196 protein-coding genes, 1 tRNA gene and 2 pseudogenes (2 of these 199 cut by a window edge) are annotated in these 230,686 nt (G+C 71.6%); 70 read left to right on the forward strand and 129 right to left on the reverse strand.

The window, feature by feature from the left end; genetic code table 11:
• The 13 genes from FO059_RS08600 to FO059_RS08660 form a co-directional block, all read right to left on the reverse strand.
• Positions 1–81 carry the beginning of a DUF4333 domain-containing protein gene (locus tag FO059_RS08600; RefSeq protein WP_143907991.1) on the reverse strand. It extends 816 nt beyond the left edge of the window, so the window shows 81 of its 897 coding nt (coding positions 1–81); the start codon lies at positions 79–81; its stop codon lies off the left edge, out of view.
• A gap of 287 nt (positions 82–368) precedes the next feature.
• Entirely contained in the window at positions 369–3,179 is a 2,811-nt protein-coding gene (locus FO059_RS08605) for a DEAD/DEAH box helicase (protein WP_143907992.1), read from the reverse strand.
• Between the two features lie 5 nt (positions 3,180–3,184).
• On the reverse strand, positions 3,185–4,144 hold the full coding sequence (gene tatC / locus FO059_RS08610; protein WP_143907994.1) for a twin-arginine translocase subunit TatC: 960 nt from the start codon (positions 4,142–4,144) through the stop codon (positions 3,185–3,187).
• Between the two features lie 70 nt (positions 4,145–4,214).
• A complete protein-coding gene (gene tatA / locus FO059_RS08615) occupies positions 4,215–4,529 on the reverse strand; it encodes a Sec-independent protein translocase subunit TatA (RefSeq protein ID WP_143907996.1) in 315 nt (104 codons plus the stop codon).
• A gap of 92 nt (positions 4,530–4,621) precedes the next feature.
• Entirely contained in the window at positions 4,622–5,647 is a 1,026-nt protein-coding gene (locus FO059_RS08620; RefSeq protein WP_143907998.1) for a helix-turn-helix transcriptional regulator, read from the reverse strand.
• Positions 5,644–6,672, reverse strand: a complete 1,029-nt coding sequence (locus FO059_RS08625) for a helix-turn-helix transcriptional regulator (protein WP_143908000.1) — start codon at positions 6,670–6,672, stop codon at positions 5,644–5,646. The genes FO059_RS08620 and FO059_RS08625 overlap by 4 nt, the downstream gene beginning before the upstream one ends.
• 98 nt (positions 6,673–6,770) lie before the next feature.
• A complete protein-coding gene (pafA, locus tag FO059_RS08630) occupies positions 6,771–8,129 on the reverse strand; it encodes a Pup--protein ligase (RefSeq protein WP_143908002.1) in 1,359 nt (452 codons plus the stop codon).
• 55 nt (positions 8,130–8,184) lie between these two features.
• Positions 8,185–9,033 (reverse strand): proteasome subunit alpha, encoded by an 849-nt coding sequence (prcA, locus tag FO059_RS08635; RefSeq protein ID WP_143908006.1) that lies wholly within the window; start codon positions 9,031–9,033, stop codon positions 8,185–8,187.
• A gap of 67 nt (positions 9,034–9,100) precedes the next feature.
• The gene (gene prcB / locus FO059_RS08640) at positions 9,101–9,961 is read right to left on the reverse strand and encodes a proteasome subunit beta (RefSeq protein WP_143908008.1); all 861 of its coding nucleotides are present in this window, start codon (positions 9,959–9,961) and stop codon (positions 9,101–9,103) included.
• Between the two features lie 26 nt (positions 9,962–9,987).
• Positions 9,988–10,179, reverse strand: coding sequence for a ubiquitin-like protein Pup (locus tag FO059_RS08645; RefSeq protein WP_143908010.1), 192 nt, complete (start codon positions 10,177–10,179; stop codon positions 9,988–9,990).
• A gap of 168 nt (positions 10,180–10,347) precedes the next feature.
• A complete protein-coding gene (dop, locus tag FO059_RS08650) occupies positions 10,348–11,847 on the reverse strand; it encodes a depupylase/deamidase Dop (protein WP_143908012.1) in 1,500 nt (499 codons plus the stop codon).
• Positions 11,848–11,937: 90 nt separating this feature from the next.
• Entirely contained in the window at positions 11,938–13,632 is a 1,695-nt protein-coding gene (gene arc, locus FO059_RS08655; protein ID WP_143908014.1) for a proteasome ATPase, read from the reverse strand.
• A 281-nt stretch (positions 13,633–13,913) separates the two neighbouring features.
• Positions 13,914–14,804: a tRNA (adenine-N1)-methyltransferase gene (locus FO059_RS08660; RefSeq protein ID WP_143908016.1), complete on the reverse strand. Its 891-nt coding sequence runs from the start codon at positions 14,802–14,804 to the stop codon at positions 13,914–13,916.
• 45 nt (positions 14,805–14,849) lie between these two features.
• On the opposite strand from FO059_RS08660, the gene FO059_RS08665 reads away from it, so the two are divergent.
• Entirely contained in the window at positions 14,850–15,746 is an 897-nt protein-coding gene (locus FO059_RS08665; RefSeq protein WP_168226598.1) for a RecB family exonuclease, read from the forward strand.
• 81 nt (positions 15,747–15,827) lie between these two features.
• The gene (locus FO059_RS08670; protein WP_143908020.1) at positions 15,828–16,655 is read left to right on the forward strand and encodes a thioesterase family protein; all 828 of its coding nucleotides are present in this window, start codon (positions 15,828–15,830) and stop codon (positions 16,653–16,655) included.
• A gap of 52 nt (positions 16,656–16,707) precedes the next feature.
• On the opposite strand, the gene hisG is transcribed toward FO059_RS08670, so the two are convergent.
• From hisG to metH, 3 genes are all read right to left on the reverse strand, one after another.
• Positions 16,708–17,559, reverse strand: coding sequence for an ATP phosphoribosyltransferase (gene hisG, locus FO059_RS08675; protein WP_143908022.1), 852 nt, complete (start codon positions 17,557–17,559; stop codon positions 16,708–16,710).
• 62 nt (positions 17,560–17,621) lie between these two features.
• Entirely contained in the window at positions 17,622–17,885 is a 264-nt protein-coding gene (locus tag FO059_RS08680) for a phosphoribosyl-ATP diphosphatase (RefSeq protein ID WP_143908024.1), read from the reverse strand.
• 121 nt (positions 17,886–18,006) lie between these two features.
• The gene (gene metH / locus FO059_RS08685) at positions 18,007–21,576 is read right to left on the reverse strand and encodes a methionine synthase (RefSeq protein WP_143908026.1); all 3,570 of its coding nucleotides are present in this window, start codon (positions 21,574–21,576) and stop codon (positions 18,007–18,009) included.
• A 212-nt stretch (positions 21,577–21,788) separates the two neighbouring features.
• Between metH and FO059_RS08690 the strand changes: the two genes are divergently transcribed.
• Positions 21,789–22,640 (forward strand): PAC2 family protein, encoded by an 852-nt coding sequence (locus FO059_RS08690; protein WP_233266798.1) that lies wholly within the window; start codon positions 21,789–21,791, stop codon positions 22,638–22,640.
• A gap of 30 nt (positions 22,641–22,670) precedes the next feature.
• On the opposite strand, the gene mshC is transcribed toward FO059_RS08690, so the two are convergent.
• From mshC to FO059_RS08710, 4 genes are all read right to left on the reverse strand, one after another.
• Complete coding sequence (mshC, locus tag FO059_RS08695; protein WP_143908030.1) at positions 22,671–23,915, reverse strand: cysteine--1-D-myo-inosityl 2-amino-2-deoxy-alpha-D-glucopyranoside ligase; 1,245 nt, start codon at positions 23,913–23,915, stop codon at positions 22,671–22,673.
• Positions 23,916–24,012: 97 nt separating this feature from the next.
• Complete coding sequence (locus FO059_RS08700) at positions 24,013–24,891, reverse strand: SCO1664 family protein (protein ID WP_143908032.1); 879 nt, start codon at positions 24,889–24,891, stop codon at positions 24,013–24,015.
• Positions 24,888–25,481, reverse strand: coding sequence for a DUF3090 domain-containing protein (locus FO059_RS08705; protein ID WP_143908034.1), 594 nt, complete (start codon positions 25,479–25,481; stop codon positions 24,888–24,890). The genes FO059_RS08700 and FO059_RS08705 overlap by 4 nt, the downstream gene beginning before the upstream one ends.
• Positions 25,482–25,531: 50 nt before the next feature.
• Entirely contained in the window at positions 25,532–26,272 is a 741-nt protein-coding gene (locus FO059_RS08710; protein ID WP_143908036.1) for a histidine phosphatase family protein, read from the reverse strand.
• Positions 26,273–26,460: 188 nt separating this feature from the next.
• Between FO059_RS08710 and FO059_RS08715 the strand changes: the two genes are divergently transcribed.
• Complete coding sequence (locus FO059_RS08715; RefSeq protein WP_143908038.1) at positions 26,461–27,396, forward strand: aldo/keto reductase; 936 nt, start codon at positions 26,461–26,463, stop codon at positions 27,394–27,396.
• Between the two features lie 58 nt (positions 27,397–27,454).
• Here FO059_RS08715 and FO059_RS08720 read toward each other — a convergent pair whose 3' ends face one another.
• Positions 27,455–28,147: a neocarzinostatin apoprotein domain-containing protein gene (locus FO059_RS08720; protein ID WP_143908040.1), complete on the reverse strand. Its 693-nt coding sequence runs from the start codon at positions 28,145–28,147 to the stop codon at positions 27,455–27,457.
• Between the two features lie 80 nt (positions 28,148–28,227).
• Here FO059_RS08720 and FO059_RS08725 point away from each other — a divergent pair, with 80 nt between their 5' ends.
• From FO059_RS08725 to FO059_RS08740, 4 genes are all read left to right on the forward strand, one after another.
• Positions 28,228–28,902: a biliverdin-producing heme oxygenase gene (locus FO059_RS08725; RefSeq protein ID WP_143908042.1), complete on the forward strand. Its 675-nt coding sequence runs from the start codon at positions 28,228–28,230 to the stop codon at positions 28,900–28,902.
• Between the two features lie 86 nt (positions 28,903–28,988).
• A complete protein-coding gene (locus FO059_RS08730; RefSeq protein ID WP_143910590.1) occupies positions 28,989–29,969 on the forward strand; it encodes a heme/hemin ABC transporter substrate-binding protein in 981 nt (326 codons plus the stop codon).
• Positions 29,966–31,063 carry a FecCD family ABC transporter permease gene (locus FO059_RS08735; RefSeq protein ID WP_143908044.1) on the forward strand — a complete coding sequence of 366 codons (1,098 nt, stop codon included), beginning with the start codon at positions 29,966–29,968 and terminating at the stop codon, positions 31,061–31,063. The genes FO059_RS08730 and FO059_RS08735 overlap by 4 nt, the downstream gene beginning before the upstream one ends.
• Positions 31,060–31,992 (forward strand): heme ABC transporter ATP-binding protein, encoded by a 933-nt coding sequence (locus tag FO059_RS08740; protein WP_143908046.1) that lies wholly within the window; start codon positions 31,060–31,062, stop codon positions 31,990–31,992. The genes FO059_RS08735 and FO059_RS08740 overlap by 4 nt, the downstream gene beginning before the upstream one ends.
• Here FO059_RS08740 and FO059_RS08745 read toward each other — a convergent pair.
• The 3 genes from FO059_RS08745 to FO059_RS08755 are packed head-to-tail and all read right to left on the reverse strand — an operon-like array spanning position 31,944 to position 36,128.
• Positions 31,944–33,887 (reverse strand): ABC transporter ATP-binding protein, encoded by a 1,944-nt coding sequence (locus FO059_RS08745; RefSeq protein WP_199257027.1) that lies wholly within the window; start codon positions 33,885–33,887, stop codon positions 31,944–31,946. The genes FO059_RS08740 and FO059_RS08745 overlap by 49 nt on opposite strands.
• 14 nt (positions 33,888–33,901) lie before the next feature.
• Positions 33,902–35,746: an ABC transporter ATP-binding protein gene (locus FO059_RS08750; protein ID WP_143908050.1), complete on the reverse strand. Its 1,845-nt coding sequence runs from the start codon at positions 35,744–35,746 to the stop codon at positions 33,902–33,904.
• Positions 35,736–36,128 carry a hypothetical protein gene (locus FO059_RS08755; protein ID WP_143908052.1) on the reverse strand — a complete coding sequence of 131 codons (393 nt, stop codon included), beginning with the start codon at positions 36,126–36,128 and terminating at the stop codon, positions 35,736–35,738. Before FO059_RS08755 ends, FO059_RS08750 begins: the two co-directional genes overlap by 11 nt.
• A 318-nt stretch (positions 36,129–36,446) precedes the next feature.
• On the opposite strand from FO059_RS08755, the gene FO059_RS08760 reads away from it, so the two are divergent.
• Genes FO059_RS08760 through FO059_RS08770 form a run of 3 tightly spaced genes read left to right on the forward strand, consistent with a single transcriptional unit; the run spans position 36,447 to position 39,156 of the window.
• Positions 36,447–37,562 carry a YncE family protein gene (locus tag FO059_RS08760; protein WP_143908054.1) on the forward strand — a complete coding sequence of 372 codons (1,116 nt, stop codon included), beginning with the start codon at positions 36,447–36,449 and terminating at the stop codon, positions 37,560–37,562.
• A gap of 8 nt (positions 37,563–37,570) precedes the next feature.
• The gene (locus FO059_RS08765) at positions 37,571–38,707 is read left to right on the forward strand and encodes a quinone-dependent dihydroorotate dehydrogenase (RefSeq protein ID WP_143910591.1); all 1,137 of its coding nucleotides are present in this window, start codon (positions 37,571–37,573) and stop codon (positions 38,705–38,707) included.
• Positions 38,704–39,156 (forward strand): hypothetical protein, encoded by a 453-nt coding sequence (locus FO059_RS08770; RefSeq protein WP_233266779.1) that lies wholly within the window; start codon positions 38,704–38,706, stop codon positions 39,154–39,156. The genes FO059_RS08765 and FO059_RS08770 overlap by 4 nt, the downstream gene beginning before the upstream one ends.
• Before the next feature lie 63 nt (positions 39,157–39,219).
• Here FO059_RS08770 and FO059_RS08775 read toward each other — a convergent pair whose 3' ends face one another.
• The gene (locus FO059_RS08775; protein ID WP_143908056.1) at positions 39,220–39,750 is read right to left on the reverse strand and encodes a YbhB/YbcL family Raf kinase inhibitor-like protein; all 531 of its coding nucleotides are present in this window, start codon (positions 39,748–39,750) and stop codon (positions 39,220–39,222) included.
• 104 nt (positions 39,751–39,854) lie between these two features.
• Positions 39,855–41,237: a M20/M25/M40 family metallo-hydrolase gene (locus FO059_RS08780; RefSeq protein ID WP_143908058.1), complete on the reverse strand. Its 1,383-nt coding sequence runs from the start codon at positions 41,235–41,237 to the stop codon at positions 39,855–39,857.
• A 352-nt stretch (positions 41,238–41,589) separates the two neighbouring features.
• On the opposite strand from FO059_RS08780, the gene FO059_RS08785 reads away from it, so the two are divergent.
• Positions 41,590–41,675, forward strand: a tRNA-Leu gene (locus FO059_RS08785).
• 279 nt (positions 41,676–41,954) lie between these two features.
• On the opposite strand, the gene meaB is transcribed toward FO059_RS08785, so the two are convergent.
• Genes meaB through mutA form a run of 3 tightly spaced genes read right to left on the reverse strand, consistent with a single transcriptional unit; the run spans position 41,955 to position 47,130 of the window.
• Entirely contained in the window at positions 41,955–42,956 is a 1,002-nt protein-coding gene (gene meaB, locus FO059_RS08790; protein ID WP_143908060.1) for a methylmalonyl Co-A mutase-associated GTPase MeaB, read from the reverse strand.
• 8 nt (positions 42,957–42,964) lie between these two features.
• Positions 42,965–45,235: a methylmalonyl-CoA mutase gene (gene scpA, locus FO059_RS08795; RefSeq protein ID WP_143908062.1), complete on the reverse strand. Its 2,271-nt coding sequence runs from the start codon at positions 45,233–45,235 to the stop codon at positions 42,965–42,967.
• 2 nt (positions 45,236–45,237) lie between these two features.
• Entirely contained in the window at positions 45,238–47,130 is a 1,893-nt protein-coding gene (gene mutA / locus FO059_RS08800) for a methylmalonyl-CoA mutase small subunit (protein ID WP_143908064.1), read from the reverse strand.
• Positions 47,131–47,300: 170 nt separating this feature from the next.
• On the opposite strand from mutA, the gene FO059_RS08805 reads away from it, so the two are divergent.
• From FO059_RS08805 to FO059_RS08815, 3 genes are all read left to right on the forward strand, one after another.
• The gene (locus FO059_RS08805) at positions 47,301–48,080 is read left to right on the forward strand and encodes a TVP38/TMEM64 family protein (protein WP_233266778.1); all 780 of its coding nucleotides are present in this window, start codon (positions 47,301–47,303) and stop codon (positions 48,078–48,080) included.
• A gap of 112 nt (positions 48,081–48,192) precedes the next feature.
• Positions 48,193–48,774, forward strand: coding sequence for a hypothetical protein (locus FO059_RS08810; protein WP_143908066.1), 582 nt, complete (start codon positions 48,193–48,195; stop codon positions 48,772–48,774).
• Entirely contained in the window at positions 48,771–49,340 is a 570-nt protein-coding gene (locus FO059_RS08815; protein ID WP_143908068.1) for a hypothetical protein, read from the forward strand. Before FO059_RS08810 ends, FO059_RS08815 begins: the two co-directional genes overlap by 4 nt.
• Here FO059_RS08815 and FO059_RS08820 read toward each other — a convergent pair.
• The 3 genes from FO059_RS08820 to FO059_RS08830 form a co-directional block, all read right to left on the reverse strand.
• Positions 49,299–50,519, reverse strand: coding sequence for an SPFH domain-containing protein (locus FO059_RS08820; RefSeq protein ID WP_143908070.1), 1,221 nt, complete (start codon positions 50,517–50,519; stop codon positions 49,299–49,301). The genes FO059_RS08815 and FO059_RS08820 overlap by 42 nt on opposite strands.
• Positions 50,519–50,950 (reverse strand): NfeD family protein, encoded by a 432-nt coding sequence (locus tag FO059_RS08825; RefSeq protein WP_143908072.1) that lies wholly within the window; start codon positions 50,948–50,950, stop codon positions 50,519–50,521. The genes FO059_RS08820 and FO059_RS08825 overlap by 1 nt, the downstream gene beginning before the upstream one ends.
• A 93-nt stretch (positions 50,951–51,043) precedes the next feature.
• The gene (locus FO059_RS08830; RefSeq protein WP_143910594.1) at positions 51,044–51,859 is read right to left on the reverse strand and encodes a DUF3097 domain-containing protein; all 816 of its coding nucleotides are present in this window, start codon (positions 51,857–51,859) and stop codon (positions 51,044–51,046) included.
• A gap of 163 nt (positions 51,860–52,022) precedes the next feature.
• Here FO059_RS08830 and FO059_RS08835 point away from each other — a divergent pair, with 163 nt between their 5' ends.
• The gene (locus FO059_RS08835; RefSeq protein WP_143908074.1) at positions 52,023–52,898 is read left to right on the forward strand and encodes a hypothetical protein; all 876 of its coding nucleotides are present in this window, start codon (positions 52,023–52,025) and stop codon (positions 52,896–52,898) included.
• 60 nt (positions 52,899–52,958) lie between these two features.
• Here the strand turns inward: FO059_RS08835 and FO059_RS08840 are convergent, their stop codons facing one another.
• The 8 genes from FO059_RS08840 to FO059_RS08875 form a co-directional block, all read right to left on the reverse strand.
• A complete protein-coding gene (locus FO059_RS08840) occupies positions 52,959–54,059 on the reverse strand; it encodes a ferrochelatase (protein ID WP_143908076.1) in 1,101 nt (366 codons plus the stop codon).
• 5 nt (positions 54,060–54,064) lie between these two features.
• Complete coding sequence (gene inhA / locus FO059_RS08845; protein ID WP_143908079.1) at positions 54,065–54,862, reverse strand: NADH-dependent enoyl-ACP reductase InhA; 798 nt, start codon at positions 54,860–54,862, stop codon at positions 54,065–54,067.
• 48 nt (positions 54,863–54,910) lie between these two features.
• Positions 54,911–55,648: a 3-oxoacyl-ACP reductase FabG1 gene (gene fabG1, locus FO059_RS08850; RefSeq protein ID WP_143908081.1), complete on the reverse strand. Its 738-nt coding sequence runs from the start codon at positions 55,646–55,648 to the stop codon at positions 54,911–54,913.
• 90 nt (positions 55,649–55,738) lie between these two features.
• On the reverse strand, positions 55,739–56,719 hold the full coding sequence (locus FO059_RS08855; protein WP_143908083.1) for a VWA domain-containing protein: 981 nt from the start codon (positions 56,717–56,719) through the stop codon (positions 55,739–55,741).
• Complete coding sequence (locus FO059_RS08860) at positions 56,716–57,705, reverse strand: DUF58 domain-containing protein (protein ID WP_143908085.1); 990 nt, start codon at positions 57,703–57,705, stop codon at positions 56,716–56,718. Before FO059_RS08860 ends, FO059_RS08855 begins: the two co-directional genes overlap by 4 nt.
• Complete coding sequence (locus tag FO059_RS08865; RefSeq protein ID WP_143910595.1) at positions 57,702–58,817, reverse strand: AAA family ATPase; 1,116 nt, start codon at positions 58,815–58,817, stop codon at positions 57,702–57,704. Before FO059_RS08865 ends, FO059_RS08860 begins: the two co-directional genes overlap by 4 nt.
• 112 nt (positions 58,818–58,929) lie before the next feature.
• A complete protein-coding gene (locus FO059_RS08870; RefSeq protein ID WP_143910596.1) occupies positions 58,930–60,279 on the reverse strand; it encodes a C40 family peptidase in 1,350 nt (449 codons plus the stop codon).
• Between the two features lie 476 nt (positions 60,280–60,755).
• Complete coding sequence (locus tag FO059_RS08875; protein ID WP_143908087.1) at positions 60,756–61,283, reverse strand: Rv1476 family membrane protein; 528 nt, start codon at positions 61,281–61,283, stop codon at positions 60,756–60,758.
• A gap of 481 nt (positions 61,284–61,764) precedes the next feature.
• On the opposite strand from FO059_RS08875, the gene acnA reads away from it, so the two are divergent.
• Both acnA and FO059_RS08885 read left to right on the forward strand, forming a co-directional pair.
• The gene (gene acnA / locus FO059_RS08880) at positions 61,765–64,479 is read left to right on the forward strand and encodes an aconitate hydratase AcnA (RefSeq protein ID WP_168226599.1); all 2,715 of its coding nucleotides are present in this window, start codon (positions 61,765–61,767) and stop codon (positions 64,477–64,479) included.
• Between the two features lie 128 nt (positions 64,480–64,607).
• Complete coding sequence (locus FO059_RS08885; protein ID WP_143908091.1) at positions 64,608–65,174, forward strand: TetR/AcrR family transcriptional regulator; 567 nt, start codon at positions 64,608–64,610, stop codon at positions 65,172–65,174.
• Between the two features lie 42 nt (positions 65,175–65,216).
• Here the strand turns inward: FO059_RS08885 and FO059_RS08890 are convergent, their stop codons facing one another.
• The gene (locus FO059_RS08890; protein WP_143908093.1) at positions 65,217–66,848 is read right to left on the reverse strand and encodes an ABC-F family ATP-binding cassette domain-containing protein; all 1,632 of its coding nucleotides are present in this window, start codon (positions 66,846–66,848) and stop codon (positions 65,217–65,219) included.
• Positions 66,849–67,058: 210 nt separating this feature from the next.
• On the opposite strand from FO059_RS08890, the gene FO059_RS08895 reads away from it, so the two are divergent.
• Both FO059_RS08895 and FO059_RS08900 read left to right on the forward strand, forming a co-directional pair.
• Positions 67,059–67,892 carry an SDR family oxidoreductase gene (locus FO059_RS08895; protein ID WP_143908095.1) on the forward strand — a complete coding sequence of 278 codons (834 nt, stop codon included), beginning with the start codon at positions 67,059–67,061 and terminating at the stop codon, positions 67,890–67,892.
• A 5-nt stretch (positions 67,893–67,897) separates the two neighbouring features.
• Positions 67,898–69,025: a lycopene cyclase family protein gene (locus tag FO059_RS08900; protein ID WP_372497842.1), complete on the forward strand. Its 1,128-nt coding sequence runs from the start codon at positions 67,898–67,900 to the stop codon at positions 69,023–69,025.
• A gap of 1 nt (position 69,026) precedes the next feature.
• On the opposite strand, the gene FO059_RS08905 is transcribed toward FO059_RS08900, so the two are convergent.
• From FO059_RS08905 to FO059_RS08940, 9 genes and pseudogenes are all read right to left on the reverse strand, one after another.
• Positions 69,027–70,052, reverse strand: coding sequence for an alkaline phosphatase family protein (locus FO059_RS08905; RefSeq protein WP_235671147.1), 1,026 nt, complete (start codon positions 70,050–70,052; stop codon positions 69,027–69,029).
• A gap of 138 nt (positions 70,053–70,190) precedes the next feature.
• Positions 70,191–70,376, reverse strand: a pseudogene (locus FO059_RS18350) (DUF1990 family protein); the annotation flags it as partial.
• Positions 70,354–70,695 carry a metal-sulfur cluster assembly factor gene (locus FO059_RS08910; RefSeq protein ID WP_143908102.1) on the reverse strand — a complete coding sequence of 114 codons (342 nt, stop codon included), beginning with the start codon at positions 70,693–70,695 and terminating at the stop codon, positions 70,354–70,356. The gene FO059_RS08910 and the pseudogene FO059_RS18350, both read right to left, overlap by 23 nt.
• Before the next feature lie 82 nt (positions 70,696–70,777).
• Entirely contained in the window at positions 70,778–71,269 is a 492-nt protein-coding gene (sufU, locus tag FO059_RS08915; protein WP_143908104.1) for a Fe-S cluster assembly sulfur transfer protein SufU, read from the reverse strand.
• A gap of 79 nt (positions 71,270–71,348) precedes the next feature.
• The gene (locus tag FO059_RS08920; RefSeq protein WP_143908106.1) at positions 71,349–72,608 is read right to left on the reverse strand and encodes a cysteine desulfurase; all 1,260 of its coding nucleotides are present in this window, start codon (positions 72,606–72,608) and stop codon (positions 71,349–71,351) included.
• Between the two features lie 4 nt (positions 72,609–72,612).
• On the reverse strand, positions 72,613–73,398 hold the full coding sequence (sufC, locus tag FO059_RS08925; RefSeq protein WP_143908108.1) for a Fe-S cluster assembly ATPase SufC: 786 nt from the start codon (positions 73,396–73,398) through the stop codon (positions 72,613–72,615).
• A gap of 57 nt (positions 73,399–73,455) precedes the next feature.
• Positions 73,456–74,625, reverse strand: a complete 1,170-nt coding sequence (sufD, locus tag FO059_RS08930; RefSeq protein ID WP_143910597.1) for a Fe-S cluster assembly protein SufD — start codon at positions 74,623–74,625, stop codon at positions 73,456–73,458.
• Between the two features lie 65 nt (positions 74,626–74,690).
• Positions 74,691–76,163, reverse strand: a complete 1,473-nt coding sequence (sufB, locus tag FO059_RS08935; protein WP_143908110.1) for a Fe-S cluster assembly protein SufB — start codon at positions 76,161–76,163, stop codon at positions 74,691–74,693.
• Positions 76,164–76,263: 100 nt separating this feature from the next.
• On the reverse strand, positions 76,264–77,076 hold the full coding sequence (locus FO059_RS08940) for a helix-turn-helix transcriptional regulator (protein ID WP_143908112.1): 813 nt from the start codon (positions 77,074–77,076) through the stop codon (positions 76,264–76,266).
• Between the two features lie 226 nt (positions 77,077–77,302).
• Between FO059_RS08940 and mptB the strand changes: the two genes are divergently transcribed.
• From mptB to FO059_RS08955, 3 genes are all read left to right on the forward strand, one after another.
• A complete protein-coding gene (mptB, locus tag FO059_RS08945; RefSeq protein WP_168226600.1) occupies positions 77,303–79,006 on the forward strand; it encodes a polyprenol phosphomannose-dependent alpha 1,6 mannosyltransferase MptB in 1,704 nt (567 codons plus the stop codon).
• Positions 79,007–79,086: 80 nt separating this feature from the next.
• On the forward strand, positions 79,087–79,995 hold the full coding sequence (locus FO059_RS08950) for an ABC transporter ATP-binding protein (RefSeq protein ID WP_168226601.1): 909 nt from the start codon (positions 79,087–79,089) through the stop codon (positions 79,993–79,995).
• Complete coding sequence (locus tag FO059_RS08955) at positions 79,992–80,804, forward strand: ABC transporter permease (protein WP_143908114.1); 813 nt, start codon at positions 79,992–79,994, stop codon at positions 80,802–80,804. Before FO059_RS08950 ends, FO059_RS08955 begins: the two co-directional genes overlap by 4 nt.
• 23 nt (positions 80,805–80,827) lie before the next feature.
• Here FO059_RS08955 and FO059_RS08960 read toward each other — a convergent pair whose 3' ends face one another.
• Positions 80,828–81,115 carry a hypothetical protein gene (locus FO059_RS08960; protein ID WP_143908116.1) on the reverse strand — a complete coding sequence of 96 codons (288 nt, stop codon included), beginning with the start codon at positions 81,113–81,115 and terminating at the stop codon, positions 80,828–80,830.
• 67 nt (positions 81,116–81,182) lie between these two features.
• Between FO059_RS08960 and FO059_RS08965 the strand changes: the two genes are divergently transcribed.
• Positions 81,183–82,151, forward strand: coding sequence for a quinone oxidoreductase family protein (locus FO059_RS08965; protein ID WP_143908118.1), 969 nt, complete (start codon positions 81,183–81,185; stop codon positions 82,149–82,151).
• 36 nt (positions 82,152–82,187) lie between these two features.
• Here the strand turns inward: FO059_RS08965 and FO059_RS08970 are convergent, their stop codons facing one another.
• A complete protein-coding gene (locus FO059_RS08970) occupies positions 82,188–83,132 on the reverse strand; it encodes a heme o synthase (RefSeq protein WP_143910600.1) in 945 nt (314 codons plus the stop codon).
• Positions 83,133–83,713: 581 nt separating this feature from the next.
• On the opposite strand from FO059_RS08970, the gene tkt reads away from it, so the two are divergent.
• From tkt to pgl, 5 genes are all read left to right on the forward strand, one after another.
• The gene (gene tkt / locus FO059_RS08975) at positions 83,714–85,837 is read left to right on the forward strand and encodes a transketolase (RefSeq protein WP_143908119.1); all 2,124 of its coding nucleotides are present in this window, start codon (positions 83,714–83,716) and stop codon (positions 85,835–85,837) included.
• Positions 85,838–85,849: 12 nt separating this feature from the next.
• A complete protein-coding gene (gene tal / locus FO059_RS08980) occupies positions 85,850–86,968 on the forward strand; it encodes a transaldolase (RefSeq protein WP_143908121.1) in 1,119 nt (372 codons plus the stop codon).
• Positions 86,969–86,971: 3 nt separating this feature from the next.
• Positions 86,972–88,633: a glucose-6-phosphate dehydrogenase gene (gene zwf / locus FO059_RS08985; RefSeq protein ID WP_143908123.1), complete on the forward strand. Its 1,662-nt coding sequence runs from the start codon at positions 86,972–86,974 to the stop codon at positions 88,631–88,633.
• A complete protein-coding gene (locus FO059_RS08990) occupies positions 88,630–89,535 on the forward strand; it encodes a glucose-6-phosphate dehydrogenase assembly protein OpcA (protein WP_143908125.1) in 906 nt (301 codons plus the stop codon). The genes zwf and FO059_RS08990 overlap by 4 nt, the downstream gene beginning before the upstream one ends.
• 61 nt (positions 89,536–89,596) lie before the next feature.
• Positions 89,597–90,307, forward strand: coding sequence for a 6-phosphogluconolactonase (gene pgl / locus FO059_RS08995; RefSeq protein ID WP_143908127.1), 711 nt, complete (start codon positions 89,597–89,599; stop codon positions 90,305–90,307).
• 58 nt (positions 90,308–90,365) lie between these two features.
• Here the strand turns inward: pgl and FO059_RS09000 are convergent, their stop codons facing one another.
• Entirely contained in the window at positions 90,366–90,983 is a 618-nt protein-coding gene (locus FO059_RS09000; protein ID WP_143908129.1) for a recombinase family protein, read from the reverse strand.
• Between the two features lie 200 nt (positions 90,984–91,183).
• Here FO059_RS09000 and FO059_RS09005 point away from each other — a divergent pair, with 200 nt between their 5' ends.
• The 3 genes from FO059_RS09005 to FO059_RS09015 are packed head-to-tail and all read left to right on the forward strand — an operon-like array spanning position 91,184 to position 92,606.
• Positions 91,184–91,513, forward strand: a complete 330-nt coding sequence (locus FO059_RS09005) for an ArsR/SmtB family transcription factor (RefSeq protein ID WP_143908132.1) — start codon at positions 91,184–91,186, stop codon at positions 91,511–91,513.
• Positions 91,513–92,235, forward strand: a complete 723-nt coding sequence (locus tag FO059_RS09010; RefSeq protein ID WP_143908134.1) for a cation transporter — start codon at positions 91,513–91,515, stop codon at positions 92,233–92,235. The genes FO059_RS09005 and FO059_RS09010 overlap by 1 nt, the downstream gene beginning before the upstream one ends.
• A 26-nt stretch (positions 92,236–92,261) precedes the next feature.
• Positions 92,262–92,606: a DUF3703 domain-containing protein gene (locus FO059_RS09015; RefSeq protein WP_143908136.1), complete on the forward strand. Its 345-nt coding sequence runs from the start codon at positions 92,262–92,264 to the stop codon at positions 92,604–92,606.
• Here the strand turns inward: FO059_RS09015 and FO059_RS09020 are convergent.
• The 17 genes and pseudogenes from FO059_RS09020 to fmt all read right to left on the reverse strand — a co-directional run bounded on the left by FO059_RS09020 (position 92,607) and on the right by fmt (position 112,198).
• Positions 92,607–95,620, reverse strand: a pseudogene (locus tag FO059_RS09020) (Tn3 family transposase).
• A gap of 249 nt (positions 95,621–95,869) precedes the next feature.
• Positions 95,870–96,103 (reverse strand): preprotein translocase subunit SecG, encoded by a 234-nt coding sequence (gene secG, locus FO059_RS09025; protein ID WP_143908138.1) that lies wholly within the window; start codon positions 96,101–96,103, stop codon positions 95,870–95,872.
• Positions 96,104–96,343: 240 nt separating this feature from the next.
• Positions 96,344–97,129 carry a triose-phosphate isomerase gene (gene tpiA, locus FO059_RS09030; RefSeq protein ID WP_143908140.1) on the reverse strand — a complete coding sequence of 262 codons (786 nt, stop codon included), beginning with the start codon at positions 97,127–97,129 and terminating at the stop codon, positions 96,344–96,346.
• A gap of 7 nt (positions 97,130–97,136) precedes the next feature.
• On the reverse strand, positions 97,137–98,372 hold the full coding sequence (locus FO059_RS09035; RefSeq protein WP_143908142.1) for a phosphoglycerate kinase: 1,236 nt from the start codon (positions 98,370–98,372) through the stop codon (positions 97,137–97,139).
• A 20-nt stretch (positions 98,373–98,392) separates the two neighbouring features.
• On the reverse strand, positions 98,393–99,409 hold the full coding sequence (gap, locus tag FO059_RS09040) for a type I glyceraldehyde-3-phosphate dehydrogenase (RefSeq protein WP_143908144.1): 1,017 nt from the start codon (positions 99,407–99,409) through the stop codon (positions 98,393–98,395).
• Positions 99,410–99,610: 201 nt separating this feature from the next.
• The gene (gene whiA / locus FO059_RS09045; protein WP_143910601.1) at positions 99,611–100,588 is read right to left on the reverse strand and encodes a DNA-binding protein WhiA; all 978 of its coding nucleotides are present in this window, start codon (positions 100,586–100,588) and stop codon (positions 99,611–99,613) included.
• Positions 100,589–100,600: 12 nt separating this feature from the next.
• Positions 100,601–101,644, reverse strand: a complete 1,044-nt coding sequence (locus FO059_RS09050) for a gluconeogenesis factor YvcK family protein (protein ID WP_143908146.1) — start codon at positions 101,642–101,644, stop codon at positions 100,601–100,603.
• The gene (gene rapZ / locus FO059_RS09055; protein ID WP_143910602.1) at positions 101,641–102,576 is read right to left on the reverse strand and encodes an RNase adapter RapZ; all 936 of its coding nucleotides are present in this window, start codon (positions 102,574–102,576) and stop codon (positions 101,641–101,643) included. Before rapZ ends, FO059_RS09050 begins: the two co-directional genes overlap by 4 nt.
• Positions 102,577–102,611: 35 nt before the next feature.
• Positions 102,612–104,732, reverse strand: a complete 2,121-nt coding sequence (gene uvrC / locus FO059_RS09060) for an excinuclease ABC subunit UvrC (RefSeq protein ID WP_199257021.1) — start codon at positions 104,730–104,732, stop codon at positions 102,612–102,614.
• 40 nt (positions 104,733–104,772) lie between these two features.
• Positions 104,773–105,345, reverse strand: a complete 573-nt coding sequence (locus FO059_RS09065; RefSeq protein WP_282451608.1) for a PH domain-containing protein — start codon at positions 105,343–105,345, stop codon at positions 104,773–104,775.
• Positions 105,342–105,824, reverse strand: a complete 483-nt coding sequence (gene ribH, locus FO059_RS09070; protein WP_143908148.1) for a 6,7-dimethyl-8-ribityllumazine synthase — start codon at positions 105,822–105,824, stop codon at positions 105,342–105,344. The genes FO059_RS09065 and ribH overlap by 4 nt, the downstream gene beginning before the upstream one ends.
• On the reverse strand, positions 105,821–107,098 hold the full coding sequence (locus tag FO059_RS09075; protein WP_143908150.1) for a bifunctional 3,4-dihydroxy-2-butanone-4-phosphate synthase/GTP cyclohydrolase II: 1,278 nt from the start codon (positions 107,096–107,098) through the stop codon (positions 105,821–105,823). The genes ribH and FO059_RS09075 overlap by 4 nt, the downstream gene beginning before the upstream one ends.
• A 90-nt stretch (positions 107,099–107,188) precedes the next feature.
• A complete protein-coding gene (locus FO059_RS09080; RefSeq protein WP_143908152.1) occupies positions 107,189–107,851 on the reverse strand; it encodes a riboflavin synthase in 663 nt (220 codons plus the stop codon).
• 77 nt (positions 107,852–107,928) lie between these two features.
• Entirely contained in the window at positions 107,929–108,927 is a 999-nt protein-coding gene (ribD, locus tag FO059_RS09085) for a bifunctional diaminohydroxyphosphoribosylaminopyrimidine deaminase/5-amino-6-(5-phosphoribosylamino)uracil reductase RibD (protein WP_143910604.1), read from the reverse strand.
• Between the two features lie 59 nt (positions 108,928–108,986).
• On the reverse strand, positions 108,987–109,736 hold the full coding sequence (gene rpe, locus FO059_RS09090; protein WP_282451609.1) for a ribulose-phosphate 3-epimerase: 750 nt from the start codon (positions 109,734–109,736) through the stop codon (positions 108,987–108,989).
• Between the two features lie 27 nt (positions 109,737–109,763).
• Positions 109,764–111,275 (reverse strand): RsmB/NOP family class I SAM-dependent RNA methyltransferase, encoded by a 1,512-nt coding sequence (locus FO059_RS09095; RefSeq protein WP_143908153.1) that lies wholly within the window; start codon positions 111,273–111,275, stop codon positions 109,764–109,766.
• A complete protein-coding gene (gene fmt / locus FO059_RS09100; protein ID WP_143908155.1) occupies positions 111,272–112,198 on the reverse strand; it encodes a methionyl-tRNA formyltransferase in 927 nt (308 codons plus the stop codon). Before fmt ends, FO059_RS09095 begins: the two co-directional genes overlap by 4 nt.
• Positions 112,199–112,350: 152 nt before the next feature.
• On the opposite strand from fmt, the gene FO059_RS09105 reads away from it, so the two are divergent.
• Entirely contained in the window at positions 112,351–112,710 is a 360-nt protein-coding gene (locus FO059_RS09105) for an EthD domain-containing protein (protein WP_143908157.1), read from the forward strand.
• A gap of 19 nt (positions 112,711–112,729) precedes the next feature.
• On the opposite strand, the gene FO059_RS09110 is transcribed toward FO059_RS09105, so the two are convergent.
• The 17 genes from FO059_RS09110 to FO059_RS09190 all read right to left on the reverse strand — a co-directional run bounded on the left by FO059_RS09110 (position 112,730) and on the right by FO059_RS09190 (position 132,577).
• Positions 112,730–114,910, reverse strand: coding sequence for a primosomal protein N' (locus FO059_RS09110; protein ID WP_158726531.1), 2,181 nt, complete (start codon positions 114,908–114,910; stop codon positions 112,730–112,732).
• A 218-nt stretch (positions 114,911–115,128) separates the two neighbouring features.
• A complete protein-coding gene (gene metK / locus FO059_RS09115; protein WP_199257020.1) occupies positions 115,129–116,352 on the reverse strand; it encodes a methionine adenosyltransferase in 1,224 nt (407 codons plus the stop codon).
• 201 nt (positions 116,353–116,553) lie between these two features.
• Positions 116,554–117,819, reverse strand: a complete 1,266-nt coding sequence (coaBC, locus tag FO059_RS09120) for a bifunctional phosphopantothenoylcysteine decarboxylase/phosphopantothenate--cysteine ligase CoaBC (protein WP_143908161.1) — start codon at positions 117,817–117,819, stop codon at positions 116,554–116,556.
• Positions 117,816–118,118 carry a DNA-directed RNA polymerase subunit omega gene (gene rpoZ, locus FO059_RS09125; protein WP_235671084.1) on the reverse strand — a complete coding sequence of 101 codons (303 nt, stop codon included), beginning with the start codon at positions 118,116–118,118 and terminating at the stop codon, positions 117,816–117,818. Before rpoZ ends, coaBC begins: the two co-directional genes overlap by 4 nt.
• Positions 118,119–118,243: 125 nt before the next feature.
• Positions 118,244–118,849, reverse strand: a complete 606-nt coding sequence (gmk, locus tag FO059_RS09130; RefSeq protein ID WP_233266772.1) for a guanylate kinase — start codon at positions 118,847–118,849, stop codon at positions 118,244–118,246.
• A 5-nt stretch (positions 118,850–118,854) separates the two neighbouring features.
• Positions 118,855–119,172: an integration host factor, actinobacterial type gene (mihF, locus tag FO059_RS09135; RefSeq protein ID WP_143908163.1), complete on the reverse strand. Its 318-nt coding sequence runs from the start codon at positions 119,170–119,172 to the stop codon at positions 118,855–118,857.
• 456 nt (positions 119,173–119,628) lie between these two features.
• Positions 119,629–120,927, reverse strand: a complete 1,299-nt coding sequence (locus FO059_RS09140; RefSeq protein ID WP_143908165.1) for a glycosyltransferase 87 family protein — start codon at positions 120,925–120,927, stop codon at positions 119,629–119,631.
• A complete protein-coding gene (gene pyrF / locus FO059_RS09145; protein ID WP_143908167.1) occupies positions 120,924–121,766 on the reverse strand; it encodes an orotidine-5'-phosphate decarboxylase in 843 nt (280 codons plus the stop codon). Before pyrF ends, FO059_RS09140 begins: the two co-directional genes overlap by 4 nt.
• Entirely contained in the window at positions 121,763–125,089 is a 3,327-nt protein-coding gene (gene carB, locus FO059_RS09150) for a carbamoyl-phosphate synthase large subunit (protein WP_143908169.1), read from the reverse strand. Before carB ends, pyrF begins: the two co-directional genes overlap by 4 nt.
• Positions 125,090–125,177: 88 nt before the next feature.
• Entirely contained in the window at positions 125,178–126,332 is a 1,155-nt protein-coding gene (gene carA, locus FO059_RS09155) for a glutamine-hydrolyzing carbamoyl-phosphate synthase small subunit (RefSeq protein WP_233266771.1), read from the reverse strand.
• Positions 126,329–126,913 (reverse strand): PH-like domain-containing protein, encoded by a 585-nt coding sequence (locus FO059_RS09160; protein WP_233266770.1) that lies wholly within the window; start codon positions 126,911–126,913, stop codon positions 126,329–126,331. The genes carA and FO059_RS09160 overlap by 4 nt, the downstream gene beginning before the upstream one ends.
• Positions 126,914–128,245 (reverse strand): dihydroorotase, encoded by a 1,332-nt coding sequence (locus tag FO059_RS09165; RefSeq protein ID WP_143908173.1) that lies wholly within the window; start codon positions 128,243–128,245, stop codon positions 126,914–126,916.
• A gap of 83 nt (positions 128,246–128,328) precedes the next feature.
• On the reverse strand, positions 128,329–129,276 hold the full coding sequence (locus FO059_RS09170) for an aspartate carbamoyltransferase catalytic subunit (RefSeq protein ID WP_143908175.1): 948 nt from the start codon (positions 129,274–129,276) through the stop codon (positions 128,329–128,331).
• Positions 129,273–129,911, reverse strand: coding sequence for a bifunctional pyr operon transcriptional regulator/uracil phosphoribosyltransferase PyrR (gene pyrR, locus FO059_RS09175; protein WP_143908177.1), 639 nt, complete (start codon positions 129,909–129,911; stop codon positions 129,273–129,275). Before pyrR ends, FO059_RS09170 begins: the two co-directional genes overlap by 4 nt.
• A gap of 157 nt (positions 129,912–130,068) precedes the next feature.
• Entirely contained in the window at positions 130,069–130,629 is a 561-nt protein-coding gene (gene nusB, locus FO059_RS09180; protein ID WP_143908179.1) for a transcription antitermination factor NusB, read from the reverse strand.
• Position 130,630: 1 nt separating this feature from the next.
• Positions 130,631–131,194, reverse strand: a complete 564-nt coding sequence (gene efp / locus FO059_RS09185) for an elongation factor P (RefSeq protein WP_143908181.1) — start codon at positions 131,192–131,194, stop codon at positions 130,631–130,633.
• 171 nt (positions 131,195–131,365) lie between these two features.
• Entirely contained in the window at positions 131,366–132,577 is a 1,212-nt protein-coding gene (locus FO059_RS09190) for a M24 family metallopeptidase (protein ID WP_233266769.1), read from the reverse strand.
• A 72-nt stretch (positions 132,578–132,649) separates the two neighbouring features.
• Between FO059_RS09190 and FO059_RS09195 the strand changes: the two genes are divergently transcribed.
• Positions 132,650–133,150 (forward strand): B-4DMT family transporter, encoded by a 501-nt coding sequence (locus FO059_RS09195; RefSeq protein ID WP_143908182.1) that lies wholly within the window; start codon positions 132,650–132,652, stop codon positions 133,148–133,150.
• A gap of 59 nt (positions 133,151–133,209) precedes the next feature.
• Here the strand turns inward: FO059_RS09195 and aroQ are convergent, their stop codons facing one another.
• The 12 genes from aroQ to aspS form a co-directional block, all read right to left on the reverse strand.
• A complete protein-coding gene (aroQ, locus tag FO059_RS09200; RefSeq protein ID WP_143908184.1) occupies positions 133,210–133,638 on the reverse strand; it encodes a type II 3-dehydroquinate dehydratase in 429 nt (142 codons plus the stop codon).
• A complete protein-coding gene (aroB, locus tag FO059_RS09205; protein ID WP_143908186.1) occupies positions 133,635–134,759 on the reverse strand; it encodes a 3-dehydroquinate synthase in 1,125 nt (374 codons plus the stop codon). Before aroB ends, aroQ begins: the two co-directional genes overlap by 4 nt.
• A gap of 17 nt (positions 134,760–134,776) precedes the next feature.
• Positions 134,777–135,379, reverse strand: coding sequence for a shikimate kinase (locus FO059_RS09210; RefSeq protein WP_143908188.1), 603 nt, complete (start codon positions 135,377–135,379; stop codon positions 134,777–134,779).
• A complete protein-coding gene (gene aroC / locus FO059_RS09215) occupies positions 135,379–136,566 on the reverse strand; it encodes a chorismate synthase (RefSeq protein ID WP_143908191.1) in 1,188 nt (395 codons plus the stop codon). The genes FO059_RS09210 and aroC overlap by 1 nt, the downstream gene beginning before the upstream one ends.
• A gap of 35 nt (positions 136,567–136,601) precedes the next feature.
• Positions 136,602–137,165 carry a prepilin peptidase gene (locus FO059_RS09220; protein ID WP_143908193.1) on the reverse strand — a complete coding sequence of 188 codons (564 nt, stop codon included), beginning with the start codon at positions 137,163–137,165 and terminating at the stop codon, positions 136,602–136,604.
• A gap of 130 nt (positions 137,166–137,295) precedes the next feature.
• Positions 137,296–138,129 carry a shikimate dehydrogenase gene (locus FO059_RS09225; protein WP_143908195.1) on the reverse strand — a complete coding sequence of 278 codons (834 nt, stop codon included), beginning with the start codon at positions 138,127–138,129 and terminating at the stop codon, positions 137,296–137,298.
• The gene (mltG, locus tag FO059_RS09230; RefSeq protein ID WP_143908197.1) at positions 138,119–139,567 is read right to left on the reverse strand and encodes an endolytic transglycosylase MltG; all 1,449 of its coding nucleotides are present in this window, start codon (positions 139,565–139,567) and stop codon (positions 138,119–138,121) included. Before mltG ends, FO059_RS09225 begins: the two co-directional genes overlap by 11 nt.
• The gene (ruvX, locus tag FO059_RS09235) at positions 139,564–140,109 is read right to left on the reverse strand and encodes a Holliday junction resolvase RuvX (protein ID WP_143908198.1); all 546 of its coding nucleotides are present in this window, start codon (positions 140,107–140,109) and stop codon (positions 139,564–139,566) included. Before ruvX ends, mltG begins: the two co-directional genes overlap by 4 nt.
• Positions 140,102–142,762, reverse strand: coding sequence for an alanine--tRNA ligase (gene alaS, locus FO059_RS09240; protein WP_143908200.1), 2,661 nt, complete (start codon positions 142,760–142,762; stop codon positions 140,102–140,104). The genes ruvX and alaS overlap by 8 nt, the downstream gene beginning before the upstream one ends.
• A 155-nt stretch (positions 142,763–142,917) precedes the next feature.
• Positions 142,918–144,267: a replication-associated recombination protein A gene (locus FO059_RS09245; RefSeq protein ID WP_143910610.1), complete on the reverse strand. Its 1,350-nt coding sequence runs from the start codon at positions 144,265–144,267 to the stop codon at positions 142,918–142,920.
• Between the two features lie 77 nt (positions 144,268–144,344).
• Entirely contained in the window at positions 144,345–145,478 is a 1,134-nt protein-coding gene (locus tag FO059_RS09250; RefSeq protein ID WP_168226603.1) for a protein kinase family protein, read from the reverse strand.
• A 212-nt stretch (positions 145,479–145,690) separates the two neighbouring features.
• Positions 145,691–147,505: an aspartate--tRNA ligase gene (aspS, locus tag FO059_RS09255; RefSeq protein WP_143910611.1), complete on the reverse strand. Its 1,815-nt coding sequence runs from the start codon at positions 147,503–147,505 to the stop codon at positions 145,691–145,693.
• Between the two features lie 240 nt (positions 147,506–147,745).
• Between aspS and FO059_RS09260 the strand changes: the two genes are divergently transcribed.
• Positions 147,746–148,660, forward strand: a complete 915-nt coding sequence (locus FO059_RS09260) for an MOSC domain-containing protein (protein ID WP_158726497.1) — start codon at positions 147,746–147,748, stop codon at positions 148,658–148,660.
• Between the two features lie 243 nt (positions 148,661–148,903).
• A complete protein-coding gene (locus tag FO059_RS09265) occupies positions 148,904–150,655 on the forward strand; it encodes a pyruvate dehydrogenase (RefSeq protein ID WP_143908207.1) in 1,752 nt (583 codons plus the stop codon).
• 3 nt (positions 150,656–150,658) lie between these two features.
• Here FO059_RS09265 and FO059_RS09270 read toward each other — a convergent pair whose 3' ends face one another.
• Positions 150,659–152,434 (reverse strand): dihydroxyacetone kinase family protein, encoded by a 1,776-nt coding sequence (locus FO059_RS09270; protein WP_143908209.1) that lies wholly within the window; start codon positions 152,432–152,434, stop codon positions 150,659–150,661.
• A gap of 125 nt (positions 152,435–152,559) precedes the next feature.
• Between FO059_RS09270 and FO059_RS09275 the strand changes: the two genes are divergently transcribed.
• The 4 genes from FO059_RS09275 to FO059_RS18355 all read left to right on the forward strand — a co-directional run bounded on the left by FO059_RS09275 (position 152,560) and on the right by FO059_RS18355 (position 156,632).
• A complete protein-coding gene (locus FO059_RS09275) occupies positions 152,560–152,952 on the forward strand; it encodes a VOC family protein (RefSeq protein WP_143908211.1) in 393 nt (130 codons plus the stop codon).
• A gap of 156 nt (positions 152,953–153,108) precedes the next feature.
• A complete protein-coding gene (locus FO059_RS09280) occupies positions 153,109–154,815 on the forward strand; it encodes an AMP-binding protein (RefSeq protein ID WP_143908213.1) in 1,707 nt (568 codons plus the stop codon).
• A 261-nt stretch (positions 154,816–155,076) separates the two neighbouring features.
• Positions 155,077–156,300, forward strand: a complete 1,224-nt coding sequence (locus FO059_RS09285; RefSeq protein ID WP_143908215.1) for a Na/Pi symporter — start codon at positions 155,077–155,079, stop codon at positions 156,298–156,300.
• A 185-nt stretch (positions 156,301–156,485) separates the two neighbouring features.
• The gene (locus tag FO059_RS18355; protein ID WP_158726496.1) at positions 156,486–156,632 is read left to right on the forward strand and encodes a hypothetical protein; all 147 of its coding nucleotides are present in this window, start codon (positions 156,486–156,488) and stop codon (positions 156,630–156,632) included.
• Between the two features lie 16 nt (positions 156,633–156,648).
• Here FO059_RS18355 and FO059_RS09290 read toward each other — a convergent pair whose 3' ends face one another.
• Positions 156,649–157,698 (reverse strand): lipoate--protein ligase family protein, encoded by a 1,050-nt coding sequence (locus tag FO059_RS09290; protein ID WP_143908217.1) that lies wholly within the window; start codon positions 157,696–157,698, stop codon positions 156,649–156,651.
• Positions 157,699–157,707: 9 nt separating this feature from the next.
• The gene (locus FO059_RS09295; protein WP_158726495.1) at positions 157,708–158,673 is read right to left on the reverse strand and encodes a helix-turn-helix transcriptional regulator; all 966 of its coding nucleotides are present in this window, start codon (positions 158,671–158,673) and stop codon (positions 157,708–157,710) included.
• 385 nt (positions 158,674–159,058) lie between these two features.
• Here FO059_RS09295 and FO059_RS09300 point away from each other — a divergent pair, with 385 nt between their 5' ends.
• From FO059_RS09300 to FO059_RS09310, 3 genes are read left to right on the forward strand one after another with little or no spacing between them, the layout of a single operon-like run.
• Positions 159,059–160,660: a TIGR02677 family protein gene (locus FO059_RS09300; protein ID WP_143908221.1), complete on the forward strand. Its 1,602-nt coding sequence runs from the start codon at positions 159,059–159,061 to the stop codon at positions 160,658–160,660.
• Position 160,661: 1 nt separating this feature from the next.
• Positions 160,662–161,993, forward strand: coding sequence for a TIGR02678 family protein (locus FO059_RS09305; protein ID WP_143908223.1), 1,332 nt, complete (start codon positions 160,662–160,664; stop codon positions 161,991–161,993).
• Positions 161,990–166,153, forward strand: coding sequence for a TIGR02680 family protein (locus FO059_RS09310; protein WP_158726494.1), 4,164 nt, complete (start codon positions 161,990–161,992; stop codon positions 166,151–166,153). The genes FO059_RS09305 and FO059_RS09310 overlap by 4 nt, the downstream gene beginning before the upstream one ends.
• Before the next feature lie 21 nt (positions 166,154–166,174).
• Here the strand turns inward: FO059_RS09310 and FO059_RS09315 are convergent, their stop codons facing one another.
• A complete protein-coding gene (locus FO059_RS09315; protein WP_143908227.1) occupies positions 166,175–168,664 on the reverse strand; it encodes a TIM-barrel domain-containing protein in 2,490 nt (829 codons plus the stop codon).
• A 210-nt stretch (positions 168,665–168,874) separates the two neighbouring features.
• Between FO059_RS09315 and FO059_RS18360 the strand changes: the two genes are divergently transcribed.
• The 3 genes from FO059_RS18360 to FO059_RS09325 all read left to right on the forward strand — a co-directional run bounded on the left by FO059_RS18360 (position 168,875) and on the right by FO059_RS09325 (position 170,957).
• Positions 168,875–169,435, forward strand: coding sequence for a hypothetical protein (locus FO059_RS18360; protein ID WP_168226604.1), 561 nt, complete (start codon positions 168,875–168,877; stop codon positions 169,433–169,435).
• Complete coding sequence (locus FO059_RS18365) at positions 169,432–170,103, forward strand: RES domain-containing protein (RefSeq protein ID WP_158726492.1); 672 nt, start codon at positions 169,432–169,434, stop codon at positions 170,101–170,103. The genes FO059_RS18360 and FO059_RS18365 overlap by 4 nt, the downstream gene beginning before the upstream one ends.
• A gap of 248 nt (positions 170,104–170,351) precedes the next feature.
• Positions 170,352–170,957 carry an FABP family protein gene (locus tag FO059_RS09325; RefSeq protein ID WP_143908229.1) on the forward strand — a complete coding sequence of 202 codons (606 nt, stop codon included), beginning with the start codon at positions 170,352–170,354 and terminating at the stop codon, positions 170,955–170,957.
• 105 nt (positions 170,958–171,062) lie between these two features.
• Here FO059_RS09325 and FO059_RS09330 read toward each other — a convergent pair whose 3' ends face one another.
• Complete coding sequence (locus tag FO059_RS09330; RefSeq protein WP_143908231.1) at positions 171,063–172,532, reverse strand: phytoene desaturase family protein; 1,470 nt, start codon at positions 172,530–172,532, stop codon at positions 171,063–171,065.
• A gap of 110 nt (positions 172,533–172,642) precedes the next feature.
• On the opposite strand from FO059_RS09330, the gene FO059_RS09335 reads away from it, so the two are divergent.
• From FO059_RS09335 to FO059_RS09345, 3 genes are all read left to right on the forward strand, one after another.
• Complete coding sequence (locus FO059_RS09335; RefSeq protein WP_233266767.1) at positions 172,643–173,635, forward strand: ADP-ribosylglycohydrolase family protein; 993 nt, start codon at positions 172,643–172,645, stop codon at positions 173,633–173,635.
• 206 nt (positions 173,636–173,841) lie between these two features.
• Complete coding sequence (gene rph, locus FO059_RS09340) at positions 173,842–176,442, forward strand: rifamycin-inactivating phosphotransferase (RefSeq protein ID WP_143908235.1); 2,601 nt, start codon at positions 173,842–173,844, stop codon at positions 176,440–176,442.
• 166 nt (positions 176,443–176,608) lie between these two features.
• Positions 176,609–177,481: a DUF4352 domain-containing protein gene (locus FO059_RS09345; RefSeq protein WP_143908237.1), complete on the forward strand. Its 873-nt coding sequence runs from the start codon at positions 176,609–176,611 to the stop codon at positions 177,479–177,481.
• 95 nt (positions 177,482–177,576) lie between these two features.
• Here the strand turns inward: FO059_RS09345 and FO059_RS09350 are convergent, their stop codons facing one another.
• Both FO059_RS09350 and FO059_RS09355 read right to left on the reverse strand, forming a co-directional pair.
• Positions 177,577–177,897, reverse strand: coding sequence for a putative quinol monooxygenase (locus tag FO059_RS09350; RefSeq protein WP_143908239.1), 321 nt, complete (start codon positions 177,895–177,897; stop codon positions 177,577–177,579).
• A gap of 173 nt (positions 177,898–178,070) precedes the next feature.
• Positions 178,071–178,589, reverse strand: coding sequence for a hypothetical protein (locus FO059_RS09355; RefSeq protein ID WP_143908241.1), 519 nt, complete (start codon positions 178,587–178,589; stop codon positions 178,071–178,073).
• A 259-nt stretch (positions 178,590–178,848) separates the two neighbouring features.
• On the opposite strand from FO059_RS09355, the gene FO059_RS09360 reads away from it, so the two are divergent.
• Positions 178,849–181,200, forward strand: coding sequence for an alpha-glucosidase (locus tag FO059_RS09360; protein WP_158726491.1), 2,352 nt, complete (start codon positions 178,849–178,851; stop codon positions 181,198–181,200).
• A 133-nt stretch (positions 181,201–181,333) separates the two neighbouring features.
• On the opposite strand, the gene FO059_RS09365 is transcribed toward FO059_RS09360, so the two are convergent.
• From FO059_RS09365 to FO059_RS09380, 4 genes are all read right to left on the reverse strand, one after another.
• Positions 181,334–182,512, reverse strand: coding sequence for a MalY/PatB family protein (locus FO059_RS09365; protein ID WP_143908245.1), 1,179 nt, complete (start codon positions 182,510–182,512; stop codon positions 181,334–181,336).
• Between the two features lie 60 nt (positions 182,513–182,572).
• A complete protein-coding gene (locus FO059_RS18545) occupies positions 182,573–182,875 on the reverse strand; it encodes a hypothetical protein (protein WP_199257018.1) in 303 nt (100 codons plus the stop codon).
• 282 nt (positions 182,876–183,157) lie between these two features.
• Positions 183,158–184,324 carry an MFS transporter gene (locus tag FO059_RS09375; RefSeq protein ID WP_210416596.1) on the reverse strand — a complete coding sequence of 389 codons (1,167 nt, stop codon included), beginning with the start codon at positions 184,322–184,324 and terminating at the stop codon, positions 183,158–183,160.
• Between the two features lie 248 nt (positions 184,325–184,572).
• Positions 184,573–185,163 carry a TetR/AcrR family transcriptional regulator C-terminal ligand-binding domain-containing protein gene (locus FO059_RS09380; RefSeq protein ID WP_168226605.1) on the reverse strand — a complete coding sequence of 197 codons (591 nt, stop codon included), beginning with the start codon at positions 185,161–185,163 and terminating at the stop codon, positions 184,573–184,575.
• A gap of 77 nt (positions 185,164–185,240) precedes the next feature.
• Between FO059_RS09380 and FO059_RS09385 the strand changes: the two genes are divergently transcribed.
• Together FO059_RS09385 and FO059_RS09390 are read left to right on the forward strand one after the other, a co-directional pair.
• Positions 185,241–186,095 carry a phytanoyl-CoA dioxygenase family protein gene (locus FO059_RS09385; protein WP_143908249.1) on the forward strand — a complete coding sequence of 285 codons (855 nt, stop codon included), beginning with the start codon at positions 185,241–185,243 and terminating at the stop codon, positions 186,093–186,095.
• 261 nt (positions 186,096–186,356) lie between these two features.
• Entirely contained in the window at positions 186,357–186,881 is a 525-nt protein-coding gene (locus FO059_RS09390; protein WP_143908251.1) for an SRPBCC domain-containing protein, read from the forward strand.
• Between the two features lie 54 nt (positions 186,882–186,935).
• On the opposite strand, the gene FO059_RS09395 is transcribed toward FO059_RS09390, so the two are convergent.
• The 3 genes from FO059_RS09395 to FO059_RS09405 form a co-directional block, all read right to left on the reverse strand.
• Positions 186,936–187,610, reverse strand: a complete 675-nt coding sequence (locus tag FO059_RS09395) for a class I SAM-dependent methyltransferase (protein WP_143908253.1) — start codon at positions 187,608–187,610, stop codon at positions 186,936–186,938.
• A 68-nt stretch (positions 187,611–187,678) separates the two neighbouring features.
• Positions 187,679–188,800: an FAD-dependent monooxygenase gene (locus FO059_RS09400; protein WP_143908255.1), complete on the reverse strand. Its 1,122-nt coding sequence runs from the start codon at positions 188,798–188,800 to the stop codon at positions 187,679–187,681.
• 238 nt (positions 188,801–189,038) lie between these two features.
• Entirely contained in the window at positions 189,039–190,568 is a 1,530-nt protein-coding gene (locus FO059_RS09405) for a glycosyl hydrolase family 79 C-terminal domain-containing protein (protein WP_143908257.1), read from the reverse strand.
• Between the two features lie 174 nt (positions 190,569–190,742).
• Here FO059_RS09405 and FO059_RS09410 point away from each other — a divergent pair, with 174 nt between their 5' ends.
• A complete protein-coding gene (locus FO059_RS09410; RefSeq protein ID WP_143908259.1) occupies positions 190,743–191,546 on the forward strand; it encodes an alpha/beta fold hydrolase in 804 nt (267 codons plus the stop codon).
• 207 nt (positions 191,547–191,753) lie between these two features.
• Here the strand turns inward: FO059_RS09410 and FO059_RS09415 are convergent, their stop codons facing one another.
• Genes FO059_RS09415 through FO059_RS09425 form a run of 3 tightly spaced genes read right to left on the reverse strand, consistent with a single transcriptional unit; the run spans position 191,754 to position 194,549 of the window.
• The gene (locus FO059_RS09415) at positions 191,754–192,644 is read right to left on the reverse strand and encodes a mycofactocin-coupled SDR family oxidoreductase (protein ID WP_143908261.1); all 891 of its coding nucleotides are present in this window, start codon (positions 192,642–192,644) and stop codon (positions 191,754–191,756) included.
• Positions 192,641–193,498 (reverse strand): amidohydrolase family protein, encoded by an 858-nt coding sequence (locus FO059_RS09420; RefSeq protein ID WP_143908263.1) that lies wholly within the window; start codon positions 193,496–193,498, stop codon positions 192,641–192,643. The genes FO059_RS09415 and FO059_RS09420 overlap by 4 nt, the downstream gene beginning before the upstream one ends.
• Positions 193,499–193,538: 40 nt before the next feature.
• Positions 193,539–194,549, reverse strand: coding sequence for an LLM class flavin-dependent oxidoreductase (locus FO059_RS09425; protein ID WP_143908265.1), 1,011 nt, complete (start codon positions 194,547–194,549; stop codon positions 193,539–193,541).
• A 101-nt stretch (positions 194,550–194,650) separates the two neighbouring features.
• Between FO059_RS09425 and FO059_RS18885 the strand changes: the two genes are divergently transcribed.
• On the forward strand, positions 194,651–195,517 hold the full coding sequence (locus tag FO059_RS18885) for a LysR family transcriptional regulator (RefSeq protein ID WP_268968805.1): 867 nt from the start codon (positions 194,651–194,653) through the stop codon (positions 195,515–195,517).
• Between the two features lie 601 nt (positions 195,518–196,118).
• Positions 196,119–196,598: a hypothetical protein gene (locus FO059_RS09435; protein WP_235671085.1), complete on the forward strand. Its 480-nt coding sequence runs from the start codon at positions 196,119–196,121 to the stop codon at positions 196,596–196,598.
• 2 nt (positions 196,599–196,600) lie between these two features.
• Here the strand turns inward: FO059_RS09435 and FO059_RS09440 are convergent, their stop codons facing one another.
• Positions 196,601–197,011: a helix-turn-helix transcriptional regulator gene (locus FO059_RS09440; RefSeq protein WP_143908269.1), complete on the reverse strand. Its 411-nt coding sequence runs from the start codon at positions 197,009–197,011 to the stop codon at positions 196,601–196,603.
• Between the two features lie 260 nt (positions 197,012–197,271).
• Between FO059_RS09440 and FO059_RS09445 the strand changes: the two genes are divergently transcribed.
• Together FO059_RS09445 and FO059_RS09450 are read left to right on the forward strand one after the other, a co-directional pair.
• Positions 197,272–198,156: an alpha/beta fold hydrolase gene (locus FO059_RS09445; RefSeq protein WP_143908271.1), complete on the forward strand. Its 885-nt coding sequence runs from the start codon at positions 197,272–197,274 to the stop codon at positions 198,154–198,156.
• Positions 198,157–198,319: 163 nt separating this feature from the next.
• A complete protein-coding gene (locus tag FO059_RS09450) occupies positions 198,320–199,171 on the forward strand; it encodes an SDR family oxidoreductase (RefSeq protein ID WP_143908273.1) in 852 nt (283 codons plus the stop codon).
• Positions 199,172–199,190: 19 nt separating this feature from the next.
• Here FO059_RS09450 and FO059_RS09455 read toward each other — a convergent pair whose 3' ends face one another.
• Positions 199,191–201,518, reverse strand: coding sequence for a preprotein translocase subunit SecA (locus FO059_RS09455; RefSeq protein ID WP_143908275.1), 2,328 nt, complete (start codon positions 201,516–201,518; stop codon positions 199,191–199,193).
• A 224-nt stretch (positions 201,519–201,742) separates the two neighbouring features.
• Between FO059_RS09455 and brnA the strand changes: the two genes are divergently transcribed.
• The 4 genes from brnA (at position 201,743) to FO059_RS09480 (ending at position 205,767) form a co-directional block, all read left to right on the forward strand.
• A complete protein-coding gene (gene brnA, locus FO059_RS09465) occupies positions 201,743–201,979 on the forward strand; it encodes a type II toxin-antitoxin system BrnA family antitoxin (protein ID WP_143908277.1) in 237 nt (78 codons plus the stop codon).
• Positions 201,980–202,047: 68 nt separating this feature from the next.
• On the forward strand, positions 202,048–203,400 hold the full coding sequence (locus tag FO059_RS09470; RefSeq protein WP_235671086.1) for an MFS transporter: 1,353 nt from the start codon (positions 202,048–202,050) through the stop codon (positions 203,398–203,400).
• 108 nt (positions 203,401–203,508) lie between these two features.
• A complete protein-coding gene (locus FO059_RS09475) occupies positions 203,509–204,042 on the forward strand; it encodes a DUF6463 family protein (RefSeq protein WP_268968806.1) in 534 nt (177 codons plus the stop codon).
• A 180-nt stretch (positions 204,043–204,222) separates the two neighbouring features.
• The gene (locus FO059_RS09480) at positions 204,223–205,767 is read left to right on the forward strand and encodes a hypothetical protein (RefSeq protein ID WP_143908281.1); all 1,545 of its coding nucleotides are present in this window, start codon (positions 204,223–204,225) and stop codon (positions 205,765–205,767) included.
• A 68-nt stretch (positions 205,768–205,835) separates the two neighbouring features.
• Here FO059_RS09480 and FO059_RS09485 read toward each other — a convergent pair whose 3' ends face one another.
• From FO059_RS09485 to FO059_RS09495, 3 genes are all read right to left on the reverse strand, one after another.
• Complete coding sequence (locus tag FO059_RS09485) at positions 205,836–206,951, reverse strand: tyrosine-protein phosphatase (protein WP_143908283.1); 1,116 nt, start codon at positions 206,949–206,951, stop codon at positions 205,836–205,838.
• 220 nt (positions 206,952–207,171) lie between these two features.
• Positions 207,172–207,990, reverse strand: coding sequence for an ABC transporter permease (locus FO059_RS09490; RefSeq protein WP_143908285.1), 819 nt, complete (start codon positions 207,988–207,990; stop codon positions 207,172–207,174).
• On the reverse strand, positions 207,987–208,925 hold the full coding sequence (locus FO059_RS09495) for an ABC transporter ATP-binding protein (protein ID WP_143908287.1): 939 nt from the start codon (positions 208,923–208,925) through the stop codon (positions 207,987–207,989). The genes FO059_RS09490 and FO059_RS09495 overlap by 4 nt, the downstream gene beginning before the upstream one ends.
• 115 nt (positions 208,926–209,040) lie before the next feature.
• Between FO059_RS09495 and FO059_RS09500 the strand changes: the two genes are divergently transcribed.
• Entirely contained in the window at positions 209,041–209,661 is a 621-nt protein-coding gene (locus FO059_RS09500; protein WP_143908289.1) for a TetR/AcrR family transcriptional regulator, read from the forward strand.
• A 42-nt stretch (positions 209,662–209,703) separates the two neighbouring features.
• Here FO059_RS09500 and FO059_RS09505 read toward each other — a convergent pair whose 3' ends face one another.
• On the reverse strand, positions 209,704–210,966 hold the full coding sequence (locus FO059_RS09505; RefSeq protein ID WP_143908291.1) for a hypothetical protein: 1,263 nt from the start codon (positions 210,964–210,966) through the stop codon (positions 209,704–209,706).
• A 629-nt stretch (positions 210,967–211,595) separates the two neighbouring features.
• Here FO059_RS09505 and FO059_RS09510 point away from each other — a divergent pair.
• Together FO059_RS09510 and FO059_RS09515 are read left to right on the forward strand one after the other, a co-directional pair.
• A complete protein-coding gene (locus FO059_RS09510) occupies positions 211,596–212,849 on the forward strand; it encodes an IS256 family transposase (RefSeq protein ID WP_143907428.1) in 1,254 nt (417 codons plus the stop codon).
• Positions 212,850–213,070: 221 nt separating this feature from the next.
• Positions 213,071–214,570 (forward strand): acetyl-CoA acetyltransferase, encoded by a 1,500-nt coding sequence (locus tag FO059_RS09515; protein ID WP_143908292.1) that lies wholly within the window; start codon positions 213,071–213,073, stop codon positions 214,568–214,570.
• 199 nt (positions 214,571–214,769) lie between these two features.
• Here the strand turns inward: FO059_RS09515 and FO059_RS09520 are convergent, their stop codons facing one another.
• Both FO059_RS09520 and FO059_RS09525 read right to left on the reverse strand, forming a co-directional pair.
• On the reverse strand, positions 214,770–216,386 hold the full coding sequence (locus tag FO059_RS09520; RefSeq protein ID WP_143908294.1) for an ABC transporter substrate-binding protein: 1,617 nt from the start codon (positions 216,384–216,386) through the stop codon (positions 214,770–214,772).
• A gap of 105 nt (positions 216,387–216,491) precedes the next feature.
• A complete protein-coding gene (locus tag FO059_RS09525) occupies positions 216,492–217,823 on the reverse strand; it encodes a M20 metallopeptidase family protein (protein WP_328592909.1) in 1,332 nt (443 codons plus the stop codon).
• Between the two features lie 78 nt (positions 217,824–217,901).
• Between FO059_RS09525 and FO059_RS09530 the strand changes: the two genes are divergently transcribed.
• Complete coding sequence (locus FO059_RS09530) at positions 217,902–218,891, forward strand: Lrp/AsnC family transcriptional regulator (RefSeq protein WP_168226606.1); 990 nt, start codon at positions 217,902–217,904, stop codon at positions 218,889–218,891.
• A 181-nt stretch (positions 218,892–219,072) separates the two neighbouring features.
• On the opposite strand, the gene FO059_RS09535 is transcribed toward FO059_RS09530, so the two are convergent.
• Entirely contained in the window at positions 219,073–220,515 is a 1,443-nt protein-coding gene (locus FO059_RS09535) for an amidase (RefSeq protein WP_143908299.1), read from the reverse strand.
• A 182-nt stretch (positions 220,516–220,697) separates the two neighbouring features.
• On the opposite strand from FO059_RS09535, the gene FO059_RS09540 reads away from it, so the two are divergent.
• Both FO059_RS09540 and FO059_RS09545 read left to right on the forward strand, forming a co-directional pair.
• Positions 220,698–220,889: a hypothetical protein gene (locus FO059_RS09540; protein WP_143908301.1), complete on the forward strand. Its 192-nt coding sequence runs from the start codon at positions 220,698–220,700 to the stop codon at positions 220,887–220,889.
• On the forward strand, positions 220,882–221,655 hold the full coding sequence (locus FO059_RS09545) for a hypothetical protein (protein WP_143908304.1): 774 nt from the start codon (positions 220,882–220,884) through the stop codon (positions 221,653–221,655). Before FO059_RS09540 ends, FO059_RS09545 begins: the two co-directional genes overlap by 8 nt.
• A 37-nt stretch (positions 221,656–221,692) precedes the next feature.
• On the opposite strand, the gene FO059_RS09550 is transcribed toward FO059_RS09545, so the two are convergent.
• Complete coding sequence (locus FO059_RS09550) at positions 221,693–222,859, reverse strand: GDSL-type esterase/lipase family protein (RefSeq protein WP_143908306.1); 1,167 nt, start codon at positions 222,857–222,859, stop codon at positions 221,693–221,695.
• A gap of 197 nt (positions 222,860–223,056) precedes the next feature.
• Between FO059_RS09550 and mftF the strand changes: the two genes are divergently transcribed.
• On the forward strand, positions 223,057–224,568 hold the full coding sequence (gene mftF / locus FO059_RS09555; protein WP_143908309.1) for a mycofactocin biosynthesis glycosyltransferase MftF: 1,512 nt from the start codon (positions 223,057–223,059) through the stop codon (positions 224,566–224,568).
• Between the two features lie 22 nt (positions 224,569–224,590).
• On the opposite strand, the gene FO059_RS09560 is transcribed toward mftF, so the two are convergent.
• Genes FO059_RS09560 through FO059_RS18955 form a run of 3 tightly spaced genes read right to left on the reverse strand, consistent with a single transcriptional unit; the run spans position 224,591 to position 227,734 of the window.
• Positions 224,591–225,205, reverse strand: coding sequence for a TMEM175 family protein (locus tag FO059_RS09560; RefSeq protein ID WP_168226607.1), 615 nt, complete (start codon positions 225,203–225,205; stop codon positions 224,591–224,593).
• A gap of 19 nt (positions 225,206–225,224) precedes the next feature.
• On the reverse strand, positions 225,225–226,367 hold the full coding sequence (locus FO059_RS09565; RefSeq protein WP_143908312.1) for an NAD(P)/FAD-dependent oxidoreductase: 1,143 nt from the start codon (positions 226,365–226,367) through the stop codon (positions 225,225–225,227).
• 47 nt (positions 226,368–226,414) lie between these two features.
• The gene (locus tag FO059_RS18955; RefSeq protein ID WP_282451430.1) at positions 226,415–227,734 is read right to left on the reverse strand and encodes a M23 family metallopeptidase; all 1,320 of its coding nucleotides are present in this window, start codon (positions 227,732–227,734) and stop codon (positions 226,415–226,417) included.
• Positions 227,735–227,894: 160 nt separating this feature from the next.
• Between FO059_RS18955 and FO059_RS09575 the strand changes: the two genes are divergently transcribed.
• Both FO059_RS09575 and FO059_RS09580 read left to right on the forward strand, forming a co-directional pair.
• Positions 227,895–228,923 carry a Vgb family protein gene (locus tag FO059_RS09575; RefSeq protein WP_143908314.1) on the forward strand — a complete coding sequence of 343 codons (1,029 nt, stop codon included), beginning with the start codon at positions 227,895–227,897 and terminating at the stop codon, positions 228,921–228,923.
• A gap of 36 nt (positions 228,924–228,959) precedes the next feature.
• Positions 228,960–230,686: the 5' portion of a histidine kinase gene (locus FO059_RS09580; RefSeq protein WP_143908316.1), read on the forward strand. It continues 139 nt past the right edge of the window; 1,727 of the gene's 1,866 nt are visible here — the first part of the coding sequence; it begins with the start codon at positions 228,960–228,962; the stop codon falls past the right edge of the window.

Consider the following 230,686-nt stretch of genomic DNA (forward strand, 5'->3'; position numbering starts at 1 on the left):
CTCGTCGGGGTGCGGCGTGCCGGGGCCCGGGCGCTCCTGGTCCTCGGGGCCTCGGTGCGGCTGGTCCTGCGGGTCCGTCATCGACTGTCCTCGTGGTCTGCTGCGTGACTTGCGATCTGTTCTCGTGGAGTTCCGCCGTGCGGCGATGCACTGCGCCCGTCGCGTCCGGATCCGTCGCATCCAATCTAAACGGTATGCCACGGTTCATCGGCTCACCCGGGGCAGGATTCGGCCACCGTGTTGGAGCCGAACACCGCTCGATCACAGCACAGTTCTTGACCCGAGCACCGTCTATACGGTCCGAGCGCCGAAGCCCTCGCCGGACAGGAGTACGGGTGCTCGATGCGGCCGGAGAACCGGGTCCCTGGTCAGGGGGCCTCCACCACCACGACCCCCCGCCGGATCGACCCCACCGCGGAGCGGGCCGTGGAAACCAACTCGGCGTCGCCGGAGACGATTCCGACCTGGTCGAGCAGGTCCACCACCTGCCGGCACCAACGGACGAAGTCCCCGGCGGCAAGCGGGGACCCGTCGGCGTCGCCGGCGGTGAAGAGGACCTCGTCGAGCGGTGCGCCCTCGACCCAGCGGTGCACGGACAGCGCGAAACCGGTGTCGGGCCGCCGCGTCTCCGGCAGCCGGTGGCGTGATTCCACCTCGCGGATCTCGGCCCAGAGCGACGCGGTGTCGTCCAGCGCACGGCGCATGCGCTCGGGGCCCGCCAGGACCACGCCGCCTTCGCCGCGCCGCGATTCGTAGACGAGCGCCGAGACGACCGCCGCCAACTCGGCGGGGCCGAGTCCCGTCCACAAGCCCCGCCGCAGAGACTCGGTGACCAGCAGCGCGCTCTCCGCGTAGACGCCGGCCAGCAGCATTCCGGCGTCGGTGACCGTCGTATCGTGCGTCTTCGACCCGGCTAGGTAGCCGAGCTCGGAGAGGAGCCGGACCATCCTGTCGAACTCGCGTGCCAGCGAGTGCGCGGCAGCGTTGTGCCGGGCCACGAGCTTGTCGGTGGATCGCTGGAGCGCGAAGTACCGCTCGGCCCACCTGCTGTGCGTATCGATCTCCGGGCAGTCGTGGCAGGGATGCCGGCGCAGCCGGCGGCGCAGGTCCGCGAGCTCCCGGTCGTCCGTGGCCGCCGACTTGCGCCCGTGCGGCCGCTTGCGCGGAGGGGTGAAACCGGATTGACGCAAGGCGCCGGCCAGGTCCCGGCGCACCTGCGGCGACTGGTGGGCGACGTGCTTGGGCAGCCGCATCGTGCCGAGCGTCTGCACGTTCCCGCGGAAGTCGGTCGCGGCCACGCGCCCGGCCCACCTGTCCTCATTGAGCACCAGTGGCCGGGGGTCGGTGGCCGAGCGGTCGGGTTCGAGCACCACCGCGATACCGGACCGGCGCCCGGAGGTGATCGCGACGACCTCGCCGCGCCGCAGCGAGGACAGCTGCTCCACCACGTCGCGGCGACGCGCCTCCCGGGTCTGCGTCTCGAGCTCCTTCTCGCGGCGCCCGATCCGCTCGCGCAACTCGGCGTACTCGCGGAAGTCCCCCAGGTGGCAGTCGAGATGCTGCGCGTAGCCCTCGAGCGCCTCCCGGTTCCGGTCGATCGAACGGGCCAGGCCCACCACCGAGCGGTCCGCCTGGAACTGTGCGAACGAACGCTCGACGAGCAGCCGCCCCTCCCTGCTGCCCAGGCGGCGCACGAGGTTCACGGTCATGTTGTATCCCGGCTGGAACGAGCTCTTCAGCGGGTATGTGCGGGCCCCGGCCAGGCCGGCGACGGCGCCCAGGTCCATCCCGGGCCGCCAGACGATCACGGCATGCCCCTCGATGTCGATGCCGCGCCGCCCCGCACGCCCGGTGAGCTGCGTGTACTCCCCCGGTGTGAGATCCGCGTGCGTCTCACCGTTGTACTTGACCAGCCGCTCGAGCAGCACCGTGCGCGCCGGCATGTTGATGCCCAGCGCCAGCGTTTCGGTGGCGAACACCACCCGGATCAGGCCCCGGGTGAACAGCTCCTCGACGGCGTGCCGGAACACGGGCAGCATGCCCGCATGGTGGGCCGCGAATCCGCGGGTGAGCGCTTCCGCCCAGCCGGGGAAGCCCAGGATGTCCAGGTCCTCCCGGGGAAGGTCCGCGGTGTGCCGGTCGATGACGGAGCGGATCTCACGGGCCTCGTCGTCGGTGGTGAGCCGTAGCGGGGAGCGCCGGCACTGGTCCACGGCGCCGTCGCAGCCGGCGCGGCTGAAGATGAACCCGATCGCCGGGAGCAGCCCCTCGCGGTCGAGGCCCGCGATCACGTGCGGGCGCGGCGGCAGCCGGAATCCGCCACCACCGCCGCCGGAGCGCATGTCGCGGCCCGAGCGTCCCCGGCCGTGCTGCGCGCCGCGGCCGCGCCGGTTCCCATGCGATCCGCGGCCGGCACCACCGCGGGGTCCTCCCCTGTCGCCGCCGCCCGGCCGGCCGCCGACGACATGCTGCACGGTGCGTTTGAGGACGCCGCTGACCAGGACCCCGCGGCCGGAGCGGTCGGGGTCGTCCTCGAACAACGGCAGGATGTCCCCGTCGACCATGACGTGCTGCCACAGCGGCACGGGCCGGTGTTCGTCGACGACGACCGTCGTGTCGCCGCGCACCTCCTGCATCCACGCGCCGAACTCCTCGGCGTTGCTCACGGTGGCGGACAGGCTCACCACCCGGACCTCGGCGGGCAGCCCCAGGATCACCTCTTCCCACACGGCGCCCCGGAAGCGGTCGGCCAGGAAGTGCACCTCGTCCATGACGACGTGCGACAGTCCGTCGAGGGCGGGCGACTGCGCGTAGAGCATGTTGCGCAGCACCTCGGTGGTCATCACGACGATCGGTGCGCGTGCGTTGATGGACTGGTCGCCGGTGAGCAGCCCGACGGCGCCGTCTCCGTGGCGTGCGCGCAGGTCCGCGAACTTCTGGTTGCTGAGCGCCTTGATCGGCGTGGTGTAGAAGCACTTGCCGCCGGTGGCGAGCGCCAGGTGCACCGCGAACTCCCCGACAACGGTCTTTCCGGCGCCGGTCGGCGCGCAGACGAGCACGCCGCTGCCGGCCTCGAGCGCGCGGCAGGAACGACGCTGGAAGCCGTCGAGGGCGAAGTCGAGTCCGACGGCGAAATCGTCCAAGTGCGTGGACGGATCACCAGTGGGCGAGTCGGTCATGGGCGTCAGAGGGTGTCGTCGTAGTCGGTGCCGCGGTCATGGACCATCGTGGTCGATCCCTGGTCAGCGCTCACACGGTCCTCATCGACGCCGGCCGGGCTGCCGATCGGGCCTGCTTCGTCGTCGGGGATCTCCGCGGAGGCGTTTCGCGCCCTGCGCTTGTCGTGCAGACGGCAGAACTGGATCGCCAGCTCGATGAGCACGGTCAGCGCGGCCGCGAGCGCGAGCATGGAGAACGGGTCCTGGCCTGGGGTGAACACCGCGGCGAACACGAACATGCCGAAGATCAGCCCGCGACGCCAGCGCTTGAGCTTCTCGTACGGCAGCACCCCGACGAGGTTCAGCGCGATAACGAGGAGCGGAATCTCGAAGCTGACGCCGAAGATGATGAGCAGGTGGATGATGAAGCCGAAGTACTCGGAGCCGCTCAGCGCAGTGACCTGGACGTTGTCGCCGACGGTGAGCAGGAAGTGCAGGGCCTTGGCCACCACCAGGTACGCCAGGACGGCGCCCCCGAGGAAGAGCATGGTGGCGGCGGTGACGAAGGACAGCGCGAAGCGCCGCTCGTTCCGGTGCAGCCCCGGCGTGATGAAACCCCACACCTGGTAGAGCCACACGGGTGACGCGAGCACCACGCCCGCCGTCAGGGCCACCTTGAGTCGCAGCATGAACTGTTCGAACACCCCGGTGGCGAGGAGCCGGCAGGCGTCGCTGTCGCCGGCGGACAGATCCGCCCTGGCGCTGCTGGGCAGGGCGCAGTAGGGGCCCCGGAGCAGCTCTCCGAGGCTTTCGATGCCGAAGATGGAGTACGAATACCAAAGGAACCCGAACAGGGTCGTCACAACGATGACGGCGACGGCGATCAGCAGGCGCCGACGCAACTCGTAGAGGTGCTCGACGAGCGACATCGTGCCGTCGGGATTAGTGCGGCTTCGGCGTTGCCGCGGATCGAGTGGTATGCGCACAGTCAGTCTTTAGCTGAACACAGCGACGACTCCGGCCATGCGGGCGGCGTGGCCGGAGTGGATCGCCTCGTCAGGCGCCGGTGCCTGGGGCGGGCGGCGTCTGCTGCGGAGCCGCTGCCGACTGCGGTGTGTCCGTCGCGGCCGGGGCGGTGCCCGCCTGCGGCGTCGTACCCGCCGGCTGAGCGGGCAGCGCCTGCGGAGTGGATGTCTGCGGGGCGGACTCCGAGGAATCCGAGTCGTTGCCGGTCATCTCCTTCATCTCGCTCTTGAAGATGCGAAGTGAACGGCCGAGACCCCGCGCCGCGCCCGGCAGGCGCGTGGAACCGAAGAGCAGGACGAGAACGATCAGCACGATCGCCCAGTGCCACGGGCTCATTGCGCCCATACCAACCTCCAATGATCGAACGGTGTCTATGTTACCCGAACGGCCGACGTTTTCGGGGCCCGGATGCCGTGCACGGGCGCCGCGCCCCCGCCTCAACCCTGCCCGTCGCCTATCGCGCCGACAGGGAATGCCTCGGTTCTCGCATAGGCGTCGAGCGCATCGACGGCGCGCGCGTGCACCAGCTGCGACATCGCCGGCCGGTCGAGGATCCGGATGCGGCCGCCGAAGCTGAGGAGGAAGCGCCGCAACCAGTCCTCCGACGCGTACCGCAGCGACACCTCCTTCCCCCCGTCGGTATGGTCCGCGAGGTCGTTCATCGGGAAGTAGTCGAGCGCCCACAGGCAGTCCGGCGCAACGGCCAGGTGCACTTGGGGCAGCCCCGCAGCCGAATCGTAGAAGTCGGCGAGCGCATCCACCTGCTCCGCGGAATGCGGATCCGACGCCTCCTCGAGCACCTCGGCGCTGTCGATCCGGTCGAGGCGGAACATCCGCTCCCCCTCCGCCAGGCGGCACCAGGCCTGCAGATAGCTGTTGCCCGCGACCAGCTGGATCCGGACGGGGTCGACGACCCGTTCCGTGCGGGCGTCCCGGGTGGCCGAGTAATACTGCATGCGCAGCGCGCGGCCGCGGTTCACGGCGTCGCGCACCGCATCGGCCGCAGCGGGGTCGGATGTGTCCGCCGCCGGTTCCGACGGGCGCTCCGTCACGGCGCCGTCCTGCGCCGGCGCGGAACCGGCGGCGGTCTCCCGGGCGGCCTGCTCGATCTTGAACATGGCGTTGCGGGCCGCCGCGGGCATGATGCTGGACTGCTGTTCCACCAGGAATCCGAGCGCGAGGAGAAGCGCGGACGCCTCGGTGGTCGTCAGTCGCAGCGGGCGGTCGATGCCCTGCGAATCCGTGACCTCGACCGTGTCGCCGGTGAAGGCGACATCGATCAGGTCGCCGCCGCCCAACCCGGGCCGACCGCACATCCACAGGATGCCCAGGTCCTTCTCCAGCTGCTTGACGGTGATCCCCATGTCCTTGGCGATCTCGGACTTCAGGCGCCCCTGGTTGGCGCTGATGAGGGGGACCAGCGCCAGCAGCCGGGAAACGCGGTTGGTGTGGATTCCGCTCATCGGCGTCCCTCCTCGTCGGACTCCGCGCCGACGGCGGCGCCGAGCGAATGCGCCGCGGCGGCCCCGCGCAGCGTGTCGATGACGGCCTCCCGGATGTCCGCGGGCTCAAGTGCGACGGCGTGGGCGCCGTGCGCCGCGATCGCGCGGACCGTGGCGGCCCGGGATCCGATGGGCATCCGCATCACCTTGCCCGGAACGCCGTCGAGGGTGTGGGGGCCGACCTCCATGGCGCGCCTGCGCAGATCGTGGGCGTGATCGTCGCGCAACCACAGCGTCACCGCCCCCTCCGATACCGGTTCCGCCGCTGCCTCGCGGACGATGGCTGCCGGATCGACGCCGTCGGGAATCCGCACCTCGCCCGCCTTGCCGATAGGGGTGATTCCGCCGACGATCCGCGAGAGCCGGAATGTCCGTCGACCCTGCCTGTCGCGGTCGAAACCCACGAGGTACCAGTTGCCTTTGGCGCTCGCGACACCCCAGGGTTCGACGGTGCGCAGGCTGGTGACTCCGTCGGCCGCGGCGCGGTGCTCGAAGGTGACGGCCTGCCCCTTGCCCACCGCGGCGACCAGCCCGGCCAACGCGGGCTCCGCGTCATAGGCGGCACCCGTGCCGCCCAGCACGGTGGCCATCTCCGAATCGTCGACGGAGATCCCCGCCGCCCGGAGCTTCACGATTGCACTGGAGTAGGTGGCGGTCATTTCCGGCGATTGCCACAGCTGTCCGGCCACCGCCACCGCGGCGGCCTCCTCCGTGGTGAGCGAGATCGGCGGCAGTTCGTATTCGGCGCGGGCGATGCGGTAGCCCTGCTCCTCGGCCGCGCCGGAGGGCCCGCCGAACGTCAACGGGATCCCCAGGTCACGCAACTCCGCCTTGTCGCGCTCGAATGTGCGAGCGAAAGCCTCCTCCGATGTGCTTTCGTTGTAGCCGGCGAAATCGTGTCGTATGCGCTCGATGGGGACGAACTGCGTGGTCGACAGGAGGCCGATCACGAGATTCGTCAGTCTTTCGACCTTGGAAGTGCTCACACCAGCACCCTAACGCTGCCGCGTTCACGGGCGTACGACAGTTCGGGAATGGCGCGTCGCGGCCGCCCGTACATGGACGGCGGCCGCTGACGATGCCGTTACATCGCGGCGATCAGGCGGTCGACGCGCTCGTCGACGGCAAGGAACGGGTCTTTGCACAGAACCGTGCGCTGCGCCTGGTCGTTGATCTTGAGGTGCACCCAGTCGACGGTGAAGTCCCGATCCGCTGCCTGGGCGGCCGCGATGAACCGGCCGCGCAGCCTCGCCCTGGTCGTCTGCGGCGGGGTCTCCACCGCCGCATCGACGTCCTCCGGCTCCGTGATCCTGGCCGCGAGCCCCTTGTTCTCGAGCAGGTTGAAGACTCCGCGGCCGCGTTTGATGTCGTGGTAGGCGAGGTCCAGCTGAGCGATCTTGGGGTCCGCGAGGGTAATCCCGTACCGATTCTGGTAGCGCTCGAACAATTTGCGTTTGATGACCCAGTCGACTTCGGTGTCCACCTTTCCGAAATCGTCCGATTCGACCGCGTCGAGCATGCGGCCCCACAGCTCCACCACCGCGTCGATCTCCGGGTCGGGAGCGCGGTCCGCGAGATAGGCGACGGCGCGTTCGTGGTAATGCCGCTGCACGTCGAGGGCGCTGGCATGTCTGCCCCCCGCCAGGCGGACGGGGTGTGTACCGGTGAGGTCGTGGCTGATCTCGCGAATGGCGCGGATGGGGTTGTCCAGGGAGAAGTCGCGGAAGGCGACGCCCGCCTCGATCATCTCCAGGACCAGGTTGACGGTGCCGACCTTCAGGCGCGTCGTGGTCTCCGACATGTTGGAATCGCCGACGATCACGTGCAGGCGGCGGTACCGGTCGGCATCGGCATGCGGCTCGTCGCGGGTATTGATGATGGGCCGGGACCGGGTGGTGGCAGAGGAGACGCCCTCCCAGATGTGCTCCGCGCGCTGGCTCAGGCACAGCGAGGCCGACTTGGGGGTCTGCAGGACCTTGCCCGCGCCGCAGATGAGCTGGCGCGTCACGAGGAAGGGCAGCAGCACGTCCGAGATCCTGGAGAACTCGCCCGCGCGGGCGATCAGGTAGTTCTCGTGGCAGCCGTACGAGTTGCCGGCGGAATCGGTGTTGTTCTTGAACAGGTAGATGTCGCCGCCGATGCCCTCGTCCTGCAGACGCGACTCGGCGTCGTCCAGGAGCTGCTCGAGGATGATCTCCCCCGAACGGTCGTGGGCGACGAGCTGATCGAGGCTGTCGCATTCCGCCGTCGCGTACTCCGGATGCGAGCCGACGTCCAGATACAACCGGGCGCCGTTGCGGAGGAACACGTTGGAGCTGCGCCCCCACGACACGACGCGCCGGAAGAGGTACCGGGCCACCTCGTCGGGGCTGAGCCGACGGTGCCCGTGGAAGGTACAGGTGACCCCGTACTCGGTCTCGATTCCCATGATCCTTCGCTGCACACCTCGACACTACCGCGCGGCCGTGCCGTGAAGGCGAGATCGTGTGTGTGCGCGGCTATCCGGTCGAGTCGGTGCCGCCGGGGTCATGACCGGCAGAGCCGTCGGGCCCCGGATCCGGCGTCTGTCCCGCCTCGCCGCCGCCTCCTGCCGGGGCGTCGCCGCTTCCGGCGGATGCCTCGCCGGCTCCGGAGGCGCGTGACGGCAGCAGCCGCGCGATCTCGTCCGCCCCCACTCTGCGGAATGCGCGGCGCGGGCGGTCATGCTCGAGCACCCCCACCTCGATGACGCCCGCCGTGAGGCTGCGCGCCTGGGCCGCCCCGGCCTCCCCCGTCCCCCGCTCCAACGCCCCGACCGCGGTGTCCAATGCGGTCGCGAGGTCCATCCCCTCGGCGAAGGTGGATGAGAGTTCTCGGGTGACGGGTTCGGCGGCGCCGCCCATGACGACGAAGGTGGAGTGGTCGACGATCGAGCCGTCGTAGGTGATCCGGTAGAGCTGCGGTGCCACGCCCGATCCGGGGGGCGCGACCTCGGCGACGCAGATCTCCACCTCGTACGGCTTGGGTTGGTCGGTGAAGATCGAGCCCAGCGTCTGGGCGTAGGCGTTCGCCAGCGAGCGGCCTGTCACGTCGCGGCGGTCGTACGAGTACCCGCGCATGTCCGCGTGCATGATCCCGGCACGGCGCAGGTTCTCGAACTCGTTGTACTTGCCCACCGCGGCGAAGGCGAGCCTGTCGTACAGTTCGCTCACCTTGTGCAGCGCCTTCGACGGATTCTCGGCCACCAGGACCACCCCGTCCGCGTAGGTCATCGCCACCACGCTGCGTCCGCGCGCGATCCCCTTGCGCGCCAGATCGGAGCGGTCCCGCATGATCTGCTCGGCCGACGCGTAATAGGGCATGGTCATGGGGGCGGCTCCGTCCTGGGGTTCATCATGGCTGTGCTGGTCCCGCAGTGCGGGCGTGCGGCCTTGCTCAGGCCCGTCCGGACCGCCGGGTGCGTTCCTCGATCACCTCGGCGGCGGCGGCCTCGATCCGGTCCGCCGCCACTGCATGGGCGCCGTCGGCGGTCACCGAGATCGCAGTGGGGTACACGCCCCGGGTCGCGTCGGGCCCGCCGGTGGCCGAGTCGTCGTCCGCGGCGTCGTAAAGGGCTTCGACGGCTTTGCGCAATGCGGTTCCGGGCGTGTCGTCGGGCGAGTACATCCGCTTGAGCGCCGATTTGGCGAACAACGATCCCGACCCGACGGCGTGGTAGCCGGCGTGCTCTTCGTAGCGTCCGCCGGCGATGTCGTAGGAGACGATGCGGCCGGCGCGGGCGGGATCCTCCACCGCGGTGTCGTACCCGACGAAGAGCGGAACCACGGCGAGGCCTTGCATCGCGGCGCCGAGATTGCCGCGCACCATGGTGGCAAGCCTGTTGGCCTTGCCGTCGAAGGTCAGCGGCATTCCCTCGATCTTGTCGTAGTGCTCGAGCTCCACCGCGAAAAGCCGTACCAGTTCGACGGCGATGCCCGCCGTGCCCGCGATCCCCACCGCGGAGGAGGGGTCGGTGACGAAGACCTTGTCGATGTCGCGGCTGGCGATCAGGTTGCCCATCGTGGCGCGCCGGTCTCCGGCGAGGACCACGCCCTCGGCGTGCGACAGGGCGACGATCGTGGTGCCGTGCGGGACCTGCGGTGCCCCGCCGCCGTGCTGTGCCGTGGCGCGGGCGTCGTGACCGGGCAGCAGCTCAGGGCGGAACCTGCGCAGGTGCTCGGTGAACGACGACAGGTCCGACGACGAATGGTCGGAGGCGACAGCCCGGCCGGTGCCGGCGATCCCTAATCCCGGCATCCCCGGCCCTTCCCACACGCCCGGGATCACTGGCCGCCCTTCTGCACGTATGCGCGGACGAAGTCCTCGGCGTTCTCCTCGAGGACGTCGTCGATCTCGTCGAGGAGGTCGTCCGTGTCGTCCACGGACGCGTTGCTCTGCTGCTGGCCCGCGCCGCCGGTGACGGCCTCGTCGTCGTCCTCGCCGCCGCCGCCCCGCTTGGTCTGCTCCTGTGCCATCGCGCCCCTCCTGGAGTTTCGCGCCGTATCGGCCGCCATGCCGGGCCTGCTGCCCGGCGGCCGGCGCCCGCCTCACCTGTCACCCTACCGACGACGGGCGCCATAGGTGCGCAACAACTCTCACATCGGCCGGGCATCCGCCGCGTTTCCGTCCGCACGCCGCGAGCCCTACGACGTCAGCGCGTCCACCAGTTCGCGTGCGGTCGTCGCCGTCTCCAGCAGCCGGCCCACGTGCGCGCGGGTGCCGCGCAGCGGTTCCATGGTGGGGATGCGCACCAGCGACGCGCCGCCGACATCGAAGATGAGCGAGTCCCAGCTGGCCGCCGTGATGTCCGCGCCGAACCGGCGCAGGCACTCGCCGCGGAAGTAGGCGCGCGTGTCCGTGGGCGGGTTGCCGACCGCGTGCAGCACCTGCTCCTCGGTGACCAGGCGCCGCATCGAACCCCGCGCCACGAGCCGGTTGTACAGCCCCTTGTCCAGCCGGACGTCGGAGTACTGCAGGTCCACCAGATGCAGCCTCGGCGCTGACCAGCCCAGCCCCTCCCGCTGCCGGAAGCCCTCGAGAAGGCGCAGCTTGGCGGGCCAATCGAGGCGATCGGCGCACAGCATGGGGTCCTCGTCGAGCAGGTCCAGCACCTGCGACCACTGTTCGAGCACGTCGGCGGCGCGGGCGTCGTCCGGTGAGTGGCGGGCGCAGAAGTCCGCCGCCCGCCGGTGGTACTCGCGCTGGATCTCGATGCCGGTGAGCCGGCGGCCGTCGGCCAGCTCCACGCGCGTGCGCAGCGTGGGGTCGTGGCTGATCGCGTGGATGGCCTGCACCGGGGCCGCCAGCTCCAGATCCGACAGCCCCACGCCGGCCTCGATGAGGTCCAGGACCAGCGCCGCGCTGCCGACCTTGAGATAGGTGGAGGTTTCGGCGAGATTCGCGTCGCCCACGATCACGTGCAGGCGGCGGTACTTCTCGGAGTCCGCGTGGGGCTCGTCGCGGGTGTTGATGATGCCACGCTTGAGCGTGGTCTCCAGGCCGATCTCCACCTCGATGTAGTCGGCGCGCTGGGAGAGCTGGAATCCCGGTTCCTCGCCCGACTGGCCCAGCCCCACCCGGCCGGAGCCGGAGATCACCTGGCGCGAGACGAAGAACGGGATCAGGCCGGACGCGATGTCGGAGAAGGCGGTCTCGCGCCGCATGAGGTAGTTCTCGTGCGTGCCGTAGGACGCGCCCTTGCCGTCGACGTTGTTCTTGTACAGCTGCAGGCGCGGCGTTCCGGGCACGCTCGCCGCATACCGGGCCGCCGCCTCCATGACCCGCTCGCCCGCCTTGTCCCAGATGACGGCGTCCAGCGGATCGAGCACCTCGGGCGCGGAGTACTCGGGGTGGGCGTGGTCCACGTACAGGCGTGCCCCGTTGGTGAGGATGAGGTTGGCCGCACCCACCTCGTCGGAGTCGATGACGGGCGCCGGGCCGCGGGTGCGCCCCATGTCGAACCCGCGGGCGTCGCGCAACGGTGACTCCACCTCGTAGTCCCATCGGGTCCCCCGCGCCCGCGGCATGCCCGTCGCGGCGCCGTAGGCCAGCACCGCCTGTGTGGAGGTGACGATGGGGTTGGCGGTGTGGTCGCCTGGAGCGGAGATGCCGTACTCGACCTCGGTCCCGATGATGCGCTGCATGGCGTAGAGCCTAGTGCGGACGGGTGACGGCGACCGCCCGGCCGTGATCCGGGGCGGCCGCCGCACGGGCCGTGCCGGCGAGGGGCTCGCTCACAGGTACTGCCCCGTGCTGGTCTCCGTGTCGATGGCCCGGCTGGCGCTGGACGATTTGCCCGTCACCAGCGTGCGGATGTAGACGATCCGCTCGCCCTTCTTCCCGGAGATGCGCGCCCAGTCGTCCGGGTTCGTGGTGTTCGGCAGGTCCTCGTTCTCACTGAACTCGTCCACGATCGAGTCCAGCAGATGCTGGACCCGCAGGCCCGGCGCCCCGGTGTCGAGCACCTCCTTGATGGCGTACTTCTTGGCGCGGTCGACGATGTTCTGGATCATCGCCCCGGAGTTGAAGTCCTTGAAGTACAGGACCTCCTTGTCCCCGTTCGCGTAGGTGACCTCGAGGAAACGGTTGTCCTCGCTCTCCGCGTACATGCGGTCGACGACCCGGGTGATCATCGTGTGCACGCAGGCGGTCCTGTCGCCGCCGAACTCGGCCAGGTCGTCGCCGTGGATGGGCAGGCCCTCGGTGAGGTATTTGGAGAAGATGTCCTGCGCCGCCTCGGCGTCGGGCCGTTCGATCTTGATCTTCACGTCCAGACGGCCCGGACGCAGGATGGCGGGGTCGATCATGTCCTCGCGGTTGGACGCGCCGATGACGATGACGTTCTCCAGCCCCTCGACGCCGTCGATCTCGCTGAGCAGCTGCGGCACCACCGTCGTCTCCACGTCGGAGGACACACCGGATCCACGGGTGCGGAAGATCGAATCCATCTCGTCGAAGAACACGATCACAGGCGTCCCCTCGGAGGCCTTCTCCCGTGCGCGCTGGAAGATCAGCCGGATGTGCCGCTCGGTCTCGCCGACGAACTTGTTGAGGAGCTCGGGGCCCTTGATGTTGAGGAAGTACGACTTGACCTCGCGCGAATCCTTGCCGCGGACCTCCGCGATCTTGCGGGCCAGCGAGTGGGCCACCGCCTTGGCGATGAGCGTCTTGCCGCAACCGGGCGGGCCGTAGAGCAGCACGCCCTTGGGCGGACGCAGCGCGTACTCGCGGAACAGGTCGCCGTGCAGGAACGGCAACTCCACGGCGTCGCGGATCTGCTCGATCTGCCGGCCCAGGCCGCCGATGGCGGTGTAGTCGACGTCCGGGACCTCCTCCAGCAGCAGGTCCTCGACCTCCGCCTTGGGCACGCGGGAGAACGCGTAACCGGCCTTGGTGTCGACGATCAGGGAGTCGCCGGCGCGCAGCGGGCGGCGCTCGCCGTAATCGCCCAGGGGGTTCTCCAGCAGCGGGTCCGCCAACCAGACGATGCGCTCTTCGTCGGCATGGCCCACGACCAGAGCGCGGTGGCCGTCGTCGAGCACCTCGCGCAGGGCGCAGATCTCGCCGATCTGCTCGAAGTCGCAGGCCTCCACCACGGTGAGCGCCTCGTTGAGCCGGAGGCTCTGGCCGGGGCGCAGCGAGGACACGTCCAGGTTGGGTGAGAGCGTGAGCCGCATCCGCCGTCCCGACGTGAACACGTCGGCCGTCTCGTCGTCGACAGACGCGATGAGCACACCGAATCCGCTGGGCGGCTGCCCGAGCCGGTCCACCTCCTCGCGCAGTGCGACGAGCTGGGTGCGGGCCTCTTTGAGCAGCTCGGCGAGCTTGGTGTTGCGCGTCGTGAGTGCGGCGATCCGGCGTTCGAAATCGCCGTCGTCGCCTCGTCCGCCCGGCTCCCCCGTGCCCGTGCCGTCTCCTGGTGCTGTCATGACGTCCTCCCTCTCCGGACGGCGGCGACTCCGTACGGGCGCCGCCACCGTCGACGATCGGACCGCCCCGCAGCACCGCGTACCCGGCCACCGTGCCCGCGTTCGCAGTCGGCACTGCGGCGGAAGCGTGTTCCGGCACCGACGGAGGCGGCGCTGCGGCACCGAACCCGTTGTGCCTCCAACGCTACCGGGACTGCCGCCGCTGCGGCGGTTACCGGCGGAAAGCGGGTCCCGGTTCGCGGACGCCCGGCGGGAGGACGGCGTACTCGGACCTCGTGCGCTCAGCCTTTGCTGGGGCGGCGTTCGGTCCGCGGGGCGACCGTGCCGTCGGCCAGCCGGCGGGTGCTGATGAGGAACGCCGTGTGCCCCTGCATCCGGTGCTCGGGGCGCACGGCCAGGCCCACCGCGTGCCAGTCGCGGACGATCGCCTCCCAGGCGCGTGGCTCGGTCCAGCAGGCATGCTCGCGCAGCGCCTCGACCACGCGGGAGAGCTGTGTGACGGTGGCGACGTACACGATGAGGACTCCGCCGGGCACGAGGGTGCGGGCCACGGCCGGCAGCACGTCCCACGGCGCGAGCATGTCGAGGATGACCCGGTCCACCGGGCCCCCGATCGCGTCCGGGGACACCTCGGCCAGGTCGCCCACCGTGAGGTCCCAGTTCTCGGGGCGGCCGCCGAAGAAGGTCTCGACGTTGCGCACGGCGTGCACCGCGTGGTCCTCCCGGACCTCGTAGGAGACGACGCGGCCGTCCGGGCCCACTGCCCGCAGCAGCGAGCAGGTCAGCGCACCGGAGCCCGCGCCCGCCTCGAGGACCCGGGCACCGGGGAACACGTCTCCCTCGTGGACGATCTGCGCAGCGTCCTTGGGGTAGATCACCTGCGCGCCGCGCGGCATCGACAGCACGTAGTCGGTGAGCAGCGGCCGAAGCGCCAGGTACGGGGTGCCGTTGGACGACTCGACCACCGTGCCCTCGGCGGCGCCGATGAGCGCGTCGTTCTCGATGGCGCCGCGGTGGGTGTGGAACTGGCCGCCCGGGGTGAGCACCACGGTGTACTTGCGGCCCTTTCCGTCGGTGAGCTGGACCCGCTCGCCTACGCGGAACGGCCCGGTCGGCGCTCCGCCCGCCGGGGGCCCCGTCCCGGACGCTGAAGCCTCGGCGTCGATCGCCATCAGTCGGCTACCTTCCTGTCGGTATCGGGGATTACCCTGCCAGCCATGGACACGCCCGCGGCAGGAGACCCCGTGCAGAAGACTGCCCCGTCACAGAGTTCGGGCACTCCCCCGCAGCCGGATCCCCCGGTGGCACGGCCAGGCGGCCGTCGGCACATCGCGCTGTCGCCCTCGCGCGCCTCGGACTTCAAGCAATGCCCCTTGCTGTACCGCTTCCGGGCGGTGGACCGTATTCCGGAGACACCGTCCACCGCCCAGGCGCGCGGCACCTTGGTGCACGCCGCGCTGGAACGGCTCTACACGTTGCCGGCGGCCGAGCGGGTGCAGGAGCGCGCGGCCGGGCTGCTCGAGCCGGCCTGGGAGGACATGGTCGCCGGACAGCCGGAGCTCGCGGAGCTGGTCGGGCCGGAGGATCGCGCACGGTTCCTGGACGAAGCGCGCGCGTTGATCGCCGGCTACTACACGATGGAGGATCCGACGCGGTTCGAACCCGATGCGTGCGAGCAGCGGGTGGAGACCCGGTTGGGTGACGGCACGCCGCTGCGCGGGTTCATCGACCGCATAGATGTGGCGCCCACCGGTCAGGTCCGGGTGGTCGACTACAAGACGGGGCGTCTGCCATGGGGCCCGGGCAAGGCCACCGCCCTGTTCCAGATGAAGTTCTACGCGCTGGCACTGCTGCGAGATCGCGGGATCCTGCCGACCCAGCTGCGGCTGATGTACCTGAAGAGCGGGGAGGATCTGGTCTACGAGCCGACGGAGGCCGAGCTCGACCGGTTCGAGCGCACCGTGTCCGCGCTCTGGCAGGCCATCCGCACGGCGGGCAGCACCGGCGATTTCCGCCCCACACCGTCGAAGCTGTGCGACTGGTGCGACCACAAGGCCCTGTGCCCGGCCTTCGACGGCACGCCGCCGCCGTACCCCGGATGGCCAGGCGAGTGAGTGCGGCCCTGCCCGCGGCGCCGACGCGGAGGATTCGGCCCCGCCGTGATCCCGCACCCTGCACCGGCCACACTGGTGGGCATGACCGATTCCGATGACGGCGCCGCCTTCTACCAGCCGCTGGGCCTTGCGGACGACGGGGCCGAACGCTTCGCCTCCACGGACTACACGCGCAGCGTGTGGAGCACCGAGATGCAGCACGGGTCCCCGCCCGCCGCGCTGCTGGTGCGGGCGATGGAGCGCAACCATCCGCGCGAGGGCGCCCGACTCGCCCGCGTCACCGTGGAACTGCTGGGCCCGGTGCCGGTGGCCGAGTGCCGGGTGCGCAGTCGAGTCCTGCGTCCGGGCCGCTCCATCGAACTTCTCGCGGCGGAGCTGTGCGCGCCGATGCCCGACGGTTCCGAACGCACGGTGGCGAGCGCCACCGCGTGGCGCCTGGCGACAGAGGACACCGCGGCCGTCCGGCGGGCGACGGACCCGTCGTACCCGGAGGGGCTGCCGGCGGTCGGCTCGGGGTTCGATTTCTTCGGCGACCACAAGGTGACCACCTTCATCGACGCGGTCGAGTGGGAGTGGAACTCGCTCGCCGAGAAACAGGTGCCGGGACGTGTGCGGGTCCGCGAGAGGGTGGCGCTGGTGGCCGGTGAACAGCCGTCGCCAGTCGAGCGGATGTTCTGCGTCATCGACGCGGCGAACGGGGTCGGTGCCACCTTGGACCCGCGGGAGTGGACGTACCTCAACACCGAAATGACCGTGCATATCCATCGGATTCCGGGTGACGGCCTGGGAATCGCCGCGGAGTCCAGCATCGGACCCGACGGCATCGGCATGTGCACCGCTGTAATCCACGACGACGAGGGGCCGGTGGCACGCACCGCCCAGTCGCTCCTGGTACGTCGCCGCACCTGACCGGGCGCAGGCTGCGCGGCGGGCGGCGTACGGCGCGCCCGCCGCGTCGTGCTCACATGCGGCAGGACCGGATATCGGTGGCGAGCACGGCGCGCGCCCCGATCTCCTTCAGCTGGTCCATGACCCCGTTCATCCCCTTGCGCGGCACCATCGCCCGCACGGCGAGCCAACCGGCCTCGGCCAGGTCGGAAACGGTGGGCGACTCGACGCCGGGAGTGACCCGGGAGGCCTCCTCCAGCAGTTCCCGCGGGCAGTTGTAGTCCAGCAGCACGTACTGCTGCCCGTACACCACGCCCTGCAGCCTGGCGGTGAGCTGCGCGCGTGCGGCCGCGCCGGACTCGGCCGAGTCCGCCCGCCCGATCAGCACCGCCTCCGAACTGCACAGCACATCGCCGAACGGCGCCAGGTTGTGCTGGCGCAGCGTGCGCCCGGAGCCGACGACATCCGCGATGAGGTCCGCCACACCGAGCTGGATCGAGATCTCCACGGCCCCGTCGAGGGGGATCACCGTGGCGGCCATGCCGCGCGCGGCCAGGTCGGCGCGCACGATATTCGGGTACGAGGTCGCGATACGTGCGCCGTCGAGATCGTCGACCGCCCATTCGCGCCCCTTGGGCGCGGCATAACGGAAGGTGGAGCGGCCGAAGCCCAGGGCGAGTCGCTCGGCCACCGGGGCGCCGGACTCGAGAGACAGGTCGCGGCCGGTGATGCCCAGGTCCAGCTCGCCCGAGCCCACATAGGTGGCGATGTCCTTGGGGCGCAGGAAGAAGAACTCGACCTCGTGCGCATCATCGAGCACGGTGAGGTCCTTGCTGTCGCTGCGGCGGCGGTAGCCGGCCTCGGCGAGCATGGCGGCGGCCGATTCGGACAGCGCCCCCTTGTTGGGTACGGCGACCCTGAGCATGTGCGGTTCCTTTGCGGTCGGATGGATGAGCGACGGTGCGGACCGCGGGCGTGGCCCGCGGCTCACAGATGCCGGTAGACGTCCTCCGGCGAGAGCCCGCGCGCGATCATCATCACCTGCACCCAGTACAGCAACTGCGAGATCTCGCCGGCGAGTTCGTCATCCGTCTCGTGCTCGCCGGCGATCCACACCTCGCCGGCCTCCTCGATCACCTTCTTGCCGATGTGATGGACGCCGGCGTCGAGGGCGGCCACAGTGCCGCTGCCCTCGGGGCGTTCCGCGGCGCGTTGGGAAAGCTCGGCGAACAGGGAGTCGAAGGTCTTCACGGAAAGTCATCTTCCCACACGTCCGGGTGACGCCGGCGGGGCGTCACCCGGACGGGACCGCGGCCACGCGGTGTCCGTGTGCGCACGAGGCGCGGCGCACACGGACGGGAGCCGCGCATTCTCAGGTGTTGAAGTACTTGGCCTCCGGGTGATGCAGGACGAACGCGTCGGTGGACTGCTCCGGATGCAACTGCATCTCCTCCGAGAGCTCCACCCCGATCCGCTCGGGCTCCAGCAGCGCGACCAGCTTGCGCCGGTCCTCGAGCTCGGGGCAGGCGCCGTAACCGAACGCGTAGCGGGCGCCGCGGTACCCGAGCTTGAAGAACTCCTCGATGGCCGCCGGATCGTCGTCCGCCAACGACCAGGTGCCGTCCACCGTGAGCTCGGAGCGGATGCGGCGGTGCCAGTACTCGGCCAGCGCCTCGGTGAGCTGGACGCCCAGCCCGTGCACCTCCATGTAGTCGCGGTAGTGGTTCTCCGCGAACAGTCGGTTGGCGAAGTCGGCGATGGGCTGGCCCATCGTCACCAGCTGGAAGGGCAGCACGTCCACCTGCCCGGTCTCCCGGGCCTGCTCGCGGGAGCGGATGAAGTCCGCGACGCACAGGAAACGTCCCCGCTCCTGACGCGGGTAGGTGAACGAGTAGCGCACGGGGGCGTCGGGTTCGGGGGACTCGAGCACGTGCACCGTGTCCTTCTCCGACACCGCCGGGAAATACCCGTAGACCACCGCGGAGTGCGCCAGGATCCCCTCCGCGGTCAGCCGGTCCAGCCAGTAGCGCAGGCGCGGACGCCCCTCGGTTTCGACGAGGTCCTCATACGTGGGCCCCTCCCCCTTGCGGGCACCGCGCAGGCCCCATTGCCCCAGGAAGGTGGCGCGCTCGTCGAGCATGCCCGCGAAGTCCTTGACGGCCAGGCCCTTGACCACCCGCGTGCCCCAGAACGGCGGGGTCGGGATGGGGTTGTCGGCGGCGACGTCGGAGCGCTCGGGGACCTCCACGGGCGTCTCCGCCGCCTTGCGCTGGGCGGCGATGCGCTTGGAACGGCGCCGGCGCTCCGTGCGCTCCTGCTTCTTGCGCGCCGCCTCGATGGCTTCGGGGCTGTCCGGGTCGGGGCCCTCGCCGCGCTTGACCGCCATGATCTCGTCCATCAGGCGCAGGCCCTCGAAGGCGTCGCGCGCGTAGCTGACGTCGCCCTCGTAGATCTCGGCGAGGTCGTCCTCGACGTAGGTGCGGGTGAGCGCGGCACCGCCGAGCAGGACCGGGAAATCGCCGGCCACACCCTTGCCGTTGAGCTCGACCAGGTTGTCCTTCATCACCACGGTGGACTTCACCAGCAGGCCCGACATTCCGATGGCGTCGGCCTTCTTCTCCACCGCGGCGTCGTAGATCGTGGTGATGGGCTGCTTGATGCCCAGGTTCACCACTTCGTAGCCGTTGTTGCTGAGGATGATGTCGACGAGGTTTTTGCCGATGTCGTGCACGTCGCCCTTGACGGTGGCGAGCACGATGCGGCCCTTGCCGGAGTCGTCGGCGACCTCCATGTGCGGTTCCAGGTGGGCCACCGACGTTTTCATGGTCTCGGCCGACTGGAGGACGAAGGGCAGCTGCATCTGGCCGGAGCCGAACAGCACGCCCACCGTCTTCATCCCGGAAAGCAGCGTGCCGTTGACGATCTCGAGGGGCGGAACGGTGCGCATCGCCTCGTCGAGGTCGGCCTCGATGCCGTTCTTCTCGCCGTCGACTATCCGCTGCTCGAGGCGTTCGAAAAGCGGAAGCGCCGCGAGTTCCTGGGCGCGCGTCTCGCGGGCGGACGCGGCCGAGACGCCCTCGAACAGCTCCATGAGCTTCTGGAGCGGGTCGTAGTCGTCGGTGCGGCGGTTGTAGACCAGGTCCAGCGCGGTCTCCCGCTGCTCGTCGGGGATCCGCGCCATGGGCAGGATCTTGGAGGCGTGCACGATGGCGGTGTCGAGGCCCGCCTGGACGCATTCGTGCAGGAACACCGAGTTCAGCACTTGGCGGGCCGCCGGGTTGAGCCCGAAGGAGATGTTCGAAAGCCCCAGCGTGGTGTGCACCTGGGGGTAGCGCCGCTTGATCTCGCGGATGGCCTCGATGGTCTCGATGCCGTCGCGCTGGACCTCCACCTGTCCGGTGGAGATCGGGAAGGTCAGGCAGTCGATGACGATGTCGGACACCTCGAGCCCCCACGTGCCGGTGAGGTCCGCGATCAGGCGCTCGGCGATGGCGACCTTGTGCTCGGCCGTGCGCGCCTGGCCCTGCTCGTCGATCGTCAGGGCCACGACGGCGGCGCCGTGCTCTTTGACGTGCCGCATGATCAGCTGGTAGCGCGAATCAGGGCCGTCGCCGTCCTCGAAGTTCACGGAGTTGACGATGCAGCGCCCGCCCAGGTGCTCGAGTCCCGCGCGCAGCACCCCGGGTTCGGTGGAGTCGAGCATGATCGGCAGCGTGGACGCGGTGGCCAGTCGGGACGCCAGCGCGGCCATGTCGCCGGCGCCGTCGCGGCCCACGTAGTCGATGCACAGGTCCAGCAGGTGCGCACCGTCGCGGATCTGGCCCTTGGCGATGTCGATGCACTTGTCGTAGTCGCCGCCGAGCATCGCCTCGCGGAAGGCCTTGGATCCGTTGGCGTTGGTGCGCTCGCCGATGACGAGGAAGGACGCGTCCTGGTCGAACGGCACCGCGGAGTACATCGACGAGACGCCGGGCTCGTGCACCGGAGTGCGCTGCGCGGGCTGCACACCGCGCAGCGCCTCGACCACGCGCCGCAGGTGCTCGGGCGTCGTGCCGCAGCAGCCGCCCACCATGGACAGGCCGAACTGCGCGACGAAACCGGCGAGGGCCTCCGCGAGCTCGTCGGGTGTCAGCGGGTACTCGGCGCCGTTCTTGCCGAGCACGGGCAGTCCTGCGTTGGGCATGACGGACACCGGGATGCGTGCGTGCTGGGACAGGAACCGGAGATGCTCGCTCATCTCGGCGGGCCCGGTGGCGCAGTTGAGGCCGATCATGTCGATGCCGAGCGGTTCGAGCGCATTGAGCGCCGCGCCGATCTCGGATCCGACGAGCATCGTGCCCGTCGTCTCCACGGTCACGTGCGTGATGATCGGGATCCGGCGACCGGCCTGGTCCATCGCGCGCTGGGTGCCGACGATGGCGGCCTTCGCCTGCAACAGATCCTGGCAGGTTTCGACCAGGACGGCGTCGGCGCCGCCGTCGAGCATCCCGAGAGCGGCCTGCGTGTAGGCGTCGCGGAGGTCGGCGAACGGCGCGTGCCCCAGCGTGGGCAGTTTGGTCCCCGGCCCCATGGAGCCGAAGACGAGCCGTCCCAGGCCGTCCGCCCCGGGGCCGGCCTCGTCGGCGGCGGCGCGGGCCAGCGCCACCCCGCGCTGGGATAGGTCGCGGATGCGGTCGGCGATGCCGTAGTCGGCCAGGTTGGGCAGGTTGCAGCCGAAGGTGTTCGACTCGATCGCATCCACCCCGACCTCCAGGAAGCGGTGGTGGATGTCGCTGAGCACGTCGGGCCGCGTCTCGTTGAGGATCTCGTTGCAGCCCTCGAGGCCACGGAAGTCGTCCAGCGGAAGGTCGGCGGCCTGCAGCATCGTCCCCATCGCCCCGTCGCCGATCACGACACGGCGGTCGAGGGCGCGGGCGAGGGCGGAGTCAGTCTGTGCAGGCATGAGGACAGCGTAGTGGTCCGGTGGTTCACGACGGACCGTAGGCTGGGGGTGTGAGCAGTAGGGACCCCTTCCGCGGAACCGATGAGCGCGGAACCGATGAGCGCGGAACCGATGAGCGCGGAACCGATGAGCGCGGAACCGATGAGCGCGGCGCCCGGCCGCGGCAGGGCGCCCGGCGCCGCCGCGACGGGGACCAGGTCGACGACGGGCCGATCGTGGTCGCCGCCTTCGAGGGCTGGAACGATGCGGCGGACGCCGCGACCGGGCTTGTCGAGCACCTCGCCTTGATCGGCGGCGCTACCCCGCTGGCCGAGCTGGACTCGGAGGGCTACTACGACTATCAGGTCAACCGGCCCACGATCTCGCAGGTGTCGGGCGTGACCCGTCGGATCGAATGGCCGTCCACGCGGATCACGCGGTGCCGGCTCTCCCCCGGCGGCCGCGAGCTGATCCTGGTGCACGGTATCGAGCCGAACCTGCGGTGGCGCGCGTTCTGCGCCGAGCTCCTGGATCTCTTCGTGCAGGCGGGAGCCGCCGAGGTCGTCACCGTGGGCGCGTTGCTGGCGGACACCCCGCACACCCGCCCGGTGCCGATCACCGGCAGCACCCACAGTGCGGCCGCGGCGAAGCTGTACGGGCTGTCCGGCAGCGACTACGAGGGGCCCACCGGGATCACCGGGGTGCTGCAGGACGCGTGCGTGCGTGCCGGGATCCCCGCCACCACGCTGTGGGCGGCTGTCCCGCACTACCTTTCGCAGCCGCCCAACCCCAAGGTGATGGTGGCTCTGTTGCGGCGTCTGGAGCAGGTTCTCGGTTTCGAGATCCCGGCGGGCGACCTGCCACGGCAGGCCGAGGAGTGGCAGGACACCGCGCGCGAGCTCACCGAGGAGGACGAGGACATCGCCGAGTACGTGCAGGCGCTCGAGGAACGCGGGGACGAGCAGTCCGACATCTCCGAGATGCTGCGCGCCGTCGACGGCGACGAGATCGCCGCGGAGTTCGAGCGCTACCTGCGCCGGCACGGGCCCGGGCCCGGATCCGACCCGGGCGGCCAGGGTTCCTAGCGGCCCGGGCGCCTCGGCGCCCGCTCGAAGCTAGTCCGCGAGCCGCACGCCGAGCAGGGCGTCGACCGCGTCGGCGATGCGCGCCGGCGCCTGCGCGTCGCTCCCGATGCCCGCCGCCACGTCCGTGGCCCACGCGTCCACCGCAGTCAGCGCCTTGGGGGTGTCGAGGTCGTCGGCCAGATGCTGACGCAGGCGGGCGACCGTCTCGTCGGCGACCGGGCCGGTTGAAGCGGACACCGCGGTGCGCCACCGGGCCAGCCGCTCGCGCGCGGTGACGAGCAGCGCGTCGGTCCAGAAGCGGTCGGTGCGGTAGTGCGCGTCGAGCAACGCCAGCCGTATGGCCATCGGATCCTCCCCCGCCTCCCGCAGCCGGGAGACGAGCACGAGGTTGCCGAGGCTCTTCGACATCTTCTCGCCGTCCAGGCCCATCATGCCGGTGTGCACGTAGTGCCGGGCGAAGCGGCTGTCGCCCGTCGCGGCCTCGGCGTGCGCCGCGGAGAACTCGTGGTGCGGGAAGATGAGGTCGCTGCCGCCGCCCTGGATGTCGAAGCCGCTGCCGATCCTGTTGAGCGCGATGGCGGAGCATTCGATGTGCCAGCCGGGGCGCCCGTCGCCGAAGGGGGACGGCCAGGAGGGTTCGCCCTCGCGGCGGGCGCGCCACAGAAGCGCGTCGAGGCTGTGCCGTTTGCCGGGACGATCGGGGTCGCCGCCGCGCTCGGCGAAGAACCGATCCATCGTGGGGCGGTCGTAGCCGGACTCGTACCCGAACTGCTCGGTGGCGTCGATGCTGAAGTAGACGTCGGGGAATTCCGGGTCGTCCACCACGTAGGCGGCGCCGGAGGCCAGCAGCTTCTCCACCATGGTGATGACCTCGTCGATGGACTCGACGGCGCCGATGTAGTCGCGCGGCGGCAGGATGCGCAGCGCGGCCATGTCGGTGCGGAACAGCTCGGTCTCACGGTCGCCGAGCGCGCGCCAGTCGATGCCGTCGCGCGCGGCACGCTCGAACAGCGGGTCGTCCACATCGGTGACGTTCTGCACGTAGTGCACTTCGTGCCCGTTGTCGCGCAGGACCCGGCCTGCAACGTCGAAGGTCAGATAGGTCGCGGCGTGGCCCATGTGCGTGGCGTCGTAGGGCGTGATGCCGCAGACGTACATGCCCGCCACCCGGCCTGGGGCGACCGGACGGACCGATCGATCGGCGGTGTCGTAAAGGCGGAGCGGCGGGCCGGAGCCGGGGACTGCGGGCACGGCGACATCGGTCCAGGACTGCATATGCGCCAGCCTATGCGGTCCCGCGCCGGGCGGCCGAAGGGGATGCCGGGTCGGTGCGCAAGGCCGACCCGTCCGGACCGTATGCGTGCGCCGCGGTTCAGAACGGCGGCCAGGGGATGGCGTGGGCGGCTGTGGGCCCCGGGTGCATCCCCGACTCCGTCAACCCGTCGATCCGCCGGGCCAGCGCCTCGACTTCCCGCAGGGTGAGCAGCTCGTCGAGGGCGTCGGCCAGCGGCGTGCTGCGGCGCCGGAGGCCGTCGCCGAGAGCGGCCACGTCCCCGAGCAGCTCCGGGGGGATCGGTCGGTGCGCCCAGCCCCAGAGCACGGTGCGGAGCTTGGAGTCGCCGTGCAGGCAGATGCCGTGGTCGACCCCGCGCAGCCCGCCGCCGGGTGCGCACAGGATGTGGCCCGCCTTGCGGTCCGGGTTGTTGAGCACCGCGTCGAGGACCGCGATCCGCTGCAACCGCTCGTCGTCCGCGTGCGCGAGCACCACTTGGCGGCCGGTCATGTCCTCGGCGGCGAACACGGGCAGGTAGCCGGCGGGCACGGAGTCCGCCGGGAAAAGGTCCACCAGATCGGTGGCGGAATCCAGGACGACGGATCGGCCGTCGGCATCCCGCCCGGACGGCGCCTCGATCCATTCCTGCACCATCCCCCAACCGTGCGGGCCGCTGCGCAGCTCCGTCCGCGGGATGATTTCCCACCCCAGCGCGGTGCTGATCAGGTACGACGCGTACTCACGCTCGGCGAGCGTGCCGTCGGGGAAGTCCCAGAGCGGTCGCTCGCCGAGGACCGGCTTGTAGACGCAGCGGACCTCGCTGCCCGGCGCGTCGAGGCGGCACAGGAACGTGGCGTTGCTGGCGGTGGTGAGCCTGCCGATGATCTCGATTGGCGCTGTCGCCAGCGGTGCGTGCTCACCGCCCGCAGGACGGGAGTCGCCGGAGTGGGCGGCATCCCGGGGTGCGGGCACCGTCATGGTTCATCGTCCGGCTTCTGCAGGTCGCTGAGCTCGATGCCGCGGTGGTACCCGTTGGTGCGGGCGCAGATGTGGCCGGCGGGGTCGAGTGGCCTGCCGCACAGGGGGCATGGCGGCCGGCCGGCGTCCACGATGAGTTCGGTGCGCGCGGAGAACTGGCGTGCCTCCGCCGGAGCCAGGAAGACCCGGACCGTGTCGGGACCCTCGTCGGTGTCGTCGAGCACCACCGACTCGTCCAGCGGAGTCTCGGTGACGGCGAGAAGCTCCACCACGACCGCGCCGGCGTCGGCCTCCCAGCCCAGGCCCATCGTGCCCACGCGGAACTCCACGTCCACCGGCATCTGCAGCGGCTCCAGGTCGTCGACGTCGACGTCCGTGGGCGGCAGTTCCGCGCCGAACCGCCGGTGGACCTCGCCGAGCAGCGCACCGATGCGCTCCGCCAGAATCTGCACCTGCTGTTTCTCCAGGAGGACGCTGACAAGCCGGTTGTCCTGGCTCACTTGGAGATAGAACGCACGGTCGCCGGGCTCGCCCACCGTCCCGGCGACGAAACGGTCCGGGCTGCGGAAGATGTGAATGGCACGTGACATGGCACCTCCAATCTATGGCCTTCGGCTGCGGCGGGTCATGGCAGCCCCGCTTATATCTCACCGCCGGGGACGCCGGCGGTGAACGGGGAGGCGGCGGCGCCGTCCGGGGACGGGCCGTCGTCGTCCGCGCATTCCGGCCTCCCCTCCCGCGCGTCCCGGTGGTTCCGCGCGAGCCCGTCGAGCGCGGACCCGGTGTCGTTCAGATGCTGCACTATCGGGCGGGCCTCGGTGTACCGGATAACGCTGATCGCCCCCGGCACCGTGGCGATGCGCTGGAACCCGTCAAGGTGCATCCCCAGGGCGTCCGCCAGGATCGACTTGATCACGTCGCCATGCGTGCACGCCACCCACAGCGCGTTCTCGCCGTGCTCGGCGCGCAGCCGTGCGTCGTGCGAGCGGATCGCCCCCACGCTGCGCGCCTGCACGGCGGCGAGGCATTCGCCGCCGGGGAACGTGGCCGCGGAGGGTTGCTGCTGTATGACGCGCCACAGCGGCTCAGCGACCAGTTCCGAGAGCGCTCGCCCCGTCCACTCGCCGTAGTCGACCTCGGCCAGCGACTCGTCGGTGTGCGGCTGCATGTCGTGGGCTTCGGCGAGCGGGCCGACGGTCTCGATGCAGCGCTGCTGGGGCGAGGAGATGATCGCCACGATGGGCAGGCCGCCGAGGCGCCGCGCGGCCCTTTGGGCCTGTGCGCGGCCGGTCTCATCGAGGCCGACGCCCGGGGTGCGGCCCGCCAGGGTGGCCGCGGTGTTTGCGCTGGAGCGCCCGTGGCGCAGCAGAATCACCGTCATAGCCGCCACCCTATGCGCTCGGCGCGGCGCGGGCGGCCGCCCCGAGCGCGCGGGTTAGGGTGCTGTGGTCCGCGCTGCCCTGACTGGGCGGCGCGGCGCGCCGCGCGGGTCGGCGGCGCGGACGATGACGACGAAGTCGATGGGAGTGCAGTGCACCGACGCTGGTCCGCGGCGAGGAGGCCCGCGGCGTGAAGGAGACGAATCTGGGCCGCAGCGGCCTGCGGGTCTCGGGGCTGGGGCTTGGGACGCTCGCCTGGGGCAGGGAGACTGCCGGCGATGAGGCCGCCGGGCAGCTGCGCGCGTTCGCCGAAGCGGGCGGCAATCTGGTCGACACCTCCCCCGCGTACGGCGACGGGGCCGCCGAGGCCGTGCTCGCGGAGCTGCTCGAGGACGTGGTGCCCCGCCGTGAGCTGGTCCTCAGCAGCGCGGCGGGCATCGTGCCGTCGGCGCCCGCGGGCGCGCGCATCGACTGTTCACGCCGCACGCTGCTGCACCAGCTCGACAACACCCTGCGGTCGTTGGGCACCGATCACCTGGACCTGTGGCAGATCGCGGCGTGGGACCGTCGCACGCCGGTGGAGGAGATCGTCGACACCTGCGACTACGCGGTCCGGACCGGCCGGGTGCGCTATACGGGGGTCCGCGGGCACTTCGGCTGGCAGCTCGCGACAGTGGCGGGAGCGGCCCGCGGCGCGCACATGGTGGCCGCGCAGGCCGAGTACTCGCTCCTCGCCCGCGGCGTCGAGGAGGAGCTGGTCCCGGCGGCGCACCACCACGGCATGGGGCTCCTCGCGGCGGTTTCGCTGGCCGGCGGCGTGCTCACGGGCAAGTACCGGGACGGCGTGCCCAGCGACTCGCGCGGCGCCGACCCGGCGCGGGCGGAGATAGTCCAGGCATACCTGCACGAGGACGCGGTGAGCGTGATCGACGCCGTGGTCACCGCGGCGGACGGGCTCGGCACTTCGCCGCTGGCGGTGGCGCTCGCGTGGATCCGCGACCGTCCGGGCGTGGGCAGCGCCATCGTCGGTGCCCGGGACATCGCGCAGCTGACGGGAGTGCTGGTGGCCGCGGATCTGACGCTGCCGCCGGCGATCACCGCGGCGCTCGACGACGTGAGCGGCTAGAGCCGGATCGGGCTGGCAGAGCGGTTGCAGCGGGCCCGTGCCCGATCCGGCGCGCCGGTCAGGACCCCTGCTGTCCGCGCCGACGCACCCCGGCGGTGATTCCGCCGACGACGATCAGTGCGACGACGACCCCTCCGACAGTCCACCAGACGACGGCCGACGAGCCGTCGGAGTCCTCTGCCGCCGCCTGGTCGGAATCGGCGGCCGGCTCGCCTGCCGCCGCGTCGGCCTGCCCGGCGACCGCCTCCGTTCCTGCGGCGGCGAACGTGACCGGCACGCCGGTGACCGTGCCGAAACCGTTGCGGTGGTCGTAGAACAAGGTGATCGAGCACTCCGACTCGGTGCAGTCCACCGGCGTGCCACCCATCGAGGTGCCGGCGGCGACGGAGCTGAGCTCCGCGGTGAAGGTTCCGTCGGGGGCGATGGGGGTCGTTGCGCCCCGGCCGTTGGAGACCCAGAGCTGCGATCCGGGCACCGCCCGGTCGCCCGCGCAGTCAGGCCCGGCGGGCCCGGTCGTCCCGGTGACGCAGGTGGCCACGTAATAGCCGGCCTCGGGGTCGAGCCGGCTTCCCTCCACGGTGATCGTCTCGCCCGCGGCCAGCCCGTCGGTCTTGCTGACTGTCAGTTTCGGGCCGGCCGCCGCGGGGTCGGCGGCCGCGGCCGTACCCACGGCGAGAAGCGAGCCGGCGGCGACTGCGCCTACCGCGGCCGAGGCGGCGGCGCGACGCAGGACGGTGTGGGGGCGGTGCATGAGAAACCTCGCTTCATCCGATGTTGAAGGCTAGGCTAACCTAGTTCGAGTTGGACGACTGTGACAGGGGACCGATCGACATGACCATTGAGGACACCACGCAGACCCAGGGGCTCGCGGCACTGGTCAAAAGCCGTACGGACGACGCGCACCGTGCGGCCGAATCGTCATCGTTCATGGCCGACCTGCTCGACGGCGCGCTGCCGGAGGCGGCGTACATCGAACTCGAGGCCCAGAGCTGGTTCATCTACCGTGCGCTCGAAGCGGGCGGGCGTTCGCTGGCCGACGACGCCCTGGTGGCCCCCTTCCTCGACGACGCGCTCCTGCGCCTTCATGGGCTGGAGCAGGATCTGGAGCATCACCTCGGCGCCCGGTGGCGCGAGTCGATCTCGATGCTGCCGTCCACCGAGCGGTACGCCGGGCGCATCGCCGAGGTCGTCGACACCTGGCCCGCGGGGTTCATCGCGCATCACTACCTGCGATACCTCGGTGATCTCTCCGGAGGCCAGATCATCCGCACCAAGATGTCGCGCGCCTACGGCTACGACACGGACGGCGTGCGCTTCTACGTCTTCGACTCGATCGCCAAGCCCAAGCCCTACAAGGACCGGTACCGCGCGAAGATGGACGCATTGCCGATCGGCGGTGCGGAGACCGAGCGGTTCATCGCCGAGGTGGCCGACGCCTTCCGCCTGAACCGGGACCTGTTCGCCGATCTGGGCGAGCGTTACGTGCGGAGCGGAGCCGCAGTGTGAGACCGCGGTCCGACTCAGGCCGCGCGCCCGCGGCCGGGGCACTCAGGCGGCGACTGAGCGTCACCAGCGCCGCGCTGCTCGTGGCGATGGTCGCCGTGCTGGCGGCGGGCTGCAGTGCACCGGGGCCGACGGGTGCCGGCGGCGCCGGGGACGGCGCGGTCACCGCCACGATCGGCGACCTCGACCCCGAGCCGATCGGCCCTCCCCCAACGCCTCGGCTCCCGGTCACGGTGGGCTCGCAGGACGGCGCGGAGGTCACGGTCACGAGCGCCGACCGCATCGTCGCGGTCGACCAGTACGGGACCCTCGGCGAGACGGTGTTCGCGCTGGGGCTGGGCGGCAACCTGGTCGGCCGGGACACCGCCACCGACTTTCCGGCCGCGGCCGGCATCCCCAACGTCACCCCCGGCGGCCACTCGCTCAACGCGGAGGCGATTCTGGCGCTGCGCCCGTCGGTGGTCCTCACGGACTCGAGCATCGGACCGCATGCGGTGCAGGAGCAGATCCGCGCTGCCGGGGTGCCGGTGGTCTACTTCGACGGCGAACGCACCCTGGACACGACCACGGACATGATCCGAGAGGTCGGCCGCACGCTCGGCGTGCCCGCGGCAGGGGACGCGCTCGCCGAGCGCACACAGCAGCAGATCGATCAGGCGCTCGCCTCGGTGCCGCAGCAGCAGGACCCGCCGACCATCGCATTCCTGTATCAGCGCGGAGCGGCGATCTCGATGCTCGGCGGACCGGGCAGCGGTGCGGACGACATCATCAAGGCGGTGGGCGGGATGGACGCCGGCACCGCGTCGGGACTGACCGCCGCGTTCACGCCGGTCACCGCCGAGGCGCTCATCGTCGCCGCGCCCGACGTGATCCTCATGATGTCCGGCGGACTGGAATCCGTGGGCGGCGTGGACGGGCTCGTGCAGATGGCCGGGGTCAAGCAGACGCCGGCGGGCGAGAACCGCCGCGTGATCGACATGGACGATTCGGTGCTCCTGAGTTACGGGCCGTCCACCGGAAGAGTCATCGGCGCCCTCAGCGAGGCGCTTTACGGCGAGCAGGCCCGGTGACCGCGACGACCGACAGGCCCGCTCCCCCGGGACCGGGGGCTCCGGCGGCCCGCAATCCCCGCCGTAGGCGCACCGTCATCGTGCTCGCGATCACCGCAGTCACCCTGGTGGTTCTTGCCGTGGTCGCGGCCTGCCTGGGACAGGTTCCCGTGAATCCCGGCGAGGTGGTGGGGTCGGTCCTGCACCGCGTCGGCATCGACTGGTTCGCCATGCCCTCGCATCCCAACGGTGACGCCGCCCTGTGGGAGGTGCGCTTCCCCCGCGTGGTCCTGGCCATTCTGGTGGGCGCCAGCCTCGGGTGCGCGGGCGCCGTCCTGCAGGGCGTGTTCGCGAACCCTCTCGCGGAGCCGGGCGTCATCGGCGTCTCCGCCGGTGCGGCCGTGGGGGCGAGCTCGGTGATCCTCATCGGCGGCGCGTTCTCGTCGAGCTGGGCGATCGCCGCGGCCGCGTTCGCCGGGGGCCTGGGCACCACGCTTCTGGTGTATGGGCTTGCCCGCGCCGACGGCCGCACCGAGGTGGTCACCGTGATCCTCACCGGCGTCGCGGTCAACGCGGTCGCCGGCGGCCTGATCGCCTACTTCACCTTCGTCGCCTCCCCCGCGGCCCGCGAGCAGATCGTGTTCTGGCAGCTCGGCACACTCGGCGGTGCCGACTGGGACGCCGTCGCCGTGGTGGCGCCGCTGGCCGTCGTGGGCGTCGGCGGCTCCGTGCTGCTGGCGCGCAAACTCGACCTGCTCGCGCTCGGCGAGGGGCCCGCGCGGCACCTGGGCGTGGACGTGGAGCGGGTGCGCCGGTGGGCGATCGTCATCGTGGGCGTGCTCGTGGCGGCCGGCGTGGCGTTCACCGGGATCATCGCGTTCGTGGGCCTCGTGGTGCCGCACGCGTTCCGCATGCTCATCGGCCCGTCGCACCGCATGCTCATCCCGGCGAGCACGATCGGCGGCGCCGTCGTTCTGCTCGCGGCCGATATCGGCGCCCGTACGCTGGTGGGCAATGCCGATCTGCCGCTCGGCATGCTCACGTCGCTGGTGGGCGGCCCGTTCTTCTTCTGGCTTCTCCACCGGACACGCAAGTCGCAGGGAGGATGGTCATGAGGCTCGCGGACGTGCTCCATCCGCGCCGGGCGCGGCGCGGTGCCCCCGCGCAGGCGACCACGGCCGCGCCGGACGGCGGGCGTGCATTATTGCAGGCCCGCGGCCTGAGCGTGGCCCGCGGTGAGCGGACCATCCTGGCGGACGTGGACGTGGACGTCACGGCCGGCCGGGTGCTGGCCCTGGTGGGGCCCAACGGCGCCGGAAAATCCACCCTGCTCGCCGCGCTGGCCGGAGATCTTCCGCTGTCCGCAGGCGGTGCGGTCATCGACGGACGGCCTGTGCGGGACTGGTCGGCAAGCGAACTGTCACGGCGGCGCGCGGTGCTCCCGCAACAGCATCGGGTGGGCTTCGGCTTCACCGTGGACGAGATCGTCCGGATGGGGCGTGCCCCTTGGGCGCGTACCGACAGGGCGATGGATGACGACGCCGTCGTGGCCGAGGCTCTGGATATCTGCGACGTCGCCGGCTTTCGGGACCGTTCGTTCGTCACGCTCTCCGGCGGCGAACAGGCACGGGTCGCGCTGGCCCGCGTGCTCGCCCAGGAGTGCCCCGTGGTGATGCTCGACGAGCCCACGGCCGCGCTGGACCTGCGTCACCAGGAGACGGTGATGCGGATCGCGGCCGAGCGCGCGCGGGCGGGCTCTGCTGTGGTGGTGGTGCTGCACGACCTGGGCCTGGCCGCCGCCTACGCCGACCGTGTCATGGTGCTCGCCGGCGGCCGGACCGCCGCCGACGGGCCGCCGGAGGAGGTGCTCACCGATGCCCTGCTGAGCGCGGTCTACCGGCACCCCGTGGACGTGCTGCCGCACCCGCACGGCGGACGCCCGCTCATCGTCCCGCGCCGTCGCGCGCCGCTGGGCAGCGGGACGGCGCCGGACGGTCAACCCGCGGTCGACCCGGCGAACTGGGCGGAGTACAGCCGCGCGTAGGGGCCGTCCGCAGCCGCCAGTTCTTCGTGCGTTCCGGACTCGACGATCGCGCCGTGCTCCATCACCAGGATCAGGTCCGCGTCGCGGATCGTCGAGAGGCGGTGGGCGATGATGAAGCTGGTGCGATCGCTGCGCAGCGCGCTCATCGCCTCCTGCAGCAGCACCTCGGTGCGGGTGTCCACGGAGCTGGTGGCCTCGTCGAGGATGAGGATCGACGGCGACGCCAGGAAGGCCCGCGCGATGGTGATCAGTTGCTTCTGCCCCGCGCTGACGTTGCCGGCGTCCTCGGTGATGACGGTGTCGTAGCCGTCGGGAAGGTGCGCCACGAAGCTGTCGACGAAGGTGGCGCGCGCCGCCTCGAGCATCTGGTCCTCGGTGGCACCGAGGTCCCCGTAGAGGATGTTCTCGCGGATGGTGCCTTCGAACAGCCACGTGTCCTGGAGCACCATTCCGATGCGCGACCGCAACGCGTCGCGCGGGACGTCGGTGATGTCGACGCCGTCGATGCTGATGGCACCGGAGCGCAGCTCGTAGAACCGCATGATGAGGTTGACCAGCGTGGTCTTGCCGGCTCCGGTGGGGCCGACGATCGCGACCGTGCGTCCCGGCTCCACGTCCAGCGACAGGTCTTCGATGAGCGGGGTCTCCTCGTCATACCGGAACGCGACGTCGTCGAATCGCACGTGACCCTGCACCGGAGCCCCGCCGAGGAACCGGGCGGCGGCCGAGTGGCGTCCGCCCTCCTCGGCGACGGCCTCCGGGGACATCTCCTCCGCGTCGAGGATCCCGTACACGCGCTCGGCGGAGGCCAGTCCCGATTGCATCCTGTTGGCCATCGACGCGATCTGGTTGATCGGCTGGCTGAACTGGCGTGAATACTGGATGAACGCCTGGACGCTGCCCAGGCTGATGGTGCCGTTGGCGATGCGCAAGCCGCCGACGACGGCCAGCACCACGTACATGAGGTTGGACACCAGCGACATCATCGGCGAGATCATGCCGGACAGCAGCTGCGCGCCGAAGCTGCTCTTGACGAGAGCGCCGTTGACCTCGGTGAACTGGCCTTCCATCTCCTTCTGGTGGCCGTATACGCGCACCAGGGCGTGGCCGCTGTACGTCTCCTCGACGTGGGCGTTGAGCCGCCCGGTCTCCGCCCATTGCTGGCGGAACAGCGGCTGGGCCTTCTTCGCCACGATCGTGACGAGCAGCAGCGACACCGGAATGGTCGCCAGCGCGATCAGCGTGAGGATCGGCGAGAGGAAGAACATCAGGGCGAGCACGCTCACCACGGTGAGAGCCGAGGTGATCAGCTGATTGATCGTCTGCCCCAGCACGGTCTGCATGTTGTCGACGTCGTTGGTCACGCGGCTGAGCACCTCGCCGCGCGGGGTGGAGTCGAAATAGCGCAGCGGCATCCGGTGCAGCTTCTCCGAGACCTTCCGGCGCAGCCGGTACACGGTCTTCTGCACGACGGTGTTGAGCAGGTACGCCTGCGCCCAGGACAGTGTCGCCGCCACGACGTACAACGCCAGGATCACCAGGATGATGCGGGTGAGCGCGTCGAAGTCGATGCCGGCCCCCGGCGTGAGGTCCATCCCCGCGACCATGTCGGCCTTGGTCATGTCGCCCTGGCTGCGCAGGACCTCCACGGCCTGTTCCTTGGTGGTGCCCGGGGCGAGGGTGCGGCTGATGGCGCCGGAGAACAGGACGTCGGTGGCGCGACCCATGATCAGCGGCGCCACCGCGCTCATGCCGATCCCGATGACGGAGATCAGCAGCACGGTGAAGAACCGCAGCTTCTCGGGTCCCAGCTCGCCGATGAGCCGGCGGAAGGTCTGCCGGAAGTGCTTCGGCTTCTGCGCCGCGCCGGCGGCGGCCCCGGGCGCCCCGGGCATGGCTGCTGGTGCGCTCACGGCTCCACCTCCGTCGGCTGCTGCGATTGGACGATCTCCCAGTACGTGGGGCATTCCACGACGAGGTCCTGGTGGCTGCCCACTCCCACCGTGCGGCCGTCCTCGAGCACCACGATCTGGTCGGACTGCGCGATCCGGGCGACACGCTGACTGACGGTGATCACGGTCGCCTCGCCCCGCGCCTCGGAGAGCGCCTGGTACAGCGCGGCCTCGGTGCTCAGGTCGAGCGCCGAGAAGGAGTCGTCGAACAGGTAGATCAGCGGGCGGCGGACGACCGCGCGCGCGATGGTCAGACGCTGGCGCTGGCCGCCGGAGAAGTTGGTTCCGCCCTGCGAGACCGGCGCGTCCAGGCCCTCCGGCAGCGCGCGGACGAACTGCTCGGCCTGGCTGATGCGCAGCGCCTCCCACATCTCGTCCTCGGTGGCGTCGGGCTTGCCGAAGCGCAGGTTGGAGGCCACGGTGCCGGAGAACAGGTACGCGCGCTGCGGAACCAGCCCGATGGACCTGCACATGGTGTCCTGGTCCTGGAGCCGCACATCGATGCCGTCCACGAGCACGGAGCCGGCGGTGGCGTCGAACAGTCGCGGGATGAGCGACAGCAGCGTGGACTTGCCGCTGCCGGTGCTGCCCACGATGGCCGTCGTGGTTCCGGGCCGGCAGCTGAAGGTCAGGTCGGAGAGCACCGGTTCGTCCGCGCCGGGGTAACCGAAGGCGGCCTCCGAGAACTCGACGACACCCACCGGAGACGACGGCGACTTCGGGTCGCGCGGATTGCGGACCGACGACTCGGTGCGCAGCACCTCGCTGATGCGCTCGGCGCTGACTGCGGCGCGCGGAACGAGCACCGCCATGACGACCGCCATCATCACCGACGAGAGGATCTGCATGACGTACGCGATGAAGGCCGTCATCTGGCCCACCTGCATCTCGCCGTCGTCGATCAGGTGCGCGGCGAACCAGAGCACCGCGACGCTGGTGAGATTCGAGATGATCATGATCGCGGGCATCATCATGGCGAAAAGCCTGCCCGCGGACAGCGCCACCGAGGTGAGGTCGCTGTTGGCGGTGTCGAACTTGTCGCGCTCGAGCTGCTCCCGGACGAACGCGCGGACCACGCGCATACCGGTGAGCTGCTCGCGCATCACCCGGTTGACCCCGTCGATGCGTGCCTGCATCCGCCGGTAGAGCGGCACCATCAGGGCCATGATGACGGTGACCACACCCAGGAGCAGCGGCACGGAGATCACCAGCAGCCAGGACAGCCGGGCGTTCTCCCGCAGCGCCATCACGACGCCGCCGATCGACATGATGGGGGCGGTGGTCAGGATGGTGGCGCTGATCATGACCAGCATCTGGATCTGCTGGACGTCGTTGGTGTTGCGGGTGATCAGCGACGGCGTGCCGAACTGCGCGAACTCGCGGTCCGAGAAGGTCGTCACCTGGTGGTAGAGACCGGATCGCAGATCGCGGCCGACGCTGGTCGCGGCCTTCGCCGCGCAGTACACCACGCCGACCGCGCCGATGGCCTGGGCGACGGTCACGAGCAGCATGAGCCCGCCGGAACGGAGGATGAAATCGGTGTCGCCGCGGGCGATGCCGTCGTCGATGATCCGCGCGTTCAAGGTGGGCAGGAACAGCGCCATCGCGGCGCTGAAGATCTCGAGGACGACCACGCCGATCAGCAGCGGGATGTACGGGCGCAGGTGCGTGCGCAGCAGCCGGAGCAGGCTCGCCCGTTCACGGCGGCCCTTGCCTCGGGCGGCCTCGCCGTCTGCGGGCCCGGCAGCGCCCGTGGGCGGCCGGCCGGCGGCGGGCTCGGCGGCCGGGTTGTCAGATGCCATCGATGACAGACCCCAGCTTCCCGAGCAGCGTGCGGACGACGGTGGGATGCTGCCCCGCCGTGTACTCGGTGCGTTCCGCCTCCGCGAGCGCGTCGCGGACCAGCGCGGTGACGCTGCGGGCGTCATCGAGGTCGACGTCGGTCACCGGGAGCTCGGCCACCGCCGCGACGTCCTCCGGCCCCGGCACCGGGGCCTTGCGCCCGGCGCGGTACAGCTCCAGCCGCAGGACGGTGCGGCGCACCTGGAAGGCGAAGTCCCGGCCGCCGTACGAGCCGAACCCGTGCGCGGACGGGCCCGAGGAGATGTCCTCGATGACGAATGACGAATCCGCTGCAGCGTCGTCGTCCGGCGGATGGCCCGCCGCTGGATCGCCCGTGCTCATTCGTCTCCCAGCGTGCTCGTGTGCGGGGCGGAGTCGTCTGCGCCAGGCGCGCCCGTATCCTCGTGTGCGGGATCCGCGCGTCCTGCCCGGTGCAGCGCCTACTCCGTTTCGGTCACAGGCAGACTCTATGTGATCACCTGTCGGGCCGGTGCACCGTCACCCGGAAGGGACGCTGCGCCGCTCCGCCCGCCGCGCGCGGCGGGCGGAGCGGCGCGCAGGGCGGAGCGGCGCGTGCCCCGCGGTCCATCGGGAACGCCCGGGCTGAAACAGGCGGGCGTTCCTGCGAAAACGTATTGATCCAGCACACGGATGCAGGCGGTGACGACGAAGGTGACCGGATACAGGTCCACTGACTCAGCGGGCGCGGTGCGCGGCAGGCTCCTCCCTCGGTGGAGCCGCGGCGCGGCCGGGACGGGACGCAGGGCCGCGGCGGCGGCGCTGGCCGCGGCGGCGCTGCTCGCGCTGTCCGCCTGCGGTTCGTCGGAGGGGCGGCCGGACGTGCCCACCAGAGTGCCGGCGACGCCGGTCGCCGGACCCGGCTCCCCTGCGGCACCCGCCGGGGAGGTCGTCGTCCGCACGGCGGACGTGCAGGCGCTTGCGGCGGCCGGCGACGGACTGCTCGCGGTGCAATCCGCTGAGCCGTCGTCGATCTCGGTGTACGCGGCGGACGCGCCGGCCGACCCTCTTCGCGTCGTCCCGGTTCCAGCGGGGGCGGCCCCGATGGTGCAGGTCGCCGGCGTGGGCGCGCAGTCCTCCCCGCCCGTCGTCGTCGTGCCGGTGCCCGGCGGGATGCTCCGGGTGAACCTGGACTCCGGCGCGACCGACACCGGGGACATCGGCGGGGATGCGATTTCGGCCACGGCTCTGCCGGGCGGCGGGTACGCCGTCGGCACTGCAGACGGCACCGTCTACATCCTGGGCGCCGATCTCGCGGTCGAGCGGACCGTCACCGGATTCGTATCGGCCGACTCGCTCGCAGCGTCGGGCGACGCGCTGCTGGTGTTCGACGCGCACCAGACGTCGATCACTGAGGTGGATCCGGCGACCGGCGAACACGGCGCCGCGCTGCGGGTGGGCAAGGGCGCCACGCGCATCATCGCCGACGGTTACGGACGTGTGATCGCGCTCGACACCGACGGCGGCCAGATGCTGGTCTACGGGCTCGATCCGCTCATCAACCGCCAGCTTGCCCCCATCGGCGCATCGCCGGCCGCGCTCGCCGCGGATCCGGCGCGCGGGCTTGTGTGGGTGACCTTCACGGGCACCGACGAGGTGGCGGCGTTCGACCTGTCCACCGGTGAGCCCGTGGAGAAGCACCGCTACCCCACCGTCGCGTTCCCCACGTCCGTGGCGGTGGGCGCCGACGGTGCCGTGTACGTCGGTTCCGGTCGCGACGGCGGCGTAGGACGCATCAGCGCGGAGCTGATCCGATGAACGGACGGCTGTACGCGCTGGTATTGCGGGCACTGTTCCGGATCGACCCGGAGCGCATCCACCACCTGAGCTTCCGCGCCATCCGGCTCGCGACGGCACTGCCGGGTGTCGGAGCCTTGATCGCGCGGGTCCTTTCCGCCCGGGACCCGGCGCTGCGCACGCGGGTGTTCGGAGTCGACTTCCCGGCCCCGCTGGGCCTCGCCGCGGGCTTCGACAAGAACGCCGAGGGGATCGCAGCCTGGGGGCCGATGGGATTCGGCTTCGCCGAGGTGGGCACGGTGACCGGCCGCGCGCAGCCCGGCAATCCCGCCCCCCGGCTCTTCCGCCTGCCCGCTGATCGGGCGCTGGTCAACCGGATGGGCTTCAACAACGAGGGCGCCGACGCCGCCGCGGTGCGGCTGCGGGCGCGCCGTGGAGGGGTGCCCGTCGGCATCAACATCGGCAAGACCAAGGCCGTCCCGGTGGACGAGGCCGCCGACGATTACCGCTACAGCGCCGCGCTGCTGGCGCCGTTGGCGGACTTCCTCATCGTCAACGTCAGCTCGCCCAACACGCCCGGGCTGCGGGACCTGCAGGCGGTGGACACGCTGCGTCCTCTGCTGCAGACGGTGCTGGCGGTCGCCCGGACGCCGGTGCTGGTCAAGATCGCGCCGGACCTGGCGGACAGCGACATCGACGCGGTGGCCGACCTGGCGGTCGAACTGGGCCTGGCGGGGATCGTGGCGACCAATACGACGATCTCACGGGACGGGCTGGCGACGCCGGCGGCCGAGGTGGAACGCATCGGCGCCGGAGGGGTCTCCGGCGCGCCGGTGGCGGACCGTGCGCTGGAGGTGCTCCGGCGCCTGCACGCGCGGGTGGGCGATGACCTGGTGATCGTGTCGGTCGGCGGTATCTTCACCGCCGAGCAGGCCTGGCAGCGGATCACTGCGGGCGCGTCGCTGCTGCAGGGGTACACGGGCTTCATCTACGGCGGGCCGTTCTGGATGCGGCGGATCCACCGCGGCCTCGCGCAGCGGGTGCGTGCCGCGGGATTCACGTCGATCGCCGACGCGGTGGGCACCGATACGGTGGGGAACGTCGGCGGCGCCGCGCCCGCCGGGACCGGTACGGCGGAGGACACGGGAACGGAGGCGGGACGATGACCTACGGCAAGGACCCGAGCGATCACGGCACCGAACCGACCGCCGGCGGCGATGCGACGACCGAGCAGCGGATCGCTGCGGCCCGGGCCTACATCGATGCGTTGGTGTCGCATGACGCGTCGGCCGTGCCTCTCGCGCCCGACGCGGTGCGCTACGAGATGGGATTGAAGACGGGGCGCAGCGGCGCGCACATCGCCCGGAGTCTCGAGCGCGGTCCCCAGTTCCGGGTGATCGAGGGCGTCCGCGACGTCACCGCGTGGCGCGAAGGCGAGACGGTGCGGACGCGCTACGCCATCGACACGACCGTGCTGGGCGTGAACCTGGTGGTCGCGCAGGTCACGGAGGAGTTCGAGGTGCGCGGTGACGCCGCGATCCACCGCATCGACGCGCGCATCCGCCCCCGCCCGGGGCCGGTGTTCAGGCGCCGCGGGCGGGGGCGGAAGGGCTGACCCGGGGGCTGCGCCGCTTCCCCGGTCTGCGGCGCTTCCCCGGTCTGCGACCTCCGGGGGACCTCAGTCCTGTTCGCAGGTGCCGACGATGTAGGCGCGGCCGATGGCATGCGAGAAAAGTTTGAATCCCAGCACCGTCGGGGTGGTGTCGGCGTCGAGCCCCAGGCTCGGCACGTCCACGGCGTGCACGGCGACGTAGTAGTGGTGCGGGCCGTGACCGGCCGGTGGGGCGGCACCGATGTACCGGGCGGCCCCCGCGTCGCTGCGCAGCTGGATCGCGCCGCCGGGGAGTCCGCTGCCGTCGTCGTCCCCGGCGCCCGCCGCCAGCGACGTGGTGCCGACGGGGATGTCTGCGACAGCCCAGTGCCAGAACCCGGCGGCGGTGGGGGCGTCCGGGTCGAAGACCGTCACGGTGAAGCTCTCGGTCTCGGCGGGGAATCCCGACCACGACAGCTGCGGCGAGACGTCCTCGCCGCCGGCTCCCATGATCCCGCTGACCTGGGCCCGGGCGAGCGGGCCGCCGTCGGCGATGTCTTCGGAGGTCAGTGTGAAACCGGGCAGCGCCGGCAGGTCGTCATAGGGGTTGCGGCTCATTGCGCGTCCTTCCGTGCGGATCGGGTTCTGTCAGTGCGGCCCGGCCGGATGCCGGCGGGTCGCGGTGGTCCGGGCGCGTCCGCGGCCCGGCAGGGTATGCGGGACTAGCTGTGGCGCAGGAAGTGATCGAGCACCCGGGTGCCGAATCGAAGTGCCTCCACGGGTACCCGCTCGTCGACCCCGTGGAACAGCGCGGCGAAGTCGAGTTCGGGCGGCAGGCGCAGCGGCGCGAAACCGAAGCAGCGGATGCCCAGCTTGGCCAGGGCCTTCGCATCGGTGCCGCCGGAGAGCATGTACGGCACCGTTCGGCCCTGCGGATCGTGTGCCAGGATCGCGGCGTTCATGGCGTCGACGAGATGCCCGTCGAAGGTGGTCTCATACGAATCGAGGTCGGTGATCCATTCGCGCTCGATGGCGGGCCCCAGGATTTCGTCGAGCTCGGCCTCGAACGCAGCGCGGCGCCCGGGCAGGATCCGGCAGTCCACCACGGCCTGCGCGGTCTGCGGGATCACGTTGGCCTTGTACCCGGCCGCGAGCATCGTGGGGTTGGCGGTGTCGCGCAGCGTGGCGCCGACGATTCTTGCGATGCTGCCCAGCTTGTCCAGCCGCCCGGCGATGTCGTCGGCACCGGGATCGAACTCGTAGCCGGTCTCGGAGGAGACAGCAGCGAGGAACTCGGCGACCGAGTCCGTGACCACCAGCGGGAACTCGTGCGCGCCGAGCCGGGCGACTGCAGCGGCCAGCGCGGTCACCGCGTTGTCCGCGTGCAGGAACGAGCCGTGACCGGGCTGGGCGCGCGCGGTCAGGCGCATCCAGCACAGACCCTTCTCCGCGGTCTCCACGAGGTACAGCCGCTTGTCTCCTCCGGCCGTGGAGGGGACGGTCAGGGAGAACCCGCCGACTTCGCCGACAGCCTCCGTCACGCCCTCGAAGAGGTCGGGCCGGTGCTCCACCAGCCACTGCGCGCCGAACTTGCTGCCGGCCTCCTCGTCGGCCAGGAAGGCGAAGACGATGTCCCGGGGTGGGACGACGCCGGAACGCTTGTACTGGCGGGCCAGCGCGAGCATCATGCCGACCATGTCCTTCATGTCCACCGCGCCGCGGCCCCAGACGTAGTCGTCCTGCACGGCGCCGGAGAACGGGTGCACCTGCCAGTCGGCGGCCTCGGCGGGCACCACGTCCAGGTGCCCGTGCATCAGCAGGGCGCCGCGGGTGCCGTCTGCCCCTTCGAGGCGCGCGAAGACGTTGCCGCGGCCGGGGGCGCCAGATTCGACGTAGGTGGTGGCGTAGCCGGCATCCTCGAGCTGCGCGGCGACCCACTCGGCCGCCTCGCGCTCCCCCATCGTCGTCTCGGGCTCGCCGGTGTTGGTGGTGTCGAACCGGATGAGCCGGCTGACGAGGTCGACCACCTCCGCCTCCGCGGCCGAGGCGGAGGCCTCCGTGCCTAATCCGGCGGGGCGATCCTGTGCAGGCTTGTCCGGGTCCACGCCCCCTTTCCTACCACCCCGGAGCGGCCCGCAGAGCGCGCACACCGGGGTTCGCAGCGCCCCGCTGTCGCTGAGCACCGGATTTGGGAAACCCCGCAGCGATCGGTTAGTCTGATCCGGCAGCAAGCGCAATCCCCTGCCCTGAACGCAGGCAGCCGAGAAACCGGGCTGCCGTGAACATGGGCATCCGTGAACTCGGACATCGGGGATCGGGCACAGCCGTTGTCAATGGAATTCTGTTGTTGACGGAGGGTGCCCGTTTCGTCTGCTGTGATCGTCTTCTGTTCGTGCAGGTGCGGTCGGCCCGTTCAGGGCTGTCTGATAAGTTGTACGGGCGCAGATGAGAGTGCAAGCGCGAGTGGCGGAATGGCAGACGCGCTAGCTTGAGGTGCTAGTGTCCTATTAATGGACGTGGGGGTTCAAGTCCCCCCTCGCGCACTCTGAGTTGAGACAGACGCACGCGGCCCCGGATCAATGATCCGGGGCCGCGTGCGTTCTGCCCTCCGACAGGTATCCGTGCCGTGAGTGCTCACAGGGTCTGCGGACCGGTCTGCGCCGCGCATGCCGCGCGCAAGTTCACTCGGGCTTCCACGCCGACGCGCTCGCGGGGTGCAGAACCGCTCGCGAGCCCGACCCAGAACGGCCCGCGCCGAAGAACAGAACCGCCCGCGGACGGCCGGAAGCGTCGTCCGCGGGCGGAGCCGTGTCAGCGCCGGGCTATCTGTGGTCGAACGCCTCCAGGATCGCCTGCGATGCCAGCGCCGCGGTGAGCGTGCCCTGGCGCACGCGCTCTTCGATTCCGCCGCGCGCCGCCTTCACGTCGGCGTCGTGCAGCAGCCGGTCCAGGAGCTGCTCGTGCACCATCGACCACGTCCAGTCCACCTGCTGACGCGCCCGCTTGGCATCGAACTCCCCCGCCTCCTTGAGCACCTGCGCGTGGCGGAGCACCGTGTCCCAGAACTCCTCGACGCCCGAGCCCTCGCGGCCGCTCATCGTGATGACCGGCGGCTGCCACAGCGCATCGTGGGGGTGCACCAGCGACAGCGCCCCGGCGAGCTCGCGCGCGGTGCGCTTGGCTTCGATGACGAACTTGCCGTCTGCCTTGTTGACCGCCACCATGTCCGCCAGCTCCAGCACGCCCTTCTTGATCCCCTGCAGCTGGTCGCCTGTGCGCGAGAGCGTGAGGAAGCAGAAGATGTCGGTCATGTTCGCCACCGTCACTTCGGACTGGCCGACGCCGACCGTCTCCACCAGGACGACGTCGTATCCGGCGGCCTCGAGCAGGACGATGGTCTCACGGGTGGCCTTGGCGACCCCGCCGAGCGTGCCGGCCGTGGGCGACGGGCGGATGAACGCGTCGGGGCTGGTGGACAGTCGCCCCATCCGCGTCTTGTCGCCGAGGATCGAACCTCCGGTGCGCGTGGAGGACGGGTCGACGGCGAGCACCGCCACCCTGTGCCCCTGCTCGATCAGGTTGCTCCCCAGCGCGTCGATGAAGGTGGACTTGCCCACTCCCGGCACGCCGGTGATGCCGACGCGGTGCGAACCGCCGGACTCGGGCAGGAGCAGCATCAGAAGCTCCTGCGCCAGGGCGCGGTGATCCACCCGCGTCGACTCGACCAGGGTGATCGCCCGGGACAGGTCGGCGCGCCTGCCCGCCCGGATGCCTTCCGCCAGGGCGCCGACGTCGATCGCCGGGCGCGATGGTGCTGTGGACATCGGGCGGATCACTCGCCCCCGGCCGCGGAGTCCGTGAGGTCGTGCCCGAGCCGCTTGCCGAGCTTGGTCAACAGCTCCGAGGCGGCGTCGGCGATCACCGTGCCGGGCGGGAAGATCGCCTCGGCTCCGGCCGCGTAGAGCTCGTCGAAGTCGCCGGGCGGGATGACGCCGCCGACGATGACCATGATGTCCGGTCGTCCCACCTTCTCCAGTGCGGCCCGCAGCGCCGGAACCAGGGTCAGGTGGCCCGCGGCGAGCGACGACGCGCCGATGGCGTGCACATCGTTGTCCGCCGCCTGCTGCGCGACCTCCTCCGGGGTCTGGAACAGCGGGCCCACGTCGACGTCGAAGCCCAGGTCGGCGAACGCGGTGGCGATCACCTTCTGGCCGCGGTCGTGCCCGTCCTGGCCCATCTTGGCGACCAGGATGCGCGGGCGCCTTCCCTCCGCGTCGGCGAACCGCTCGACCACCGCCACAGCGTCGGAGATGTTGCCCACGGACCCCGCCTCGTCTCGGTATACGCCGGAGATCGTCTTGATCTCGGCCTGGTGCCGACCGTAGACCTTTTCGAGCGCGTCGGAGATCTCACCGCCTGTGGCCTTGGCCCGTGCCGCCTTGATGGCGAGCGCGAGCAGGTTGTTGCCCAGCCCGTCCTCGCCCGCGCGCTCGTTGTCAGCCGCGGCGCGCGTGAGGTCGGCGAGCGCAGCGTCCACCTCGTCCTGGTCGCGCTCGGCGCGCAGCCGGGCGAGCTTGTCCAGCTGCTCGCGGCGCACCTGCGAGTTCTCGACCTTGAGCACGTCGATCTGCTCGTCGGCGTCCACGCGGTACTTGTTGACGCCGATCAGCGGCTGGCGGCCCGAGTCGATGCGCGCCTGCGTGCGGGCGGCCGCCTCCTCGATGCGCAGCTTGGGGATGCCCTCGCTGATGGCCTGCGCCATGCCGCCGGCTTCCTCGACCTCGCGGATGTGGGCGCGGGCCCGCTCTGCCAGCTGGTGGGTGAGCCATTCGACGTAGTCGGAGCCCGCCCACGGATCGATGGGCCGCACGGTGTTCGACTCCTGCTGGATGAGCAGCTGGGTGTTGCGGGCGATGCGGGCCGAGAAGTCGGTGGGCAGCGCCAGCGCCTCGTCCAGCGCGTTGGTGTGCAGCGACTGGGTGTGCCCCTGGGTGGCGGCCATCGCCTCGACGCAGGTGCGTGCCACGTTGTTGTAGACGTCCTGGGCGGTCAGCGACCAGCCGGAGGTCTGCGAGTGGGTGCGCAGCGAGAGCGATTTGGGGTTCTTGGGCCCGAACTGCTCGACCAGCTCGCTCCACAGCAGCCGCGCGGCGCGCAGCTTGGCGACCTCCATGAAGAAGTTCATGCCGATGCCCCAGAAGAACGACAGGCGCGGCGCGAACGCGTCGATGTCGAGCCCGGCGTCCAGGCCGGCGCGGATGTACTCGACGCCGTCGGCGAGGGTGTAGGCCAGCTCCAGGTCGGCGGTGGCCCCGGCCTCCTGGATGTGGTAGCCGGAGATGGAGATCGAGTTGTACTTGGGCATCTTCGTCGACGTGTACGCGAAGATGTCGGAGATGATCCGCATCGAGGGTTTGGGCGGATAGATGTAGGTGTTGCGGACCATGAACTCTTTGAGGATGTCGTTCTGGATGGTCCCGGCCAGCTTCTCCGGCGGCACGCCCTGCTCCTCGGCCGTCGCCACGTAGAGGGCGAGGATCGGCAGCACGGCGCCGTTCATCGTCATCGACACGGACACCTTCGACAGGTCGATGCCCTCGAACAGCTCGCGCATGTCCAGAATGGAGTCGATGGCCACGCCCGCCATGCCCACGTCGCCCTGCACGCGCGGGTGATCGGAATCGTAGCCGCGGTGGGTGGCCAGGTCGAAGGCCACCGAGAGGCCCTTCTGCCCGGCCTTGAGGTTGCGCCGGTAGAACGCATTCGACTCCGCGGCGGTCGAGAAGCCCGCGTACTGACGGATGGTCCACGGCTGGTTGACGTACATCGTGGGGTAGGGGCCGCGCAGGTACGGCGCGGCGCCGGGGTGCGAGTTCAGCGGGTAGCCGGCGGCGACGGCCTCGTCGCGGTCGGCGCGGGTGTACACCGGCTTGACGTCGATGCCCTCGGGCGTGGACCAGGTGACCTGCTCGGCGGTGTAGCCGTGGGCCTCCGCGCCGGCCCGGATCATGCCGTCGGCGTCGTGGGCGGTGGCCGCGGCCGCGTCGGCGGGCGCCTCGAGCGGGACGTCGGCGAACGAGGGAACCTGCTGTGTGTCGGTCATGTTCACTTCACTCCCAGCGCGTCGAGGAGGCCGGTGAGGGTCTCGACGGCGTCGATCTTCATGGTCAGGAAGCCGTCCGGGCGCTCCCCCGCGTCCGCCGGCCACGCCTTCTCCGGCCCGGCGAGCAGCACCTTGCCGGCGCCGGCGGCGCGCAGTGCCGCCACGGTGGCCGGCGCTTCGTCGGCGAAACGGGCGTCGGTGCCGCAGACCACGGCCACGGCGGGCGAACGCTCGCCGGCCGCCTCGAGCGCGTCGGTGAGCGTGTCCGCGGTGACGGTGCCGGTGCTCTCGGCGGCGATGCCCCCGGAGGCGAGCAGGTTCGACGCGAAGCTCGTGCGCACGTTGTGCTCGGACAGCGGCCCGAGGGCCACGAGAACGGCGCGCGGCCGTGCCCCCTGTGCGGCGAGATGCGCGTCCGAGCGGTCCCGCAGCGCCTCGAACCGCGCGGAGTACCGGCGGACCTCGGCGAGGCGGGGCGCGCCTGCGGCGGGCACCGCCTCGTCGAGGTTCGGGAACTCGTTGACCCCGGTCACCGCGGTGACGCGGCGGGCGATGTCGGCCTCGCGGCGGGCCGCCACCGTGTCGATGCGCTCGCCGAGCACCCCCGACGCGGTGGATGCGCGGAAGCCGCCGTCGGCCTCGATCCGCTGGAAGTCCTCCCACGCGATGCGGGCCAGGTCGTCGGTCAGCGATTCGACGTACCATGACCCGCCTGCCGGGTCGAGCACCTGGCCCAGGTGCGACTCCTCGAGCAGCAGCAGCTGCGTGTTGCGGGCGATGCGGGCGGCGAACGTCTCGGAGGTGCCGAGTGCGCCGGCGGGCAGCGCGGCGTCGAAGGGCAGCACCGTGACCCGGTCCGCCCCGCCGACGCCCGCGCCGAAGGCGGCGAGGGTGGTGCGCAGCATGTTCACCCACGGGTCGCGGCGGCTGAGCATCGCGGCCGAGGTGACCGCGTGCTGCGGCGCCGCTCCGGCCTCCGGAGAACCGAGCACCTGGGCCACGCGCGCCCAGAGGCGGCGCGCGGCGCGGAACTTGGCGATGGACGCGAACTGGTCATCCGTGGCGGACAGCCGGAATTCGATCTGGCCGAGCGCGGCGGCGGTCGTGAGCCCCCGCGCTGTCAGCTCGCGGACGTACTCGACGCCGGCGGCGACCGCGGCGGCGAGCTCCTGCGCGTCGGACGCGCCGCGGTCGTGGAAGGCGGTTCCGTCGACGGTGATCGCGCGGATCGCGCCGGGACGTCCGGCCGCGTCGGTCGCGAGCACGGCCAGCGCGTCGGCGTCGATGCCCTCGGTGCCGGTGGCGAACAGATCCGTCAACGGTGCCGCGCCGAGGCTCGCGCGGACGCTGCCGGGGCGTTCTGGGGGCGTTTCGTCGAGGTGGGCGAACAGGGCGGACGCCGCCTCGGCGGTGCCCGCTCCCGCGTCGATGGCCACGGGGGCCAGGTCCAGGTGCACGCCGCGCAGCACGGCGGCGAGGTCGCCGGCGGCCACGGCCCCGGGGCCCACGGCCAGGGTGACCGCGCTGACGCCGTTGGTCAGCGCGTCGAGGATCCGATCGTTGAGCGCGGCCGGGTCTGCGGACCCGCCGTCGTCGCCGAAGCGCGTATCGACCAGCCAGCCGACGGTGACGTCGCGGGTGGCGTCGCCTCCGCGCACGTACGGGAAGCTGCCGGGCAGGGGCTGCTCGGCCCGTTCGTCCGCCACCGTGTAGAGCGGGGCGATCTCCGCGCCGTCGTATGTCGTGGCTTTGAGGAGCTCTTCCGGGCCCGCGGGAAGGTCCGCAGGATCGATTCTGCGCCCCTTCGCGAGCACCGCAGCGGCCGCTGTGCGCCACGCGGAGTAGCCGGGGTCGTCGGGTGCGCTCACCGTCGCGCCGGTCGTCGAATCCGTCATTTCGCCGATGTTAGTCGGAGTACCTACTGTCGCCCTCCCCCGGTCTCGCTTCGGGCGCGGGCCGCGTACGCACGACTTTTGTTACCGACGGGTATGAACGGTGGGCGGCGACTGCGGGCGGCGCGCCGCGGCGGCCCGCCGTCGGGTTCCACCGCGTATTCTGGTCGATCGTGGACTTCCGAGGGTTTCAGCGGCATCGCGCCTCGCCGGTGGCGCGGGTCCGGGCGGGGCTGTCTCCGCGGACGCCCGCGGGCCGTCGCCGTATCGCCGCCCTGGCGTTCTTCGCGGCGGTCGCCGTCGCGGCGGCGGCACTCGGTCCCGGGTTGTCCCCGGAGTACCTGGCCGAGTGGGCCGCGGGTGCGGGTTGGTGGCTCCCCGTCGCGTTCGTCGCGTTGCACGCTGTGGTGTGCACCGCCCCGGTGCCGCGCACGGCGTTCACCGTCGCCGCCGGCGTGCTGTTCGCCCCGCTGTGGGGCGTGGTCCTGGCGCTGACGGGCAGCCTGCTGGCCGCGTTGATGACGCTGTGGGCCGGGCGGGCCCTCGGCCGCGACGCCGTCCGCGCCCGGTTGACCCACCCCGGCGTGCGGAAGGTCGACGAACGGCTGCGCAGACGCGGCTGGCTCGCCGTCGTATCGCTGCGCCTGATCCCGGTGGTGCCGTTCTCGGTGCTCAATTACTGCTGCTCCGTCTCAGGCGTGCGCGTGCTGCCGTTCCTTGCGGCGACCCTGGTGGGCAGTCTCCCGGGGACCGTGGCGGTGGTGTATTTCGGCAATGCGGTCAGCTCCGGCGGCGATGGGTCCTCGTTTGCGCTGACCGCGGTCGCCGTCGCAGTGGGAATCGTGGGGCTGGTCGTCGACGCGCGTTGGGACTCGTGGCGGGGCAGTCCCGGTGTGCGACCGACCGCGGATTCGTCAAGTGCAGAGGCCTGCCCCGACCCAATCAAGTCATAAACCTTTACTTGATTAGATCAAGTGTTTAGGGTTGACGGTGCAGAGGCGGCCGAGGCGCCGCCCCCGGTCCGCACCCGCGGACCGGGCCGAAGCATCCGGGAGGCCCCAGGCGATGTTCGTGCTCACCGTGGATCAGCGGCGCAGCAGACGTGACAAGGATCGCGTCGAGGCGCTGCTGCCGGAGGTCAACAAGGCGCCCCTGCTGCGCCCCTTCGAACGCACTGCCGGAGACGAGGTCCAGGCGGTCACGGACAACCCCCGCCTGGTGGTGACGATGACCCTGGACCTGCTCCGCCGCAAACACTGGAGCGTCGGGATCGGCATCGGCGCCGTGGACCTGCCTCTTCCGGAAAGCACGCGCGCCGGCAGGGGCAGGGCGTTCGAGGCCGCGCGGTCCGCGGTCGAGGCCGCGAAATCGGCGCAGGTCCCGGTCGCCGTCGTCGGGCCCGATGCGGCCAGAACGGAGTCGGCGCAGACGGCACTGGTGCTCACGGGGCTGGTGATCGTGCGACGCTCCGCGCAGGGACACGCGGCCGTGGGCCTGATGGACCGCGGGCTCACCCAGTCGGAGGCCGCGGAGGTCCTCGGGATCACCAAGCAGGCGGTGTCACAGCGCCTGGCCACCGCCGCGTGGCAGCCGGAAGCGGCGGGCCGGACTCTGGCCGAACGCCTGCTTCGAGAGGCGGACCGGTGATCGCGGCGGCGCTGTCCCTGCTGGGCGCGATCGTCATCGTGTCCGGCATCGCGCGCATCCCCGCACTGCGGAGACGGGCGACGGCGACGTCTGCCGCGGCCGTGGTGATCGTGGGCCTGCTGGTGGCCGCGGCGCTGTGCGCGCGGGCCGCCGGAACAGTGACCGGAGCCGCACAAGTGGCGGCCTACGTGCTCACCGTGCTCGCGGCGGCGCTCTCCGCCGATGGCATCGTGCGGGCGGTGTTCGACGTGGGGATCGTGCGAAAACGTGCGCGCGCCGAAGACTCCAGCGCCGATGACCCGAACGCCGATGACCCGAACGCCGATGGTCGCCCCGGTCCGCTGCGCGGGGGGTTGACCATCGGCGTCCTGGAACGCACTGCGGTGACCGCGGCGGTGCTCGCCGGCTGGCCCGGCGGCATCGCCGTGGTTCTGGCAGTCAAGGGCCTGGCCCGCTACCCGGAGCTGCGTGAGCCCGACGCGTCCGAGCAGTTCATCATCGGCACCTTCACCAGCGTTCTCATCTCACTGGCCGTCGCCGGGGTCGGCGTGATGCTCGTCCGGTAGCCCCGGCTCCCCGGTCGCCGGCGGACCGGGGACGGCGGGGCGCGATCGCGGGGCTATCCGTGCGGCCGCGCCCTCTACGGGGTCGACGGGCGTCCGGGCCACCGCCTCCGCCGCGGCCACGGCCTCCGCGACGGCGGGATCACTGGCGGTTTCGAACCAGTGCGCGACGTCCTCCCAGTCCTCCTCGACGCCGGGCTGATCGCTCTCCGGCTCGGTCGGCTCGAACCGGAACGTCCCCTGCGTGTCGGGTGCGCCGAGCTGCTGGGCGAACCCCTTGAGCGCAGCGCCGTAGTCGCTGGGCACCACCCACACCTTGTTGGCGTCCCCGCGGGCCATCTCCGGCAGCGTCTCCATGTACTGGAACGCCAGCAATTCCGGGGTGGGGCGGCCGCGCTTGATCGCCGCGAAGCGCTTCTCGATGGCCTTGGCCTGGCCCTGGGCCTTGAGGTAGGCGGCGGCGCGCTCGCCCTCCGCGTAGAGGATCTGCGACTGCCTCTCGGCCTCCGCCTCGAGGATCGCCGCCTGCTTGGCGCCCTCGGCTGCCAGGATCTGGCTCTGCTTGCTGCCTTCGGCCGTCTTGATGGACGATTCGCGTTGGCCCTCCGCGGTAAGGATCATCGCCCGCTTCTCGCGGTCCGCCTTCATCTGCTTCTCCATCGACTCCTGGATCGACGGCGGCGGATCGATGCTCTTGAGCTCCACGCGCGCCACGCGTAGGCCCCAGCGCCCGGTGGCCTCGTCGAGCACGCCGCGCAGCTGGCCGTTGATGGAGTCACGCGACGTGAACGTCTCCTCCAGCGTCATCCCGCCGACGACGTTGCGCAGCGTCGTCGTGGCCAGCTGTTCCACGCCCTCGATGTAGTCGTTGATCTCGTACACCGCAGCCTGCGGGTTGGTCACCTGGAAGTACACCACCGTGTCGATGGACAGGGTCAGGTTGTCCTCCGTGATCACCGGCTGCGGTGGAAACGAGACCACGCGTTCACGCAGGTCCACGCGGGCGCGGGTCCGGTCGACGAACGGTATGAGGAAGGTCAGCTGGCCGGAGACGGTGCGCGAATACCGGCCCAGCCGCTCGATCACCGCGGCCTGCGCCTGCGGGACCAGGGTCACGGACTGGACGATGAGCACCACGACCAGTACTACGACGATGATGAGAACGATCAATGCGGCGGCCATCAGAACTCCTTGAAGACGATGGCGGTGGCGCCGTCGATGCGGAAGACGGTCACTTTCTCTCCCTCGGGGTAGATGATCTGGGGGTCGAGCGTCCGGGCCGTCCAGTCCTCGCCGCCGAGCCGGACGAGGCCGTCGTCCGTACCGACCGCACGTAGCACGGTGGCGTGCCTGCCCGGCAGGGCCGCGGTGTTGGTGGGGTGCTCGGGCGGGTGGCCGAACCGCCGCAGCAGGAACGGCCGCAGGCCCAGCACCAGGATCAGCGACACGGCGGCGAAGATCAACGCATCACCCCACACCGGCAGGTCGACGAGCGCGGTGATGCCGGCCGTTCCGAGGGCGCCGCCCGCGATCATCAGCAGGAAGAGGTCCCCGGTGAGCGCCTCGGCGCCGGCCAGCAGCACCGCGGCGGCAAACCAGATCAACGCAGTCACAACACCATCTAACCAAAATTCGGCCGGACGGCGGGCGCGGCGCGGCGGGAACCCGGGCGCCGGGGCGCCTCCGTCCGACCGGACGGAGGAAGCTCAGTCCGGTTCCGTGACGAAGTCGATCAGCCGCTCCACGGCCCCGATCAGCGGGGTTTCCAGGTCGCGATAAGTCGACACCGCTGCGTTCACCTTGCGCCAGCCGTCCGACGGTGTGCCCCAGCCGAGTTCGCGGCAGACCCCGGTCTTCCAGTCGGTTCCGCGGGGGATCTTCGGCCACGCGCGGATCCCGACCGCCGACGGCTTCACGGCCTCCCAGACGTCGATGTACGGGTGCCCGGTCACCAGCACATGCGGACCGAGGTTCTGCGTCATCCGCGACTCTTTGGACCCGGACACCAGATGGTCGGCGAGCACGCCCACCCGCCGGCCGCGCGCGGGGACGAAATCGGCGAGCCGCTCCCCCAGGTTGTCGAGGCCCTCGATGAACTCGACCACCACGCCCTCGACGCGGAGGTCATGCCCCCAGACCCGTTCCACCAGTGCCGCATCGTGCACGCCCTCCACCCAGATCCGGGCGGCGCGGGCGGTGCGCGCACGCAGACCCTCCACCCGGACGGATCCGGACGCGGAGACGGTCCCCTGCGGGTGTTGCGGACGCGCCTTCGGCATCACCAGCGTCACAGACCGGCCGTCGATGAGGAACGCCGACGGCCGCATCGCGAACAGCCGGGTGTTGCCGCGCGCATCCTCGAGGCGGACGAAACGGCCGTCGTAGGTCTTCTCGAAACCGACCACGGCGCCGCAATACCCGGACGCCGCGTCCTCGGCCACGAGTCCGCGTTCCGCCGGCACCTCCGGTGCCGTGCGGGCCTTCTTCCTGGCGTGCCCGGCGAAGATGTCGCCGCCATACATGTCGTTCACGGCACCTGAGCGTAGAGCGGCGGGCGCCCGGTCGTGTCGCGACACGCGCATCGGCCGTTATCCTGGTGTGATCATGAGCGATTCACCACGTCGAAGAGGGGCCCCGGGCCCGTCGGGACCACCGGCCACTCCCCCGCCGGAGGGCCATCCGGCAGTGACCCTGGCGCTGTGGTCGGCGTCCTGGCTGCGGGGCGCCGCGGCGCCGGATCACGTGATCGAGGCGCTGGCGCAATGGGCTCCGATGCACCTGGCGGTGGCGTCGGACGAATCCGCCGCCGCGACGACGGGGTTCGCCTGGCCGCAGGACTCCGTGGGTGCGGGGCCGGTCGCGCTGCTCGGCATGCTGCGCCGGCTCGGCGACGGTCTCCGGCTGGAAGTCGTACTGCCCGTTCCCGGCGACGTCGGTGGGGTGGCCTATGGCACCGCTTTCGCTGCGGCCGCCACCCGGGCCGGCGAGGCGCTGGTGATCCACCGCGGCGTGGGCACCACGGGCACGTGCGCGGACTGCGTCGGCCTGGTCCCGTTGCGCGAGTCCGCCGACGTGCTGCAGTGGGTGGCCTACGACGCGGGATGCCGCGGCGTGCCCGCGGCCGCACCGGCGGTCGGCGCCACCCGGCAGGCGCTGCGCGAGGCGGTCCGGCGCTCGGCGGAGCTGCTCGGCGCTCAAGACCGCGTTGGCGCGGCGGGCGCCCAGGCGCAGCGCACCGTCGCGAGCCACATCGAACGCGCAGGCCGGCACGTGCTGCCCCCGGGCACGCCGCAGCGCGCCGCCGAGGCATTCCATTCGGCCGCGACCGTCGCGGCGATCCTGCACACGGCCGCGGCGACCGCCACCGGGACGCCGCACTCCGCGACGGCCACGGGGTCGCGGGAATCTTCTCTGCGTGAGCTGACGGGAGCGGTGCGCCAGGCACGTCTCGCGGCCACGGCGGACGCGGTGGCCGAGCTTCAGGGGCGCGGGGCCCCGTCGCCGGGGGCCGCGGACGTGGCGGGCCGGACCCGCACGCCCCGGCCTGAACGTCGGTATTGATGGCACCGCGCCACCGGCCGACGGCCCGACGCAGCCTGACCTACCGTGACGCAGCCTGACCTACCGCGACGGGCCGGACTGTCCGACGGTGCGCCGCGGAGGAGAGGGTGCGGCGCAGCAGCCGACGGCGCACGGGGCCCCGTTCCGGGTGCAGCCGTACTGGGGGACGTTGCCGGACCGCCGGGGCGTGGCGCCGTCGAGGTGCTCGCGGACGAGCTCGACGATCATCTCCGCCAGCCGCGGGTCGGTACCGGGCGTGGCCGCCCGGCCGAAGGCGATGCCGAGCCCGGCGGCGTGCTCGCGGGCCTCCGTGTCGAGGTCCCAGATCACCTCGAGGTGATCGGATATGAACCCCACCGGGCACACCAGCACTCCGTCGTGCCTCCGCGCGGCGACCTCGTCGAGGTGGTCGCAGATGTCGGGGCCCAGCCACGGGATGTGCGGCGGTCCGGACCGCGACTGCCACACCACGTCGTGCTCGTCGATGCCGGCGGCCTGTGCCACGAGCCGCGCCGACTCTTCGACCTGACGGCTGTAGAGGCGGCCTCCGTCGGCAGGCGGCCCCGCCGCCTGATCCGCCCCGTCCGGCACCGAGTGGGCGGTGAACACCAGGCGGGGCCGCTCGGCGCCCAGCCGGGACAGCCCGTCGCGCACCGCATCCGCGAACGCGTCGATGAAGAGCGGATGGTCGTGGAACTGCCGGAGGCGCACCAGCTCCGGCGCCCGCTCCCCCGCCGCGGCGCGTGCGCGGGCGATGTCCTCCTGGTACTGGCGGCACCCGGAATAACCGGCCCACGCCGAGGTGGCGAAGACCAGGGCGCCGTCGATCCCCTCGGAGGCCATGGCCGTCACCGCGTCTTCGATCAGCGGATGCCAGTTGCGGTTGCCGAACCGGACCGGCAGGTCGATGCCCTCCGCACGCAGCCGTGCCCGTACCGCGTCGATCAGCGCCCGGTTGAGCGCGTTGATCGGTGAGACGCCGCCGAAGTGCAGGTAGTGCTCCGCCACGGCGTCGAGCCGGTCCGGCGGCACGTTGCGCCCCCGGGTGACGTTCTCGAGGAACGGCCGCACGTCGTCGGGACCCTCGGGGCCGCCGAAGGACGCGAAGAGCAGGGCGCGGGCGCCGGGCTCGCGCACCGGGTCCGCCACTGCGCTGCCCATGCCGGTCACCCGATGGTGGCGTGGAAACCGCCGTCGACGTAGATGACCGAGGCGGTGGTCCCCGGCAACCAGTCGGAGAGAACTGTGGCCACCGTCGTGGCGACCTTCGTCGGGTCTTCGACGTCCCAGCCGAGGGGTGCGGCGCGGTCCCACATCTCGTTGAGCCGGGCGAGCTCGGCGCCCGGCCCGGTCGCATCGCCGGCGATCGCCTTGGCTGCGAGGGTCTTGATGGGGCCCGCCGCCACCAGATTGGAGCGGATGCCGCGGCCGCCGACCTCCTTGGCCACGTACCTGTTCACGGCCTCGAGAGTGGCCTTGGAGACGCCCATCCAGTTGTAGAACGGCATCGACCGGGTGGGATCGAAGTCCATGCCCACCAGCGACGCGCCGTCGTTGAGCACCGGCAGCAACGCCTTTGCCAGTGCCGAGTACGAGTAGGCCGAGACCTCAAGCGCCTGGGACACGTCCTCCCACGGGGCCTCGAAGAATCCGGAGCCCAGGCAGCTGCGCGGTGCGAAGGCGATGGAATGGACGACGCCGTCGATGCCTTCCGGCGCGAGCGCGCGCACCCGGTCCGCGAGGGTCGCGAGATGGTCGGGGTTCTGGACGTCGAGCTCCACCGCCGGCGGGACGTCCTCCGGCAGGCGCTGCGCGATCCGGTCGATCAGGCGCAGCCTGTTGAAACCGGTGATGATGACGCGGGCGCCCTGTTCCTGGGCGGTCTTCGCCACGTGGAATGCGATCGACGCGTCGGTGATGATCCCGGTGACCAGAATGGTCTTGCCGGCGAGCAGTCCTGCCATGCGGTGTGCGCCTCCTGGGCTGCGGGTGTGGGGGTGGTCGGATCCCGGTCAGTGTCCCATGCCGAGTCCGCCGTCGACCGGGATGACCGCGCCGGAGACGTACGAGGCGTCGTCGGAGGCGAGCCAGCTCACGGCGGCGGCGACCTCGTCCGTGCGGCCGGCCCGGCCCAGCGGCACGGCGTCGACGATGGCCTTCTTGTGCGTGTCGCCCAGGACGGCGGTCATGTCGCTGTCGATGAAGCCGGGGGCCACGACGTTCGCGGTGATCGAACGCGAGCCGAGCTCGCGGGTGAGGGACCTGGCCAGACCCACGACGCCGGCCTTGGACGACGCGTAGTTGATCTGGCCGGGGCCACCGGACTGCCCGACCACCGAGCCGAGGAAGATGAACCGGCCGAAGCGCTTGCGGAGCATGGGGCGTGAGGCGCGCTTTGCCACGCGGAACGCGCCGGTGAGGTTGGTGTCGACGACGCGCTGGAACTGCTCCTCCGACATGCGCATCAGCAGCGTGTCGTCGGTGATGCCCGCATTGGCCACGAGCACCTCGACGGGGCCCTGATGTTCCTCGACCTCGCTGAAGGCGCGGTCTACGGAGTCGGAATCGTCGACGTTGCAGACGACGCCGAACAGGTCCTCCGGCACGCCTGATCCGCGATGGGTCACCGCCACGCGGTGCCCGTCGGCGGCGAGCCTGCGGGCGATCGCCAGGCCGATGCCGCGGTTGCCGCCGGTGACCAGGACGGAACGGCCCTGCGCTTCAGAAGGACTCTCATCGGTCTTCGCCATGGTGCCTCACCCTACCCATCGGTATCGGCGCGGCGAAACCGCAGGCGGCCGGGCGCACGATCGCCGCGGGTCCTCCGTGGCGGCCGGCCGTCACGGGAGCCTGCGGCCGACGACGAGCGAGCCGGCCGCAGCGGCCAGTACCAGCGCCGAGCCCAGGAGCAGCCACGGCCGTGAAGCGTCGCCGCGCTCGATCTCGTAGCCCAGCTGGGTCTGCAGGGTGTCGTAGACGCTCTCCAGTTCGCCGAGGCTCGAAGCCCGGAAGAAGGTGCCGTCGGACAGGTCGGCGATCTGTTTGAGCGAGCTGTCGTCCACGGGGACGTTGATCCGCTGCCCCTCGATGTCGACGTACCCGTAGGAGGTGCCGAAGGAGATCGTCGAGACCGGCACGCCGACCTTCTTCGCCTGCCGCGCCGCGGTGAACGCGCCGCGCGGATCGTCGAGGCCCTGCGGCACTGTCTGGGTGCCGTCGGATTCCAGCACGATCCGCGCCGGCGGGACGTTGTCGCCACCGCCCAGTCCGGCGCCGAAGTTCTCGATCGCCTGCAGCGAGGTGAAGATCGCCTCGCCCGTGGCGGTGCGCTCGGCCAGCTGCAGATTGTCGATGGCGTTCACCACCGACTGCCGGTTGGTGGTGGGCGAGACGAGAACCGAGGCCGTTCCTGCGAAGGACACCAGGCCCAGGTTGATGCCGTCGGGGAGCTCGTCGACGAACGTCTTGGCGGCCTCCTGCGCCGCCTTGAGCCTGCTGGGCTGCACGTCCGTGGCCTGCATCGACAGTGACACGTCGATGGCCAGCATCACGGTGGCACGGTTGCGCGGGACCTTGTGGTCGGCGGTGGGGCCGGCGGCGGCGATGGTCAGGCCGGTGAGCCCGAGCACCAGCAGAAGCGCGGGCAGGTGGAGGTACCACCTGCGGCGCTGCGGGGTGACCGAGTCGAGCATGTCGAAACTGGCGAACCGCAGGGCCTTGCGCCGGCGGCGCAGTTGCACCGCCACGTACGCGGCGGCCACCGCGGCGACGGCGATGAGCCAGAGCAGCCACCACGGATGGACGAAGCCGGACAGGCTCACAGCGCCGCCCCCGCCCCGGGCGCGGCGGTGGCCATCGCCCCGGCGTCGAGGCGGCGCCGCGTCGCGACGAATCGGGCGGTGTCCGCCATCCAGTCGCGGTCGGTGCGCAGTGCCAGCATGGGCGCGCCGTTGGCGCGGAACACCCGGGAGACCGCGTCGCGGTGTGCCGCGGACGCCGCCGCGAAATCGGACCGGACCTTCGCCGTGGTGGTGAACTCCCGGGTGCGGCCGGACTCCGGGTCGCGCAGGACCACGGTGCCCACGTCGGGCAGGGCGATGTCGCGTGGGTCGAGCACCTCGACGCCGAGCACATCGTTCGACGCCGCGATCCCCCGCAACGGCCGCTCCCAATCGAGATCGCCGAGGAAGTCGCTCACCACCACGACCAGGCCGCGCCGTGCGCGCCGACGGCGCAGGGACTCGACGGCTCCGGCCAGATCGCCGCGCACCCCGTCCACGGGGCGCTTCGTGGTGGCGATCGTGCGCAGGAGGGTGCGTGCGTGGACCCGGCCGCTGCGGGCCGGGATGCGCACGCGCTCGGATCCGGTGTCGATGACGGCCCCGATCCGGTTGCCCCCGCGCAGGGTCAGGTAGGTGATCGCGGCGCACGCGGCCACGGCGAGGTCGCGCTTCTCGCACTGCGCGGTGCCGAAGTCGAGGCTGGCGGACAGGTCCACCACCAGGGAGGTCTCGAGCTCTCGGTCGGCGATGGGCATACGCATGTGCGGCACCGTGGTGCGCGCGGTGACCGACCAGTCCATGAGGCGGACGTCGTCGCCGGGCTGGTACTCGCGCGCGTCGCCCGGCTCAGTGCCGGGGCCCGGAATCAGGCCGTGGTAGTCCCCGTGCAGCAGGCCGTCGAGGCGCCGGCGCACCGTGAGCTCCAGCGTGTGCAGGGCCGCGCTGAGCGCCGGGTCTTCGAGTTCACCGCGCGCGAACGACGGTGGGCCGCCGCGGGCGGCCGCGCGGTGCTCCGGCCCCGTCAACGCCGGGGACCGGCGTCGGCGGCGGGCGGCCCGGCGTGCGCGCCCGGCGCAGGTTGCGCGGCCGTGACTTGGGGAAGCGGGACCGCGCTGATGACCTTGCGCACGATCTCCTCGGCCGAGACCTCGTCCGCCAGCGCGTCATAGGTGAGCACGAGCCGGTGCCGGAGCACGTCGGGGACCACCTCCACCACGTCCTGCGGCACCACGTAGTCGCGACCTCGGACGAGAGCCAGGGCGCGGGCCGCGGCGATGATGCCGAGCGTGGCGCGCGGCGAGGCCCCGTAGGCGATCCACTGCCCGATCTCGTCGAGGCCGTGGTCCTGCGGGCGGCGGGTGGCGGTGATCAGGCGCACCACATAGTCCACCAGCGCGTGATGGACGAACACGGTGCCGACGGCCTCCTGCAGGCGCACCAGGTCCTCCGGGGTGAGGACGCGCTCGGGGACGGGGGCCGTGCCGCCCATCCGGTAGACGATCTCCCGCTCCTCCTCCGGCGTCGGGTAGCCCACGAGCACCTTGAACAGGAAGCGGTCGCGCTGCGCCTCCGGCAGCGGGTAGACGCCCTCGCTCTCGATGGGGTTCTGCGTGGCCATCACGAGGAACGGCCGCGGCATGGGGTAGGTGGTCCCGCCGATGGACACGTGCCCCTCCGCCATCACCTCCAGCAGTGCGGACTGCACCTTGGCCGGTGCGCGGTTGATCTCGTCGGCCAGGACGAAGTTGGCCACGACCGGGCCGAGCTCGGTGTCGAACTCCTCGCGTCCCTGACGGTAGATGCGGGTGCCGAGCAGGTCGGTGGGCACCAGGTCGGGGGTGAACTGGATGCGCGAGTAATCGCCGCCCATGACCTTCGCGAACGTCTCGACCGCCAGCGTCTTCGCAATGCCGGGGACGCCTTCGAGCAGCACGTGTCCACGTGCGAGGACGGCGACGAGCATGCGCTCCACCAGGTGGTCCTGGCCGACGATGACGCGCTTGATCTCGTAGACCGCCCGCTCGAGCATCGCGGTGTCCGCCGGCAGGCCTGCGGCCCGCGGCGCCGGACCGGCGTCCGTTCGGCCTGCCGCGGCGTCCCCCGCCTGCGCGTGATCCGCAGTCCCCTGCCCGGTCATGTCATGGCTCGCCACCGGTGTGCCGCCCTCCTGATTCGGTGTGCGCGCGGGGAATCCGCGCGCCTGAACGCCGGCCGTGCGCGGCGACGCGAGGCGGCGCGGCTGCGGTCCGTCACCCGATCATGCGTACCGCGTACGGCTGTATCCCGGACCACCGTACCGGTGCCACCCGGACCTCGCTGCCGGAGAACGGCGCCTCCAGCATCTGGCCGTCGCCGAGGTACAACGCGACGTGCTGGCTTCCTCCGGGGCCCCAGAAGAGCATGTCGCCGCGGCGGGCCTGGTCCACCGGCACCTGCTTGCCGGCCGTGTACTGGTAGCCGGAGTACTTGGGCAGCGAGATGCCCACGCCCGCAAAGGCATAGACCATCAGGCCCGAGCAGTCGTATCCGACGTTCTTGTAGTCGCCGTAGGTGTCCGCGACGCCGCCGTCGCGGACGCCCAGTGTGGGTCCGTTGGCGTTGCCGCCGCCCCACGAGTAGCGCACCCCCAGCTGGGACATGCCGCGGTCGATGACGATCTCGATCTTCTGCGCGGCGGACTTGCTCGCCACCGCCGTGTCGACGGTCCCGGTGAGGTCGCCGTTCTTCTGGCTGGCGGCCACCGCGTCGGCGGCAGCCTGGGCCGCGGAGTTCGCGGCCGCGCGTGCCGCCGCCTCGGCGGCGGCCTTGCGGGCGGCCTCGGCCGCGGCCCGCGCCGCCGCCTCCTCGGCCTCGCGCCGGCGGTCCCATTCCTCGTAGACCGCGCGCTGGGACTGCAGCCCGTCGACGTTGTTGCGGGCGGCCGCGAGCTCCTGCTCCGCCTCCTGCTTGTTCGCCTCGATGCGCGTGCGCTCGGCGGCCTGCTGCTGCGCGGCGTCCTCGGCCTCCGCGATCGCCGCCTTGGCCGCCTGCTCTTTGTTGCGGGCATCGTCCGCCGCGGCGTCCGCACGCTGCTTGGCCGCCTTGTTGGACGAGACCTCGTTGGCCTCCTGCGCCCGGGCGCGTTGCAGGTCCACCATCGCGTTCTCGAAAGCCTGCCGGACCACCTCCATCAGGCGGGCGCGGCTGAGCACGTCGTCCGGGCCGTCCGAACCCAGGAACATCGTCAGCGAGCCCACGGGCGCGCCCTGCTGGTAGCCCGTCGAGACGTACTGCTCGAACTGCTCCTGGGCACGCTGGATCGCCTCACCGGCGTCGGAGAGCTGCCGCTGGGCGGTCTGCACCGCCGCTGCCGCTTCCGCTGCGACGGATCGCGCCCGCTGCAGATCGACGAGCGCCTTGTTGGCCGCCTCGCGTTTGATCTGCACGCGGCCCAGGAGGTTCTGCAGATCCTGATCCGCCTGCGCGATCCTGTTGATGAGTTCGCTGACGTGGCCCACGCCCTGCGTCACCGCGCCGGCCGCATCGCGCAACTGCGAATCCGACGGGTTGGGCGGCGGGGGCGGTACGGCCATCGACATCCCGGGGGACGCCAGCAGCATCGTTCCGGCGACGAGCAGGCCCGTACCCACACGTGCGTGTGTCCGGAACCGTCGAGGATGGTCATCAGATCGCGCAGCGCTCGATCCCTTACGTCCCACGAAGTTCTCCCTCGGTTTCGCCGCGCCGCGCACCGGGCGGACCGGCTACGCGGCAGCGGCAGCGAGCGCGGGGCGCTTCCCTTCGCTCCGCACATCCCGGATGCGGCGGTGGAACTGGCGGGCGCGTCGCAGGCCGGCCGGCGGATCCACAGTTTCCACCGGCAGTCCGACAGACGCGTCGACAGGACTCCCATACGCAACATCCGTGCCAGTAGCACCGTACGACAGATCGTGTCCCATGGTGAACTTCTGTCACAAATATCAGCGATGTAATACGCGAAAGGCCAGTTGGGGAGGGTTTTCCGGCGTCGACGGATCGTCGAGGGAATCCGGTCCGAGCGGTAGTGCGGGCGGCGCAAGCCGCTGTGGAGGAGCGCTCAGCCGCGTGCGCGACGCACGTTGAGCACGGTGCCGGCCGCCACGACGAGTACGACCAGCACGAGCAGAACTGCGGAAACGGCGGTCCACGGGAACTGGTCCTGCTCCACGTCGTCGACGAACTGCTGTGCGGCGACGGTCAGTTCCGGCGAGCGCGGATGCTGCACGACGTTCTCCGCGGATTCGAGGGTGAACCTGCTCAGCGTGTCGCTGTAGGTGCCGATCTGCGCGGGACTCAGGGTCAGGACGGTGCCGCCCTCGGACTCTCCGACCGCGGTGGAGAGGTCGCGCAGGCGCTCGGGGTAGGCGATGGGGCTGCCGAGCTTCATGCCCCACTGATCGTGCGGGACCACCACTACCGACAGCTCCAGGCCCTCGTGCTGCGCGTCCGACACGATGTCGCGAAGCCCGGGCGCGGCGTCCGCGTACTCGGGCGGCACGGACACGCCGCCTTCGGCGACGTCCTGGATCACCTGCTGCACGTTCATCCCCGCAAGGGTTTCCGAGGCGTAGGCGGCGGAACTCATCGGCGACCCTTCTCCGTGATCCTTCTGGGTGATCCAACTGGGTGGTCCAACTGGGCGATCCATCTGCCGCGTCGGCGGGGATGACAGAGCGAGTCTAGAGTCCGGGCCCGACGGTCCCCGCATCCGACACGCGCTTCGCCGCCTCCGCGGCCCACGGCGCGGCCCCGGGGGTCGCGGAGGCGGCGCCGGTGGACACGCCGGTCGGCGGGTCCCGAGCAGCCCGTTCCCCGGCCGTCACGCACTTAGTACGCCCGTACTGTTAGAATGCTGTCGAGCCGAGGCGCGCCCCGCCGTGCGGCCGCGGAGCCGGAGCACAGCGCGGACTGGCAAGCCCGTTCCGGCTCTGGAGACGCCATACGCGTCGGCGGTTGTCCCCGCCGCCGTCGAGACGCCTCCGGCACGCGGACGGGCGGCGCACGCGACTCGCGGAACCGCCGGTGAGACCCGCCGACGGTGAGCATCGATGACGAGTGGAGCGCACGTGAGCACAAGTAACGATACTTTCGGCGCCCGCGGCACGCTCGAGGTCGGAGACAACTCCTACGAGGTCTTCCGGCTCTCGGCGCTGCCCGGCACCGCCAAACTCCCCTACTCGCTGAAGGTCCTGGCCGAGAACCTTCTGCGCAACGAGGACGGCAAGAACATCACCGCGGATCAGATCCGCGCCATCGCGTCCTGGGATCCGTCGGCGGAGCCGAGTATCGAGATCCAGTACACGCCGGCCCGCGTGATCATGCAGGACTTCACCGGCGTGCCCTGCATCGTCGACCTCGCCACGATGCGTGAGGCCATCGTCGCCCTCGGCGGCGACCCGGACAAGGTCAACCCGCTCGCCCCGTCCGAGATGGTCATCGACCACTCGGTGATCCTCGACGTGTTCGGCCGCGCGGACGCCTTCGAGCGCAACGTGGAGCTGGAGTACCAGCGCAACGGCGAGCGCTACCAGTTCCTGCGCTGGGGCCAGGGCGCGTTCGACGACTTCAAGGTGGTCCCCCCGGGCACGGGCATCGTCCACCAGGTCAACATCGAGCACCTCGCGCGCACGGTCATGACCCGGGGCGGCCAGGCCTACCCGGACACCTGCGTCGGCACGGACTCGCACACCACGATGGTCAACGGCCTGGGCGTGCTGGGCTGGGGCGTCGGCGGCATCGAGGCCGAGGCCGCCATGCTGGGCCAGCCGGTGTCGATGCTGATCCCGCGGGTCGTCGGCTTCAAGCTGACCGGCGAGATCCAGCCGGGCGTCACCGCCACCGATGTGGTGCTCACCGTCACCGAGATGCTGCGCGACCACGGCGTGGTCGGCAAGTTCGTCGAGTTCTACGGCAACGGCGTGGCCGAGGTGCCGCTGGCCAACCGCGCGACGCTGGGCAACATGAGCCCCGAGTTCGGCTCCACCGCAGCGATCTTCCCGATCGACGCCGAGACCATCGACTACATGCGGCTCACCGGGCGCAGCGAGGAGCACCTGGCGCTGGTCGAGGCCTACGCCAAGGACCAGGGCATGTGGCACGACCCGGAGAACGAGCCCGTGTTCTCCGAGTACATGGAGCTGGACCTGGGCACCGTGGTGCCCTCCATCGCAGGCCCCAAGCGCCCGCAGGACCGCATCCTGCTCAGCGAGGCCAAGCAGCAGTACCGCAAGGACATCAAGAACTACGTGGCCGAGGGCACCCCGGAGAAGGACGGCGTGCCGTCCACACCGGTCGAGGTCGTCTCCGCGGAGCGCGGAACCTTCACGCTGGACCACGGCGCCGTCGCCGTCGCGGGTATCACCTCGTGCACCAACACGTCCAACCCGTCGGTGATGATCGGCGCGGCCCTGCTGGCGCGCAACGCGGTCGAGAAGGGGCTGACCAGCAAGCCGTGGGTCAAGACCAACATGGCGCCGGGCTCGCAGGTGGTCACCGACTACTTCGAGAAGGCCGGCCTGTGGCCCTACCTGGAGAAGCTCGGTTTCTACCTGGGCGGGTACGGCTGCACCACGTGCATCGGCAACACCGGCCCGCTGCCGGAGGAGATCTCGGCCGCCGTCAACGACAACGACCTGGCCGCCACCGCGGTGCTCTCGGGCAACCGCAACTTCGAGGGCCGCATCTCCCCCGACGTCAAGATGAACTACCTGGCCTCCCCTCCGCTGGTCATCGCCTACGCGATCGCGGGCACCATGGACTTCGACTTCGAGTCCGACGCGCTGGGCCAGGACACCGCCGGCAACGACGTGTTCCTCAAGGACATCTGGCCGTCCACGCAGGAGATCAACGACACCATCAAGTCGGCGATCAACAGCGAGATGTTCACCAAGTCGTACGCCGACGTGTTCAAGGGCGACGACCGCTGGCGGAGCCTGCCCACTCCGGAGGGCAAGATCTTCGACTGGAACGACGAGTCGACCTACGTGCGCAAGGCGCCGTACTTCGAGGGCATGACCGCGCAGCCGCAGCCCGTCGGCGACATCACCGGCGCGCGCGTGCTGGCGACGCTGGGCGACTCGGTCACCACCGACCACATCTCCCCCGCCGGCGCCATCAAGTCCGGCACCCCGGCGGCGCAGTACCTCGAGTCGCACGGCATCGCGCGCAAGGACTTCAACTCGCTGGGGTCGCGGCGCGGCAACCACGAGGTGATGGTCCGCGGGACGTTCGCCAACATCCGCCTGCGCAACTTCCTGCTCGACGCCATCGTCGAAGGCGGCGTCAGCGGCGGCTACACCCGTGACTTCACCCAGGACGGCGGCCCGCAGGCGTTCATCTACGACGCCTCGGTCAACTACCAGAAGGCGGGCACGCCGCTGGTGGTGCTCGGCGGCAAGGAGTACGGCTCCGGCTCGTCGCGCGACTGGGCGGCCAAGGGCACCGTCCTGCTGGGCGTCAAGGCGGTCATCGCCGAGTCGTTCGAGCGCATCCACCGCTCCAACCTCATCGGCATGGGCGTGATCCCGCTGCAGTTCCCGGCGGGCGAGTCGTACGCGTCCCTGGGCATCGACGGCACCGAGACCTTCGACATCGCGGGCATCACGGAGCTCAACGAGGGCAGCACGCCCGCCACGCTCAAGGTCACCGCGACCAAGGCCGACGGGTCCACGGTGGAGTTCGACGCGGTGGTGCGCATCGACACGCCCGGCGAGGCGGACTACTACCGCCACGGCGGCATCCTGCAGTACGTGCTGCGGAATATGGCCGGCGCGGAAGCGTAACCACCAGCGCAGGAACAGCAAGGCATTCTCGCGGCCCCGCCCACCAGGCGGGGCCGCGAGGCCGTTCAGGGGTCGCCGCACCTCGACTCCCGTGACGGGCGTACTGCTTGATTGCCTATGATCGGGGGGTGCCCCGAGTCAGCGAAGACCACCGCGCCGCACGGCGCAGCCAGATACTCGACGGCGCCAGGCGGTGCTTCGCCGAGTACGGCTACGAAGGCGCCACCGTGCGCCGCCTCGAGGAGGCCACGGGCCTGTCGCGCGGCGCGATCTTCCACCACTTCCGCGACAAGGAGGCGCTGTTCCTGGCGCTGGCCGAGGACGACGCGCAGCGCATGGCGGACACTGCGGCCGAGCAGGGGCTGGTGCAGGTAATGCGGGACGTGCTCACGCACCCCGAACGCTTCGACTGGCTGGCCACGCGCCTGGAGATCACCCGGCGCCTGCGCACCGACGCGGACTTCCGCCGGCGCTGGGCCGAACGCTCCGGTGAGCTGAGCGCGGCGACCGGCGAGCGCCTGCGCCGCCAGAAGGCCGCGGGCAGGCTGCGCGACGACGTCACCGGCGACGTCCTGCAGGACTACCTGGAGCTGGTGCTCGACGGCCTCATCACCCGCGTGGCGGGCGGGCACGACGCGGGCAACCTGGCCGAGGTGCTGGACCTGGTCGAGGAGTCGGTGCGCAAGCGCGACTAGCGCCGCCGCGGACCGGGGCGGGCCGGGCGGCGCGGATGCCGGTCACGCCAGCGAGATCAGCTCCGCGTACTCCTCCGACCAGTGGTCCTCCGTGCCGTCGGGCAACAGGATGACGCGTTCGGGGTTCAGCGCCTCGGCCGCGCCCGGGTCGTGCGTCACCAGCACCACGGCACCCTCGTAGGTGCGCAGCGCGGCCAGGACCTGCTCACGCGAGATCGGGTCGAGGTTGTTCGTCGGCTCGTCGAGCAGCAGCAGGTTGGCCGCCGACGACACGAGCCCCGCCAGCGCCAGGCGCGTCTTCTCGCCGCCGGACAGGGTGCCCGCCGGCTGCTCCAGCTGCGGACCGGAGAACATGAACGCGCCCAGCAGCCCGCGCAGGTCCTGCTCCCCCGCGTCCGGCGCCGCATGGCGGATGTTCTCCCACACCGTTGCGTCGTTGTCGATGGTGTCGTGCTCCTGCGCGAAGTATCCGATCTTCAGCCCGCGCCCCGGCTCCAGCTGCCCGGTGTCGGGCTTCGCCGCGCCCGCGAGCATGCGCAGCAGCGTCGTCTTGCCGGCGCCGTTGAGGCCCAGCACCACCACGCGGCTGCCGCGGTCGATGGCCAGGTCCACGCCGGTGAAGATCTCGAGCGAGCCGTAGCTCTTGCTCAGCCCCGAGGCCATCAGGGGCGTCTTGCCGCACGGCGCGGGCGCCGGGAACTTGATGTGCGCGGTCTTGTCGGCCACGCGCACCTCGTCGAGCGATTCCATCATCTGCTCGGCCCGCCGGACCATGTTCTTGGCCGCCACGGCCTTGGTGGCCTTCGCGCCCAGCTTGGCGGCCTGCGCCTTGAGCGCTCCGGCCTTCTTCTCGGCGTTGGCGCGCTCGCGGCGGCGGCGTTGCTCGTCCGTGGCGCGCGCGTCGAGGTACTTCTGCCAGCCCATGTTGTACACGTCCGCCTCGCCGCGCACGGCGTCGAGGAACCAGACGCGGTTGACCACGGACTCGAGGAGGTCCACGTCGTGGCTGATGACGATGAGACCGCCGTCGTGGCTCTGCAGGAACCCGCGGAGCCAGTTGATCGAGTCGGCATCGAGGTGGTTGGTGGGCTCGTCCAGCAGCAGTGTGGTGCCGGACTTGCCGCCGCTGCCGTCGGACGCGGCGAACAGGATGCGGGCCAGCTCGACGCGCCGGCGCTGTCCGCCGGAGAGGGTGCGCAACGGCTGATCCAGGATGCGGTCGGGCAGGCCGAGGCTATGGCAGATGCGCGCGGCCTCGGACTCCGCCTGGTAGCCGCCCAGCGAGGAGAAGCGGTCCTCGAGCTGGCCGAACTTACGGATGGCGCGGTCGCGGGCGTTATCGTCCACCAGCTCGGCCATCAGCACCTGCTGCTTCTCCATCGACCGCATGATCTCGTCCAGACCGCGCGCGGACAGCACCCGGTTCTTGGCGATGGTGTCGAGATTGCCCTCGCGCGGGTCCTGGGGCAGGTAGCCCACCTCGCCGCCCGCGGTGACCGCGCCGGCGTAGGGCTCACCCTCGCCCGCCAGGATGCGCAACGTGGTGGTCTTGCCGGCGCCGTTGCGGCCGACCAGCCCGATGCGGTCGCCCGGTTGCACGCGAAGCTGGTCCCCGGGGGCCGTCAACAGGGTACGTACGCCCGCGCGTACCTCGAGGTCGGTGGCGGTGATCACGTACTGAATGCTCCCTACTGCGAGGCTCGGGTGGATACTTCTGGATCGGACGGAGAACCGTGGGCCGGGCCGGATCGGTGCCGAAGCGTCGGATCCGCCGCGATCGGCCGATGTTCCATGATACCGGTCCATCGCTCCCTCGGATCAGCGGCACGGTGTGACCTGCGCCCCAGCGGATCGCCGGCGCCGGACGCGTTCTAGGGTCGGAGCATGGCCTTCGATGACAGCCCCCAGCCTGCTTCCGCCCGGGTGCCCGCGCGTCCCGACCTCGCCGGCCGGACCGCCCTGGTCACCGGTGGTAGCCGGGGCATCGGGCGGGCGATCGCCGCGGAGTTCCTCGCCCGTGGCGCATCCGTGGTGGTGACGGCCCGCAAGGCCGAGCCGCTGGAGGCGGCCGCGGCGGAGCTGCGCGCGCAGTTCTGCGGCGATGCCCCCGCCGGTTCACCTCAGGACAGGGTCCTGGCCGTCGCCGGGAACACCGGGCACGACGAGGACCGCGCCGCCGTCGTCGCGGCGGCCATGGACCGCTTCGGAAGCCTCGACATCCTCATCAACAACACCGGCATCAACCCGGTGTTCGGCGCGCTCATGGACGCCGACCTCGGCGGCGTCCGCAAGATCTTCGACACCAATGTCGTCGCCGCGCTCGGATACGTCCAGGAGGCCTACAGGGCGTGGATGGGCGAGCATGGCGGCGCCGTGGTGAACATCGCCAGCGTCGCCGGGCTGCGCTCGTCGGGCGTCATCTCCGCCTACGGCGCGTCCAAGGCGGCGCTGATCCGGCTCACCGAGGAGCTCGCCTGGCAACTGGCCCCCGCGATCCGCGTCAACGCGGTGGCGCCCGGCGTCATCGACACCTCGTTCGCCAGCGTGCTGGTGGGCGATGATGAGCAGCAGGCCGCGCGCAAGTATCCGATGGGCCGGATCGGCACTCCGGAAGACGTCGCCCGCGCCGTGGCCTTCCTCGTCTCCGACGAGGCGGAATGGCTCACCGGGGATACGGTGCGCGTGGACGGCGGGCTGCTCGCCACCGGCGGCATGTGACGACGGTGCCGCCCGCCGGGGGTGCCGTCGACCTGGCCGTTGTGGGGCTCGGCCCGGCCGGCCGGGCGCTCGCGCATCGTGCCGCGGCGCGGGGTCTCGACGTGGTCGGGATCGATCCGAGGCCCCATCGCGGGTGGCATGCGACGTACGCCGCGTGGGTGGACGAGGTCCCCGGCTGGCTCGGCGACGACATCTGGCGGGCCCGCATCCCCCGTCCCCGGGTGCACGGCATCCGCGAACGGGTCCTCGACCGCACCTACGGGATCGTCGACAACGCCGCGTTGCGCCGGCGCCTCGACCTGTCCGGCGTACGGGTGGTCACCGGGTCGGCTGAGATCTCGGCACCATCGGCGGTGACCCTGCGCGACGGCACCCGCATCGACGCCCGCCGGGTTGTCGACGCCCGCGGGGTGCGGCCGGACCCGGCGCTCGCGGAGCAGACGGCGTTCGGGGTCGTCGTGCCCGCGGACGTCGCCGCGCCCGCGCTCGACGGCGGCGAGGCATGGTTCATGGACTGGCGGCCCGACAACGCCGCAATCGACGGTGCTCCCCCGTCGTTCCTGTACGCCATGCCGCTCGGCGACGGCACCGTGCTGCTCGAGGAGACGTGCCTGGCCGGCCGCCCCGGCCTGCCGCTGCCCGAGCTGCGCCGGCGTCTCGTCGCCCGACTGTCCGCGCGCGGAGTGGAGATCCCCGCGGACGCCACGGTCGAGCGGGTCCGCTTTCCTGTCCAGGCGCCGCGCCGCGGCGGGTCGGTGCCGGCGTTCGGGGCGCGGGCGGGACTGATGCACCCCGGCACCGGATACAGCGTCGCGGCGTCGCTGTCGGCGGCGGACATCGTCGTGGACTCGCTCGTCCGCGACCGCGATCCGTCGGGCGCGCTGTGGCCGTGGCAGGCCCGCGCCGTCCGGCGCCTCCGCGAGGTGGGGCTGTCTGCGCTTTTGAGCCTGGAACCGACGGCGACGGCCGGGTTTTTCGACGCCTTCTTCGCGCTGCCGGCGGCCCGCCAACGCGCGTTCCTGTCGGGGCGCACCGATGTCGCCGGCACAGCGGCGGCGATGTGGTCGCTGTTCCGGGCGGTGGATCCGGCGACCCGTCGGACACTGGCGCGCGCCGGTGTCCGACGGGCGTGAGTCAGCTGCCGAGCGACCCGGTGGGAATCGACGCGGGAAGCCGTCCCAGCGAACCGGCTGCGGAGGTGCCGCTCGCCGGGATGGGCGTGCCGTCGAGGCCCGCGGGCTGCTCGAAACCCAGATTGTCGAGCACGGTGGGCGTGATGTCGGCGATCGTGAGCGTGTCGTCGACCGCGCCGGCCTCGTAGCCGGCTCCACGGGCGATCACGAACGTGGTGCCCTCGGCGTCGCTCTGACCGCCGTGGCCGCCCTCGGGCCTGTGCCCATGGTCCGACGTGACGAGGATGGTCCACTTTTCGCCGGTGGCCTCGCTGCGGGCGTCGACGGCATCGACGATCTTGCCGACCTCGGTGTCGACGCTTTCCAGCGCGGGTTCGTACTCGGATCCGCCGGTGCCGGAGGAGTGCCCCGCGCCGTCGACTTGGTCGAGCTGGGTGAAGAGGAACTCCGGCCCGTTCGCGGTGATCTCGTCCGCCACGGCCTCCGCGGTGGCGGCGTCGGTGGCCGCGCCGCTGCCCGCGCCCGGCGTGGTGACGACGACGTCCGCCGCGGGGTCGCCGGATCCGGCGATGGTGGCGATGCCGCCCCACGTGGAGATGGAGACGGTGCGCATCTGCAGGTTCCCGTTCTCGATGCGGGTGAAGACGCTCGGATATGCTTCGTAGTCCGCGCCCTCGAACGAATTGTCCACGACGCCGTGCTTGGTGTGCCACACGCCGGTGAGGACCGTCGACCAGGACGGCCCCGAGATCGTCGGATGCCCGAGGATCGACGAGCGGCCGCTGGTGCCCTCGGCGATCAGTCGATGCAGGTTGGGCGTGTCCGCGGCCTTCACCTGATCGAGCATCGTGCCGTCGAGGCCGATGACGACGGTGTTGATCACCTGATCGGCGGGATCGGACGAGCCGGGTGCGAACGAGCCGGGTGCGGCGCCGCCGACGCCGGCGGACGCGGCCGTGAGGCCCGTGGCGAGGGTGCCCGAGGCGAGTAGTACGGACAGGGTTCTGAGCATGCGGTATCTGGTCACATCGGTCATGATCGACCGGATCGGGCCGACCGGGGCGGCTCGGCCGCCAGGATCCCCTGATGTTGTTCCGGCGTTCTCCCCGCGCACACCGAGTTCAATTGCCGGACACCGGTTCCCGTCGAAAAGGCCCGGCGCCTCCACGCGCAGACCCGCCCGCCGATGGACCTCCCACCGTGCAAGTGCATCGGACGCGGCGAGGAACGTGTCCTCGCCGCGTCCGATGCACAACGATGCCCGGGTGTGGCGGTAGCCGGCCGGCAGTACGCCCGCAGTTGCCCCGGCCTCCCGGTATGTCAGGGAATCAGATGGTGAAGCCGAGCGCACGCAGCTGCTCGCGGCCGTCGTCGCTGATCTTGTCGGGGCCCCACGGCGGCATCCACACCCAGTTGACCTCGACGTCCGGGGCCAGGCCGCTGCGCACCAGCGCGGTGACCGTCTGGTCCTCGATGATGTCGCTGAGCGGGCACGCGGCAGAGGTGAGCGTCATGTCGAGCTTGACGATGCCCGTCTCCTCGATCGCGATGTCGTAGACGAGGCCGAGGTCGAAGACGTTGACTCCCAGCTCCGGGTCCACGACGTCACGCATGGCCTCCTCGACGTCGTCGAGCGACGGAGCCGATCCGGCAACCTGGCTTTCGGTCATTGTCCTGCCCTCCGATGGGTGCTGGTTTCTCGCGATTCTAGGTCGTGTTGCGCCTCACGGCGTCCGTGCGGCGTCATCGTGGTCAACGCGCCGGGGCGCTATCGACAGCAGCGCCCGCCCCGCTCTGGACCACGGCGTCCTTGAACGCCATCCAGCCGAGCAGCGCGCACTTGACGCGGGCCGGGTACCGGGAGACGCCGGAGAACGCGATGCCGTCGCCGAGAACGTCCTCGTCGCCCTCGACTTTACCGCGGCTCGAGACCATCTCCTGGAAGCTCTCGACCACGCGCAGGGCGTCGTCGAGCGTGGACCCCACCAGCAGCTCGCACAGCACCGACGTGGCCGCCTGGCTGATCGAACAGCCCTGTCCGTCGTACGAGATGTCGCGGACCACGGCCTGCTCCGCAGCACCGGAACCGTCCGCCGCCTCCAGATGCACGCGCAGCGTCAGCTCGTCGCCGCAGGTCGGGTTGACGTGGTGCACCTCGGCGTCGTACGGCTCGCGGAGGCCCCGCCCGTGCGGATGCTTGTAGTGGTCCAGGATCACCTCCTGGTACATCTGCTCCAGTCTCATCGGCCCGCTCCTTCCTGTCCGTGCCCCGCCGTCGCGGGCCTGGCCTGTGCTCGTGCGGCCCGGTTCCTGCGCCCCGGCATCAGGCGACGCCGAAGAACTCGCGCGCGTGCTGCACCGAGGCGACCAGCGCGTCGACCTCGTCGGCCGTGTTGTACACGGCGAAGGAGGCGCGGGCCGTCGCCGCGATCCCGAACCGCCTATGCAGCGGCCAGGCGCAGTGGTGCCCCACCCGGATGGCCACGCCGTCGTCGTCGAGCACCTGCCCCAGGTCGTGGGCGTGCACGCCGTCGACGACGAAGGACACCGCGCCGCCGCGGTCCTGCGCCGTCGCAGGTCCGACGATGCGCAGGCCGTCGATGGCGCCCAGGCCCGCGAGGGCCCGTTCCACCAGTGCGTGCTCGTGCGCGGCCACGGCGTCCATGCCGATGGCCGACAGGTACCCGACGGCGGCGCCGAGCCCCACCACCTGCGAGGTCATGGGCACGCCCGCCTCGAATCGCTGCGGCGGCGCGGCGAAGGTGGTGCGCTCCATGGTCACCGTCTCGATCATCGAGCCGCCGGTGAGGAACGGGGGCAGCGCGTCGAGCAGCTCCGGCTTGCCGTAGAGCACGCCCACCCCGGACGGCCCCAGCATCTTGTGTCCGGAGAACGCGGCGAAGTCGACGTCGAGCGCGCGCAGGTCCACGGGCATGTGCGGGACCGACTGGCAGGCGTCCAGCACCACCAGCGCGCCCACCGCGCGGGCCCGCCGGACCAGCTCCTCCACCGGCGCCACCGCACCGGTCACGTTGGACTGGTGGGTGAAGGCCAGGACGCGGGTGTGCTCGGTGAGCTCGAGCGAGTCCAGGTCGATACGGCCGTCGTCGGTGACCCCGTACCACCGCAGCGTCGCGCCCGTGCGCCGGCACAGCTCCTGCCAGGGCACCAGGTTGGCGTGGTGCTCGAGCTCGGTGATGACGATCTCGTCGCCGGGCCCCACCGCCAGCGGCCCCGCCGCCGGGTCGCCCAGGGTGTAGGCGACGAGGTTGAGGGATTCGGTGGCGTTCTTGGTGAACACCAGCTCGTCCCCGCTGCCCGCGCCCACGAAGCCGGCGATGGCCGCGCGGGCGTCCTCGTAGGCGTCGGTGGCCTCCTCCGCCAATTGGTGCGCGCCCCGGTGCACCGCGGCGTTGTGCCGCAGCAGGAACTCGCGCTCGGCGTCGAGCACCTGCAGCGGCCGCTGCGACGTGGCCCCCGAGTCCAGATACACCAGCGGGCTGCCGCCGCGGACGGTGCGCGACAGGATCGGGAAGTCGGCGCGGATGCGCTCGACGTCCAGGGTGTCGACGGTGGCGGTCATGGCATCAGGCCCCGGCGCCGGCGCGGGTGAAACGCTCGTAGCCGTTCTCCTCGAGCTCGTCGGCCAGCTCGGGGCCGCCCGACTCGGCGACGCGGCCGTCGCTGAACACGTGCACGAACTCCGGCTTGATGTAGCGCAGGATGCGCGTGTAGTGCGTGATCAGCATGATGCCGCCGTGCTCGGTCTCGCGGTAGCGGTTCACCCCGTCGCTGACGATGCGCAGCGCGTCCACGTCGAGCCCCGAGTCGGTCTCGTCCAGGATCGCGAACCGGGGCTTGAGCAGCTCGAGCTGCAGCACCTCATGGCGCTTCTTCTCGCCGCCGGAGAAGCCCTCGTTGACGCTGCGCTCGGCGAAGGCCGGGTCGATGTCGAGGTCGGACATGGCCTGCTTGACCTCCTTGACCCAGTGCCGCAGCTTGGGGGCCTCGCCCCGGACGGCGGTGGCGGCGGTGCGCAGGAAGTTTGACATCGACACGCCCGGCACCTCCACCGGGTACTGCATCGCGAGGAAGATGCCGGCGCGGGCGCGCTCGTCGACGGACATCGACAGCACGTCCTCGCCGCCGAGGGTCACGCTTCCCGAGACCACCTCGTAGCGGGGGTGCCCGGCGATCGCGTACGACAGCGTCGACTTACCGGAACCGTTGGGCCCCATGATCGCGTGGGTCTCCCCCGACCCGATGGTCAGGTCGACGCCCTTGAGGATCTCGATCGGCGCGGCCGACTCGTTCTCCTGCGCGACATTGACGTGCAGGTCTTTGATCTCCAGCGTGGTCTTGGCGTTGCTCATCTTGGTGATTCGACTCTTTCGTGAGTGCTCGTACAGGTGGACCGTGCGCCCGCCGGGTCAGGACCCGGCGGCGGCGAGCTCGGCCTCGATCGCGTCGGACAGGCGCGCGCGGACGACCTCGACGGGGATGCGGTCGATGATCTCGTGGAAGAACCCGCGGACCACCAGCTGCCGCGCCTCCCGCTCGGGGATGCCGCGCGAGCGCAGGTAGAACAACTGCTCGTCGTCGAAGCGCCCCGTGGTGCTGGCGTGTCCCGCGCGCCGGATCTCGCCGGTCTCGATCTCCAGGTTGGGGACCGAGTCGGCCCGCGCACCGTCGGTGAGCACCAGGTTGCGGTTGAGCTCGTAGGTGTCGGTGCCCTCGGCCTCGGCGCGGATGAGGACGTCACCGATCCAGACGGTGCGCGCATCGGGCTTCTTCGAAGCCGGGTCGCCCTGCAGCGCGCCCTTGTAGACCACGTTGGACCGGCAGTGCGGCTGCGCGTGATCCACCAGCAGGTGCTGCTCGAAGTGCTGGCCGTCGTCGGCGAAGTACACGCCCCACAGGTCGGCCGAACCGCCCGGCCCGGAGTACTTGAGGGTGGGGGCGATGCGGACCAGTTCGCCGCCGAGCGTGACCACCATGTGGGTCAGCTTCGCGTCGCGGCCCACGTCCAGGTGATGGGAGCCCACGTGCACGGCGTCGTCGGACCAGTCCTGGATGGCGACGACGGTCAGGTCCGCGCCATCGCCGAGCAGGATCTCGACGTTCTCCGCGTAGGTGCCGGCGCCGCGCTGGTCGAGGATGACGACCGCCCTCGAGTGCCGCTGCGCCCGCAACTGCAGGTGGCCGAAGGCGGTCTTGCCGGAGCCGGGGCCCGTCACCGTGACGACGACCGGGTCCGCGGGCACGGCCTCGGTGCCGATGGTGACCACCGTGGCCGCCTCGAACGACGTGTACGCCTGCGCGGCCACGCGGTCGGCGGGCGCGCCGGCGGTGCCCAGGCGCGCGTCCTCGCGGCCCACCGTCTCCACCGTGACGCCGTCCGACTCCTCCACGCCGGTGACGGTGACCGTCGCCGTGCCGTCGGGGGTAGCGGTGCCGTCGTGCAGGCCGCGCAGCCGGCGCATCGGGGTGAAGCGCCACGCCTCGTCGCGCCCGGACGGCACCTCGAAGGCGTCGACGTCGTACGAGGTGAAGATCGCGCCCTTGTTGGAGGCGGGGATCGTGACGGGGTTCTCGCCCATTACGGCGCCGCGCACCCCGGTGGCGGCGCCGGCGGCGTCCCCCTTCGACTGATTCGTCGTTGCCACTATCCCACTGCCCCTTCCATCTGCAGTTCGATGAGTCGATTGAGTTCGAGCGCGTATTCCATGGGCAGCTCCTTGGCGATGGGCTCGACGAAGCCGCGCACCACCATCGCCATGGCCTCTTCCTCGGTCATGCCGCGGCTCATGAGGTAGAACAGCTGGTCGTCGCTGACCTTCGAGACCGTCGCCTCGTGGCCCAGGGTGACCTCGTCCTCGCGGATGTCGTTGTACGGATACGTGTCCGAACGGCTTATCTGGTCTACCAGCAGCGCATCGCATTCCACGTTGGACCGCGAGCCGTAGGCGCCCTTGTTCACCTGCACCAGGCCGCGGTAGGAGGATCGCCCGCCGCTGCGCGCCACGGACTTACTGACGATGTTCGACGAGGTGTGCGGCGCCAGGTGGAGCATCTTGGCGCCGGTGTCCTGGTGCTGGTCGGCCCCGGCGAAGGCCACCGACAGCACCGAGCCGTGCGCGTGCTCGCCGGTCATCCACACCGCCGGGTACTTCATCGTCACCTTGGAGCCGATGTTGCCGTCGACCCACTCCATGGTGGCGCCCTCTTCGGCGCGCGTGCGCTTGGTGACGAGGTTGTAGACGTTGTTGGACCAGTTCTGGATGGTCGTGTAGCGGCAGCGGCCGCCCTTCTTCACGACGATCTCCACCACGGCCGAGTGCAGCGAATCCGAGCTGTACACCGGCGCGGTGCAGCCCTCGACGTAATGCACGTAGGCGTCCTCGTCGACGATGATGAGGGTGCGCTCGAACTGGCCCATGTTCTCGGTGTTGATCCGGAAGTAGGCCTGCAGCGGGATGTCCACGTGCACGCCCGGCGGCACGTAGACGAACGACCCGCCGGACCACACCGAGGTGTTGAGCGCCGAGAACTTGTTGTCGCCCGCGGGGATCACGGTGCCGAAGTACTGCTGGAACAGCTCCGGGTACTCGCGCAGACCGGTGTCGGTGTCGGTGAAGATGACGCCCTTCTCCTCCAGATCCGTACGGATCTGGTGGTAGACCACCTCGGACTCGTACTGGGCGGTGACGCCGCCGATCATCGCCTGCTTCTCGGCCTCGGGGATGCCGAGCCGGTCGTAGGTGTTGCGGATGTCCTCGGGCAGGTCGTCCCAGGAGGTCGCCTGCTCCTCCGTGGAGCGCACGAAGTACTTGATGTTGTCGAAGTCGATGCCGCTGAGGTCGGCGCCCCAACCCGGCAACGGCTTGCGGTCGAAGATGCGCAGCGCCTTGAGCCGGTTCTCCAGCATCCAGGCGGGCTCGTTCTTCTTCTCGGAGATGTCGCGGACCACGTCCTCGTTCAGGCCGCGGCGGGCCGCCTGGCCGGCCGCGTCGGGATCCGACCAGCCGAAGGCGTAGTTGCCCAGCGACTCGATGGTCTGCTCCTGCGTGAGCGATTCGGGCGCGGCCGTCGCCGACGTGCTGCCCGACGTACCTGCCTGGTCCGACGTGATGGTCATGCCGGCTCCTTCCGGAGTCTGGTGTTTCCCGCTACGCGCTCCGTGCGGGTGGTGGGATTGCGGGTTGATGCTGGTGGCGGTGGTGGACGCTCGTGCCGGGTCATCCTGGGCGCGGACGCGTCCCGCCCTGCGGCGGCGGGCCGGAGGGGGCCGTTCGCCCGCCCGCGTCCGGCGGGAGCCCCAGCGGGACGTGCGTGGTGCAGACCGCGTCGCCGTTGGCGATGGTGGCGAGCTGCTGGATATGGGTGCCGAGGAGATCGCGGAACGCCTCCTGCTCGGCCTCGCAGAACTCGGGGAACTCGGCCGCGACGTGCGCCACCGGGCAGTGGTGCTGGCAGATCTGCACGCCGTTGCCCACCCGCCTGGTGTTGGCCACGTATCCGGCGCCGGACATGGCCTCGGCGATGGCGTCGGCCGTTGCCGCGATGCGTTCGTCCGCGTCCGGGGAACCGGACGGCGCGTGGTTCTGCCCGGCGGCGTCTTCGGCTGCCACGGGGAGGCCGTCGTCCGCCGCGGTGACGCCGCGGACGATCGAGCGGACGCGCCTGCGCGCGAACTCGGCCACCGCGTCCTCGCCGCCGAGCTCGCGCAACGCCCGGATGGCGTCGCCGGCGAGATCGTCGTAAGCGTGGCCCAGGCCCGCACGCCCGGCGGCGGTCAGCTGGAACTGCTTGGCCGGGCGCCCGGGGCCGCGCCGGTGCGCGCCCGCACCGCTGGCCACCATCGCCTCGCCCTGCTCCACCAGCGCCTCGATGTGCCGACGTGCACCCGCCGCGCTGAGGCCCAGCCGCGAGCCGATCTCGGTGGCGGACAGCGGGCCGTCCTCCAGGAGCAGCCGCACCACCTCGGCGCGCGTGCCCGCCTCCGCGGAAACGTGCGGCTCCGCGGCGGGCGCCGTCGGCGCAGGCGTCATCGACGACGGTGCGTCCTGGCCTCGGTCATCCGGACCGGACGCACATGCCGATGCGCCGGTCGCGGCGCGTCGCGTACGTACTGGATCGGATTTCACAACACCAGTGTGACGGAATTGCCGGTCCAGTTCCACCAAGGGTGCCCTATATCCTCGTACCGAGTGGTCAGGGTCACGCCGGCGGCCGCGACCGGGACCCGGCACGCCGCTCCCATTACGCTCACACACTGTGACATCGACCGGCTCCGTTCAGCGTGCGCGTCCGCTCGTCCGGCGGCTGCGGCGTGTCGTCGGTCTGCCCAGCGGGGAGACCCCGGGTGAAGCCGGCACCCACATCTCCCATCTGCACCGGGTGGAGCGGGCGGCGGCCGGGCTGAATCCCGACGAGACCCGCCAGCTGCGCTCGGTGCGCCGCTTCGGCGCGTGCGGGACGGTGCTCATGGCGGTCGGCGCCCTGGGCGCCGGTGCGCAACCGGTGTTGCAGAACCCCGTGTACGGGCACCGGGTGATCGGCCTGCTCTCGCGCATGCCCACGGTCGCGCTCACCGTCGCGATGACGGGCACGGCCATGCTCGTCATCGCCTGGCTGCTCCTGGGTCGCCTGGCGGTGGGGCGGCTGCGCGAGGGCAACACGCCGCGCCGGCTCAGCCGGTCGCAGATGGACCGCACGATGCTGCTGTGGATGCTGCCGCTGCTGGTGGCGCCCCCGATGTTCAGCAAGGACGTGTACTCCTACCTGGCGCAGAGTGAGATCACCGCGCGCGGGCTGGACCCGTACTCGCTGGGTCCGGCCCAGGCCCTCGGCGTGGACAACGTGCTCACGCGCAGCGTGCCGACGATCTGGCGCGACACGCCGGCGCCCTACGAGCCGCTGTTCCTGTGGCTCGGCAAGGTGATCGGCGCCATCAGCGGGGACAACGTGGTGGCGGGCGTGCTGATGCACAGGGCCCTCGAGGTGGGAGGCGTGTGCCTGATCATCTGGGCGCTCCCCCGCCTCGCGAAGCGCTGCGGCATCGCGCCGGTGACCTCGCTGTGGCTCGGCGCCGCGAACCCCCTGGTGTTCCTGCACCTGATCGCCGGGATCCACAACGAGGCGCTGATGATCGGCCTCATGGTGGCAGGCCTCGAGATCTGCCTCCGCGCCGTGTACGACACGAATCCGTTCGGGATGCGCGGCTGGCTGCTGCTGCTCGCCGGCGCCGGGGTGATAGTCGCATCCTCGGCGATCAAAATCCCCTCGCTCATGGCGCTGGGCTTCGTCGGCGTGGCCTTCGCGCGGCGCAGGGGGCCCGGTGTGAAGAACGTCGTGTGGGTGGCGGCGATGCTCGCCGTGATCGCGGTCGCGGGCCAGGCGCTGTTCGCGTGGGCGACGGGCCTGGGGTTCGGTTGGGTCGCGACGCTGGGCACCGCCAGCGAGGTGCGGAGCTGGATGTCGATCACCACGCTGCTGGGGATGGGCACCGGCGGCACCGGAATGCTGCTGGGGCTGGGCAATCACACCACTGCCGTGCTCGCCATCATGAAACCGATCGCCTTCGTCCTGGTGGGGCTGGGAGTCCTGCGCATGCTCATCGCGACGCACTCGGGCCGCATCCACCCCGTGGGCGGGCTCGGGGTGTCGCTTGCGATCCTCGTGATCCTCTTCCCGGTGGTGCACCCGTGGTACCTGCTGTGGGCGCTCGTGCCGTTGGCGGCCTGGGCCACCACCCCCGCGTTCCGCGTGCCGGCGGTGGCGGTGTCCGCCATCGTCTGCCTGGTGGGGCCCACGCCCAACGGCGGAGAGTATCCACCCTTCGTCATCGTGGAGGCCGCGCTCGCGGCCCTGCTCACCATCGTCGTGATCCGGCAGGCGACCCGCCGTCGGATCGAATGGACGCGAAGGCAGCCCGGGCGCGCGACGACGGAACCGGCGACATACCCTGGTAAGCCGTGAAGCCAGGTACCCCTACGGCTCCGTCCGCTCCGAAGCGATCCCGCGACTCCGCACCGCGCCCCGAGGCGCCGGCGCCTGCCGTGGAACTGTCCGGCGTGGTCCGGAGATTCGGATCGGTCACCGCCGTCGACGGCCTCGACCTGACGATGGACCGGGGCACCGTCCTCGCGCTGCTGGGCCCCAACGGTGCGGGCAAGACCACCACGGTGGAGATGTGCGAGGGCTTCGCGGGGCCGGACGCCGGCACGGTGCGGGTGCTGGGGCTCGACCCGGTGCGCGACGCCGCCCGGCTCAAGCCGCGGATCGGGGTGATGCTCCAGGGCGGAGGCGCCTACCCGGGTGCGCGCGCCGGCGAGATGCTCCACCTGGTCGCCTCCTACTCGGCGCACCCCCTGGACCCGCGGTGGCTCGTCTCGGTGCTGGGCCTGGAGAACTCGCTGCGGACCCCCTACCGTCGCCTGTCCGGCGGGCAGCAGCAGCGCCTGGCGTTGGCCTGCGCCATCGTCGGCCGCCCGGAGCTGGTCTTCCTGGACGAGCCGACGGCCGGCCTCGACGCCCAGGCGCGCAACGTGGTCTGGGAGCTGGTCGACGCGCTCCGCCGCGACGGGGTCTCCATCCTGCTCACCACGCATCTCATGGACGAGGCGGAACAGCTCGCGGACCATGTCGTCATCGTCGACCACGGGCGCGCGGTGGCGAGCGGCTCGCCGGCCGAACTCACCACGGGCGCCGGCCGTCGGACGTTCACCTTCACCGCTCCCCCGCGCCTGGACGCCTCCGCGATCGGGGCGTGCCTGCCCGGCGGCCGCGCCGTCACCGAAGCCGCCCCCGGCCGGTACACGGTGTCCGGCGAAGTGAATCCGCAGGTCGTGGCGGCTCTGACCCGATGGTGCGCGGACAACGAGGTTCTGGTGTCAGGCCTGTCCACGGCCAAACGCAGCCTGGAGGACGTGTTCCTCGATCTGACCGGACGGGAGCTCCGCGCATGAACGACCGCACAGACTCCGGCATCGCCGCGGCCGGCACCCCGGCGCTCTTCCCCGCGGGCACCTTCACGCCCGCGCCGGCGGCCGCCCCGCCCGCCGCGATGCTCCGCTCGCAGGTGCGGATGGAGCTGACGCTGCTGCTGCGCCACGGCGAGCAGTTGATGCTGACGCTGCTGATCCCCATCGCGATCCTCGTCGCGGTGACGTTGCTGCCCTTCGGCGACTTCGCCGATCCGCGCGTGGACCACGTCCTGCCGATGGTGCTGGCGGTGGCGGTGATGTCCACGGCGTTCACAGGCCAGGCGATCGCCGTGGGCTTCGACCGCCGTTACGGGGCGCTCAAACGGATCGGCGCCACCGCCCTGCCCAAGTGGGGCATCGTGGCGGGCAAGAGCGGCGCGGTGATCATCGTGATCATCGGTCAGTTGGTGATACTGGGCTCCATCGCGGCCGCACTGGGCTGGCGGCCGGGACCCGCCACCATCGGGCTGATCCTGCTGTCGGTGGCCGTCGGCACCGTCGCGTTCACCACGCTCGGTCTACTCGTCGGCGGCCGGCTCAAGGCGGAGATCGTCCTGGCGCTGGCCAACATAATCTGGTTCGCCCTGCTCGCCGTGGCAGGACTGGTGCTGGTGCGCGACGACGTCCCCGGCACCGTGTTCACGCTGGCCACGCTGCTGCCGTCCGGCGCCCTCACCGACGCGCTGCTGCAGGCGCAGTCGGGCGTGGTGGACTGGACGGGCCTCGGTGTGCTGGTGGTGTGGGGCGTACTCGGCGGGGCGGCCGCCGTGCGCACGTTCCGGTTCGAGTAAGCCCGGGTCCCCCGCGGGCGGCTCTACAGGCCGCGGCCGGACCAGCCCGCCATCTTCTGCGCGTGCCCCGGTGCCGGGGTGGCGGTCGCAACCAGGTCGCGGTCCCAGTCGGACGTCGTCAGCTCCGGGATCGCCTCCACGACTGCCTGCGCGTCGGCCATCGAAGCGACCATCTCGTCGCCCATGATGCCGTCCTCCCCCACCAGGGTGATGCGGACGCCCCGCAGGCCCACCGGCTGGAGGACGGCCTTGGCCGAACCGCCGTGCGCGGCGATGAAACTCCGGATCGACTTCGCAGCGTGTTCGTTCATGGGGACGACCTTACCGGCCCGCCCCCGCCCGGCCTCGGCTGCCGGTGCAACGGTGTAGAACGGCAGCATGCGCGCAATTCAGATCCTCGAGTACGGCGGGCCGGAGGTTCTGCGCCCCGCCGATCTGCCCAGTCCGCGGCCGGGGCCCGCGGAGATCGCCGTCGCGGTCGACGCGGTGGGCGTGAACTACATCGACACCTACTTCCGCACCGGGGCCTACCCGCGCCCGTTGCCGTTCGTCCCGGGCGTCGAGGGCGCCGGGCGGGTGACGGAGGTGGGCGCGGAGGTGCAGGGCTTCGCCGTGGGCGACAGGGTCGCGTGGGCCAGCGGCACGGACACCTATGCCCAGCACGCGGTGGTCCCTGCGGCGGTGGCCGTCCACGTCCCCTCGGGCGTCGACGACGCTGTCGCGGCGTCGGCGCTGCTCCAGGGCATGACGGCGCACTACTTGATCACCTCCACCTACCCGGCCCGCCGCGGCGACTCCGTGCTGATGCATGCGGGTGCGGGTGGTGTCGGACTGTTGCTGACGCAGATGGCGGCCGCCCGGGGCATCCGGGTCATCACGACGGTGTCCACGGACGAGAAGGCGGAGCTCTCCCGCGCCGCCGGGGCGGCCCACGTGCTGCGGTACGGACCAGATCTGCCGGAGCAGGTGCGCGATCTCACCGACGGCGCCGGAGTGGACGCCGTCTACGACGGGGTGGGCCTGTCCACCTTCGACCAGAGTCTGTGCTGCGTCCGCATGAGGGGCACCGTGGCGTTGTTCGGCGCGGCGAGCGGGGCGGTGCCGCCGTTCGATCCGCAGCGGCTCAACGAGGCGGGGTCCGTGTTCCTCACCCGGCCGACGCTCGCGCACTACGTGTCCGGCAGGGCCGAACTCGATTGGCGGGCGGGCGCGGTGTTCGCGGCGATCGCCGACGGCGACCTGGACGTGCGGGTGGCCGCGCGGTATGCGCTGGATGACGCCGTGCGCGCGCACACGGACCTGGAGGCGCGCCGCACCACCGGCTCGATCGTGCTGCTGCCCGGTTGACCGCCCGCCCCGACGACCGCAGCACGGCCGGCGACGCTAGCCGACGAGCGAGGCGACGGTGGGCAGATCCAGGATCGAATCCACCGCGAGCACGAGGAACACTGCGGCCAGGTAGTTGTTCGACAGGATGAAAAGTTTGAGCGGCTGGACCTCGGCGCCGTTCTTGACGCCCTTGTGCAGACGCACCGCCATGCCCAGGAACCAGGCGCCGATGACCGCGGCGCCGATGGCGTAGAGCAGCCCGGCCGCGGGGATCAGCGCGAAGGTCGTGAGCACGGTGGCAGCGGTGTAGAGCACGATGCGCCAGGTGACCACCTGCGGCTCCGCGACGACCGGGAGCATCGGCACGCCGGCGGCCTCGTAGTCCTCCCGGTAGCGCATGCCCAGCGCCCAGGTGTGCGGCGGCGTCCAGAAGAAGATGATCAGGAACATCACCACGGCCTGCCAGCCGATGGTGCCGGTGACGGCGGACCAGCCGATCATCACCGGCATGCATCCGGCCGCGCCGCCCCACACCACGTTCTGCGGCGTCCGGCGCTTGAGCACCTTGGTGTAGACGAGCACGTAGAAGGCGATGGTGGCGACGATCAGCAACCCGGAGAGCAGGTTGGTCATCAGCCACAGCCACACGAACGACGCCACGCCCAGCGCGAGGCCGAACACGAGCGCCTGACGCGTGGTGACGGTGTCCGCGGCCAGGGGGCGCTTCTTCGTGCGCTTCATGACCTTGTCGATGTCCGCGTCCACCACGCAGTTGAGCGTGTTGGCGCTGGCCGCACCCAGGAACCCGCCGAACAGCGTGGTGAGGATCAGTAGGACGTCGTGCAGATCCAGTCCGCCGCGGTCCGCGAGCAGCATCGCCGGGATGGTCGCGACGAGCAGCAGCTCGATGATGCGGGGTTTGGTCAGGGCGAGGTATGCGCCGAACAGCTCGCGGGCACGCGCCAGCCGCCCGCGCAGGGTCCGGGGCGCCGAGTCCAGCGCCCCGCGGGGGCCCGTGGGAGCGGCCTGGCCGCCTCGGACGCCGGTGTTGTCGCGTCCATGGGCCTGATCCACTGTCCGCACACGTTCTCCTAGTGCTCTCGCCCGGCCGGGATGCGGCGCCCGCGCAATGTCGGCCGCCACGCAGCGCCGACGACGGCCGACCGCTGCTCGTCGTCACGCCCGATCATCCCGCGGCGACGTCGTCCGCACTGCGGAACGCCCGCTTCTGGAGCGGGGAAAGTCGACGAGGACGGGGTTTCGACGAGGATCCGTGAGCGGCCGAATCGGCATCGGCGCACGTCTACTACAAAGCATGGTAGTGCCTGGCATGCGCAACGGAAACTCGCGGGCCCGGACGAGCCGTGGATCACAACCCGGCCACCGCCGCCGGGCCGCCCCTGCGGCGGTGGCCGGAACGCGGAATCGACCGGCATCTGTGCGCGCACTACTGTGGCAGGCGGGGCCGGGAACACCGGTCTCCGGTCGCGCCAGGCCGCGTGCCGGCTTCGGGGCTCGAGCCCGGGCAGCCGGTGCCGTACCGCAGACGTCCCAACCGAGAACCCAGGAGTCATCCGCACGTGTCGGTTACAGATGAGATCCGCGCCCTGACCGTCCCCGTCCTGCCGGAGGACTGGTCCGAACTCGACGAGAAGGCCGTGGACACCGCGCGTGTGCTGGCCGTCGACGCCGTCCAGAAGACCGGCAACGGCCACCCGGGTACCGCGATGAGCCTCGCACCCCTCGCCTTCGCCCTGTATCAGCGGATCATGCGCCACGATCCGGCGGATCCCGGCTGGGTGGGCCGCGACCGGTTCGTCCTGTCCTGCGGCCACAGCAGCCTCACCCAGTACATTCAGCTGTTCTTCTCGGGATACGGGCTGGAGCTGGCCGACATCGAGGCGCTGCGCACCTGGGGCAGCCTGACTCCCGGGCACCCGGAGCACGGGCACACCGCGGGCGTCGAGATCACCACCGGACCGCTGGGCCAGGGCCTCGCGTCCGCCGTGGGGATGGCGATGGCCGCACGCCGTGAGCGCGGGCTGTTCGACCCCGACGCCGCCGAGGGCGAGAGCCCCTTCGACCATCACGTCTGGGTGATCGCGTCGGACGGCGACCTGCAGGAGGGGGTCACCTCGGAGGCCTCGTCGCTCGCGGGCACCCAGCAGCTGGGCAACCTCGTCGTCTTCTACGACGACAACGAGATCTCCATCGAAGACGACACCGCGATCGCCTTCGGCGAGGACGTAGCCGCGCGGTACGAGGCCTACGGCTGGCACGTGCAGCGCGTCGAGGGCGGCGAGAACGTCGCCGGGATCCTCGCCGCCGCCGAGGAGGCGAAGGCCGTCACCGACCGTCCGTCGATCATCGTGCTGCGCACGATCATCGGCTACCCCGCGCCGAACAAGATGAACACGGGCGCGATCCACGGCGCCGCCATCGGCGCGGACGAGGTCGCCGCGGTCAAGGAGGCGCTGGGCTTCGACCCGTCCGAGAGCTTCTCGGTGGCAGACGAGGTCCTCAAGCACGCGCGCACGGTGCGCGACCGCGGCGCGGCGGCGCACGCAGCCTGGCGGCAGGGATTCGACGCTTGGTCCGCGCGTGAGCCCGAGCGCAAGGAGCTGTTCGACCGTCTCGCCGACGGCCGGCTCCCCGCCGATTGGGACGCGGCGCTGCCGTCCTGGGAGGCCGATGACGCCGGAGTCGCCACCCGCAAGGCCTCCGAGAAGTCGCTGGGCGCGCTCGGCGCGGTGCTGCCGGAGCTCTGGGGCGGCTCCGCCGACCTCGCGGGCAGCAACAACACCACGATCTCCGGGGCGGACTCGTTCGGCCCCGAGGCCATCAGCACCTCCGTCTACACGGCCCACCCGTACGGGCGGACCCTGCACTTCGGCATCCGCGAGCATGCGATGGGTTCGATCCTGAACGGTATCGCGCTGCACGGGCCCACCCGCCCGTACGGCGGCACGTTCCTGGTGTTCAGCGACTACATGCGCCCGGCCGTGCGCCTGGCCGCGCTGATGGGGCTGCCCGTCACCTACGTGTGGACGCACGATTCGATCGGCCTGGGCGAGGACGGCCCCACCCACCAGCCGGTGGAGCACCTGGCGGCGTTGCGCGCCATCCCCGGGCTCGCCGTCGTGCGCCCGGGCGACGCCAACGAGACCTCCGCGGCCTGGCGCGCCACGATCGAGCATCGCGACGGGCCCGTGGCGCTGGCGCTGACCCGCCAGAACGTCCCCGTCTTCGAGGGCACTGCCGCCGCCGCACGGGACGGCGTCGCCAAGGGCGGCTACGTGCTGGTGCCGGGCTCGGCGGAGGTCCCCGAGGTGGTCCTCGTCGCCACCGGCTCTGAACTCCAGCTCGCCGTCACCGCCGCGGAAGCACTGGAGGCCGCGGGCCACGCGGCCCGCGTGGTGTCGATGCCGTGCCTCGACTGGTTCCTCGAGCAGCCCGCCGAGTACCGCGACGCGGTGATCCCGCCCTCGGTGCGTGCGCGGGTGAGCGTCGAGGCGGGCATCGCCATGCCGTGGCACGCCATCCTCGGGGACGCGGGCCAGGCCGTGTCGCTGGAGCATTTCGGGGCGTCGGCCGACTACAAGACCCTATTCCGTGAGTTCGGCCTGACCGCCGACGCGGTGGTGGCCGCGGCCGAGCGGTCGATCACCGCTGCGGCCGGCGACAACGTCAACGGCAAGGCCTGAGGAGGACCCATCATGCCGACCAACGAACGTCTCAACAAGCTCAGCGCCGCGGGGGTGTCGGTCTGGCTCGACGACCTCTCGCGCGACCGCCTCGAGAGCGGAAACCTCGCGCAGCTCGCCCTGACGCGCAGCGTCGTGGGCGTCACCACCAACCCGACGATCTTCGCCGGCGCGCTGTCGAAGGGGACGGCCTACGACGCCCAGATCGCGCAGATCGCCGCTCGCGGCGGCGACACCGCGGATGCGATCCGCGAGCTCACGACGGACGACGTCCGCCGCGCCTGCGACGTGCTGCGTGAGCAGTACGAGTCCTCCGGGCACGTCGACGGGCGCGTGTCCATCGAGGTGGATCCCACGCTGGCCGCGGACACCGACGGCACCGTGGCGCAGGCGCTGGACTTGTGGAAGACGGTGGACCGCCCCAACCTGCTGATCAAGATCCCGGCCACGCCTGCCGGGGTCCCGGCCATCGCCCGCGTGATCGGCGAGGGCGTTTCGGTCAACGTCACGCTGATCTTCTCCGTGGAGCGCTACCGGGAGGTCATGGACGCCTACCTGTCCGGCTTGGAGGCCGCCGCCGACGCCGGCCACGACCTGGCGTCCATCCACTCCGTCGCGTCGTTCTTCGTCTCCCGCGTGGACAGCGAGATCGACAAGCGCCTCGACGCCGTCGGCACCGCGGAGGCCAAGTCGCTGCAGGGCAAGGCCGGCCTGGCCAACGCCCGGCTGGCGTACGCCGCTTTCGAGGAAGTCTTCACCGACACGAACGAGCGGTGGAACGCGCTGGTGGGCAAGGGCGGCACCGTCCAGCGTCCCCTCTGGGCCTCCACCGGCGTGAAGAACCCCGACTACCCCGACACCCTGTACGTCACCGGTCTCGTGGCCGCGGACACTGTGAACACCATGCCGGAGAAGACGCTCGAGGCGTTCGCCGACCACGGCGAGGTCGAGGGTGACGCGGTGAGCGGACGCGGCGCCGAGTCGCAGGAGGTGTTCGACGCGCTGTCCGGCGTGGGCATCGACCTCGCCGACGTGTTCGGTCTACTCGAGCGTGAGGGTGTGCAGAAGTTCGACGTGTCCTGGTCGGAGCTCATGGACTCGGTGAGCGCCCAGCTCGAGTCCGCCCGCTGACGGGTGCGCTCGGCCACCACGGGCACCGGGCCCGCCACCCCGCATAATCCGCTCCGGGATCCCCGCGACCGGCGCCTGCCCCGGATCGCGGGGCCCTGCAGCCTCGTCATCTTCGGCGTCACCGGCGATCTTGCGCGCAAGAAGCTGCTGCCATCGGTGTACGACCTGGCCGCGGCCGGTCTCCTCCCACCGGGATTCGGCCTGGTCGGCTTCGGCCGCCGCGAGTGGACCGACGACGAGTTCCGGCAGTTCGTGCTCGACTCCATCGAGGGGCGCACGCGCGCCCCTTTCAAGCGAGCCGTGTGGGAGCGGTTGGCCGAGGGCATCAGGTTCGTCGGCGGCGCATTCGACGAGGACGCCGCCTACGGGCGCCTGGCGGAATCGCTCGCCGGGCTCGACGCCGAACGCGGCACGGCCGGCAACTACGCGTTCTACCTGGCCATCCCGCCCGCGGCGTTCCCGTCCGTGTGCGGCCACCTGGACGCGCACGGTCTCGCGCAGGAACGCGTCGTCCCCTCCGAGGACGGTTCCGGCGGCGGGGCGTCCGCGAGCGGATCCGCCGGCGGAACGGGGCTGCTCGCGGGCGGCCGCCCGGACGGGGCCTCGCCTACGGAGCGGGACCACTGGCGCCGCGTGGTGATCGAGAAGCCGTTCGGCCACGACCTGGAGACCGCCCGGGCGCTCAACGGCGCGATCACCGAGGTGTTCGACGAACGCAACGTCTTCCGCATCGACCACTACCTGGGGAAGGAGACCGTCCAGAACATCCTGGCGCTGCGCTTCGCCAACCAGCTGTTCGATCCGCTGTGGAACTCGCACTACGTCGACCACGTGCAGATCACGATGGCAGAGGACATCGGGCTGGGCGGCCGCGCCGGATACTACGACGGCATAGGCGCGGCCCGCGACGTCATCCAGAACCACCTGCTGCAGCTCCTGGCGCTCACCGCCATGGAGGAGCCGGTGAGCTTCGAGCCGCGCGCCATCCAGGCGGAGAAGATCAAGGTCCTCTCCGCCACGCGGCTGGCGGCGCCGCTGTCCGAGACGACGGCGCGCGGACAGTACGCCCGTGGATGGCAGGGCTCGGAGCAGGTGTGCGGCCTGCAGGAGGAGAAGGGCTTCGCCGAGGGGTCCACGACGGAGACCTTCGCCGCGATCACCCTCGAGGTGGACTCGCGGCGCTGGGCGGGGGTCCCGTTCTACCTGCGGACGGGCAAGCGGCTGGGGCGGCGGGTCACCGAGATCGCCGTGGTGTTCACCCGCGCGCCGCACCTGCCGTTCGACTCGACGATGACCGAGGAGCTGGGCCAGAACGCGTTGGTGATCCGGGTGCAACCGGATGAGGGGATCACGGTCCGCTTCGGCTCCAAGGTGCCCGGATCGTCGATGGAGGTCCGGGACGTCAACATGGACTTCAGCTACGGCCAGGCGTTCACCGTCTCCTCCCCCGAGGCCTACGAACGCCTCATCCTCGACGTGCTGCTCGGCGAACCGTCGCTGTTCCCCGTCGGCGAGGAGGTGGAGATGTCCTGGGCCATCCTCGAGCCCGCGCTCGAGGCCTGGGCTTCCGGCGGCGCCCCCGAACCGTACGAGTCCGGCGGCTGGGGGCCGACTTCGGCGGACGCCATGCTCCGCAGATCCGGAAGGGAGTGGCGGCGACCATGATCGTGGATCTCCCCGACACCACCACGAAGAACGTCATCCAGCGCTTGTACGAGGTCCGGGAGGCCGGCGGCGCCGTCACCCTGGGGCGCGTGCTCACGCTGGTGGTCGGAATCGGCGACGATGCCGACGCGGAACGGTCCATCGAGGCGGCCAACGAGGCGAGCCGCGAACACCCGTGCCGCATCATCGTCGTGGTCCACCACGCCGGTTCCGAACGCACTGTGCTCGACGCGCAGATCCGCGTCGGGGCGGATGCGGGCGCCTCCGAGGTGGTGGTCCTGCGGCTGCACGGCGCCCTGTCGTCCCACAGCGACAGCGTCGTCACCCCGTTCCTGCTGCCGGACACCCCCATCGTCACCTGGTGGCCCGGGAACGGCCCGGACGTGCCGCGCGAGGATCCGCTGGGGCGTATCGCCTTGCGCCGGATCACCGGGCCGTCCACCGCGGCACCGCGCGAGCTGCTGCAGCGGCGGTGGAAGGGCTACTCCAGTGGCGACACGGACCTTGCCTGGCCCGCCATCACCCCGTGGCGTGCCCTGCTGGCGACGGCCGTCGAGCACCCCGAGTTCTCGCCGATCGACCGCGCCGAGGTGACCGGGCCTGCGGCCGACCCGTCCGCCGACCTGTTGGCCGGGTGGCTGGCGACCGCGCTCGACGTGCCCGTCACACGGCGGGACGGCGCCGAGGGCGTCGCGTTGCACGCGGCCGACGCCACCGTCTCGCTGTTGCGCGTCTCGGAGACCGTCGCCGTGCTGAGCCGGCCGGGCGAGCGGGACAGCCGGGTGGCCCTGGCACACCGGCACGAGTGGGACTGCCTCGCCGAGGAGCTGCGGCGTCTCGACCCCGACGAGATCTACGAGGACGCGCTGGCGGGGACGGCGCGCGTCACCTACGAGTCCTGACGGCCGCCGGCCGACCTACCACCGGATCCGCGCCCGCCTGGCGGGCGGGAGGGAGCTGGAGATGACCACAGAGATCGTCCGGGGAGCAGACCAGGACGGCATCGTGACCGCCGCGGCCGCCCGCTTCACCGCACTCGTCGCCGAGGCCGTGGCGCGGCGGGGCCGCGCCCGCGTGGTGCTCACCGGGGGCGGTGCCGGAATCGGGCTGCTGGCCGCGCTGCGCGGCGCGGACATCGACTGGCCCAAAGTCGAGTTCTTCTGGGGTGACGAGAGGTTCGTGGCGGCGGACGACGGCGACCGCAACGCACTCCAGGCCCACGAAGCGCTGCTCGCGCACGTGCCCGTGGACGAGGCCCTGGTCCACCCGATGCCGGCCGACGACGGCGACGTCGCCGGGGACGTCGACGCCGCCGCACGCCGTTACGCCGAGCTCGTGGAGCCGGTCGAGGCTTTCGACGTGCACCTGCTGGGCATGGGCGGCGAGGGCCACATCAATTCGATCTTCCCGCACTCCCCCGCGGTCGCGGAGTCCGCGGCCACTGCGGTGGCCGTACGCGACTGCCCCAAACCTCCTCCCACCCGCATCACGCTGACTCTTCCGATGGTGCGGCGATCGCGCGAGGTGTGGCTGCTCGTCGCTGGGGAGGCCAAGGCGCAGGCGGCCGCGGCGGCGCTCGGCGGCGCGGCCGCGGCGGACGTCCCCGCCGCGGGCGCATCCGGATCGGACAGGACGGTCTGGTTCGTCGACGATGCGGCAGCCGCCGCGCTCTGAGAACCGGGGGTTCCGGTAGTAATCGCGCGAAGAACAACGAAGTTGCCCTGACCAGCGGTTACGTCCGTGGCGCGGTGCCGCTGATGATGCGGTGGATGGTGGAGCGGCCGACGCTGTATTCCTCGGCGAGGTCGGCAAGGCTCGCGTCGTCGGTGGGGTCGTGGTAGCGGCGGTGGATCGTTTTGCGTGCTGTGAGAGGGAGTTTCGGCTGCTTGCCCTTGAGGCGGCCCTTCGCGCGGGCCTTGGCCATGCACTCGCGGGTGCGTAGATGGCCCAGGTTGGCTTCGAATTCGGCGACCATGGCGAGGGTTTGCAGGAAGAGTTTGCCGAACGGGTCGTGCCAGTCGTAGATCGAGCTGCCCAATCCGAACAGCGCGTCGCGTTCACGCAGTCCGGCCAGGATCTCGCCGGCTTCGGCCATGTTGCGGGCGAATCGGTCGAACTTGGTCGTGGTGAGCACTACCTGCCGCCCGTTGGCGGCCGCCGCGGCGGAGGTGACGGCGGCGAGCGCGTTGTCGAGTCCGGTCCGGTTCTTGCGGGTGGTGCCGGAGAAGCCTTCGTCGATGAAGATCTGTTCGTTCGGGACTCCGAGCACGAGGAGCTGCTCGGTTTGGATCTCGACGTCTTGTTCGTCGGTGGAGCAGCGGCAGTATCCGACGCGGAACGGTTCACCCATTCCTGAGATTGTTCCGGATAGCGGGGGTTGACCGGGACAGTTCGCGGAACACCTCTACGGAACACCCGCGAGCTGGGTGGAGCCGGTCGGGCGCGGTGTTCCGTTGGCCGATCGGCTTACGGAACACCGCGCCGCCCGAGATCGGCTCCCGCGATAGTTCATGGTTCCATGAATACATCAATCTCTGTATTGTCTGGGTTGTGGAAACCTTGTTGCACCGTGACGCGCTGACCCGCTTCGGGCACGCGTTGTCGGATCCAACCCGCACCCAGATCTTGCTGAGCCTGCGCACCGGGCCGGCCTATCCCTCGGAGCTGGCCGAGGCGATCGGTGTGTCGCGCCAGATCCTGTCCAATCACCTGGCCTGCTTGCGTGGGTGCGGGCTGGTCGTCGCCGTCCCGGAAGGCCGGCGTTCCCGTTACGAGCTCGCCGATCGCCGCATCGGGCACGCGCTGGACGACCTTCTCGGCCTGGTGCTCGCGGTCGACCCGGCCTGCTGCCCAGCCACCGACACCGAGGAGTGCTGCTGATGTCGGCGCCATTGGGAATGCCGCCGCTGCCCTCGGCCGTCACCCCGTCGGGACCGTCGCCTGAGCGCAAGGCGTTGCTGTCACGCCGGATCCGCTGGTTCGTCGCCGCGACCATCACCTACAACGTCATCGAGGCGATCATCGCCCTGACCGAGGGCGCGCGGGTGTCCTCGACCGCGCTGATCGGATTCGGCCTGGACTCGGTGATCGAGGTGTCCTCCGCTGCGGCGGTCGCCTGGCAGTTCGCCGGCCGTGATCCAGAGAAGCGCGAGAAGATCGCGCTGCGGATCATCGCGTTCTCCTTCTTCGCCCTCGCCGCCTACGTCACCATCGACTCGATTCGCGGCCTGCTCGGCGTCGCTGAAGCCCAGCACTCGCCGATCGGGATCACCCTGGCTGCGGTCAGCCTGGCGGTCATGCCGGTGCTGTCGGCCGCGCAGCGCCGCGCCGGACGCGAACTCGGCTCCGCCTCGGCGGTCGCCGACTCCAAACAGACCCTGCTGTGCACCTACCTCTCGGCGATGCTGCTCGCCGGTCTGCTGCTCAACAGCCTGTTCGGCTGGTCATGGGCCGACCCGATCGCCGCCCTCGTCATCGCCGCGATCGCGCTCCGCGAAGGTATCAACGCCTGGCGCGGGGACACGTGCTGTCCCTCACCGGCCGCTCTCGGTGTCATGGGCACCGACCGGTCCGACGCTCACGCCTGCGACTGCTGCGACTGAACCCCCTTCGATCGAAAGGCTTTGCGATGTCCCGAATTCCGCGCCCGGCCCGCGCCCGTTACGACCAGGAGATGCACGCGGGAAAAACCGCGAACGACCCCGCCCAGCGGTGGGCGCACCTCGAAGCCGCCCACATCCTGTCCCAACCGGATCCGTGGCTGCACACCCGTAACCATGTTGCCATGTTTACCCTGGCCCTACGGCAGCGCGAGCGCCGCGAAGCCCTCGGTCAAGTCGTGCGCATCATCGCGGCCGCCCCCGCATCCCTGAGCGGCCGTTATCCCGAAGGCAACACCGGCCGTGCCGCCGTCGGCCTGCGCGAGCCCATGCCGGTACCCGCCGACCTCGCAGCCCTTATGCAACCAGCCTGATCAGAACAGCGTGTCGCGCACACGCAGCGGCCGGTACCCGGTCGGACCGAGTGCGGCGAGTTCGGCGTCGATATCGACCTCGATCGCGCCGAAGAAATTGATGTTCTCGCTGTGGGCCGGGCTGATGTGGGCCAGGACATCGTCGTCGATGCGGCGACCTTGACGGCGCATCTGCTCGACCGCGAGCCCGAAATACTCGGTCGTCCAGGCGATCACCGCGTTCGTGGCGAGGGTGAGGCACCACGCCTGTCCGGTCAGGGCTTCCAGATGCCGCGCGCGGAAGGCACCTTCGTGGGCGTAGATGAGGCCGCGTTTGAGGGCGTGGATGGACTCGCCCTTGTTGAGCTGGCGCGAGATCTTGCGCCGATAGTCCGGATCCGACAGATACCGGGCCGCGTAGACGGTACGGCGCATCGCGCCGTACTCCTTCAGCGCCGCGGCGAGGGCGTTCTGGCGACCCGACGCCGAGAGCTTGCCGACCAGCAGCGACGCGGTGGCGTGCCCGAACTTCAACGACCCGGCCAGCCGCAACAGGTCGTCGTAGTTCTCGGCGATCAGGTCCAGATTCAACTTGCGGGTCAGCAACGGTCCCGCGTGCGGGAACCGCGCTTCGGCCTCGGCGCGCGGCCCCGGCCGGTAGAGGGTGATCTTGCCCAGGTCCCGGATGCGCGGGGAAAGCTGCATCCCGAGCAGATCGAACAGCGCAAAGTTGACGAGGGTGACACCATGAGTATCCGTCGCGTGCTCGGTGATCGGCAGATCCGTTGCGTTGCCCAGGATTTCGTCCAGCACGTAATGCGCTTCCCGGCGGGTGGTGACGATGATCTTGGTGCCGTAGGTGGTGTGCTGATCAGTGACGTGGGTATTGGTCGACAATCCCTGGTCAGCGAAGAATTGCGGCACCGTGCGGGCGGTGGTGAGTTTTCCGCGCGTCGGGAACCGCTGCCCGTCCGAGGACGACAGTGTCCCGGCACCGAAAATGCTGGTCAACGGCAGTCGCTGGTGGTAGCCGATGATCGCCAGGTTCGCCGCCCGCAGCGTCTCCTCCCGCACATACCACTCCTGCGTCCAGGACAGGATGTCGTAGGAGATGCCCGTCGCGTCGGCCATCCGGGTCAGGCCGAGATTGGTGGCACCGGCCAGCAGTATCGCGATGAGGTTGCGTTTGAGTTCCGGTGTGCGGGTTTGTTTTCCCTCCGCGTGGGTGAAGCAGTCCAGGTAGCCGGTGCGTTTGTCCAGCTCGATCAGCAGGGACACGATCGGTGCGAACGGCAGCATCTCGGTCAGCTCGGCCTTCAACGCGATCGCCTCGGACGGGATGTCCTCGGCGGTCAGCGGTGAGATCACCAGATCACCGTCTTCGTCCAGGCGCACCGGACCGTCACCGGCGGCGAGCGCCTGCTCCAGTTCGCCGACCGCCTCACCCCACTCGTCGGTGAGCGCGGCCAGCGCACGCGCCGGATCGGCCGGTTTGCCGACCAAGCGGCAGAATTCGGTGCGTTGGGTCTCCCACTGCGCCGCGGTGAGCAGGTAGGCGGCCGGGTCGGCATAGCGGCGCGACCCGGGCACGAACACATCCCCGGTGCGCAGCCCGTCCCGCAAGCCGAGCAGCACACACAGTTCCCAATAGTGCCGGTAGGCCACGGTGTTCCCGGTCTTGCGCGCGGAGTCGAGGTAGCCGCGCCACTTGGTCGGAACGAACCCTGTCGGTGCGTCGTCGAACACCTTGCGGCGCCCGGTCGCGTTCAGCTCGCGCAGCATGTCCACGGCGATCAGAAGCTCGGTTGCGGTGGTGCCACCGGCGAAGCGCACCGCCGACAACACCGCCGGAGTGAACTTCCGCAGATACGAATACGAGGTATCGAGGGCGGCCAGGTGCCCGTGATCGCGCGGCAGCCGCGGTTTGGCCTGCGCTTTCGCCGCCCGCAAGCGCTCCCACCCGATGCCCTCGCCCCGGATCAACCCACCAACGTCCTCGTCGGGGATCTGCGGGTCGATGATGATCGCCAGGAGCTCATCAAGCAGTGCTTGGCGGTCTTCCCCGGTCTTGCCACGCTCGGCCAGTTCGGCGAGCATCCGGGTCTCAGCGGCACTGAACTTCGCCGACAGCGATTGGTCGAACAGCGCCACCACCTCATCGAGCACATCAGCGGCCGACTGCGCCAACACCGTCAACAAGATCGGATACCGACGCTGCGGATCACGCCGCTCCAGGGCTTGCCCGGTCAGGCGGCGGCCCAGTGTCGCCAGAAACCGGCGGCGCTCCGCCGGAAGCACCGACATGTCCAGGGTGTCCGCGCCGAGGCCACGCACAAACCCCAGCTTCTCGACCTCGTTGCGCACCGCCGACGCCGACGCCTCCACCGGGCCGGTCGACAGCCACGCAACCGCGACATCCGGATCGAGGAATCGGTGACCAGCAAGCCGTCCAACTCCTCACACCGCTGCGAAGTCAACTGGTGCGCGAGCCGATCGTAGGTCTCCCGTTGCGCCTGCTCACGAGCGTGCACGACACGACGAACGACAGTGTCGGGACTGGGCCGGATCACCCGCGCCGAGAGCAGGTACTCACATCCCAGCCGGAACAACAGGGTCGGCGAATCGTGTTCCATGGCCCGCGCCAACAAGAACTCGTCGAGCTCCTTGAGCTCCATCACGCCCGAGGACCGCCAGCCCAGATACTGCGCCGCCAACCGCAGATGCTCGGTGCGCGTCTGTGCCCGCTTGCCGTACGAACGGATCAGCGACGCATCGACTTTCAGCTGCTCCGCCAGACGAGCCACCGCCACCGCAGGCGCGGCGGCCACCTTGTCCGGAACGAACCCCAACCACGGCAGCGCACACAGCGCCACCGACAAGCCCAGCCGCTCGGCCGGGCCGCGCCCACGGCCTGGGGTGAGGAACGCGATATCGGCCGGGGCGAGCGTGAAGAACCGGAACAACTCCTCGCGGCTGATATCCGGAAACTCCCGCAGACGCACCAACTCCTCGTCCGCGAACACCTGCACCGCCACGAAACCCGACCTCCAGCACACCGACCAACCTCATCGGCAGCCAACCCAATCACCACGCCCCGCAGCCCGAACCGTAAACCCGACATCACCGCAGGTCAAGCCATTGTCGTTGTTTTCCGCACGGTTACTACCGGAACCCCAACCGTCCGGGCCGGGCGGCCGCGCCCGCGCGACGGTGTACGGCGACAGATACGACGCCGGCCCCGGAACCGCGTGGAAGCGGTCCCGGGGCCGGCGTGCGGGGCCCGGCTACTGGTACTTGACCACCAGGCCGATGCCGATGATCGAAACGAACCAGATCAGTGCGGTGATCACCGTGAAGCGGTTGAGGTTCTTCTCCGCCACCGTCGACCCGGACAGGTTGGACGCCATGCCACCGCCGAACAGGGTGGACAGGCCGCCGCCCTTGGCCCTGTGCAGCAGGATCAGCACGCACAGCAGGATGCTGGTCACGATGACAAGGATTTGCAGGAACAGTTCCATGTGCGCTTCAGTGCTGCCCTTCTGGCGTCGAGGTCACAGGCGGTGGGTCACAAGCGGTGGTGCGGTGCAGGAGACGGCCGGTCATGATACGGCCGGTCATGATACGGGCGGTCATGATACGGCCGGTCATGATACGGGCGGTGCAGCCGCGTCGAGCGTGATGCTACCCGCCGGGCCGCGACCGGCCGTGCGCCGGGCCGCGGAGCACGTCACCGCTCCCCGGCCCGGCGCACGGTCCTGTCACGGAAGCGGGCCGCCCGCGGCGATGGCGCACAAGGTCGCGAACTCGTCGGCCTTGAGCGACGCGCCGCCGACGAGCGCGCCGTCGACGTCGTCCTTGGCCGTGATTTCCCCGACGTTCTTCGCGTTGACCGAGCCGCCGTAGAGGATGCGCAGACCCGCCGCGACCTCTTCGGAGGCCAGCTCCGCCACCGCCTTGCGGACGGCGGAGCACACCTCCTGGGCGTCCTCGGGCGTGGCCACCCGGCCGGTGCCGATGGCCCAGACCGGCTCGTACGCGATCACGCACTGCGCGATCTGCTCGGCGGACAGGCCGGCGAGCGACCCGCGGACCTGCGAGACGCAATGGTCCACGTGCCCGCCCGCCTCGCGGATCTCGAGCCCCTCGCCCACACAGACGATCGGCGTGAGGCCGTGCCCGAGCGCGGCGGCGGCCTTCTGCGCCACGGTCGCATCGTCCTCGTCGTGCATCGAGCGCCGCTCGGAGTGCCCGACGACCACGTAGGTGCACCCCAGCTTGGCCAGCATGGCTCCGCTGACCTCGCCGGTGTATGCGCCCGAGGCGTGCACCGAGACGTCCTGCGCCCCGTAGGTGAGAAGGAGCTTGTCCCCTTCCACCAGCGTCTGCACGCTGCGGATGTCGGTGAACGGCGGAATGACCGCGACGTCGACCTTCTCGAAGTACTTCGCCGGCAGTGAGAAGGAGATCTTCTGCACCAGCGCGATGGCCTCGAGATGGTTGAGGTTCATCTTCCAGTTGCCGGCGATGAGCGGCGTGCGTGCCATGACGTCCCTACCCTTCTGCGGAATCCGGTGCGGGGGCCTCGAGCACGGCAAGGCCGGGAAGCTCCTTGCCCTCCAGATACTCCAGGGAGGCGCCGCCGCCCGTCGATATGTGGCTGAATCCGTCCTCGGCCAGGCCGAGCGTGCGTACCGCGGCCGCCGAGTCGCCGCCGCCGACCACGCTGAATGCGCCGTCCGCGGTGGCCTCGATGATCGCCTCGGCGACGCCGCGCGTGCCGGCGGAGAACCGTTCGAACTCGAAGACGCCCATGGGGCCGTTCCAGAACACCGTGCGGGCCGCCCGCAGCACCGCGGAGAACCGGGAGATCGACTCCGCGCCGATGTCCAGGCCCATCCAGCCGTCCGGGATGGCGCCCGCCGGAACCGTCTCGGCCTCGGCGTCCGCCGCGAACCCGTCCGCGACGACGATGTCGCACGGCAGGTGGATGACGTCCGCGAAGCGGTCCAGCAGGTCCTTGCAGGTATCGACCATCTCCTCCTGCAGGAGCGAGGATCCCACGGGCATCCCCTGGGCCGCCAGGAACGTGAAGCACATTCCGCCGCCGATCACCAGGGTGTCGACCTTGGGCGCCAGCGCCTCGATCACCGCGAGCTTGTCGGAGACCTTGGAGCCGCCGAGCACCACCGCGTTGGGCCGCTCGGCCCCTTCGGTGATGGTGCGCAGCACGTCGACCTCGGCCGCCACGAGCGTGCCCGCGTAGTGCGGAAGCAGCTTCGCGACGTCGTAGACCGACGCCTGCTCGCGGTGCACGACGCCGAATCCGTCGGACACGAATGCGCCGTCGTCGCCCGTGAGGGCGGCGAGCTCGCCGGCGAGCGCCTCGCGCTCGGCCGCGTCCTTGCTGGTCTCCCGCGGATCGAACCGGATATTCTCCAGCAGCATCACGTCGCCGTCGGTGAGCCCCTCGGCGCGCGCCTGCGCGTCGATGCCCACCACGTCGGCCGCCAGCTGGACGTACCTGTCGAGCGCGTCGCTGAGCCTCGCGGCCACCGGGGCCAGCGACAGCGACGAGTCGACGGCGCCCTTGGGCCGGCCGAGGTGCGCCATCACGATCACCTTGGCCCCCGCGTCCGCCAGAGCGGACAGGGTGGGCACCGAGGCGTCGATGCGCCCGGCGTCGGTGATCGTGGTGCCGTCCAGCGGCACGTTGAGGTCGGAACGCACCAGGACGGTGCGCCCCTGCACGCCTGCGTCCAGCAGGTCCTGCAGTGTCTTGACAGTCATCGCCGCAGCGCCCTCCCGGATCAGAGCGACTTGCCGACGAGGTCGACGAGGTCCACGAGCCGGTTCGAGTAGCCCCACTCGTTGTCGTACCAGCTGACGACCTTGATCTGGTCGTCGATGACCTTCGTCAGCGGGGCGTCGAAGACGCTCGAGTGCGGGTCGGTGACGATGTCCGACGAGACGATGGGATCGGTGCTGTACTTGAGCACGCCGGCCATCGGCCCCTCGGCCGCGGCCTTCATCGCCGCGTTGACCTCGTCGATCGACGCGGTCTTGCGGACGTTGACGGTGAGGTCGGTGACCGAACCGGTGGGGATCGGCACGCGCAGCGCGTAGCCGTCCAGCTTGCCCTGCAGCTGCGGGAGGACCAGGCCGATGGCCTTGGCGGCGCCGGTGCCGGTGGGCACCACGTTGACGGCGGCGGCGCGGGCGCGGCGCAGGTCCTTGTGCGGGCCGTCCTGCAGGTTCTGGTCCTGCGTGTAGGCGTGCACGGTGGTCATCAGGCCCTTTTCGATGCCGAACGAGTCGTCGAGGACCTTCGCGATGGGGCCGAGGCAGTTGGTGGTGCACGAGGCGTTCGAGATGATCGTCTGCGTGCCGTCGTACTTGTCGTCGTTCACGCCCATGACGACGGTGAGGTCCTCGCCCTTGGCGGGCGCGGAGATGATGACCTTCTTGGGGCCGCTCTGCAGGTGGCCGCGGGCCTTGTCGCCGTCGGTGAAGATGCCGGTGGACTCCACGACCACGTCGACGTCGAGGTCGCCCCACGGGATGGCCGCAGGGCCCTCCTTGATGGCGAAGGCCTTGATGCGCCGGGTGCCCACGACGATCTCGTCGCCCTCGAGCGCGACGGGCTCGGGGAAGCGGCCCAGGATCGAGTCGTACTTGAGCAGGTGGGTGAGGACGGCGGGGTCGGTGAGGTCGTTGACCGCGACCACCTCGATGCTCGTGTCGCCCTTGGCTCGCTGTGCCTCAACGGCGCGGAAGAAGTTGCGGCCGATGCGGCCGAAGCCGTTGATGCCTACCCGGACAGTCACTGTTCGCTCCTTACATAGCCGTATCGGGCGCCGTCGGCGGCCGCTCGGCCGAGATCTTCTTCGGTCGGTCTTGCGATACACCCCGGGCGCGGCGCGCCCCGCCGGGGAAGCTCAGTGCGCTCGGATCGATCCTAGTCGGTCGCCCTCGGCGGTCCGATCAAGCATCGCCACTACCCGCGTCGCACCCCGTAGCGCCCCCATTCAAGCCTCATCGAGCAGCTCGGGGGTCACCGCGGACTCGGTGTCCGGGATACCGAGCTGCGCGGCCTTGCGGTCCGCCATCGACAGCAGCCGGCGGATCCGGCCGGCGACGGCGTCCTTGGTCATCTCCGGCTCGGCCAGCTGCCCGAGTTCCTCGAGCGAGGCCTGCCGATGCTTGACGCGCAGTTCGCCTGCCTCGGCCAGATGCGCCGGCACCTCGTCGCCGAGGATCTCGAGTGCGCGTCCGACGCGCACCGCGGCGGCCACGGCCGCCCGGGCCGAGCGGCGGAGGTTCGCGTCGTCGAAGTTGGCGAGCCGGTTGGCGGTGGCGCGCACCTCCCGGCGCATCCGGCGTTCCTCCCAGACCATGCGCACCTCGTTGACGCCCATCCGTGTGAGCAGCACGCCGATGGCTTCGCCGTCGCGCACCACCACGCGGTCGGCGCCGCGCACCTCCCGGGCCTTGGCGGGCACCCCCAGGCGCCGCGCCGCGCCGACGAGCGCCAGCGCGGCCTCCGGCCCCGGCGCGCCGACCTCCAGCGCCGACGAGCGGCCCGGTTCCGTCAACGAACCGTGGGCGAGGAAGGCGCCGCGCCACGCGGCCTCCGCATCGAGCACGCTGCCGCCGACGACCTGCGTCGGCAGCCCGCGCACGGGTCGGCCGCGGTTGTCCAGCAAGCCGGTCTGCCGGGCCAGCCCCTCGCCGTCGCGCGCGACGCGCACCACGTACCGGCCGGACTTGTGCAGCCCGCCGGGGCTGAGCACGTGCACCTCGCAGGAATAGCCGTAGAGGTCGTGGATGTCCTTGCGCAGGCGACGGGCCGTGGCGCCCAGATCCACCTCCGCCTCGACCACCACCTGGCCGCCGACGATGTGCAGTCCGCCGGCGAAGCGCAGAAGCGACGCGACCTCTGCGCGCCGGGCGCTGGTGTGGGTCACCACCACCCGTGCGAGCTCATCTTTGACATCGGCTGTCATCGCCACGATGCGTCAATCCCCTTCCGTTCCGGCCGCGGTCCGCTCCGGACCGGCGACGTGCAGCGTGTGTTCCGAACGTGGTCGGCCCGGCTCGGGCAGGGCGACGCCGGCGAAACCGGCGAGCGCCTCGGCGAGCCGCTCGGGGTCGTGGGTGAACGTTCCCGGCACGGACAACTCCCGGTAGTGGACGCGCGCGCCGAACCTGTCCGCGGCCCGGCCGACGTTGTCGCGCTCCCCCCGCGCGCGGACGGCCGCCGCGTCCGCCAGCACGACGTCCGCCCGGAAGTCCGGCGCATGCTGCGCCAGCACCTGCAGATGACGCTCGGTGGAGAACCCCGCGGTCTCGCCCGGCTCGGCGGCCAGGTTGAGCACCACCACCTTGCGCGCGGACGACCGCTGCAGTGCATCGTAGAGCTCGGGCACCAGCAGGTGCGGGATCACGCTGGTGAACCAGGACCCCGGGCCCAGCACGAGGACGTCGGCCTCCTGGATCGCGCGGATCGCCGCGGGAACCGCCGGCGGGTCGCCCGGGAGCAGACGCACCCGCCGCACCCGCCCGGGGGTCGTGGCCACGGCGACCTGCCCGCGGATCGTCCGCACCACGCGGGGATCGTCCTCCAGGCCAGTGACCTCGGCGGCGATCTCCAGCGGCACCTGCGCCATGGGCAGCACCGCGCCCTGGACCCCCAGCACCCCCGCCAGCTCCGCGAGCGCGGCGACCGGATCCTCCAGCAGCTCGGTGAGGCCGGCCAGCACCAGGTTGCCCACGGAGTGCCCGGCCAGCGCGCCGTTGCCGCGGAACCGGTGCTGCAGCAGCTCCGTCCACAGTCCGCCGCGCTCGTCGGGCGCGGCGAGCGCGGCCAGCGCCATGCGCAGGTCGCCCGGCGGGATGATGTCGAGTTCCGAGCGGATCCGCCCGGACGAGCCGCCGTCGTCGGCGACGGTGACCACCGCCGTCACATCGTCGCTGAAGCGGCGCACTGCGGTGAGCGTGGCGAACAGGCCATGGCCGCCGCCGAGGGCCACCACCGACGGGCCGCGTGGGACGCGGTTCATTCGCGCCCCAGATCGCGGTGCACCACGCCCACGCCCAGCGCGGGATTCTCGGCCAGCAGCGCGCCCAGCGCCTCCGACATGGCCACGCTCCGGTGCTTGCCCCCGGTGCACCCGATGGCGGTGGTGACGTAGAACTTGCCCTCGCGCTGATAGCCGTCGATGGTCAGCTGCACCAGCCGGCTGTATGTGCGCAGGAACTCCGAGGCGCCCTGCTCCGCCAGCACGTACTCGCTGACGGCGGCGTCGCGCCCGGTCAGGCCGCGCAGCTCCTCCACCCAGAAGGGGTTGGACAGGAACCGCACGTCCGCCACCATGTCGGCGTCGGTGGGCAGGCCGTACTTGAAGCCGAACGATTGGACGGTCACGCGGACGGCACGCGGCTCGGAACCGCCGAACAGCGTCTCCATCTTCTCCCGGAAGCGCTGCACCGACGACGACGAAGTGTCGATGACGACGTCCGCGGACATGCGCAGCGTGGCGAGCATGGCGCGTTCCGCCGCGATCGCCTCCGCGAGCGTGCCCGAGCGCTGCAGGGGGTGGCCCCGCCGCACCTGCTCGAAGCGGCGCACCAGCACGTGGTCCGAGGCGTCGAGGAACAGGATCCGCGGCGCTCCCCCGCGACGGACCACCTCGTCGCCTACGGCGGCCAGGTCGCCCGAGAAGGTCTTGCTGCGGACATCGACCACCACGGCGAGCCGCTCGATGCGCGTCCCCTCGCTCAGGCCGTAGTCCACCAGAGTGGGGACCAGCTGCGGCGGCACGTTGTCCGCCACGTACCAACCGAGGTCCTCGAGGAGCTTGGCGGCCGTGCTGCGGCCGGCGCCGGACAGGCCGGTGACCAGCAGCACGTCGATCGCGGTGGCGGGGCGCTCGCCGAGGGCGCGCGGGCCGCCGGGGGCGGCTGCTGCCCCGGGGTCCGGTGCCCCGGAAATGCCTGCGGCGGGATCTGCGGCGGGCGTCGCGTCACTCACTGGGCGGTTTCACCTGTCTGTCCTGTAGTCCCGTCGGCGACGCCTTCATCGGTGCCGTCATCGGCGGCCGACTGTCCATGGAGGTGATCGACGATGATCCGGGCGGTGCCCGCGCCGATACCCGGCACCTGCGTCATTTCGTCAACGGTAGCCTCTCGCAGTCGTGCGAGCGACCCGAAATGGCGTACCAGTGCGGTACGCCGCACCTCGCCGAGACCCGGGATAGAGTCGAGTGCCGAGGCGGTCATCCGGCGCGACCTCTTGCTCCGGTGAAAGCTGATCGCGAACCGGTGCGCCTCGTCACGTACACGCTGCAGCAGGTACAGCGCATCGCTGCCGCGTGGCAGGATCACCGGCTCGTCGTCGCCGGGCAGCCACACCTCCTCGAGGCGTTTGGCCAGGCCGGCCAGGGCGACGTCGGTGACGCCGAGTTCGTCCAGCACCTCGGCCGCGGCGGCCACCTGCGGGGCGCCGCCGTCGACCAGGTAGAGGTTCGGCGGGTAGGCGAAACGGCGGGGACGGCCGGTGGCCGGGTCGATGGCGGCCTCCGGCGCCAGGTCGCCGCCGTCCGCGCCATCGCCGGCGGACTCCGCCGCGGCCTGGTCCGTCGCCTGCCCGGATCCGTCGGCCGGCACGGGCTCACCGGGATCCGCCGCGTCCGCGGAGATCGGCGTGTCGGCGCGGTGCCGCTTGAATCGCCTCCGCGTCACCTCGGCGATGCTCGCGACGTCGTCCGAGTGCCCCTCGCCGGCCGCCTCCTTGATCGCATAGTGGCGGTAGTCGGACTTCTTCGCGAGCCCGTCCTCGAAGACCACCAGCGAGGCGACGACGTCGGTCCCCTGCACGTGGCTGATGTCGACGCATTCGATCCGCAGGGGGGCGTCGTCGAGGTCCAGGGCGTCCTGGATGCCCTGGAGCGCGGCGCTGCGCGTGGTGAGGTCGCCGGCGCGCTTGAGCTTGTGCAACGCGAGGGCCTGCTCCGCGTTGCGCCGGACCGTCTCGGCCAGGTCCTTCTTGTCGCCGCGCTGCGGAACCCGGATGCGCACGGCCGACCCGCGCATCCCCCCGAGCCAGGCGGACAGCTGCTCGGCGTCCGTCGGCATCTCGGGGACGAGGATCTGACGCGGCACCACGCTGCGCGCGTCCGAGTCGTCCAGACCGGAGCGTCGGGCCTGGTCGTTCTCGCCGCCGTAGAACTGGGTGAGGAACTGCTCGACGAGTTCGGGGGCCTCGGCGTTCTCCACGCGCTCCACCACCCAGCCGCGCTGCCCGCGCACGCGGCCGTCGCGCACGTGGAACACCTGCACCGCCACCTCGAGGTCGTCGTAGGCGAAGGCGACGACGTCCGCGTCGGTGCCGTCGCCGAGCACCACCGACTGCTTCTCCAGCGCCTTGTGCAGCGCGCCGAGGTCGTCGCGCAGGCGTGCGGCACGCTCGAAGTCGAGCTCTTCCGAGGCCGCGAGCATCTTGCGCTCGACCTGCTTGAGCAGACGCGTGGTGCGGCCCGCCAGGAAGTCGCAGAAGTCGTCGACGATCGCGCGGTGCTCGTCCACCGACACCCTGCCCACGCAGGGCGCCGAGCACTTGCCGATGTACCCGAGAAGGCAGGGGCGGCCCAGTTGCTGATGCCGCTTGAGCACGCCGGCGGTGCAGGTGCGGGCGGGGAAGACGCGGAGCAGCTGGTCGAGGGTCTCGCGGATGGCCCAGGCGTGCGAGTACGGGCCGAAGTACCGGACCCCCTTGCGGCGCGGCCCCCGATAGACGAACAGGCGGGGGATCTCCTCCCCCACGCTCACCGCCAGCATCGGATAGGTCTTGTCGTCGCGGTACCGCACGTTGAAGCGGGGGTCGAACTGCTTGATCCAGTTGTACTCGAGCTGCAGCGCCTCGACCTCCGTGCCCACGACCGTCCACTCGACGGATCCGGCGGTGGTCACCATGCGCCGCGTCCGCGGATGCAGCGTGGTGAGGTCGGCGAAGTAGTTGCTCAGCCTGTTGCGGAGGTTCTTCGCCTTGCCGACGTAGATGACGCGGCCGTCGGGGTCGCGGAACCGGTAGACGCCGGGCTCGGTGGGGATGGTGCCCGGGGCGGGGCGGTAGGTGGTGGGATCCGGCACGGCTCCAGGCTATCGCGCGTCCCGCCGGCGGTCGCCGGTCCTAGTCCTGCCCGCCCGCGGCTTCGCGCCCCTGCCCGCCCGCGTACAGGCGCTGCAGCGCGCGGAAACGCTTGACCGCCTCGACGGATCGTCCCCGGTCGTTGATCTGCACGGCCAGCACGGGCACGTACTCGTCGTCCGGCAGGTCGATCCGCGCCCACGAGGCGCCCTCCGGGAACGTGATCCGCTGGACCAGGTCCCACTGGATGAACTTGTCGCTGAACAGGTTCCGGACGCTGATGCCCTGGGGGCCCACCCGCAGCCGGGGCCGGGTGAACAGCAGCACACCGCATCCCATCAGCACGCCGATCAGCGCGATGGAGATCTGGTCCCAGATGCGGAAGTGCACCCCGGTGTCGGCGATCCTCAGCAGCGACCCGAGCACGGTGAACACCACGACGAGGAAGATCGCGACACCGATCGCGTAGAGGCTGCTGCGCCGCGACCGTGCCACGAGGTCCCACTGGAACCGGTCCGGGTCGTCCACCGCCACCGGCCCGGCCCGGCCGGCCTGCGTGTCCCGTCCAACGCTCTGCGCGGCGTCGTCCACCATCGATCCGCCCTCCGCGGTCATGCCGTTCCGTCCTGCAGCCGACGCAGCGTGGTCGCCACGTCCAGAGCCGCCATCGTCGCTTCGCCGCCTTTGTCCTCGAAGGAGCCGGGCAGCCCGGCGCGGTCCAGCGCCTGCTGTTCGGTGTCCGTGGTCAGGACCCCGTTGCCCACGGGCGTCGACTCGTCGAGACCCACACGGGTCAGGCCGGCCGTCACCGCGTCGCACACGTACTCGAAGTGGGGGGTGCCCCCGCGGATCACCACGCCCAGCGCCACGACCGCGTCGTGCGTGCGCGCCAGGTGCTGGGCCATCACGGGCAGTTCCACCGCCCCGGCGACACGGACGACGGTGGGCCCGGACACCCCGGCGGCCTCGGCCGCGCGCAGGGCCCCGGCCAGCAGCGCGTCGTTGATCTCCCGGTGCCAGTGGCCCGCGACGATTCCCAGTGTGAGCCCCGGCGTCACCGCGCCGTACTCGATTGGCCGGCCTTCCGCGCTCATGCGGGCCCTCCGTCGCCCGCGGTCACAACGCTCTCCGCGCCGGACGCCGTGGGATCGAAATCGTCCAGGCCGATCAGGTCGTGCCCCATGCGGTCGCGTTTGGTGCGCAGGTAGCGCAGGTTCTCCGCCGTCGCCCGCACCGGCATCGGCACCCGCGCGGTGATGGTGAGGCCGTAGCCGCCCAGGCCCACCCGCTTCGCCGGGTTGTTGGTGAGCAGTCGCATCGAGCGCACGCCCAGGTCCACCAGGATCTGCGCGCCCAGCCCGTAGTCGCGGGCGTCGGCCGGCAGTCCCAGCTCCAGGTTGGCGTCCACCGTGTCCCGGCCGGCGTCCTGGAGCTGGTAGGCCTGCAGCTTGTGCATCAGGCCGATTCCCCGCCCCTCGTGCCCCCGCATGTACAGCACGACGCCGCGGCCTTCGTCGGCGACCATCTGCATGGCCGCGTCCAGCTGGGGTCCGCAATCGCACCGCAGCGAGCCGAACACGTCGCCGGTCAGGCACTCCGAGTGCACGCGGACCAGCACGTCGGCGCCGTCACCGATGTCGCCGCAGACCAGCGCGACGTGTTCGACGTCGTCGTGCACGCTCTCGTAGCCGACCGCCCGGAACGCCCCGTGCGCGGTGGGGATGCGGGCGTCGGCCACGCGCTTGACGTGCTTTTCGTGCTTGCGCCGCCAGCTGATGAGGTCGGCGATGGAGATCATCGCCAGTTCGTGTTCGTCGGCGAACACGCGCAGTTCATCGGCGCGGGCCATCTCGCCGTCGTCCTTCTGGCTGACGATCTCGCAGATCGCGCCGGCCGGGCGCAACCCGGCGAGCGACGCCAGGTCCACCGCGGCCTCGGTGTGCCCGGGCCGGCGGAGCACGCCGCCCTCCTTGGCCCGCAGCGGCACCACGTGGCCGGGGCGGGTGAAGTCCTCGGCGCCGCTCGCACCGTCCGCGAGCATCCGCATCGTGCGGGCGCGGTCCGCCGCCGAGATGCCGGTGGTGACGCCTTCGCGCGCGTCGACCGTGACGGTGTAGGCCGTGCCGTGCTTGTCCTGGTTCACCGTGTACATCGGCGGCAGCGCCAGGCGCTCGCAGTCCGCTCCGGTCAACGGCACGCACAGATACCCGGAGGTGTAGCGGACCATGAACGCGACGAGCTCCGGGGTGGCCTTCTCCGCGGCGAAGATCAGGTCGCCCTCGTTCTCGCGGTCCTCGTCGTCGACCACGACGACCGCCTTGCCGGCGGCGATGTCGGCCACCGCCCGCTCAATGCTGTCGAACCTCACGCAACGCTCCCATGGCAGCTCGTGGTCTCGCCCCGCGCACGCGCTCACGGCTTGACACCCGTGGACACCGGTGAGTGCCCCGATTCCCGACTACGAGGGTAGGCCCTGCACACCGCGTGCGGCGGCACCGGCTCCCAGAAGCCGCTCGACGTATTTTGCGAGGACGTCCACCTCGAGGTTGACCCGCGTTCCGGCAGCGGCGCCCCCCAGCACCGTCGTCGCCAGGGTGGTGGGGATCAGCGACACCTCGAACCAGTCCTGACCTGCCTCGTCGACGCCCAGCGCGCTGACCGTCAGCGATACGCCGTCGACGGTGATCGAGCCCTTCTCCACCACGTACCGCGCGGAAGCGGCGGGCACCGACACCCGGACGACCTCCCAGTGTTCGTGCGGGGTGCGGGAGATCACAGACCCGACGGTGTCCACGTGCCCCTGCACGATGTGGCCGCCGAGCCGGCTGGACACCGTTGCGGCGCGTTCGAGGTTGACCGGGCTTCCCACGCGCAGGTCGCCCAGCGCGGAGCGCGACAGCGACTCGTGCATCACGTCGGCGGTGAACGAATCGGCGAGCGTCCCCCCGCCGTCGGCGCCGAGCAGGTCGACGACGGTGAGGCACACGCCGTTGACGGCGATCGAATCGCCGTGGCCGGCGTCCGAGGTGACCAGCGGCCCGCGCACGGTGAAGCGGGAGGAGTCCCCCATCTCGGTCACTGCGGTGACCTCACCGACCTCTTCGACGATTCCCGTGAACAATCCCGTGGTCCTCTCGCTCGCCGGCGCCCAGGTGGGCCGTGCCCGGTCTGGCAGTGCCGGACGGGCCGACGATGCGGCTACCGCCCGGTCACCCGATCGTATGTCAGCAGCACGTCGTCGCCGAGGGCGCGCACCGGCATCCGCAGACGGAACCGGCTGAGGTCCGCGATCGACCGCGCGCCGCTGCCCACGACCGCGGCACGGCCGTCCCCGAGCACGGCCGGCGCCAGATAGTGCTCGATCCGGTCGACCAGGCCCGCCCCGAGAAACGCGCCCGCGAGCCGCGGCCCGCCCTCGATCTGCACATCGCAGCAATCGGCGGAGAGGCGCTCGATCACGCCGGCGGGGTCGTGGTCGCGGATGACGAGAGTGCGCGCAGCCGAGTCGAGGATGCGGCTGCCCGCCGGCATGGGCCGGTCCCCCACGACCACGCGCAGCGGCTGGTGGCCACGCAGCGAGCCGTCGGGGTTGCGGGCGGTCAGCGCCGGGTCGTCGGCCAGGACGGTGCCGGTGCCGACGACGATCGCGTCGACCCGGGCGCGCCGCGCGTGCACCTCGGCACGGGCGGCCTCGCCGGTGATCCAGCGGCTGGTGCCGTCGGGCGCCGCGACCCGCCCGTCGATGGTCGTGGCGATCTTGAGCGTGACCTCCGCCCGTCCGGTGCGCTGCCGGTGCAGCCACGGCCGGAGCGGCCCGGCCTCCACGTCGGCGGCCGACACGCCGCCGACCACCTCCACCCCGGCCCGGCGCAGCGTCTCCGCGCCCCCGGAGGCCTGCGCGGTGGGATCGGCGATCGCGAAGACCACCCTCGCTACTCCGGCCTCGATCAGGGCGCGGCTGCACGGCCCGGTGCGGCCGGTGTGATCGCACGGCTCGAGCGTGACGACGGCGGTGCCGCCGCGCGCCCGGGCCCCCGCCTGTGCCAGTGCGGCGGCCTCGGCATGCGGGCCGCCCGGCGGGGCCGTGGTCCCGGCGCCGCACACGTACCCGCCGGCGTCGAAGATCAACGCCCCCACCGCGGGGTTGGGGCTGGTGCGCCCCGCCACGGCCCGCGAAAGCTCGACGGCCTCGAACATCGCCTCGCGGTCGTCCAGCCGCGCGCCCAGCGGCCACTGCGGGGCCGGTTGCGGCCGGGTCACGGGTGCAGGTGCAGGTGCGGCGACGCGGCCGCCGCCTGCTCGCGCAGGTTGCGGACGGCGGCGGCGGGATCGTGCGCACCGTAGACGGCCGAGCCGGCCACGAAGCAGTCGACGCCCGCCTCCGCGGCCTGCTCGATGGTGTCGGCGTTGATGCCGCCGTCGATCTCCACCAGCAGCCGCAGCTCGCCCGAGTCGACCAACCGGCGCACCGCACGCGCCTTGTCCAGGACGTCGGCGATGAACGACTGACCGCCGAAGCCCGGTTCGACGCTCATCACCAGCAGCGTGTCGAACTCGCGCAGGACCTCCAGGTACGGGTCGATGGGAGTGCCCGGCTTGACGGCGAGCCCCGCCACCGCACCGGCGGCGCGGATGTCGCGGGCCACGGCCACCGGGTCGTCCGCCGCCTCCGCGTGGAAGGTGACGTTGTGCGCACCCGCCTCTGCGTACGGCGGCGCCCAGCGGCCCGGATCCTCGATCATCAGGTGGCAGTCCAGCGGGATGTCGGTGGCCTTGAGCAAGCTCTGCACCACCGGCAGACCGAGGGTGAGGTTGGGCACGAAGTGCGCGTCCATCACGTCGACGTGCAGCCACTCGGCGCCGGCGTCCCCGGTGGCCGGGTCGCCCGCGACGATGGCGGCCTCCTCCGCGAGCCGCGCGAAGTCCGCGGACAGAATGGACGGCGCGATCATCGGCTGCCGCACCCGCTGTGCTGTCTCCGGGCCCGCCGGAACCTGGTTCGCCATGCGGCACATTCTATGGGCGCGCCGTGCTCACTTGCGCAGCGCCGCCAGGAACATGCCGTCGGTGCCGTGGCGGTGCGGCCACAACTGCACGAACGGCCCGTCACCGAGGCCCGGCATGTCCGGCAGGAGCGTGCGGGCGTCGAGCGGGGTGAGGCCGTGGCGGCGCTGCGCGTCCGCGGCGATCCCGGCGGTCTCCGCCAGGTGCGGCGAGCACGTCGCGTACACGATCACCCCGCCCGGCCGTACCAGCGCCGCCGCCGCGCCCAGCAGTTCCCGCTGCAGCCGGGTCAGGTCGGTGACATCCTGGGGGCCCTTGCGCCAGCGGGCCTCCGGGCGGCGCCGCAGCGCGCCCAGCCCGGTGCAGGGGGCGTCGACGAGGATCCTGTCGTAGCCCGGGGTGAGGCCGCTGTCGCGGCCGTCCGCGGTGTGGACCGTCACGGGCAGGTCGCCGGTGGTTCTCCGCACCAGGTCGGCGCGGTGCTCCAAAGGCTCGACCGCGTCGACACGGGCGCCGTCGATCTCCGCCACCGCCCCCATCAGCGCCGCCTTCCCGCCCGGCCCGGCGCACAGGTCCAGCCACCGCCCGCCGTCCGGGCCGTCCAGCGGGGCCACTGTGACGGCGCGGGCGACCAGCTGGCTGCCCTCGTCCTGCACGGCGGCGAGCCCCTCGCGCACCGGATCCAGCTCCCCGGGATCGCCGCCGTCGAGGTAGACCGCGTACGGCGAGTAGCGTCCCTCCTCTCCCCCGGTGACCAAGGCCAGCTCCTCGGCGCTGATGGCGCCCGGCCGGGCCACCAGGTGCACACGGGGGCTGACGTTGTCCGCCTCGAGGGCCGCGTCGAGCTCCCCGGCGGCGGGCCCCAGCGCATCGGCGAAGGCCTGCGCGATCCAGGTCGGATGGGTGTGCCGGAACGCGGATGCCGCCACCGGCGCGGACTCGGGTGGGGGCGTCAGCTGCGCGATCCACTGCTGATCGGTCTTCTCCGACGCCCTGCGCAGCACCGCGTTGGCGAACCCGCCCGCGCCCCGGCCGTTGTCCGCCACCACCATGTCCACCGTGGTCGAAACGGCCGCATGCGGCGCCACCCGGGTCCGCAACAACTGGTAGACGCCGAGCCGCAACGCGTCGAGGACGGGCGGATCGATCCGGTCGAGGGCCCTGCCGGCGCACGCCTCGATCACCGCGTCGAGCAGCCCCAGCGCGCGGCACGCGCCGTAGGTGAGTTCGGTGGCGAAGGCGGCGTCCCGCCCGCTGATCCGGCGCTCGCGCAGCAGGCGCGGCAGCACCAGGTTGGCGTAGGCGTCGCGCTCCCGCACGGCGCGCAGCGTGTCGCGTGCGGCCTCTCGCGCCGGGTCGGCGGCCGGATGCTCACGGCGACGGGCCTCCCGTCCGTCTCTACCCGCGGGCCCGCGGCCGGCGCGCGAACGCCCCTTCTCCGCGCGCGGCCGGCCGTTGCCGCCGTCGCCGGAGCGACCCCTGTCCTGGCGCCCGCCCCCGCCGTGCGGGTGTCCGTCGGCGCCGTTCGCCCGTGGGCTCATGCGAAGGTCTCCTCACCCGTGAGTCGTGCGCCGCGCGCCCAGTCGGCCGCACGCATCTGCTTCTTTCCGGGGGGCTGCACCCAGCTCAGTTCGACAGCGTCGGTCCCCGTCCCGACGAACACGGCCTTCTTGGTGACCTCGACCTGGCCGGGGGCCGGCTCCCGGCCGCCGGCCGGACGCACCGGCCCGAGCTTGAGCCGCACATCCCCCAGCATCGTCCAGGCCCCCGGATCCGGGGTGACCGAGCGGACCCGGCGGTCCACGGCGGGCGCCGGATGCCGCCACTGCACGCGCGCGCCCTCCACGGTGATCTTCTCCGCGTAGGTCACCCCGTCAGCGGACTGCGGCACTGCGGTGAGCGTGCCGTCCTCGATGCCGTCCATTGTGGCGGCGAGCAGCCGCGCGCCGGAACCCGCCAGTCGCCCAAGCAGGTCGCCGGCGGTGTCGTCGTCCCGGATCCGCTCCGTCACCACCCCGTACACGGGGCCCGTGTCGAGAGCCGGCTCGATCAGGAACGTCGCGGCGCCGGTCATCTCGTCCCCGGCGGCGATCGCGGCCTGCACCGGCGCCGCGCCACGCCACGCCGGGAGCAATGAAAAGTGCAGATTGACCCAGCCGTGCGCGGGCACGGCCAGCGCGTCGGCGGGCAGCAGGTTGCCGTAGGCGACGACCGGACAACAGTCGGGCTCGAGCTCACCCAGGCGTGCAAGAAAGTCCGGGTCCGCTGCCCGGGCGGGCGTGAGGACCTCGATGCCCTCCTCGTCGGCCAGCCGCCCGACCGGTGACCGGCCGGTCTTCCGTCCGCGCCCGGCGGCCGCGTCGGGACGGGTGACGACGGCGATCACCTCATGCCGCGGGGAGTCGATGAGCTCCCTCAGCGACGGCACCGCCGCCTCGGGGGTTCCCGCGAAGATCACTCGCACGTCGAAAAGTCCTTCCCTCGTACCTGTCGTGTCCTGTTCAGCCTGCCGTGTCCCGTCGAGCTTAGTTTCCGGGGTCCGCGCGCAGGCCGCTGCGGCTATCGTCGACTCGTCCGCGCCGCGCACCGTCGGCGACGCCACTACCCGGAGGCCCCGTGTTCAAAGCCATCGCACTACTCACCCGCCGCGCCGACCTGACGCGGGAACAGTTCATCGAGTACTACGAGACCCGGCACGCGCCGCTGATCACAAGCCTTCTTCCGCCGTTCCGCGAGTACCGGCGCAACTTCCTCGAACACGACGACAGGCTCGCCGGGCCCGACGCCCCGGCAGCCGACTTCGACGTGGTCAGCGAGTTCGTGTTCGACGACCGCGCCGGGTACGAGGCGATGCTCGCCGCGTACGCAGTCCCGGACACCGCCCGGCGGATCGCCGCCGACGAGGAGAACTTCGTCGACCGCACGCGCACACGGATGTACGTCGTGGAAACCCGCAGCACCGACACCGGGGCCTGACCAGACGCCGCAACGCGCGTCACCCGACGCGTACCGGGTCGATTTGCACCCGCACAGTGCCCTGCACCCGATGCGAACTGAACGCCGCCTGCCCCACCGCCAGCGCGCGGGAAAGCGCCGCACCATCGCGACGCGGCACGCGCAACAGCATCCGTTCCGCGTCGGCAGGCGGCTCGGCGGGCGCGTCGCGGGCCGAACCGCGCCCTGCACCGTCCCGACCGCCACCGCCCGGGAGCCGGACCCCGGGAGGAAGCGGAACCGGTCCCAGTGGTTCGGCCCCGTCGGGCAGCTCCACAAGGTCCAGGAACGCCGAGAGGGTATCCGGTGCGCCGTCCACCGCGGCGATCCGCACCGCCGGCGGAAAGCGGACCTCCCTGCGGCCGGCGAGCTCGAGCTGCGCCTGCCCCACCGGGTCCCAACGGATGAGGGCCTGCACCACCTCGGCGCCGGCGTCCGCCACCACGACGACCTTGCCGCCCGCCTCGGCGCTGCGCACCAGCGCCGAGGCCGCCATCCAGCGCCGCAACGCCTCCTCGCCCGCGCGCAGGTCGGCACGCGTCAACAGCGACCAGCCGTCGAGGAGCAGGGCGGCGCCGTAGCCGCCGGGGGCCACCGGCTCGGCGCCCACCGTGGCCACGACGACGGCCGCGCGCGCCGGAACCTCGTCGCGGACTTCCGAACCGGACGAGCCGATCACCGGCACCCCGCGGAACGCGCGCCCGAACTCCTCCGCGGTGCGCTGCGCGCCCGTCACCTGCGCGCGCAGGGCGCGGGAGCCGCACTTGGTGCACGAGTGCGAACGCGCGGGGGTGCCGCACCACCGGCACGTGGGCGGGGCGGCGGCCTCTTGGTCGTCACCGCCGCCTCCTTCGGCTCCGGCCGCGGCGCCCGTACGCGGCGACGGGAGTCCGAGCGGCCCGGCGCACCGTCGGCACCGCGCGGGCTCGCGGCAATTCGCGCAGGCCACCACCGGGATGTACCCGGCGCGGGGCACCTGGACTAGGACGGGCAGCCCGGCGGCGAGGGCATCGCGGGCCGCCTGGAAGCCGATCGCCGGCAGCCGCGCCTGCCGCGCCGCGGGGTCGCGGGCGAGAGCCTGCTCGCTGTCCGCGAGCGCCCGGATCAGCGGCGAGGCCGACCGCACCCGGTGACGCGGGGCCACCAGGTCCTGAGCCCACCCGTGATCGACCAGCGACTGCGCCTCGGCGGTGCGCGCGTGCCCGCCCAGCAGGAACCCCGCCCCGGCGGCGTCAGCGCGCAGCAGCCCCACCTCGCGCGCGTGCGGATAGGGCGATCGGGGTTCGGACAGCAGGTCGTCGCCGTCGTCCCACAGGGCCACGAGCCCCAGCCGTGCGACGGGGGTGAACACGGCGCTCCGGTTCCCGACGACGATGCAGGGCGGGCCCGCCAGGGCCGTCACCCAACGGCGGTACCGGGCCTGCGGCCCCAGACCGCCGGCGAGTTCAACCACCGCGCCGTCGGCGAGCGGGTCCTCTGCGCACAGACCACGCAGTGCCGCCGCCACGCGGTCCAGGTCGCGGCGGTCGGCCACGACGATGACCGCGGACCGTCCCCCGGCGAACGTGGCATGGGCCGCCTCGGCGATGCGCTGCGCCCAGTCCTCGCCGGGCATCGCCTGCCACACCGCCCGCGGCGCACGGCCGCCGCGGGCCGCGTCGACGAACGCGGCGCCGTGTACGTACTGGTCCCAGGCGTCGTCCGCGGGGGCCCCGTCGCCGGCCGCTTCATCGCCGGAGACGCCGTCCCCGGAAACCCCGGATGCGTCGGTGGCTTTCCGCGATTCCAGGCCGTTCCCCGACCCCACTTCCGCGCCCGCCGTGTGTCCATCCCGTGCTGCCGCGCGCTTCGCCAGCGACTCCAGGGCCGCGGATTCCGCGCGCGCGTGCCGTGGCGGGACCGCGAGCCGGAGCACGTCGGCCCGGGTGCCCGCGTAGCGTTGTGCGACCGCCTCGCACAGGGCGGCGAGTTCCCCGGTCAGCACCGGCAACGGGGATACCACGCGTTCGATGGCGCCGAGGCGTCCTTGGTGCTCGGTGTCCGCGACACGCTCGAGGACGTAGCCGTCGATCAGCCGCCCCGAGAACCGGACGCGCACCCGCACCCCCGGCCGGGCCTCGTCGTCGAGGGCCTCCGGCACCCTGTAGTCGAAGGTGCGGTCCAGGTGCGCCGGCTGCACCATCGGCAGCACCCGCGCAACCGGCAACGGCACGACGGGACCGGAATCGGCCGCCCCCTCAGCGGATGCGGTCGCCGCGTTTCTCGCAGCGGAGGCGCCGTGCTCACGCATGCCGTCCGTCACCGCGCCCCCTTGCAAGGCCGCCGACCAAGCATCCTGTGCACGTTCCGCACGTCGGAACGTGCACAGGATGCTTGGTCGGTCGGTGGATTGGTCTGCGCCTACAGCCCCGCCAGCGCGCGCAGCTCGTCGGCCTTGTCGGTGCGCTCCCAGGGCAGGTCGATGTCGGTACGCCCGAAGTGCCCGTAGGCGGCGGTCTGCCCGTAGATCGGGCGCAACAGGTCCAGGTCGCGCACGATCGCGCCGGGCCGCAGGTCGAACACCTCGGCGATGAGCGACTGGATCTTCGACGGGTCGATCTGCTCGGTGCCGAAAGTCTCGACGAACAGACCCACCGGAGCGGCCTTGCCGATCGCGTAGGCGACCTGCACCTCGATGCGCTCGGCCAGCCCGGCGGCGACCGCGTTCTTCGCCACCCAGCGCATGGCGTACGCAGCCGAGCGGTCCACCTTGGACGGGTCCTTGCCGGAGAACGCGCCGCCGCCGTGCCGCGCCATCCCGCCGTAGGTGTCGACGATGATCTTGCGCCCGGTCAGGCCTGCGTCGCCCATCGGGCCGCCCAGCACGAATTTGCCGGTGGGATTGACCAGCAGGCGGACCTCGGAGGTGTCGAGGCCGGCCCCGGTCTCGGACATGTCGGCGAGCACGGGCGCCAGGACCTTGTCGCGGATGTCGGGCAGCAGCATGTTGTCCAGGTCGATGTCCGCGGCGTGCTGCGTGGACACGACGATGGTGTCGAGGCGCACGGGGCGGTCGCCCGCGTACTCGATGGTCGCCTGCGTCTTGCCGTCCGGGCGCAGGTACGGCAGCACACCGTCCTTGCGCACGGCGGTGAGCCTGCGCGAGAGCCTGTGCGCCAGGGCGATCGGCATGGGCATGAGCTCGGGGGTGTCGCGGCAGGCGTATCCGAACATCAGGCCCTGGTCGCCGGCGCCCTGCCTGTCGATCGCGTCGTCGGAGAAATCCACCCGCGACTCGTAGGCGGTGTCCACGCCCTGGGCGATGTCGGGCGACTGGGCGCCGATGGCGATGTTGACGCCGCACGAGTTGCCGTCGAAGCCCTTCGAGGACGAGTCGTAGCCGATCTCGAGGACCTTGTCGCGCACGATGTGCGGGATGTCGACGTACGCGCCGGTGGTCACCTCGCCGACGACGTGCACCTGGCCCGTGGTCACCAGAGTCTCCACGGCGACGCGGCTCGCCGGGTCGGCGGCCAGCATCGCGTCGAGGATCGAATCGCTGATGGCGTCGCAGATCTTGTCCGGGTGGCCCTCTGTCACCGACTCGCTGGTGAACAGTCGATGTCCCGGGTGGTTCACTGACATTTCTCTCCCAAGGCTCTCGTCACGGATCACTTCTCGTGTGTCGCACGGCGCGCTCGGCGCACCTGCCCGCCGTTGAGGCTGGTATGAGGGCTCTCGTCATCAGCCAGGATGAAACGGGTACCCACCGACCCTATGCCTCCGGGCCGCGCCGGGGCCGCAAGGGGTCCGCCGTGCGCGGGACGGCCGGGCGGCGGGCGGGGATCAGGGGCGACAGTGTCCGTCGCCCAGCAGGGCGGTCACCGAGTCGAGGATCCGGGTGGACATCAGCGACTTGGACCCGTGCTCGATGGCCCGCTCCGAACCGTCCGCAGAAAGCAGCCAGCCGTCGTTGGAATCGAGACCGAAGGTCCGGTCGTCCCCGACCGTGTTGACGACGAGCAGGTCGCAGCCCTTCCGCGCGAGCTTCGCGCGGCCGTGGTGCAGTGCGTCGCCGTCGGCGTCGCCGGTCTCCGCCGCGAAGCCGACGATCACGCGGGTCGCGGGAAGTCCGCCCGCGCCGCGGCGCGTGACCAGGCCCTTGAGGATGTCGGGGTTGCGGGTCAGTGCCACCGAGTCGGGCTCGCTGGCCGCACCCTTCTTCATCTTCGCGTCGGCGCGTGTCGCCGGCCGGAAGTCCGCCACCGCGGCGGCCATGATCACCACCTCGGCGTCCTGGGCGGCGGCGTCCACCGCCGACTGGAGCTCGGAGGCCGTGCCGATCCGCTCGACGCGGACCGCCGGCGGGTCCGGGAGGCCGGTCGACGCGGCCGCGATCAGCGTGACCTCGGCGCCGCGTTGGGCGGCCAGCCGGGCGAGCGCGTAGCCCTGCTTCCCCGAGCTGCGGTTGCCGAGGAAGCGCACGGGGTCGAGCGGTTCGCGGGTCCCGCCCGCGGTGACCACGACGCGCACGCCCTCCAGGTCGCGGGGCACCGCGTCGCTCCGCTCGAGGATCACGTCGGCGAGCATGCAGATCTCGCCGGGGTCCGGAAGGCGTCCCGCGCCGGAGTCCGCGCCGGTCAGCCGTCCCGAAGCCGGTTCGACGACGACGGCTCCCCGGCCGCGGAGCGTCGCCACGTTGTCCACCGTGGCCGGGTGCTCCCACATCTCGGTGTGCATGGCCGGCACGAACATCACCGGGCAGCGCGCGGTGAGAAGCGTGGAGGTGAGCAGGTCGTCCGCGCGGCCTTGGGCGGCACGCGCCATGAGGTCCGCCGTGGCCGGCGCGATGACGACCAGGTCGGCCTCCTGCCCCAGGCGCACGTGCGGCACGGCGGGGACGTCCGCGAACACTCCCGTGTGCACGGGGTTGCCCGACAACGCCTCGAAGGTGGCGGAGCCGACGAAGGACAGGGCGGCCTCGGTCGGGATCACGTGCACTTGGTGCCCGGCCTCGGTGAAGTGCCGGATCACCGAGCACGACTTGTAGGCGGCGATACCGCCGCCCACCCCGACGACGATGCGCCGGGGTGCCGCGGAGGGGTCGCTCACTCGCCTTCGGTGTGCTCGAGGAGGTCCCCGTGGATCTCCCGCATGGCGATCGACAGGGGCTTCTCCTGCAGGCCCGGCTCGACGAGCGGGCCGACGTACTCGAGGATGCCCTCGCTGAGCTGGTTGTAGTAGTCGTTGATCTGGCGCGCACGCTTGGCCGCGTAGATCACCAGCGCGTACTTCGACGAGACGCGCTCGAGAAGCTCATCGATCGGGGGGTTGGTGATGCCCAGCGGGGTGTCGTACGGCCGCACGGCCTCGGCCACCGCGGATTCGCCTGCATCGACCTTGCTGCTCACTCGCATTACTCCTGACATCACTGCCTGACAACCCGGTTGCGGCGGTGGTTGTGTGTGTGGATGTGAAGCGCCCCCGCCGGATTTGAGCCCTTGCCGAACCGTGACCGACGGAGATCGGTTCATCCCTACCCGGGACCGATCAACAATGATACCAATTCTTCCACGGCGCGGTCGACGCTGTCATTGACCACCACGTGGTCGAACTCGTCCTGGGCGGCCAGCTCGGTGCGGGCCGTCTCCAGCCGGCGGGCCACCACGGACGGATCCTCGGTGCCGCGCCCGGTCAGGCGGGACACCAGATCCTCCCAGCTGGGGGGCGCAAGGAACACGAAGCGGGCGTCGGGGCTCGACTCGCGCACCTGCCGCACCCCCGCCAGGTCGATCTCGAGGAGCACGGGGCGGCCGTCGGCAAGGGCCTCACGGATGGGCGCCGCCGGCGTGCCGGAGCGTTGCAGCCCGCCATGGATCTCCGCCCACTCGAGCAGCTCGTCACCGTCGATCATGCGCTGGAAGCCGTCGTCGCCCACGAAGTGGTAGTCGACGCCGTCCACCTCCCCCGGCCGGGGCGCGCGGGTGGTGGCCGAGACGCTGAAAACCAGTTCCGGCACCCGGCGGCGCAGTTCACGGACCACTGTGGACTTGCCCACGGCCGAGGGGCCGGCCAGTACCACCAGCCGGCCCCTCGGTCCGTCGTTCGGGCGCATCGTCACCGGATCGGTGCGTGCGTCCATGGGGATCACTCGAAGTCGAACTTGGCCAGCAGGGCCTTGCGCTGACGGTCGCCGAGTCCCCGCAGGCGGCGGGTGGGGGCGATCTCGAGCTCGGTCATGATTTCCTGCGCCTTGACCTTGCCCACCTTCGGCAGGGCCTCGAGCAGCGCGGAGACCTTCATCTTGCCGAGGATCTCGTCCGTCTCGGCGTCCTTGAGCACCTGCTTGAGGTCGGTGCCGCCGCGCTTGAGGCGCTCTTTGAGCTCAGCCCTGGCCTTGCGAGCGGCTGCCGCCTTCTCCAGAGCAGCAGCCCGCTGCTCGTCGGTCAACTGGGGAAGGGCCACGGTTCCTCCGTCTCGTCGTGTACGTGGATCATCGGTCTGCATCGTCCACCGCGGGACCCGGTCGCGCAAGTGGCGCGATCACCGCAGGTGGACAGCAGCGATAGCGACCGTACTCAGCCCCCGGGGCATTTGCGAACCCGCCCCCGCCCTGGTCGGCCCGCAACGGCGCCGACCGGGGCGCCGGTCTTCGGGCGCGGCGGCGCTCGCGACGTCGGCCTGCAGCGCCGCCCGCGCGATCACGCTACCGTCGGATATCCCGCATTTCCGCAGTTCACAGCGTCGCAGCGGCGTCGGGCCCGGTGTGGCCGCCGCCCCGGCCGGTCCGATCAGCGCCGCCGGCCCACATGCGCGTGCCGGGGCGCGCAAGGGCGCCGAAAAATTTCCTCCACCGGTCGCACCCCGCGCGTGTCGCGCCGGATAGACGCACGTCGGCGGTGGTGCCCGCGCGGAGCACGATCACCACCGCGCGCGGCCGTGACGTACCTCGCGCCCCTCCCCTTCGGCCCGCTCCCCTTCGGCCCGCTCCTCCCGGGCCGGTATCGCGGATCCGGCCGGTGCCGCCAGCCCGACCATGGTGGCCGCCGCGGCGAGCATGATCGCCTCGGTGCCCGCCCGGTCGAGCGCGGCGACGCCCGAACCCCACGTCGCCACGAGCGGTGCGGTGCGGGCGAATGCCGCGGCCGCCACCCCCGCGGCCAGCAGCCGGGAGGCGCGCAGGCCGGCCCGGCGCCGTCGGGCCGCGCGCGAACCCGCGGTGCCGCAGCCGTGCCCGCTGGAAGGCGTCGGCGGTGGAGTCCACAGCAGCCCCACCGCGGGGACGAGCCACACGTAGTGATGGGACCAGGCCACCGGCAGCATCAGCTCGGCGCCCAGCGCGGCCACGACCAACGCGGCCACCGGCCCCCGGGAGCGTGCCGCCCGCACGCATCCCCACGCCGTCAGCGGGGCGATCAGCACGCAGACGGCCGCCCACACCGCGACGACGGTCCCGTCCGACGTGTCCGCGGGCAGAGTGCGCAGGAGCATGCCGCGGACGGACTGATTGCCCGCCACGGACGGGTCGCCCACGCCGACACGGCCGGCCAGCCCGGGAACGACGTCCAGGACGTAGTCACGTGTGGGCCCCGGAAGAACCACCAGCGCCAGGAGCGAGCAGGCCGCGGCCGCCACGACGCCGACCGCGGCCGCGCGCCACCGGCGCAGGAGCAGCGGCACGGCCAGGTAGGCGGCGGGTATCAGCTTCACCGCCGCCGCGCATCCGGTGAGCGCGCCCCGGGGCAGCCACGCGGGCAGCCGGACCCCACGGTCCGCGTCCACCAGGCACATCGCCATCAGCAGCAGGCCCACCTGCCCGTATCCGAGGGAATCGGCGACCGGCCCGGAGGCCGCCCACAGCCCGGTCAGGCCCAGCACCCACCACGTCCGGTGGCGCCGGCCCGCCAGCAGCGAACGGTAGCCGACGGCCACGCTCACCGACAGCGCGCACACGTTCACCACCGCCCACAGCCACTGCGCGGCGGTCCAGCCGACGGCGGCGAGGGGCACGGAGGCCAGCGCGGCGAACGGCGGATACGTGAACGGAACGCGGGCGTCCCCCTGCGGGCCGTCGTAGAGCCCCTTCCCGGCCAGGACGTCCTGGCCGGCCTCGAAGTAGACGCGGAGGTCGATGCCGTGGACGGTGTCGAAGAGCCGGAACAGCGCGGTGACGGCCACCGCGCAGGCCGCGACGGCCAGCCACCGGCCCCGGGAGGTCACCGCAGTGCGGCCTCGATCTCGTCGCGGGTCCGCTCCGCGGCCGTGCGCACCCGCTCCGCGTCCGGTCCGGCGCGCAGGATGGCGCGCGAGGAATTCGGAATCAGCAGTCCGGCAGCACCGGAGAAGATGCCGGGCAGGTCGGCCGCGGATGCTCCCTGGGCCCCCAGTCCGGGGGCGAGGATCGGCCCGGCGAAGCCGTCCAGGCGCAGCCCGTGCGCGCGTGTGGCGCCGACGACCAGACCGACGGTGCCCGTGGCGTCCTCGGCGGCGCCGTCGACGATCGATTGCGCGACGGTGGTACCTGCAGCGGACGCGGCTCCGCCCGCCAGCTGCGCCGTCTGCACCGCGTGCCCCTCCGGGTTGGAGGTGCGCGCCAGGACGAACACGCCGCGTCCGGTGCCGCGCGCCTGCTCGACGGCCGGGGCCAGCGCCCCGAGGCCGAGATACGGGGCCGCCGTCACCGCGTCCGCCGCCAGTGGCGCGCCGTCGGACAGCCAGGCGCGGGCGTAGGCGGCCATCGTCGACCCGATGTCACCGCGCTTGGCGTCGGCGAGCGTCAGCGCGCCGGCTTCGTGGAGTCGGGCCAGAGCATCCTCGAGCACCGCCAGGCCCGCCGACCCGTATTCCTCGAACATCGCGACCTGCGGCTTGACCACCGCCACCGACGGACCCAGGGCGCGCACGCACACGTCGGTGAACTGCGCCAGCCCGTCGGGGCTGCGCGGCAAGCCCCAGGCCTCGAGCAACTCGGGGTGCGGGTCGATCCCCGCGCACAGCCGCCCCCGCTGCTCGACGGCCGAGCGCAGACGGTCGGCGAACCCGGAACCGACTGGTGTCACGAGCCCGCGCGCAGGTGCGCGTGCAGATCCTGCAGCGACCGCACGTCGATCTCGCCGCGGATCATCGCCTCGACGCCCTGCACGGCGGCCGCCGCGCCCTGCACCGTGGTGATGCAGGGTGTCGACGTGGCGATGGCGGCGCTCCGGATCTCGTAGCCGTCCACGCGCGGGCCCGAGGTGCCGAACGGCGTGTTGATCACCAGGTCGACCTTGTGCTCGCGCAGGAGCTCCACGATCGAGTCCTGCCCGTCGCGCTCATCGGAGTACTTGGCGATCTCGGTGGCCTTGATGCCGTTGCGCCGCAACATCTCCGCGGTGCCCACCGTGGCGAGCACGGTGAAGCCCAGGTCGGCGAGACGCTTGACGGGGAACACCATCGCGCGCTTGTCGCGGTTGGCGACGGACACGAACACCGTTCCGCTGGTCGGCAACGCGGACGACGCGCCGATCTGGCTCTTCGCGAACGCGGTGCCGAAGTCCTTGGCGATGCCCATGACCTCGCCCGTGGACTTCATCTCGGGGCTCAGCAGACTGTCGATGCCGGTGCCGTCCGCCTTGCGGAACCGGTTGAACGGCAGGACGGCCTCCTTGACGGCCACGGGCGCCTCCGCCGCGACGGTCCCGCCGTCGCCGGTGGCGGGCAGCACGCCCGCCGACCGCAACTGGGCGATCGACTCGCCCATCATGACCCGCGAGGCGGCCTTGGCGAGCGGGACGCCCGTGGCCTTGGAGACGAACGGCACCGTGCGGCTGGCCCGCGGGTTGGCCTCGAGCACGTAGAGCACATCGTCCTTGAGCGCGTACTGCACGTTCATCAGACCGCGCACGCCGATGCCCTTGGCCAGGGCCTCGGTGGAACGGCGCACGGCCTCGACGTCCTGGCGGCCCAGGGTGATCGGGGGCAGGGCGCACGCCGAGTCGCCGGAGTGGATGCCGGCCTCCTCGATGTGCTCCATCACGCCGCCCAGGTACACCTCGTCGCCGTCGCAGAGCGCGTCCACGTCGATCTCGATGGCGTCCTCGAGGAAGCGGTCGACGAGCACCGGGTGATCGGACGACAGCTCGGTGGCGCGGGAGATGTAACCCTCCAGCGACGCCTCGTCGTAGACGATCTCCATGCCGCGTCCGCCCAGCACGTAGGAGGGGCGGACGAGCACCGGGTAGCCGATCTCGGACGCGATGGCCCGCGCCTGCTCGTAGGTGGTGGCGGTGCCGAACCGCGGCGCCGGCAGGCCGGCCTCGGTCAGCACCTTGCCGAACTCGGCCCGGTCCTCCGCGAGGTCGATGGCGCCGGGGGTCGTGCCGACGATCGGCAGACCCGCCGCCTCCAGCCGCTCCGCCAGGCCCAGCGGCGTCTGGCCGCCGAGCTGCACGATGACCCCGGCGACGGTGCCGGATGCGCTCTCCGCCTGGAAGACCTCCAGGACGTCTTCGAAGGTGAGCGGCTCGAAGTAGAGCCGGTCCGCCGTGTCGTAGTCGGTGGAGACCGTCTCCGGGTTGCAGTTGATCATCACGGTCTCGTAGCCGACCTCGGACAGCGTGGTGGCCGCGTGCACGCACGAGTAGTCGAACTCGATGCCCTGGCCGATCCGGTTGGGGCCGGAGCCCAGGATCAGTACCTTCGGCTTGTCGCGCTGCTCGAGCACCTCGGACTCCGCGCCGGCGTGCAGCTCGTAGGTCGAGTAGTGGTAGGGCGTCCTCGCCTCGAACTCCGCCGCGCAAGTGTCGACGGTCTTGAAGACCGGCCGCACGCCCAGCCGGTGGCGCAGGTCGCGCACGCCGTCCTCGCCCGCGAGTTCGGGCCGGAGCACCGCGACCTGGCGGTCGGACAGTCCCTCGTTCTTCGCCAGCCGCAGCAGCGCCTCGTCCATCACCGGCGCGTCGATGATGCGGGACCGCAGCTGCACGAGTCCCTCGACCTCGGCGATGAACCACGGGTCGAGCGCCGAGGCCTCGTGGACCTGGTCGATGGTGGCGCCGTACCGCAGCGCGCGCTCGATGTCGTACATCCGGCCCTCGCGCGGGGTCCGCAGACGATCGAGCACGGCGGTCACGGTGTCGCCCTCGGGGTCGGGCACCGTCCAGAACCCGGTGCCGCCCTGCTCCAGCGAGCGCAGCACCTTGCCGAGCGCCTCCGAGTAGCTGCGTCCGATCGACATGGCCTCGCCCACCGACTTCATCGTGGTGGTCAGCGTGCCGTCGGCCCCCGGGAACTTCTCGAACGCGAAGCGGGGAGCCTTGACGACGACGTAGTCGAGCGTCGGCTCGAACGACGCGGGAGTCTCGCCAGTGATGTCGTTGACGATCTCGTCGAGCGTGTAGCCGATGGCCAGCCGGGCCGCGATCTTCGCGATGGGGAAGCCGGTGGCCTTCGACGCCAGCGCGCTCGAGCGGGACACGCGCGGGTTCATCTCGATGACGGTCATGCGGCCGTCGGCCGGGTCGACGGCGAACTGGATGTTGCAGCCGCCGGTCTCCACGCCGACCGCCCGCAGGATCTCGATGCCCAGCGTGCGCATCTTCTGGTACTCGCGGTCGGTGAGGGTCATCGACGGGGCCACCGTCACGGAGTCGCCGGTGTGCACGCCGATGGCGTCGACGTTCTCGATGGAGCAGACGATGACGACGTTGTCGTTCTTGTCGCGCATCAGCTCCAGCTCGTACTCCTTCCATCCGAGGATCGACTCCTCGATGAGCACGTTGGCCGTGGGCGAGGCCGCCAGGCCGCCGCCGGCGATCCGGTCGAGATCCTCGTAGGTGTACGCCAGGCCGGAGCCCAGCCCGCCCATCGTGAAGCTCGGGCGCACCACCACCGGCAGGCCCAGCTCCTCGACCGCCTCATACACCTCGTCCATGGTGTCGCAGGCGCGGGAACGGGCGCTCTCGCCGCCGACCGATTCGACGATGTCCTTGAACATCTGCCGGTCCTCGCCGCGCTGGATGGCGGGGATGTCGGCGCCGATCAGCTCCACGTCGTGCTTGGCGAGCAGGCCCTGCGCGTCCAGTTGCACCGCGGCATTGAGCGCGGTCTGGCCGCCCAGGGTCGCTAGGACCGCATCGATCGGGTGGCCCTGTTCGCGTTCGCGGATGAAGATCTTCTCGATCACCTCGGGCGTGATCGGCTCGACGTAGGTGGCGTCCGCGTACTCCGGGTCGGTCATGATCGTGGCCGGGTTGGAGTTGATCAGGGTGACGCGCATGCCCTCGGCCTTCAGCACGCGGCAGGCCTGGGTGCCGGAGTAGTCGAACTCGCAGGCCTGGCCGATCACGATGGGGCCGGAGCCGATCACCAGGATGTGTGTGATGTCGTTGCGGCGTGGCATTACTTCAGGCCTGCCTTCCTGTGGAGGTCCGTGCGGCTGGGGGTGCGGCGGGGCGCGGACGGGCGGTGTGCCGCGCGCGACGGGGGGTTCACTTGCCGCCCGCCTTCCTGCCGCGGTCCATCAGGTCCCCGAAGCGGTCGAACAGGTAGCGGGCGTCGTGCGGGCCGGCCGCGGCTTCCGGGTGGTACTGGACGGAGAACGCGGTGCCGTCGAGCAGCTCGACGCCCTCGACGGTGCCGTCGTTGGCGCACACGTGGCTCACGCGTGCGCGGCCGAACGGGGTGTCGAACTCCTCGCCGCGCTCGCCCTCCAGGGCGAAGCCGTGGTTCTGCGAGGTGATCGCCACGCGGCCGGTGGCCTCGTCGATCACCGGGATGTTCATGCCGCGGTGGCCGAAGCGCATCTTGTAGGTGCGCCGTCCCAGCGCGCGGCCCAGGATCTGGTTGCCGAAGCAGATGCCGAACATCGGGATGCCCTTGCCGATGACGCCGCGCGTGAGCTGCACCGCGGTGTCCGCGGTGGCGGGGTCGCCGGGGCCGTTGGACAGGAAGAACCCGTGGGCGCCGACGGCCTCGACCTGCTCGAGCGTGGCCGTGGACGGCAGCACGTGCACCCGGCAGCCGCGCGCCGCGAGCTGCTCGGGGATCGACGCCTTCATGCCCAGGTCCACGGCCGCCACCTCGAAGCGCGGCTCTCCCGCGGGCTCGATGATGTAGCCGCTGTCGGTGCTCACTTCGCGGGCCAGGTCGGCGCCGAGCATCGCAGGCTGGGCCTGCACGATGCGCTGCAGGCCGTCGACCGGCCCCAGCGAGGTGCCGGAGAAGATCCCCGCGCGCATGGCGCCCCTGTCGCGCAGGTGGCGGACGACGGCGCGGGTGTCGATGCCGGAGATCCCCACGATGCCCTGGCGCACCAGCTGGTCCTCGAGCGATCCGCGGTCGGCCCGCCAGTTGAACACGGTCCGCGAGGGTTCGCGGATGGCGTATCCAGCCACATGGATCCTGTCCGCGGGGGTGCCGTCGTCGGCCCGGGACTCGCTGTCCTGCGAGTTCCAGCCCGTGTTTCCGATCTGCGGGGCCGTGGCCACCACAATCTGCCGGTGATAGCTGGGGTCGGTGAGAGTCTCCTGGTAGCCGGTCATGCCGGTGCAGAACACGGCCTCACCGAGGGTCTGCCCCTGCGCCCCGTACGTGGAGCCCCGGAACACCTTCCCGTCTTCGAGTACGAGAACCGCGTCGCTCACTTCTGTTCCTTCCTGTTCGAATCCCGGCCGGCCTGCTCCGGTTCGTTCTTTTGCGTTCCGCCCCGTGCGGGCTCCCCGTCCGCGTCGTTGAACTCGGCCAGCCATCGCGGATACACCGACTTGTCGTCGCCGCGGAAGCCCGTGTCCATCTCGACCTTGTCGTCCGCGCCGGTGGTGCGCCAGCGGATCACCAGCAGCCCGTCCTTGGTCATCACTTTTCCGGCGAGGCGGCGGTCGGTGCGCACGGACACGATGGACGCGCGCGGGATCCACAGCGGCTCGGCGTCCTGGCGTTCCAGCAGCACTCCCTCGCGGTAGCCGGTAAGCGCGGCCAGCGCGCGCACGCCCAGCCCGTGCGCCGTCACGCGGGCCTGCCAGTTCCCGGCCAGCGCCGAGCCCACGTACAGCCCGCTTGTCTCGTCGACCGTCGGACGCGAGAGCTTCTTCGGGACCGGGTGCAGGTCACCCACCGCACCCTGCTGGAAACGGCCGCGGCGTCGCCAGCCCCTCCACATCAGGTACACGCACAGCGCCCAGATGCCCACTGCCGCAAGCACGGTGATCGTGTTCAGCCAAAACATCTACCTGGCCCTGACCTTTCCGTCGACGCAGGTCACGCGGCCCCTCAGCAGCGTGGCGCGAACCCGAGCGGGCAGCGTGAGATCTTCGTACGGTGTGTTGTCCGCGATGCTGGCCAGCTCCGCGCCGCGCACGGTCCACGCGGAGTCCGGGTCGACCACCGTGAGGTTGGCCGTCTCCCCCACCTCGATCGGGCGGCCGTGGTCCGGCAGGCCGGTGATCTGTGCCGGCCGCACGCTCATCACGTCGGCGACGCCGCGCCAGTCGATCAGCCCCGGCGCCACCATGGTCTGCGCGACGACGCCCAGCGCGGTTTCCAGCCCCAGCATGCCCGGTCGGGCCTGCGAGAACTCGCAGCATTTGTCCTGCGCGGCGTGCGGGGCGTGATCCGTGGCCACGCAGTCCACCACGCCGTCGGCCAGCGCGGCCCGCAGCGCGCGGGTATCGGATTCCTCACGCAGCGGCGGGTTGACGCGGAAGATTCCGTCGTAGGACTCCAGTCGCGCGTCGTCGAGCATCAGGTGGTGCGGGGTCACCTCGGCGGTGATCGCGATGCCCTGGTCCTTGGCCCAGCGGATCAGCTCCACCGTCCCCGCAGTGGAGGCGTGGCAGATGTGCACGCGCGCACCGGCGTCGCGGGCCAGCAGCGCGTCGCGTATGACGATCGATTCCTCCGCCGCGCGCGGCCACCCTGCGAGACCCAGCCGGGCCGCGGTGGGCCCCTCGTGGGCCACCGCCCCCTCGGTGAGCCGGGGCTCCTCCGCGTGCTGCGCTATCAGGACGTCCAGCCCGCGCGCATACTCCAGCGCGCGGCGCATGATCAGCGGGTCGGCGACGCAGTGCCCGTCGTCGGAGAACAGCCGCACCGCCGCCGACGACGCCGCCATGACGCCCATCTCCGCCAGCTCGGCACCGGCCAGACCCTTGGTGACCGCGCCCACCGGGTGCACGTCGACCAGCCCCACCGCCTGGCCCTGCGCGTAGACGTGGTCGGTGACCACCGCGGTGTCGGCGACGGGCTCGGTGTTGGCCATCGCGAACACGGCCGTGTAGCCGCCACGGGCCGCCGCCGCGGAGCCGGAGCGCACAGTCTCCGCGTCCTCCCGGCCGGGCTCGCGCAGGTGGGTGTGCATGTCGACGAAACCGGGCAGCAACACGGTACCGGCCGCCTCGATCACCTCGTCCGCCGCAGACGCGGCGGAGTCGGGGCCGCCGGCGTCCCGACCCCCTGCGACCGTCGGGACGATCCGCGTGATCACGCCGTCGTCGATCAGCACGTCCACCGGGTCGCCCTCGCCGTAGGGGCGCGTGCCCGTGATCAGTACCGTCGTCACGCCGCCGTCCTCGCTTCCATGTGTCCACCGTTCCGCCGGAGCCGTGCGCCGTGCCCCTCCGGCATTGTGCGTCGAGCGCCCATCTATGCGTCGACCTGCCCGCCGACGAGCAGGCGGAACAGCACCGCCATCCGCACGTGCACCCCGTTGGCGACCTGCTGAAGCGGGGCCGCCTGCGGCGAATCGGCCACCGAATAGCCGATCTCCATCCCCCGGAGCATCGGGCCCGGGTGCAGGATCACCGCGTGCTCCGGCAGCATCCGCCGGCGTGTCTCGCTCAGGCCGTAGCGGATCGAGTACTCGCGCGGGCTCGGGAAGAACCCGCCGCGCATCCGCTCGGCCTGCACCCGCAGCATCATCACCGCGTCGAGGCCCGGCAGCTCGGAGTCCAGGTCGTGCGCGACGGTGACGCCCCACCCGTCCGCCCCCAGGGGCATCAGGGTGGGCGGGGCGATGAGGACCACGTCCGCGCCCAGCATCGTCAGCAGCAGCGCGTTGGAACGCGCCACCCTGCTGTGCAGGATGTCCCCGACGATCCCGACGCGACGGCCCTCGATGCCGCCGAGCCTGTCGCGGAGCGTCAGCGCGTCGAGCAGCGCCTGGGTGGGGTGCTCGTGCATGCCGTCGCCCGCGTTGATCACCGAGGGGGCGACCCCGTCCTGCGCCATCTCCGCGGTCCAGCGGGCCACCTGCCGGGGCGCGCCGGAGGCCGGATGACGCACGATCAGCGCGTCGGCTCCGATGGCGTGCAGGGTGGCGGCGGTGTCCCGCAACGACTCGCCCTTGCTCACGGACGACGTGCCGGCGCTGACGTTGATGACGTCCGCGCTCATCCACTTGCCCGCCACCTCGAACGAGGCGCGGGTGCGGGTGGAGTTCTCGAAGAAGACCGTCATCACGGTGCGGCCGCGCAGTGTCGGCAGCTTGCGCACCTCACGTCCCAGCAGCGCCGCCTTGAACCTGTCGGCCTCATCGAGCAGGTCCACGGCAGAATCCGGGGTGAGATCGCCGATGGAGAGCAGGTGCTTCACCGCCGTGCCTCCCCGTCGTCGCCGCGCGCCGCGGTGTCGTGCATCGCGGCGTCCTGCGCCCCGAGCATCACCGCGTCGGCGCCGTCGTACTCGCTCAGGCGCACCGACACCGTCTCGCTGCGCGCGGTAGGGATGTTCTTGCCGACGTAGTCGGCCCGCAGCGGGAGTTCCCGGTGGCCGCGGTCCACCAGCACGGCCAGCTGCACGCTGCGCGGCCGGCCCAGGTCGCGCAGGGCGTCGAGCGCCGCGCGGACGGTGCGGCCCGAGTAGAGGACGTCGTCGACGAGGATCACGGTGGAACCGTCCACCCCGCCGATGGGGATCGAGGTCCGCTCGAGCGGGCGGTGCGGCTTGCCGCGCAGATCGTCGCGGTAGAGCGTGATGTCCAGCGCGCCCACGGGCACGCGGACGCCGCTGAACTCGGTGATGCGCTCCGCAAGCCGGGCAGCGAGCGGAGCGCCGCGGGTGGGGATGCCGATGAGGATCACGGGATGCTCGGACGAGGTGTCCAGGGCCGTCTTCTCGATGATCTGATGCGCCATGCGCGCGACGGTGCGGGCGACGTCGGATGCCGACATCAGCTCACGCACACCGGACGGGCGGGCTGCGGGGTTGTGGTTGCCGTTTGTGGGCACGGGAAGCCGCGACCTCCTTCTCCGCCTCACTGGACGGACCGTTAAAGGATGTCTTACGGGATTCAGAATAACAGGGCGGGCGCAGGCGGCCCCGCCGAAACCCCCTCGGACCGGCTGTGAAACCGGACACGGGGAGGTCGGCGGGGCCGCCGTGCGACTATCCCTGCCCGGGACGCGCGTCCGGCTCTTCCGTCCCGGGGCCGGCGTCCGCGCGCTCGCCCTCCGGCCCGCCGGTCTCCGGCCGGTCCTGCTCCGAGGCCGGCACCGCGGCCGCAGCCGCACGCACCTGCGGTGCGACGACGACGACGCGTCCGAGGACGCCGTTGATGAACGCCGGCGACTCGTCCGTCGACAACTGCTTGGCCAGCTCGACGGCCTCGTCCACCGCCACCACCGGCGGGACGTCGGTGTAGAACAGCTCCCACACCGCCAGCCGCAGGATCGCCCGGTCCACCGCGGGCAGACGTTCCAGCCGCCAGCCCTCCAGGTACGAGGCGATGGTGTCGTCGATGCGGTCCCCGTTGGCCCCCACGCCCTCGAGCAGCGACATCGTGAACTCGTTCACCGTCTTGATGGTGTCGTCCTCGGCGGCATAGCTGCGCCGTTCGCGGGCCAGCTCCGCCGGCCCGATGCCGCGCGCCTCCGCCTCGAAGAGCAGGTCCACGCTGCGGCGGCGGGCCTTGTGCCGTGTGCCGTGCCTCCTGATGCGATCGCCCACGTCAGTCGTTCACACGGCTCAGGTAGCTACCGTCCCGCGTGTCCACCTTGAGCTTGTCGCCGGTGTTGATGAACAGCGGGACCTGGATCTCCGCGCCGGTCTCCATGGTGGCGGGCTTGGTGCCGCCGGTGGAGCGGTCGCCCTGCAGGCCCGGGTCGGTGTGACTGACGATGAGGTCCACCGACACCGGCAGCTCCACGTACAGCGGCTCCTCCTCGTGGAACGCGATCTGCGCCGTCATGTTCTCCAGCAGGAAGCGGGCTCCGTCGCCCATCATCTCCGCGCCGATCTGGATCTGGTCGAACGTCTGGCCGTCCATGAACACGAAGTCCGCACCGTCCTGGTACAGGTACGTCATGTCGCGCCGGTCCACGGTCGCGGTCTCCACCTTCACCCCGGCGTTGAAGGTCTTGTCGACGGTCTTGCCCGACGTGACGTTCTTGAGCTTGGTCCGCACGAAGGCGGGGCCCTTGCCGGGTTTGACGTGCTGGAACTCCGTGATCTGCCAGAGCTTTCCGTCGATCTTAAGCACGAGCCCGTTCTTGAAGTCACTGGTCGATGCCACTGTCTGCCTTTCTCGTTCTGGTGCCGCGCCCGTGTGCGCAGGTCGGTTCTGTGCGCCGGTGGTCCGTGGCGTGCGCCGCGGACCACCGGTCCGCAGCGGGTCCGCCCGCGGACGGCGACCTGCCTCGCTGGTGGCGGACGTGCCGCCCACCCACGACGGTGCCCGCGTCGGTCATACCACCCGCAGGTCTTTGCCGGTGCGGGTCAGGATCTCGGCACCGCCGTCGCGGACGACGAGGGTGTCCTCGATACGGACGCCACCGCGGCCCGCGTGGTACACGCCGGGCTCGACGGTGACCACCGCGCCCGCAGGAAGTGTACCGGTGGCCCCGGACGACACCGGCGGCGCTTCATGCACGCGGAGTCCGACCCCGTGCCCCAGCCCGTGCGTGAACAACTCACCCGCGCCGGCCTCGTCGATCACCGCACGCGCGGCGCGGTCCACCTCCGCGCCCGTCACTCCCGCGCGGACGGCGGCGACGCCCGCCTCCTGCGCCCGGCGCACCAACTCGTATGTGTCGCGCTGGAACGCATCCGCGGCGCCGAGGACCACGGTGCGCGTCATGTCCGAGTTGTACCCGCCGACCACGGCACCGAAATCCATCTTGACCAGGTTCCCGTGGCGCAGGACGTCATCGGTGGGCCGGTGGTGCGGGATGGCCGAGTTGGCGCCGCACGCGATGATCGTCTCGAACGCGATCGCCTCGGCGCCGTGCTCGAACATCAGCCACTCGAGCCGGCGCGCCACCTGGCGCTCGCTGCGCCCCGGCGCCAGCGCCCCCTCGGCGAGGAGATCACGCAGCGCCGCGTCGCCGACTGCGCAGGCACGCGCGATGAGGGCGATCTCGCCGTCGTCCTTGACCAGCCTGGCGCCTTCCACCACGCCGGTGGTCGGCACCAGTTCCACGGACGCGGGCGCCGACGTGAGGCGGTGGTCGAGCGCCGCATGATCCGCGACGCTCATCGCCGACGCCTCGAAGCCGACCGGCGCGCGGCCCGGGCCCGCTGCGGTGTGCCGTGCGAAGTGATCGGCGATCACCGCATGGGCGCAGTCGCGGTCGATCAGCACGCGCAGGCCCGGGGCCTGCTGCGCCGCCTGCTCGGTGTAGCGGCCGTCGGTGGCCAGGACCGTCGCGGAATCGTTGGAACCCGCCTGGTCGTCGGCCCCCGCCGCGCCACCGAGCGGATCCGCAGCGACGATCAGCAGCGCCGCGTTGGAGCCGGTGAAACCCGAGAGGTAACGCACGTTGACCAGGTCGGTGACGACGAGCATCGGCACACCGCGACCGCGGAGCGCCGACCGTACGGCGGCGCGCCTGCCGGCATGCACGCGGGGCGCCGCGCCTTTCGGATTCTCGGCCTGAGGGTCCGGGATCTTCGTCACCCGGCACACGCTACCGACCGCACACCTGTGGGTCAGGCCACAGCCGCCTTACCGGACGGTTAGTATCAGTCCATGTTCAGTTGGGTACTGCGATCGATCGTGATGACAGTGGTGCACGTCGTGGCGCGCATCGTCCTCGGCGTGGCCGTCACCGCCGCGCCACTGCACGGCACGGTATCGCGCTATACGGCGTTGGCCATCGTGGTTCTCATCGCGCTCGTGTGGGCCGGGATCGACGGCGTGATCGACGCGCGCCGCCACCCGCTCGTGGAGGACCGCACCGATCTGATCATGCGGTGGATCATCACGGGCGTCATCACCGGACTCGTCGCCGGATTCATCTGCCACCTGCTCGAGGCCGCGGGGGTGGACGGCATCGGATCGCGCACCTGGTTCTTCGACCTCACCTCGGGCGCGGCCGGCACGGCGCTGATGATCATCCTGCCCGCGGCCGCCGGTATCGGGCTGGGCCGGTGGATCGGCAAGTCCGGCGTCGACCCGGACGAAGAGGCCGAGGAGCGCAGGCAGCGGCGCCACGAGATCGCGCTCAGCGGCGTCGGCGGCGAGGAGTAGCCGGGCCCCGGGCCGCGCAGCCCGTTGGACCCGCGCGGCCCGTCAGCCCGCGAGGCTCGTCAGCCCGCGAGGAAGCGGATCGCGGCGTCGTAGCCGGCCACGCCGAGCCCCACGATCACCCCGGTGGCGATGGGACTCAGGTAGGAGTGGTGCCGGAAGTCCTCCCGTGCGTGCACGTTGGAGATGTGCACCTCTACCAGCCTGCTCAGCTCGGCGCAGGCGTCGCGCAGGACCACCGAGGTGTGGGTGAGGCCGCCGGCGTTGAGCACCACCGGGTCGCCGTCGTCGGCCGCCTGGTGGATCCACTCGAGCAGCGTGCCCTCGTGATCGGACTGGCGCACCACCACCTCGACGCCCAGCGCGCGGCCCAGCTCCGTGCACCGGCGCTCCACTTCCGCATGCGTGGTGGCGCCGTACACCTCGGGCTGCCGTGTGCCCAGCCGCCCCAGGTTGGGGCCGTTGATCACCTGGATCCGATTGGCGGTCACAGGAACACCCCGCGGCTGCCCGGTGCGTTGTTGCGTGCCACTTCCGAGTACGCGCCGGCGATGAGAGTCGGGTCGGGCGCCTCGAGCCTGCCCGGCTTCGCCAGTCCGTCGAGCACGACGAACCTGAGCATCCCGGAGCGGTTCTTCTTGTCTGACTGCATGCGCTCGAGCAGTGCGGGCAGTGCGTCCGGGTCGTAGGTGGTGGGCAGCCCCAGCGAGGACAGCACCGTGCGGTGCCGGTCTGCGGTGGCGTCGTCCAGACGGCCGGCCAGGCGCGCGAGCTCTGCGACGAACACCATGCCCACGGCCACCGCCGCCCCGTGCCGCCACTTGTAATGCTCGAGCCTTTCGATGGCGTGGCCCAAAGTGTGCCCGTAGTTGAGGATCTCGCGCAGGCTCGATTCGCGCAGGTCCTGCGAGACCACGTCGGCCTTGACCTGAATGGCGCGCCGCACCAGTTCGGGAAGCACCTCCCCGGTGGGGTCGACGGCCGCTTCCGGGTCGGCCTCCACCAGCTCCAGGATCGTCGGGTCGGCGATGAAGCCCGCCTTCACCACCTCGGCCATGCCGGAGATAATCTCGTTGCGCGGCACCGTCTCCAGAGTGGCCAGGTCCACGAAGACCGCTGCGGGTTCGTGGAAGGAGCCGACGAGGTTCTTGCCGGCGTCGGTATTGATGCCGGTCTTGCCGCCGACCGCCGCGTCCACCATGGCGAGCAGCGTCGTGGGGATGTGCACGACGCGCACGCCGCGCATCCACGTGGCGGCCACGAACCCGGCGAGGTCGGTGGCCGCTCCCCCGCCCAGGCTGATCACCGCGTCCTGGCGTCCCAGGCCGATGCGCCCGAGCACCTCCCAGCAGAATCCGGCGACGGGCAGCTCCTTGCCCTCCTCCGCGTCGGGGATCTCGATGCGGTGCGCGTCGACTCCGGCGTCCGCGAGCTGTTCGCGCACCACCTCCGCCGTCTCGGTGAGCGTGGGCTGGTGGAATATCGCCACGGTGCGGGTGCCGCGCAGCTCATCGACGATGTCGCCCAGCAGCCCGCGCCCGATCACCACCGGGTACGGACGTTCCCCTGCCACCTGCACGCGGACCGGTTCGGCCGGCGTCGTATCGCTCACCTGCGACCTCCTGGGATCTAGTGGTGCTGTTCACCGATGGTGCCGTGCTGACCGCCGGCGTGTCCGGCGGCGTCTGTTTCCGTCGACTCGATCAGCCCGGCGATCTCGCGGACCACCTTGCCGGGGCTGCGCCTGTCAGTGTGGACCACCAGCGTGGCCACCTCTTCATACAGCGGGCGCCGCTCGCGGATGAGTTCGCGGTACCGTCCCGCGGGGTCGTCGCCCTGCAGAAGGGGCCTGGTCTCGTCGTCCTTGCCCGGGTGTCCGCGCAGCCGGCCCGCTATTCCGGTGCGCAGCAGCCCCTCGTGGGCGCTGATGTCCAGGAACACCACGGCATGGCCGCGCAGGAGCGCACGGGTGCGCGCGGAGAGCACCGCCCCACCGCCCAGCGAGACCACCCCGTCGGAGCGCTGCAGCGATTCGCGCACCACGTCCTCTTCGATGCGGCGGAACGCCGCCTCCCCGTCGGCGGCGAAGATCTCGCGGATCGGGCGGCCCTCGCGGCGCTCCACCTCGGAGTCCGTGTCGACGATGCCCACGCCCAGCGCGGAGGCGAGCCTGCGACCGATGGTGGATTTTCCGGCGCCGGGCGGCCCCACCATCACTGCGCGGGGCGCCATCAGTGCTCGAGCCGTTCCCGGACCGCGCTCAGATAGCCCTCCACGTTACGTCGGGTCTCGGGGAGGGAGTCGCCGCCGAACTTCTCCAGCGCCGCCTGCGCCACCACCAGTGCCACCATCGACTCCGCCACCACTCCGGCCGCGGGCACCGCGCACACGTCCGAGCGCTGATGGATGGCCACCGCCTCCTCCCCGGAGGCCATGTCGATGGTCTTCAGGGCGCGGGGCACCGTGGAGATCGGCTTCATCGCCGCGCGCACGCGGAGCGGCTCGCCGTTGGTCATGCCGCCCTCGAGGCCGCCCGCCCGGTTGGTGGACCGTACGATCCCGTCCACGCCCGGCACCATTTCGTCGTGGGCGAGGCTGCCGCGCCGGCGCGCGGTCTCGAAACCGTCGCCGATCTCGACGCCCTTGATCGCCTGGATGCCCATGAGCGCCCCGGCCAGCCGCGAGTCCAGGCGGTCGGCGCCGGCGGTGAACGAGCCGATGCCCACGGGCAGGCCGCTGACCACCACCTCCACGACCCCGCCGAGGGTGTCGCCCTGCTTCTTGGCGGCGTCGATCTCGGCGACCATCGCCTCTTCGCCGGCCTTGTCGAGGGCGCGCACGGGGCTCGCGTCGATGCGGTCGCGGTCGTCGTAGGCGGGCACGCCCGGCTCTTCCGCGCCGGCGCCGCCGATCTCGACCACGTGCGAGACCACCTCGACCCCCAGGGCCTGACGCAGGAATGCGCGGGCGACGGTGCCCGCGGCGACGCGTGCCGCGGTCTCACGGGCGCTGGCCCGCTCGAGCACGGGGCGCGCGTCGTCGAAACCGTACTTGAGCATTCCGGAGTAGTCGGCATGACCGGGCCGGGGCCGGGTGAGCGGCGCGTTGCGGGCCTGGTCGGTGAGCTCCGCGGGGTCGATGGGGTCGGCCGACATGACCTGCTCCCATTTGGGCCACTCGGTGTTGCCGATCTGGATGGCGACCGGGCCGCCGAGCGTCTCCCCGTGGCGCACGCCGCCGAGGATGGTCACCTGGTCCGCCTCGAACTTCATCCGCGCGCCGCGGCCGTAACCGAGGCGACGGCGGCCCAGCTCGCCCGCGATGTCTTCGGTGGTCACCTCGACCCCGGCCACCATGCCCTCGAGCATGGCGACGAGGGCGGGACCGTGGGATTCTCCGGCAGTCGTCCAACGCAGCACGGACCCAATCCTGCCATGAGCCGGGCGATTACCCCTCATCCGGCCGCGAGGAGCGCGGCCAGCGACGCGATGCACATCGACGGCCCGTGCGGCCAGGCGGCATTCCGCGTCCGGCCGGACACGGCGATCCCGCACATCGCGGTCAGGAGCAGCGCTCCCGTCGCGGCGGCGAGCCACGCGTCGCCGCCGCCCAGCGCGGTGGCCGCCCCCAGCCCGGCCGCCAGCTTCGCATCCCCCGCCCCCATCGCCGCCGGCCGCAGCAGGTGCATGCACAGATAGGCGGCCGTCAACAGGCCCGCGCCCCACAGCGCGGCAGCGCCGTGGCCGGCCGCCCCGGCCGCGGCGAGGATCGCCGCGGCGCCCGGGATCGTGAGGAGATCGGGCAGGCGCAGATTACGCAGGTCGACGACGCCGAGAATCGCGCACCATGCGGCGAGCGCGAGCGCCCCGACGGCCGCCGGAAGCAGGCCGGCCGTGGCGCAGCGCGCGGCCAGGGCGAGGCCGAGTCCGCAGGTCGCCGCGGAGTACGCAGCGGCGGCGCCGACCGAGCGGCGCCGGATGCCGCATGCGGCGCCGCGGTCCTTCGCGCATTCCCCCATGACGACCAGCATCGCCCGCCCTGGCGCCGCAGACCGGCATCCGCGGCGCGGCGACCTGGCGTGATGCAGGAACCTGTGCAGAACGCGCACGTATCCACAGGCCGCCGCGCCAGGCGGCCGATGCCGGGAATCAGCCGAGCGCCGCCGCCATCGCCGCACGCGGCGCGGGCTTGCCGGTGAACTGTTCCACCTGCCCGTACGCCTGCCCGAGCAGCATGGCCAAGCCGCCGACCACGACGCCGCCGCCGTCGAGCACCGCGCGCGCGGCCGACGTCGGCCACGGGTGGTAGGCCACGTCGAGGAACCGGCGGGCGGAGGCCAGCGCGCCCGCCAGCGCTGCGGCGGCGTCGCCGGGCAGGGTGCTGATCACGAGGGGGGCCTGTGCGCAGGCCTCGGCGAAGCCCGCGGACCCCAGCGTCACCACGTGCGGGTCGAGCCCGGCGCGCCGGGCGCAGTCGACCGCCCCCACCGCGCGAGTGGTGTCCCGGACCGCCAGCGTCACCTCGCCGGCGCCGCGGTCGGCCAGGGCGACGAGGGCCGGCCGCGCAGTGCCGCCCGCGCCGAGGATCACCGCCGGAGGGGCGTCCGCCAGGCCGGCCCCCCGCGGCGCGTCGAGCTCGTCGAGCGCCGCGGTGACGCCGTCGATGTCGGTGCAGTCGGCCCGCCACCCGCCCGGGATCCGCACCAGGGTGTTGGCGGCGCCCACCAGCTCGGCGCGCGCCGTCCGCTCGGCCGCGATGGCGAGTGCGGCGAACTTGCCGGGCATCGTCACCGACAACCCCACCCATTCGGGGCCGAGCGCGCCCACCAGGCCCGGCAGCGCGTCCGCGTCGCACTCGATGCGCTCGTAGGTCCAGTCCGCCAGCCCCAGCGCGCGGTAGGCGGCCAGGTGCAGCTGCGGGGACCGCGAATGCGCGATGGGGCTGCCCAGCACGCCCGCCTTCCGGGGGCGGTCAGCGTCCACTGTCGAGCACCCCCGCCGCCTGGGCCTTCTTGATGTTCTCCAGGTGTTCGTCGTAGTTGTCGGTGAACAGGGTGGTGCCGTCCTTGCTGACGGTGGCGAAGTACAGCCAGTCGCCGGGCGCCGGGTTCTCCGCGGCCTGCAGCGCCTTCTGCCCGGGCGCGGAGATCGGAGTGGCGGGCAACCCCTCCATCGCGTACGTGTTCCACGGCGTGGTGCGGGCGCGGTCGGCGTCGGTGGTCGCCACCTCCTGCTTGTCGAGCGCGTAGTTGACGGTGGAATCGAACTGCAGCTTCTGCCCCTTGGCCAGGCGGTTCAGGATCACGCGCGACACCTTGGGGTAGTCGTTCGGAGGCGCCTCGCGCTCGATGAGGGAGGCGGCGACGAGCGTGTCGTAGGGGCTCAGCCCCGTCCGGGACCCCGCATCGGAGATCCCGCTCGATTCGAACGCGTCCGCGGACTGGGTGAACATGGTGCGCAGCACGGTGGCGGGGTCGTCCGTCGGGTTGAAGTTCCAGCTTCCCGCCATGATCAGCCCCTCGTAGCGGCGCTGCGGCTCCTGGACCGCCCGCACCCTGTCCACCGCCCACGACGGGACCCCCATCCGGGCCGGGTCGGTGGTGGCGAGCGCCTGCGAGAGCTGCTCGACGGTGAGGCAATCGCGTGACCCGTGGTCGTCCATGCAGCTCGCGTTGGAAATGAGCCGCAGGATGCCGGGCGTGGTGTTGCCCTTCACCGTGCTGATGTCGGCCAGCTGTCGCCCCTCGGGGATGACGACGGCCCCCACGCGCCCCGTCGCCGACGTCATCTGCTGGACGGCGGATTCGCCGGACATCTCGGTCTTCACCTGGTAGTACCCGGGGTGGATCGTGCTCATCGCGGCGTTGCCCTGCGCGGCGTCGAGGAAGGCCTGGGCGCTCTTGACCACGTCCCGGTCGTAGAGCGTGTTGGCGATCGCGGTGGTGCTGTCGCCGGCCGCCACCTCGATGACGACGCCTTGATCGCCGGTGCCGGAGTAGTCCGGCGGCCCGCCGAAGAACGAGCCCAGCAACGCTTTGCCGCCGATGAACGCGACGGCGATGAGCGCCGCCAGCCCCAGCAGCGCGAACACCGTGCCCCGCCGTCGGCGCCGTTGGGCTGCCTGGCCGGCGCGCCGCCGGCCGTGGCGGCCGGACCGCTGCGACCGACGGGGGCCTCCCGGGCCGCCGTCGCCCGGCGCACCCGCGTCGCCGCCGCCGGTGACGGGTCCGTCGTCCGCACCTCCGCCGACCGATCCGCCGCCGACGTAACGGGGGGCCACCCGTTCGCGCGGCCACACGTACTCACCACGGTGCCGGTGCGATCCGGACGCGCCCGGATGGCCGCTTCCGCGCCGGGCGCCGTGCCCCGCGTCGCCGCCCGCGCGCGGGCTGTCCGCCTCGCTGGGGTGGTGGTCCGTCACTGGCCGTCCTCCGCATCGTCGCTGCCCGGTCGTGTCCCGCGAGTCCCCGCCGCACCGGCATCCGCCGCGGCGGCGGCCGCTTTGGCACGCTCGAGCCAATCCTGCAGTATCGCCACCGCTGCGGCCTGGTCGATCACCGACCGCCCGCGCCGAGTGTCGACTCCGCTGCGGTGGAGCGACTGCTGCGCGGTGACCGTGCTGAACCTCTCGTCGGCGAACAGTACCGGTACCGGGGCGATGACCCCCTCGAGGACACGCGCGAACGCACGCACCGTCGCGGTGGCCTTGCCCTCGGTGCCCCGCAGCGTCCGGGGAAGCCCGACGATCACCGCGACGGCCTCGTACTCGTCCACCAAAGCCGCTATGCGGCGGATGTCCGGCGCCTGCGCGTGATTCTTCTTGGCGCGCTGCACCGTCTCGACGGGGGTCGCCAGAATCCCGTCGGGGTCGCAGGAGGCCACCCCGACGCGTACCGAGCCGACGTCGATCGCCAGCCGCCTGCCCCTGTCCCAGCCCGCGGCGGCGGGCTCCGGGTCAGCGATCGGTCAGCTCCGCGCGCAGAGCGGCGACCGCAGCCTCGACGCCGCCGGGGTCGGTGCCCGCGCCCTGCGCGAGGTCGGGTTTGCCGCCTCCGCGTCCACCGATCGCCGGGGCGAAGGCCTTGACCAGGTCGCCCGCCTTGAGTCCGGCGTCGCGGGCGGCGCCGGACGTGGCGACCACGAACGGGACCTTGCCGCCGTCGTCGCCGAAGAGCACCACCACCGAGGCCGCGTCGCCGAGCCGCCCGCGGACGTCGCCGGCGAGCGCGCGCAGCTCGTTCCCGCCGCCCCCGCCTGGTGCCTTGGCAGCCACCAGCAGCACGTCGCCCACCCGCTCGGCCGACTCCGCGATGGGCCCCGCCGCCGCGGCCAGGGAGGCGCTCTTGGCCTTCTCCACCTCGCGCTCGGCCACCTTGAGCCTGTCGATGAGGTTCTCCACCCGGCCGGGCACGTCCTCGGACGGCACCTTGAGCAGCGTCGCCACGCCCTGCAGCAGGGCCCGCTCGCGCGCCATGTGCTTCATCGACTCGGTGCCCACGAACGCCTCGATGCGCCGGACCCCCGAGCCCACCGACGACTCCCCCAGCACGGTGATGGGGCCGATCTGCGAGGAGTGCGCCACGTGGGTGCCGCCGCAGAGTTCCATGGAGAACGGACCGCCGATCTCGACCACCCGGACCTCGTCGCCGTAGTTCTCGCCGAACAGCGCCATCGCGCCCATCTCCTTCGCCGCGTCCAGCGAGGTTTCGATGGTGTTGACGGTGTGGTCGGCGCCGACGGCGGCGTTGGACACGTCCTCGATCTCCTGGCGCGTCGTCTCGCTGAGCCCGCCCTGCCAGTGGAAGTCGAAACGCAGGTAGCCGGGCTTGTTGAGCGACCCGGCCTGGACGGCGTTGGGCCCGAGCACCTGCCGCAGCGCACCGTGCACCATGTGGGTGCCGGAGTGGCCCTGGGTTGCGCCGTGCCGCCACGACGAATCGACCTGGGCCAGCACGGCGTCGCCCTCGGTCACCTGGCCGCGGTCCACGCTGACCTTGTGCACCCAGAGCTTCTTGGCGATCTTCTGCACGTCGTTCACCGTGAGCCGGGTGCCGTCGGCGGTGATGACGCCGGCGTCGGCGATCTGCCCGCCGGCCTCCGCGTAGAGCGGGCTGCGGTCGAGGATCACCTCGACCTCCTCGCCCGCCACTGCGGTGGGCACGCGCACGCCGTCGCGCACCAGGGCCAGGACGGTGGCCTCCGTGTTGAGCTCGTCGAAGCCGGTGAACTCGGTGGGATGCCCGTCGACCAGCTCCCGGTACACCGTCAGGTCGGCGTGCGCGTGTTTACGCGCCTGCGCATCGGCCTTGGCGCGGGCGCGCTGCTCGGCCATGAGCGCGCCGAACCCCTCGCGGTCCACCTCCAGGCCGGCCTCGGCCGCCATCTCCAGGGTCAGGTCGATGGGGAAACCGTAGGTGTCGTGCAGCGTGAACGCGTCGGCCCCGCCGATGCGCGCCGAGCCCTGCGACCTCGTCTGCCGGGCGACGTCCTCGAACAGTTTGGAGCCGGAGGCCAGCGTGCCCAGGAAGGCCGCCTCCTCGCCCACAGCGACGTTCCGGACGCGGTCGTAGTCGGTCTCCAGTTGCGGGTAGGACGGCGCCATGGCCACCCGGACGGTGTCCATGAAGGCGCGCATCGTCGGCTGGTCCGCGCCCAGCAGCCGCGCCGAGCGCACGATGCGGCGCAGAAGCCGGCGCAGCACGTAGCCGCGGCCGTCGTTGCCCGGGTTGACGCCGTCGAGGATCAGCATCGCGGCCGTGCGGGCGTGGTCGGCGATCACCCGGAAGCGCACGTCCGACGCGGCGTCGGAGCCGTACCGGCGGCCGGTGAGCTCCTCGGCCCTGTCGATGACGGGCCGCAGAAGGTCGGTCTCGTAGACGTTCTCGACGCCTTGCAGCAGGAAGGCCACGCGCTCGACGCCCATGCCGGTGTCGATGTTCTTGCGGGGCAGCGGGCCCAGGATCTCGTAGTCGTCCTTGCTGGTGCCCTCGCCGCGCTCGTTCTGCATGAACACGAGGTTCCAGATCTCGATGTAGCGGTCCTCGTCCGCCTCGGGTCCGCCCTCGCTGCCGTATGCCGGGCCGCGGTCGTAGAAGATCTCGGAGCACGGACCGCACGGCCCCGGGATGCCCATCGACCAGTAGTTGTCCGTCATCCCGCGGCGCTGGATCCGCTCGGCCGGCAGGCCCACCTCGTCGCGCCAGATGCCGAAGGCCTCGTCGTCGTCCAGATAGACGGTGGCCCACAGCCGCTCGGGGTCGAACCCGAAGCCGCCGTCGTCCTGCGCACCCGTGAGCAGCGTCCACGCGAACGTGATCGCCTCGCGCTTGAAGTAGTCGCCGAACGAGAAGTTGCCCGCCATCTGGAAGAAGGTGTTGTGACGCGTGGTGATGCCCACCTCCTCGATGTCCAGGGTGCGCACGCACTTCTGGATGGAGGTGGCCCGGCTGTAGGGGGCGCTCTGCTGGCCCAGGAAGTAGGGCACGAAGGGCACCATGCCCGCGTTGACGAAAAGCAGGTTCGGGTCATCGAGGAGCAACGATGCGCTTGCGACCTCGGTGTGACCGTTCTTCACGTAGTGGTCGAGGAAGCGCTTGCGAATCTCGTGGGTCTGCACCTGGAATCCTTCGAATCTGCCGGTTGTGTCTCGCTGCTGCCGCGGGTGTGCGCCGGGCCGGACGGGCGGCCGCGGGCCGGATCCAGCTTACCGCCCGGACTTCCGGCGCCATGCCCGCGCACGCGGCGACCCGCGGCCGGTGTCGTCGCCGCCGGTCAGCGGCCCCGCACGATACGACGCAGCTTGGGCAGCCGCTCGCTGAGTCCGCGCTCCGCCCCGTGCGCGGTGGGCGTGTAGTAGTCCACGCCCACCAGCTCGTCGGGCGGGTACTGCTGCGGAACCACGGCCGACGGCGCGTCGTGCGGGTACTTGTAGCCGACGGCGTTGCCCAGGCCCTGCGCGCCCTTGTAGTGGCCGTCGCGCAGGTGCGGCGGGACCATCCCGGCCCTCCCGCGGGAGACGTCCGCCATCGCCTGCGAGATGGCGGCGTTGACGGCGCCGGACTTGGGCGCGGACGCCAGGTGGATCGTCGCCTGCGCCAGCGCCAGGCGCGCCTCGGGCAGCCCCACCAGCTGGACCACCTGCGCGGCCGCGGCCGCCGCCTGCAGGGCCGTCGGGTCCGCCATGCCGACGTCCTCGCTCGCGTGGATCATCAGGCGGCGGGCGATGAACCGGGGGTCCTCCCCCGCCACGATCATCCGGGCCAGGTAGTGCAACGCCGCGTCCACGTCGGAGCCCCTGATGGACTTGATGAACGCGCTGATGACGTCGTAATGCTGGTCGCCGTCGCGGTCGTAGCGCACTGCGGCCCGGTCCACCGCGGATTCGACCGTCGGCAGGTCCACGGCGACCGGGCCGTCGGACGCGCCCGCGCGCGCGACGGCCACGTCCGCCGCCGCCTCCAGGGTGGTCAGCGCGCGCCGCGCGTCCCCGCCCGCCAGGGCCACGAGGTGATCGAGGGCGTCGTCGTCCACGGTGATCGTGCCCCCGTAGCCGCGCTCGTCGTCCACCGCGCGGCGCAGCAGGGCGGCGATGTCCGGCACGGTCAACGGCTGCAGCTGCAGCACCAGCGAGCGCGAGAGAAGGGGCGAGACGACGGAGAACGACGGGTTCTCCGTCGTGGCCGCGACCAGCAGCACGATGCGGTTCTCCACGGCGGACAGCAGGGCGTCCTGCTGGGTCTTGGAGAACCGGTGGACCTCGTCGATGAACAGCACGGTCTGCGTTCCCTGCGCCGCGCGCCGCCGCGCCACCTCGATGATCGCCCGGACTTCCTTGACGCCGGCCGACAGCGCCGACAGCGACTCGAACCGGCGCCCGGTGGTGGACGAGATCAACGAGGCGAGCGTGGTCTTGCCGGTGCCGGGCGGACCGTAGAGGATCACCGAGCTCGCGCCCGCGCCCTCGACCAGCCGACGCAGCGGAGCGCCGGTGTCCAGCAGGTGCTGCTGTCCCAGCACTTCGTCGAGCGTCCGCGGCCGCATGCGCACCGCGAGCGGGGCGCCGGGGTCCGGCGCCGGGCGTGCCGCACCCGCGTCGTCGCCCGGCGTACCCATCAGCTCCATGGAACCGTCGTCGTCATCGAACAGCGCGGGCGCTGCGCCGTCGTCGGCGTCGTCCCCGTGCCGCCCGCGCAGGCCCGTCACTCTTCGAGCGCCCCCAGCACGGCGCGGGCGTGGTCGCCGACGGCGGCATCGCCGAGGTTGTCGGCGAACGCCGCCAGGATCGCCCACCGGCGGCGCAGCGCGGGCCGCCGGCCCACAGCGAGTTCATGCTGGCGCAGCCACGACTCGGCGTCCTCGTCGACGTGCATGTCCGGGCCGGAGGGGTCGAGGAACAGCCACGTGCTCAGCCACAGCCACACGAGCATCGCCGCCAGCAGCCGCGAGTACAGGACCGAGTCGTCGCGGAGCTGCGGGAACACGGAGACGACCTCCGCGCGCCACGCCTCCACCATCTCCTCCACCTGGTCCTGGCTGAGTTCCAGCGCGCACAGGCACGTGGGGAACGACGCCAGCGCGTAGCTGATGTCCAGGGTGGCGTCGCGGAACCCGCCCCACTCGTAGTCGAGGAACTTCACCCCGCCCTCGTTGACGAGGATGTTGTCCGGGCACAGGTCCGCGGTGCTGAACGCCCGGAAGCGCCCGCCGTCGAACAGCTCCCGGCCACTGGCTGCGGTGGCCCGCACGTCCTCGGGCACCGCGACGGCGAGTATGTCCTGCAGCATCGAGGGCACCTCGTCCACCGCGCGCGCCGCCTGCGCGTTCAGCGGGTGAGCCTCGTCGACGCCCGCGGTGCGGTGCAGCAGCGTCGTGTAGTCCTCCTCGCGGCCGTACGTGCTGGAATGCATCCGGCCCAGCGACTGCGCGAGCGCCATCAGCGAATGCGTCACCTCCGACGTGTCACGGCGGGCGAGCAATTCGCCCATCGCGGGGGCGTCGCCCAGGTCGGAGAGCACCAGCAGGCGCGCGTCCAGGTCGTAGGCGACCAGCTCCGGGCCCGGGCGGTGCGCGGCGGACAGCGAATTGCAGAACTGGTAGGAGACCGCCTCGCGCCGGAAGGACTCGTCGATCTGACCGTCCGCCAGTTGCCGGTTGCCGCCCAGGACCTGCTTGAGCACCAGCGTCCGCGGCAGCGAGAACGGATTCTCCGCCACGCGCACCCGCAGCACGACGGTGTCTCCACCGCCGCCGAGGTCCGTCGCGTCCACCAGACGTACTGCGGCGCCTGTGCGCCGCTTGAGCAGCTCCTGGGCCGCCTCCACCACCTCGTCCACGGGGTCAGGCCATCCATCCCGAATGCGGTCTACGATTGTCGCGGTCATCACATCCCAAACTACCCGGCCGCCGTGGCCGAGCACCTGTCAAATCTAGTCGGCGCGGATCACGATTCGATACCGAACGCGTTCCGTCGTCGTCGCGCCTGCGACGCTACCCCGGACACGGGGCATCCGCCCCGTTCCGGCGGCTTCCGGCGCGTTCCGCCGGCTCACGCCCCGGCGGCGTCGGATCCCCGGTCGGCGGACCCCGGGTCAGCGGACTCGTCCTCCGGCTCGTAGTCGATGCCGGACTCCGCGCGCTGCTCGGCGGTGATCGGCGCAGGTGCGTCGGTGAGCGGATCCACCCCGCCGCCCGACTTGGGGAACGCGATGACCTCGCGGATCGAGTCGACACCGGCCAGCAGCGCGGTGATCCGGTCCCAGCCGAAGGCGATGCCGCCGTGCGGGGGTGCGCCGTAGGAGAACGCGTCGAGCAGGAAACCGAACTTCTCCCTGGCCTCCTCCTCGCCGATGCCCATCACCGCGAACACCCTCTCCTGGATGTCCTTGCGGTGGATGCGGATGGAGCCGCCGCCGATCTCGTTGCCGTTGCAGACGATGTCGTAGGCGTAGGCCAGCGCCGAACCCGGGTCCGTGTCGAAGCTGTCCAGGAACTCCGGCTTGGGCGAGGTGAACGCGTGGTGCACCGCGGTCCAGGCGCTGTGGCCCAGCGCCACGTCACCCTCTGCGGTCGCGTCGGACGCGGGCTCGAACATCGGCGCGTCGACCACCCACACGAACGCCCAGGCGTCCGGGTCGATCAGGTCGAGCTTGCGGGCGATCTCGCCGCGTGCAGCGCCCAGCAGCGCGCGCATCGGCTTGGTGGCGCCGGCGGCGAAGAAGATGCAGTCCCCGGGCGCGGCGCCGACGTGGGCCGCCAGCCCCGCACGCTCGGCCTCGGTGATGTTCTTGGCGACCGGGCCGCCCAGGGTCCCGTCCTCCTGCACCAGCACGTAGGCCAGCCCCTTGGCGCCGCGCTGCTTGGCCCACTCCTGCCACGCGTCGAGCTGGCGGCGGGGCTGGCCCGCACCGCCCGGCATCACCACGGCGCCCACGTACTCCGACTGGAACACGCGGAAGGTGGTGTCCTTGAAGTAGTCGGCGCACTCGACCAGCTCGATGTCGAAACGCAGATCAGGCTTGTCGGATCCGTAGCGGCGCATGGACTCGACGTAGGTCAGCCGCGGGAACGGGGCGTCGAGCGTGATCCCCTTGACCGCCCACAGCCCGGCGAGGATCTGCTCGGCCAGGGCGATCACGTCCTCCTGGTCGACGAAGCTCATCTCGACGTCGAGCTGGGTGAACTCGGGCTGGCGGTCGGCGCGGAAGTCCTCGTCGCGGTAGCACCGGGCGATCTGGTAGTACCGCTCCATACCCGCGACCATGAGCAGCTGCTTGAACAGCTGGGGGCTCTGCGGCAGCGCGTAGAAGGTGCCGGGGCGCAGCCGTGCCGGCACCAGGAAGTCGCGGGCGCCCTCGGGGGTGGAGCGCGTCATGGTCGGCGTCTCGATCTCGACGAAGTCGTGGCTCTCGAGCACCCGGCGTGCCGCGGCGTTGACCTTGGAGCGCAGGCGCAGCGCCGCGCCCGGGCCCTCGCGGCGCAGGTCCAGGTAGCGGTAGCGCAGGCGCGCCTCCTCGCCCGGGTTGTCGTCGAGCTGGAACGGCAGCGCGGCCGCTTCCGAGAGCACCTCGAGTGCGGAGGCGTTGACCTCGATGGCGCCGGTGGGCAGCTCCGGGTTCTCGTTGCCCTCGGGGCGGATCTCCACCCTGCCGGTGACCTTCACGCAGAACTCCGAACGCAGGCGGTGCGCCGCCTCCGCCACCGCGCTCTCGCGGAACACCACCTGGGCCACGCCGGAGGAATCGCGCAGGTCGATGAAGATCACGCCGCCGTGGTCACGGCGACGCGCCACCCAGCCGGTGAGCGTGACGGTCGAATCGGCGTGCTCGGCTCGCAGGGAACCGGCCTCGTGGGTGCGCAGCACTGCTGTCCTCTCCATGGTGAGTCCACTCCGCGGGTGGCGCCTGGTCACGCCACACCCCGCCGATCTTACGGAGCGACCGGCCGCTGCGCGTGCGCGGGCCGTGCACCCGGGACGTCCGCGCACCCCGCGTCGGCGCACCGCGGTGAGACCCGCAGCACAACGACGCGCGGCCGCGCGGATACGGTGCGCACACGATGCATGCGCCGCGCCGGTTCGCGGCGGGGACGGAGACGGGTACGGATGAGTTCAGCGGACGAGCACCTGCGGGTCACGGAGATCTGGCGGTACCCCGTCAAATCGCTCGGCGGCGAGCGGCTCACCAGCGCGCAGGTGCACCGGGACGGGCTCGCGGGCGATCACCGGTGGGCCATCGTCGACGAATCCAACGGGACGGTGGCGAGCGCCAAGCGCACCCGGGTGTGGGGCGCGCTGCTGCAGTGCTCCGCACGCCTGGACCCCGGCGCCGACCCTGCCGACCCGGCCGCCCTGCGCATCACCACGCCCGACGGCGCCGAGTCTGCGGGCGACGACCCGGCCACCCTCGCCCGGCTCTCCGAGCTCTGCGGCCGCCCGCTGCGGCTGCAGTATTCGTCCGCCGTTCCGCCCGGCGGGATGACGATGGAGATGGAGTGGGCGCCCGAGACGCATGAGGGCATGGAGAAGGCCATCGAGTACTCGTCGGCCCGGGCCGCGCAGGACGCGGGATCCTCGGTCCCCGTGGGCGCCGTGCCCACCGGCGGCGGCCGCGGCCGGTACTACGACCTCGCACCCGTGCACATCGTCACCACCTCGAGCGTGCGCCGGCTGATCGACGACGACACCCCGATCCGGGCCGCGGTGCGCAGGTTCCGCCCCAACATCGTGGTGGGCGGCGACGACTGGGACGACGGCTATGTGGAGGACACCTGGCTGGGCGGCCCGATCGAGGCGGGCGCGCTGGGACTCACCCCGACGATCCCCGTCGGCCGGTGCGTCATGGTGACCCTGCAGCACGGCACCGTCGAGCGCGACCGGACCGCGCTGCGCCGGATCGCGGCCCGGCACCGGCGCGACGTCGGCTACGGCACCGCTCCCGCCCCTGCGCTCGGGATCTACGCCGACGTGCACCGGCCGGCGACGGTGGAGGTCGGCGATGCGGTGCGGGTCGGGGGGTGAGCTGGCGGGGTGGGCGGACGCGGTGAGCGGACGGCATGAGCAGGTGGCCGCCGTGCACAGGTGACCCGCCGCCGCCCCGCGCGCCGATTGCCACGACACGCCGGGGCAATGCGCGCGCGGCGAACCAACAGGCGCGCGCCGACACGGGTCTGATCCGCGCGCCCTCCGCCGAAACCGCCACCGCGCGGTGAGGGCTCCGGTTAGCGTGGCGGCACATCCCCGCGCCCTACGCAAGGATCCGCCATGGCCAGGACAGTCGCAGACCAGCTCGTGCAGTCCCTCGTCGACGCGGGTGTGCGCCGCATCTACGGCATCGTCGGCGACAGCCTCAACCCCGTCGTCGACGCGGTGCGGCGCACCGGGGGCGCGGCGCACGGCGGGATCGATTGGGTGCACGTGCGCCACGAGGAGGCGGCGGCGTTCGCGGCATCGGCCGAGGCGCAGACGACGGGCCGGCTGGCGGTGTGCGCCGGCTCGTGCGGGCCGGGCAATCTGCACCTGATCAACGGGCTCTACGACGCGCACCGCTCCGGCGCCCCCGTCCTGGCCATCGCCTCGCACATCCCCAGCACCGAGATCGGGCGCGGGTACTTCCAGGAGACCCACCCGGACCGGCTCTTCGTCGAGTGCTCGCTGTACTGCGAGCTCGTTTCCACCACCGATCAGGCGCCGCACCTGTTCCGCGCGGCCATCCAGGCGGCCTCGGCCGACGACGGCGTGGCGGTGGTGACGCTGCCCGGCGACATCGCCTCGCAGCCGGCCACGGCGCCGCTGCCGCCGGTCGCCCTGCCGTTCCCCTCCACCCTGGTGCCGGACGACGACGCCGTGCGCATGCTCGCCGACGCCGTGAATTCGGCGGAGAAGGTCGCGATCTTCGCCGGCTACGGCGCCCGCGACGCGCACGACGAGGTGGTGGCGCTCGCCGACGCCCTGGGCGCGCCGGTGGGACACTCGCTGCGCGGCAAGGACTTCATCCAGTACGACAACCCGTTCGACGTGGGCATGACGGGGCTGCTGGGCTACGGCGCCGCGCACGCCGGCATCCACGACGCCGACCTGCTGATCCTGCTCGGCACCGACTTCCCCTATTCGCAGTTCCTGCCCGACGACGTCGCCACCGCCCAGGTGGACACCTGCGCCTCGGTGATCGGGCGGCGCACCCCGGTGCAGTTCCCCGTGCACGGCGATGTGGGGGCCACCGTGCGGGCGCTGCTGCCGCGGATCCGCCGCAAGACCGACCGCGGCTACCTGGAGCGCTGGCGCAAGCGGCACGACGCGATCATGACGAAGTCCGTCGGCGCCTACACGCAGGACGTCGAGCATCTCGTGCCGATCCACCCCGAGTACGTGGCCTCGATCCTCGACGAGGTGGCCGCCGACGACGCGGTCTTCTCCGCGGACACGGGCATGTGCAACGTGTGGGCCGCGCGCTACCTCACCCCCAACGGGCGGCGGCGGTTCCTCGCATCGTCGCTGCACGGTTCAATGGCCAACGCGCTGCCGCACTGCATCGGCGTGCAGCTGGCGCACCCCGGCCGTCAGGTGGTGTCGATCTCCGGCGACGGCGGGCTGTCGATGCTGCTGTCCGAGCTGATCACCGTGGGCGCGTACCGCATCCCAGTCAAGATCGTCGTGTTCGACAATTCCACGCTGGGCATGGTCAAGGCGGAGATGCTGGTGGACGGGTTGCCGGACTTCGGTGTGGACGTGCCGCAGGTGGATTTCCGGGGCATCGCCGCGGCGGCCGGCATCGACGCGCGGCGCGTGGACAAGCCGGAGGACGTGCACGGCGCGCTCGAACACGCGATGGCCGTCGACGGCCCGGCGCTGGTGCAGGTGATCACCGATCCGCGGGCCCTGTCGATGCCGCCCACTGTCACCGGCGCACAGATCAAGGGGTTCGCGCTGGCGATGTCCAAGGTGGTCGTCGGCGGGGGCATGGGCGAGGCCGTCAGCCTGGCCCGGTCCAACCTGCGCAACATCCCCCGGCCCTGACCGTCATGCCGCCCGCGCCGCCTCCTCGAACAGCCACGCCATGACCAGGGCGCCCGGGTCGATGACGCCGCGGGCGGCCTCGCCGATGTAGCTGGCGCGCCCGCGCCGGGCGGTGATCCCCGCGGTGGATTCCGCCCCGCGCGCCGCCGCATCCGCCGCCGAGGAGAGAACCGTGGCCGGGGAGGACGCGTTCCCCACTCCCTCTTCGAGGGCCCGCACCGCCGGGTCGAGCGCGTCGATCATCGTCTTGTCGCCGGGCTGCGCGCCGCCGAGCGCCGTGATGGCGTCGAGCCCTGAGCGCGCGCCGCGGGCGAGGTCCGCGACGGTGAACCCGGCGGGTCCGGACCCGGCAGTAGCCCCGGCGGCGCCGGCGAGCCGGCGGAACCACACGCCGAACAGGGCGCCCGACGTGCCGCCCGCGTGGCCCAGATACGCGTCCGAGACCGCGGTGAAGGCCCGCTCCGGCGAGGACGCGGTGCGCAGCGCGTCGAGGTCGAGGGTGTCGAGCGCCGCGACCATGTTGGTGCCGAAGTCGCCGTCACCCGCCTGCCGGTCCAGACGGGTGAGCGCCGGCTCCTCGTCGATGACCCGGCCAGCCCAGGCGCCGAGCCACTCCCCGACGGCCCCGAAGCCGGTCGGCCGGACGTCCGGGCCGTCGGTCGCCGATGCGCCGCCGGCCGACTCGTCGCCCGGGGCCGCACCCCCGCCCGAGGGGGGCGCGGCGGCGCCAGCGGAACCGGCGGTGTGCACGCGGCGCGAGGGCGCGTTGGGCCAGGCGGGTGCGTCGGTGTCCGCGTCCCACAGTTCCAGGATCTCGTCGTCGCAGCGGATCAGCGTGATCGACGCGCCCGCCATGTCCAGCGCGGTGGTGAACGAGCCGACGATCGCGCGCGCGACGACCAGCCCGCGGTGCGCAAGGTGTTCGTGCAGCTCGCCGTAGAGCAGCTGCAGCTCCAGCGGGTGCGTGGCGCCGAGGCCATTGACGATCGCGATCAGCCTGTCGTCGTCCGCGGGCGGCAGCGCGTCGAGCACTCGGTCCGCGAGCAACGGCACCAGCTCGTGCGCGCGCATCGCGTCGCGGCGTTCGGTGCCCCGTTCGCCGTGGATGCCGATGCCGATCTCGATCTGTCCCTCCGGCAGGTCGAACGACGGTTCCTCCGCGCCGGGCAGCGTGCACGGTCGCAGGGCCACCGCCATGCTGCGCGCGCCGTCCGCCACCCGCCGGCCCAGCGCCGCCACGGCGGCCAGCTCGTCGCCCCGCGCGGCCGATGCCCCGCAGACCTTCTCCACGGCGATGGTCGCCGCGGTGCCCCGCATGCCCGGTCCGACGGCCTCCCCCGACTCGTCGGTGCCCTTGTCGCTGGCCACGTCGTCGGCCACCAGCACGTGTTCGACGGCGACGCCGTGCTCGCGGGCCAGGTCGGCGGCGATGCGGAAGTTGAGCACGTCGCCGGTGTAGTTCTTCACCACGTGCACCACCCCGGCGCCGGCGTCCACCGCGCGGGTCGCCGCGTCGATCTGCAGCGCGTTCGGCGACGTGAACACCAGGCCCGGGCACGCGCCGGCGAGCATGCCGCGCCCGATGAAGCCCGCGTGCATCGGCTCATGCCCCGACCCGCCGCCGGAGAGCACAGCGACCCGGCCGGGTGTGAGAGGGGCCCGGCGCGTCAGGTATCCGGGGTCGGGGTGCCAGGCCAGGTCGTCAGTGGCGGCCACGAGACCGCGGATCGCGTCGGCGACGAAGGACCTGGGGCTGTTGACGAACTGCGAATGGGCCATGGGCACTCGAGCACCTTTCCGCTTGCACCGGTTCCGCATCCGAGCCTATCGGCCCTCCCCGGCGTCGCGCGGGCACGACGATCCGTTCCGGCGCACCGGGCACCGGCGCGCTGCAGAATGGGGGCATGGAGGTACTCAGCGGAAGGATCCTGCTGCGGCCGTCGGACCTGTCCGCGTCGCAGTCGTTCTATCGGGACACGCTCGGCCTGGCGGTCGCCCGCGAGTTCGGGCCGCCCGCACATCCGGGGGTCGTGTTCTTCCTCGGCGGCGCGCTGCTGGAGGTTTCGGGGGGTGGGCCGGCGGGCGCGCGTGCGGGCATGGAGTTGTGGATGCAGGTCCGCGACGTCGAGGCCGAACATGCCCGCCTGGCCGCGGCCGGGGTGACGGTCCTGCGCGAGCCGCGCACCGAGCCATGGGGGCTGATCGAAATGTGGATCGCCGACCCGGACGGGGTGCGCATCGCTGTCGTGCAGATCCCGGAGGACCACCCACTGCGGCGCGACGTCAGAAGCTCCTGAGCCGCCCTTCAGAACCTGTGAGCCGGCCGTCCGGCCCCCCGTCCAGTCCGCGTCCCGGCCTGCGGATAAACAAGCGGACGGGCCTCGACGCACCGGGTAACACGGTGGTGGTGCGGCAGGCGCACGCAGGACCGCCGATCGAGGAGGCAGACCGAGTTGGGTACTGGGAAGACCGACGCCGGACGGACGAACGCCGCGGCGACGTTCGCCGAGGTGGTGCGCTCGCGCGCGGACGACGACAGCACGGGCCTGCTCTTCGAGGATCGCTCGTGGACGTGGCGCGAGGTGGTGCAGGAGGGCGCGGACCGCGCGGCACTGCTGGATTCGGCGGTCCCCGCCGCGCCCGGAGGACGACAGGTGCACGTGGGCGTGCTGCTGGAGAACGTGCCCGATTTCGTCTTCTGGCTGTGCGCGGCGTCGCTGTCCGGGGCCGTGGTCGTCGGCATCAACGCCAGCCGCAGCGGACCCGAACTCGCGCAGGACATCCGGCACGCGGACATCGACGTGATCGTCACTGAAGACCGCCTCGCGCATCTGATCACCGGCACCGGCCACGGGGTGCCCGGGCACCTGGTGTTCAACGTCGACCGCGACGACTACGCGGCGGCGCTCGCCCCGCATCGCGGCGCACCCCTGCCGGCGGAGTCGGCCGCGCCCGAACACATGGCGCTGCTGCTGTTCAGCTCCGGATCCACCGGTGCGCCCAAGGCCGTGATCGTGGGCCAGGGCCGCCTGGGCCGGCTCGCCGACGCGCTGATCGAGCGGGTCGAGCTGCGTCCGGATTCCGTCACCTACCTGTGCATGCCGCTGTTCCACGGCAATGCCGTCATGATGAACCTGGCCACGGCCATGCGGGTGGGCGCCACCGTGGGCATGGCCCGCAAATTCTCCGCCAGCGGCTTCTCCGCCGACATCCACCGCTTCGGCGCCACGTTCGTCAACTATGTGGGCCGCGCCCTGTCCTACGTGCTCAGCACGCCGGAGGATCCGCGTGACCAGGCGAGCACCCTGGAGCTGGCCTACGGCACCGAGGCGTCGGAGGCCGACGCGCAGCGGTTCGCCCGGCGTTTCGGCTGCACGGTCCGCGAGGGGTACGGCCTGTCCGAGGGCGTGTTCCGCATCGGGCGCACCCCGGAAACCCCTGCCGGCGCACTCGGTCTGCCCGCGTCGGGTGTCGACGTGCGGATCCTCGACGAGTCGTCGGGGCGGGAATGCCCGCGTGCACGGTTCGACGAGTCGGGTCGCCTGCTCGACTCCGGCGCGATCGGCGAGATCGTCGCCGTCGGCCTCGCCCACACCTTCGAGGGCTACTACAAGAACCCGGGGGCGATGGCGGAGCGGGTGCGCGGCGCCGACTTCTGGTCCGGCGACCTCGGCTACCGCGACGCCGACGGATACTTCTATTTCGCCGGCCGGTCGTCGGACAGGCTGCGCGTCGACAGCGAGAACTTCTCCGCCGCCCCCGTGGAGCGCATGGTCCAGCGGATGCCGGGCATCGCGTCCGCGCCGGTGTTCGCCGTGCCGGACCCGCGCACCGGCGACCGGGTGATGTGCGCCGTGGAGATGGCGGAGGGGCGGGCGTTCGACGCGGAGGCGTTCGGCGGCTTCCTGTCCGCCCAGCCGGAGATGAGCGCCAAGTGGTGGCCGACCTACGTGCGGATCATCGACCGCACCCCGCTCACCGGTAGCGGCAAGGTGAACAAGGGGCCGCTGCGCGCCTCGGCCTGGAACACCGTCGACCCCGTCTACGTCCGGGTGGACCGGACCGACCGCTACGTCCCGCTGGACGCGGAGGGCCGCGACGCCATCGAAGAGGAGTTCCGCCGGCACGGCCGCGTGGCGCTGCTGCCCGCCCCGGCCTGACCGTCCCGGCGGGGGAATCCGAGTGGCCTCCCCCGCCGGGACGCCCCGAAAGTGACCGTCGTCCCACCCCCGGATGGCCGCCTGACGGAAAGTCCCGAAGAGTACGCGACCCCGACACCCCACGGCATCCTCGAGTTTGCCGTTCGTTCACCTTCCGCTGCCAGCATCACGGATGAACCGACTGGAACACCGACTACGACACAGGAGTCGTCGATGCTGGAAGCCGGCCGCCGCGCGGGAGGAACGGTCCTCTCTTCGACCATGGCGGATGAGACTCCCGCCCGGCAGGGCACGACGCAGGCACCGCCGGCCGCGCCTGCTCCGTCGCAGGCCCCCACCACGCCACCGGTTCCCGGCCGCAGGGCCACCGTCACCCGCTGGCTGGGCGTGGCCGCAATGCTCTACCTGCTGGTGTGCGCGATCGGCGTCATCGGCGACGGCTTCAACGGACTCGGCGCCGGCACTGCGGAGAACCTGTTCGACTTCGCCACCAACCCGATCATCGGGCTGTTCGTCGGCATCCTCGTCACCGCGATCATCCAGTCGTCCTCCACCACCACGACCCTCGTCGTCACCGCGGTGGGCACGGGGATGATGCCGGTGTCGGTCGCCATCCCGATGATCATGGGCGCCAACGTGGGCACCTCGGTGACCAACACCCTCGCCTCGCTGGGGCACGTGGGCGACAAGGCCGAGTTCCGCCGCGCATTCGCCGCGTCGACGGTGCACGACTTCTTCAACCTCATCGCGGTCGCCATCCTGCTTCCGCTGGAGATGATCTTCCACCCGCTCGAGCGGCTCTCCGAGACGCTGGCCGGCTTCGCGTACGGCACCGTGCTGCCGGACCCGGACAACGCCGACGTCATCGGCGCCGTCTCCAGCCCCGTGGTGGACGCCCTGGGCATGCAGGGCGCGCTGAGCGTCTTCGGCGGCGGCACAGCCAGCGCCGTGGCGACCATCGTGCTGGGCGTCGCGCTGATCTTCCTCGCGGTCCGCTACATGGGCAAGCTGCTGCAGGTGCTGATGGTGGGCAAGGCCAAGTCGGTCCTCGAGCGCACCGTCGGCGGGAACCCCCTGGTCGCGATGGGCGCCGGCATGGGCGTCACCGCGGTGGTCCAGTCGTCCTCGGTGACCACCTCGATGCTCGTTCCGTTCGCCGGGTCGGGTTCGCTCACCACCAGGCAGATCTACCCGCTCACGCTCGGCGCGAACATCGGCACCACCGTGACGGCGCTCCTGGCGGCGTTCGCCGTCACGGGGGGCGACGCGCAGTTGGCGCTCCAGGCGGCATTCGTGCACCTGCTGTTCAACGTCGTCGGCATCCTCGTCATCTACGGACTGCCGTTCCTCCGGTGGTTGCCGGTGCGCTGCGCCGAGGTCCTGGCCGCGGTGGCCACCGAGCACAAGACCATCGCGGCGGCATGGGTGATCACGGTGTTCCTCGCCATCCCCGCCGCCGGAATCTTCATCCACACGCTGTTCTGAACACGCGCTGCTTCGCGCGGGCCGCATGCGCCCGTCGACGGCACGCCGGGCCGGACTCCGCCAGGGGTCCGGCCCGGTTCCGTTCCGCCGCCGGCACCCGGTCGACGCTTTTCGTTCACCTTCTGTTAACCTAGGGGCACCGAAACGATGAGCAGCCGAAAAAACAGGGCTGCGGAGGTGATGACATGGTGCAGCGACGAGGCGACGCGATGACGGCCGAAGGACGACTGGTCCTGGCACACGCCCAGATCGCGCTGCTCCCGGACGACCTCTCCCGCACCCGCGGCCACTGGAGCGATCTGCGGCACTTCCTGCACGCACTCGCCGCCTGAGGCCGCAGCTGCCTGATCACGGCACGCGGTGCGTCCACTCCCGGCTTGAGAACTTGGTGTCCACCAATTCGCGTGCCCGGGCCAGCTCGGCGTCGGTGTAGCCCGCGTCGCGGGTCGCATAGTGGGCCCGGAAATGATCTGCGAAAGCGTGGATGATGTCTGCGCGCGCCATGCCGGTCTGCGAGCGCATCGGATCCACCCGCTTGGCGGCGCTGCGGATGCCCTTGTCGGAGAGCTTCTCCTTGCCCACCCGCAGCACCTGCCCCATCTTCTCCGCGTCGATGTCGTAGGCCATCGTCACGTGGTGCAGGACGGCGCCGGAGGCGAACCGCTTCTGCGCGGCGCCGGCGATCTTGCCCTTGTCGGAGGCGATGTCGTTGAGCGGGACGTAGCGGGCGGAGATGCCGACGTCGGCGAGCGCGCCCATCACCCACTGGTCCAGGAACGCGTAGGAACGCTCGAAGCTGAGCCCCTCCACCAACGAAGCGGGCACGGCCAGTGAGTAGGTGATGCAATTGCCGGGCTCCATGAACATGGCGCCGCCCCCGGAGATCCGCCGGACGATGCCGATGCCGTGCCGCTCCGCGGCCGCCTCATCCACCTCGTTGCGCACCGATTGGAACGAGCCGATCACCACCAGGGGCGAGTCCCAGTCCCAGAACCGCAGCGTGGGCGGGCGCTCCCCCAACGCCACCTCGCGGCTGATCACCTCGTCGAGGGCCACGTGCATCGCCGGGTCCAGGACCACCGGATCGATGATGTCGAAGGTGTGGTCCTGCCAGCCCGTGGCGCGGCCGAGCGCGCGCCGGATCGCGATGCCCACCGACTCGGGGGTGAAGCCGATCATCGACACGTCCGGCCCGAGCGCCCCGCCGATGGCCTGACCCAGCGCGGCCGCGTCGGCGGTGACGGGCATGCCGGTCACCGCCGCGTTCAGGTCCTCCAGCGCGTCGTCGGGCTCGAGGAAGAAGTCCCCGCTCACGTGCACCCGCGACAGCCGGCCCTCCGCCACTTCGACCTCGGCGGCGACGAGCTTGCCGCCGGGAACCTTGTACTCACCGCGCATGCCCCCAACCTAGCCCGCCGCGCGCGCCAGCTTCTCCGCGAGGCGTCGGCAGTCGTCCGCGAATGCCGCCGGCGACACCACCCGGAACTCGATGCCGTGCAGTGCGAGCCGCATCAACAGCGCGTGCCGGTGGGTGCCGCGGATGCGCACCAGAAAATCGTCGGCGCCCAGTGCGTCCACCTCGGCCGCCTCGTGTCGGAGCGCCTCCTCGAGGTCCCGCAGCGGCGCGTGGACCCGCAGCTCGGCGTCGTGCCACCCGTGGTACACGTGCGGAATCAGGTCGTCGCGCCGCCCCGGCGGCAGCGGGCGGGGGTCGAAGCGTCGGCGCGACGGGCCCGCAGCGTCGACCTCGTCGAGCCGTTGCAGCGTCCAGGCATGGTGTCGACGGTCGAAACCCACCACGTACCAATGCGGGTGCCGGAAGAGCAGACGGTACGGCTCGAAGAATCCCAAGCGGATCAGCCCCTCGCGGGTCTTCGCGCTCCATTTCAAAAGGAACCGCGCGGCGATCGACCGGGTGACGGTGACCAGCAGGGCCGCGTCGACGGGCGGAGCCAGGCTGAGCAACGGTTGGATTCGCGCTCCTTCGACGGCGATGCGCCGGTGGAGCCTTTCCGGCAGGAAGCTCTCCAGCTTGGCCAGCGCGCGCGCCGCCGCCACGTCGAATGCGCCGCCGGCGATCGGCGAGGCCGGATCCGCTGTGCCCGCGATCACCGCCAGCCCGACTGCGGCCGCGACCGCCTCGTCGTCGTCGAGAAACAGCGGCGGCATGGTCCTTCCGCGGGTCAACCGGTACTCGCCGCGCGGCCCGGGGGTCGAGACGATCTCGAACCCGAGCGCGCGCAACCGCGCCACATCGCTGCGGATCGTCCGAGTACTGGTGCCGAACCTTTCCGCCAACTCCTCCCCCGCGTGGCACTCACCTTCCTGCAGGGCCCTGAACAGCATGAACATCCTCTTCGCGACATCCCCCATGCCCTTCATTCTGGCCTAGGGATCGCGGAAGCCACCGCGTCGTGCGACACGCTGTGAATAACCAGCAAGTTCCTCACAGGCGGAGATATCCGCGCCCATACCCTGCGAGTTTCGTGCTATGCGGGGGCGGATGGACCGTACGCGATCGCTTCCGCAATCCCTAGCGTGCAGAGAGGCACATCCTCTCCCCCGGAGCGGGGAGGAGACTGGGGGTGCGCTTATCAGATCGCCGCGCCGTCGGCATGTCGAAACGACCGTCCTCGGCCGTCCGCGCGCAAGATCACAACGGCCGACGCCTGACCCGGCGCGAGGGCTCCGGGACCTCTATTGTCGTCTTCGGCCGTTCCTCGGCCGCCATCGCAGGAGCTCCGACGGAAAGGCGACGATGGACCAGGCGGACGCACCGGCCGGCACCCCCCGGCCGTTCGCTCACCTGCAGCAGCCGGGAGCACCTCTGTACCGCGCGATCATGGGCACGTTCGTGCAGGCCAAGCGCCGATTCATCGTGCACCTGCGGCCGGAGGACATCCGCGCGATGCTCCCCGAGCACGCCCGGACGTCGCACGATGGGCCGTCCCTCGACGGCGCCCTTGCCTCGCTCGAGCATTGGGGCAATCTGCGCTCGGACCCCGACACCGGCCGGGTCACCAGCGTGGAGGAGTTCCGCCGCGCCCGCTACCTGTACCAGATGACCGACCACGGTCAGGCCGCCGAGGACGCACTGCAGACCTACGAGGAGGCGCTGGGGCGGCGCGGGTCCCTGCAGTCGGTGGCGCTGGACGACATCGCCGGGCGCCTCCGGGAGCTGCACGCGCTCGCCTCGGCCGACTCCCCCGCACCCGGCGCGACCCACCTGGCGCTGCGCACACTGGTCGACCGGTTCGAGGACCTCGCCGCCAACGCGCAGGCCTTCATGTCCGCCCTCGCGAGGACCATCGACGTGCGGGACGCCGAGGCCGACGCCTTCGTCGCCTACAAGGAGCGCCTCATCGAGTACCTCGAGCGCTTCATCAAGGACCTGGTGGGCACCGGCGCGGAGATCGCCCGACTCGTCGAGCAGATCGAGGAGCTCGGAGTAGACCGCCTGCTCCGGATGGCCGCCGAGCGGGATACGCGGGACACCGCCCCGGGACCGGCCGACTCCCGCGACGCCACGGACGCGGCCCTGGCGCGCAGCCTCGACCTGTGGCGGGACCGTTGGCAGGGATTCCGCGCCTGGTTCATCGGCAGCGCCCACCACCCCAGCCAGGCGATGGTGCTGCGCGGCCAGGCGCGCTCGGCCATCCCCCGTCTGCTGCAGGTGGTCTCGACGCTGCACGACAGGCGCTCCGGCCGCTCGGATCGCGCGGCGGACTTCCGCGCCCTCGCACAGTGGTTCGCGGAGGCGCCGGACGAGCCGGCGATGCACACGCTCTGGCGCTCGGCGTTCGGATTGCAACCGTCGCGGCATCTGGGCGTGGACGCCGAGACTCTCGAGGCGCGTTCGCACTCCCCCGTGTCCCCGACGACGCCGTGGGCCGAAGCCCCGCCCCTGCTCATCAGCCCACGGCTGCGCCGCACCGGAAGCTACGAACGGCGGGGCCGGCCCGCCCAGGTGCTCGACCGTTCGCTCGCGCGCCGACACCTCTCCGAGCGGGCGGCGCAGGAGGTGCGCGAGGTCGCGCGGGCGCGTGCACGGCTCGCCACCGGCGGCCCCGTGCGGCTTTCGGACGTGGGCACGCTGGAACCGGCCGAGTTCCGTCTGTTCCTGGGGCTGCTCGGGGATGCGCTGGCCGCCAAGCCGCTCGGCGCGCGCACCGTCGAGGTGAGCACGGGCGACGGCGCCATGTCGATCCGCCTGAGCGAGATCGACGGCAACGGCCACGCCGAGCCCGGCGCCGCCGGCGGGCCGGTGGCGGAGATCCGCACGCCGGACGGCCTCCTGCGGGGGCCCGACCACATCGTCGAGATCCGCGACCTGTCCGCACCGCCGGTGAGGGGCGCCTGACATGACCGGATCACTGACCGACGCGCTGCAGCAGTCGCGCGCCGACGAACGGCGCCGCGCCGCGCGCGCGATCCTGCACCGCCCGCTGCTGGCCGCCGACGGGCCCGACGCGGAATCCTTCGCGCTGGTGCAGCGCCACTCCGCGTACCTGCGCGGGTGGTTCCACACGCACGCCGGATGGTCGCTGCTCGTCACGCCGGAACTCGCGCGGCTGACCAAGACGGTGGACGAGGACGGGCCGGGCGCGCACACCCACCCCGCGGTGACGGCGCGCCCCCGCCAGCCCTTCACCCGCCGCCGGTACGTCCTGGCGTGCCTCCTGCTCGCGGCGCTGTCCCGCGCCGACGCCCAGATCACGCTCGGCGGACTCGCCGACGACGTGCTGTTGGCGGCGGCCGACCCGGGTCTGGCCGCCACCGGACTGGAGTTCACCCTGGACAGCAGGGCCCAGCGCGGCGACCTGGCCGCGGCCGTGCGCCTGCTCATCGGTTACGGGGTGCTCAGCCGCGTCGCCGGCGACGAGGACCATTTTGTCGAGGACACCGGCGACGTGCTCTACGACGTGCACCGGCGCGCGCTCGCGGGCATGCTGGCGTCGGCGCGTGGCCCCTCCACCATCGCCGCCGCGTCGGCCGACCCCGCCTCGCTGTTCGCAGAGCGCCTGGCGCAACTCACCTTCCCGCCGCCCGACGGCTCGGAGCAGCTCCGCGAGGAGCGCATCCGCCGGCGGGTCACCCGGCGCCTGCTGGACGAGCCGGTGCTCTACTACGACGACCTCCCCACGCCGGCGCGCGAGCACCTGGAACGCCGGAGCGTCTCGATCGTCGGCGCCGTCGCCGAGCTGACGGGGCTGGTACCGGAGATACGGGCGGAGGGCATCGCGATGGTCGATCCGTTGGGGACGCTCACCGACGTGCGCATGCCCGAGGGCGGCACCGACGGCCACGCCGCGCTCCTGCTGGCCACGCATCTGGCGTCCGCGTCAGGGCCGGTGCCCGTGTCCGTGCTCGAGGACCTGATCCGGTCGCGCGCGCACGGATTCGCCGCACAGGGTTATTGGCGCCGCAGCGCCACCGATCCGGGGGCCGACCGTGTCATCGTGCGCACGGCGCTCGACAGGCTCGAGGCGCTGGGGCTGGTCCGCCGCGAGCAGGCGGCCGACGGGGCCGTTGCGGTGGTGCCGCGGCCCGCGATCGCCCGGTATGCCGTCACCGAACCCGCCGTCGACCGCGCGCTGGAGCCGCCCGGCACCGGTCAGCCCGAATACCCGCGTCCCGATCCCCAACGCCCGGAAGAGCACGCGACCACGAAGACGGAGGAGCACGCCCGGTGAGTACGCCCACGAGCACGACCACCGCAGGCGCGCTGCCCGTGCCCGCCCGGAACCGCTGGCAGCCGCTGCGCGCCGGCCTGGTGGACCTGTTCTACTACGACCGCGAGGAGTTCTGGTTCCGCGACGGGCGCCTGCTGCTGCGCGGCAACAACGGCACCGGCAAGTCCAAGGTCCTCGCGCTGATGCTCCCGTTCCTGCTGGACGCCGACCTGTCGGCGCACCGCGTGGAGCCGGACGCCGATCCGAAGAAGCGCATGGAGTGGAACCTGCTGCTGGGCGGCGCATACGACCACTCGGAGCGCCTCGGCTACACCTGGCTGGAGTTCGGCCGGGTCGACGACGACGGCACAGCGCACTACTGCACGATCGGCGCGGGACTCAAGGCGGTGGAGGGCCGCGGCATGCTGCCCCCGTGGTTCTTCGTCACCACGCACCGGATCGGCGCGGGCCTCGAGCTGGTCGACCACTCGCGCACCGTGCTCACCAAGGATCGGCTCTCGGCCGCCCTGGACGGCCATGGCACCCGCTTCGACCGCGCGGGCGAGTACCGGCGCGCCGTCGACGAGGCGCTGTTCGGCCTGGGAACCCAGCGCTACGGGGCGCTCGTGGATCTGCTGGTGCAGCTGCGCCAGCCGCAGCTGTCCAAGCGGCCCAGCGAGAAGGCGCTGTCGGCGGCACTGACAGAGGCGCTTCCGCCGCTGGACCCGGCGCTGCTGACGGTGGCGGCCGAGTCGTTCCGCAGCCTTCAGGAGGACCGCGAGGATCTGGACGGTCTGCGCGAATCCCGCACCGCCACCGAGCGGTTCGTCGCGGACTACCGGGCGTATGCGCGCGTCGCGGCGCGCCGGCAGGCCGCGGAGCCGCTCGCCGCGCAGAATCGGTCCCACCGGCTCGAGCAGCAGCTTCTCGACGCGCAGACCCGATTCATCGATGCCGACGGGCAGGCCGAGGGCGCCCGGGACCGGATCGCCGAGGCCGGCGACCGGATAGCGACGCTGCGCACCCAGGACGCGGCGCTGCGCGACAGCACGGCAATGGACGCGGCGCGCGAGCTCGACGCGGCCCGCGAAACCGCCCGCGAGCGCGAGGCCGACGCCGACCGCATCGCCGGGGAGGCCCGCGAGGCGGAGCGGACGCGCGACCGGCTGGCCGACCGTGCGACGACCGCGAACAACGCGCTGGCCGGCGCGCAACAGCGACTCCACGGGGCGCGGGGACGCGCCTCGGAGCGGGCGCAGGCCGCCGGGCTGGCCGACAGCGCCCACGAGGACGGCGAGGCCCAGCGCCGGGTCGACGCGCAGCTGCGCGCGCTGGACCGGGTCCGCGCGCTCGCCGACGGCGCATCCCACGCCGAAAGGACGCTCGCGGATGCGCGGCGCCGGCTCGACGACGTCGCCTCGCGGGCCGACGCCGCCGAGTCGCGGATCGATGGCGCACTCCGCGCCGTCGTCGACGAGGCGGAGGCGTTCACCGATTCTGTGCGCCGGCACCTCGATGCGACTCGTGAGCTGCGCGTGGAAGACCCTGCGGCGCTGTTCGCCGAGCTCCGCGACTGGTGCGACTCCCCCACTGGCCGCGGCCCCGTCACCGCGCACCTGGACGCCGCCGCGGCCCGCACCCGCGAGCGGCTCACGGCCCGGCGTGCCGCGCTGTCCGCGGAGCTGTCCGGTCTGCGCGCCCGCCGGGCAGAGTTGGAGCACCGGCTGGTCTCCGCGGAGTCCGGGGAGGACGCGGTGCCGCCGGTGCCGTACACGCGCCGCCGGTCGCCTGCTGCTGCCGGAACCGGCACTGCGGGAGCCGGACCAGCCGGAGACGATGGTGGCGCGGCCGACACCGCGGGCGCCCCGCTCTGGCGGGTGACGGACTTCGCGCCCCACGTCTCCGACTCCGAGCGGGCCGGGATCGAGGCCGCGCTCGAGGCGTCCGGAATCCTCGACGCGCGCATCGCATCCGACGGCGCGGTCACGCATCCGTCCTCAGGCGAGCTCGTCCTGGACCCGGACGACGCAGCGGCGGGCCCGCACTCGCTGACCACCGCGCTGACTCCCGCAGCCGACCCCGAGGACGCTGCCGCGGTCGCGGTGCCGCCCGAGGCGGTCGCCGCGGTGCTCGGCGGCATCGGGCTGGGTCCCGATAGCGGGCGGGCGTGCTGGGTGGCGACGGACGGCGCCTTCCGCAACGGCGTGCTGACCGGCGCCTGGTCCAAGCCGGGCGCCCAGTACATCGGCCGCGGCGCCCGCGAGCAGGCGCGGCGCGCGCGGCTGCAGCGACTCACCGCGGAGATCGCCGAGATCGATGAGCAGTCGGCGGGCCTCGGCGACAAGGACTCCCACGTCGCCCGGCGCCTCGAGGCGCTGTCCTCGGAGCGCTCCGCCGCTCCGTCGGACGAAGCGGTGCGCAGCGCCCGGCACGCGGTGGTGGCGCTGCAGAACGAGTTGCGGCGACTGCACGAGGAACGCGATGCCGCCGCCGACGTCGTCGAGGAGGCCGCGGCGGCGCACGGGGCCGCGGCCGAGGAGCTCCACCAGGATTCCGCCGACGCCGGATTGCCGGCGCAGCCGGCCGAGCTCGGCCGCATCCGGGACGCGCTCGGCGACTACCGGGTGGCGCTGGCCGACCTGTGGCCCGCCGCCGCGGCGGCAGTCTCCGCCGAGCAGGCCTATGCGCAGGCCCGGGACGACCTCGGCCGCAGCGAGGATGCACGCACCGCCGCCACCGGACGGATGGACGACGCCCAAGCCTCCGCGGAACGGGCCCGGGTGCGCTACCAGACTCTGCGCGAGTCGGTCAGCTCGGACGTGGACCAACTGCATGAACAGCTCGACGATGTCCAGCGCCTGATCGCGGCGGAGGAACAGCACCGGCACGATGCGCGGCGCGATGAACGAGAGGCGCTGGAGGCGCGGGGCAAGGCGGACGGGCGCCGACAGGAGCTCGCCGTGGAGGACGAGGCGGCCCGGGCGGCCCTCGCGGCGGCGGCGGAGGTGTTCCGCAGGTTCGCCGCGTCGGGCCTGCTGCACCTCGCCCTCGACGGCCGATCCGGAGCGGACGACACGGTCTCGACCGCGCACCCGGTGGACCGGTCCGTGGACGCGACCGTCGAGTACGCGCGGAGCGTGGAGCAGGCGCTGACCGAGGTGGACGCCGGCGAGTCCGCGTGGAAGCGGACCCGGCAGCGGGTCACCGACGAGCACAAGGCACTCGAGGACGTGCTGGTCCGGCAGGGCGACTCCTCGTCGATGCGGCTGGTCGACGACGCGGTCATCGTCGTCGACGTGACCTTCCGCGGGAGACCGGTGCCCGTCGCCGAGCTGGACGTCATGCTCGCCGGCGAGGTCGCCGACCACGAGCGGCTGCTCACGGCCCGCGAACGCGAGATCCTGGAGAACCACCTGCTGGGCGAGATCTCCACCACCATGCAGGAACTCATCTCCGGCGCCGAGGCGCAGGTGGCGCGCATGAACGACGAGCTCGCGACGCGGCCCACCAGCACCGGCATGCGGCTGCGCCTGGACTGGCAGCCGCGCGAGGACGGCCCGGCGGGGCTGGCAGAGGCGCGGCGGATGCTGCGCCGCAGCATGGACGGCTGGTCCGAGGACGACCGTGAGGCCGTGGGCGGATTCCTGCAGCAGCGGATCCACGAGGTGCGCGCCCGCGACACGGGCGGCACCTGGCTGGAGAACCTGGGCGAGGCGCTGGACTACCGCACCTGGTTCCGGTTCGTCATCGAACGCCACCAGAACGGCAAGTGGCGCCCGGCCACCGGGCCCGCCTCCGGCGGCGAGTCGGCGCTGGTGGTGAGCGTGCCGCTGTTCGCCGCGGCCTCCGCGCACTACAGCTCGGCGGGCAACCCGCACGCCCCGCGGCTGGTGATGCTCGACGAGGCGTTCGCGGGCGTCGACGACAACGCGCGCGCCAAGTACCTGGGGCTGCTGGCGTCGTTCGACATGGACGTCGTGATGACCAGCGAACGCGAGTGGGGCTGCTACGCCGAGGTGCCGGGGATCGCGATCGCCCAGCTCGCCCGCACCGACGGGGTGGAGGCGGTGCTGGTGACGCGGTGGGAGTGGGACGGCGCGCGCCGGCTGCATGCACCCGTGCCGGTCCGCGCCGACGCGGCCGCTCCGCCGCCCCCGGGCCAGGACGGCCTGTGGGAGTAGGAGGGCCGGGCGCGCGCCGGCTCAGGCGAGGCCCACGGCCACCCCGTCGCCCGTCCTGATGGTTCCGCAGTGGACGTGGACGGCGCCGCGGCCGCCGGGACCCGGAGCGAACGTCCAGGTTCCGGGGTCGGCGGGACCGCCGTTGGCGAAGCCGCCCGCGCCGTCTCCGGGGTCCGCGGGGTGCGCCTCGACGCGCGCCGCCACGGCCCCGCTCACGGTGACGGCCCGCGGCTCGGGAACACCGTCGACGCGCACGCTCACCGCCCGCTCCGGCGGCAGGCCGCCCGCCATGCCGCTGCGCGGGCCCATGGCCAGGATGCGGTCGCCGTCGGACCAGACGAGATCCGTCCCCGCTCCCCCGCCGGCCGCCGATTCCGGCGTCGAATCGTCCTCGTAGATCCAGGCGTGGCCGTCCGCACCCGCGAAGCCGCGCAGCAGCAGCGGACCGCCCGCGTCGGGGGCCAGGCCGGCTGGGTGCAGGGGCACAACCGCCCCGCTGCGGGCGAACACCGGCATGCGGTCGAGGGGCACCCGCAGGTCCACCTCGGCGGGACCGGTGTGCCTTTCGCCGGTGAAGACGTCGTGCCACTCGCCCGGCGGGAACCACACGCGCTTGACGGCCGGGTCACCGGGCACGCCGACGGGGGCCACCAGCAGGTCCTCGCCCAGCATGAACTGGCGGTCGAAGCTGTAGGCCTGCTCGAACCCGGGCCACGCCAGGTACATCCCCCGCGCCAGCGGCTCCCCCGTATCGGCGCTGCGGCGGCCCAGGGTGTACAGGTACGGGACCAGGGCGGAGCGTGTCCGAAGGAACCCGGCCGCGATCCCGCGCACGGGCTCCGGGAACTCCCACGGCAACCGCCGCGGGTCGCCGCGGTCCGGGGTCCCCGAGTGCAGGCGCATCACCGGGGAGAACGCGCCGGCCTGCACCCACCGGGCGTAGAGCGCGTCGTCGAGGGGCCCCTGGAAGCCGCCGATGTCGTGGGAGACGTAGGGCATCCCCGAATTGCCCTCCGCCACCGTGAAACGCGTCTGGAAGTCCAGCATCTCCCACGACGACACGGCGTCGCCGGTGAAGTGGATGGTGCTGCGGTGCTCGCCCCACGGGCCGGGGCGGGCTCCGCCCCAGTCCTGCCACGACCCGCCCGTGCGGGAGAGCACTGGCCAACGGCTGCCGCGCGCCCGCGAGCGGGCGCCGTACCGGGAGTTGATCCAGGCGTCGCCGGAGGACGTGCCGTCGGGCTGGCCGGCCGTGGAGCCGTCGCAGCACCAGTCGAGCCACCAGAAGTCGGCGCCGTCGTCCTCGAACGGCGCGTGCAGCCCCAGGTATGCCTCGAGCTGCGCGGGCACCGACCAGTCGAAGCCGAAGTTCTGGTCGATCACCGCCTGCGGGTCCGAGGTGAGCGAGATGAGGTTCGGCATGGCGATGGGCGCCAGCGGGCCGCCGCGCCGCACCGTCGGCGCGTACTGCGGGTCGGCCGCGGCGATGCTCGGGTGGACGTTGAGCCCCACCTGCAGGCCCTGCGCGTGCGCCCACGCGAGGAATCCGGGCGGGTCCGGGAACAGCGCACGCCGCCAGTTCCAGCCGTTCCACTTGTGGGGAGACTTGTAATCGGTGTCCACCATGAGCACGCTCAGCGGAACTTTCTCGCCTTCGAACGCGGGGAGCAGTCGCGAGCGGTAGTCGTCGTCGGAGTACGGGTGGTAGCGGGAGAACCACAGCCCGTAGGCGGCGCGCGGCGGGAACGCGGGCGGTCCGGACACGCGGCGGTAGTCGCCGAAGACGGCGTTGTACTCGTCGCCGTAGCCGAACAGGTACCCGTCCTGGCGGCGGCCGGGCGGCCTGCGCACCCGGTGTCCGTCGTCGACTAGCTGCGAGGCCGAGTCGTCGAGGAACACCCAGCCGTCGCGGCTGAGCAGGCCGTCGTGCAACAGCACGGGCCCGAACTGCGTGTCGAGGGCGCGCAACCATCCGCCCAGGTTCCCCTGCGTCGAGGGCGCGCCGTCGGTCTTGACCGTCGCTCCGCCCAGGTAGCCGGCCATGCCGAGCCCGGTGACGGGCGCGGTGTACCCGGGGCGCTCCCAGCGCGGGTGCACGTCGATCCACTCGTCGCCGCGCAGCACCTGGGCGCCGAGGGTGGCGTCGTCGAGTGTCGCTGCGCCGGCGTCGATCCGCAGGCGGATGCGACCGGTGTCGATGGTGACCCGCCCCGGCGCGTCCGTGCGCTCATACACGGCTCCGTCGTGGACGCGGTGCGCGCCGAGCATGGTGGGCCGGTCTTCGAATCGCCCGTCCGGCGCGCTCTCCAGGCGCACGCAGGTGGGCGAGACCACCTGCACCCGGAGGTTCGTCCCGATCCGCTCGCCCACCGCGGCCCCGGCAAGCGCTCCACCGGCGGCCGCCGTCCCCGCGCCCAGGCCGGAGAGCGCTCCCGCCCCGCCGACGGCACCGGCCGCGGCCAGCGCATACCCCAGGAATCCGCGACGGCCGATCGGTTCCACTGCGTCCACCCTTCGACGCTGTGATCGTAAACACACACAACACCGGTTCGCGTCAATTCACGGAGTCGGCGCGCCCCCATCGTCGACTTCCGCACCGTCTACCGGTGCGAATCATGCGTTACGATGGAGCGTACTGGCCGCACGATCGTGTGCGCGTGATGATGCGACCCAGGCGGAAGCGGACTGCTGGCGAAAGCGGACTACTGGCGGAGGTGGACGATGGCGGGCAACGGCGCTGCGGCACTGGAGCACCCGGCACCGGAGGATCCGATTCCGGGCGACCCGGCGGAGGCCGCCGCGGAGGACCTCGCGCAGACCCGCCGCAATGTGGCCGCGCTCGGCTCCGCGATCCACTCCGCCCATCTCACCGCCGCGTCACCGGCGCTTGCCCGCGCGGTCCAGGCGCAGCAGAACCTCTACGACGCGCTCGACGCCGAGTTCGGGCTGCTCACCTCGGCGCAGGTGGCGGACCGGCTCGGGTCGCGCGCGGCCGCACGCCGCAATGCCGCCGCCGCGGCCCGCGCCGCGGGGAGGCTGCTCGCCCTGCGCCGCGGCAACCGGCTGCTGTATCCGGGATTCCAGTTCACGGCCGCCGGCATCCGCCCGGTGATCGCCGATCTTCGGTCGCTCGGCGATCGGCACGGCTGGCACGAGGCCGGGTTGATCGAATGGCTCCTGGGCCCCACCACACTGCTCGACGGCGGGCGGCCCGTCGACGCCCTCGGCGACGCCGAACGTCTCCTCGCCGTGGCCGAGGCGTCCTTCGGCGTGTCCTGGTGAGTTCGTCCTCTCGCCGGAACCCGGGAATCGGCGCCGAGGATGCTTCCGCGATTCCGGCGCCGCCCGCGCCCTTCCTGCCGCGCGCCGAGCTGCTGCCGCGCGGGCACCGTCTGTATCGAGTGCACAGCAGCGTGCGCACCGTGGCGGAGTTCAATCCCGGGCACGGGAGCCGGACGCGCTTCGCGTTCTTCGGTGACCCGGTGGTGCCGGTGCTGTATGCCGCGGACACTGCAGAGGCCGCGCTCGCCGAGTCGCTTCTGCACGATGTTCCCGCGGCGGGCGGCCTGCTCCCCTACTCGGCGTACCGCGACAAGGTGATGGGGCTCGTCGAGGTGCGGCGCCGCCTGCGGCTGGCGAGCCTGCGCGGCCTGGGCCTGCGCCGCCTCGGCATCGAGGCACGGCACGTGACCGACACCGCCGCCTCCGAGTACCCGCGCACCGTCGCGTGGGCGCAGGCAGCCCACGCGGCGGGATTCGACGGCGTCGCCTGGACGTCCCGCAAGTGCAACGACGCGCGTGCGGTCGTGCTCTTCGGCGATCGCTGTGCAGGGGCACTGCGCCAGGACCCGTCCTTCGGGCGGATGTTCCAAAGCGGGCCGGGCCTCGACTGGCTCATCGAGGTGTGCAGCCCGCTACGCGTCGACGTGCTGCCGCCGTCGGGCCGGTGACGCCCTGTTCCCCGAGCAGTCGGCGCCCTACGGGGAACCGCGCGCTCCATCGGGCATCGCCGGCTTCGGATGACTGCGTGTTCCTTTACCCAATCGCCCCCGCGACCGGGCCCGGCACTCGTAAAGTTCGGATGTGAGCGACCCGCAGGCTGCGGGTGGCTGCGCTCGGCGCGCCGCGTGATTCCGGCGGGTCGTGCGTGACTCGGTTGTTCCCAGGAGCCACCTGGCGCAGGAAGAGAGGCTGAGACATGACGGAGAAGATCCAGGGTCCGCAGAAGCTGGGGCCGCTGACTCCGCTCGTCGGCGAATGGGAGGGCGACGTCGGCGTTGACCTCTCCTACCACAACAAGGAAGACGAAACCTCCAAGACCGGCTACTTCGAGCACGCATGGTTCAAGCCGATCCCGATCCAGGAGAACGGCCAGCAGACGCTGTGGGGCCTCAAGTACGCGATGACGGCGTGGCGGCACGGCGAGGAGGCGATGGACCCCTTCCACGACGAGATCGGGTTCCTGCTGTGGGACGGCGTCCGCAAGCAGGTCATGCGCGATGTCGTGTTCGGGCGCGGCATCGCGATCCTCGCCGGCAGTGCAGCGGAAGCGCGCGACACCGAACTCCGGTTCGACGCGAAACCGGGCGATCCCTGCTACGGCATTCTGCAGAACCATTACCTGCTTGAACGAGCCGAAATCCTCGAGTTCAAAAGCGCATTCACGATCGACGACGAGGAGACGTTCAGCTACACCTCGGACCTGCACATGAAGCTCGCCGCCACCGGCGCGGAGATGCACCACACCGACCACAACACGCTCACGCGGGTCAAGCGGTACCACCCGGGCAGCCAGTACAACTGACAGGCGTCCGCCGGTCGCCCTCCGGGGACTGGCCGCGCAGTCGGTCACACGGGGGCGGGCCCGCATTGTCGGCGTGCCAGACCCGCTCCCGACCGGCGTCCTGGCCTAACCCGCCAACCCGGGGTCCGACAACCCGGCGTCCGCCAACGCCGCCCCGGCCGCGTGGAATCCGCACATGCCGTGCACTCCTCCGCCGGGCGGCGTGGCCGACGAACACAGGTACAGCCCCGGCGCGCCCAGGCTGTAGGGGCGCGCCGTAGGCCGGGGGCGGAACACCAACTGCCGGGCCGTGTTGGCACCCGCACCGATGTCGCCTCCGACATAGTTGGGGTTACGCACCTCGAGATCGCACGGCCCCGCGACGGAGACGGCCAGGATGCGTTCCCGGAAACCGGGGGCGAACCGCTCGATCTGGCTGATGATCGCATCGGTGGCGTCGCCCGGGTATCCGTGCGGCACATGCGCGTAGGCGTAAACGGGGTTGGCGTCGCCGCGCGAACGGGACGGATCGGCCACATACTGCTGGCCCAGGAGCACGAACGGCCGATCCGGCATCTCGCCGCGGACTGTGGCGGACTCGGAGTCGGCAATCTCCGCCGCCGTCCCGCCCAGGTGCACTGTCCCGGCGCGTCCGCAGTCCGCGTTGGTCCACGGGATGGGGCCCTCGACGGCGAGGTCGACCTTGAAGGCCGCCGGTCCGTACCGGAACCGTTGGAGCGCCCGGCGCACCCTGGGCGGCAGCGCGTCGCCGGCGATCGCCAGAACCCCCTGCGGCGCGGTGTCGAACAGCACGGCACCGTCCGGCGTGCAGGCGACCTCACGGAGCTGTTCCAGTGACCGCACCCGCATTCCGGTGGTGATCCGGCCGCCGTGCGATTCCAGTTCGGCGACCAGCGCATCCGTGATGGCCCGGCTGCCGCCCTCCGCCACCGGCCAGCCGACCGCCTGCGCCGCGCCGGCGAGGACCATGCCGACCGCGCTGGTGAACGGGATGTCGAGTCGCCCGAACTGGTGCGCCGCCGCGCCCATGAACAGTGCCCGTGCGGGTTCGTCGGCGAACCTGCGCGACAGGACCGTGGCAGGAAGGACGGCCTGAGCGCCGAAACGCCCCAGAACGAGGGGATGGCGCGGCACGTGGATGAGCGGTCGCAGCGCCTCGGCCATGACCTGGTCGAACGGACCCTCCCCGAGCGATGCACGGTGCGCCCAGGCGAACACGCGCCGCCACCGGTCGGCGTCCGCCCCCAGCGACTGCGCCGCGAGCCCCGGATCGCGGCCGGCCAGCGCGGCGCGGCCATCGTCGAGCGGGTGAGCCAGATCGACGGTCGGCCAGCGCCACCGCAGACCGTGACGCTCGAGTCCGAGGGCGGCGATGTACGGCGACGCGGCCCCCATGGGGTGGAAGGCGGAACACTCGTCGTGCAACAGCCCCGGCAACGTCGCCTCGCCGGAGCGCGCTCCGCCGCCCGGCACGTCCGCCTGCTCGACGACGGTCACCGCCAGTCCCGCCCGCGCCAGGCGGACCGCCGCGGACAGGCCGTTGGGGCCGCTGCCCACCACGACTGCCGATTCCATGGACCGAACCTCCGCGTTCCCTCATGGCAGGCCCGAGTTGTCGGACCGCGCCGATATGGTTCTGGCAATCAGTATCGACGAGGAAATGGGGTCCTGTGAACGAGTCGGGCGTGAGTGGGCCAGCTGTGGGTGGGGGCAGTGCAGACGGCCCCGGGGAAAACGCCCGTGCGATCGCCGATCGGGCGCGTGGAGCGCTTCTGGGGACCGCCGCCGGTGACGCGCTCGGCGCCGGGTACGAGTTCACCCATCCGGGCCCCGATGCGCCGATCGTGATGAAGGGCGGCGGCCCGTTCGGCTTCGAGCCCGGCGAGTGGACCGATGACACCGCGATGACTGCGGCGATCGCCCGTGCCGCCACGGTAGCCCGGCTGGACACCACGGCAGGCCTCGACGCCGTTGCCGAGCAGTTCCTCCGTTGGCAGGAGTCCGGCCCCAAGGACATGGGCAATCAGACTCGGCGCGTGCTGTCCCGCCGCGCGGACTCGGCCGCGGTCATGCAGATCGACGCCGCCGCCACCGGACCCGACAACGCCGGCAACGGATCGCTCATGCGCACTGCCGCAGTCGCCGTCGCATTCGCTGCGGACGAGGCGCCTGCGGACATGCTGTCCGCTGCCTCCCGGATCTCGCTCCTCACCCATACCGGCGTCGACACGCAACTGGCATGCCAGGTGTGGTCGCTCGCAATCTGGTCGGCCATCCGCACCGGCTCGCTACCCGATCTGCACGGCATCGTCAGCGCCGTGGTGCCGGCGGACGCCCTCGACCGATGGCAGCGGTGGGTGACGGCCGCGGAGACGCAGCAGACACCGGAGTTCGAACACAACAACGGCTGGGTGGTCTCCGCGCTCCAAACGGCGTGGTGGGGCATCCATCGCACGCGGCCCGTCAACGGTGATCCGGAGGTGCACATCCGGCGCGGTCTTGCCGAGACAGTGCGGGCGGGACACGACACGGACACCACGGCCGCCATCGCGGGAGGGCTGCTGGGCGCGGTCTACGGCGCCGCCGCGCTCCCGGCGGAATGGACGGAGATGCTCCACGGATGGCCGGGCCTGAACGCCGCCGAGTTGGCGGGCCTCGCCGATGAGGCTGTGCGCTGACGGGGTGGCCGTCGAGGAGGCGGCGCGCTGCCCGGGCGGCCGTCGAGGAGGCGGCGCGCTGCCCGGGCGGCCGCTAAGGGGGTGGCGTGCTGCCCGACAACCCCTCCCAGTTCCACTTTATACACGATTTCCGCAGCTCATGAGCAGCCGATTTCTCCTCCATACTCTGTGGCGTACCGACGGTGCGAGGGGACGGAGAGTTCGGAATGGGCTATGTGCTGGGCTTCGAGGAAGTCGATCGGAACGCCATGGAATCGGCGGGTGGAAAGGGTGTGAATCTCGCGGAACTGTCGCGGGTCGACGGCGTCAGCGTGCCGCACGGCTTTTGCATCACCACTGCGGCGTTCCAACAGGTGATCGGCGATTCCGCGGATGTGCTCGCCGCGCTCGACCGGCTGTCGCTGGTGACGCAGGACGGGGAAGACCGGCTCTCCCCCGCGGCCGCGGACGTGCGCGCCGCGGTACTGCGGCACCCGGTACCGGACGACGTCGCGTCGGAGATCGTGGACGCGCTGCGCGTCCGCGGCTGTGGCCCGTGGGCCGTACGCTCCAGCGCCACCGCCGAGGACCTGCCGTCGACGTCATTCGCCGGCCAGCACGATTCCTACCTCGGCATGACCGGGCACGCAGACGTTCTCGAGCACGTCCGGCGCTGCTGGGCATCGCTGTTCACCGCTCGAGCCGCCGCATATCGACTCCGCAACGGCATCGACCACCGCGGTGTGCGCATGGCGGTGGTCGTGCAGCGGATGGTCTCCCCCGCGGCATCGGGCGTCATGTTCACCGCCGATCCCGTCTCCTCCGACCGCACCCTCACCTCCATCGACGCGGTCCACGGTCTCGGAGACCGACTCGTCTCCGGCCGTGCGACACCCGATACGTTCACGGTGCGCGGCGGCGCGGTGATCACCAAGAGCCCCGCTTTCCGCCGCGGGCCCGCCGCGCCCACACTGACCGACGGTCAGGCCGTGGCGCTGGCGACTCTGGGGCGGCGGATCGAGGCGCACTTCGGGCGTCCCCAGGACATCGAATGGTGCAGGGACGCGGGCGGATTCCACGTCGTGCAGAGCCGCCCGATCACCACGCTGTTTCCCATCCCGGAACCTGCCGACGACGACGATCCGGGTGGCAAGCGCGTCTACGCGTCGGTCGGCCACCAGCAGGGAATGACCGACGCTTTCGCCCCGCTGGGGATCTCGGTGTGGCAGATGACCAGCCGGGCGCCCATGCGTCACGCGGGCGGGAGGCTGTTCGTCGACGTCACCCGCATGCTGACAGACCCCGATCGGCGCGACGGCGTCATCGATGCCCTGGGCACCTCCGATCCCCGCACGGGCGACGCGCTGAGGGCCCTCATCCACCGCGACGGTTTCCTGCCGCAGCCCCCACCTTCCACCACGCCCGAATCGCGCACTGCGTCGACCGGGCCCACTGAGTCGACCGGGCCCACTGAGTCGACCGGCGTCATTCCCGTCGCCGAGGATGCGGAGCCGGACGTCATCGCCGATCTCATCGCCGATTGCGAGGCATCGCTCGCGGTGCTGAACCGCGACATCCGCGGCCGGTCGGGGACGGACCTCATCGACTTCATCGCGGACGACATCCCCGAACTCCAGCGCGTGCTGTTCTCGCCGCGCACCGCGCAAGTGGTCGACGCGGCGATGGACTCGGTGACGCTGTCCGACAACCTCCGTGAGTGGTTGGGCGATGAGAAGGCCGGAGGCATCCTTTCGCAGTCCGGGCCGCAGAACATCACCGTCGAGATGGCGCACGCACTGCTCGACCTCGCCGACGCCATCAGGCCGCACCCGTCGGTCGTAGCCATGCTCGAAGAGTTCAGCGCAGATGACAGCGCAGACCTTTTGGCCGAGCTTGCCGCCGTGCCCGGCGGCGACGAGGCCCGGGACGCCCTCGGCGGATTTCTCGACAGATTCGGCATGCGCTGTGCCGGCGAGATCGACATCACCAAGTCTCGATGGGTCGAGCAGCCCGACGTACTGCTGCCGATGATCCTCGCGAACGTCCGCCGGTTCTCGAGCGGAGAGGCCGCGCGGAGGTCCGAACAGACACGCCGAGACATCGAGGCCAAGGAACGAGAGGTACGCGCGCGCCTGCACGCGCTCCCCGACGGCGACCGCAAGGCCGACGAGGTCGACCGGATGATCGGACGGGTCCGCACGTTCTCCGGCTACCGCGAGTACCTCAAATACGCCATGGTCAATCGGTACTTCGTCTACAAGCAGGCTCTGCTGCGGGAGGCGGGCGGGCTGACACACGCCGGCGTCCTCGATGAGGCGGAGGACATCTTCTTTCTGCGGTACGACGAGCTCCGCGAGCTGGTACGCACGCGCGAGCCCAAGACGGGGCTGATCGATCGACGACGGGCGGAGTTCCGCTCGTACCGGGACCTGTCGACTCCGCGGGTGCTCACCTCCGACGGCGAGATCGTCACCGGACGCCGTAGCCGGAAGGGTGCGCCTGACGGCGCGCTGGCCGGCGTTCCCGTGTCCGCCGGCACTGTCGAGGGGCGAGCGCGTGTGGCGCTGAGTGTCGCCGATGCGGATCTGGAATCCGGCGACGTGCTCGTCACCGCCTACACCGACCCCAGCTGGACCCCGGTGTTCGTGGGGATCGCCGGATTGGTCACCGAGGTGGGCGGCGTGTTGACGCACGGCGCGGTGATCGCGCGCGAGTACGGGCTGCCGGCCGTGGTAGGCGTCGACGGCGCGACGCGACACATCCACGACGGAGACCGGATCCGCGTGAACGGCACAGAGGGCTACGTCGAGATCCTGGCCGAAAACTGACGGATGACGTGTCGCGATTGCCGATTGAGTGGCAATACTCACGAATGACATTCACGTGATTCCGCAGCTCTGCTGCGGTTCCATCCCTGCAGCTTCAAAATCTGTCGGTGGCGTCTGGTTATCTACTGAACATCAGCCAGTTCAGTACGTTTAAGGAGAGATCCCGATGACCACCCCACCGTCGCACATGCCTCCGGCTCCCCCGGCCGGCGGGTTCCCCGGCACTCCTACTGCGCCGGAGAAGCAGAAGAACGTCCTCGGCCGTATCGCGGTCATCACGGCGGTGGTCGGATTCATCTTCGCCTGCATTCCCGGCGCATTGATCGTCGGGTGGATTCTGCTTCCGATCGCCTTCATTCTCGGCATCGTGGGCCTTTTCCAGGCCGGCAAGCGCAAGGGCACCAGCACCGCTGCCGTCATCATTGCGATCGTCGGCATCGTCGTCGGATTCGTCGTGTTCGCCACCGTCGTATCTGACGCGGTCGACGACGCCTTCGGCGGAAGCGGCGACGTTTCCGTCACCACGCCCGGGGACACCGCCAGTGCCGCGGGGGTCGCAGCCGCCGGCACAGAGAACACCGGATCCGGAGACTCAGCATCCTCCTCGGAACAGGGTACGCGGGGCAATCCGTACCCGATCGGTTCCACCATCACCGACGGTGATTGGCAGGTGACGGTCAACAGCGTCACTCTCAACGCGGATGATGCGGTGACCGCGGAGAACCCGTTCAACGATGCGCCCGCCGCCGGCTCGCAGTACCTGCTGGCCGACGTCACCGTCACCTACACCGGGTCCGACCCGCAGGGCAAGATGCCGTTCACGAGCATCGACTACGTGACCGCCGACGGCAACACCGTGAACTCGTTCGACAGCATGGTGGTCGCACCTGATCCCCTCGACACGCTGAGCCCGCTGTTCGAGGGCGCCTCCACCACCGGCAACCTGGTGTTCACTGCGCCGTCCGCGTCGGCCGGCCAGGGCACCCTGGCGATCCAGGCGACACCTCTCAGCGACAAGGTCTTCGTCGCCGTCAGCTGATCCGTCCCGAGAGGCCAACGGCCCACGCACTCCCCCGCTGCGATGCGATGCGGGAGGTGCGTGGGCCGCCGGGCATCTTTGGGGGCGGCGGTCCCTCAGTCCACGGCCATCTCGCCGAGCGCGTCCCACTCGTCGCGGTCCATGACGACGTTGCGCACGCGCGGCGTCTCCTGCAGCAGCGGCGGCAGGTCCTTCTGCGCCTGGCGGAAGTGCGCACTGGTCACGTGCGCCTCGGCGGCGTCGTCCTTGAACGCCTCGACCAGCACGTACTCGTCGGGGTCGTCGACGCTCCGCGACCAGTCGAACCACAGGTTCCCCGACTCGGCGCGCGATGCGGTGGTGAAGTCGTGGACATGGCCCATCCAGTCGTCCGCAAACTCCGGCTTGACCTTGAACTTGGCGACGATGAAGATCATGGCGCCATTGTGGCACCCGCGGCGTCGCGGCGGCAGCACCCGATCACAGCCCGCTCGGCCCCCTGCCGCCCGCCCGCCGTCTCCGATCCGAGCAGCGCCTGCGCACTCCGAGCGCGCGTTCACCGCGAGGATTCGGGAACGCGTGCGCGGAACGCTGCCCGGGGCGCGGCGCGTCAGAACACCTCCCGGTACCGGTACCACCCGTCACCGAGCGGCTCGTAGCCGCGCACGCCCTCGCGGCCGGTGAACCCCTGACGAGGCGCCTCCCCCGGCAGGTAGGCGATACCCACCGTGTCGAGGAAGCCGCCGGTCAGCCGGAAGTGACAGGAACCGGCCGACCCGCTGATCCTCTCCACCGAGTACACGCCGATCCACTGCCGCTCATGGGAGTTCACGCACTCCTGCGCATGCGCGGTCATCGTGCCCCGCATCGCCCACCATCCGAGGTGGAACGGCACCTGGAATGCCAGCAGCGCCGCCGTCACCACGACCATCACCGGCGCGACGAGTACGCGCCGGTCCCACCGGTACAGCACCAGCTGCGCCACCGTGAACGCCAACCACACCGGGCCGATCAGCACGAACGCCCACAGGACGAGCACCACGGCGGGAAGCAGCGGGAACGGCGAAATAAAGACCGCGAGCGCCGCCGCACAGATCAGTGCCACCACGGTGGGGATGACCACGCCCATCGCGATTCGCCACCACCGCGGCGTCGCCGTGCGGCCCGCACCGCGTCTGCGGCGCGGGACCGGACCGTCGGCCTCCGGGACATTCCCAGTCCGCTTCACTTCGCCCCCTCCCGTCACTCCCGACCCTCCCGTCGACGCGCCGTGCACCTCACGTGCACGGAACCGGCCCCGCGGCGCCTTCGCCCGGATACCATCCGACCCATCATGCCCGGGCGCGCACAGTCCCGCCCCGTCACCGCCGCAGCCGAGGAGGACCAGGGTGGGCGCAGTCGGAAGCGAAAGGCCGGCGGACGACCGCCCGCGCACCCTCCCCGGACACGCTGTTTCCCGCCGTGCCCTGCTGCGCTCGGCCGTCGGAATCGGGGCGGGCGTCCTCGTCGCAGGGATGACCTCATTGTCGGCCCCGCCCGCAACACGCGCCGGTGTGCCGTTCCTCCGCTACGCCCCTGCACCGGTTCTGCCCCTCGGGCGTCTCACCGTCGCGCCGAGTGCCGTGGGCACCGTCGACGCCGGCACCTTCCGCGTCGTCGTCGCGCCGGGGTCGGTACGCGTCGAATCGGGCGGGCGCGCGGTGTTCGCCTCCCCCGCCGGCGCCTTCCTCGCCTCCGCGAACGGACGGCTGAATTGGCAGGAGAACACCGGCCACTTCTCGTTCACGCCGGCTTTGACCTCGCTGCAGCTGGATCAGGAGGTCCGGCGGGTGGAAGTGGACGACGGTGCGGTAGTCCTCACCGGAATCCTCGCCCCGCCGGTCGATCTCGGCCCGCAGTCCAGCGAGATCGCGACCGCCGCCCCGTTCGACCTCGCCACCACGCGGAAGTTCACCCTGCGCGTCAGCACCGGCCCCCACGGCCTGGAGCTCCGGGCGGACGTTCCCGGCGCCGAGGTCGTCGTGTTGCGCCCCGCCCGCGGTCCCGGCGAGGGCGTGCACGGCGCCGGGGAGCAGTTCACGGGCTTCGACCTGACGGGCGACGACGTGCCGATCGTCACCCGTGAGCAAGGCGTCGGCCGCGGGCGCGAACCCCTCACCGCCGCCGCCGAGGCCACCCAGGGCGCGGGCGGCTCGCCCACCACCACCTATGCCCCGCTGCCGTTCCTCGCCACCGATGCGATGCGCGCGTTCGCCCTCGATACCGACGTCGTCGCCACTTTCGACTGCCGGCCCCCGGATCGCATCGACATCGCCGCCTGGGCGCCCGGCTATACGACCACCGTCTACGCGGGTGCGGTCCCCAAGGATCTGCTCGAGTCGCACACCGCCGACACGGGGCGAATGCGGGCGCTGCCGGAATGGTCGGGCGCGGGCGCGATCCTGGGCCTCCAGGGCGGCACCGACGCCGTCACCGCCAAGCTCGCCGCGCTCGAGGACGCGGGCGCCGCCGTCACCGGCGTGTGGCTGCAGGACTGGTCGGGGCAGCGCACCACCGACTTCGGCGAGCGGCTGTGGTGGAACTGGGTGCTCGACCGCGACCGCTATCCGCGGTGGGACGCCTTCGTCTCCTCGCTCAATGACCGCGGCATCAAGGTGCTCACCTACGTCAACGCGTTCCTCGCCGACCCCGCCGGCAAGCCCGGCGGCACCGCCCGCAACCTGTTCGCGGAGGCGAACGCGCGCGGGTACCTCGTCGGGCACCCGTCGGGCGGCCCGTACCTGCTGGACCAGGGCGGATTCGACGCCGCGCTGGTGGACCTGACCAATCCCGCGGCCGTCGCCTGGTTCCGCGACGTCATCGCCACCGAGGTGGCGGGGGTCGGCGCCGACGGGTGGATGGCCGACTTCGGCGAAGGGCTCCCCTTCGATGCCGTGCTGCATGCGGGTTCGCCCGCCGAGTGGCACAACCGCTGGCCGGTGGCGTGGGCCGAGCTCAACGACGCGGCGCGCCGCCAGGCCGGCAGGCCGGATGCGCTCGTGTTCTTCCGGGCGGCCGGCCGCGGGTCCGCCGCGCACGCCCCACTGTTCTGGGCCGGCGACCAGCTCGTGACCTGGGACGCGGACGACGGACTGGCCAGCGCGCTGCGCGGGATGCTCGCCGGCGGGGTGTCCGGAATGGCCCTCACGCACAGCGACACCGGCGGATACACCGGACTCTCACAGCCGGTGGTGGGCGTCCGACGGGCCCGGGAGCTGCTGCTGCGGTGGGCAGAGTTCAGCGCGTGGGGCACGGTGATGCGCACCCACGAGGGCAACCAGCCGGACCGTAATGCGCAGGCCTACGACCCCGATGCGGCGGTCGGGTTCGCCGAGCAGACGCGCGTGTTCGCGGCACTGGCCGACTACCGCCGCGGCGTCGTCGCCGAGGCTGCACAGACCGGGGTCCCCGCGCTGCGGCACCCGTGGATCGGCGCGCCGGGATCGCCCGCAGCCGCGCGCGACGACCAGTTCCTGTTCGGCAGCGGGATCTTCGTGGCGCCGGCGATGGCCCCGGGGCTCACCCGCACGACGGCGACCCTGCCGCCCGGCGACTGGGTGCATGTGTGGACCGGGGAGCAGTTCGCCGGTGACGCCGACGTGACCGTGGACAGTCCGCTCGGCCGGCCCGCGGCGTTCCACCGGTCCGGCGACCCTGCGGCGGAGGAGGCGGCGCGAAGAGTGCGTGCGGCGGTGCAGTGACCCCCACCCGTCCCGTCTCACCCCGAGTACCGCCTGCGCACTCCGCGCACGCGTTATCGGGGATACCGGCGGGAAACGGCGCGCGGACTGCCACGCGGCCGCGCCCCGCAGTTCCGCCCCGCACTCCCGCCCCTCACCCCCGCAGGGGCACCGCCTCCAGTGCCTTCGCCATGCGTTCGAGCGCCTCGAGCATGAGGGGCCGCGGCATGGCCGCTATGAACCGCACGTGGCCGGCCCCCGCCGCGCCGCAGTCCGTGCCCTCGGTGCAGGCGACCCCCGCGTGCTCGAGCAGGAACTCCGCGGGCGGGCCGTCGAGCCGGTAGGCGGACAGGTCCAGCCACGCCACGTAGGTGCCCTCCGGCGGCCGGAATCCCACGTGCGGCAGGCGCTCCGCCAGGAACTCGGTGAGCGTCCGCAGGTTGCGCTCGAGGTAGGCGCGCACGTCGGACAGCCACACACCTCCCCGGTCGAACGCGGCGGCCGTCGCGGCGAGTCCCAGGTTGGCCGCGCCGTGCATGGGCATGAATCCCACCCGCTGCCACACCGCCTCGTCGGCGTCGTTGGTGGTGATCAGCTGGGCGCATTTGAGCCCGGGGATGTTGAACGCCTTCGACGCGGCCATCGCCGTGATCGAGTGCCCCGCGGCGGCCGGCCCGATGGAGGCGTAGGGGATGTGGCGGCGATCGCCGAGCACCAGCGGCATCCAGATCTCGTCGGAGAACACCCGTCCGCCCTTGCGCTGCACCAGCTCCTCGATCGCCTGCAGCTCGGCGCGGGTGAACACCCGGCCGGTGGGGTTGTGCGGGTTGCACAGCACCAGCAGCCCGCCGCCGTCGTCGAATGCCCGCTCGATGGCGTCGAGGTCGTCGGAAAAGTACGCGCCGTCGCGCCGCATCGGCACCTCGATCACCTCGCGGCCCTCGTCGGGCGGAACCGTGAGGAACGGCATGTAGGCGGGCGTGGGGACGATGACCGCGGAGCCGGGCCGGCTGAAGTAGCGGATGGCGGCCCGGTATGCGGCGACCACGTCGGGCATCTGGTGCACGCGTGCGGGATCGACGTCCCAGCCGCACGCACCGCGCAGGTAGCGCCCGACGCTCGACTGCATCGCGGTGAGGTAGCGCCTGGGAAGGTAGGCGAACGCGCCGCGGTCCACCTCGCGGTGCAGCGCATCCGTGATCGGCGGGGCCACCCCGAAGTCCATCTCCGCGACGAAGGCCCCGATCGCCCCGTCCTCGCGGCTCCACTTGGTGGTGCCCGTGGCGCGCAGGTCGTCGAGCGTGATGGCGTCGAGTTCGGCGAAGCCGGGCATGCACAGTCTCCTTATCCGTGACGCGAGATCCGCCCCGCCCCATCCTGCCCGCTCGCGCGGCTACCCGTACACCTCCGGCGGCGCGGTGCCGTCGGCCTTGGGCCACGTCTCTCCGGCCACCTCGATGCGCTCGACCGTGAGGGATCGGATGTGCACGTCGCCGGCCTCGAGTTCGCGCACGACGGCCTTGCCGACGGCGATCCGCCCGATCGCCACGGCGCCCACGGCGAGCGCGCCCACCGCGCAGGCCGCCAGCGCCAGCGGCGCCGCCGCGGTGGGGCCCAGCGCGCGCGGACCCGCCGCCCGGGGCCCTATCAGGTGAGGCCTGCGCAGTTCGCCGTCCGTGCATCCAGTGCAGCCCATGGTCGCTCCCCTTTCCGCGCCTGCCTTCGCGATGGTAGACGCGCCGGCCGGCGGGCGGAGCGGTTTCCGCGGTGCCGCCGCGAGCGCCTGCTGACGGGCGCGGGTCGAGGTCCTTTCCTGGCAGCTATGGATTGCGGAAGCGATCGTATCGCCCGGCCGCGCCGAGCCCACCAGCGTGCAGGCCGACGCACACGGCGCCGACCTGCGCATACCGGGGCCGGCCGGGAGCACGCGGTTCCTTCCGCAATCCAGAGCCTCGCAAACCGGCCCCACCCTGCCGATTCACCGCATGAGGGCCGGGTCGAACAGCAGCGCAGCCACCGCTCCCGCCGCGCTCAGCCCGCACAGCACCCAGAACACGCCCGCCACGTCGTCGCCGATGCCGAGACCGATGACGAAGACGAGCAGCGCCCCCACACCGTTGGAGAACCCCAACGCGATGCCCGAGCCCATCGACCGGTTCTCCGGGAATATGTCCTGGCCTATCAGCACCGTCACCGGGGCCGTCATGAACAGCGCTATCCCCAGCAGACCCGCCACTATCCACGCCCACGGCCCGTCCAGGTAGGCCATGGGCGCGACGAGCACCGCCGCCCCCAGCGCCGACGCGACGAGCACCGGCCGCCGCCCCACCTTGTCGCTGAGGTGCCCGCCCGCGAAGTTGCCGACCACCCCCACCACCGTCATCGTGGTGATCACCGATGCGCCGCTGACCAGTGTTTCCCCGCGGGAGTGCCACAGGATGGGCAGGAACGTCACGAACGAGAAGACGGTGACGGTGCGGACGCCCTGATAGCCGATCAGCACCGCGAGGGGGCGCGCGTGCGTGCGCCACCGGATGGCCCTGCCGTGGCCACGCCGGGCGGGCAGCGATGGCGCCCATCGCCGGATCCACGGCACCGTCACCAGCCCGGGGACGGCGAGGATCCACAGCGCGCCCAGGCCCAGATGGGAGACGATCACGCTGGCCAGGGTGGGCCACAGCCCGCGGCCCAGCTCGCCGCCGATGAGGAATGCCGACGTGATGAGGCCCTGGCGGCCGGCCATCATCGCGCGGATGCCCGCGAGCGCCTGCGGGTGGAAGAACGCGTTGCCGACGCCGATGAGCACCAGCAGCGCGATCATCGACCACAGGCTGTGCGCAACCCCCAGCAGCCCGCCGCCGATGGAACTGGCGGTGAGGCCGATCATGATGAGGCTGCGCCCGCCGATCCTGTCGGCCAGCCGCCCGGTGAGCGGTTGCAGCGCCTGCCCGATGGTCAGCGCCGTGACCAGCACCCCGGCCATCTTCGCCGGCTGATCGAGGGTGGCGAGCACCGCCGGCAGGACGCCCGGCAGGTAGTTGGAGGCGCCGTCGTTGAGCAGGTGCGCCCAGGTGAGGCCGCTCAGGCGGGTGCGGAACCGGTCGATGCCTCCGTCGCCCGCCTGCGCAGTCCGCCCCGTCGTCACCGCCACCTCCCTGACGCTCGGCCGCGGGGGCGCCGGTGTCAAGACCGGGGCCCGGGCCGCCCGCCATCACGCCGACCCAGTTCCGCGCACCGCCTACGCAGCCCGAGCGCCTCCTACGCAACCCGAGCGCCTCCTGTGCAGGCCGAGCGCCGAATCCCGGGCCCGGAGCGGGAAAAGGTGCTCGACCTGTCCACCTCCACATCTAACGCAACATATGTAGCGTTAGACTTTGACGGGGCCGGCGGAGCTCAGCCGCCGCAGCCGAACGCCCGGGTGATCGTCGCAGCGACGTCGCGGGCAGTGGCGGCGACGTCCCCGCGCCAACCGAAGGTGGTGACCACGAGCAATGGACCGACGATCATCTGCATCACCAGGTGCGGGTCCGCGTCGGCGCGCACCTCGCCGCGGTCCTTGCCGCGCTGCACGATCGAGGAGAGGTCCGAGGCGATGGGCAGCCAATGGGTGACTTGCAGCTGCGCGATCTCCGATTGCGTGTCGGCCGCGAGGATCGCGTTGAGCGCCATCTCCACGGGCGTCGAGAAGAGGTCGGCCAGTTCTTCGGTGAGCTCACGGACGTCCCCCTCCCACGACCCGGTGTCCGGCGCCGTCAACGTGGTGGTGTGCAGGGTGAGCGCCTCGCCGACCAGGTCGACCCGCGTCGGCCACCAGCGGTAGACCGTCGAACGCGGCAGGTCGGCGCGTTTCGCCACGTCCGCCACGGAGAAGGTCGAGTCGCCCTGGCGCAGCATGTCCAGCACGGTCTCCGCCACGGTGCGCCGGATCACCTCGCTCCTGCCGCCGGCCCTGATGCGTTTGCCCTGCGACGTGGATTCGGCCATGGCCCGACGATACACGCCCCCATCTACCCACCTGAGCAGCACTTTTGTCCCGATTGTCCACACGGAAGGACCACCCCATGACCGCATTGACGCACGTGTCCGCGCACGCTCCCCGCGAGGATCTGCTGGCGGCGCTGTTCGACCAGGGCGCCGTGATCGTCGACGGCCTGCTGGACCCGGATCTGCTGGCGCGCTTCAACGCCGAGCTCGACGAGCACCTGGAGGACACGCCCCAGACCGGCGCGGAGAACTTCGTGAACGCCGGCGTCGCGGAGTTCTTCGGCCGCCGCACCGAGCACCTGACAGGGCTGGCCGGCAAGTCGCGCGTGTTCGCCACCGAGGTGCTCACCCACCCGGTGTACCGGGCGGTGTGCGACGCCGCGCTGCTGCCCGGCTGCGTCGCCTACCAGCTCAACCTGGCGCACGTGCTCAACCGGCTCCCCGGCGGCACCACGCAGATGCTGCACCGCGACGAGGACGTGTGGGCCAACGTGCCCCGCCAGGGCCACATCCAGTTGGCCTCGGTGGTGGCGCTGCGGGACTTCACCGCCGCGAACGGCGCGACGCGCATCATCCCGGGCAGCCACCGGTGGGACCGCGACCGCGTGCCCACCGACGCCGAAACGGTGCCCGCCGAGATGCCCGCCGGGTCCGGCGTGATCTACCTGGGCTCGACGATCCACGGGGCCGGCGCCAACACCACCACCGACCAGCGGCGCCGCGGCATGCACCTGAGCTACTGCGCGGGCTGGCTGCGCACCGAGGAGAACCAGTACCTGTCGGTGCCGCTGGACACTGTGCGCGGGCTGCCCGAGGAGTCGCAGCGGCTGCTCGGCTTCGGGGTGTACGACGCGATCGAGCACGGCGGCGGCTACATGGGCGCCGTCGACCTGCAGGACCCCGTCAAACTGATGGCGGCCGGGAAGCTGTAGCGGCCGACTGCGACCCGGCGGAATCGCGCCGCCGATCCACCAGCGAGCCGCGGTCGATCACAATCACCAGGCCCTCGACCCCCCACTTCTCGACCGGGTCCTCGGGGGTGACGTCGAAGTTCCGGAATCGCAGGGGCAACTCACACCTCCAGAACTGCATCCGAACCTGCACGGCAGCCTGCAACGTCCCAAGGACGGCGACTACCCTGCGAGGAACCCTATGTCCGAGGCTATGCACCACGCCCTCCGGAAGGACCGCACATGACTCGTCCCCGCGCCTACGGCACGCTCACCACGGTCGACGGCCGCCCGGCGCTCCGGTTCGAGCTGGACGTCCCCTACCCGGTGGAGCGGGTGTGGCGGGCGGTGAGCGTGCCGGCCGAACTGGAGCAGTTCTTCCCGGCGGCCGCGCCGTGGACGCCCGTCTCCGGCGAGGAGATCGACCTGGGCGGGCCGGTGCTCACGGTGACGGAGGCCAGCCCGCCGCACCGGCTGGAGTGGACGTTCGCCGGCCAGCCGCAGAGCTTCGCACTGTCGGATCAGGGCGACGGCTGCCGGCTCGTGTTTACCCACGTCATCGACGATCTGCCCGCGGCGCAGACGGCCACCGGCTGGGAGTGCTATCTGTCGCGGCTGGAGCCGCATCTGGCGGGCGTGCACCGCACCGAGGCGGAGGCGCACGAGCACTGGATCGAGATCCACGACCTGTATGCGGAGAAGTTCGGCGTCGACCCGGAACCGGGACGCGCCTGGGCCGCAGCGAACCTCGGCGGCGGAGCCGGCTGACGCCGCAACTCCATCGGGCCGGCCGAGAGCCCCAGCGGGCCGTCGGCGGGTCGGCTACCCGGGCTTGCGCGCGACGAGCCGCTCCACCACGCCGATCTTGAACCGGTCCGCCTTCTGGACCGCGAAGCCCGCGGCGACGACGTTGTCGTGCGGCCGGCGCCGGAAGTGCTCGCCGCCCACCGGGATCGACACGATCTCCAGCGCCCGCTGCACGCCGCGGGCCAAAGGCGAGGTGCTGACGACGTGGTCGACGAGGATGAGCCGCCCGCCGGGGCGCAGGACTCTGTGCATCTCGGCGACGGCCCGGTCGACGTCGGGGATCGCGCACAGCCCGAAGGTGCACACGACGGTGTCGAATGCGCCGTCGTCGAAGGGCAGCGCGTGCGCGTCGGCCTGGCTCAGGACGGCGTCGCGCCCGAGCGACGCGGCCCTGTCGCGGGCCTGCGCCAGCATCTCCTCGCTCAGGTCGATGCCCGTGAGCACCGCATCCTCCGGGTAGAGCGGCAGGTTGAGGCCCGTGCCCACCGCCACCTCGAGCACGTCGCCGGTGGCCTGCCCGCAGGCCCATTGGCGCGAGTCGCCGAAGACCCAGCGGTCCATCTGCTGCATCGACTGGTCGTAGTGGCGGGAGTGCTTGTCCCAGTAGCGGTGCCAGCGCTCTGCCTGACGGTGCGAGTTCGGCGGGCCTGTGGTCGGCGGGTCCGGGGCTGTTCCGTGTGGGTTCGTCATGGCACCACCCAACCACGCGTCGACAAGACGGGCATCCGGGTTCCCCCGGAGAATCCGCCCCAGGGCGACTAGGGCCGCGGCCACCGCGCAATGCGCGCCGACGCGCGCACCGCCGCGCCCGCCGGCATCGCGCGCATCAGCGCGTCGCGGGCCGCGACCGCCGCCGGGGAGGACGCCTGCGCCACACGGCCTGCCAGGCGCGAACCGCGCCAGAGCGTCCGGGTGCGCCGCCGCCGCGATAGGTCGTACTCGTGCAGCGCCGCGTCGAGCGGGCGCGCACCGCGCAGCAGCAGCACCAGGGTGGCGGCGTCCTCGATGGCCTGGCCGGCACCCTGGCCCAGGTCCGGGGTCATCGCGTGCGCCGCGTCGCCGAGCAGCACTCCGCGGCCCGCCACGAACCGGGGCGGCAGCGCGGCGAGGTCGTAGATGTCGTGGCGGAGCAATGCCGTCGGCGGGGTGGCGTCGAGCAGCGCGGGGATCGGCGCGTGCCAGCTGCCGAACCGTGCGCGCAACACCGCGGGCTCGTCGCCGAAGTCCGCGCCTTCCGCGGCGGTGAGCACGGCGAACCAGTAGACGCGGTCGTCGGGCAGCGGCACGATCCCGATGCGCGCGCCCGCGCCCCACGTCTCCCCCGCCTCGTCGGCCAGGTGCCCGCGCGACGCAGTGACCCCGCGCCAGGCGGTGTATCCGGCGTAGCGGACGCCGCGGTCGAGGCCCCACGTGCGGCGTGCCCCGCTACGCATCCCGTCGGCGGCCACCACCAGGTCGAACCGCTCGGGCACGCCGTCCACCGTGACGACGGGCTCTCCGCCGGGGTCGACCTGGGCGGTGCGCCCCGCGCGCGCCGTTCCCGCCGCGAGTCGCGCGAGGAGCGCCGAGTGCAGCTCTGCGCGGTGCAGGCTACGCACCTCCGGACCGGATCCGGGCGGCACGGAGACCAGCCACTCGCCCGACGGGCGCCGCTGGCCGGAGCGCATCCGGCCCAGCGCGTCGGCGCTCACCGCGCGGACGGGCCCGCCGAGGCCGATCGCGTCGAGCGCGGAGAACGCGTTGCCGAACAGGGTCAGCCCGGCCCCGACCGCGCCGGGCGCGTCGCGCCGCTCGTAGACGGTGACCTCGTGGCCGTCGGCCTGCAGCCCGGCCGCGGCGACGAGCCCGCCGATGCCGGCGCCGATGATCCCGATGCGCATGGGTGCCAGTGTGGCCGATGCCGCGTGACAGCCGTACGCGGGATTCCTCCGCGGTCACCGCGGCCCTTCCGGGTGTCTGCCGGGCCTTTCGCGGAGCTCTGGATTGCGGAAGGAATCGCGTCGCCATCCGACCTGCGCTTCCTCCGCGGCGGCGCCGACGACCTGCGACAGCGCCGGTCAGGGGACGGACCGGATCCCTTCCGCAATCCCTAGCCTGGCGGACAGCACCCCCGGAGCATCAACCCACCGTGAGCAGCACCGCGCCCGGCCGGCCGAATCGCACCGCGTAGCCCCCGTCCTCGGCCCGCAGCGACGCGGAACCGGGTGCGAACGACCCGTCGGCCGCCACCGTCATGCCCGCATACGTCGCGGCGCCGACGGTGTCGACGGACTCGCCGTCGAGCCGCTGCACCGTCGCCCCGCCGCCCGGCCCGCCGTCGATGATCACGCGGACGGTGCCGTCGAAGCCGCGCTCCATGTCGTCGACGATCACCCGCACCGTCCCGTCCGCCATCCGCACCGCGAACGCGGAGACGTGCGCGTCGCCGTCCACGGTCACCGGCAGCACGGCGCCGCCGGTCATGCGGCCCACCATGTACGCGCCGTAGTAATTGGGGTTGACGCGCGCGGCTCCGGCGTCCGCGGCGGCAGGGTCGGCGAAGCAGATCATCGAGTAGCTCGTGCAGTCGTCGATGTGGTCGTGCAGGTCGAGGCCCGCCACGCCCTCACGGGCGGCGGTCATCACGTAGTCGACGGTCCAGAGCGCCGCGCCGAACGTGTCCGTCACCCCGGGCCGACCCTCCATCGCCACCGAGTTGGTTTCGGAGATGCGCGGCACCATTCCCGCGCCCTCCGCCTTGGCGACGAAGTACCGCAGGAACGCCTCCTGCTTGTCGGAGGTCTCGCGGGAGAGGAGCTTGTCCACCGTCGGCAGACCGCCCACCGCGTCGGAGAGCGCCTGGGGGAAGCCCATGCGTTCAGTGTTGACGAACGGGTAGTAGTGCTGATTCAGCGCGGCGCCGGGCGCTCCGAAGGCGCCGATGTAGGCGTCGAGCCACGGGTCGAGCGCCGCGGGCAGGTGCGGGTCGATCAGCGGGTTGCCCACCGCTCCCCCGGCGGTGTCGGGCCCGCTGATGGGGGTGCCCGGGGCCGCCGCGGCGATGGCGTCGCGGTAGGCGCGCGCGTCGGGGATGTACTGCTGCGGCACCACGTACTGGGGCCGCTCTCCGCCGCCGAACAGCCCGACCAGCGGGTACACGTTGGGCTCGTTGCCGATCTGGATGGAGCGCAGGCGGGTGCCGATGCGCTCTTGCGCCTGCGCCGCCTCCTGCGCGGCGGCGGCCGGGTCCCGGTGGGCGAGGTTGACGCCGAGGTCGACGGTGGTGCCGGTGGCCGCGGCCAAGGCTCCGAGGCGGCTCAGGTCGTCCGGGGAGACGGCGGCGTCGGCCCACGCGGGCGGCGGTGCCGCGTCGTCGGGCTGCCAGGCGGTGTTGTCGACGGCGTTGGCGGAGAAGCGCAGGTTGCCTGCGCCGAGGTTGGCGATGAGCTCGTCGACATTGCTGCGTGCGGGGTCGGTCCACGTGCGGTGCAGCTGGTCGGCCTCGAAGGACAGGCCCAGGAAGTCCGCGGGGATGGTGCGGCCGCGGGCGGCGGCGTCGACGTGCACGGTGACCACGGGCGGCGGTGCGGCGGAGGCGGGGACCACCCACGCCGCCTGGGCCGCGAGCATTGCCGCCACCGCGATGGCCGACCGCTTGACTGTGCGCATGTGCCGTCCCCTCAGCAGTGTTGACCGCCACCTTGCCGCATCCGCCGGCCGTGGGACCGGCGCTTTGCGGAATTCGCACCTGTTGATCGGGCTGTGGGCGCATCCCACGCCGGCGCCCGAACGTGCCCCGGCGCGTTGCGTGTCCACGCCCTCGTGGGCGTTTACCCTGAGGGCATGGCCGAATCGGGCACGATCACGATCGACGGTGCCGCCCTCGCCTACACCGATCACGGTGGCGAGGGGCCGGTGGTCTTCCACGCGCACGGGCTGTCGTCGTGCAGCGCCAACGAGACGGAGGCGGGGCTCATCGACCCCGCCGCACTGCGCGCCGCCGGCCTGCGGCTGATCGCCTACGACGCCCGCGGCCACGGCGGCTCGTCCGGCCGCGCCGACCCGGCCGACTACACGTGGGACAACCTGGCCGAGGACCTGCTCGCGCTCGCCGACGTGTTCTCGCCGGGGGTTCCGGTACACGCGATTGGCGTGTCGATGGGCACCGCGACGATCCTGCACGCGCTCACCCGGCGTCCGGAGCGGTTCCGCTCCGTCGTGCTCGGCGCACCGCCCACCGCCTGGGCCACGCGCGCCGCGCAGGTGGCCGTCTATGGCGAGCTCGCGGCCACGATCGAGGCCGATCCGGCGGCCGCCGTGTCGACGATGGAGAGCATGCCGGTGCCGGAGATCTTCGCCGATGCCCCGAACCAGGCCCCCGCGCCCGCCCCGGCGGTGGACCCGGCGCTGCTGCCCGCGGTGCTGCGTGGCGCCGGGGCCAGCGACCTGCCCGAGCCTGACGCACTCACCGGCCTCACGCTCCCGGTGCTGCTGCTGGCGTGGGACACCGACCTGGGCCATCCGGTCTCCACCACCGAGCGGCTCGCGGAGCTACTGCCCGAGGCCGACGCGCACGTCTCGCGCACCGCCGCCGACGTCGGCACCTGGCCCGCTCGCGCCGCCGAGTTCTTCGCCACCCGCGGATAGTCGCCGGCGGATAGCGCCCTGGTGTTCAGCCCGCGGCGAGTTGGTGCGCCCGCTGGTAGGCGATGCCGAGGAGATAGCCGATGCGGTGCCGCCGCGTTTGGTGGACATTTGGCTGCGATCACCGGTCCCAAGCAACCAAGAGTCCACCCAACGCCGGGTCACACCAAAGCGAGAAGACGCGCCGTCGCCGTGGAATCTGCGCCGTCTCTATGGCATCCGCGCGGACACGCCGGCCCCGATCTCGAGCGTCTCCCCCGTGACATGCCGGGCGGCCGGCGAGGCGAGGTATGCGACGGCGGCGGTGACGTCGGCCGGATCCGTCCACGGCTCGCCGAGCGGGTTGAGGCGCGCGTACCGGCCGCGGACCTGCTCGCGGGTGGGCGAATCCATGTCGGGTGCGAACAGCGAGTACATCGCCGGGTTGTGCACCATGTCGGTGGAGACGGTGCCCGGGCAGACGATGTTGGCGGTGACCCCGGTGCCGGCGAGCTCCAGCGCGAGGGTCTTCGTCAGCCCGATCGCGCCCCACTTGGCCGCCGAGTAGTGGCCCAGGTTGGGGGTGCCGGCCCGCCCGCCCATGGAGGCGATCGTGATGATCCGGCCCCAGCCGCGCGCGGTCATCCCGGGGGCGACGGCGCGGAGGGTGTGGAAGACGCCGGTGAGGTCGATGTCAAGCATCGTCGACCACTGCGCGTCGGTCAGCTCCACCACCGGCCCGAAGCTGACGACGCCCGCGTTGGCGATACAGATGTCAATGCCGCCGAACGCGCGCACCACCTCGTCCACCACCTCGTGCATCCGGGCGGGGTCGCGCACGTCGGCCCGCACCGCCAGGCACCGCGCGCCTTCCTGTTCCACGAGCGCGCGGGTCTGTTCGAGGTCGTCGACGGTCGCGAGCGGGTACGGGATGGTGTCGACGTCGGCGCAGAGGTCCGCGGCGACGATGGACGCGCCACGCCGCGCGAACTCCACCGCGTGGCTGCGCCCCTGGCCGCGGGCGGCGCCGGTGATGAGCACGGTCCGGCCGGCGAAGTCGTGGACGGGGTCGCGGGCAGCGTCGTGGTCACGGTCATGTGCGGAGTCGGGAGTGGCAGTCATCGGATCCTGTACGTCGTAGCGGCGGTGTCGGTGTAGAAGTGGCGGCGCTCGGTGGCGGACGCCTCGGCAAGCAGTGCGTGTAGCGCGCCGATCCATTGGCGGTAGGTGCCCGCCATCGTCTCGATCGGCATGTTGGAGCCGAACATCACCCTGTCCCAGCCGAACTCGGCGATCGCTGTCTCCACCCACGGCCGGAGCAGGTCGATAGAGAGGTCGGCGGTGGCCATGCCGAGACCGGTGACCTTGCAGGTGATGCCCGGACGGGCGGCGCACGCGCGGATCGCCGCATGCCAGGCGTCGAATCCGGCCGCGTCGGTGGCGCTGGGCCAGCCGGTGTGTTCGAGCGACACGGTCAACTGCGGGTGGCCGGCGAGCACATCGAGCCATCTCTGCATCGACTCCGGCTGTGTGACCAGGTCGAAGACGTGGCCGCCGCGATCGAGCCAGTCGAGGACGGTGGCGGCGGCAGGTGATTCCGGTTCGAGCCCGGTGAGCACCCGGATTCCGCGGAACCGCGGGCTGCGGGCCTGTTCTTCGAGGTCGGCGACGATGGCGTCGGCGTCCAGGCCTGGGTCGACGCTGCCGACGATGACGAGGTCGAGGCCTTCGCGGTCGGCGAGCGCGTCGACCCACCGCGTCTCATCGAGGTAGGCGCGCGGCGCGGTGGTGGCGGAGACGTGCACGAACTTTTCGACGTCCAGGTCGCCGGCGGCGGCGCGGTAGTCGGCGGGCAGGAAGTCCGAATACAGCGACGGCGTTCCCACCTGCTCGGAGAACGGCTGCAGGGCGGTGTACCAGTCGTTGTCCGTGACACTCCACTGGTGCATGTGCGCGTCGATCACTCCGCCGGTCATCGCGGGACCTCCTGTGTTCTGGTGGACTTTCGGTTACATGTCACCACTTGTGGAGCGTGGGCAGGACTTCGTCGGCGAATCTGCTCAGCGCGTCGAAGCCCTCTCCGCGCAGGTCGATCCCCGGATGGGGTCCGAAGAGGACGAGGTCGGTGAGGCCGAGGCCGGTGACGTGCGGTTCGAGCGCGGCGAGGACGGCGTCGGCGTCACCGATGAGCTCGTTGGCGCGATACTGGTCCGGCGACGGTGCGAGCCCGTAATCGAGGTCGGGGTCGCCGAACTCGGAGCGGATCGTCCGGTAGTAGTCCCACCGGTGGAAGTAGTGGTGCTTGTTGCGCTCCCACACCGCCTCCGGATCCTCGTCGGTGACGGTGATGCTCCACGGATTCGACACTCGGGTCGAACCGGGCGCGAAGCCTGCCGTGGCGAGCGCCTCGTGGTAGGCCTCGTGCACCTCCGGGTCGACGCTGGCGGCGGCGAGATTCGCCCCGTGGCGGCCCGCACGCTCCGCCGCGGGCTTGGTCGTCGCAGCCACCCAGATCGGCGGATGGGGTTGCTGTGCGGGAGTCGGCTGCACCTGGACGTTCTCCAGGTGGTGATATCGGCCCTCGTACGAGAATCTCTCCCCCGACCAGGCACGCGGCAAGACGTCGAGGACCTCTTCCATGCGTGACGGCCGGGTTCTAGGGCTCATTCCGTACGCGCGATACTCGGCCACGCTGTGGCCGATTCCCAGACCGACGTCGAGTCGCCCACCGGAAAGCTGGTCCAGCACCGCCGTCTCCTGCGCCAGCGCGAGCGGATGGTGCAACGGCGCGATGTAGATGTACGAGCCGATCCGCGCGGTGGTGGTGCGGGAGGCGAGCGCGCTCAGGAACACGGGCACGGAGGGGCCGTATCCATCGGAGGTGAAGAAGTGCTCCTGGACCAGCAGCGCATCGAAGCCGAGACGCTCGGCCTGCTCGAACGTCCACAGGCAGTCCTCCCACAGATCGGTCCAGCTTTGCTCACGGTGGGGCGACCGCCGCATCTCCAGAGTCAACGCAACCCGCATCGGGATCTCCTCGGTTCTCGTGGGTCCATCCTGGGCCGCGGAAGCGGCGATCCGCCAATACCAAAACGCCGCCCATCTAGCATGTCGGCATGATGGATGCGATGAGCTTGCGCGATCTCGAGTACGTGGTCGCAGTGGAGCGGGAACGCAGCATCACCGGCGCCGCGGCCTCGATTCCGATGGCGCAGCCCGCGTTGAGCCAGGCGATCGCGCGGATCGAGCGCCGTCTCGGTGTCGTGCTCTTCCGCCGGACCAGCCGCACCGTGGTCCCGACCGAGGCCGGGGCACTGCTGGTCGAACGCGCACGCCGCATACTCGGCGACGTGGCCCGCGCGATCGACGACACCCGCGCTACCGGCGGCCATCGTCAGGTGCGCATCCAGGTGACCGAGCCGTCACTGACGGTGCCGCGCAGGATGTTCGCCGCGATACGCCACGCACTGCCGGATGCCGCCGTCCACCAGATGACGGTGCCGCGCTCGCAGGTGGCCGGCAAGCTCGTCGGCGGTGAGCTGACAGCGTCGGTGGGCCCTCGCGAGCGAGGTCCTGGGCTGGTGGCGGAGGAACTGTGCCGCGAGGGGGTGAGGGCGGTATTCGGGCCCGATCATCCTCTCGCCCATCACGACGCGGTGACGGTCGCCGACGTCGCCGCGTTCCCGATCGTGTCGATCGATCCCGGAATGAGCGACTGGAATGCCACCGTGGCGCGCCACCTCGCACGATTCGGCGCCGTACCGCGGTGGACGGAGTCGTCCGCGTTCGGCGCGGTCGCCGCCGCCGATCTGGTGCACGGGTCGGACGCGGTGTTCCTCGCGCTGGATTCGATCGCCCGCGGCCTCATCGGGCCGAGCGTCCACCTCCCGATCGATCCGGAATGGTCGATCACGTGGTTCGTCAACTGGCGCGCACAACCCGAGCCGATGCCGTGCACGCGCGAGGCGGTGGACGCCATGCGGGGATCCGCGTGAATGCCCGCGTTCCGGCGCTCACAACCAGACTTGTCCGGGGAGCCGCTACGGCCCACCGGCGCGAGCGGTCGGTGGCAGCTTCTCCTCACCCCAGGCGAGTCCGGCGACGGCGACGACTCCTCACGGAACGACGCACCCGGAGCCACGCAGGTGGTCGTGGGCCTGCTCGACCAAAAGGCCCCAGCCGTCTGCAAGTCGGTACGGCCGTGGCGATTCCTCCCGGGGTCGCACCAGCGCGCAGTTCCTGCAGTTCCCCCGGCGCGGCGTCCTCAATCTCGGCGGTGATCAGCTGCTCGGTTCCGCGCCCGCGCAAAGCCATCCACTCGGCGAGCCGCGTGAGGTCTTGGCGCAGGAGATGCCACCGGTACTCCACGTCGCCGTGGACAGCGGCCCACGTGGATGCTTCTTTGCTGACGTCGGAACTCGTCGCGCCGGACTCGACCGCCTCCACCCGAGGCACTGCTTCGATGGTCATGCCGGGCATCGTAAGCAATCGCTACGACAGATCTTCACCATGTTGAAGATTTGCTCCAGCAGCAGGTACCCGCTAGGGCGCTTACACCCCGCCGAATGTCGGTGCCCGCCGCTGACGTTGCCGACGATGGCGAGCCCGAAGAAGCGGAATAATGCCCCGGCGCCGGGAGTGCGGACGGGGCCATCTCCTGACGACCCACACGACATCGTCTATTTCAAGCCTCATGCGGGCGATGATCCTGAGCAGGCCGAGCCAGGGCTTGATGCACTACGCTCCTGGCCGCCGTCAGTACGTGCGAAGACCAACGCGGTTCTCATCGCTGTCGCGACCGCTCCGCCGAAACGGTTCGCCGGAGGCCGGTATTGGGAAGCGATGAAGGGCACCATGCGCGGATGGTTCGAAGTCCGCATCGACGGCCCGAAGCGACACCACTACCGGCTGTTTTGTCTACTCGACTACGAGGCAAAAGGGCACGACAAGGGGCTCTTGGTCGTGGTGGATGGTCACGACAAGCCGTTCCGCACTACATTGAGCGACGCGGACTACGCGGCCGTGCGCACACTGGGGCATGAGTATTGCAACCGGAACCCACGCTCGATCGTCTGATCTCAGACGGGGCTCGCGGATCCGGTTCGAAGCGCTTGCAGGTGGTGCGCGAGCCCGACGGTGTCCGCGGTGCAGCCTGCGAGCAACGGTTCCGTGACATGTGTCTGCTCGTCGTCGGTAAGTGGTTCGATGGTGACCCGCACCCCGAGCGCGGCGGCGACCTCGGCCAGTGTGCCCAACGTCGGGTTTGGCCGCCCAGAGCCGAAGAGGCGTCGGATCGTCGCCGGCTCGACCTGAATGGCTCGTGCCAGATCGGCTTTGGAGACTCCCGCTGCTTCGCGCGCGTCGTCGAGAGCGTTGACGACGCGGTCGATGGTGGCAATGCGCACGGACTCGACGACAAACTCACGGAGGAACTCGGGGTCCTCGAGGTCGCGCACGAGGTCCTGCCAGTATGCGCTGGTGCCGGTCATGATGTGCACTCCCTTCCGAACAACATCGTATCATTTATGATACGCGAAAGTGCTATTGAACGCCGCAGCGCTACCCCCCTCTACACCGCGGCCGTTGACGCCATGCAGAGATCCCTGGGGCAACCCGCGCCTCTCCTGCCCACCGCAGCAGGCGGCTGTCACGGAGACTGTGTGACGCCTGCGGTGACTTTCCCGCTCGCCGGATGTCTCCACTTGCAAGCCCGGCACGCGGTCCGCGGCTTCCGGCGAGGAGGGAAATGATGACGGGCAGTGCACGGACCAGCGGCGCAGATCGTATCGACACCACGCACACACGGGCCGCGCGCGGCGTCGAACTCGGCGTGGAGCACTTCGGCGACAGCGCGGCGCCGCTCGTGCTGCTCGCCGGCGGCACCACGATGTTGTCGTGGCCGGATTCGCTGTGCGCGGCGCTCGCGCGCGGCGGCCGCCACGTCGTGCGCTACGACCTGCGCGACGCCGGCGCCTCCACCACCGTCGACCCCACCACGCCGGAGTACACGCTGCGCGACCTGGCGGCCGACGCCGCCGCACTCGCCCGCACGCTCGACGACCGCCCGGCTCACCTGGCGGGCATCGGGGTCGGCGGGATGGTCGCGCAGGTTGCCGCGCTCGACCATCCGGAGGCGTTCTCCGCGTTGACGCTCGCCGGGACGCGCCCCGTTGCTCCCGGGCCTGTCGACGACGACCTGCCCGATCATGACGCGGCCGCGATGAAGCCGCTGTTCGCGCGGCCCATGCCCGACTGGGCGGATCGCGCCGCGGTGGCGGACTTCGCGGCGCGGGGTGCGGAGATCCTCGGTGACGATCCCGCGGCTGCCCGGGAGATCGCCGGGCGCATCTGGGACCGCACGCCCGGCGCCGCCGCCTCGGTGCACATGGCCAACCAGATGGGCACCGTCTTCGCTGCTCTCGACTGCGCGCCCCGCTGGCGCGAGCGGCTCACCTCGATTGCGCTCCCCACCCTGGTGGTGCACGGGCGCCGCGACCCGTTTTTCCCGGTCGGCAACGGCCAGGCACTGGCCCGCGACATCCCCGGCGCCCGGTTGCTCGTCCTCGAGTCGGCGGCCACCGCGATCCCCGACGCCACCGCCGCCGAGGTCGCCGCGGCCATGCTCGCGCTGTGACCTGACCAGAGCAGCAACCGCTCGGGCCACGGCGCCCTTGCGGCGACCTGCACCCCACCCGCGAACGCGGCACCACTCTGGGGCCGGACGCGTACGGTGAACCCCTGCCGGTGCCCGTCGACAAACGACTCGTTTCGGCGCGACGGCGACGAAGGAGAATCGCATGGCTGACGTCGCTCTGACGGGTGCGACCGGCACGGTCGGCGGCATAGCGGCGCGCCTGCTCGCCGACGCCGGGCTCCCGATGCGCCTGCTGGTCCGTGACCCGTCCCGAGCGCCGGACGTCCTGGGCGCCGAGGTCCGCCAGGCCGAGTTCGGGGGCGACGCGTGCCGCGCGGCGCTCACCGGGGTCGACACGGCGCTCATGGTGTCGGCGCACGAGTCGGCCGACCGGGTGGAGGTGCACCAGTCGTTCGTGCAGGCCGCCGTCGACGCGGGCGTGCGGCAGGTGGTGTATCTGTCGTTCGGCGGGGCGGGTTCGGGCGCCGGGTTCCTGCTGGCCCGCGACCACGGCGCCACCGAGCGGATCCTCCGCGACTCGGGCCTGGCGTTCACGTTCCTGCGGGACAACTTCTACGCCGAGGCGATCGCCGGGTTCGCGGGCGACGACGGCGCGCTCCGCGGCCCCGCCGGCGACGGGCGCGTGGCGGCAGTGTCGCAGCGGGACGTGGCCGCCGTGGCCGCACACATCCTCGCCGACCCGCGGCCGCACGCGAACCGCGGCTACGACCTCACGGGGCCGCAGGCGCTCACGCTCGGCCAGATCGCCGCGACGCTCACCGAGGTGACGGGGCGTACGCACCGGTTCGTCGACGAGACGATGGAAGAGGCCCGTTCCAGCCGCGCGGTGTATGACGCGCCGGCGTGGCTGGTGGACGCGTGGATCAGCACCTACACCGCGATCCGTGACGGCGAGCTCGAGCACGTGAGCGATGCCGTGCCGTCGCTGTTGGGTCGCCCGGCGCTGAGCTTTGCGGAGGCGATGCGCGCGGCCGCCGGGGGACGCGCCGCGTGAACGCACGCGGTTGCGGCAGTCATCTCCCGAACAGCGCGCGGCGAGCCGAAGCGAAGTAGGCGACGGCACGGTCGGCATCGGACTCGGAGGTGTCCGGTGCGACCAGATACGTCCATGTCGCGGACGGCCGCCGCAATCCGAGGTCTTCGATCACGGCGTCGGCGCTGTCGGCGTCCTCGAGCGCGGCCCGGGTCGCGGCCGCCGCCTCCTCGGTGAGCCCCCGGAAGTCCTGCGCGGCAAGGATCGTGAACTCCTCGAGCGGGTCCTGCCGTCCGAGACGGCGCAGATGGATCCCTTCGCGGACGTCGACCATGTGGTTCATGTGCCGGGTCCAGACTCGATCGAGCTGATATAAGACCACATCCGCGGCGAGGCCTCGGCGGGACGGCACGGTCCACCTTCTCGCGGCATCCGGGTCGTCCGGCCACACGCCGGCCAGGTGGTCGTCGAGCGCACCAGGCTCGGTGAGCAGGCGTTCTCGCGTGCGCAGGATGCTCAGCCGCTGGTTGTCGGTCACGGTGTGAAAGCTGCGGGTCGTGCGGTGCAGCTGCAGGAGGGCGCCTTCGGCGACGCGCTGCGCGTGGGCGTAGAGCCGGTGCGATCGCCGATCGCGCACGAGCCCGTCGCCGTCGACCGACCGCGGCGACCGGACCGGAGCGACGTTCTCGGTGACGACCGGGTCGGACAGGCTGGTGTAGAAGACGGTGCGGCCCGGGTCGCCCTGGCGCCCCGAGCGCCCCTGCAACTGCCGGTCCAGCCGCGGGCTGACGTAGCGCCCGAGACCCAACACCAGCAGTCCCCCGGCGTCGGCGGCTCCGGGCCCCAGTCGGATGTCGACCCCGCGGCCCGCCATCTGGGTGGACACCGTGACCGCGCCCTGGTGTCCGGCCTGGGCGATCGTCTCGGCCTCGTCGGCGTCGTTCTTCGCGTTGAGGACGGCGGCGTGCACGCCGTGGTCGGCCAGCAACGCCGCGAATCGCTCGGAGTCGGCGACGCTCCCGGTGCCGACCAGCACCGGTTGCCCCGCGTCGTGCGCCGCACGCACCCGGGCCGCCGCCGCGGTGTCACGCTGCTCGGCGGACGCGTACAGCAGGTCCGGATCGTCGATGCGGATCGACTGGTGATGCGTGCCGATCACCCCGGTGTGCAGGTCGAGGTCCTCGGCGAGGCGATCGGCCGCCTCCAGCGCGGAGCCGCTCATGCCCGTGATGCCCCGATAGCCGCGCACCACCGTCTCGACGAGGATCTGGTCGAGCACTTCGGCCTGCGCGGTCACCGCCACGCCTTCCTTGCGTTCGACGGCCGCATGCAGCCCGTCCGGCCAGCGTTGGCGCTGCGCGATCCGCCCGCGCGCGTCGTCGATGAGCCGCACCTGCCCTCCCGTGACGACGTAGTCCACGTCGCGGTGCACCAGGGCCTGTGCGTGCAGCGCAACGTACGCGGCGGTGACCAGCTCGATGTTCTCCTCGGAGTACAGGTTGTCCACGCCGAGCCGGTCTTCGAGGAACCGGATGCCCGTATCGGTCAGCGTCGTGCCGGCGCCGCCGGCGTCCACCTCGTAGTCGACTCCCTCGGTCAATGCAGCGACCGCGCCGGCGACCGGAATCTCCACGATCGTGTCTGCACCGCTGCCCGCGATCACCAGCGGCACCACGGCGTCGTCGACGAGGACCGCGTCGATCTCGTCGATGACGACCATGTCCAGAGGCGGCAGCAGCCGTTGCGCCTCGACGGTGCGCCGCCGGTCGCGCAGCACGTCGAACCCCACCTGCTGCACCGTCGCGTAGACGACATCACTGCCGTATGCGCGCCGCCGGTCGACGTCGGTCATGTCCTCGGCCACGGCCGTGACGTTGAGGCCGAACATCTCGTAGAACCCGGCGCCCGCCGCGGCATCGCGCCCTGCGAGGTACTCGTTGGCGGTCAGCACGTGCACACGCCGGCCGGCCAGTGCGAATCCCGCGGCGACGAGGAAACCGACGAGGGTCTTCCCTTCACCGGTGGCCATGTCGGCCACCCGGCCGCGCAACATGCTCACGGCCGCGAGCAGCTGTTCCGGGTACGGCTCGAGGCCGATCGGCCGGCGGGACACCTCACAGGCGACGGCGAGGTACCGGATCAGGGCGTCATCGTCGTCAGGATCGAGGCCGACCTGGGCGCGGGCGGCCTCGGAAAGCTCGCCGTCCGTATGCGACCGCCACGCGGCGGCGCCCTCCACAACCTGGGCGACGAGCGGCTCGAAGCGGCGCAGGTCCGCGGTCCCCGGGTCGTGGCGCAGCCGGCGCACTGCGGCGGCGACGCGTTCTCCCGGCGACGAAGGTGTGCGCAGCGGTACGGAGGAGCTCATCGCCCCAGTGTGCACGAGCACTGGGGGCGGTCAGCGTCGACGTATTGCACGATCGCGTGTCCGCGGTCGCGCGCCTGTTCAATGAACGGCAGCTTCGATTCCCGGAGTGCCGGAGGATGACCCACGCCCGCATGACGCGAAGGTATAATTTCTATACCCCTACCGCGGAGGCAGGATCCGACTCATCTCTGTACGCAGATCCCGGAGGGAAGAGGTCGCACTCTATGAAGGCTGAAGACTTCGACGCACGGTTCGATGCCGGACAGGACGTCACCGGGGAGCTCGACGTCGACGCCGCGCGGCGTCCCGGCCGTGACCAACGGCGTGTCAACGTCGACTTCCCCGGATGGATGGTCGACGCTTTGGATCAGGAAGCTGCGCGTCTGGGCGTGACCCGCCAATCGGTGATCAAGATGTGGCTGGCCGAACGCCTCGACAACCTCCACCGTCCCGCCGCGTAACCGTGGCGTTCGGACGCCCCGCTCCGGTATGGGGCCCGAGGGGCGATCCGGTCCGGTAAACAGTGGGGGTGGCCACTCCGATCGAGCAGCTCCCGGCACGGCAGCGGCGCCAGTCGATGATCATCGCCGCGTTCGGCACGATCGTCGAGTGGTACGACTTCTCGATCTACTTCTACGTCGCCACCATCCTGACGGCCGAGTTCTTCGGCGACGACACGGATTCGATCCTGCTGACTCTCGGCATCGGCGCGGCCGGCTTCTTCTTCCGTCCGCTCGGCGCCATGGTCTTCGGCCACCTCGGCGACCGGGTCGGCCGGCGTCAGGCGCTCGTCGTCTCGGCGGTGCTCATCGCCGTCGCCATGTTCGCCACCGCCGCGCTGCCCGGATACGAGACGGTCGGCATCTGGGGCGGGGTGGGCATGGTGCTGCTCCGGTGTCTCGCCGGATTCTCCGTCGGCGCCGAGTACACGGGCACGATGGTGTACCTCATGGAGACCGCGTCCCCCGGCAAGCGCGGGGTCACCACCTCGTGGGCGGCCGCGAACAGCGAGATCGGCTCGCTGCTGGCCGTCGGGCTCGGCGCGCTGTGCGCGAACCTGCTCAGCCCCGAGGCCATGCAGTCATGGGGCTGGCGCATCCTGTTCGTCGTCGGCGGCGTGCTCGCGGCCATCATGGTGCCCCTGCGCAGCAGGCTCAGCGAAACTCCGACCACCCAGCGCCTGCACCAGAACATGCCCAGCGACGATCGGGCTGCGAAAGGTTCGTGGCGCGAATCCCCGCTAGTGCTGGTGCTGCTCCACCAGCCGCGCGCGGTGCTCGTCGCCTTCCTCATCTCCTCGATCGGCGCGACCAGCTACTTCCTCAACATCACCTACGTGCCGACCTACCTGGCCGAGGAGGCCGATTTCGCCGACGCGGGCGCGCTCGGCCTGGGCACCATCGCCGCCGTCACCGCCATCGCGGTCACTCCCCTGTTCGGGCTCCTGGCAGACCGTATCGGGCGCAGATTCTCGCTTGCGCTCCTCGTCGGCGGGCTGGTGCTGACGACCGTCCCCGTCTACGCGCTGCTGCACTCCCCCTCCGCGGGGCTCAGCATGTCCGCGGCGGCGTTCCTCGCCGTGCCCGCCGCCGGCTGGAGCGCCGTCGCCGCCGCGACGATCCCCGAACAGTTCACCGCCGTCGGCCGCTTCTCCGGCATGGCCATCGGCTACAACATCGCCACCGTCGCCTTCGGCGGGCTCTCCCCCCTCATCGCCACGGCCCTCATCTCGGCGACCGGGCTCTCGCTGGCACCCGCGATCTACGCGACCATCATCATCGCGGCCTGCGGCGTCCCCGCCCTGCTGCTCATGCGCAACCTTGCGCACGCGAAGATCGACGACCTCGACCGCGACGACCTGCTCGTGGGTGCCGAGAACTGATAGACGCCCTCCCGGCGCCGGATAGGCACGCCATCTTCCGCTTCGATGTCCACACTGCAAGGTGAACCGCTCGGCACACGCGTGCGGAACCGAGAGTGAGGACCCGCCGTGCACCTTCCACGACCCGAACAAGCGCCCCGCGGGGCGGCCCCGGCCCAGCCACTCCGCTCCACGATCGCGGCCGTCCGCCGCCGGCCTCCCCGCGGCCACTGGCGCATCGCCGCCTCGGATGGCAGACGGCTCAGCGAGGCCGCCGGGTGGCTGGCCGTCACCGCCGGCGCCGTGCACACCGCGTTGGCCCCGGTACTTCGGCGGGATGTGTGGTCACAGCACCCGCCGGCACGACTGTGGAACTCGGTGACACTCGAGCCCTCGGCGGACGAGCTACCGCGTGCGGAGGCGTTCTGGCTGAGCGTGGGGAGTTTCGGGCTGCCGCTGCACCTGCTCGGGTGGCAGATTCTCGCCTCGGTGCGCAGCGGTCAACCGGTGCCGGCATCGACCGGGTGGGGACTACTCGCCTGGGGCGCGGTCGCCACCACGCTCCTCCCCAAGTCACCCGCGTGGACGTTTCCCGTCATCGGGGGTCTGATCATCGCGGGGAATCGCAGCGCCCGCGGGGCGGGAGATCCTCCGCTCGGCTGACGAGCGCCAGCGGCTGCGATCAGGGCTCAGCCGTCGGGCGTCGGGGAATCGGCCGGCATCGTCTCGTGTCCCATCCGTTGCGGGGGCGGGACGTCGTGACCGACCCTGCGCGTCGACGAGCCCGCCTCGATCGCGGCGATTCGCCACCCCGGGCAGCGGCGCCGTGGCACGATTCACGGCATGGTAGACACTCGACCAGTTTTCCGCCGCTGGGCCGTCGTCGCCGGCGTCACCGTCGCGGCGGTCCTGGCCGCCTCCGGGCCCGCCGTCGCCGGTCCAGTGCTGCCCGGCGCGCCTCCCGCCACCGTCACTTTGCAGCCCGCAGGCGCCGTGCGTGAGGTGCCCACCGACTTCTTCGGCGTCAACGGGGCCCGCATCATCTCCCCCGAGAACGCCGAGCAGTGGCACGACCCCGTCTTCCGGCAGGCGCTCGCGGGGGTGGACGCCGGACTGATCCGCGTCCAGGGCGGCACCACCTCGCAGTGGATCGACTGGCGCACCGGCCGCTTCATTCAACGTCCGGGGGGCGAGTTCCCCGGCCAGAACGAGGGCCGCAACCCGATCCTGCTGAGCGATTGGGCCGACGTCGTCCGCGCCACCGGCGCCACGCCGATCTTCGACCTCAACGTGCTCACCTCCACCGTCGACGAGCAGATCGCCATGCTGCACGAGGCACAGCGGCTCGGCATGGACGTGCGGTACGTCGAGCTGGGCAACGAACTGTGGGATCCGGGCCCGTACTACCGGCAGGTCTACCCCACCGGCGCCGACTACGCCCGGACGATGAACGAGTGGATCGTCCGGCTGCGACAGGAGTTCCCGGACATCAAGATCGGCGTCTCCGGAGCGGACGACTCGTCGATCGTCACCACCGCCCTGGGGCCACGTATCCAGACGTGGAACGCCGGGCTCTACGCGAACATCCGCGGCGCCGACGCCGTAGTCCTGCACCCGTACTGGACACCCGACCCCGTGCAGGCGGACATCGGCTCCACCGCGGCGGGCGGCGTGGCCGCGTGGAACGGGTTTGCAGACAAGGCCATCGGCGGGGTCCCGGCGGGGATGGAGGTGTGGATCACCGAGTACAACCAGATCAACATCCCGTTCGGCGAGATCCCCGGGTTCCCGCCCCAGCTGATCTCCGGGGTTCCGCAGACCTGGGCGGTGGGGCTCTCCGTGGCCGGGTTCGCGCTGTCGAGCCTCACCGATCCGCGCGTCCGAATGTCGGTGCTGCACGCGGCCATCGACGGGCTGCCGTCGGCGCGTTCCCGGGCCGCGAACGGCAACGAGGAGATCCACGCGCTGCTGGCCGACGGATCGGGCGGCTCGATCGAGTACGGGCGCACCGCCCTCAACGAGGCACTCACCCCCATCTACACCCGCGGACGCGAGGGCGGAACGGTCCAGCGGATCACCGCCGACGGCGCGCCGGAGGTGACGGTGGCCCTGGGCACCCCGCTCGGCATCACACGGGTGACGTCCATCGTCGGCGCGGAGTTCCTCGGCGACCATCCCGGCGCGTTCCTCGTGAACCTCGGCGATCAGCCGGTGCACGTGCGCATGCCCGACGGGCTGTCGGGCACCTTGACCGCCGACACGCTGAACGCGCCGCCACTGTCCAACCCGGCGTTCACGCCGAGCGACCACGTCACCGAAACGCGCACCGAGGTGACCGGAGAGGCGACCCTGCCCCCGTACTCGTTGACGCAGCTGACCCCGCGGTGAGAGCTCTGTGGCACGCCGCAGTGCGGAGGCCTGCCACGGAGGGCAGGGCCTGCCGCGCGCGGAGAAGCTCAGTCGAGCATTGTGTTCCGTAGCTTCGAGAGCGTTTCATCATCGAGGCCGAGCTGGTTATGGGCGAATTCGTCCCAGCCGCCGTACTCGGTGTGGATCGCCTTGAGGACGGGCTCGATCTCGCTGGGGCGTTGTTCCATCAGCGGCTTGATCAAGTCGACGTCGACGCCTTTGTCTTCGAGGTAGGCGTACGTCTGCTCGTTGTGCTTCTGATTGTACTTGTTCGAGGCGACGAAGTCGTCGACGATCGTCTGGTCGTCCACGCCGAGTACGCCGAGCAGGATCGCGCTCATCATGCCTGTGCGGTCCTTGCCCGCCGAGCAGTGATACAGCAGGGCCCCCTCGTTGTCGGCGATCAGGCGCAACGTCTTGCCGTAGCCGGCCATCGTGTCCGGATTCGCCAGCTGATTGGTGAAACCTTCGTCGCCGAGCCGCTCGGCCTTGCCGCCGCCGAGCAGCTCGTCGAGCTTGCCGGGATCACCATCAGACAGAGCGTTTTGCAGCGCCGTCGACAGTGCTTGGGTGTTGTCATCGAGTACCGGGATACGCACCAGCTCGGTCGTGTCCGGCAACTTGTCCGGGCCGGATCGGGCGATCTCACTATCACCGAGGAAATTGACCACCGTGGCCACGTCCGCCGCCTCGAGGGCCTGGTCATCGGCTGCGGTGAGATCGCTGAGACTGTCGCCGCGGAACGCGTGCCCCCACACGGTGGTACGCCCGTCTTCGGTGGTGAACCCGCCCATGTCCCGGACGTTGTGGGCGCCCTCCAGATGGAACTGCCGGGTCGAGGCGATCTCGCTGCCGTCGCCGTCGGCCACCTGGAAGTACCAGCGGTCGGCCGGGGCCAGGCCATCGACCGTGGCCGACCGGTCGCTGCTGTCGGCGACCTTCTTTCCGCTTTCGGACGGGTCGGCCGCCGTGGTCGACGCGAACACCGACGCGTCAGCGGGCCCCTCCCACGTCAGCGTGTAGCCGCCCGCGTCGTCCCGGTCGATGCGCAGATTCGTCACCTGCGAATCAGCGGGACCGCTGTCGCTGGAGCCGCAGGCCGTCAACGTCAGCAACGACGCCAATCCCACTGCCCCCAGGCTCGCCTGCCATCTGCGCTGCATGTGCCACTCCCCCAACCGCGTCTCGGATCATGTGTGACGCACGATACGAGTCGCACTGCGTGCGGTGTACGCCACTCTCACCTGTCGGTACTCGGCGTGCTTCGTCAGGGTCAGGACACCGTGTTCACCGGCAGGCGGCCCAGAAAGGCAGGGGCGGGACTTCCTGCGGCAGAGTGCTTGCTGCGAAGACACCAACCGCCGGCGGGCACGGCCCCGCCCCTCAGCTCACGTCGCGCCGGATCGAGGTGCGCACGGCGATGGCGGTGATCACCACGGCGTAGGCGATGAGCACGAGCGCCGCCAGCCACGGGTTGAGCATCACCGCCCCATCCGCCGCGCCGAACGCCCGGTGGCCGCTGAACGTCAGCGCCTGCACCGCCCCGCCCGGCAGGTACGGGTAGGCCGGGCGCAGCGCGGAGATGGAGTTGAACAGCGGCTCGACCGCGAACAGGTACACCAGCAGCACGCCCACCGCGGCGAGCTGGTTGCGCAGCAGCGCGCCCAGCGCGACGCCCAGCGCGGTCATCACGGCGATGGCGACGGTGCCGCCGACCACCGCGCGCGTGATGCCCCCGGCGCTCAGGCCTCCCTCGAGCATGCCGCGCGCCGAGAGCCACGGGGCGGCGATCGCCGAGCACACCGCGACGATGACCGCGCCGACAACCAGCCCGTAGCCGGCGAGCACGAGCAGCTTGGCGGTGATCAGCCGCCCGCGGTGCGGCACGGCGAGGAAGCTCGCGGTGACGGTGCGGTGGCGGTATTCGCCGGCCACGGCGGTGATGCCGACGATCGCGGTGATCATGTACGCCGTCTGCAGCCCGCCGATGAGGGCGCCGGTGAAGATGTCCATCGGCGGGTGCTCGCCGGCCTCGGAGCCGGTGACCGTCAGCACCGTCACCAGCACGCCCACGGCCAGCGCGACGAGGCTGAGCACCCACCAGGTGCGGGTGGTGGCGAGCTTGCGCACCTCGATGCGCATGGCGGTGGACAGGCCGGTGCCGGCGGGCGCGGCCGAGGTGTCGAGGGCGGTGGCGTTCACTGGGCCGTCTCCTGGATCGTCGCGGGGGCCTGGCCGGCGCCGGGCTCGGTGAGGCTGAAGAAAAGCTCTTCGAGCGAGTGCTCCTCGCCCACGAGCTCGGTGACCACGATCTGCTCGCGCAGGGCGGTGCGGGCGATCTGCTCGGCGCCGGCCGCGCGCACGCGCAGCACGCCGTCGCCCGCATCCTCGACCACGGCGCCCGCCGCGGTGAGCGCGGCGGCGAGGCGGGCCCCGTCCAGGGCGCGCACGCGCACGGTGGGCTCGCCGACGGCGGCGACGTCCCCGTCGTAGACCACGCGGCCCTTGTCGATGATCACCACCGAGTCGACGATCTGCTGCATCTCGGCGAGCAGGTGACTCGAGACGAGCACCGTGTGGCCGCGGTCCGCGCGCTCGCGCAGCAGCCCGCGCAGCCAGCGGATGCCCTCGGGGTCGAGGCCGTTGGTGGGTTCGTCGCAGATGAGCACGGGTGGGTCGGGCAGCAGCGCGGCGGCGATGCCCAGGCGCTGGCGCATGCCCAGCGAGTAGCCGCGCACGGTGCGACGGGCGGCGTCCTCATCGAGTCCCACCTGCGCGAGCACCTCGTCGACGCGGCGGTCGTCGGCGCCCAACGCGGGGGCGTACGTGCGCAGGTGGTCGCGGCCGGTGCGGCCCGGGTGGAAGCCGTCGGCCTCGAGCAGCGCGCCGACGGTGCGGGCGGGGGCGGGCAGGTCCTCGTAGCGGTGCTCGCCGATCAGCGCGGCGCCGGACGTGGGCCGCACCAGACCCAGCAGCATCCGCAGCGTGGTGGTCTTGCCCGCGCCGTTGGGGCCGAGGAAGCCGGTGATGCGCCCGGGCCGGACGGTGAAGCTCAGTGCGTCAACGGCGCGGCGCCCGCCGAAGCTCTTGGTCAGTCCGCGTACGTTGATCGCGTACGGGGTGTGGTGCGATGGCATCGGGCTCCTCACCGGGGGCGCGGCCTGCGTGCGGCAGGCGACGCGGCCGTGACCTAGACACTGTGTCCATGTGACCGTACAGAGTGTCCATACGAGCGAAGGCGGGAGGTTGGCGATGGAGTCGCGCACAGCGTCCGGCGGGTCGTGGGACGAGGCGGTGTCGGATCACCGCCGGCGCCAGCTGCTGCACATCGGCCGGGTGGCCACCGCGCTGGTGGCGGCCGAGGGGCTGGCAGCGGTGTCGATGAGCCGTCTCGCCCGCGAGGCGGGGGTGTCGCGGGCAACGCTGTACAACTACGTGCCCGACGTAGCCACGGCAATCCAGCGCTACCTCGACGCCAAGGACGCGGCGTTCGCGCGGTCGGTCACCACCGCCGTCGCCGACGAGCCCGGCCCCGTCGAGAAGCTGCGCCGCTACATCCGCGAGCAGGTGCGCTACGTGGCGGGCGGCGAGCACCGCGCCGCCGTGGCCGTCGCCGAGGCGGGGGCGGCGCTGGAGGGGGCCAGTTCGGCGCGCGCACACCAGGCGCGCCAGCCCGCGGTGCTCGCCGCGATCCTCGCCGAGGGCGAGGAGGAAGGCGTGTTCGCGCCGGCCGCGCACGGCGCCCGGGCGATGCTGATCGGCCGGCTGCTGTACTCGGCGCCGGAGCTGCTGTTCACGCACGGGCTGTCCGAGGACGAGGCGGCGGCCGCGATCACCGACCTGGCGCTGGGCGGGATCGCGGCGGGCCGATAGGCGCCGGCGCTGCTGTGGCGGGCGCCGCGCCTCCGTCGCGGGTCACTCCCAGGCGAACATCCGGCGGCGGTAGTCCGCAACCCGCGCCGCGTTCGCCGCGGCGCGCTCTGCCGGGTCCACCACCGAGGGCACCGACGCGCCGTCGACCACCTCGGCGCCGCGCACCGCGCGGGAGGCGTCCGCGCCGGCGGGCAGGCCCTGCCAGCGGATCGCGTAGATGCCCGCGCCGAGCCCGCCGGTGTCGAGCCAATTGGCCACGCCGGGATCCTCCGCGCAGATCGCGTACGTGTACAGCCCGTCGTCGTCGGGCACGGCCTGCGCCGAGTTGATGCTGCCGGAGCGCGCGACGTGCTCGCGGGCGACGCCCCACGGGTCGGTGACCTGGAAGCCCACGTAGTCGGCGGCGAGCCGGTCGACGCGCACCACCAGCGCCTGGCCGGGCTCGAGGCGGAAGTGGCCGCTGGTGGCGCAGCCGAAGCCCGACGCGCGCAGGCCCGGCGGCGGCGTCACCGCGTTGGCGGGCTTGGAGAAGATGTAGGCGTTGTCCCATTCGAGCCAGTAGCGCCCGACGGTGCGCACCAGCTCGGCGGCGTGCTCGCGCGTCCGCCCGGGCGCGGGGCTCTTCGGTGCGGGGCCGTCGATCTGCTCGATGGTGAGCCGCGCAGGCAGCTGCGTCGTCCAGTCGGTGAGCGCGTTGCGGCTGATGAGGAAGTTGCGGCCCGGCGTCGTCCGCAGGTGGGGCGTGTCGCCCGCGCCGTCGCCGGGCCCGACGGTGACCGTGAAGCGGCCGCCGTCGATGCGGAATCCCGCGTCGGTCAGGGCGCCCTGCACCGGTGCGCCCTCCTTGGTCACCGCGCCGGTGCCCGGAGTCTGGCCGTAGAGGACGAACGACTGCTGCGCCGGCGGCCGCGCGGGCAGCTCGCCGCGGATCAGGTAGGTGGCGTCGCCGTCGAGGACGGCGTGGCGGTGGATGTTGTCGGGGTTGTCGATGCCGTAGCCGGAGCCGGGGACGCGCAGGCCGCACCAGGCGTGCGGGGCGCACGCCGTCCACACCAGGGCCGGGCGGGCCGGGTCATGTAGCGCCATGTGCACCGACGCCAGGGTGGCGGCGTCGACGGCCGGTTCGAGTGTGGCGCGGCCGGCGTCGGTGGCGGCCTGCGGGTCGGCCTCGTACATGCGGCGGACGTCGTCGCGGGCGGCGCGGATGAGCGGATCGTCGAGCAGCTCCAGGCCGGCGCGCTCGAAGCGCAGCTGAGCGTCGGTGGGCAGCGGCGCCTGCGCGTCCGGCGCGGTGGGATCGTGCATGGGCGGGCCTCCTCGCCGTGGTGGCCGTGCCGCGTCGCGGGCCCGGCCGGGTGCGCGCGTGAAGGGCATCACGGGACGGCGGCGGCGGCACAGCGCGGGTCTCGGGTGGCGAGAAGGGCGCTGCCACCGAATCGCGCCCGCGCAGAGAATCAGGGCCGCGCGCGGCTCACGCGAACAGCAGCGCAAGCCCGGTGACGACCGCGCCTAGGGCGGTGGTCGACACGTTGCCGTCCGCCCGCGCCGAGAACACGGCACAATAGACGCCACCACGTGGCCTGGTTTTCAACCACCGCTATGGGGCTAGTTTTCGGCCGTCATCAACACCGCGGGGGTCAGGTCTCGGCGAGGAACCCTTCGATGAGCCGGTGCACACGATGGTCACCCGGTGTGACGCAGCGTCGTGTAGTTCGTCTGGGTGAACACGCCGAGCAGCTGCTGAACGTCGCCGCGGCTGTCGGTCTGTAACCCGAACGCATGTACCGTCTGAGTTCCAGCGGTAGTGCCCCATACAGTGGTGTAACTCGGTGGCCGAGTTCGTCTGTGACACCGCGTCAATGACGGACGCAGTGCGGCCACCGTGTGATCCTTCGAGTGAACCTCTCACAGCACCCTCGAACGGAGTCATCACGATGACCGCACCCCACATTGTCGACCCTGCCGGCCTGCTTGGCCAAGCACTGTCCGAAGCATCACCGGATCTGATGCGTGAGCTGCTGCAGACCATGATCAACGCGCTGCTCTCAGCGGACGCCGACGCCGTGTGCGGCGCCGAATGGAACGCTCGCACCGCTGAGCGGACCAACCGCCGCAACGGCTACCGTCACCGCCCGCTGGATACCCGGGTCGGCACCGTCGACGTCGCCGTCCCCAAACTGCGGTCGGGCAGCTACTTCCCCGAGTGGCTGCTCGAACGCCGCAAGCGGGCAGAGTCGGCACTGATCACCGTCGTCGCCGACTGCTACCTCGCCGGGGTCTCCACACGCCGCATGGACAAGCTGGTCAAGACGCTCGGCATCGACTCGCTGTCGAAATCGCAGGTCAGCCGCATGGCTGAGGACCTCGACGAGCAGGTCGCCGCCTTCCGGCACCGGCGTCTGGACGAAGCCGGCCCTTTCACCTTCGTCACCGCCGATGCGCTGACGATCAAGGTCCGCGAGAACAAGCAGGTCGTCAAGGCCGTCGTACTGCTCGCCACCGGCGTCAACGGCGACGGGCACCGCGAAGTGCTCGGCATGCAGGTCGCCACCAGCGAGACCAAGGCCTCGTGGAACACCTTCTTCGCCGACCTCGTAGCACGCGGACTCGGCGGGGTGCGGCTGGTGACCTCTGACGCCCACGCGGGGCTGGTCGAGGCGATCGCGGCGAACCTGCCCGGCGCCGTCTGGCAACGCTGCCGCACCCACTACGCGGCCAACCTGATGGCGGTGTGCCCGAAATCGATGTGGCCGGCTGTCAAAGCGATGCTCCACAGCGTTTACGACCAGCCCACCGCCGCCGCGGTGCATGACCAGTTCGACCGGCTCCTCGAGTACACCGAAGACCGCCTGCCCAAGGTCGCCGAGCACCTCGGCGATGCCCGCGAAGACCTGCTCGCGTTCGCCGGGTTCCCCGACGATGTGTGGCGTCAGATCTGGTCGAACAACCCCACCGAACGGCTCAACAGGGAAATCCGTCGCCGTACCGATGTCGTGGGGATCTTCCCGAACCGGGACGCCATCGTCCGCCTCATCGGCGCCGTGCTCGCTGAGCAGACCGACGAATGGGCCGAAGGTCGCCGCTACCTCGGGCTCGAGGTCCTCAGCCGCTGCCGGCTGACCGTCGCTACCGAGACCGACACGACCACGGAGGTAGGCACAGACCCGTACCTGCAACTACCCGCCTGAACCCGAACGAAGGATCAGAAACCAGTTACACCACTGCCCGGGACTTGACCCCGACGGTTATCCCTGCATTCCAGTGGTGGGCAGCGGAAGCGTGCAGAAAGGCCTCCGCATTACCCCCGAGTGGGGGTCCAGGTTGCAACGCACCTCCGACCGCTCGCCCTGCCGCGCCCACCACCTCGCCCTGACGAGCGACGGCGGTGTACGGCGATACGGTGCTGACCATGAGACTCGATCCGCGTACGCCCGTCCTCGTCGGCGGTGGCCAGGTGTCGGAGCACGACGGCGGCATCGAGCCGGTGGATCTCATCGCCGAGGCCGCCCGGGCCGCTGCCGCCGAGGCGGGATCGCACCGGCTGCTCGAGTCCCTCGATACGGTCTGGCTCTCGCGGATCCTGTCGTGGCCGTACCGCGACCCGGGCCTCCTCGTCGCGGATCGGATCGGGGCCGCGCCGCGCCACACCGGCTACAGCGGTACCGCCGGCAGCGTCCCGCAGGTCCTCCTGGCCCGAGCCGCCGAGGACATCGCCGCCGGCCGCCGCGACGCCGTTCTCGTCGGCGGCGCCGAGTCCTGGCGCACCCTGATGAAGCTGCGCGCACAGGGCAGCACACCGGAGTGGACGGTGCAGCCGGAGATCATCGCGCCGGCCGAGAACCTCGTACCGGACGTCCCGATGGGCGCCGAGGCCGAGAAGCGCATCGGCTTCATCCGGCCGTCGCACATCTACCCGCTGTTCGACGACGCGCTGCGCCTACGGCTCGGGCGCACACGCGCCATGCACCGTGACGCGCTCGGAGAGTTGTGGTCACGGTTCAGCAGCGTCGCGGCCGGAAACCCGCACGCCTGGTCGCACGAGGCACTCTCCGCGCGGCAGATCACCACGCCGAGCCCCGACAACCGCATGATCGCCTCGCCGTACACCAAGCGGATGAACTCGAACAACATGGTCGACCAGGCGGCGGTCCTGCTGATGTGCTCGGTCGAAAAGGCGACTGCGCTCGGTATCGCACGCGACCGGTGGGTCTTCCCGCACGCGAGCGTCGAGGGCCATGACACGTACGCGGTGGCCGAGCGACCCGGGCTGGACCGCTGCCATGCGATGCGTCTCGGCGGGCAACGGGCACTGGACCTCAGAGGGGTGGGCCTCGACGACATCACGTATGTCGACCTGTATTCGTGCTTCCCCTCGGCGGTACAGATCGCCGCGCGCGAGCTCGGCCTCCCGCTCGACGACCCCGCCCGCCCGCTGACCGTCACGGGCGGGCTGTCCTTCGCCGGCGGACCCTGGTGCAACTACACGGCGCACGCTGTCGCGAGCCTGTCCACCCGCCTGCGCGACGACCCCGGCACGTACGGGCTGGTCACCGCGAACAGCGGCTACCTGACCAAGCAGGCGGTCGGCATCTACAGCACCGAGCCGCCCACGGGCGGATTCCGCCGCGACTACGTGCAGGACGAGATCGACCGCGTCCCCGCCGTCCGGGCCCTGGACTCCTACGCCGGCCCCGCCTCCCTGGAGGCCTCCACCGTCGTCTACGCCCGATCCGGCGCTCCTGAACGCGTATTCCTCGCTGCCCGCACGCCCACTGGTGAGCGGGTGCTGGCGGTCTCCGACGACAGCGCCGACATCGACGCGCTCGCGTCCTGCGAGGTCGGGTCTTTGGTGGTCGACGTGGCCGCCGACGGGACGTTCCACGTCTCCGGGGCGACCAGGCGCGGGTGACGCTCGCGCCGAGTTGGTGGTTCCGCGGTGACTACGGGCGGTTGGAGCACCGGAGAACCACCAACTCGGCGCGGCACAGAAAATCGGCGTTGGCCAGCCGGCCACGCCCCCCCGGGGCCGGTCACCTGCCGAGACTTCCCACCCGATCCGGGTCGAGCCGACATGCCAGCCTGACAAAACATCGAGGCCAGGTGCACTGTCATGATTTCCAGGCGTTCCCGAGAAGCACCATGGTATTGGCCGATCCCGTGACTCCGTGTACGTTCTTCTGCCACGCAAGATACTCCGGATAGTAACCATGCACGAGGAACGGGACGTCTTCGTTCAGCTGCCGCTGAATGTCAGCCATTATCGCAAGTTTTGTCGTGTGATCAGAGGCCGATTGAAACTCGTCGATCAACGAGTCCATGGCTGGGCTCGTGTACATTCCGTACACCTGCTTCCCCCCGCTGTGCATGGCTGCCGACATTTTCGGGAACGGGTCCGGGTCACGCAGGCTCAACCCCCAGACTCCCAGGTCGTAGTCCTGTTCGGCGGCGATGCGGCGAATCTGGTCGCCGGTCGTGGGTAGTGTCTGGAGGTCCACGTCGAAGCCGACCGCGTCGAGGTGTGCCACCATCGCCTGGGCTTGGCTGACCTTCTGCGGGTTGCTCCCGGTGACCATCACAAGCTTGCCGTCGAAGCCTTCCGCCTTTACCTGGTCGACGAGTTGACGGGCCGCCTGAGGGTCGGATCGGGGCGCGTCGACGTCCGTGTTCCATTTCGAGTAGTCGGCGAACAACTCGCCCTCCGCGAAGACCGTGCTGTCGTATCCGCGTTCCGCAATCGCCTCATTATCAACTGCCAGTTGCAGAGCCTTGCGCAACCTCGGATCAGAACCGGGACGTTCTGGATCGGCGTTGATAAGGGTGACGTTTGCAGCTGCGGTCATGCTCACGTAGCCGGGAAGTTGACGATCAATCATCTTCTGCACATTTTCCGGGTAGCGAACCAGGGCTGTGTCGACTCCCCCGTTGAAGAGAGTCTCCATGGTGGTCTGGGTGGTCGGAAAGTAGACGAACCTCACTTTCTGGAGGTGTGGCCTGCCATCCCAGTATTCCTCACGCGCTGTGAGGGTCATTGAAGTTCCGGGCTGCCAGTCATGAAGAGTGAACGGTCCGGCTCCGATGGGTTTGAACTCGTCTCCCGGCGCCCCCGCCGCCGGGGCGACGATCATGCCGGCGCCAGTCGTCAGCGTATGGGGAAAGTCCGGCCATGCCCTGTTGAGCGTGTAGACGACAGTTCTGGGGTCGGGTGTGTCGATCGCTGCGACGTTGTCGTTCCAGAGGGGCGCTTCCGGACCGGCTGCGGACGCATACCGCTCCTGGCTGGCCTTGACGGACGCGGCGTCGACCGGAGTCCCGTCGGAGAAGGCCACGCCGTCGCGCAGGGTCAAGGTCCAGGTGGTGAAGGCGTCATCGTGGACGAGGACCGCGGCCATCTGCGGGACCACGGAATCGGTGGCGGCGTCGTATCGCATCAGCGAGTCGTAGATGTTGATCATCTCGACGCCACCGGTGGTGACTGCCGCGATCGCCTTGGCAGGGTCGAGAGATGCCGGCTCGGAGTATGCGCCGAAGGTGAGGATCCCGCCGCGGTCCGGCTTGTCTTCGTCATTGCCGCTATTGATCATGCCGTCATGCAGGGCGGCCAAATCGCCTTCCTGCGCAGCGGACCCGCCGTCCGCGTCGTTGCTCGCGCATCCCGATATCAAGACGGCCAGGGCAGCCATGGCGGTGCCGAGCCGCCGTGCGGTGCGGGTAGTGGGAGTGAGCATGGAGCCTTCCTCGAGAGGTGCAGGAGATTGGAGGATCGCCGGTGGAACCGCGTGTCGCCGCGATTGCGAGCGGTGACAGCCGCATGCACTGCGGACTCCGCAGGATCAGTTATGCAGTCGATCCCAGGCGAGTTTCGCCAACAGCGCGGACTGGTCCGCGAGCAAAGCGTCATCGAAGAGCACATCCGGCGAGTGGCTGTATGCCGCGGTAGCGGGATCGATATGAAGCGGGCTGGCGCCGAGCAGGATGTAGCTGCCCGGAATCTGCTCGAGAACGAAGGAGAAGTCTTCCGAGCCGAATCGCGGTGTCATCGTGGACTCCACGCGGCCGTGCCCGAACATCGTGGTGATCGTGGCCAGTGCGCGCTGCGTCTCGGCCGGGTCGGTGACGGTCACCGGATACGACCGCTCGAAATCGACCTCGACGTCGAGCCCGTGAGCGTGCGCGATACCTGCGGCGATCCTTCGCGACTCCGCTTCGACAACCTCGAGCGTCTCCGTTGAGAACGTGCGCACCGTGGCGGAGAGACGGGCCCTCTCCGGCAGGACGTTCACCGCATCGCTGGCTTCCACGCGGGTGACCGATACGACCGCAGGGTCGAGAACGTCGATACGGCGGGTGACCATCGCCTGCAACGCCAGAACGGTCTCAGCCAGGGCGGGGACCGGATCGCGTCCTTGGTGCGGGCGACTGCCGTGTCCGCCGGACCCGGTCAACGTCACGCTCAGGACACTGGAGCTGCCGAGGATGGGGCCCGAACGAGTGCGGAACCGGCCGTTGACCCCGGGGCCCACGTGCACCGCGTATGCGGCCACCGGAAGCGATCCGGAGGCCTCGAGCGCCCCCTCCTCGATCATCACGCGAGCGCCGCCGTGACCTTCCTCGCCGGGCTGGAACATGAACAGGACATCACCGTGCAGATCGCGGCGGCGGCCGGACAGCAGGTGGGCCGCCCCCACGAGTCCAGCGGCATGCATGTCGTGGCCGCAAGCGTGCATCGCCCCGTTCGTCGACCTGTACGGCAGGTCGTTGTCTTCAACGACCGGGAGTGCGTCCATGTCGCCGCGCAAAAGGACCGTGGGTCCGGGATGCGCACCGCGCAGGACCGCGACAATCGAAGTTGTGCGCTCACCGAGGGTGACCTCCAGATCGAGCCCGTCCAACTCCGCGAGTACCGACGCCTGCGTGTTCGGCAACATCAGCCCGATCTCAGGCTGCGCATGCAGGCGACGCCGCAGATCGATGAGCCTCGGCGACAGAGCCGCTGCCGCGGCGAGGAACTCCCGGCCGCGTGATCGGGTGTCGTCATCGAGACTCGAAGCGGCGGTTGCCTGCGTAGTCGGCGACTGACTGCTCAAGTGCGCTCCCTGGGATGTTCGGCCGCCCGAGGACGACCGATGGTGATGTGCGGTGCAGTTGCACAAACTAGACAGCACGCCCGGCAAAGATGAAGACTCTGGCCAGAAACTCGCATGATAAGCGCCCTACCCGCCTATCCACCGCAAGGATCTGTCATGAACTTCGAACTGGATCTGCAAATTCTCAGCGCCGTCCAGCTCAATCCGCGCATCTCGTGGACGCGCCTGGCCGCGATCCTCTCGGTCGATCCCTCGACGATCTCGCGGCGATGGACGCGCATGCGGGACAACCGCACCGTCTGGACGACATGCTTCGCGGTCCCCAAGCCCGTCAGCGAACACATGATGTACGCCTTCGTCGAGCTGAGCTGCGCACCGGGGCGCCGGCAACAGATCATCGATGTGCTCACCGACGAACACCGGATCTACAGCGTCAACTGCACGTCGGGATCACGGGACCTGTTCCTGATCGTCTCCGCCCCGGGGCTCGTCGCTCTCGACGGCTACATCGACGACCGGATCACGTCCATATCCGGCGTCACCGGTGCGAAGACCCACTTCGTGCAGTCCGTCCACCTCGACGGACCCGGCAGCCGGCTCGGTTTCCTCACCGACAGCCAGGCGAAGGACGTACTGCAGACCGTTCCCGTTCCCACACGGCGGATCCCGATGTCCGAGTCCTACCTGGACCTGATCTCCGCTCTCGCAGGGGACATCCGACGCCCGGTGTCGGACGTGCAGCGGGAGGTCGGTCGTTCGGTGTCCTCCGTGTCCCGGGGAATCGAAGCGCTTCTCGGCGTCGAGTGGGCGCGGTGGCGGGTCGACATCGCACACGACCACATGGGGTGGGAAGCGGAAGCGATGCTGTGGCTGCGCGTCGACCACCCCGAACGTGACCGCGTCATCGCGATGGTCACCAAGCAGCCGCACGTGCGCCTGTGCGCATCCGTCGTAGGAGAAGCGAACCTGGTCGGCTCGTTCTGGATGCGCGACCTCTACGAGTTGGACGCGATCGAACGACGACTCCAAAGCGCCTTTCCGGAGGTAAGCGTTGTCGACCGTTGGATCATCCCGCGTGTCGCCAAACGCACCGGGCATGTACTCGACGGCGAGGGGCTGTGGAGCCACTTCATCGGCCTCCAGTGATCCCGAGCGGTGTCAACGGCCTGGTGAGAATGACGACCGTTTCCGGCCCCGACGTGCCGCGGGGAAGAGGCAGCGCGGCAGCAGGAGCCGTGTCGGGCAGGTCCGCGGTGTCCGCCCGTCCTTCAGACGGACTACTTCCGCAATTCCTGGCATCGCGAACCGGCACTCCGCCCCCGCGGCATCACTGGAGCCCGCGCTCCCCCACCGAATCCTGGATCCGCGCGAACGGCCGCGCCTCCTCGACCGCGTAGGCCATCTCCAGCAGCCGCGCCTCCGATCCCATCGGGCCGGCGATCTGGACCCCGATCGGCGTGCCCTGCGAGCTCAGCCCGAACGGCAGCGAGACGGCCGGGTCGCCCGAGGCGTTCTGCAGCGGCGTGAACCCCACCCACGCCAGCAGCCGCTCCATCGCGATGTCGAACGGCAGCGTGGGGTCGATGTGCCCGATCCGCGGTGTGAGGTGGCTGACCGTGGGCGTGAGCACCAGGTCGTAGCCGGCGTACAGCTCCCGCGAGCGGCGGGCCGAGCCGTGCAGCCGGGCGATCGCCGCCGGCAGCCGGTGCAGGCGGTGCAGCGAGTAACCGGCGAACCCGCGCGTGAGCGACTCGGTGCGGTGCCAGTCGAACGACTTGTCGAAGGTGCGCTTGCCGGTGGCGTTCATGTAGAGGAACAGCAGGCCGTAGTACGTCTTGAAGTCCTCTTCGAAGCTCGCCGGCACCGGCGCGGCGATCTCCTCGACGTGGTGGCCCATCGACTCGAGCAGCCGGGCGGCGTCGCGCACTGCGGCCGCCGTCTCGGCGTCGGTGGGCGTGAACGGCGACTCGATCACCATCGCGACGCGCAGCGGCCCCTCGCCGGCGCCGCGCACGTCCCCCACCGGCGGAAGACCGTGCACCGGACGGAGGCGCTCCGTCTCGCGCAGGTAGGCGGCAGTGTCGCGCACGGTGCGGGTGAGCACCCCGTCGGCGACCACCCGCACCGGCATGCGGCTCATCAGCGCGTCCTGCGGCACGCGCCCGCGGCTCGGCTTGAGCCCGACGAGCCCGCACGCGGCGGCGGGGATGCGGATCGAACCGCCGCCGTCGTTGCCGTGCGCGAACGGCACCACCCCGGCCGCGACGAGCGCCGCCGACCCGGCCGAGGACGCGCCCGACGTGTAGTCGGTGTCCCACGGGTTGCGCACCTCCCGGCCGGGCGATTCGGCGCTGGCGGAGATCCCGAACTCGGAGAGCTGCGTCTTGCCCAGGCACACCGGCCCGAGCCGCCGGAACGACGCGGCGAACTCCCCGTCGGCGGGCGCAGGCTGCGCCAGGTAGGCCGCGGATCCCTCCTGCGTGGGCAGCCCCGCGACGTCCACGTTGTCCTTGATGAACGTGGGCACGCCCGCGAAGAAGCCGCCCACCGGCGACGTCGCGCTGCGGCGGGCCCGGTCGAAGTCGGCACACGCGATGGCCCCCAGCGCCGGGTCGACGGCCTCGGCGCGCCGGATCGCCGCCTCCACCACCTCGGCCGCCGACACCCGCCCGCCGCGGATCGCCTCGGCCACGCCGACGGCGTCGAGCTCGCCCAGGGCGTCGTCGGCGAAGGCGTGGATACGTTGGACGGGTGTCTGGGAATCGGCCATGGGGTCACGCTAACCGATCCGCGAGCGGTCCGACGGGATTGCGCGAGTCATACCCCGAGCCGCGGCAGTCCGACACGGGCGATCGCTCACCTCCGGTTCCCGCAGGGGAACCCAGCGGCGACGCGTGACGTCATAGAATCCGGAGAGACAGTGCCAGGACGAAGCGGCTCCCCAGGAGGACTGTGCCGATCACGAACCCGCCCGAGAACTTCGCCATCGTCGATTCATCGGAATGGGAGTTCGTCGCCATCGAGCCATCCGGGGCCGATGCAAAACAATGGCTGACCGTGCCCGGCGGGGGCAAGGCTCTGTTCAAGCCCAATCGACCGCGTGAGTCCGGCGAACAAGGTGAGGATTCGATGCTCGATGCCTGATTCCCTCGCGACCCTGCCCCACGCGCACGATGCCGACTCCACCACCGCCACCGAGCTCATCGTCGCGTGGCAGAACCCGCATACCCGCGCTATCCGTCCCGTGGGCCGCCTCACGTCCGACGGCCCCGACTACGTGTTCTCGTACCTGAGCTCGGCTCCAGAGGTCGCAGGGTTCCGCCCGATCATCGGGTTTCCCCACTTCCACCGCGCCTACCGGTCACCGACGTTGTTCCCGGTGTTTAGCCAGCGGCTCATGAGCGCAACCCGCCCCGATTTCGCCTGGTACTCCGACATTCTCGGCCTGCCGGTCGACGCTGCTCCACTCACCGTCCTCGGTCGTTCCACCGGCCGGCGGGAAGGCGACAGCCTCATGTTCATCCCGAATCCGCCGGTCGCCCCCGACGGCAAGAGCACCAGCACCTTCTTCGTCCATGGCCTCCGGCACGTCGCCCACGCCGAGGCGCACTTGGCGCTCTGCGCCGAGGGAGATGCCGCCACCCTGCGGGCCGAACCGGACAACCCGGTGAATCCACGAGCGTTGCTGGTCATCAGCGACGCCGGGCACCGGATCGGGTGGGTACCAGATCTTCTGCTCGACTACGTGCATGCCATGCGGGAGCACTCCTCCCCTCGCGTCGCAATCGCGCAGATCAACCCACCGACGGCTCCGCCGAACCTACGGCTCCGCATCACCATTCACGGTGCGGTGACTCCCGGATTCGAAATGTTCGGCAGCCCCACGGCGGGCGTCGCAGCACGAGGCTAACCGAGCCTGCACCCTCGGCGGGTGCTGCCGACACCCGCTACCGTCCCGCGAACGCCCCGCCCGCCGCGAACGCCTGCGCCGCGAACCGCTCGGCCATCAGCGCGTGCGCCTCGGGCCCGGGGTGCAGGTTGTCGGCCGGCGGATGCTGTTCGGCGTCGGCGGCGCCAAACAGCGCGAGCCCGTCGAGGTAGAAGATGTGCGGGTCGCTGCCGGCGCGGTGCGCGACGATCCGCTCCGTCTCCTCGCGGATCGTGCGCAGGGTGAGCCTTCCGGCACGCGCCTCGGCCGGATCGCCCGTCGCCCGGTAGCGCATCGCCCCGTCGCCGAAGTCGAGCGCCGCCGGCCCGGGCGTGTCCTCGTGCATGGCGCAATACGGGGACGAGACCACCAGCAACGGCGTCGTGGGGTGCCCTTCGCGGATTGTGTCGAGGAAGCCGTGCAGAACCGAGGTGAACGCGCGCATCCGCATCACGTCGGCGTTGACCAGGTTGATGCCCACCTCGAGGCTGATCGCGTCGGCCGGGCGCTCGCGCAGCACGCGCGCCACGAACGGGTCGAGCATCGCGGCGCCGCTGAACCCGAGGTTGGTCAGGTCGAGGCCGGCGCCGAGCGCGGCGCGCGCGATCCACGTGCCGGTGGGGTGCGTGGCGTTGGAGCCCTGGCTGATCGAGCTGCCGTAGTGCAGCCACCGGGGGCGCCGGTCGCCGGCGAGGGGCTCGACGGGCGCGTCGGCGCGCAGTTCGCCCAGCTCGACGCGTTCGTAGTGCGGCAGCCAAATCTCGACGTCTTTCTCCCGCGCGGCCAGCCCGTCGAAGCGGACGGTCTGCGTGGTCCCCGGGTCGGTCTCCACGGACCCGGTGGCCGCGTCGATGAGCACCGCGGTGCCGCCCTCGGCCTCGACCTGCCCGGCCGGTTCGCCGTCGACGAGCAGTTCGAAGCGCCCCGCCGGGCGCGGCGCCACGCCCCGGAACGCCATGTGCGTGCGGTGGGCGGTGAGCTCGATACGCGTTGCGGCAGTGCGGAACGCCAGGCGCACCCCGGCCGGTTGTGCCTGCGCGGAGAGCAGCTGCGGGTCGGCGAAACCGCGCGCCCACGCGGGCAGCCGGCAGGGGACGAGGCCCAGCGGGCCCTCCTCCACGTCCAGCGCGCCGCGGAGCAGCTCGGGCGTGACGGGCGTGCGGTGCAGCGGGGTCGCGGAGTCCATCTGCCCGATGCTAGGCGACGGCTCCCCGATGCCGGGCGACGACGGCGAGGGCCTCGCCCGCCGTGGCGCGGGCCGCTCGTGCCGTGCCCCGCGTGGACCGCCGCATCGCGCCGGTGGTCCGATACAGGGGGCGCACCGCGACACGATCCCCGCACCCGCCGCCCGCATCCACCACGCCGAAGGAGCACCGCACCGCCATGAGCCGCGCGAGCGACAACATCCACCCGATGCCGCCGTTCCCGCCGCCGCCCACCCCTGAGGCACGCTCCGGCCGGTTCACCGCGGCCAACCGGATCGCGTGGACCTCCGGGGTGAAGCTGCGGGCGGGACGCGTCGCGATCGGCGGCTCGCCGTGGGCGCTCACCGTGCTGCCCGACGACGTGCGCCCCTTCGCCCGCGCCCTGCACCAGGCCGGGCGCGGCGGGCGCACCGCGCAGACCCAAGCCGAGCAGGACGCGGCGCTGTACCTGCTCGACCGCGGGATCGCCGACCCGCTGCCCGCGCCCGCCGACGGCGTGGAGCGGGCCGACGACGTCGAGATCGTCATCCCGGTGCACGGCGGCGTCGCGGAGTTCGAGCGCTGCCTCGCCTCGGTCGCGACCGAGGGCGTGCCCGTCACCGTCGTCGACGACGCCACCCCGGAGCCCGACGCCTCCCGCATCAAGCAGCTCGCCGCCGACCACGGCGCGCGCCTGATCGTGCACGAGGTCAACGGCGGCCCGGGCGCGGCCCGCAACACCGGTTTCGCCGCCACCACCGCGCCGTTCGTCGCGTTCATCGACTCGGACGTGGTCGCCGAGCCGCACTGGGTGTCGCGGCTGCGCCCCGTCTTCGACGACCCGGCCGTCGGCGCCGTCGGCCCGCGCGTGCTGCCCGACGTGTGCGGCACCTCCGCCATCGAGCTCTACGAGGAGACCCGCTCCGAGCTCGACATGGGCCCGCACCCCAGCCGCGTCGTCTACGGTGTGCCCGTGGGCTGGCTGCCCACCGCGTCGGCGATCGTGCGCCGCAGCGCCGTCACGGACCCGCCGTTCGAGCCGGGCATGCGCATCGGCGAGGACGTCGACCTGTTCTGGCGGATGGACGAGGCCGGCTGGACCGTCCGATACGTCACCGACTTCGTCAACCGCCACCGCGTGCGCAACTCCCTGGCGGAGTTCTCGGGGCGCCGCGCCGGGTACGGCTCGTCGGCCGCGCTGCTCGAGGCCCGGCACCCGGACCGGCTGATCCCGGCCCGCCCGTCGGTCTCCGGCCTCGCCATCATCGCGGCGCTGGCGAGCCGGCGCCCCGCGGCGCGCTGGTCGGCGCTCGGGGTCGCCGGCTACGAGCTCGCCCGCCAGCGCCGGCTGCTCGACCCGCAGGTGCCGTTCCCCGTCGTCGCGGAGATGACGGCGCTGACGCTGTGGACCGACGCCTTCTGGGCGGGGCACCTGCTGCGCCGCGACTGGTGGCCGGTGGGCGCGGCGGTGCTCGCGGCGACGCCCCGGTCGCGCCTGGCCCGCACCGTGGCGGTCGCGATGATGGCCGAACCGGTGCGCGACCACCTCTTCCACCCCACCCGGCTTGATCCGGTGCGCAGCCTGGCGCTGCGGGCGCTCGACGACGCCTCCTACGGCACCGGGGTGATCACCAACGCGATCCGGCAGCGCGTGCCGAACGTGGTGGCGCCGCGCGTGACGCTCCCCGCCTGGCCGCGGCTGCGGAAATAGCCGGGCGCGGACTCCCCGGCCCCTACCCGCCCCTGCGCGGCCCTGCCAGGTAGAACAGTCCCATCAGCACGCACACCGCCAGCGTCAAGTACGGCGTGGCCAGCCCCAGCAGCCCGGCGAGCAGGTAGGCGGGCGGGGCGAGTGCCCCGCGGCGGAGCACCGCACGGCGCTCCCCTGCCGGCAGCGGCGCGCGCAGCAGGTGCGGGCGCCGCAGCAGCACGTGTGCTTCGAGCGCGAGGAACACCGCCGAGGTCACCAGGAACGCTGTCGCATACACGACGGCCGCCAGGCGCCCGCCGGGGACGTCGAGATAGGTGGCCATCAGCGAGGTGGTGAACGGCAGCACCGCGATGCACATGAGCAGCACCAGGTTGAGCGCCAGCACGGAACGGTCGGCGCCGGCCAGCCGCCGCATCAGGGTGTGGTGGTTGATCCAGATGATGCCGATGGCCAGGAACGAGATGACGTAGGCGAGGTAGTTCGGCCACAGCGCGCCCAGCGCGTCGGCCAGCGACCGCGCACCGTCGGCGTCGGGGACGCGCAGATCGAGCACGAGCAGGGTGATGGCCACGGCGATCACCCCGTCGGAGAACGCCTCCATCCGGCCGGTGCCCATCACGCCGGCCGGCGCCGCCACCGATTCGCGGCCCGCCCCATCAGAAGGCGGACCACTCGCGCCCGAACCACCGCCGCGCACGGCTCGTCCCGAACTCGCGCTTGCCCGCCGCCAGCGCCTCCGACGGCGCATCGAAGGTGCCAGTGGGCGCCTCGCCGCTGCGGAAAGTCACCTCGACGCGCCCCACCCGGTCGCCGCCGTACTCGACGTAGCAGACCCCGGTGCCGTCGTACGTCGCGCCGGGCTCCTCGCCGCGCTGCAGGGCGACGAGCCTGTCGGCCACCACCGCGGCCTGCCGCTCGGAGAACACGCCCGCCTTGGGCGTGCCGACGCTGGTCACGTCCCCCACCGCGTACACCCCCGGGTACGCCGTCTCGAGCGTGAGCGGATCGACGGGGATCCAGCCGTCGACGCACATGCCCGACTCGGCCACCACCGCAGGCACCCGGTGCACCGGCACGCCCAGGAACAGGTCGAAGGGCATCTCTCCCCCGCCCTCGAGCAGGGCCACGCGCCGCCGCGGGTCGAGCCCGCGCACCAGCGTGCCGGGGTGCCACTCGATGTCGCGCTCGGCGAACGCGTCGAGCAGCGAGTGCGACGCGGACGGCGCGGGCGGGACGGGGCTGGGCAGCGGCATCGCCAGCGCCACCTCGCTGCGATCGCGCACGCCGCGACGCGTGAGCAGGTCGTGCACCAGCAGCGCCGTCTCGCTGGGCGCGGGCGGGCACTTGAACGGGGTGGAGGTGACGCCCACCACCACCCGCCCGCCGTCGAAGCGCTCGAGTACCTCGCGCGCGGCGAACGCCCCGGCGGGGGTGTAGAAGTCGATGCCCGCCTCCGTCAGTCCCGGTGTGGCCGCCGGATCGAGGTCGGCGCCGAGCGCCACCACCAGCGCGTCCGCCTCGAAGGCGCCCGCATCCGTTTCCACGCGCCGCGCGGCGGGGTCGATCGCGCGGATCACCGTCTGCACGAACCGCACGCCCGGCTTGTCGATGGCCGAGTACGGGTGGCGCACCGCCGCCGCATCGGTGCGGCCGAACATCACGTCGAGCTTGGAGAAGCCCATGATGAACGCATCGGCCCCGTCGATCAGCACCACGTCGGCAGCGGCCCCGAGCTCCTCCGAGAGCCGCGCCGCGAGCTCCAGCCCGCCGAAGCCCGCTCCCAGCACCACCACCCGCATACCCGTCCTCCTCCGTCCGGGCCGGGCGAGCCGGCCGCCTGGTCCGTCTAGTTGCCGAAGTTCACGATCGAGCCGTTGAGCGGCAGCTCGCCGGTGCGCGGCTGCGGGTCGTCCGAGTGGTGCGCGAAGTACTCGCCGGTGAGGTAGTCGTCGGACGCGAGGATCGCCGACGGGGCGATGTAGCCCGCATAGTCGAAGCCGTCGAGCACGTACGGCACGCCGTCGCTGCCCACCAGGTCCGGGCCGTCCATGAGCTGGAAGTGCAGGTGCGGGGCGTTGGAGTTGCCGGTGTTGCCGAGCAGCCCGATCACCTGCCCCTTCGTTACCTTGTCGCCCGGCTTCACCCGCAGCGATCCCGGCTGCAGATGCGCGTACATCGCCCAGGTGCCGCCGCCGATGTCCTGAATGACGTGGTTGCCGTCCACGTTGTCGACGGTGATCTTCGCGGCGAGCGCGGGCACCGTGGCGGGCAGGACGCCGGGCGCATTGTCCGGCACGCCGTCGAGCGTCGACGCGATCGTCCCGTCTGCCACCGCGTGCACCTCCTGCCCGTAGTCCTGGTAGCTCTCGTTGCGGGTCTTGTCGCCCACGTAGAAGCGCCCCTGGGCGTCGGTGCGCATCCAGTCGATGGCGAAGCGCTGGCTGTCGGCCAGCTCGCCGCTCACCGGCATCAGCGACGGCACGTGCGGGAAGCCGATGCTGCAGCACCCGTTCTGCGCCACCCAGTTCGCGCCCCGCAGCGGCGGGGAGATCACGCGCGCGGTGCGGGCCGAGACCCCCTTGGGAGCGACGGTGTACGTGACCTTGGTGGGCGCCGTCGCGCCGGGGTTCGCCGAGGCCAGCGCGGTCACCCTGTGCAGCACCGCCTTCGGCACGTCGGCGACCTTGTCGGCGGTGAAGTCCACCAGCAGCGCGCGCGATTCGCCGGCCGGGATCACCGCATTGGGCGCGGGGCTCGACGGCAGGGTGCGCAGCCGGTTGCACGGCCCGTACTCGCACGACGGGTCCACCAGCGCCGGCCCCGCAAACGAGGCGAGCACCCGCGTCGGGTTCGCGGCGTCCACCATCTCCACCTTCTCGATCGTGGCCGGGGCCACGCCTGCGTTGGTGAGCTGCAGCGCGTAGGCCACGTGCGCCTTGCCGTCCGTGCCCGTGAACGGGAACGTGGGCGAGCCGAGGTTCTGCACCGTCACCGCCGAGTAGTCGGCGGTGACGTGGGCGGCCTCGCCCTCGCCGACGATGGCCGCCCCGCCCGGCCCGCTGTCCTGGCGCGCCGGGGATCCGCCGCCCGAGCCGCACGCCGCGGACAGTGCCAGTACCGCAGCCGCTGCCGCCGCGCCCAGTGCGCGGCCTCCCGCCATGCTCATCCCCCGAGCCTGCGCGCGGCGGCGCCCGCACGGAATAGACCCAGGTCGTGTCTCTTGCTGCGATGGCGGCGGACGCACGAAACCCGCGACCCAGGCCCATGTCGGCGCCGCCGCGCCCGGACGAGGGTGGTGGTGGAGCGCGGCACGGAGGGAGCGCGGCATGGGCACGGCACTCGGGGCCATCGACATCGTCGGCGACCCGGCGGGCACCATCGACTCGCCCACCGGGATCATCGCCGCGGGCGGCGCCGTGTGGTTCACCAGCATCTCCAACGGGCGCATCGGGCGCGTCCGGCCGGGCGACGCCGGACAGGGCGACGGCACCGGCGGCGGGTGGGCCGTCGAGACCTTCGCCGACCCGCACGGCCGGATCCGCCTGCCCGCCAACCTGTACCCCGCCGCCGACGGCCGGCTGTGGATCACCTGCCTCGGCTCCGACGCGCTCGCCTCCCTCGACCCCGCCGCGCCCGACCCGGCGGCGACAATCCACACCGTCACCCACCCCGACCTGTGCGGCCCCGTCGCCATCAAGTCGGCCCCCGACGGGCTGCTGTGGTGCAGCGTGCGCGGGTCCGACGCCATCGCGTCGCTCGACCCGCTCGCATCCGACCCGGCCGCCAAAGATCCCGCCGCCACCATCCGATTGCACCGCTCGCACCTCATCGACGACCCGTCCGCCCTGTTCGTGGACGCGCGAGGGCTGGTGTGGTGGGTCAACGCGGGAACCGGCACCGTCGGCCGCCTCGACCCGTCAGCCCCCGACCCGGCCCGCACCGTGGTCCGGCTCGGTCCCTGGCCCGGGTACGGCGCGCCCCGCGCGTGGGCGGCTGATGCGTCGGGGACGCTGTGGGTCACCGCGCAGGATCCGCCCGGGCTGCTCGCGATCGGGCCCGCCCCGCAGCGGGACGCGGCGGGCGACGTGTCGGTGCGCCGACACACCCATCCGATGCTGCGCACGCCCGACGGGGTGTGGGTGGCCGCGGACGGCGCCGTGTGGCTGGCCGACACTGCCGCAGACGCGATCGTCCGGCTCGTCCCCGCCTCCGAACCTGCGGCGGACCGGTGGAGCACCTTCAGCGCTCCGGGCGTGGCCGGACCCTTCGACATCAAGGCGGGGCCCGATCCCGCCTACTTCTGGTTCACTGCCAAGCGCGACGGCTCAATCGGACGAATACGGGTGTCCGAGTAGGTTCCCCTGCCGTCCCGCACGCTCTACGCTGGTCGGATGAGGCTCGGTGCGGGGGCACGAGGGCCGGCGGGGCTCGGTACGCACCGGTGCGACCGGACGCTGCCGGTGCTCGCCGCCGCCGTGCTGACGCTGGGAGGGGTGCAGCTTGCCCTCACGCTGCCCGGCTCCGGCGGCCTGTGGTGGGTACAGCTGGTCGTCACTGCCACGTTCTGGGTGTTCGCGGGTGCCGGCCTGCTCGCCTGGCACCGCCGGCCCGGTAATCGGATGGGCATGCTGCTCGTGTGGGGCGGGCTGGCCGTCTTCGCCGGCACCCTGGGCAACACCGCGGTCCCGGCGCTCGCCGCGGCCGGCGCCGTCACCGCCACGGTGGTGCTCGCAGTGACGGTGCACCTGCTGCTCGCCTTCCCATCGGGGCGGGTGCACGGCGCCCCGGCGCGGGCGGTCGTCGTCGCGGGCTACGCCGTCTCGCTGCTGCTGCAGGCGCCGCAGTACCTGTTCGATCCGTCGGCCGCCCCTGCGCTGTCCGTCGCCGACTCCCCCGGCCTCGTCACAGCCGGCACCTGGGTGCAGCGCGCGGCCGGCGCCGTCGTCGTCGTCGCGGCCGCCGTGCTGCTCGCCCGCCGCATCGCGGCCGCCCACGCGGCGCACCGGCGGGTGCTGGTGCCGCTGTTCGCCTACGGGATGCTGGCGCTGCTGTCGGTGCCGCTGCGCGCCACCGTCCTCGAGCCCGCCTTCGGCGCCGTCGCCGCGGCCGTCGTGCAGTTCCTCGTGCTCGGGGGCGTGCCGGTGGCGTTCGTGCTGGCGATGCTGCGCGGCGGATTCGCCCGCGAGGGCGAGCTCGAGGAGCTGGCCGCGCAGCTCGCCGCCACCGGCGACGCCCGCGCCGACCTGCCTGCCCTGCTGGGCCGCGCGCTCGGCGACCCGTCGGTGGAGGTGCTCTACTGGATGCCGCGGGCCGCGGTGTGGACCGACGGCAGCGGCGCCCTGCGCGCACTGCCGCTCCCCGAGCACCGGGCCAGCGTCGAAGTGTCGGCCGCGGGCGAGCGGATCGGCGCGATCGTCTACGACGGCTACCTCATCGCCGACCCGGCGCCCGTCCGCGCCGCGGGTCGGGTGATGGCGCTGGCGATCGAGCGCGAGCGGCTGCTGGCCCGCCTGCTCGCGCAGCGCGGCGCGCTCATCGCCTCGCGCGCCCGCATCGTCACGGCGGCGGACAGGGAGCGCCGTCGCGTCGCCCGCGACCTGCACGACGGCATGCAGGTGCGCCTGGTGCTGCTGGCTCTCGAGGCGCAGCGCCTCGCGGCCGCCGCCGACGGGCCGGTGGCCGGCCAGGCGCTGGCACTGCGCCGGGGGCTGGACGAGACCGCCGCCCGACTGCGCTCGTTCGTGCACGAGCTCATGCCGTCGGCGCTGATCGAGCGGGGGTTGTGCGCCGCGGCCGAGGATCTGGTCGACCGGATGCCGTTGCCCACCGCACTGCACGCCGGGATCGCCGACCTCGCGTTGCCGCCCGACGTGGAGAGCACCGCCTACTTCCTCATCGCCGAGGGGCTGACCAACGCGCTCAAGCACGCCCACGCGGGACGGCTGTCGGTGCGCATCGGCCGGGACGGCGACGCGCTCGTGGTCGAGGTGCACGACGACGGCGTCGGCGGCGCCTCACTGCACACCGGCCACGGGCTACGGGGGCTCGCCGACCGGGTGCACGCGCTCGGCGGCGGGCTGCGGGTGGACAGCGCGACCGGGTGCGGCACCCACCTGCG

This window comes from Tomitella fengzijianii, assembly GCF_007559025.1.
Lineage (GTDB): Bacteria > Actinomycetota > Actinomycetes > Mycobacteriales > Mycobacteriaceae > Tomitella > Tomitella fengzijianii.

Excerpts from the sequence above, each read along its gene's own strand:
- FO059_RS09285 (WP_143908215.1), top strand. The coding sequence starts at position 155,077 with ATGGCGGATGAGACTCCCGCCCGGCAGGGCACGACGCAGGCACCGCCG.
- sufB (WP_143908110.1), bottom strand. The coding sequence starts at position 76,163 with ATGACCATCACGTCGGACCAGGCAGGTACGTCGGGCAGCACGTCGGCG.
- gmk (WP_233266772.1), bottom strand. The coding sequence starts at position 118,849 with ATGGACGCACGCACCGATCCGGTGACGATGCGCCCGAACGACGGACCG.
- FO059_RS08990 (WP_143908125.1), top strand. The coding sequence starts at position 88,630 with ATGATCGTGGATCTCCCCGACACCACCACGAAGAACGTCATCCAGCGC.
- FO059_RS08920 (WP_143908106.1), bottom strand. The coding sequence starts at position 72,608 with ATGACCGCCACCGTCGACACCCTGGACGTCGAGCGCATCCGCGCCGAC.
- mftF (WP_143908309.1), top strand. The coding sequence starts at position 223,057 with ATGAGCCGCGCGAGCGACAACATCCACCCGATGCCGCCGTTCCCGCCG.
- FO059_RS09015 (WP_143908136.1), top strand. The coding sequence starts at position 92,262 with ATGTCCCGAATTCCGCGCCCGGCCCGCGCCCGTTACGACCAGGAGATG.
- FO059_RS08960 (WP_143908116.1), bottom strand. The coding sequence starts at position 81,115 with ATGAACGAACACGCTGCGAAGTCGATCCGGAGTTTCATCGCCGCGCAC.
- inhA (WP_143908079.1), bottom strand. The coding sequence starts at position 54,862 with ATGGCAGGACTGCTCGCCGGCAAGACCATTCTGGTCACCGGGATCATC.
- FO059_RS08620 (WP_143907998.1), bottom strand. The coding sequence starts at position 5,647 with ATGAGCGGAATCCACACCAACCGCGTTTCCCGGCTGCTGGCGCTGGTC.
- carB (WP_143908169.1), bottom strand. The coding sequence starts at position 125,089 with ATGCCACGCCGCAACGACATCACACACATCCTGGTGATCGGCTCCGGC.
- FO059_RS09110 (WP_158726531.1), bottom strand. The coding sequence starts at position 114,910 with ATGGTGCAGCCGGCGCACCTGGACCGCACCTTCGACTACAGGGTGCCG.
- FO059_RS09535 (WP_143908299.1), bottom strand. The coding sequence starts at position 220,515 with ATGGCCGATTCCCAGACACCCGTCCAACGTATCCACGCCTTCGCCGAC.
- FO059_RS09245 (WP_143910610.1), bottom strand. The coding sequence starts at position 144,267 with ATGGAGCTGATGGGTACGCCGGGCGACGACGCGGGTGCGGCACGCCCG.
- FO059_RS09480 (WP_143908281.1), top strand. The coding sequence starts at position 204,223 with ATGGTAGACACTCGACCAGTTTTCCGCCGCTGGGCCGTCGTCGCCGGC.
- FO059_RS09530 (WP_168226606.1), top strand. The coding sequence starts at position 217,902 with ATGAACTTCGAACTGGATCTGCAAATTCTCAGCGCCGTCCAGCTCAAT.
- FO059_RS09290 (WP_143908217.1), bottom strand. The coding sequence starts at position 157,698 with ATGCGCGGTGAGTACAAGGTTCCCGGCGGCAAGCTCGTCGCCGCCGAG.
- FO059_RS18545 (WP_199257018.1), bottom strand. The coding sequence starts at position 182,875 with ATGGGCTGCACTGGATGCACGGACGGCGAACTGCGCAGGCCTCACCTG.
- FO059_RS09435 (WP_235671085.1), top strand. The coding sequence starts at position 196,119 with ATGGCGAGCCCGAAGAAGCGGAATAATGCCCCGGCGCCGGGAGTGCGG.
- sufC (WP_143908108.1), bottom strand. The coding sequence starts at position 73,398 with ATGAGCAACGCCAAGACCACGCTGGAGATCAAAGACCTGCACGTCAAT.
- FO059_RS09350 (WP_143908239.1), bottom strand. The coding sequence starts at position 177,897 with ATGATCTTCATCGTCGCCAAGTTCAAGGTCAAGCCGGAGTTTGCGGAC.
- tatA (WP_143907996.1), bottom strand. The coding sequence starts at position 4,529 with ATGGGCGCAATGAGCCCGTGGCACTGGGCGATCGTGCTGATCGTTCTC.
- FO059_RS18955 (WP_282451430.1), bottom strand. The coding sequence starts at position 227,734 with ATGAGCATGGCGGGAGGCCGCGCACTGGGCGCGGCGGCAGCGGCTGCG.
- FO059_RS09510 (WP_143907428.1), top strand. The coding sequence starts at position 211,596 with ATGACCGCACCCCACATTGTCGACCCTGCCGGCCTGCTTGGCCAAGCA.
- FO059_RS09545 (WP_143908304.1), top strand. The coding sequence starts at position 220,882 with ATGCCTGATTCCCTCGCGACCCTGCCCCACGCGCACGATGCCGACTCC.
- FO059_RS09515 (WP_143908292.1), top strand. The coding sequence starts at position 213,071 with ATGAGACTCGATCCGCGTACGCCCGTCCTCGTCGGCGGTGGCCAGGTG.
- FO059_RS08965 (WP_143908118.1), top strand. The coding sequence starts at position 81,183 with ATGCGCGCAATTCAGATCCTCGAGTACGGCGGGCCGGAGGTTCTGCGC.
- rpe (WP_282451609.1), bottom strand. The coding sequence starts at position 109,736 with ATGGCGAACCAGGTTCCGGCGGGCCCGGAGACAGCACAGCGGGTGCGG.
- tal (WP_143908121.1), top strand. The coding sequence starts at position 85,850 with ATGCCGACCAACGAACGTCTCAACAAGCTCAGCGCCGCGGGGGTGTCG.
- FO059_RS09300 (WP_143908221.1), top strand. The coding sequence starts at position 159,059 with ATGGACCAGGCGGACGCACCGGCCGGCACCCCCCGGCCGTTCGCTCAC.
- FO059_RS09095 (WP_143908153.1), bottom strand. The coding sequence starts at position 111,275 with ATGAGCCCACGGGCGAACGGCGCCGACGGACACCCGCACGGCGGGGGC.
- FO059_RS09420 (WP_143908263.1), bottom strand. The coding sequence starts at position 193,498 with ATGACCGGCGGAGTGATCGACGCGCACATGCACCAGTGGAGTGTCACG.
- FO059_RS09575 (WP_143908314.1), top strand. The coding sequence starts at position 227,895 with ATGGGCACGGCACTCGGGGCCATCGACATCGTCGGCGACCCGGCGGGC.
- FO059_RS08870 (WP_143910596.1), bottom strand. The coding sequence starts at position 60,279 with ATGCTGCTGGCGTCCCCCGGGATGTCGATGGCCGTACCGCCCCCGCCG.
- FO059_RS09295 (WP_158726495.1), bottom strand. The coding sequence starts at position 158,673 with ATGGGGGATGTCGCGAAGAGGATGTTCATGCTGTTCAGGGCCCTGCAG.
- FO059_RS08750 (WP_143908050.1), bottom strand. The coding sequence starts at position 35,746 with ATGGCATCTGACAACCCGGCCGCCGAGCCCGCCGCCGGCCGGCCGCCC.
- FO059_RS09500 (WP_143908289.1), top strand. The coding sequence starts at position 209,041 with ATGGAGTCGCGCACAGCGTCCGGCGGGTCGTGGGACGAGGCGGTGTCG.
- FO059_RS08955 (WP_143908114.1), top strand. The coding sequence starts at position 79,992 with ATGAACGACCGCACAGACTCCGGCATCGCCGCGGCCGGCACCCCGGCG.
- sufD (WP_143910597.1), bottom strand. The coding sequence starts at position 74,625 with ATGGGCGAGAACCCCGTCACGATCCCCGCCTCCAACAAGGGCGCGATC.
- FO059_RS09000 (WP_143908129.1), bottom strand. The coding sequence starts at position 90,983 with ATGGGTGAACCGTTCCGCGTCGGATACTGCCGCTGCTCCACCGACGAA.
- FO059_RS09265 (WP_143908207.1), top strand. The coding sequence starts at position 148,904 with ATGGCCAGGACAGTCGCAGACCAGCTCGTGCAGTCCCTCGTCGACGCG.
- FO059_RS09550 (WP_143908306.1), bottom strand. The coding sequence starts at position 222,859 with ATGGACTCCGCGACCCCGCTGCACCGCACGCCCGTCACGCCCGAGCTG.
- whiA (WP_143910601.1), bottom strand. The coding sequence starts at position 100,588 with ATGACAGCCGATGTCAAAGATGAGCTCGCACGGGTGGTGGTGACCCAC.
- secG (WP_143908138.1), bottom strand. The coding sequence starts at position 96,103 with ATGGAACTGTTCCTGCAAATCCTTGTCATCGTGACCAGCATCCTGCTG.
- FO059_RS09270 (WP_143908209.1), bottom strand. The coding sequence starts at position 152,434 with ATGGCCCATTCGCAGTTCGTCAACAGCCCCAGGTCCTTCGTCGCCGAC.
- ribD (WP_143910604.1), bottom strand. The coding sequence starts at position 108,927 with ATGTTCGAGGCCGTCGAGCTTTCGCGGGCCGTGGCGGGGCGCACCAGC.
- FO059_RS09450 (WP_143908273.1), top strand. The coding sequence starts at position 198,320 with ATGGCTGACGTCGCTCTGACGGGTGCGACCGGCACGGTCGGCGGCATA.
- FO059_RS08840 (WP_143908076.1), bottom strand. The coding sequence starts at position 54,059 with ATGGGCAGCGCAGTGGCGGACCCGGTGCGCGAGCCCGGCGCCCGCGCC.
- FO059_RS09405 (WP_143908257.1), bottom strand. The coding sequence starts at position 190,568 with ATGCGCACAGTCAAGCGGTCGGCCATCGCGGTGGCGGCAATGCTCGCG.
- FO059_RS09035 (WP_143908142.1), bottom strand. The coding sequence starts at position 98,372 with ATGACTGTCAAGACACTGCAGGACCTGCTGGACGCAGGCGTGCAGGGG.
- tpiA (WP_143908140.1), bottom strand. The coding sequence starts at position 97,129 with ATGGCACGCACGCCGCTCATCGCCGGCAACTGGAAGATGAACCTCAAC.
- prcA (WP_143908006.1), bottom strand. The coding sequence starts at position 9,033 with ATGACCATGCCCTATTACGCGTCGGCCGAGCAGATCATGCGGGACCGC.
- FO059_RS09445 (WP_143908271.1), top strand. The coding sequence starts at position 197,272 with ATGACGGGCAGTGCACGGACCAGCGGCGCAGATCGTATCGACACCACG.
- FO059_RS09365 (WP_143908245.1), bottom strand. The coding sequence starts at position 182,512 with ATGCCCGGCTTCGCCGAACTCGACGCCATCACGCTCGACGACCTGCGC.
- FO059_RS09355 (WP_143908241.1), bottom strand. The coding sequence starts at position 178,589 with ATGGGCGTGGTCATCCCCACCGTGGTGGCACTGATCTGTGCGGCGGCG.
- FO059_RS09345 (WP_143908237.1), top strand. The coding sequence starts at position 176,609 with ATGACCACCCCACCGTCGCACATGCCTCCGGCTCCCCCGGCCGGCGGG.
- FO059_RS09385 (WP_143908249.1), top strand. The coding sequence starts at position 185,241 with ATGACCGCATTGACGCACGTGTCCGCGCACGCTCCCCGCGAGGATCTG.
- rph (WP_143908235.1), top strand. The coding sequence starts at position 173,842 with ATGGGCTATGTGCTGGGCTTCGAGGAAGTCGATCGGAACGCCATGGAA.
- FO059_RS09065 (WP_282451608.1), bottom strand. The coding sequence starts at position 105,345 with ATGACCGCGGAGGGCGGATCGATGGTGGACGACGCCGCGCAGAGCGTT.
- FO059_RS08745 (WP_199257027.1), bottom strand. The coding sequence starts at position 33,887 with ATGCCCGGGGCGCCCGGGGCCGCCGCCGGCGCGGCGCAGAAGCCGAAG.
- FO059_RS09260 (WP_158726497.1), top strand. The coding sequence starts at position 147,746 with ATGAGTTCAGCGGACGAGCACCTGCGGGTCACGGAGATCTGGCGGTAC.
- mutA (WP_143908064.1), bottom strand. The coding sequence starts at position 47,130 with ATGACGGATTCGACGACCGGCGCGACGGTGAGCGCACCCGACGACCCC.
- meaB (WP_143908060.1), bottom strand. The coding sequence starts at position 42,956 with ATGTCCACAGCACCATCGCGCCCGGCGATCGACGTCGGCGCCCTGGCG.
- FO059_RS08645 (WP_143908010.1), bottom strand. The coding sequence starts at position 10,179 with ATGGCACAGGAGCAGACCAAGCGGGGCGGCGGCGGCGAGGACGACGAC.
- FO059_RS09220 (WP_143908193.1), bottom strand. The coding sequence starts at position 137,165 with ATGGGGGAATGCGCGAAGGACCGCGGCGCCGCATGCGGCATCCGGCGC.
- FO059_RS09455 (WP_143908275.1), bottom strand. The coding sequence starts at position 201,518 with ATGAGCTCCTCCGTACCGCTGCGCACACCTTCGTCGCCGGGAGAACGC.
- FO059_RS18355 (WP_158726496.1), top strand. The coding sequence starts at position 156,486 with ATGGTGCAGCGACGAGGCGACGCGATGACGGCCGAAGGACGACTGGTC.
- FO059_RS09210 (WP_143908188.1), bottom strand. The coding sequence starts at position 135,379 with ATGGCGCCCCGCGCAGTGATGGTGGGGCCGCCCGGCGCCGGAAAATCC.
- FO059_RS08710 (WP_143908036.1), bottom strand. The coding sequence starts at position 26,272 with ATGACGGTGATTCTGCTGCGCCACGGGCGCTCCAGCGCAAACACCGCG.
- metH (WP_143908026.1), bottom strand. The coding sequence starts at position 21,576 with ATGCCTGCACAGACTGACTCCGCCCTCGCCCGCGCCCTCGACCGCCGT.
- FO059_RS08910 (WP_143908102.1), bottom strand. The coding sequence starts at position 70,695 with ATGACCGAAAGCCAGGTTGCCGGATCGGCTCCGTCGCTCGACGACGTC.
- FO059_RS08820 (WP_143908070.1), bottom strand. The coding sequence starts at position 50,519 with ATGGCCGCCGCATTGATCGTTCTCATCATCGTCGTAGTACTGGTCGTG.
- pgl (WP_143908127.1), top strand. The coding sequence starts at position 89,597 with ATGACCACAGAGATCGTCCGGGGAGCAGACCAGGACGGCATCGTGACC.
- prcB (WP_143908008.1), bottom strand. The coding sequence starts at position 9,961 with ATGCCGGGATTAGGGATCGCCGGCACCGGCCGGGCTGTCGCCTCCGAC.
- FO059_RS18885 (WP_268968805.1), top strand. The coding sequence starts at position 194,651 with ATGAGCTTGCGCGATCTCGAGTACGTGGTCGCAGTGGAGCGGGAACGC.
- arc (WP_143908014.1), bottom strand. The coding sequence starts at position 13,632 with ATGACAGCACCAGGAGACGGCACGGGCACGGGGGAGCCGGGCGGACGA.
- FO059_RS09520 (WP_143908294.1), bottom strand. The coding sequence starts at position 216,386 with ATGCTCACTCCCACTACCCGCACCGCACGGCGGCTCGGCACCGCCATG.
- hisG (WP_143908022.1), bottom strand. The coding sequence starts at position 17,559 with ATGCTCAGGGTCGCCGTACCCAACAAGGGGGCGCTGTCCGAATCGGCC.
- fabG1 (WP_143908081.1), bottom strand. The coding sequence starts at position 55,648 with ATGGCGAAGACCGATGAGAGTCCTTCTGAAGCGCAGGGCCGTTCCGTC.
- FO059_RS08660 (WP_143908016.1), bottom strand. The coding sequence starts at position 14,804 with ATGGCGATCGACGCCGAGGCTTCAGCGTCCGGGACGGGGCCCCCGGCG.
- metK (WP_199257020.1), bottom strand. The coding sequence starts at position 116,352 with ATGTCAGTGAACCACCCGGGACATCGACTGTTCACCAGCGAGTCGGTG.
- FO059_RS09495 (WP_143908287.1), bottom strand. The coding sequence starts at position 208,925 with ATGCCATCGCACCACACCCCGTACGCGATCAACGTACGCGGACTGACC.
- FO059_RS09565 (WP_143908312.1), bottom strand. The coding sequence starts at position 226,367 with ATGCGGGTGGTGGTGCTGGGAGCGGGCTTCGGCGGGCTGGAGCTCGCG.
- FO059_RS09330 (WP_143908231.1), bottom strand. The coding sequence starts at position 172,532 with ATGGAATCGGCAGTCGTGGTGGGCAGCGGCCCCAACGGCCTGTCCGCG.
- dop (WP_143908012.1), bottom strand. The coding sequence starts at position 11,847 with ATGCAGCGCATCATCGGGACCGAGGTCGAGTACGGCATCTCCGCTCCA.
- FO059_RS08670 (WP_143908020.1), top strand. The coding sequence starts at position 15,828 with ATGACCGATTCCGATGACGGCGCCGCCTTCTACCAGCCGCTGGGCCTT.
- FO059_RS08665 (WP_168226598.1), top strand. The coding sequence starts at position 14,850 with ATGGACACGCCCGCGGCAGGAGACCCCGTGCAGAAGACTGCCCCGTCA.
- FO059_RS09275 (WP_143908211.1), top strand. The coding sequence starts at position 152,560 with ATGGAGGTACTCAGCGGAAGGATCCTGCTGCGGCCGTCGGACCTGTCC.
- FO059_RS09195 (WP_143908182.1), top strand. The coding sequence starts at position 132,650 with ATGTTCAGTTGGGTACTGCGATCGATCGTGATGACAGTGGTGCACGTC.
- scpA (WP_143908062.1), bottom strand. The coding sequence starts at position 45,235 with ATGACCGACACACAGCAGGTTCCCTCGTTCGCCGACGTCCCGCTCGAG.
- FO059_RS09485 (WP_143908283.1), bottom strand. The coding sequence starts at position 206,951 with ATGCAGCGCAGATGGCAGGCGAGCCTGGGGGCAGTGGGATTGGCGTCG.
- mshC (WP_143908030.1), bottom strand. The coding sequence starts at position 23,915 with ATGCAGTCCTGGACCGATGTCGCCGTGCCCGCAGTCCCCGGCTCCGGC.
- FO059_RS08770 (WP_233266779.1), top strand. The coding sequence starts at position 38,704 with ATGACCTACGGCAAGGACCCGAGCGATCACGGCACCGAACCGACCGCC.
- FO059_RS18360 (WP_168226604.1), top strand. The coding sequence starts at position 168,875 with ATGGCGGGCAACGGCGCTGCGGCACTGGAGCACCCGGCACCGGAGGAT.
- FO059_RS09505 (WP_143908291.1), bottom strand. The coding sequence starts at position 210,966 with ATGCACGATCCCACCGCGCCGGACGCGCAGGCGCCGCTGCCCACCGAC.
- FO059_RS09160 (WP_233266770.1), bottom strand. The coding sequence starts at position 126,913 with ATGTTTTGGCTGAACACGATCACCGTGCTTGCGGCAGTGGGCATCTGG.
- FO059_RS08940 (WP_143908112.1), bottom strand. The coding sequence starts at position 77,076 with ATGACGCCTGCGCCGACGGCGCCCGCCGCGGAGCCGCACGTTTCCGCG.
- FO059_RS08875 (WP_143908087.1), bottom strand. The coding sequence starts at position 61,283 with ATGAGTTCCGCCGCCTACGCCTCGGAAACCCTTGCGGGGATGAACGTG.
- FO059_RS09440 (WP_143908269.1), bottom strand. The coding sequence starts at position 197,011 with ATGACCGGCACCAGCGCATACTGGCAGGACCTCGTGCGCGACCTCGAG.
- FO059_RS08755 (WP_143908052.1), bottom strand. The coding sequence starts at position 36,128 with ATGAGCACGGGCGATCCAGCGGCGGGCCATCCGCCGGACGACGACGCT.
- FO059_RS08720 (WP_143908040.1), bottom strand. The coding sequence starts at position 28,147 with ATGCACCGCCCCCACACCGTCCTGCGTCGCGCCGCCGCCTCGGCCGCG.
- FO059_RS09050 (WP_143908146.1), bottom strand. The coding sequence starts at position 101,644 with ATGAACCGCGTCCCACGCGGCCCGTCGGTGGTGGCCCTCGGCGGCGGC.
- sufU (WP_143908104.1), bottom strand. The coding sequence starts at position 71,269 with ATGAGACTGGAGCAGATGTACCAGGAGGTGATCCTGGACCACTACAAG.
- FO059_RS08775 (WP_143908056.1), bottom strand. The coding sequence starts at position 39,750 with ATGAGCCGCAACCCCTATGACGACCTGCCGGCGCTGCCCGGTTTCACA.
- FO059_RS08740 (WP_143908046.1), top strand. The coding sequence starts at position 31,060 with ATGAGGCTCGCGGACGTGCTCCATCCGCGCCGGGCGCGGCGCGGTGCC.
- FO059_RS09305 (WP_143908223.1), top strand. The coding sequence starts at position 160,662 with ATGACCGGATCACTGACCGACGCGCTGCAGCAGTCGCGCGCCGACGAA.
- FO059_RS09380 (WP_168226605.1), bottom strand. The coding sequence starts at position 185,163 with ATGGCCGAATCCACGTCGCAGGGCAAACGCATCAGGGCCGGCGGCAGG.
- brnA (WP_143908277.1), top strand. The coding sequence starts at position 201,743 with ATGAAGGCTGAAGACTTCGACGCACGGTTCGATGCCGGACAGGACGTC.
- FO059_RS08705 (WP_143908034.1), bottom strand. The coding sequence starts at position 25,481 with ATGTCACGTGCCATTCACATCTTCCGCAGCCCGGACCGTTTCGTCGCC.
- FO059_RS08830 (WP_143910594.1), bottom strand. The coding sequence starts at position 51,859 with ATGTATGGCGGCGACATCTTCGCCGGGCACGCCAGGAAGAAGGCCCGC.
- FO059_RS09390 (WP_143908251.1), top strand. The coding sequence starts at position 186,357 with ATGACTCGTCCCCGCGCCTACGGCACGCTCACCACGGTCGACGGCCGC.
- FO059_RS09415 (WP_143908261.1), bottom strand. The coding sequence starts at position 192,644 with ATGACTGCCACTCCCGACTCCGCACATGACCGTGACCACGACGCTGCC.
- FO059_RS09010 (WP_143908134.1), top strand. The coding sequence starts at position 91,513 with ATGTCGGCGCCATTGGGAATGCCGCCGCTGCCCTCGGCCGTCACCCCG.
- FO059_RS08730 (WP_143910590.1), top strand. The coding sequence starts at position 28,989 with ATGGTCGCCGTGCTGGCGGCGGGCTGCAGTGCACCGGGGCCGACGGGT.
- FO059_RS09425 (WP_143908265.1), bottom strand. The coding sequence starts at position 194,549 with ATGCGGGTTGCGTTGACTCTGGAGATGCGGCGGTCGCCCCACCGTGAG.
- FO059_RS09410 (WP_143908259.1), top strand. The coding sequence starts at position 190,743 with ATGGCCGAATCGGGCACGATCACGATCGACGGTGCCGCCCTCGCCTAC.
- FO059_RS09325 (WP_143908229.1), top strand. The coding sequence starts at position 170,352 with ATGACGGAGAAGATCCAGGGTCCGCAGAAGCTGGGGCCGCTGACTCCG.
- FO059_RS09395 (WP_143908253.1), bottom strand. The coding sequence starts at position 187,610 with ATGACGAACCCACACGGAACAGCCCCGGACCCGCCGACCACAGGCCCG.
- FO059_RS08895 (WP_143908095.1), top strand. The coding sequence starts at position 67,059 with ATGGCCTTCGATGACAGCCCCCAGCCTGCTTCCGCCCGGGTGCCCGCG.
- ribH (WP_143908148.1), bottom strand. The coding sequence starts at position 105,824 with ATGAGCGCGGAAGGCCGGCCAATCGAGTACGGCGCGGTGACGCCGGGG.
- FO059_RS08605 (WP_143907992.1), bottom strand. The coding sequence starts at position 3,179 with ATGACCGACTCGCCCACTGGTGATCCGTCCACGCACTTGGACGATTTC.
- FO059_RS08810 (WP_143908066.1), top strand. The coding sequence starts at position 48,193 with ATGTTCGTGCTCACCGTGGATCAGCGGCGCAGCAGACGTGACAAGGAT.
- FO059_RS08725 (WP_143908042.1), top strand. The coding sequence starts at position 28,228 with ATGACCATTGAGGACACCACGCAGACCCAGGGGCTCGCGGCACTGGTC.
- FO059_RS09400 (WP_143908255.1), bottom strand. The coding sequence starts at position 188,800 with ATGCGCATCGGGATCATCGGCGCCGGCATCGGCGGGCTCGTCGCCGCG.
- FO059_RS08700 (WP_143908032.1), bottom strand. The coding sequence starts at position 24,891 with ATGACGGTGCCCGCACCCCGGGATGCCGCCCACTCCGGCGACTCCCGT.
- FO059_RS08865 (WP_143910595.1), bottom strand. The coding sequence starts at position 58,817 with ATGACCGGGCAGGGGACTGCGGATCACGCGCAGGCGGGGGACGCCGCG.